The sequence below is a fragment of the Sulfuricurvum kujiense DSM 16994 genome, assembly GCF_000183725.1.
In the GTDB taxonomy this organism is placed as follows: domain Bacteria; phylum Campylobacterota; class Campylobacteria; order Campylobacterales; family Sulfurimonadaceae; genus Sulfuricurvum; species Sulfuricurvum kujiense.
In genome coordinates this window covers 1,956,050-2,186,735 of the sequence record NC_014762.1, presented here as the reverse complement: position 1 = coordinate 2,186,735, position 230,686 = coordinate 1,956,050, and the positions used below count along the sequence as shown (strand labels likewise).

The 230,686-nt window shown below is 44.3% G+C and carries 214 protein-coding genes, 4 tRNA genes, 2 other RNA genes and 3 pseudogenes (2 of these 223 cut by a window edge); 140 read left to right on the top strand and 83 right to left on the bottom strand.

What is annotated here, in order from left to right; genetic code table 11:
- From SULKU_RS10885 to SULKU_RS10855, 8 genes are all read right to left on the bottom strand, one after another.
- Positions 1 to 944: the 5' portion of a beta-ketoacyl-ACP synthase III gene (locus SULKU_RS10885; protein WP_013461020.1), read on the bottom strand. 58 nt of this gene lie to the left of the window's left edge; only the first 944 of its 1,002 coding nucleotides appear in the window; it begins with the start codon at positions 942 to 944; the stop codon falls past the left edge of the window.
- A gap of 25 nt (positions 945 to 969) precedes the next feature.
- Positions 970 to 1,959, bottom strand: a complete 990-nt coding sequence (gene plsX, locus SULKU_RS10880) for a phosphate acyltransferase PlsX (RefSeq protein WP_013461019.1) — start codon at positions 1,957 to 1,959, stop codon at positions 970 to 972.
- Positions 1,960 to 1,962: 3 nt separating this feature from the next.
- Entirely contained in the window at positions 1,963 to 2,112 is a 150-nt protein-coding gene (gene rpmF / locus SULKU_RS14815; RefSeq protein WP_013461018.1) for a 50S ribosomal protein L32, read from the bottom strand.
- 106 nt (positions 2,113 to 2,218) lie between these two features.
- Positions 2,219 to 2,590, bottom strand: a complete 372-nt coding sequence (locus SULKU_RS10875; protein WP_013461017.1) for a YceD family protein — start codon at positions 2,588 to 2,590, stop codon at positions 2,219 to 2,221.
- A gap of 5 nt (positions 2,591 to 2,595) precedes the next feature.
- Positions 2,596 to 3,009, bottom strand: a complete 414-nt coding sequence (gene ndk, locus SULKU_RS10870) for a nucleoside-diphosphate kinase (protein WP_013461016.1) — start codon at positions 3,007 to 3,009, stop codon at positions 2,596 to 2,598.
- A 187-nt stretch (positions 3,010 to 3,196) separates the two neighbouring features.
- Entirely contained in the window at positions 3,197 to 3,481 is a 285-nt protein-coding gene (locus SULKU_RS10865; protein WP_013461015.1) for a 4Fe-4S dicluster domain-containing protein, read from the bottom strand.
- A gap of 112 nt (positions 3,482 to 3,593) precedes the next feature.
- Positions 3,594 to 4,751, bottom strand: coding sequence for a methionine adenosyltransferase (gene metK / locus SULKU_RS10860; protein ID WP_013461014.1), 1,158 nt, complete (start codon positions 4,749 to 4,751; stop codon positions 3,594 to 3,596).
- Between the two features lie 42 nt (positions 4,752 to 4,793).
- Entirely contained in the window at positions 4,794 to 5,249 is a 456-nt protein-coding gene (locus SULKU_RS10855) for a phosphoribosyltransferase (RefSeq protein ID WP_041666808.1), read from the bottom strand.
- Positions 5,250 to 5,378: 129 nt separating this feature from the next.
- Between SULKU_RS10855 and der the strand changes: the two genes are divergently transcribed.
- Positions 5,379 to 6,914, top strand: coding sequence for a ribosome biogenesis GTPase Der (gene der / locus SULKU_RS10850; protein ID WP_013461012.1), 1,536 nt, complete (start codon positions 5,379 to 5,381; stop codon positions 6,912 to 6,914).
- 14 nt (positions 6,915 to 6,928) lie between these two features.
- On the opposite strand, the gene SULKU_RS10845 is transcribed toward der, so the two are convergent.
- The 3 genes from SULKU_RS10845 to hpf all read right to left on the bottom strand — a co-directional run bounded on the left by SULKU_RS10845 (position 6,929) and on the right by hpf (position 8,284).
- Positions 6,929 to 7,375, bottom strand: coding sequence for a CopD family protein (locus SULKU_RS10845; protein WP_013461011.1), 447 nt, complete (start codon positions 7,373 to 7,375; stop codon positions 6,929 to 6,931).
- 51 nt (positions 7,376 to 7,426) lie between these two features.
- Complete coding sequence (gene trxC, locus SULKU_RS10840; RefSeq protein ID WP_013461010.1) at positions 7,427 to 7,858, bottom strand: thioredoxin TrxC; 432 nt, start codon at positions 7,856 to 7,858, stop codon at positions 7,427 to 7,429.
- A 90-nt stretch (positions 7,859 to 7,948) separates the two neighbouring features.
- Positions 7,949 to 8,284: a ribosome hibernation-promoting factor, HPF/YfiA family gene (hpf, locus tag SULKU_RS10835; protein ID WP_013461009.1), complete on the bottom strand. Its 336-nt coding sequence runs from the start codon at positions 8,282 to 8,284 to the stop codon at positions 7,949 to 7,951.
- 106 nt (positions 8,285 to 8,390) lie between these two features.
- On the opposite strand from hpf, the gene trpS reads away from it, so the two are divergent.
- The 6 genes from trpS to ccoS all read left to right on the top strand — a co-directional run bounded on the left by trpS (position 8,391) and on the right by ccoS (position 13,681).
- On the top strand, positions 8,391 to 9,356 hold the full coding sequence (gene trpS / locus SULKU_RS10830; RefSeq protein ID WP_013461008.1) for a tryptophan--tRNA ligase: 966 nt from the start codon (positions 8,391 to 8,393) through the stop codon (positions 9,354 to 9,356).
- Positions 9,357 to 9,366: 10 nt separating this feature from the next.
- Entirely contained in the window at positions 9,367 to 9,954 is a 588-nt protein-coding gene (locus tag SULKU_RS10825) for a D-sedoheptulose-7-phosphate isomerase (protein WP_013461007.1), read from the top strand.
- A complete protein-coding gene (gene gmhB / locus SULKU_RS10820) occupies positions 9,955 to 10,458 on the top strand; it encodes a D-glycero-beta-D-manno-heptose 1,7-bisphosphate 7-phosphatase (RefSeq protein ID WP_013461006.1) in 504 nt (167 codons plus the stop codon).
- Positions 10,458 to 10,937 carry an asparaginase domain-containing protein gene (locus tag SULKU_RS10815; protein ID WP_013461005.1) on the top strand — a complete coding sequence of 160 codons (480 nt, stop codon included), beginning with the start codon at positions 10,458 to 10,460 and terminating at the stop codon, positions 10,935 to 10,937. The genes gmhB and SULKU_RS10815 overlap by 1 nt, the downstream gene beginning before the upstream one ends.
- Entirely contained in the window at positions 10,930 to 13,323 is a 2,394-nt protein-coding gene (locus SULKU_RS10810) for a heavy metal translocating P-type ATPase (RefSeq protein WP_013461004.1), read from the top strand. The genes SULKU_RS10815 and SULKU_RS10810 overlap by 8 nt, the downstream gene beginning before the upstream one ends.
- A 142-nt stretch (positions 13,324 to 13,465) precedes the next feature.
- Positions 13,466 to 13,681 carry a cbb3-type cytochrome oxidase assembly protein CcoS gene (gene ccoS / locus SULKU_RS10805; RefSeq protein WP_013461003.1) on the top strand — a complete coding sequence of 72 codons (216 nt, stop codon included), beginning with the start codon at positions 13,466 to 13,468 and terminating at the stop codon, positions 13,679 to 13,681.
- Between the two features lie 136 nt (positions 13,682 to 13,817).
- On the opposite strand, the gene SULKU_RS10800 is transcribed toward ccoS, so the two are convergent.
- Positions 13,818 to 14,114, bottom strand: coding sequence for a c-type cytochrome (locus SULKU_RS10800; RefSeq protein WP_013461002.1), 297 nt, complete (start codon positions 14,112 to 14,114; stop codon positions 13,818 to 13,820).
- A 123-nt stretch (positions 14,115 to 14,237) separates the two neighbouring features.
- On the opposite strand from SULKU_RS10800, the gene rfaD reads away from it, so the two are divergent.
- From rfaD to SULKU_RS14570, 3 genes are read left to right on the top strand one after another with little or no spacing between them, the layout of a single operon-like run.
- Positions 14,238 to 15,248, top strand: coding sequence for an ADP-glyceromanno-heptose 6-epimerase (gene rfaD, locus SULKU_RS10795; protein ID WP_013461001.1), 1,011 nt, complete (start codon positions 14,238 to 14,240; stop codon positions 15,246 to 15,248).
- Entirely contained in the window at positions 15,245 to 16,678 is a 1,434-nt protein-coding gene (gene rfaE1 / locus SULKU_RS10790) for a D-glycero-beta-D-manno-heptose-7-phosphate kinase (RefSeq protein WP_013461000.1), read from the top strand. Before rfaD ends, rfaE1 begins: the two co-directional genes overlap by 4 nt.
- On the top strand, positions 16,672 to 17,259 hold the full coding sequence (locus SULKU_RS14570) for a YfaZ family outer membrane protein (protein WP_013460999.1): 588 nt from the start codon (positions 16,672 to 16,674) through the stop codon (positions 17,257 to 17,259). The genes rfaE1 and SULKU_RS14570 overlap by 7 nt, the downstream gene beginning before the upstream one ends.
- 81 nt (positions 17,260 to 17,340) lie before the next feature.
- Here SULKU_RS14570 and waaF read toward each other — a convergent pair whose 3' ends face one another.
- A complete protein-coding gene (waaF, locus tag SULKU_RS10780; RefSeq protein ID WP_013460998.1) occupies positions 17,341 to 18,330 on the bottom strand; it encodes a lipopolysaccharide heptosyltransferase II in 990 nt (329 codons plus the stop codon).
- A complete protein-coding gene (locus tag SULKU_RS10775; RefSeq protein WP_013460997.1) occupies positions 18,327 to 19,499 on the bottom strand; it encodes a hypothetical protein in 1,173 nt (390 codons plus the stop codon). Before SULKU_RS10775 ends, waaF begins: the two co-directional genes overlap by 4 nt.
- 66 nt (positions 19,500 to 19,565) lie before the next feature.
- Here SULKU_RS10775 and SULKU_RS10770 point away from each other — a divergent pair, with 66 nt between their 5' ends.
- Positions 19,566 to 20,537 carry a glycosyltransferase family 9 protein gene (locus tag SULKU_RS10770; RefSeq protein ID WP_013460996.1) on the top strand — a complete coding sequence of 324 codons (972 nt, stop codon included), beginning with the start codon at positions 19,566 to 19,568 and terminating at the stop codon, positions 20,535 to 20,537.
- Here the strand turns inward: SULKU_RS10770 and SULKU_RS10765 are convergent.
- The 3 genes from SULKU_RS10765 to SULKU_RS10755 all read right to left on the bottom strand — a co-directional run bounded on the left by SULKU_RS10765 (position 20,497) and on the right by SULKU_RS10755 (position 24,031).
- Complete coding sequence (locus tag SULKU_RS10765) at positions 20,497 to 21,279, bottom strand: lipopolysaccharide kinase InaA family protein (RefSeq protein WP_151174305.1); 783 nt, start codon at positions 21,277 to 21,279, stop codon at positions 20,497 to 20,499. The genes SULKU_RS10770 and SULKU_RS10765 overlap by 41 nt on opposite strands.
- Positions 21,267 to 23,201, bottom strand: coding sequence for an LTA synthase family protein (locus SULKU_RS10760; protein ID WP_013460994.1), 1,935 nt, complete (start codon positions 23,199 to 23,201; stop codon positions 21,267 to 21,269). Before SULKU_RS10760 ends, SULKU_RS10765 begins: the two co-directional genes overlap by 13 nt.
- Before the next feature lie 107 nt (positions 23,202 to 23,308).
- Positions 23,309 to 24,031, bottom strand: a complete 723-nt coding sequence (locus SULKU_RS10755) for a hypothetical protein (RefSeq protein ID WP_013460993.1) — start codon at positions 24,029 to 24,031, stop codon at positions 23,309 to 23,311.
- Positions 24,032 to 24,118: 87 nt separating this feature from the next.
- On the opposite strand from SULKU_RS10755, the gene SULKU_RS10750 reads away from it, so the two are divergent.
- Positions 24,119 to 25,441 (top strand): UDP-glucose dehydrogenase family protein, encoded by a 1,323-nt coding sequence (locus SULKU_RS10750; RefSeq protein WP_013460992.1) that lies wholly within the window; start codon positions 24,119 to 24,121, stop codon positions 25,439 to 25,441.
- 19 nt (positions 25,442 to 25,460) lie between these two features.
- On the opposite strand, the gene SULKU_RS10745 is transcribed toward SULKU_RS10750, so the two are convergent.
- On the bottom strand, positions 25,461 to 26,087 hold the full coding sequence (locus SULKU_RS10745) for a DUF1919 domain-containing protein (RefSeq protein WP_013460991.1): 627 nt from the start codon (positions 26,085 to 26,087) through the stop codon (positions 25,461 to 25,463).
- A 109-nt stretch (positions 26,088 to 26,196) separates the two neighbouring features.
- Between SULKU_RS10745 and SULKU_RS10740 the strand changes: the two genes are divergently transcribed.
- Positions 26,197 to 27,516: a PIG-L deacetylase family protein gene (locus SULKU_RS10740; protein WP_013460990.1), complete on the top strand. Its 1,320-nt coding sequence runs from the start codon at positions 26,197 to 26,199 to the stop codon at positions 27,514 to 27,516.
- Here SULKU_RS10740 and SULKU_RS10735 read toward each other — a convergent pair.
- Entirely contained in the window at positions 27,471 to 28,634 is a 1,164-nt protein-coding gene (locus tag SULKU_RS10735) for a glycosyltransferase (protein WP_013460989.1), read from the bottom strand. The genes SULKU_RS10740 and SULKU_RS10735 overlap by 46 nt on opposite strands.
- Positions 28,635 to 28,702: 68 nt before the next feature.
- Between SULKU_RS10735 and SULKU_RS10730 the strand changes: the two genes are divergently transcribed.
- Genes SULKU_RS10730 through SULKU_RS10715 form a run of 4 tightly spaced genes read left to right on the top strand, consistent with a single transcriptional unit; the run spans position 28,703 to position 32,693 of the window.
- On the top strand, positions 28,703 to 29,443 hold the full coding sequence (locus tag SULKU_RS10730) for a glycosyltransferase family 2 protein (protein WP_013460988.1): 741 nt from the start codon (positions 28,703 to 28,705) through the stop codon (positions 29,441 to 29,443).
- The gene (locus tag SULKU_RS10725) at positions 29,436 to 30,542 is read left to right on the top strand and encodes a glycosyltransferase family 4 protein (RefSeq protein ID WP_013460987.1); all 1,107 of its coding nucleotides are present in this window, start codon (positions 29,436 to 29,438) and stop codon (positions 30,540 to 30,542) included. The genes SULKU_RS10730 and SULKU_RS10725 overlap by 8 nt, the downstream gene beginning before the upstream one ends.
- Complete coding sequence (locus SULKU_RS10720) at positions 30,539 to 31,372, top strand: glycosyltransferase (RefSeq protein WP_013460986.1); 834 nt, start codon at positions 30,539 to 30,541, stop codon at positions 31,370 to 31,372. The genes SULKU_RS10725 and SULKU_RS10720 overlap by 4 nt, the downstream gene beginning before the upstream one ends.
- Positions 31,353 to 32,693 carry an O-antigen ligase family protein gene (locus SULKU_RS10715; protein ID WP_013460985.1) on the top strand — a complete coding sequence of 447 codons (1,341 nt, stop codon included), beginning with the start codon at positions 31,353 to 31,355 and terminating at the stop codon, positions 32,691 to 32,693. Before SULKU_RS10720 ends, SULKU_RS10715 begins: the two co-directional genes overlap by 20 nt.
- On the opposite strand, the gene SULKU_RS10710 is transcribed toward SULKU_RS10715, so the two are convergent.
- Positions 32,690 to 33,775 carry a glycosyltransferase family 4 protein gene (locus SULKU_RS10710; RefSeq protein ID WP_013460984.1) on the bottom strand — a complete coding sequence of 362 codons (1,086 nt, stop codon included), beginning with the start codon at positions 33,773 to 33,775 and terminating at the stop codon, positions 32,690 to 32,692. The genes SULKU_RS10715 and SULKU_RS10710 overlap by 4 nt on opposite strands.
- Entirely contained in the window at positions 33,772 to 34,710 is a 939-nt protein-coding gene (locus SULKU_RS10705; RefSeq protein WP_013460983.1) for a UDP-glucuronic acid decarboxylase family protein, read from the bottom strand. Before SULKU_RS10705 ends, SULKU_RS10710 begins: the two co-directional genes overlap by 4 nt.
- Positions 34,711 to 34,812: 102 nt before the next feature.
- Here SULKU_RS10705 and SULKU_RS10700 point away from each other — a divergent pair, with 102 nt between their 5' ends.
- Positions 34,813 to 36,807, top strand: coding sequence for an LTA synthase family protein (locus SULKU_RS10700; protein ID WP_013460982.1), 1,995 nt, complete (start codon positions 34,813 to 34,815; stop codon positions 36,805 to 36,807).
- Positions 36,808 to 36,818: 11 nt separating this feature from the next.
- Here the strand turns inward: SULKU_RS10700 and rfbB are convergent, their stop codons facing one another.
- Genes rfbB through rfbA form a run of 4 tightly spaced genes read right to left on the bottom strand, consistent with a single transcriptional unit; the run spans position 36,819 to position 40,165 of the window.
- Positions 36,819 to 37,826 (bottom strand): dTDP-glucose 4,6-dehydratase, encoded by a 1,008-nt coding sequence (gene rfbB, locus SULKU_RS10695; RefSeq protein WP_013460981.1) that lies wholly within the window; start codon positions 37,824 to 37,826, stop codon positions 36,819 to 36,821.
- Positions 37,823 to 38,692, bottom strand: coding sequence for a dTDP-4-dehydrorhamnose reductase (gene rfbD / locus SULKU_RS10690; RefSeq protein ID WP_013460980.1), 870 nt, complete (start codon positions 38,690 to 38,692; stop codon positions 37,823 to 37,825). The genes rfbB and rfbD overlap by 4 nt, the downstream gene beginning before the upstream one ends.
- Complete coding sequence (rfbC, locus tag SULKU_RS10685; protein WP_013460979.1) at positions 38,685 to 39,278, bottom strand: dTDP-4-dehydrorhamnose 3,5-epimerase; 594 nt, start codon at positions 39,276 to 39,278, stop codon at positions 38,685 to 38,687. The genes rfbD and rfbC overlap by 8 nt, the downstream gene beginning before the upstream one ends.
- Positions 39,275 to 40,165, bottom strand: a complete 891-nt coding sequence (gene rfbA, locus SULKU_RS10680) for a glucose-1-phosphate thymidylyltransferase RfbA (RefSeq protein ID WP_013460978.1) — start codon at positions 40,163 to 40,165, stop codon at positions 39,275 to 39,277. The genes rfbC and rfbA overlap by 4 nt, the downstream gene beginning before the upstream one ends.
- 107 nt (positions 40,166 to 40,272) lie before the next feature.
- On the opposite strand from rfbA, the gene SULKU_RS10675 reads away from it, so the two are divergent.
- A tRNA-Thr gene (locus SULKU_RS10675) sits at positions 40,273 to 40,349 on the top strand.
- Positions 40,350 to 40,351: 2 nt separating this feature from the next.
- On the opposite strand, the gene SULKU_RS10670 is transcribed toward SULKU_RS10675, so the two are convergent.
- The 3 genes from SULKU_RS10670 to gmd are packed head-to-tail and all read right to left on the bottom strand — an operon-like array spanning position 40,352 to position 43,601.
- On the bottom strand, positions 40,352 to 41,671 hold the full coding sequence (locus SULKU_RS10670; RefSeq protein WP_013460977.1) for an exopolysaccharide biosynthesis polyprenyl glycosylphosphotransferase: 1,320 nt from the start codon (positions 41,669 to 41,671) through the stop codon (positions 40,352 to 40,354).
- Between the two features lie 12 nt (positions 41,672 to 41,683).
- A complete protein-coding gene (locus tag SULKU_RS10665) occupies positions 41,684 to 42,583 on the bottom strand; it encodes a GDP-mannose 4,6-dehydratase (RefSeq protein WP_013460976.1) in 900 nt (299 codons plus the stop codon).
- A complete protein-coding gene (gmd, locus tag SULKU_RS10660) occupies positions 42,567 to 43,601 on the bottom strand; it encodes a GDP-mannose 4,6-dehydratase (RefSeq protein ID WP_013460975.1) in 1,035 nt (344 codons plus the stop codon). Before gmd ends, SULKU_RS10665 begins: the two co-directional genes overlap by 17 nt.
- Before the next feature lie 140 nt (positions 43,602 to 43,741).
- On the opposite strand from gmd, the gene SULKU_RS10655 reads away from it, so the two are divergent.
- The 5 genes from SULKU_RS10655 to SULKU_RS10635 are packed head-to-tail and all read left to right on the top strand — an operon-like array spanning position 43,742 to position 49,067.
- Positions 43,742 to 44,515: an ABC transporter permease gene (locus SULKU_RS10655; RefSeq protein ID WP_223175448.1), complete on the top strand. Its 774-nt coding sequence runs from the start codon at positions 43,742 to 43,744 to the stop codon at positions 44,513 to 44,515.
- A gap of 2 nt (positions 44,516 to 44,517) precedes the next feature.
- Positions 44,518 to 45,774, top strand: coding sequence for a glycosyltransferase family 4 protein (locus SULKU_RS10650; protein WP_013460973.1), 1,257 nt, complete (start codon positions 44,518 to 44,520; stop codon positions 45,772 to 45,774).
- Positions 45,774 to 46,991, top strand: coding sequence for an ABC transporter ATP-binding protein (locus SULKU_RS10645; RefSeq protein ID WP_013460972.1), 1,218 nt, complete (start codon positions 45,774 to 45,776; stop codon positions 46,989 to 46,991). Before SULKU_RS10650 ends, SULKU_RS10645 begins: the two co-directional genes overlap by 1 nt.
- Positions 46,988 to 48,181, top strand: coding sequence for a glycosyltransferase (locus tag SULKU_RS10640; RefSeq protein ID WP_013460971.1), 1,194 nt, complete (start codon positions 46,988 to 46,990; stop codon positions 48,179 to 48,181). Before SULKU_RS10645 ends, SULKU_RS10640 begins: the two co-directional genes overlap by 4 nt.
- On the top strand, positions 48,171 to 49,067 hold the full coding sequence (locus SULKU_RS10635) for a class I SAM-dependent methyltransferase (RefSeq protein WP_013460970.1): 897 nt from the start codon (positions 48,171 to 48,173) through the stop codon (positions 49,065 to 49,067). Before SULKU_RS10640 ends, SULKU_RS10635 begins: the two co-directional genes overlap by 11 nt.
- Here the strand turns inward: SULKU_RS10635 and SULKU_RS10630 are convergent.
- Positions 49,064 to 52,729, bottom strand: coding sequence for a glycosyltransferase (locus tag SULKU_RS10630; protein WP_013460969.1), 3,666 nt, complete (start codon positions 52,727 to 52,729; stop codon positions 49,064 to 49,066). The two genes, SULKU_RS10635 and SULKU_RS10630, sit on opposite strands and share 4 nt — an antisense overlap.
- Before the next feature lie 507 nt (positions 52,730 to 53,236).
- Here SULKU_RS10630 and SULKU_RS10620 point away from each other — a divergent pair.
- From SULKU_RS10620 to SULKU_RS10525, 19 genes are all read left to right on the top strand, one after another.
- A complete protein-coding gene (locus tag SULKU_RS10620) occupies positions 53,237 to 57,454 on the top strand; it encodes a beta strand repeat-containing protein (protein ID WP_151174303.1) in 4,218 nt (1,405 codons plus the stop codon).
- Positions 57,455 to 57,667: 213 nt separating this feature from the next.
- Positions 57,668 to 58,870: a trypsin-like serine protease gene (locus tag SULKU_RS10615; protein ID WP_013460966.1), complete on the top strand. Its 1,203-nt coding sequence runs from the start codon at positions 57,668 to 57,670 to the stop codon at positions 58,868 to 58,870.
- Between the two features lie 141 nt (positions 58,871 to 59,011).
- The gene (locus tag SULKU_RS10610) at positions 59,012 to 59,449 is read left to right on the top strand and encodes a transposase (RefSeq protein WP_013460965.1); all 438 of its coding nucleotides are present in this window, start codon (positions 59,012 to 59,014) and stop codon (positions 59,447 to 59,449) included.
- Positions 59,450 to 59,531: 82 nt separating this feature from the next.
- Positions 59,532 to 60,275, top strand: a complete 744-nt coding sequence (locus tag SULKU_RS10605) for a transposase (RefSeq protein WP_013460964.1) — start codon at positions 59,532 to 59,534, stop codon at positions 60,273 to 60,275.
- Between the two features lie 542 nt (positions 60,276 to 60,817).
- A complete protein-coding gene (locus SULKU_RS10600; RefSeq protein WP_013460963.1) occupies positions 60,818 to 61,072 on the top strand; it encodes a hypothetical protein in 255 nt (84 codons plus the stop codon).
- A 225-nt stretch (positions 61,073 to 61,297) separates the two neighbouring features.
- Entirely contained in the window at positions 61,298 to 61,528 is a 231-nt protein-coding gene (locus SULKU_RS10595; protein WP_013460961.1) for a hypothetical protein, read from the top strand.
- 496 nt (positions 61,529 to 62,024) lie between these two features.
- Positions 62,025 to 62,765, top strand: coding sequence for a transposase (locus SULKU_RS14810; RefSeq protein WP_013460960.1), 741 nt, complete (start codon positions 62,025 to 62,027; stop codon positions 62,763 to 62,765).
- Positions 62,766 to 62,835: 70 nt separating this feature from the next.
- Positions 62,836 to 64,650, top strand: coding sequence for a DUF4214 domain-containing protein (locus SULKU_RS10580; protein ID WP_013460959.1), 1,815 nt, complete (start codon positions 62,836 to 62,838; stop codon positions 64,648 to 64,650).
- A 125-nt stretch (positions 64,651 to 64,775) separates the two neighbouring features.
- A complete protein-coding gene (locus SULKU_RS10575; protein WP_013460958.1) occupies positions 64,776 to 64,976 on the top strand; it encodes a DUF6447 family protein in 201 nt (66 codons plus the stop codon).
- 181 nt (positions 64,977 to 65,157) lie between these two features.
- Positions 65,158 to 66,882, top strand: a complete 1,725-nt coding sequence (locus SULKU_RS10570) for a type I secretion system permease/ATPase (RefSeq protein ID WP_013460957.1) — start codon at positions 65,158 to 65,160, stop codon at positions 66,880 to 66,882.
- A complete protein-coding gene (locus tag SULKU_RS10565) occupies positions 66,879 to 68,225 on the top strand; it encodes an HlyD family type I secretion periplasmic adaptor subunit (protein WP_013460956.1) in 1,347 nt (448 codons plus the stop codon). The genes SULKU_RS10570 and SULKU_RS10565 overlap by 4 nt, the downstream gene beginning before the upstream one ends.
- The gene (locus SULKU_RS10560; protein ID WP_013460955.1) at positions 68,215 to 69,348 is read left to right on the top strand and encodes a glycosyltransferase; all 1,134 of its coding nucleotides are present in this window, start codon (positions 68,215 to 68,217) and stop codon (positions 69,346 to 69,348) included. Before SULKU_RS10565 ends, SULKU_RS10560 begins: the two co-directional genes overlap by 11 nt.
- The gene (locus tag SULKU_RS10555; RefSeq protein ID WP_013460954.1) at positions 69,345 to 70,655 is read left to right on the top strand and encodes a TolC family protein; all 1,311 of its coding nucleotides are present in this window, start codon (positions 69,345 to 69,347) and stop codon (positions 70,653 to 70,655) included. The genes SULKU_RS10560 and SULKU_RS10555 overlap by 4 nt, the downstream gene beginning before the upstream one ends.
- Complete coding sequence (locus SULKU_RS10550; RefSeq protein WP_013460953.1) at positions 70,655 to 72,067, top strand: mannose-1-phosphate guanylyltransferase/mannose-6-phosphate isomerase; 1,413 nt, start codon at positions 70,655 to 70,657, stop codon at positions 72,065 to 72,067. Before SULKU_RS10555 ends, SULKU_RS10550 begins: the two co-directional genes overlap by 1 nt.
- Positions 72,068 to 72,182: 115 nt before the next feature.
- The gene (locus SULKU_RS10545) at positions 72,183 to 75,188 is read left to right on the top strand and encodes a transferrin-binding protein-like solute binding protein (protein ID WP_013460952.1); all 3,006 of its coding nucleotides are present in this window, start codon (positions 72,183 to 72,185) and stop codon (positions 75,186 to 75,188) included.
- Positions 75,188 to 76,498 (top strand): tetratricopeptide repeat protein, encoded by a 1,311-nt coding sequence (locus SULKU_RS10540; RefSeq protein WP_013460951.1) that lies wholly within the window; start codon positions 75,188 to 75,190, stop codon positions 76,496 to 76,498. Before SULKU_RS10545 ends, SULKU_RS10540 begins: the two co-directional genes overlap by 1 nt.
- Before the next feature lies 1 nt (position 76,499).
- Positions 76,500 to 78,719 carry a CHASE2 domain-containing protein gene (locus SULKU_RS10535; RefSeq protein WP_041666804.1) on the top strand — a complete coding sequence of 740 codons (2,220 nt, stop codon included), beginning with the start codon at positions 76,500 to 76,502 and terminating at the stop codon, positions 78,717 to 78,719.
- 2 nt (positions 78,720 to 78,721) lie between these two features.
- Positions 78,722 to 81,124, top strand: coding sequence for an HD domain-containing phosphohydrolase (locus SULKU_RS10530; protein ID WP_013460949.1), 2,403 nt, complete (start codon positions 78,722 to 78,724; stop codon positions 81,122 to 81,124).
- A gap of 32 nt (positions 81,125 to 81,156) precedes the next feature.
- On the top strand, positions 81,157 to 82,254 hold the full coding sequence (locus tag SULKU_RS10525) for a hypothetical protein (RefSeq protein WP_013460948.1): 1,098 nt from the start codon (positions 81,157 to 81,159) through the stop codon (positions 82,252 to 82,254).
- Between the two features lie 56 nt (positions 82,255 to 82,310).
- Here SULKU_RS10525 and SULKU_RS10520 read toward each other — a convergent pair.
- The 10 genes from SULKU_RS10520 to gyrA form a co-directional block, all read right to left on the bottom strand.
- Positions 82,311 to 82,385: transfer RNA gene (locus SULKU_RS10520), tRNA-Asn, on the bottom strand.
- Positions 82,386 to 82,411: 26 nt separating this feature from the next.
- A tRNA-Asn gene (locus SULKU_RS10515) sits at positions 82,412 to 82,486 on the bottom strand.
- A gap of 57 nt (positions 82,487 to 82,543) precedes the next feature.
- The gene (locus tag SULKU_RS10510) at positions 82,544 to 83,482 is read right to left on the bottom strand and encodes a radical SAM protein (protein WP_013460947.1); all 939 of its coding nucleotides are present in this window, start codon (positions 83,480 to 83,482) and stop codon (positions 82,544 to 82,546) included.
- Position 83,483: 1 nt separating this feature from the next.
- Positions 83,484 to 84,527, bottom strand: a complete 1,044-nt coding sequence (gene hemE, locus SULKU_RS10505) for a uroporphyrinogen decarboxylase (protein ID WP_013460946.1) — start codon at positions 84,525 to 84,527, stop codon at positions 83,484 to 83,486.
- Between the two features lie 159 nt (positions 84,528 to 84,686).
- Positions 84,687 to 85,214: a YqhA family protein gene (locus SULKU_RS10500; protein ID WP_013460945.1), complete on the bottom strand. Its 528-nt coding sequence runs from the start codon at positions 85,212 to 85,214 to the stop codon at positions 84,687 to 84,689.
- 1 nt (position 85,215) lies between these two features.
- Positions 85,216 to 86,244, bottom strand: a complete 1,029-nt coding sequence (locus SULKU_RS10495; RefSeq protein WP_013460944.1) for an aspartate-semialdehyde dehydrogenase — start codon at positions 86,242 to 86,244, stop codon at positions 85,216 to 85,218.
- Between the two features lie 119 nt (positions 86,245 to 86,363).
- Positions 86,364 to 87,518, bottom strand: coding sequence for a sigma-54-dependent transcriptional regulator (locus SULKU_RS10490; RefSeq protein WP_013460943.1), 1,155 nt, complete (start codon positions 87,516 to 87,518; stop codon positions 86,364 to 86,366).
- A gap of 13 nt (positions 87,519 to 87,531) precedes the next feature.
- Positions 87,532 to 87,939, bottom strand: a complete 408-nt coding sequence (locus SULKU_RS10485; RefSeq protein ID WP_013460942.1) for a hypothetical protein — start codon at positions 87,937 to 87,939, stop codon at positions 87,532 to 87,534.
- Positions 87,888 to 88,337: an LPP20 family lipoprotein gene (locus SULKU_RS10480; protein WP_013460941.1), complete on the bottom strand. Its 450-nt coding sequence runs from the start codon at positions 88,335 to 88,337 to the stop codon at positions 87,888 to 87,890. Before SULKU_RS10480 ends, SULKU_RS10485 begins: the two co-directional genes overlap by 52 nt.
- A gap of 49 nt (positions 88,338 to 88,386) precedes the next feature.
- Positions 88,387 to 90,879, bottom strand: coding sequence for a DNA gyrase subunit A (gene gyrA / locus SULKU_RS10475; RefSeq protein ID WP_013460940.1), 2,493 nt, complete (start codon positions 90,877 to 90,879; stop codon positions 88,387 to 88,389).
- A gap of 155 nt (positions 90,880 to 91,034) precedes the next feature.
- On the opposite strand from gyrA, the gene SULKU_RS10470 reads away from it, so the two are divergent.
- The 12 genes from SULKU_RS10470 (at position 91,035) to SULKU_RS10415 (ending at position 101,212) form a co-directional block, all read left to right on the top strand.
- Positions 91,035 to 91,373 (top strand): P-II family nitrogen regulator, encoded by a 339-nt coding sequence (locus SULKU_RS10470; protein WP_013460939.1) that lies wholly within the window; start codon positions 91,035 to 91,037, stop codon positions 91,371 to 91,373.
- Between the two features lie 209 nt (positions 91,374 to 91,582).
- Positions 91,583 to 92,941, top strand: coding sequence for an ammonium transporter (locus tag SULKU_RS10465; RefSeq protein ID WP_013460938.1), 1,359 nt, complete (start codon positions 91,583 to 91,585; stop codon positions 92,939 to 92,941).
- Between the two features lie 13 nt (positions 92,942 to 92,954).
- On the top strand, positions 92,955 to 93,293 hold the full coding sequence (locus SULKU_RS10460; RefSeq protein ID WP_013460937.1) for a P-II family nitrogen regulator: 339 nt from the start codon (positions 92,955 to 92,957) through the stop codon (positions 93,291 to 93,293).
- 131 nt (positions 93,294 to 93,424) lie between these two features.
- The gene (locus SULKU_RS10455; protein WP_013460936.1) at positions 93,425 to 94,603 is read left to right on the top strand and encodes an ammonium transporter; all 1,179 of its coding nucleotides are present in this window, start codon (positions 93,425 to 93,427) and stop codon (positions 94,601 to 94,603) included.
- Between the two features lie 111 nt (positions 94,604 to 94,714).
- On the top strand, positions 94,715 to 96,085 hold the full coding sequence (locus SULKU_RS10450) for a phosphomannomutase/phosphoglucomutase (RefSeq protein ID WP_013460935.1): 1,371 nt from the start codon (positions 94,715 to 94,717) through the stop codon (positions 96,083 to 96,085).
- 2 nt (positions 96,086 to 96,087) lie between these two features.
- Positions 96,088 to 97,095, top strand: a complete 1,008-nt coding sequence (gene pyrC, locus SULKU_RS10445; RefSeq protein ID WP_013460934.1) for a dihydroorotase — start codon at positions 96,088 to 96,090, stop codon at positions 97,093 to 97,095.
- On the top strand, positions 97,085 to 97,741 hold the full coding sequence (locus SULKU_RS10440; RefSeq protein ID WP_013460933.1) for a response regulator transcription factor: 657 nt from the start codon (positions 97,085 to 97,087) through the stop codon (positions 97,739 to 97,741). The genes pyrC and SULKU_RS10440 overlap by 11 nt, the downstream gene beginning before the upstream one ends.
- Positions 97,731 to 98,567 carry a sensor histidine kinase gene (locus SULKU_RS10435; RefSeq protein ID WP_013460932.1) on the top strand — a complete coding sequence of 279 codons (837 nt, stop codon included), beginning with the start codon at positions 97,731 to 97,733 and terminating at the stop codon, positions 98,565 to 98,567. The genes SULKU_RS10440 and SULKU_RS10435 overlap by 11 nt, the downstream gene beginning before the upstream one ends.
- The gene (gene exbB / locus SULKU_RS10430; protein ID WP_013460931.1) at positions 98,567 to 99,016 is read left to right on the top strand and encodes a TonB-system energizer ExbB; all 450 of its coding nucleotides are present in this window, start codon (positions 98,567 to 98,569) and stop codon (positions 99,014 to 99,016) included. The genes SULKU_RS10435 and exbB overlap by 1 nt, the downstream gene beginning before the upstream one ends.
- Before the next feature lie 4 nt (positions 99,017 to 99,020).
- The gene (locus SULKU_RS10425; RefSeq protein ID WP_013460930.1) at positions 99,021 to 99,410 is read left to right on the top strand and encodes an ExbD/TolR family protein; all 390 of its coding nucleotides are present in this window, start codon (positions 99,021 to 99,023) and stop codon (positions 99,408 to 99,410) included.
- 2 nt (positions 99,411 to 99,412) lie between these two features.
- Positions 99,413 to 100,111, top strand: coding sequence for a 2OG-Fe(II) oxygenase (locus SULKU_RS10420; protein WP_013460929.1), 699 nt, complete (start codon positions 99,413 to 99,415; stop codon positions 100,109 to 100,111).
- Between the two features lie 120 nt (positions 100,112 to 100,231).
- A complete protein-coding gene (locus SULKU_RS10415) occupies positions 100,232 to 101,212 on the top strand; it encodes a DUF475 domain-containing protein (RefSeq protein ID WP_013460928.1) in 981 nt (326 codons plus the stop codon).
- Positions 101,213 to 101,277: 65 nt separating this feature from the next.
- Here SULKU_RS10415 and SULKU_RS14560 read toward each other — a convergent pair whose 3' ends face one another.
- The 3 genes from SULKU_RS14560 to groES form a co-directional block, all read right to left on the bottom strand.
- Positions 101,278 to 102,591 (bottom strand): sensor domain-containing diguanylate cyclase, encoded by a 1,314-nt coding sequence (locus SULKU_RS14560; RefSeq protein ID WP_151174301.1) that lies wholly within the window; start codon positions 102,589 to 102,591, stop codon positions 101,278 to 101,280.
- Positions 102,592 to 102,972: 381 nt separating this feature from the next.
- On the bottom strand, positions 102,973 to 104,604 hold the full coding sequence (gene groL, locus SULKU_RS10405) for a chaperonin GroEL (RefSeq protein WP_013460926.1): 1,632 nt from the start codon (positions 104,602 to 104,604) through the stop codon (positions 102,973 to 102,975).
- A gap of 24 nt (positions 104,605 to 104,628) precedes the next feature.
- Positions 104,629 to 104,889, bottom strand: a complete 261-nt coding sequence (gene groES / locus SULKU_RS10400) for a co-chaperone GroES (protein WP_013460925.1) — start codon at positions 104,887 to 104,889, stop codon at positions 104,629 to 104,631.
- Between the two features lie 204 nt (positions 104,890 to 105,093).
- Here groES and SULKU_RS10395 point away from each other — a divergent pair.
- A tRNA-Met gene (locus SULKU_RS10395) sits at positions 105,094 to 105,170 on the top strand.
- 220 nt (positions 105,171 to 105,390) lie between these two features.
- On the top strand, positions 105,391 to 107,400 hold the full coding sequence (locus SULKU_RS10390; RefSeq protein WP_013460924.1) for an ATP-binding protein: 2,010 nt from the start codon (positions 105,391 to 105,393) through the stop codon (positions 107,398 to 107,400).
- Positions 107,401 to 107,405: 5 nt separating this feature from the next.
- Here SULKU_RS10390 and SULKU_RS10385 read toward each other — a convergent pair whose 3' ends face one another.
- Positions 107,406 to 108,068, bottom strand: a complete 663-nt coding sequence (locus SULKU_RS10385) for a response regulator transcription factor (RefSeq protein WP_013460923.1) — start codon at positions 108,066 to 108,068, stop codon at positions 107,406 to 107,408.
- Between the two features lie 71 nt (positions 108,069 to 108,139).
- Between SULKU_RS10385 and SULKU_RS15340 the strand changes: the two genes are divergently transcribed.
- The 20 genes from SULKU_RS15340 (at position 108,140) to SULKU_RS10285 (ending at position 130,922) form a co-directional block, all read left to right on the top strand.
- On the top strand, positions 108,140 to 108,979 hold the full coding sequence (locus tag SULKU_RS15340) for a DUF4214 domain-containing protein (RefSeq protein ID WP_013460922.1): 840 nt from the start codon (positions 108,140 to 108,142) through the stop codon (positions 108,977 to 108,979).
- A gap of 180 nt (positions 108,980 to 109,159) precedes the next feature.
- Positions 109,160 to 109,621, top strand: coding sequence for a hypothetical protein (locus SULKU_RS10375; protein WP_013460921.1), 462 nt, complete (start codon positions 109,160 to 109,162; stop codon positions 109,619 to 109,621).
- Between the two features lie 153 nt (positions 109,622 to 109,774).
- Entirely contained in the window at positions 109,775 to 111,541 is a 1,767-nt protein-coding gene (locus SULKU_RS10370; protein WP_013460920.1) for an NADH-quinone oxidoreductase subunit 5 family protein, read from the top strand.
- Complete coding sequence (locus SULKU_RS10365) at positions 111,538 to 112,356, top strand: complex I subunit 1 family protein (protein ID WP_013460919.1); 819 nt, start codon at positions 111,538 to 111,540, stop codon at positions 112,354 to 112,356. The genes SULKU_RS10370 and SULKU_RS10365 overlap by 4 nt, the downstream gene beginning before the upstream one ends.
- The gene (locus tag SULKU_RS10360; RefSeq protein ID WP_013460918.1) at positions 112,353 to 112,874 is read left to right on the top strand and encodes an NADH-quinone oxidoreductase subunit B family protein; all 522 of its coding nucleotides are present in this window, start codon (positions 112,353 to 112,355) and stop codon (positions 112,872 to 112,874) included. The genes SULKU_RS10365 and SULKU_RS10360 overlap by 4 nt, the downstream gene beginning before the upstream one ends.
- Positions 112,867 to 113,211, top strand: coding sequence for an NADH-quinone oxidoreductase subunit C (locus SULKU_RS10355; RefSeq protein ID WP_013460917.1), 345 nt, complete (start codon positions 112,867 to 112,869; stop codon positions 113,209 to 113,211). The genes SULKU_RS10360 and SULKU_RS10355 overlap by 8 nt, the downstream gene beginning before the upstream one ends.
- Positions 113,208 to 114,293: a hydrogenase large subunit gene (locus tag SULKU_RS10350; protein ID WP_013460916.1), complete on the top strand. Its 1,086-nt coding sequence runs from the start codon at positions 113,208 to 113,210 to the stop codon at positions 114,291 to 114,293. Before SULKU_RS10355 ends, SULKU_RS10350 begins: the two co-directional genes overlap by 4 nt.
- A gap of 9 nt (positions 114,294 to 114,302) precedes the next feature.
- The gene (locus SULKU_RS10345) at positions 114,303 to 114,734 is read left to right on the top strand and encodes a 4Fe-4S dicluster domain-containing protein (RefSeq protein ID WP_013460915.1); all 432 of its coding nucleotides are present in this window, start codon (positions 114,303 to 114,305) and stop codon (positions 114,732 to 114,734) included.
- A gap of 3 nt (positions 114,735 to 114,737) precedes the next feature.
- Positions 114,738 to 117,164, top strand: coding sequence for a hydrogenase small subunit (locus SULKU_RS10340; protein ID WP_013460914.1), 2,427 nt, complete (start codon positions 114,738 to 114,740; stop codon positions 117,162 to 117,164).
- Complete coding sequence (locus tag SULKU_RS10335) at positions 117,157 to 118,851, top strand: nickel-dependent hydrogenase large subunit (protein WP_013460913.1); 1,695 nt, start codon at positions 117,157 to 117,159, stop codon at positions 118,849 to 118,851. Before SULKU_RS10340 ends, SULKU_RS10335 begins: the two co-directional genes overlap by 8 nt.
- A 33-nt stretch (positions 118,852 to 118,884) precedes the next feature.
- Entirely contained in the window at positions 118,885 to 119,478 is a 594-nt protein-coding gene (locus SULKU_RS10330; protein ID WP_013460912.1) for a TetR/AcrR family transcriptional regulator, read from the top strand.
- The gene (locus tag SULKU_RS10325; protein WP_013460911.1) at positions 119,459 to 120,355 is read left to right on the top strand and encodes an NADH-quinone oxidoreductase subunit B family protein; all 897 of its coding nucleotides are present in this window, start codon (positions 119,459 to 119,461) and stop codon (positions 120,353 to 120,355) included. The genes SULKU_RS10330 and SULKU_RS10325 overlap by 20 nt, the downstream gene beginning before the upstream one ends.
- Complete coding sequence (locus tag SULKU_RS10320) at positions 120,342 to 121,637, top strand: nickel-dependent hydrogenase large subunit (RefSeq protein ID WP_013460910.1); 1,296 nt, start codon at positions 120,342 to 120,344, stop codon at positions 121,635 to 121,637. Before SULKU_RS10325 ends, SULKU_RS10320 begins: the two co-directional genes overlap by 14 nt.
- A gap of 118 nt (positions 121,638 to 121,755) precedes the next feature.
- The gene (locus SULKU_RS10315; RefSeq protein ID WP_013460909.1) at positions 121,756 to 122,994 is read left to right on the top strand and encodes a hydrogenase small subunit; all 1,239 of its coding nucleotides are present in this window, start codon (positions 121,756 to 121,758) and stop codon (positions 122,992 to 122,994) included.
- On the top strand, positions 122,987 to 124,762 hold the full coding sequence (locus SULKU_RS10310; RefSeq protein ID WP_013460908.1) for a nickel-dependent hydrogenase large subunit: 1,776 nt from the start codon (positions 122,987 to 122,989) through the stop codon (positions 124,760 to 124,762). The genes SULKU_RS10315 and SULKU_RS10310 overlap by 8 nt, the downstream gene beginning before the upstream one ends.
- A gap of 10 nt (positions 124,763 to 124,772) precedes the next feature.
- A complete protein-coding gene (locus SULKU_RS10305; RefSeq protein WP_013460907.1) occupies positions 124,773 to 125,480 on the top strand; it encodes a cytochrome b/b6 domain-containing protein in 708 nt (235 codons plus the stop codon).
- 102 nt (positions 125,481 to 125,582) lie between these two features.
- A complete protein-coding gene (locus SULKU_RS10300; RefSeq protein WP_013460906.1) occupies positions 125,583 to 127,505 on the top strand; it encodes a carbamoyltransferase HypF in 1,923 nt (640 codons plus the stop codon).
- A complete protein-coding gene (hypF, locus tag SULKU_RS10295; RefSeq protein ID WP_245535147.1) occupies positions 127,489 to 129,759 on the top strand; it encodes a carbamoyltransferase HypF in 2,271 nt (756 codons plus the stop codon). The genes SULKU_RS10300 and hypF overlap by 17 nt, the downstream gene beginning before the upstream one ends.
- A gap of 71 nt (positions 129,760 to 129,830) precedes the next feature.
- Positions 129,831 to 130,388, top strand: coding sequence for a hydrogenase maturation protease (locus SULKU_RS10290; protein WP_013460904.1), 558 nt, complete (start codon positions 129,831 to 129,833; stop codon positions 130,386 to 130,388).
- A gap of 3 nt (positions 130,389 to 130,391) precedes the next feature.
- Positions 130,392 to 130,922: a HyaD/HybD family hydrogenase maturation endopeptidase gene (locus tag SULKU_RS10285; RefSeq protein ID WP_013460903.1), complete on the top strand. Its 531-nt coding sequence runs from the start codon at positions 130,392 to 130,394 to the stop codon at positions 130,920 to 130,922.
- Here the strand turns inward: SULKU_RS10285 and SULKU_RS10280 are convergent.
- Positions 130,903 to 131,595, bottom strand: a complete 693-nt coding sequence (locus SULKU_RS10280) for a hypothetical protein (RefSeq protein ID WP_041667128.1) — start codon at positions 131,593 to 131,595, stop codon at positions 130,903 to 130,905. The genes SULKU_RS10285 and SULKU_RS10280 overlap by 20 nt on opposite strands.
- Positions 131,596 to 131,719: 124 nt before the next feature.
- Here SULKU_RS10280 and SULKU_RS10275 point away from each other — a divergent pair, with 124 nt between their 5' ends.
- From SULKU_RS10275 to SULKU_RS15465, 17 genes and pseudogenes are all read left to right on the top strand, one after another.
- A complete protein-coding gene (locus tag SULKU_RS10275) occupies positions 131,720 to 132,055 on the top strand; it encodes a copper-binding protein (protein ID WP_013460901.1) in 336 nt (111 codons plus the stop codon).
- Positions 132,052 to 132,252: a hypothetical protein gene (locus SULKU_RS10270; protein ID WP_013460900.1), complete on the top strand. Its 201-nt coding sequence runs from the start codon at positions 132,052 to 132,054 to the stop codon at positions 132,250 to 132,252. Before SULKU_RS10275 ends, SULKU_RS10270 begins: the two co-directional genes overlap by 4 nt.
- A complete protein-coding gene (locus SULKU_RS10265) occupies positions 132,246 to 133,589 on the top strand; it encodes a TolC family protein (RefSeq protein WP_013460899.1) in 1,344 nt (447 codons plus the stop codon). Before SULKU_RS10270 ends, SULKU_RS10265 begins: the two co-directional genes overlap by 7 nt.
- Positions 133,589 to 134,923, top strand: a complete 1,335-nt coding sequence (locus tag SULKU_RS10260) for a multicopper oxidase family protein (protein ID WP_013460898.1) — start codon at positions 133,589 to 133,591, stop codon at positions 134,921 to 134,923. Before SULKU_RS10265 ends, SULKU_RS10260 begins: the two co-directional genes overlap by 1 nt.
- A 141-nt stretch (positions 134,924 to 135,064) precedes the next feature.
- Positions 135,065 to 135,733 carry a cobalt transporter CbiM gene (gene cbiM / locus SULKU_RS10255; protein ID WP_013460897.1) on the top strand — a complete coding sequence of 223 codons (669 nt, stop codon included), beginning with the start codon at positions 135,065 to 135,067 and terminating at the stop codon, positions 135,731 to 135,733.
- Positions 135,730 to 136,032 carry a PDGLE domain-containing protein gene (locus SULKU_RS10250; RefSeq protein ID WP_013460896.1) on the top strand — a complete coding sequence of 101 codons (303 nt, stop codon included), beginning with the start codon at positions 135,730 to 135,732 and terminating at the stop codon, positions 136,030 to 136,032. The genes cbiM and SULKU_RS10250 overlap by 4 nt, the downstream gene beginning before the upstream one ends.
- Complete coding sequence (locus tag SULKU_RS10245) at positions 136,022 to 136,570, top strand: energy-coupling factor transporter transmembrane component T family protein (protein ID WP_013460895.1); 549 nt, start codon at positions 136,022 to 136,024, stop codon at positions 136,568 to 136,570. Before SULKU_RS10250 ends, SULKU_RS10245 begins: the two co-directional genes overlap by 11 nt.
- Complete coding sequence (locus tag SULKU_RS10240) at positions 136,563 to 137,273, top strand: energy-coupling factor ABC transporter ATP-binding protein (RefSeq protein WP_013460894.1); 711 nt, start codon at positions 136,563 to 136,565, stop codon at positions 137,271 to 137,273. The genes SULKU_RS10245 and SULKU_RS10240 overlap by 8 nt, the downstream gene beginning before the upstream one ends.
- Before the next feature lie 117 nt (positions 137,274 to 137,390).
- Positions 137,391 to 138,263, top strand: coding sequence for a hydrogenase nickel incorporation protein HypB (gene hypB, locus SULKU_RS10235; protein WP_013460893.1), 873 nt, complete (start codon positions 137,391 to 137,393; stop codon positions 138,261 to 138,263).
- A 2-nt stretch (positions 138,264 to 138,265) separates the two neighbouring features.
- Complete coding sequence (locus tag SULKU_RS10230) at positions 138,266 to 138,559, top strand: HypC/HybG/HupF family hydrogenase formation chaperone (protein ID WP_013460892.1); 294 nt, start codon at positions 138,266 to 138,268, stop codon at positions 138,557 to 138,559.
- The gene (gene hypD / locus SULKU_RS10225; RefSeq protein WP_013460891.1) at positions 138,556 to 139,677 is read left to right on the top strand and encodes a hydrogenase formation protein HypD; all 1,122 of its coding nucleotides are present in this window, start codon (positions 138,556 to 138,558) and stop codon (positions 139,675 to 139,677) included. Before SULKU_RS10230 ends, hypD begins: the two co-directional genes overlap by 4 nt.
- Positions 139,674 to 140,666, top strand: coding sequence for a hydrogenase expression/formation protein HypE (gene hypE, locus SULKU_RS10220; protein ID WP_013460890.1), 993 nt, complete (start codon positions 139,674 to 139,676; stop codon positions 140,664 to 140,666). The genes hypD and hypE overlap by 4 nt, the downstream gene beginning before the upstream one ends.
- Complete coding sequence (hypA, locus tag SULKU_RS10215; protein WP_013460889.1) at positions 140,666 to 141,007, top strand: hydrogenase maturation nickel metallochaperone HypA; 342 nt, start codon at positions 140,666 to 140,668, stop codon at positions 141,005 to 141,007. The genes hypE and hypA overlap by 1 nt, the downstream gene beginning before the upstream one ends.
- A 27-nt stretch (positions 141,008 to 141,034) precedes the next feature.
- Positions 141,035 to 141,760: a DUF695 domain-containing protein gene (locus tag SULKU_RS10210; protein ID WP_245535146.1), complete on the top strand. Its 726-nt coding sequence runs from the start codon at positions 141,035 to 141,037 to the stop codon at positions 141,758 to 141,760.
- A 102-nt stretch (positions 141,761 to 141,862) separates the two neighbouring features.
- Positions 141,863 to 143,296, top strand: coding sequence for an NAD(P)/FAD-dependent oxidoreductase (locus SULKU_RS10205; protein WP_013460887.1), 1,434 nt, complete (start codon positions 141,863 to 141,865; stop codon positions 143,294 to 143,296).
- 140 nt (positions 143,297 to 143,436) lie between these two features.
- Positions 143,437 to 143,823 (top strand): PAS domain-containing protein, encoded by a 387-nt coding sequence (locus SULKU_RS10200; RefSeq protein WP_013460886.1) that lies wholly within the window; start codon positions 143,437 to 143,439, stop codon positions 143,821 to 143,823.
- An 817-nt stretch (positions 143,824 to 144,640) separates the two neighbouring features.
- Positions 144,641 to 144,943, top strand: a pseudogene (locus tag SULKU_RS15465) (methyl-accepting chemotaxis protein); the annotation flags it as partial.
- On the opposite strand, the gene SULKU_RS10190 reads toward SULKU_RS15465, so the two are convergent.
- Complete coding sequence (locus SULKU_RS10190) at positions 144,924 to 146,126, bottom strand: EAL and HDOD domain-containing protein (RefSeq protein WP_013460884.1); 1,203 nt, start codon at positions 146,124 to 146,126, stop codon at positions 144,924 to 144,926. The pseudogene SULKU_RS15465 and the gene SULKU_RS10190 overlap by 20 nt on opposite strands.
- Positions 146,127 to 146,202: 76 nt before the next feature.
- On the opposite strand from SULKU_RS10190, the gene pepN reads away from it, so the two are divergent.
- On the top strand, positions 146,203 to 148,806 hold the full coding sequence (pepN, locus tag SULKU_RS10185; protein WP_013460883.1) for an aminopeptidase N: 2,604 nt from the start codon (positions 146,203 to 146,205) through the stop codon (positions 148,804 to 148,806).
- A 157-nt stretch (positions 148,807 to 148,963) separates the two neighbouring features.
- Complete coding sequence (locus SULKU_RS10180; RefSeq protein WP_013460882.1) at positions 148,964 to 149,965, top strand: response regulator; 1,002 nt, start codon at positions 148,964 to 148,966, stop codon at positions 149,963 to 149,965.
- Between the two features lie 19 nt (positions 149,966 to 149,984).
- Here SULKU_RS10180 and SULKU_RS10175 read toward each other — a convergent pair whose 3' ends face one another.
- Positions 149,985 to 150,371: a hypothetical protein gene (locus SULKU_RS10175; protein WP_013460881.1), complete on the bottom strand. Its 387-nt coding sequence runs from the start codon at positions 150,369 to 150,371 to the stop codon at positions 149,985 to 149,987.
- A 66-nt stretch (positions 150,372 to 150,437) separates the two neighbouring features.
- The gene (locus tag SULKU_RS10170; RefSeq protein WP_013460880.1) at positions 150,438 to 150,821 is read right to left on the bottom strand and encodes a hypothetical protein; all 384 of its coding nucleotides are present in this window, start codon (positions 150,819 to 150,821) and stop codon (positions 150,438 to 150,440) included.
- 275 nt (positions 150,822 to 151,096) lie between these two features.
- On the opposite strand from SULKU_RS10170, the gene SULKU_RS14555 reads away from it, so the two are divergent.
- The 5 genes from SULKU_RS14555 to SULKU_RS10145 all read left to right on the top strand — a co-directional run bounded on the left by SULKU_RS14555 (position 151,097) and on the right by SULKU_RS10145 (position 157,942).
- Positions 151,097 to 155,362 carry a PAS domain S-box protein gene (locus tag SULKU_RS14555; protein WP_013460879.1) on the top strand — a complete coding sequence of 1,422 codons (4,266 nt, stop codon included), beginning with the start codon at positions 151,097 to 151,099 and terminating at the stop codon, positions 155,360 to 155,362.
- On the top strand, positions 155,350 to 156,282 hold the full coding sequence (locus SULKU_RS10160; RefSeq protein WP_013460878.1) for a GGDEF domain-containing response regulator: 933 nt from the start codon (positions 155,350 to 155,352) through the stop codon (positions 156,280 to 156,282). Before SULKU_RS14555 ends, SULKU_RS10160 begins: the two co-directional genes overlap by 13 nt.
- 363 nt (positions 156,283 to 156,645) lie before the next feature.
- Positions 156,646 to 157,116, top strand: coding sequence for a rhodanese-like domain-containing protein (locus tag SULKU_RS10155; protein ID WP_013460877.1), 471 nt, complete (start codon positions 156,646 to 156,648; stop codon positions 157,114 to 157,116).
- Positions 157,117 to 157,126: 10 nt separating this feature from the next.
- Positions 157,127 to 157,435, top strand: coding sequence for a DUF3817 domain-containing protein (locus SULKU_RS10150; protein WP_013460876.1), 309 nt, complete (start codon positions 157,127 to 157,129; stop codon positions 157,433 to 157,435).
- Between the two features lie 228 nt (positions 157,436 to 157,663).
- Complete coding sequence (locus tag SULKU_RS10145) at positions 157,664 to 157,942, top strand: DUF4282 domain-containing protein (RefSeq protein ID WP_013460875.1); 279 nt, start codon at positions 157,664 to 157,666, stop codon at positions 157,940 to 157,942.
- A gap of 146 nt (positions 157,943 to 158,088) precedes the next feature.
- Here SULKU_RS10145 and SULKU_RS15330 read toward each other — a convergent pair whose 3' ends face one another.
- Genes SULKU_RS15330 through SULKU_RS14550 form a run of 7 tightly spaced genes read right to left on the bottom strand, consistent with a single transcriptional unit; the run spans position 158,089 to position 162,087 of the window.
- The gene (locus SULKU_RS15330) at positions 158,089 to 158,214 is read right to left on the bottom strand and encodes a hypothetical protein (protein ID WP_281047852.1); all 126 of its coding nucleotides are present in this window, start codon (positions 158,212 to 158,214) and stop codon (positions 158,089 to 158,091) included.
- Between the two features lie 20 nt (positions 158,215 to 158,234).
- Positions 158,235 to 158,387 carry a hypothetical protein gene (locus SULKU_RS15035; protein WP_013460873.1) on the bottom strand — a complete coding sequence of 51 codons (153 nt, stop codon included), beginning with the start codon at positions 158,385 to 158,387 and terminating at the stop codon, positions 158,235 to 158,237.
- A gap of 10 nt (positions 158,388 to 158,397) precedes the next feature.
- A complete protein-coding gene (gene cydB / locus SULKU_RS10140) occupies positions 158,398 to 159,531 on the bottom strand; it encodes a cytochrome d ubiquinol oxidase subunit II (RefSeq protein WP_013460872.1) in 1,134 nt (377 codons plus the stop codon).
- Positions 159,531 to 161,060 carry a cytochrome ubiquinol oxidase subunit I gene (locus SULKU_RS10135; RefSeq protein ID WP_151174345.1) on the bottom strand — a complete coding sequence of 510 codons (1,530 nt, stop codon included), beginning with the start codon at positions 161,058 to 161,060 and terminating at the stop codon, positions 159,531 to 159,533. The genes cydB and SULKU_RS10135 overlap by 1 nt, the downstream gene beginning before the upstream one ends.
- An 18-nt stretch (positions 161,061 to 161,078) precedes the next feature.
- Complete coding sequence (locus SULKU_RS10130) at positions 161,079 to 161,453, bottom strand: NifB/NifX family molybdenum-iron cluster-binding protein (RefSeq protein ID WP_013460870.1); 375 nt, start codon at positions 161,451 to 161,453, stop codon at positions 161,079 to 161,081.
- Between the two features lie 3 nt (positions 161,454 to 161,456).
- The gene (locus tag SULKU_RS10125) at positions 161,457 to 161,660 is read right to left on the bottom strand and encodes a DUF4492 domain-containing protein (RefSeq protein ID WP_013460869.1); all 204 of its coding nucleotides are present in this window, start codon (positions 161,658 to 161,660) and stop codon (positions 161,457 to 161,459) included.
- Entirely contained in the window at positions 161,641 to 162,087 is a 447-nt protein-coding gene (locus SULKU_RS14550; RefSeq protein WP_013460868.1) for a NifB/NifX family molybdenum-iron cluster-binding protein, read from the bottom strand. Before SULKU_RS14550 ends, SULKU_RS10125 begins: the two co-directional genes overlap by 20 nt.
- 412 nt (positions 162,088 to 162,499) lie before the next feature.
- Here SULKU_RS14550 and SULKU_RS14545 point away from each other — a divergent pair, with 412 nt between their 5' ends.
- Positions 162,500 to 163,117 (top strand): DUF134 domain-containing protein, encoded by a 618-nt coding sequence (locus SULKU_RS14545; protein ID WP_013460867.1) that lies wholly within the window; start codon positions 162,500 to 162,502, stop codon positions 163,115 to 163,117.
- Positions 163,118 to 163,128: 11 nt separating this feature from the next.
- The gene (locus tag SULKU_RS10110; RefSeq protein ID WP_013460866.1) at positions 163,129 to 163,599 is read left to right on the top strand and encodes an HAD family hydrolase; all 471 of its coding nucleotides are present in this window, start codon (positions 163,129 to 163,131) and stop codon (positions 163,597 to 163,599) included.
- A 6-nt stretch (positions 163,600 to 163,605) separates the two neighbouring features.
- Here the strand turns inward: SULKU_RS10110 and SULKU_RS10105 are convergent, their stop codons facing one another.
- From SULKU_RS10105 to SULKU_RS10070, 8 genes are all read right to left on the bottom strand, one after another.
- Positions 163,606 to 164,775: an NAD(P)/FAD-dependent oxidoreductase gene (locus tag SULKU_RS10105; protein ID WP_013460865.1), complete on the bottom strand. Its 1,170-nt coding sequence runs from the start codon at positions 164,773 to 164,775 to the stop codon at positions 163,606 to 163,608.
- A gap of 95 nt (positions 164,776 to 164,870) precedes the next feature.
- Positions 164,871 to 165,260, bottom strand: coding sequence for a DUF6858 family protein (locus SULKU_RS10100; protein WP_013460864.1), 390 nt, complete (start codon positions 165,258 to 165,260; stop codon positions 164,871 to 164,873).
- Complete coding sequence (locus SULKU_RS10095) at positions 165,260 to 165,655, bottom strand: hypothetical protein (RefSeq protein WP_013460863.1); 396 nt, start codon at positions 165,653 to 165,655, stop codon at positions 165,260 to 165,262. Before SULKU_RS10095 ends, SULKU_RS10100 begins: the two co-directional genes overlap by 1 nt.
- The gene (locus SULKU_RS10090; protein ID WP_013460862.1) at positions 165,652 to 166,065 is read right to left on the bottom strand and encodes a NifB/NifX family molybdenum-iron cluster-binding protein; all 414 of its coding nucleotides are present in this window, start codon (positions 166,063 to 166,065) and stop codon (positions 165,652 to 165,654) included. The genes SULKU_RS10095 and SULKU_RS10090 overlap by 4 nt, the downstream gene beginning before the upstream one ends.
- Before the next feature lie 100 nt (positions 166,066 to 166,165).
- Entirely contained in the window at positions 166,166 to 166,396 is a 231-nt protein-coding gene (locus SULKU_RS10085; protein WP_013460861.1) for a hypothetical protein, read from the bottom strand.
- A 2-nt stretch (positions 166,397 to 166,398) separates the two neighbouring features.
- Entirely contained in the window at positions 166,399 to 167,832 is a 1,434-nt protein-coding gene (locus tag SULKU_RS10080; RefSeq protein WP_013460860.1) for an NAD(P)/FAD-dependent oxidoreductase, read from the bottom strand.
- Between the two features lie 9 nt (positions 167,833 to 167,841).
- Positions 167,842 to 169,338 carry a DUF3373 family protein gene (locus SULKU_RS10075; protein WP_013460859.1) on the bottom strand — a complete coding sequence of 499 codons (1,497 nt, stop codon included), beginning with the start codon at positions 169,336 to 169,338 and terminating at the stop codon, positions 167,842 to 167,844.
- 131 nt (positions 169,339 to 169,469) lie between these two features.
- The gene (locus tag SULKU_RS10070; protein ID WP_013460858.1) at positions 169,470 to 169,802 is read right to left on the bottom strand and encodes a hypothetical protein; all 333 of its coding nucleotides are present in this window, start codon (positions 169,800 to 169,802) and stop codon (positions 169,470 to 169,472) included.
- Positions 169,803 to 170,157: 355 nt separating this feature from the next.
- On the opposite strand from SULKU_RS10070, the gene SULKU_RS10065 reads away from it, so the two are divergent.
- The 4 genes from SULKU_RS10065 (at position 170,158) to SULKU_RS10055 (ending at position 175,041) form a co-directional block, all read left to right on the top strand.
- Entirely contained in the window at positions 170,158 to 171,627 is a 1,470-nt protein-coding gene (locus SULKU_RS10065) for an NAD(P)/FAD-dependent oxidoreductase (RefSeq protein ID WP_013460857.1), read from the top strand.
- Between the two features lie 19 nt (positions 171,628 to 171,646).
- Positions 171,647 to 171,808 (top strand): hypothetical protein, encoded by a 162-nt coding sequence (locus SULKU_RS15030; RefSeq protein ID WP_013460856.1) that lies wholly within the window; start codon positions 171,647 to 171,649, stop codon positions 171,806 to 171,808.
- A 65-nt stretch (positions 171,809 to 171,873) separates the two neighbouring features.
- Positions 171,874 to 172,695: a peptide deformylase gene (locus SULKU_RS10060; protein ID WP_013460855.1), complete on the top strand. Its 822-nt coding sequence runs from the start codon at positions 171,874 to 171,876 to the stop codon at positions 172,693 to 172,695.
- A gap of 69 nt (positions 172,696 to 172,764) precedes the next feature.
- Complete coding sequence (locus SULKU_RS10055; protein ID WP_013460854.1) at positions 172,765 to 175,041, top strand: ATP-binding protein; 2,277 nt, start codon at positions 172,765 to 172,767, stop codon at positions 175,039 to 175,041.
- A gap of 3 nt (positions 175,042 to 175,044) precedes the next feature.
- Here SULKU_RS10055 and SULKU_RS10050 read toward each other — a convergent pair whose 3' ends face one another.
- Positions 175,045 to 175,788 (bottom strand): response regulator transcription factor, encoded by a 744-nt coding sequence (locus SULKU_RS10050; RefSeq protein WP_013460853.1) that lies wholly within the window; start codon positions 175,786 to 175,788, stop codon positions 175,045 to 175,047.
- A gap of 190 nt (positions 175,789 to 175,978) precedes the next feature.
- Between SULKU_RS10050 and hemN the strand changes: the two genes are divergently transcribed.
- The 5 genes from hemN to lgt are packed head-to-tail and all read left to right on the top strand — an operon-like array spanning position 175,979 to position 180,260.
- On the top strand, positions 175,979 to 177,346 hold the full coding sequence (gene hemN / locus SULKU_RS10045) for an oxygen-independent coproporphyrinogen III oxidase (RefSeq protein WP_013460852.1): 1,368 nt from the start codon (positions 175,979 to 175,981) through the stop codon (positions 177,344 to 177,346).
- A gap of 2 nt (positions 177,347 to 177,348) precedes the next feature.
- The gene (locus SULKU_RS10040; RefSeq protein ID WP_013460851.1) at positions 177,349 to 178,626 is read left to right on the top strand and encodes a (Fe-S)-binding protein; all 1,278 of its coding nucleotides are present in this window, start codon (positions 177,349 to 177,351) and stop codon (positions 178,624 to 178,626) included.
- Positions 178,623 to 179,120 carry a HugZ family pyridoxamine 5'-phosphate oxidase gene (locus SULKU_RS10035; RefSeq protein WP_013460850.1) on the top strand — a complete coding sequence of 166 codons (498 nt, stop codon included), beginning with the start codon at positions 178,623 to 178,625 and terminating at the stop codon, positions 179,118 to 179,120. Before SULKU_RS10040 ends, SULKU_RS10035 begins: the two co-directional genes overlap by 4 nt.
- Positions 179,113 to 179,448 carry a DsrE family protein gene (locus SULKU_RS10030; protein ID WP_013460849.1) on the top strand — a complete coding sequence of 112 codons (336 nt, stop codon included), beginning with the start codon at positions 179,113 to 179,115 and terminating at the stop codon, positions 179,446 to 179,448. The genes SULKU_RS10035 and SULKU_RS10030 overlap by 8 nt, the downstream gene beginning before the upstream one ends.
- Positions 179,448 to 180,260 (top strand): prolipoprotein diacylglyceryl transferase, encoded by an 813-nt coding sequence (gene lgt / locus SULKU_RS10025; RefSeq protein ID WP_013460848.1) that lies wholly within the window; start codon positions 179,448 to 179,450, stop codon positions 180,258 to 180,260. The genes SULKU_RS10030 and lgt overlap by 1 nt, the downstream gene beginning before the upstream one ends.
- Here the strand turns inward: lgt and SULKU_RS10020 are convergent.
- From SULKU_RS10020 to panB, 6 genes are all read right to left on the bottom strand, one after another.
- Positions 180,257 to 181,462: an ArsS family sensor histidine kinase gene (locus tag SULKU_RS10020; protein ID WP_013460847.1), complete on the bottom strand. Its 1,206-nt coding sequence runs from the start codon at positions 181,460 to 181,462 to the stop codon at positions 180,257 to 180,259. The genes lgt and SULKU_RS10020 overlap by 4 nt on opposite strands.
- Positions 181,459 to 182,121, bottom strand: coding sequence for a response regulator transcription factor (locus tag SULKU_RS10015; protein ID WP_013460846.1), 663 nt, complete (start codon positions 182,119 to 182,121; stop codon positions 181,459 to 181,461). Before SULKU_RS10015 ends, SULKU_RS10020 begins: the two co-directional genes overlap by 4 nt.
- 8 nt (positions 182,122 to 182,129) lie before the next feature.
- Positions 182,130 to 182,549 (bottom strand): hypothetical protein, encoded by a 420-nt coding sequence (locus SULKU_RS10010; protein ID WP_013460845.1) that lies wholly within the window; start codon positions 182,547 to 182,549, stop codon positions 182,130 to 182,132.
- 81 nt (positions 182,550 to 182,630) lie between these two features.
- Positions 182,631 to 183,668, bottom strand: coding sequence for an AI-2E family transporter (locus tag SULKU_RS10005; RefSeq protein ID WP_013460844.1), 1,038 nt, complete (start codon positions 183,666 to 183,668; stop codon positions 182,631 to 182,633).
- 3 nt (positions 183,669 to 183,671) lie between these two features.
- A complete protein-coding gene (ruvB, locus tag SULKU_RS10000; protein WP_013460843.1) occupies positions 183,672 to 184,679 on the bottom strand; it encodes a Holliday junction branch migration DNA helicase RuvB in 1,008 nt (335 codons plus the stop codon).
- An 11-nt stretch (positions 184,680 to 184,690) separates the two neighbouring features.
- Positions 184,691 to 185,479, bottom strand: coding sequence for a 3-methyl-2-oxobutanoate hydroxymethyltransferase (gene panB / locus SULKU_RS09995; RefSeq protein ID WP_013460842.1), 789 nt, complete (start codon positions 185,477 to 185,479; stop codon positions 184,691 to 184,693).
- A 133-nt stretch (positions 185,480 to 185,612) separates the two neighbouring features.
- On the opposite strand from panB, the gene SULKU_RS09990 reads away from it, so the two are divergent.
- From SULKU_RS09990 to SULKU_RS09975, 5 genes are all read left to right on the top strand, one after another.
- Positions 185,613 to 186,017 carry an Hpt domain-containing protein gene (locus SULKU_RS09990; RefSeq protein WP_013460841.1) on the top strand — a complete coding sequence of 135 codons (405 nt, stop codon included), beginning with the start codon at positions 185,613 to 185,615 and terminating at the stop codon, positions 186,015 to 186,017.
- Positions 186,014 to 186,754 carry a tryptophan synthase subunit alpha gene (gene trpA / locus SULKU_RS09985; RefSeq protein ID WP_013460840.1) on the top strand — a complete coding sequence of 247 codons (741 nt, stop codon included), beginning with the start codon at positions 186,014 to 186,016 and terminating at the stop codon, positions 186,752 to 186,754. The genes SULKU_RS09990 and trpA overlap by 4 nt, the downstream gene beginning before the upstream one ends.
- A 45-nt stretch (positions 186,755 to 186,799) precedes the next feature.
- Positions 186,800 to 187,148, top strand: a transfer-messenger RNA (tmRNA) gene (gene ssrA, locus SULKU_RS14805).
- Positions 187,149 to 187,287: 139 nt separating this feature from the next.
- Positions 187,288 to 187,660, top strand: a transfer-messenger RNA (tmRNA) gene (gene ssrA, locus SULKU_RS14800).
- Positions 187,661 to 188,059: 399 nt separating this feature from the next.
- Positions 188,060 to 188,584 carry an antirestriction protein ArdA gene (locus SULKU_RS09975; protein WP_013460839.1) on the top strand — a complete coding sequence of 175 codons (525 nt, stop codon included), beginning with the start codon at positions 188,060 to 188,062 and terminating at the stop codon, positions 188,582 to 188,584.
- 18 nt (positions 188,585 to 188,602) lie between these two features.
- Here the strand turns inward: SULKU_RS09975 and SULKU_RS09970 are convergent, their stop codons facing one another.
- The 8 genes and pseudogenes from SULKU_RS09970 to SULKU_RS09940 form a co-directional block, all read right to left on the bottom strand.
- The gene (locus SULKU_RS09970) at positions 188,603 to 189,004 is read right to left on the bottom strand and encodes a hypothetical protein (protein ID WP_013460838.1); all 402 of its coding nucleotides are present in this window, start codon (positions 189,002 to 189,004) and stop codon (positions 188,603 to 188,605) included.
- Positions 189,005 to 189,027: 23 nt separating this feature from the next.
- Complete coding sequence (locus SULKU_RS09965; RefSeq protein ID WP_013460837.1) at positions 189,028 to 189,402, bottom strand: chemotaxis response regulator CheY; 375 nt, start codon at positions 189,400 to 189,402, stop codon at positions 189,028 to 189,030.
- Between the two features lie 24 nt (positions 189,403 to 189,426).
- The gene (locus tag SULKU_RS09960) at positions 189,427 to 190,665 is read right to left on the bottom strand and encodes a GGDEF domain-containing response regulator (RefSeq protein ID WP_013460836.1); all 1,239 of its coding nucleotides are present in this window, start codon (positions 190,663 to 190,665) and stop codon (positions 189,427 to 189,429) included.
- 20 nt (positions 190,666 to 190,685) lie between these two features.
- A complete protein-coding gene (locus SULKU_RS09955) occupies positions 190,686 to 191,537 on the bottom strand; it encodes a sensor domain-containing diguanylate cyclase (protein WP_013460835.1) in 852 nt (283 codons plus the stop codon).
- 10 nt (positions 191,538 to 191,547) lie between these two features.
- Positions 191,548 to 191,850: pseudogene (locus SULKU_RS15460) on the bottom strand (methyl-accepting chemotaxis protein); the annotation flags it as partial.
- A 240-nt stretch (positions 191,851 to 192,090) separates the two neighbouring features.
- A pseudogene (locus SULKU_RS15455) lies at positions 192,091 to 192,231 on the bottom strand (methyl-accepting chemotaxis protein); the annotation flags it as partial.
- Positions 192,232 to 192,675: 444 nt separating this feature from the next.
- Positions 192,676 to 193,056 (bottom strand): PAS domain-containing protein, encoded by a 381-nt coding sequence (locus SULKU_RS09945; protein ID WP_013460833.1) that lies wholly within the window; start codon positions 193,054 to 193,056, stop codon positions 192,676 to 192,678.
- Positions 193,057 to 193,070: 14 nt separating this feature from the next.
- Positions 193,071 to 195,275, bottom strand: a complete 2,205-nt coding sequence (locus tag SULKU_RS09940; protein ID WP_013460832.1) for a PAS domain-containing protein — start codon at positions 195,273 to 195,275, stop codon at positions 193,071 to 193,073.
- A 137-nt stretch (positions 195,276 to 195,412) separates the two neighbouring features.
- Here SULKU_RS09940 and SULKU_RS09935 point away from each other — a divergent pair, with 137 nt between their 5' ends.
- Positions 195,413 to 195,598 (top strand): helix-turn-helix domain-containing protein, encoded by a 186-nt coding sequence (locus tag SULKU_RS09935; RefSeq protein ID WP_281047863.1) that lies wholly within the window; start codon positions 195,413 to 195,415, stop codon positions 195,596 to 195,598.
- Here SULKU_RS09935 and SULKU_RS14540 read toward each other — a convergent pair.
- Positions 195,595 to 196,557 carry a replication initiation protein gene (locus SULKU_RS14540; protein ID WP_013460830.1) on the bottom strand — a complete coding sequence of 321 codons (963 nt, stop codon included), beginning with the start codon at positions 196,555 to 196,557 and terminating at the stop codon, positions 195,595 to 195,597. The two genes, SULKU_RS09935 and SULKU_RS14540, sit on opposite strands and share 4 nt — an antisense overlap.
- A gap of 519 nt (positions 196,558 to 197,076) precedes the next feature.
- Between SULKU_RS14540 and SULKU_RS09925 the strand changes: the two genes are divergently transcribed.
- On the top strand, positions 197,077 to 197,523 hold the full coding sequence (locus SULKU_RS09925) for a hypothetical protein (protein ID WP_013460829.1): 447 nt from the start codon (positions 197,077 to 197,079) through the stop codon (positions 197,521 to 197,523).
- A complete protein-coding gene (locus SULKU_RS09920) occupies positions 197,520 to 199,283 on the top strand; it encodes a hypothetical protein (RefSeq protein WP_013460828.1) in 1,764 nt (587 codons plus the stop codon). The genes SULKU_RS09925 and SULKU_RS09920 overlap by 4 nt, the downstream gene beginning before the upstream one ends.
- On the opposite strand, the gene SULKU_RS09915 is transcribed toward SULKU_RS09920, so the two are convergent.
- The 3 genes from SULKU_RS09915 to SULKU_RS09905 are packed head-to-tail and all read right to left on the bottom strand — an operon-like array spanning position 199,278 to position 200,732.
- Entirely contained in the window at positions 199,278 to 199,628 is a 351-nt protein-coding gene (locus SULKU_RS09915; RefSeq protein WP_013460827.1) for a hypothetical protein, read from the bottom strand. The genes SULKU_RS09920 and SULKU_RS09915 overlap by 6 nt on opposite strands.
- Positions 199,625 to 200,428 carry a hypothetical protein gene (locus SULKU_RS09910; RefSeq protein ID WP_013460826.1) on the bottom strand — a complete coding sequence of 268 codons (804 nt, stop codon included), beginning with the start codon at positions 200,426 to 200,428 and terminating at the stop codon, positions 199,625 to 199,627. Before SULKU_RS09910 ends, SULKU_RS09915 begins: the two co-directional genes overlap by 4 nt.
- Positions 200,418 to 200,732 (bottom strand): hypothetical protein, encoded by a 315-nt coding sequence (locus SULKU_RS09905; protein WP_013460825.1) that lies wholly within the window; start codon positions 200,730 to 200,732, stop codon positions 200,418 to 200,420. Before SULKU_RS09905 ends, SULKU_RS09910 begins: the two co-directional genes overlap by 11 nt.
- A 148-nt stretch (positions 200,733 to 200,880) precedes the next feature.
- Between SULKU_RS09905 and SULKU_RS09900 the strand changes: the two genes are divergently transcribed.
- The 4 genes from SULKU_RS09900 to SULKU_RS09885 all read left to right on the top strand — a co-directional run bounded on the left by SULKU_RS09900 (position 200,881) and on the right by SULKU_RS09885 (position 203,725).
- Complete coding sequence (locus tag SULKU_RS09900; RefSeq protein WP_013460824.1) at positions 200,881 to 202,236, top strand: DNA adenine methylase; 1,356 nt, start codon at positions 200,881 to 200,883, stop codon at positions 202,234 to 202,236.
- Positions 202,237 to 202,406: 170 nt separating this feature from the next.
- A complete protein-coding gene (locus SULKU_RS09895) occupies positions 202,407 to 202,853 on the top strand; it encodes a hypothetical protein (protein WP_013460823.1) in 447 nt (148 codons plus the stop codon).
- 54 nt (positions 202,854 to 202,907) lie between these two features.
- On the top strand, positions 202,908 to 203,408 hold the full coding sequence (locus SULKU_RS09890) for a hypothetical protein (protein ID WP_013460822.1): 501 nt from the start codon (positions 202,908 to 202,910) through the stop codon (positions 203,406 to 203,408).
- A gap of 80 nt (positions 203,409 to 203,488) precedes the next feature.
- Positions 203,489 to 203,725 (top strand): hypothetical protein, encoded by a 237-nt coding sequence (locus SULKU_RS09885; RefSeq protein WP_013460821.1) that lies wholly within the window; start codon positions 203,489 to 203,491, stop codon positions 203,723 to 203,725.
- Between the two features lie 69 nt (positions 203,726 to 203,794).
- On the opposite strand, the gene SULKU_RS09880 is transcribed toward SULKU_RS09885, so the two are convergent.
- Positions 203,795 to 205,240, bottom strand: coding sequence for a tyrosine-type recombinase/integrase (locus SULKU_RS09880; protein ID WP_013460820.1), 1,446 nt, complete (start codon positions 205,238 to 205,240; stop codon positions 203,795 to 203,797).
- A gap of 331 nt (positions 205,241 to 205,571) precedes the next feature.
- Positions 205,572 to 207,227, bottom strand: a complete 1,656-nt coding sequence (locus SULKU_RS09875) for a sensor domain-containing diguanylate cyclase (RefSeq protein WP_013460819.1) — start codon at positions 207,225 to 207,227, stop codon at positions 205,572 to 205,574.
- A 407-nt stretch (positions 207,228 to 207,634) separates the two neighbouring features.
- Between SULKU_RS09875 and SULKU_RS09870 the strand changes: the two genes are divergently transcribed.
- The 16 genes from SULKU_RS09870 to SULKU_RS09795 form a co-directional block, all read left to right on the top strand.
- On the top strand, positions 207,635 to 209,200 hold the full coding sequence (locus SULKU_RS09870) for a PAS domain-containing sensor histidine kinase (protein WP_013460818.1): 1,566 nt from the start codon (positions 207,635 to 207,637) through the stop codon (positions 209,198 to 209,200).
- Between the two features lie 56 nt (positions 209,201 to 209,256).
- Complete coding sequence (locus SULKU_RS09865) at positions 209,257 to 215,031, top strand: protein kinase domain-containing protein (RefSeq protein WP_013460817.1); 5,775 nt, start codon at positions 209,257 to 209,259, stop codon at positions 215,029 to 215,031.
- 184 nt (positions 215,032 to 215,215) lie between these two features.
- Positions 215,216 to 216,667: a response regulator gene (locus tag SULKU_RS09860; RefSeq protein WP_013460816.1), complete on the top strand. Its 1,452-nt coding sequence runs from the start codon at positions 215,216 to 215,218 to the stop codon at positions 216,665 to 216,667.
- A gap of 99 nt (positions 216,668 to 216,766) precedes the next feature.
- On the top strand, positions 216,767 to 217,153 hold the full coding sequence (locus SULKU_RS09855; protein ID WP_013460815.1) for a response regulator: 387 nt from the start codon (positions 216,767 to 216,769) through the stop codon (positions 217,151 to 217,153).
- Between the two features lie 2 nt (positions 217,154 to 217,155).
- The gene (locus SULKU_RS09850) at positions 217,156 to 217,647 is read left to right on the top strand and encodes a chemotaxis protein CheW (protein WP_013460814.1); all 492 of its coding nucleotides are present in this window, start codon (positions 217,156 to 217,158) and stop codon (positions 217,645 to 217,647) included.
- Position 217,648: 1 nt separating this feature from the next.
- Complete coding sequence (locus SULKU_RS09845; protein ID WP_013460813.1) at positions 217,649 to 219,295, top strand: methyl-accepting chemotaxis protein; 1,647 nt, start codon at positions 217,649 to 217,651, stop codon at positions 219,293 to 219,295.
- On the top strand, positions 219,296 to 219,559 hold the full coding sequence (locus tag SULKU_RS09840; RefSeq protein ID WP_013460812.1) for a hypothetical protein: 264 nt from the start codon (positions 219,296 to 219,298) through the stop codon (positions 219,557 to 219,559).
- Complete coding sequence (locus tag SULKU_RS09835) at positions 219,552 to 221,663, top strand: chemotaxis protein CheA (protein ID WP_013460811.1); 2,112 nt, start codon at positions 219,552 to 219,554, stop codon at positions 221,661 to 221,663. The genes SULKU_RS09840 and SULKU_RS09835 overlap by 8 nt, the downstream gene beginning before the upstream one ends.
- Positions 221,656 to 222,477, top strand: coding sequence for a CheR family methyltransferase (locus tag SULKU_RS09830; RefSeq protein WP_013460810.1), 822 nt, complete (start codon positions 221,656 to 221,658; stop codon positions 222,475 to 222,477). Before SULKU_RS09835 ends, SULKU_RS09830 begins: the two co-directional genes overlap by 8 nt.
- A 10-nt stretch (positions 222,478 to 222,487) precedes the next feature.
- Positions 222,488 to 223,867: a PAS domain-containing protein gene (locus SULKU_RS14535; protein ID WP_013460809.1), complete on the top strand. Its 1,380-nt coding sequence runs from the start codon at positions 222,488 to 222,490 to the stop codon at positions 223,865 to 223,867.
- A gap of 5 nt (positions 223,868 to 223,872) precedes the next feature.
- Positions 223,873 to 224,682, top strand: a complete 810-nt coding sequence (locus tag SULKU_RS09820; RefSeq protein WP_013460808.1) for a sensor histidine kinase — start codon at positions 223,873 to 223,875, stop codon at positions 224,680 to 224,682.
- The gene (locus SULKU_RS09815; protein WP_013460807.1) at positions 224,683 to 225,153 is read left to right on the top strand and encodes a chemotaxis protein CheD; all 471 of its coding nucleotides are present in this window, start codon (positions 224,683 to 224,685) and stop codon (positions 225,151 to 225,153) included.
- Positions 225,154 to 225,164: 11 nt separating this feature from the next.
- On the top strand, positions 225,165 to 226,187 hold the full coding sequence (locus tag SULKU_RS09810) for a protein-glutamate methylesterase/protein-glutamine glutaminase (RefSeq protein WP_013460806.1): 1,023 nt from the start codon (positions 225,165 to 225,167) through the stop codon (positions 226,185 to 226,187).
- 76 nt (positions 226,188 to 226,263) lie between these two features.
- Positions 226,264 to 227,313, top strand: a complete 1,050-nt coding sequence (locus SULKU_RS09805) for a response regulator (protein WP_013460805.1) — start codon at positions 226,264 to 226,266, stop codon at positions 227,311 to 227,313.
- Between the two features lie 22 nt (positions 227,314 to 227,335).
- Positions 227,336 to 229,852 carry a CHASE domain-containing protein gene (locus tag SULKU_RS09800; protein ID WP_172633609.1) on the top strand — a complete coding sequence of 839 codons (2,517 nt, stop codon included), beginning with the start codon at positions 227,336 to 227,338 and terminating at the stop codon, positions 229,850 to 229,852.
- On the top strand, positions 229,849 to 230,686 hold the 5' portion of the coding sequence (locus tag SULKU_RS09795) for an HD domain-containing phosphohydrolase (RefSeq protein ID WP_013460803.1). It continues 596 nt past the right edge of the window; only the first 838 of its 1,434 coding nucleotides appear in the window; it begins with the start codon at positions 229,849 to 229,851; its stop codon lies beyond the right edge, outside the window. Before SULKU_RS09800 ends, SULKU_RS09795 begins: the two co-directional genes overlap by 4 nt.

The window sequence follows — 230,686 nt, the reverse complement described above, 5'->3', positions numbered from 1 at the left end:
CCGAATGCATCAAGGAGCATCAAATCGCCTTCCTGTAAACGTCCTGACTCATAAATATCGTTGATGGCCATAGGGATCGATGCACCTGAAGTATTTCCGTATTTTTCAACAGTCAATACGACTTGTTCGTCTTTGAGCTCAAGTGCATCACCGACCGCTTTGATAATACGGTAATTGGCTTGATGGGGAACGAAATGGGTAATGGCGGAAGAGAGGATATTATTTTGTTCCAAAATTTCCACAACGTCGTTAGTGAGGGTACGGACGGCAACTTTAAACGTCTCGTTCCCTTTCATTTTCATAAAGCATCCTGCCGCTTCACGGTCAAGCTCATCATGGGCTGAACCGCTTCCACCATTCGGAGTCATCAATAAATCAGCATACGCACCGTCTGATCCTGTATGGATATCGATGATCGCTTCGGATTTATTTTCCGTTGCAGTGATAAGTGCGGCTCCGGCACCGTCCCCAAAGAGGATACAGGTTCCGCGGTCTGTATAGTCGGTAATGGTACTTAGCCGTTCGGCCCCGACAATCAGGACATTTTTTTTCATTCCCGATTCGATAAATGCTTTGGCGACACTGAGTGCATACACAAATCCGGTACATGCGGCGGATACATCAAATGCGGTGATTTTTTCAAGACCGAGTTTGGTAGCGATGATCGTAGCGGTAGAGGGCATACAAAAATAATCGGGAGAGATAGTCGCGCAGATAAGCATATCGATCTGGCTTTTATCGATTCCTGAACGATCTATTGCTTTTTGGGCCGCTTTGACACCCATATCGCTGGTGGTTTCATTCTCTGCCGCAATATGCCGTTCTTTGATGCCGGTACGTTTGGTGATCCACTCATCACTGGTATCAACCATTACTTCGAGTTCAGCATTGGTAAGAATTTTAGTGGGAACATAAGCTCCGATAGAACGAAACGCAGCGTACATAATTAGCCTTTATAGGAATCGACGTTTATTTTTTAAGCTCTTCAAGACGGTTTTCGATATGCTCATTTACGCCGGTATTGACATAGCGTATCGCTTGAAAAATCGCATTTTTGATCGCTTTTGGATTGCTTTTTCCGTGACTGACGATAGCACACCCTTTGATACCTACCAATGGGGCACCGCCGATTTCAGCGTAATCGATCTGCTTTTTAAGCAGTTTAAATACTTTGCGCATCAAAAGCGCGCCGGTAATCGCAACAGGCGATTTTCGGATATACTCTTTGATAAAAAAGCTGATGGTCGATGCCACACCCTCAGATGCTTTAAGGACAAGGTTTCCGATAAAGCCGTCACATACGATAACGTCACAGCTTCCGTCGAAGATATTGTTCCCTTCAACGTTTCCGATAAACCCCTTTTGCCCTTCGAGCATTTTGAATGCCTCTTTGGTAACTTCGTTTCCTTTTGAGTCTTCTTCGCCGTTGGCTAACAATCCGACTCTCGGATTATCCAGTTTGTACATGTCATGGGCATAGTAGTATCCCATAATCCCGAATTGAAAAAGATGCTCCGCTTTGCAGTCGACATTGGCACCCGCATCCATTAGGATACTTCGCTTGCCGCTTTTTGTCGGCATCGAGGTAACCAAAGCCGGACGTAAAACATTTTTAAGACGTCCCAATCGCAGTGTTGCAAGTGTCATAGTCGCACCGCTGTGTCCTGCACTGACAACGCCGTCGGCTTCGCCGTTTCTGACAAGTTCTATCGCTTTATAGATAGAGCTTTCTTGCCGCTTTAGCGCATCGGTTGCCGCATCGCCCATGTCGATCACATCATCTGCATCGACAATTAAAATTTTATCTTTATAGCCCTTGGGTAATAAAGATAAAATTTCATCTTTTTTACCAACTAGAATTGGTTGAAAACTCTTCTCTTTGAGTGCTTCAAGTGTCCCTTTAACAATCGGTTCGGGACCGAAGTCCCCGCCCATTGCATCAATTGCAATTCTAATCATTGATTATTTATACTCACCGGTTGTCGGGTTGACATAGTGAGACAATTTGTACGTGCCGTCTTTATCTTTTACGGGACGCGCTAGAGAAATTTTATAGTGAGTTCTGCGTTTTGCAGCGCGAGAATGACTCACTCTTCTTTTAGGTACTGCCATCTTTTATAGTCCTTTCTACTTTGATTTAAACGCCGAGGGAATACATCCCCTCGGCTACGTTAACACTGGGTTTCCCTCGGCGGGATGCCCAGCGCACTTGCGAAAATTAGAATTCTCGATCTAACGAGGTTCCTTCGCAGTTTTCGCAACAAAAATAGTCGCTTTTGATCAGTTCGATTTCCGCGTTGAGAAGTTCTTCCATATCAATCATTGATCGGTCGATTTCGACGACATCCAACTCTTCGTCAGTGCCCTCATATATCCCATCGCTTAGGTAAAAAGAAACTTCTTCATTTAAAGATTTTTCTACCTCTTCGGCACAAATGTCGCAGGGAATCGAAATACTCCCTGTAATTGTACCGTTTAATTGGGCTAGATTGCCTTTTTTAAGGATTAAATCACCCGAAAAAAAAGCTTTGTCACTATTTGCCTCAAAATGAAGCGGCTGTGATCCCAATTTCTTAAATGCTATTTTCATGGCAATTATGAAATTTCGCGCCCTGAAAAGAAAAACGCGATTTCAATTGCAGCGTTTTCAGCAGAGTCACTTCCGTGAACGGCATTTGCATCGATGTTTTCAGCAAAGTCTGCACGGATAGTTCCAGGTGCAGCTTCTTTAGGGTTGGTTGCACCCATCAAATCACGGTTTTTAAGGATAGCGTTTTCACCCTCAAGAACGGTAATAACAACCGGACCGCTTACCATGAAATCAACGAGATCGTTGAAGAAAGGGCGAGCAGCATGTACTGCGTAAAACGCTTCAGCGTCTTGACGAGAGAGTTGAACTTTTTTCATAGCCGCGATTTTAAGGCCGTTGCTTTCGAAACGATCTAAAATTTTTCCGATGACACCTTTTGCTACGGCGTCAGGCTTGATGATTGACAACGTTTGTTCCATCAATGCTCCTGTTCTTTGTGTGTATAAAATAGAGGCGGATTATAGCGAAACAATAATTTAAGTAATATTAAAGAAGGAAGGGTAAAAACGAGAAAGTATAAAATCTGTGGGAAAAAGGCGAACTTTATGCTTTAGCAGCAGTGTAGCCAAAGGGATAAATCCCTTCGGCATTTGAAATCATAAGTGATTAGTTAACGACGTTCGCTTTAGAAGAACGCATTTCTGCCGTGATATCATCACGGTGTGCAGGACTTGCACCGATTTCATCCCAAGTGATACAACCCTCAGTTGGACAAGCTGTTGCACACGCTGGCTCATCATGGTGACCGACACACTCGACACATTTGTCACCGTAAACGTAATAGATTTCTTCACCCGTTGGGTTATCGTCCTCGTCTACGATCGCTTCTACCGGACACTCGTCGATGCAAGCGCCGCAGTTAATACAGGTATCATTAATGACTACTGCCATAGGGTTCTCCTTGGTTGATAAATATGCGGTAACTATAACAGAAGAATTTTAAACCCACCTAAAAAATTAGGGGGTTTTTGCATATTACAGTTAGAGTGTTACGGAAAGAGAATTATAGGCCCAGATAGTTGCGGATAGCGTCCACCTTATCCGTTTTTTCCCATGTAAATTCACTGAGTTCCCGCCCGAAATGGCCGTAAGTCGCTGTTTTTCGATAAATAGGGCGGAGCAAATCAAGCGATTCGATAATCCCTTTAGGGGTAAGGTTAAAAAGCTCTTTGACACACGCTTCGAGCTTCTCTTCAGGCACTACAGCCGTTCCGTGCGCATTTACCATAATAGAGATAGGATGAACGACGCCGATAGCATACGAAACTTGAATCGTTGCACGTTCGCAAGCCCCCGAAGCGACAAGATTTTTGGCGACATAACGGGCGGCGTAGGCGGCGGAACGGTCGACTTTGGTGGGGTCTTTTCCGCTGAAAGCGCCGCCGCCGTGAGGGCAGGCTCCGCCGTAGGTATCGACGATGATTTTGCGTCCGGTCAGTCCGGCATCCCCTTGAGGACCGCCGATGACGAATTTTCCGGTCGGATTGATATGATAGACGATGTTTGGAGACATGAGTTCGGCTGGGATGACCGCTTTAATGACCTCTTCGATGACATCGGCATGGAGTTTTTCCTGAGAAATTTCAGGGGCGTGCTGGGTGGAGACGACAACGGTTTCGACCGATACCGGTTTATCATCGACATAACGAACACTCACCTGGGTTTTTCCGTCCGGTCGGAGGTAGGGGATAATCCCCTCTTTGCGTACTTTTGCCAGACGCTCGGCGAGACGGTGGGAGAGATAGATCGGCAGCGGCATCAAAACATCGGTTTCGCGGCATGCATAACCGAACATAAGCCCCTGGTCGCCGGCACCGATTTCGCCGCTCTTTTGATCGACACCTTGGTTGATATCGGGGGATTGTTCTCCGATACCGTTTAAGACGGCGCATGAGCGGTAATCAAATCCGTAGGTTGCATCGGTATAGCCGATTTCCCGTACGACTTGGCGGGCAATCTCCTGCATCGGGGCGTACGTGGTTGTTTTGAGTTCGCCTGCGATAACGCAAAACCCGTTCGATACGAGCGTCTCGCAGGCTACACGTGCTTTGGGATCATGTTCGATAATATAGTCCAAAATCGCATCGCTGATTTGATCGGCCATTTTATCGGGATGCCCCTCGGTAACCGATTCAGAAGTGAAAATATACTCTTTAGACATAAATATCCTTGGGAAAAATGTTTAAATTTGTGGTTGCACGGATTATAGCGAACCCTCTTTTAAAAAATCTCTTTCCCAAAAAAAGTCAATCCAATCCGTAGCTTCATGTAAGGAAAAGTCCGGCTGCATAAGAGCGCTTTGTTTGGTAAAGAGGGTAGCGATTTTCAATTCGGCCGCAGGATTGAGCGAGCGTAAAAACGGCATTAAGTGCATCAAAGTCTGACCGCTGTCGACAATATCGTCGACGACCAAAATCCGTTTTGAGGCTGAGAGATCGCATGAACCGTACACGTTGATGTTGTTTCGTTGGACCTCCCCGTCGTAGCTTTCGGTCCGGATGCTTTGCAGATTGCGGACATCCAGAGCCATGGAGAGGGCATGGCCAAGGGTCATTCCTCCGCGTGCGACGGCGAGAATGGTATCGGGACGAAACGCTTCGCATTGCTTCGTCAAACTTTGAACATCGGTACAAAATCGTTTATAATCATAGTATATCATTGGTGCAATCATATCATAAGGGCATCTGCGCTATAATAAAACATCAATTAATAAAGCGCAGCGAAAAACGCAATACAAGCGCAGCCGTCGGGACAGCAGTCCCGAAAAGGCATACATACTAGGAAGTCTATGAAAAAATTAGCGATCATCGGTCGTCCGAATGTCGGCAAAAGTTCCCTCTTTAACCGTTTGCTCAAACAACGCGATGCGATTACCTCCGAACAGGCGGGAACGACGCGCGATGTTAAAAAGCGTGTTGCCGTGGTGGTGGACAAAGAAGTAGAGATCCTCGATACGGGGGGGCTTGACGAAGGGTGTGAACTCTACGACCGCATCAAGGAGAAATCTCTCAAAGCAGCGCATGAAGCCGATATTATTCTCTTTATGGTGGACGGGAAAAGTCTCCCCGAAGAGGATGATAAAAAGCTTTTTTATGAGCTTGAATCTATGGGAAAAGCGATCGCTTTGGTCGTCAATAAAATCGATAACGACAAGATGCAGGAAAAACTGTGGGAGTACTATGAATTCGGAACCGACCGAATTTTCGGAATTTCGGTTGCCCACAATCGATCCCTTTTGCCGCTTTTGAACTGGATTGCTTCGGAACTTCCCGAATCGTCCATCGTGAAAACGGAAAATGATGTCGTTGTTGCGGAAGATGAACTGGACGGTTTTGATGCCGCTATGAGAGCTTCGGCAGAGGACGACGAGTTCGAAGATGAGGATGAGGACGACGGATTCTTTATTCCCGAAGAGGATGACGAAGAAGAGGAAACGTCGATAGAAGCGCTTGAAGAGGCGTATCGCGGTATTGTCAAAGAGTACGAAGCGGGTGACGTCAATCAAATGAAAGTGGCGATCATCGGTCGTGTCAACGTCGGTAAAAGTTCACTCCTCAACGCATTGCTCGGAGAAGACCGTTCGGTGGTGAGTTCGGTTGCGGGAACGACGATCGATCCGATCGACGAAACGGTCGAATACAACGATAAAAAGATCACCTTTATCGATACGGCGGGGATTCGCAAACGGGGAAAAATCCTCGGGATTGAAAAATACGCTCTTATGCGTACCGAAGAGATGTTGGAGACGGCGGATATCGCGTTGCTTGTCCTCGATGCGTCACAGCCGTTTATGGATCTGGATGAGAAAATCGCGGGATTCGTCGATAAAAACCGTCTGGCGTGTCTGATCGTCCTGAACAAATGGGATATGGCTCCGCGAGAAGATTACGACAAAATTATCGCCGAAGTGCGCGACCGCTTCAAATTCCTCAGCTATGCTCCGATCATCACGATTTCGGCGCAGAGCAAACAGCGGGTACACAAGATTTTTGAAATGCTCCTCAAAATCAACGAGAACTATTCACAGCGTATTTCGACGGGTAAACTGAATGAGGTTATCCAAGCGGCGATGCGCAAACATATCCTCCCGAGTATCAACGGGATGAATATCCGCCTCTATTTTGCGACGCAGTACGATATCCGTCCTCCGCGTATTGCACTGATTATGAACAAGCCGCAGGGGCTACATTTCAGTTATCGCCGCTATTTGACGAATCAGTTACGTGAGCAGTTTGATTTTGAGGGGACTCCGGTTCTTTTTAAAGCGAAAGCGAAAAATCAGAAGAAGAAACCGCAACCGCATAAAAAACGGTCGATGTGGTAATTAAGTAAAACCTCTTAGAAAGGTTTTACGATAACGAGAGCGACAATCCCCATTAATAGTAAAGTAGGGATTTCATTATAGATACGGAAAAACTTCCCGCTTTTATACGCCGTATTCTCTTTGAGTTTTAAACGGTATCTTCCCAAAGAAAAGAAATAGACTGCCAAAAGCGCGACGAGTGTCAGTTTCGCGTGCATCCATCCCCCCATAGCAAATACATTGACCCCGTTATAGTGCGCTGTCGAGAGAACGATCAAAGCTACCCCTGAGAGCAGTGTCGCCCAGAATGACGGAACACCGATATATTTGTATATCTTCATTTCCATCACTTCGACCACTTCGACAAATCCGTTATTGGTTCCGTTTTCGACGTGATAGACAAAAAGACGGGGAAGGTAAAAGAGCACCGCGAACCATGAGACCATTGAGATGATATGAAACCACAAAATCCAGTTATACATTTATTTTCCTGATGAATGAAGTGAGGAAGAATAGCGAAAAAAGATTAATCGCTACAGGTGCTTTTTAACGAAAGCGATAATTTGAGAAGCAGGCAAGGCTCCGCTGAACTGATCGACAATACGGTTGTTTTTAAAGGCAATAACGGTCGGAATGGATCGGATGCCGAAACGTCCCCCGAGGTGCTGCTGCTCTTCGGTGTTGATTTTGATAAACTGGGCTTTGAGGGGAAAATGGCGTGCCGCTTCTTCGAAGGACGGTGCCATACTTCGGCACGGTCCGCACCACGGTGCCCAAAAATCGGCGATAATAAGACGTTCGTCATTGAGCATAAGTCGATCAAATGAGGAAGTATCTACCGAGATGGGTTTGGTATCGAGAAGCGAGGCTTTGCAGTGACCGCATGCGGCTTTAGCATACGAATCTTTGATGGGGATAGCATTGACACCCCCGCAGTGGGGGCAGACGACGTTGATTTTAGACATTATAACCTCGAAAATCTGTCCCTTCAGGGACAAGCTTTAGTGCCATAGCGGCTAGCGTAGCCAAAGGGATGCATTCCTTTGGCGTTCTAATTAAGCTTCTTCTTCGATGACCTCAATTTCGCGAAGTGAGGTAGCGTGGTGATCTTTCATCTTATCATGGAGGCGGCGAAGCGCTTTGTTAGCGCGTTCGATCGCCATGTCGATAGCGGTATCGAGATCTTCGTCAATATCGGAGATAACGACGGGCTGTGCATGAGCGATATGCATGTCGAATTCGACACCGACCCCTTTTTTCTCTTTGGTAATCATAACGTTTACGGTCGTAATATCAAGATGGTATCGTTTAAAATTTTCAATAGCGGTAGCAATATGATCATTTAAATGTTGGGTAAGTTTAATCTCTTTTGAGCGTATTTGTACATTCATTGTAAATCCTTTTGATAGTGAACTGTCAAAAAATATAGCATATCTTTTCTTAAGAGGAAGCTTAAGAGACTCTGCGGTAAAATATTCTCTATTCAAGGAGATAATTTTGAGAGTATTAACCGGAATTCAGCCATCAGGCGATTTACATATTGGAAACTATTTCGGTTCGATCAAGGCGATGATCGAATCACAAAACGATCATGAAGTATTTGCGTTTATTGCCAATTATCATGCAATGAGTTCACTCAGCGACGGCGAACGGCTCTCACGGCTGACAATGCAGGCGGCGACAGACTTCTTAGCTCTGGGGATGGACCCGCAAAAAAGTACCTTTTGGGTACAGTCGGATGTTAAAGAAGTATTGGAGCTTTATTGGGTATTGTCCGGATTTACGCCGATGGGATTGTTGGAACGGGCACACAGCTATAAAGATAAAGTAGCCAAAGGGATTGCGAGTAATCACAGCCTTTTTTCGTATCCTGTCTTGATGGCGGCCGATATTTTGCTGTTCGGTTCCGAAGTGATTCCGGTCGGAAAAGATCAGATTCAGCACGTCGAGATCGCCCGTGATATCGCGGTGAAATTTAACAATCAATACGGCGATCTATTTGTACTCCCTGAATTTCGTGTCGATGAGAACGTTGCGACCGTTCCGGGGATCGACGGGCAGAAGATGAGCAAAAGCTACGGCAATACGATTCCGATCTTCAGTGAAGAGAAAATCCAGTCGAAAATCATCAAAAAGATCGTAACCGAAGCGGTACCGATGGAAGAGCCTAAAGAGTATGAAAACTGTAACGTTTACAACATCGCGAAACTGTTTTTGGATTACGAAGAGTGTGCGGCGCTGCAGGAGAGGTATAAAAAAGGGGGAGAAGGACACGGCCATTTCAAACTCTATACCCATGACGTAATATGGGAATATTTCCGTCCTTACCGTGAACGAAGAGCCTATTTCGAGGCACATCAGGATGAAGTGAGAGAGATTTTAAATCTCGGTGCGGCCAAAGCGAGTGCAACTGCAGCTCCGATCATCGATAAAGTCCGTTCCGTAACGGGAATACGGTACTAAAAGGGAAAACATGGAACGTTATATTCGAGCGCAGATTGCCGATTCGGCAGCAACCAAACAGGCAATTTTGGAAAATCAGGAGCTGATCAATACGATTATGAATGTGGCCAAAGCGTGTGTAGAGGTCTATCGGCACGGTAAAAAAACTCTTTTAGCCGGAAACGGCGGTTCGGCTGCCGATGCACAGCACATCGCGGCGGAACTGGTGGGGCGTTACGGGTTTGACCGTCCCTCTATCCCTTCGCTTGCGTTGACGACCGATACCTCCAATCTCACCGCCATCGGCAATGATTACGGCTATGACAAAGTGTTCTCCCGCCAGCTTGAGGGGATGGCACAGGAGGGGGATCTGTTTATCGGTATCTCGACATCGGGAAATTCCCAAAATATTATCAATGCATTCGAATCGGCTGCGGATCGAGGTGTGACGACGGTAGCTCTCGTCGGGCGCGACGGCGGAAAAATGGCCGCAATGGCCGATTATGCGATCATCGTCCCCTCAAACGCGACACCGCGGATTCAGGAGTCCCATATTTTGATCGGGCATATTCTCTGCGACATTATCGAAAAAGAGCTTTTCGGCGGCGGAGTTGCATAAGTGAGTAAAGCCCTTTTTCTTGATCGTGATGGTGTAGTGAACGTTGAGAAAAACTACCTCCATAAAATCGAAGACTTCGAACTTCTCGACGGTATTATCGAGGTGTGCCGAACGTATCAGGAGCAGGGATATCTGATTATCATCGTCACCAACCAATCGGGGATTGCCCGCGGCTATTACTCCGAGGATGATTTCGCAATACTCAGCCGGTGGATGATCGGCCATTTCAAAGAACTGGGAATTACGATAAATCGCATCTATCACTGTCCGCATCATGAGAGCATTGACGGTCAGTGCGAATGCCGTAAACCTGAACCGGGGATGTTTTTGCGTGCAAAGGGGGAATATGATCTGGACATGGCTTCTAGCGTTATGATCGGCGATAATGAGCGGGATATCGAAGCTGCGCTCAAAGCGGGCGTCGGACATAATATACTCCTTTCTCATGAAGCCGTCGTTTCACATGCGGACAAAATTATTTACTCTTTGCGGGAGCTGCTTTGATGCTGATCATTAATACCGGCGGTACATTTAACAAACGCTACGATCCTATCAAGGGTGAGCTGTTCGTTCCGAATGACAACCAAGCCGTTGAGTCGATACTCGAATCTTTGGTAATAGATATTTCTCTTCAAGGGGTCATTTACAAAGACTCTTTGGAGATGGATGCTCAAGACCGCACTTTTTTGGGACAAACAATTGCCGCATCGGATGCACAAACGGTTATCGTCATTCACGGCACCGATACGATGGATTTAAGCGCCGCATATATCGATATGCTGGCATTGGATAAGACGGTTGTATTTACGGGCTCTATGGTCCCTTTTAGTATTGATCCGATCGAGGCAACGGCTAATCTCTCTATGGCGATCGGCTATGGACAACATGCCGTGAGAGGTGTTCATATCGTCATGCAAGGTGTAATGAACAGTTTTAAACAGGTCAAAAAAAATAAGTCTGCAGGGAAGTTCGAATATGTCTAAAGTCAAATGCGATCATTGCCATCTGGAGTTCAGTGATGAGGTGATGATACACGACGGTGAATACCGCTTTTGCTGTAACGGGTGCCGTGGGATTTTTCATCTTCTCAAAGACGAAGGGCTGGAGAGTTTTTACAGCAAAATGGGGGATGCGACCCTCTCTCCGCCGACTGAGCAGTTCGAAGCGAGTTCCAACTTTGATACCCCTGCATTTAGTGAACGCTTTGTGACGTTGAGCAAAGAGGGTTTAAATCAGGTTTCGCTGGTTATCGAGGGGATCCATTGTGCGGCGTGCGTATGGCTGAATGAAAAAGCGCTCCATAAAATGGAAGGTGTGATCGAAGCGCATATCAACTACACGAACAATAAAGCCCGAATCACCTGGAATCCTGCCATCGTCAAACTCTCCGCTATCATCGATATGATCCGCGCTATCGGCTATAACGCATTTCCGTACGATGCGTCGCTTCAAGAGGTACGTGCCAACAAAGAACGCAAAGAGTATTATCTGCGGATGGCGGTGGCGACGTTTGCGACGATGAATATGATGTGGATCGCCGTTGCACAGTATGCGGGATATTTCACCGGTATTACCCAAGAGATCAAGACGATTTTGAATGTCGCCGAATGGTTTTTGGCGACCCCCGTCCTTTTTTACAGCGGATGGGTCTTTTACCGCGGGGCTTATTACGGCCTGAAAAATAAATCGGTAACGATGGATTTGCTGGTGGTGACGGGATCAAGCCTTGCGTATCTCTATTCCATCTATATTACGGTATTCGAAAAAGGGGAAGCCTATTTCGATTCGGTAGCGATGATTATCACCTTTGTCCTGTTCGGAAAATTTCTCGAGGTACTCAGCCGTAAAAATGCCGCCGACACGCTTGATGTTATCGGCAAACATATCCCGAGAGAAGTGAGCATTGTCGAGGGAGAAGGGATACGATCTGTTGATGTCAATGAAGTAAAAGAGGGGGATGTCATCGTCATCCGAAGCGGTGAGCGTTCCGCAATTGACGGGGAAGTGATTTCGGGGGAGGGGAGTTTTGATGAGTCCAATCTTACCGGAGAGTCTGAGCCGATTTTCAAGCGTGTAGGGGATAAAATCATTAGTGGCACAACAAGTATCGATGCACTGATACACTACCGTGCGACGAAAGATTTCGCCCACTCGACCCTATCCCATCTCGTCAATCTTTTAGAAAATGCGATGGCGCAAAAGCCCTCCATCGAGCAATTAGCCAATCGGCTTTCACAACACTTCTCATCCACTATTTTGTTTTTAGCCATTGCGACGTTTTGGACGTGGTATTTCTGGCCCCACAGTTTTGACCGTTCATTGATGGTAGGGATTTCGGTTATTATCATCGCCTGTCCGTGTGCGCTGGCACTGGCGACACCGGTAGCGACATTGGTCGGATTGGCGCTGGGGGCAAAACGGGGGATACTTTTTAAATCGGCAGCCCAGATCGAGACGATGGCTAAATCGTCGATGCTCGTTCTGGATAAAACAGGGACCATCACCCAAGGGCGTCCCGAAGTTATTTACGCAACGGTCCATCACCCTTTTGAGAAGGGAGCATTGTATACCCTTGTCTCGTCATCCAAACATCCGATCAGCCGAGGGGTGCTGGAGTATTTGGAACGTACTGAAGAACAGATGGGTACGGCTGCGATCGAAGAGGCCCGTGAGATCCCCGCACGCGGGATGGTAGGGCGTGTCAGCGGAGTGATGATCGCGGGAGGAAATGCCCTATTGATGCAGGAATTAGGGATCGAGGTCGATTCTGCGAGCGATAAGAGCCTCTTTTATTATGCGGTCGATCACCAATTGGTCGCGGTTTATGAGCTGCGCGATCTTCCGAAAGAGAAAGCACGGGAATCGATTGCGGCATTGAAGCGGTTGAATCTCCGGGTCATCATGCTGACGGGGGATCATGAAGCGGCGGCTTTGCGGGTAGCTCATGAGGTCGGGATCGAGGAAGTTCATGCCCATTTAACCCCTGAGGGGAAAGCGGCATTTATCGAGTCGGCACATGCGCAGGGGCATATCGTCGTGATGGCGGGTGACGGGGTTAACGATCTCTTGGCGCTTGCCGGTGCCGATATCGCCATCGCGATGGGTAACGGCAGCGATATCGCCATCGAGGTGAGCGATGTGGTATTAATGAACGATTCACTCACTTCGCTTGCCGAAGCGTTCGCAATCAGCCGTAAAACGTACGGACTGATCAAACAAAACCTCGCCATTTCGCTGGTCTATAATTCGATTACGATCCCGCTTGCGATGATGGGGTATGTTATTCCGCTGATTGCGGCGATTTCAATGTCGTTTAGTTCGCTCCTTGTCGTCGGAAACTCGATGCGGGTGAGATGGTTATATAAATAAAAAATTTCCATTATCCAATACGTAGAGCTGTTCCGAAGGCAGTAGTGCCGAGAGGAACGTAGCGTTTTTGGATCATGGTATGTTCTTTTGGTACTTTTCTGACTAAACAGAAAAGTATGTAAAGTTTACACAAGGAGAAATTATGGATTCATGGGTCATAGCGATGATGCTCGGAGCATCGATCTTTTTGGGCGGTATCGCACTGGCGGCTTTTTTATGGGGAATTAAAAACGGTCAGTTTGACGATGAGACTAAAATGATGAATCAGGTGCAATACGATGACGAGCGTGAGTTAAACGATGCGGCCAATCAGCAGCGTAAACAAGAAGCGGCAAAAAAAGAGTACAGACCGGAATAAAAAAAAAGTAGTTTTAGAAAAGTGAGATAAGCGAAGAAAGAGTGCGGTTTACTGCACGTGAGCTCTCTGATGAAGAGAACTCAGCGTTAGCGTAGCCAAAGGGGGCTTTGCTCCCTTGGCGTTAGAAATCAAATAATTATTTGATTCCAGCGATGTAAGCAGCAACTGCTTTCATATCAGCATCTGACATAGAAGCAACTTGACCTTTCATCAATGCACCCATTCCAGCTTTGTTTTGTGTACCAGCTTTGTATGCTTTCAAAGAAGCTTCGATAGTAGCAGCTGATTGACCTTTTACGATCGCTGATTTACCAAGAGCAGCTTTTTCGAAAGAAGCACCGTGACAGGCAGCACATTTAGCAGTAAGAGCTTTACCGTCAGCAGCCATTAATGATACACCAGCGAACAACATTGCAAGAGCAATTTTTTTCATTTGTTTTCTCCAATAAAAATTTTCGCCGCTATTATAGTCCTATCAATCTTAAATCACTCTAACTGTTTCACCTTTAATGTAGAGTTTGTTACAATATGATACTACCTTTATGAAGGACATTTCATGCGTTACAGCGAAATCAATTTGAATCATAAAACTATTTTGATTACCGGAGGAGCCGGTTTTATCGGTTCCAATCTTGCATTTTATTTTCAGGAAAATTATCCTGACGCTCATGTCGTTGTTTTGGATTTATTCCGTTCAAACTTGACCCTCTCAAACGGCAACCTCAAAAGCTTCGGCCATTTTAAAAATCTTCTCGGTTTTCGAGGAGAGGTAATCAGCGGTGATATCAATGATAAAGAACTTTTGAGTACCCTTTCTCAAAACTATAAATTCGATTATATTTTTCACGAAGCCGCTATTTCGGATACGACGGTGTTGGAACAGGATTTGATGATTCAGACCAACGTCAATGCGTTTAAAGATCTTCTTGATATAGCGGTAGTTCACGGAGCCAATATGATCTATGCATCTTCTGGGGCGACCTACGGCGATGCACCGTCTCCGCAGTGTGTCGGATGTGAAGCACCGCAAAACGTATACGGATTTTCAAAGCTGATGATGGATCATTTGGCACGCCAATATTCTCAAAAATTTGAGAATATTTCTATTGTCGGATTGCGCTATTTCAATGTGTACGGACCGCGTGAATTTTTTAAAAATAAAACGGCATCGATGGTCGTGCAGTTCGGCCATCAGCTCCTCTCCGGAAAAAATCCGAAGCTTTTTGAAAATTCCGACAAAATTTTGCGTGATTTCATCTATATCGAGGATATCATTCAGGCGAATATTCTTGCCATGCACCCGAAGGAAAACGGTGTGTTTAACGTCGGGACGGGAAAAGCGCGCTCTTTTCAATCGATGGTCGATATTCTCCAAAAAGAACTGGGGACATCGTTTACATGCGAGTATATCCCTAACCCTTATGTCGGGCGCTATCAGTTTCATACGGAAGCCGATATTGAATCGACCAAAGCCATATTGGGGTATGCTCCGCGATTTGAGTTTGAAGAGGGGATTGCGGCCTATGTTCCCGAAATCAAACGATTATTCGAACAGGAACTTTCATGAGAAGATTGCATGACTCTCATCCCCGCATTCTCGTCATCGGTGATTTGATGATTGATCACTATCTGTGGGGAGGATGCGAGCGGATTTCGCCCGAAGCCCCGGTGCAGGTCGTGGATATTGCCCGTGAGACAACGGTGCTCGGCGGAGCGGGAAATGTGATAAATAATCTGGTGGCACTCGGTGCGCGAGTCAGCGTCGGTGCTGTCATCGGAGATGATGAAAACGGCGAAGAACTCCTCTCGATGCTCGGCATAATCGGGGTAGGCACTGATGGGCTAATCCGTCAGGCTGGACGCAAGACGTCCAAGAAAAGCCGTATCATCGCATCCAATCAGCAGATTCTCCGTTATGACAAAGAATCCAAAGATTCCATTGCTCCAGAGAGTGAAAATGCGGTCGTTTCGTATGTCGAATCGGTGGTCAAAGAGTGCGATATCGTTATCATCTCCGATTACGGCAAAGGGGTGATCACCGATGCGGTTGCTGGCGGCGTGATTGCGGCTGCAAAGAGTGCGGGGAAAAAAGTACTCGTCGATCCCAAAGGGAAAGATTACCGAAAATACCGCGGTGCCTATCTTTTGACCCCTAATAAGAAAGAAGCTTCCGAAGCGACGGGGATAGCGATCAATGACGATGCAAGTCTGAAAAAAGCTCTTTTGAATCTCAAAGAGACCTGTACGCTGGAATGTTCGATGATCACCCTCTCTGAGGACGGTATTGCCATTTACGATGAGTCTATGCGCCGGTTTCCGACAGTCGCCAAAGAGGTATTCGATGTAACGGGGGCGGGTGATACGGTGATCGCATCGCTTTCGTTCGCCCTTTCATGCGGATTGAGCATCGATGAAGCGGCACCGTTTGCCAATCATGCCGCAGCCGTCGTTGTCGGTAAAATCGGCTCAGCCACCGTAACCCTCTCAGAGATTGAAGCGTATGAATCGAGTCTGCACCAAAGCACCTCGGATATGCATATCAAAACGAAAGACGAGATCTATGCACTGTCTGAGCGTCTCAAAAAAGAGGGAAAAAAGGTCGTATTTACCAACGGCTGTTTCGATATTCTCCATGTGGGACACGTGAAGTATCTCCAAGAGGCAAAAAGCTACGGGGATGTACTGATCGTGGGACTCAATTCGGACAGTTCGGTAAGAGAGCTTAAAGGGCCTACCCGTCCGGTCAATACGGAAGCCGATCGCGCCTATATTTTAGCGGCGCTCGAATCGGTCGATTATGTCGTATTGTTCAGCGAAGAGACACCGCATGATCTGATCAAAAACATTGCCCCCGATATTTTGGTCAAAGGGGGCGATTACGAAGGCAAAGCGGTTGTCGGAGCGGAATTTGCTAAAGAATTGAGACTGGTGCAGTTTGTGGACGGGAAAAGTACCACGGCCACGATAGCACGAATTAACGAAGGAACGACATGCTAAAAAAGATTATCGTATTATTTTTGATGGCTACTTCCGTCTTTGCGGCCCATCAAGTGAGTGTTAACGTCAATGATCAGGAAGTGGGCGGAGAGATCCGTTTGGATATGGGACGTATGGGCAATTCTATGAGCAATGCCTATATCGGCGCCCGCTTTTTAGACGGAGATAAAAACAACTCTAAAACGATTGTTGATCCCGATCCGTTGATGGAGGTATCATTTATGGTGATGCAGCCGGTGCGCGGAGTTTCAGGATTGAAATTGGGGCTTGGGATAAAAGGGGAATTTACCAAAATCGACTCCGAGGGATATACGGCTATTCCGTTGGGCGTAGAAGCGGAGTTGAAACTGCCGTTGAATGCCCCGATCGGATTTTATCTTAACGGTGCTTTTTATTATGCCCCTTCAGCCCTTTGTTTTAAAAAAGGGGACAGCTATACGGAGAGTCGAATCGGTTTGGATATCGAGCCGATAGAGAATGCCCGAATCGGTGTCGGATACCGAAAAATCGATACCGATTTGAAAACACGCAACGTCACCTATAATGACGCGTGGTATTTTGCAATGAGGCTCGATTTTTAATTACATACTTTTCTTTTTCATAAGAAAAGTATCCAAAAGAAAATCACCCTTACAACAAAACGCTGGCGGCACTCCTTCGCACTACTGCGGGCGACCTTGCTTTAGAGTGTTGTAAGTTAGATTTTTGACCGCTTCAATTACTTCTTCCGGTTCGATACTTTTCATACATTCATGGTGTCCTAGAGGACATTCACGCTTCATGCACGGTGCGCATTTCATCTCATGCCGTACAATATAGCTTTTTTCATTCATCCATTGCGACGTTTCTGCGTGGCGCGTCGGACCGAAGATAGCAACGGTCGGTACCTGATAGGCTGCTGCTACGTGCATCGGACCGCTGTCGTTGGTAATGAAGAGATCCAATCCTCCGATAAAGCTGCACAGCTCCTGTATCGACGTTTTTCCGGCGAGGTTGGTAACCTTGATGCCGTTCAGGCGTGATTCGATATCGTTTGCCATCCCCACCTCATTCGGTCCGCCGAAAAGGATGATCTCGTATTTATCGCTGTAGGCTCGGGCGACTTCGGCAAATTTTTCGGGATACCACCGTTTAGCGCTTCCGTAGGTCGCACCGGGGTTGATGCCGAGCATCGGACGATTGTAGCGGTGAGGGGGGATATGAAGGTTTAAATTTCCGATGACAAGCGGGATAGGGCTCAAACTTTGGGAAATATCGCGATACTGCTCTACCAGATGGGAAGGGTGAGAAGGGTTGATACTGTGAGTGAGGAGTAGTCGTGAATGCCAACTGCGTCGACCCGCGGTGAGGGGAGTACCGCTCCAAAAGAGCAAAAGGGATGAGTGGACCTGATTACGAAACGTAATCGCCATATCATGGACACCCAGCTCTTTGGCGAACCGGTAAGTGTTAGCGAACCGGTTTCCCCCTTTTTTCGTTTCATCGACGTAATGGCGTACACATCGCGGGTGGTATTTGAGCGCTTCGATGCTGACATACGAGCCGACAAGGGTAAGTTCGGCATCGGGATAGACACTGCAAAGAGCTTCGAGTGCGGGGGTAGCCATGAGGGCGTCTCCGAGCCAGTTGGGAAGAATGACGAGTATTTTCACGATGAAGCCTTATAGGTGTAGATCGGAGCGGAGTCGAGACTCCACGAGATGTGTAATTCACCTCTGCAGGTGGAGCAGACGAGCAGATATTCATCGGAACGTTCAGAAAAACGGACAAACCGTGCATCATTTAAATGCTTTAGCATTATTTTATACCCTTCGAAAGCGCTTCGTTTTCGGATACCCTCGCGGTTGTCGATCAATCCGTATCCCGGAGCGATCAGCTGATGCCAATAGACACTGTTTACTTTTTGGGAGGCAAAGGCGAGAAGATGATACCGAACCATGTACGAGGCATAGTCCTCTTCGCTCACGCACTCAAATTCGCTGGTCGGGGCATAAGGGGCGGTATTTTGGATCGGCCAGTTCGTTTCGGTGATGATCAGCTCGTTGGCGGTTTTCGGGCTCAGTCGGATCAGAGAGTACAGAAAATTGATTTTATCCAGAAGATTCAATCCCATCTGGGTATTTTCAGGTTCCCCCCGACGGTCGACATACAGAAGAGATCCTATCGCATCGAAGTGTATGCGTGAGAGATTAAAGAGGGTATGAGCCGTGAAATGAAATTCGAAATCGATCACGTTGGAGCCGATCAGTTTCAGATGAGGGAAGCGGCTTTTTTTCAGCGCATAGGCAACGGCATAAAAATCCAAATATTCGTTAACACTGAAAAATCCCCATTTTGCGCGGTTGATCGTGGAGCCGATGATATAGGTATCGCAAATCCCCTCCAGCGCTTCGAAAATTTGGGTAAAGTGGTCTTGGCATAAAGAGGGGGACGTGATGTGCTCACGATCCTGCAATAAGGCTACCGTGATGTGCTTTCCTGAGAAACTGCGGATAAACGTGACATACTCATGCAGGCGGTCCATCTCCCAAAGAGGGAGACGGATCAGGAGCTTTTTGACGTTCAGCTCATTTAGCAGATAGGGGGTTGTATTGGGTTCTTTGTCCAGATTGACCCCAATACCGAAAAAGTCTTCTCCGTCGATTCTGTGCCGTCCTATGAACGGCATCAGAAAAAATGCAAGAGGGAGGGTGAGAAGGGCGATTAAAAACGTTTTGATCAGTGAGGGGAGTGCATCACGGCGCATGGCACGCTTGAATGCTTTATCTTTGATAATAGCGGGCTGATCGGAATAATGGTCCCAGGCAAACGGTGCTTTCATTCGGCAATTGTACCGTTTTCTTACCTTCAATCAGGTAAAATGGGTGCTTAAGAACGAGGAGATAGTATGAACATTTTAGTGGTGCGTAACGACAAGCTTGGGGACTTTATTACGGCGCTTCCGACATTGTATGTTCTCAAGCACCATAATCCCTCTAACCGTATTATCGCTCTGGTCGCTCCCTTAAATGCCAAACTGGCACAATCGTGCGATTTTATCGATGAGGTGATTGTCGATTCAAGCGATGACATCCTCGAATTGGCGTTTAAAATAAAAGAGGCGAAAATCGATGCCTCGATCACGCTTTTTTCCAATACCCGTGTGGCTCTGGCACAATGGATCGCCCGTATCCCGCTCCGTATCGCCCCCGCTACCAAAATCGCGCAAATTTTTTACAACCGCCGAATCACGCAGCGCCGAAGCGAGGTTAAGATGGCGGAATTCGAATACAATTTGGAACTCGCGCGAGCGCTCTTTTCAGATATCAGCCTCAATTTTCCGAAGCCTCTATTGCGCTATGAAGGTGTGGAGGAAGTTTACCGTGAGTTTTGCGCTGAATTTGGCATTACCAAACCTGTCGTCGCGTTCCATCCGGGCTTCGGCGGATCATCCGATGCCAACTGGACGATTGATGAATACATCGAACTGGTCCGTATTGCCGAGAGTTTTGAAAATATCGATATCGTGATGACGTTCGGTCCCGATGAGGAAAAACTCTATAAAGAGGCCAAAGCGTTACTGGGTGAGAGCAGGGTGAAACTGTACCGTTCACGCGGGAGCGTCGTTGACTTTGCAAAGCTTTTGAGCAGTTTTAAACTGTTTATAAGTACCTCGACGGGAACCTACCATCTGGCAAGCGCGGTAGGGTGCGAGACTTTTACCTTCTTTGCCGATACCCTTTTCGCCTCCGCTTCCCGCTGGAAAAGCATCGGAGAGAAACAGCATCATTTTATGATTCCGCTCGAATCTGAGGGGAGAAACGCGATGTTCGAGATGGTTAAGCGGGAGCTGAAAAATCGCCTTTCAGCACTTTCTTGAGCCGTTTTTTAAAATTTTTGACCCGCTTGTTCGCGTCATTATGACGTTTCATCTCACGTATAGCGACGCTTTCATCCAATCCGCTTAAACGGGCGTATTCGCGTCCCATAATTTCGATATCTTCATCCCTGGCCCAGAGTTTATTAAAATTCTCACACCCCTCTAAAGGGGTGATTTCCCGAAACGCCATCCGATTAATATCGACAATGGAAAACCGATATCCCTCTTCCATACGCTGTACCAGAATATTGCCCGGAGAATAATCGAGGTGCCATACCCCTTTTGTATGCAAATCGTAAGTATAGGCGGCGAATTGACGCAAAATATCGGAATAATCGCTGCATTTATGGTGGAGCGCTTCGCGGATTGTAAAATCGTATGGTGAATAGAGGCTGATAAAATAGCTGTTTTTCAACAAATCGGCACTGTAAAACTCGATGTAAGAGACCGGCATCGGAGTCGATATTTCAAGATTAATGAGACGCAGCGCGTTGTGGTAGGATTTGTACGCTTTGGTTTTGCGAAAAAAGGAATAGACGACACGATTAATCGGATGGGGAATCTGGAAGGATTTAACGACCATTTTCTGCTCATCCAATGTAATGATTTTAAGCTCGTTGCGTGCTTTGTGGATACTTTGCGTGTCGTTTTCGAAGATCGTTTTGATATCTACGAAAAAAGGGGTCAAGTGGGCATATTGAGGCTGGTATTCGCTTTTCATCATCATGTTCAGTGCGCCCATTTATTTTTCTTTAGCAAACCGGCTTCCGCGGTATCCACCGCAAAAAGTTCTTTTTGGAGTTTTTGCGTATCGTGTTTCGTGGCATTGCTTTCGACAACCGTTTTGAAATTGTATTTAATATATCCTTCTTTACCGATATAGCCGATCAAGTCACCGGCGTAGAAGTAGACAAAACGGTTTTTGACGGACGGGTCGAAGAGAGAATTCCCCATGACGCTAAAGGGTTGATTAAACCCTAACAAATCAAGTATTGAGGGGAAGATATCGTTTTGGGAACCCAGTGTTTTGATCTCTTGCGGCTTAAAGATTTTCGGTGCATAAATTACCAGCGGTATTCTGAAATGCTCAATTGAGGGGAGAGGTTTATCGTTTGGACGGAGCGCTTTACCGATCGGGCACAGGGCATCTCCGGTTCCGTGGTCGGCCGTAAAGATGAAAATCGTATTATCAAACCACGGTTCCTTTTTGACACTTTCCATAAAGCGCTCTATCGCGTTGTCCGCATAGAGGTAGGTATTTAATGATCCGTTGTAGTTTCTCAAATCCGGCGGATAACGTTCAAATTTTTTAGAAGGGAGATGAAAATCGCTGTGATTGGTCGAGGTAAAAGTAAATGCGATAAACGGTTTTTTCTCACTGTTTAGTTTTTGATGTAAAAAATGAAACAGGTTGTAATCATACGTTCCCGTTTTCGGCGCACGCCCCGCCTCGACGGTTTCGACGTTCGGCATATCTTCGGCACCGTAATATTCATCAAACCCTGCCAAATGGCTAACCGCATCTACCCGATACGAGCGGCGGTTCGAACCTTGCATCGCGATCGTTTTATAGCCGTTTTCTTTGGCGATTTTCCCTAAATAGCTGAGATTTGAAAGCTCCAACCCGCTTCCGAGATAATCAAATCCGCCCGGGAGGGTGACACCGGTATATATTGAGGTGATCCCGTAGATTGAACGGTATCCGTTAGCGTAAAAATTGGTAAATTTAAGACTCTCATTGCTCAGTTTTTTGAAATACGGGGTTACATTTAGCTCTTTGTAACGGGTAAATCCGTCGATATGCTCCGCACCCCATGATTCCAGCAATACGATCACGATATTGTAACGGGGCTTTGGTTTGGACTCAAAGGCACGGGAAAGAGGTACCTCTTGGCTGTCAAAGCGGGCATTGTCACTCTGCAAAAGATTTTGTGTTATGAGAATCGATTCGTTTAAATCGGAGAGCTGATGATGTCCCCCCTTTTTGGATGAGGCGGTACGATACACGCAAAAGAAGCCGTTTAGGGCCAAATTTCCCGAACTCACTTTATTGACGGCGTAGGCATCGGACAAACCGAACGATTTGTGACTGAAGGAGTTTCGAATCCCTATGAACAGAACAAGGATGAGCACGATCAGTCCCAGCCAGCTTTTGGCACTGACTTTCTCATGTTGGAGCGGGGCACTGAAAATTTTGTAAAAAAGAATGGACAAAATGACGAAAAAGATCGAAGCGCCGATCGTATAGAAAAGATAGGAACCGAAAGCCATCTCTACGATAATATTGGTATCGTTTGCCAGAGCAAAAAGTTCATTGGAGATGTGGCGGTGGATAAAATCGTAATAGAGGACGTCGCTGAACGAGATAAGAAGTATGGTGCTTAGCACGGTGCTCCAAACCATCCCCATTCCGATACGAAAACGGCGTTTATGAACCCATTTAACCGGAAAGGCGAGTAAAAGGATAATAAGCGATAAGAACGTAAAGAGGGTGATGATATCTACCCTGAAACCCATGATAAAAGAGCCGATTAACTCAAAAAAAGTTAAATCTGAAAAGTCTTCGGAATACATCCTCCATAAAGTGATTCGGGGGATCATCATGGCGATAAGGCTTATGAGCAGGGCAGCGATTATTTGGGTATAGCGGGAGTAAAATTTCAACAAAAATCCTTGATTATTCTGTGACGAGATGAAGTTGAGCCGAATAAAGGAAATATTGTATCATTTTCTGATCAAACCTTTGATAAAGAGGGGTCTGCTCCGGAGGATTAGTAACGAAATCCTATGTGTACTTTTGCTTCGCTGTCGTTTATCGATACGGCTATATTTGTCATGCTATCCAACATAAAAAGATCATGGAAAAAGAGTCCCATGAAGTTTCCTATCGAGGCGCTCACCAATTGATCGGCAAAAGAGTGCCCTCCGTCTTGGACGCGGCATAAAGCGCTTGCGGAGGCAGACGCGTAGCTGATCGTGTTTAAGGTGTATTTGCCCCACTGCGGTATATCCAGATTTTCGACGTTCCGTCGGTTCATCGCCGAACTGGCAAAATGATCCAATGCATGGTGTGAGCCTATAGAGCCGTTATGGGTTCCGTCAGGGGATTTTTTACGGATGTTTTTTTCCAAAAATGTAGAGGTTTGTTTTGTCGTTTCCAAACCGGTGAATTCGACCAAAACACGTTTCCATGTCTGGGCATAATCGGGATCGTTTACCAAAAATGCCGTTGCTAGTGTTTCGTAGTGGTTGAGGCCTCTGTAAAACTCGTCATCCTCTTCGCCGAACCAAGGGTGATCTCTGAAATAGTTCGTCATGCCGGTATCGTAATCGGTCGCGTAAAGAGCCGCGGATGTAGCGGCGGGAACCCATGTAACATAATCGGTTGCGGCATTATAAGATGCGTGTTTCGTTCTTTCCCATCCGCTATTGAGCTGAGTTGTACTGCATCCTGATAAAATCAGGACAGTTAAGGTAAAAATTATAATTTTCATTTGTTTTGCTTTTGTTTTTTCTAAGTGAATTTATATCAACGGTTAGTTAAAATAAGACTTTGTTTTTAACCTACAGAGGAAGTTTTTATGAAAATATCAGTCATCGGCACCGGATACGTCGGATTAGTGAGCGGTACTTGTTTCGCGCAAATGGGGAACAGCGTCACCTGTGTCGATATCGATCAGGGAAAAATTGACAAACTCATTCAAGGGATCATCCCTATTTATGAGCCGGGTTTAGAAGATATGGTGTTGGAAAACTATGCCAAAGGGACGTTAAAATTTACGGTTGATATCCAAAACGCTATTGCCTCAACCGGCATCGCGTTTATCGCCGTCGGGACTCCGATGGGGGAAGACGGAAGCGCTGATTTGCAGTATGTTCTTGCCGTTGCCAAAAGTATCGGTCAGCATATGCAAAACTATATGGTCATTGTCGATAAATCGACCGTTCCGGTCGGTACGGCAGAGAAAGTGCGTGCCGCTATCCAGGCCGAACTTGACACACGCGGGAGCGATTTGGTTTTTGATGTCGTCTCGAACCCTGAATTTCTAAAAGAGGGCGCCGCGATCAAAGATTTCATGCATCCTGATCGTGTCGTTATCGGGGCTGACAGCGAGAGGGCGATGAAAATCATGCACGATTTGTATGAGCCGTTTATGAAAAACCATGACCGCTTCATCGGTATGGACATTAAAAGTGCCGAGATGACCAAATATGCGGCTAACGCCATGCTCGCGACCAAAATCAGTTTTATGAACGAGATGGCCAATATCTGCGAACGTGTCGGTGCGGATATCAATAAAGTGCGCAACGGGATCGGAAGCGACAGCCGTATCGGATACAGCTTTATCTATCCGGGATGCGGATACGGCGGAAGCTGTTTTCCCAAAGACGTTCAGGCATTGGCGAAAACAGCAAAAGATTTCGGCTATACACCGCGTATCTTAGATGCGGTCGAAGCGGTCAATTACGACCAAAAACATGTCATTTCCCAAAAAGTATTCAGCCGTTTCGGGCAAAATCTCGAAGGCAAAACATTCGCGGTATGGGGATTGGCATTTAAACCGGAAACCGATGATATGCGCGAAGCGAGCGCGATCACGATTATCAATGATCTGACCGCCAAGGGGGCAAAGATCGTCGCGTACGATCCGAAAGCGCGTCATGAAGCCGAAAAACACTATCTAAAAGGCAATGCGAGCGTCAGTTACGTTGACGGTAAATACGAAGCGCTCGACAATGCCGATGCGATCATCCTCGTCACCGAGTGGCAGGAGTTTAGAAGCCCCGATTTCGAAGAGATGCAAAAACGGCTCAAAAACTCAATTTTCTTTGACGGGCGCAATCAGTTCAATAAAGAGCGGATGGCAGAGATAGGATTTGAATACTTCCAAATCGGAGTTTGAAACATTTTTGTAAAGCGGCTTACAGTGCGTTGATAAAAGAGTGGAGATTGATATATTTGCGGTCATATTTCCATTCTAACTCAACTTTGCCGTTTTGGCGGAAGCGGTCCATATAGACGACACTTTTTAAATGAGGGTACGCCTTTGCCGTAAAGCAAATTTTATGTTTGTACGGCAATGCATCGAAACGTTCTATTAAAGCGTCGTCGGAGGCGTAGCCGTCACTGAATTTGAAAATCATTTTATCATTCATACGTTTAACGCGCCGATTCCATTTATCAAGCGCATCTTCGGCGGTTTTATAATGCAGAAAATGCAGTTCGGTACCGTCTTTTAAAATACCTATAGGGTAGTCCTCTTTATCCAGGTTCTCTTTTTCGAGTTCGGTTTTATATTTTGAATCTTCATACGAAATAAATTTTTCGATTGTCAGTTTATCAACCGAAAAATCGGTGATAAGGTTTAGAAAATCAGGTGCAAAGATAAATAGGCTCTGAAACGGAGAGGAGTAGGGGATGCCGAATTTTTGATACGTGCGCGTTCCCCAGCAGTTATTCGATATTATAGTGAAATCATGGTGTTTGAGAAAGCGCTGGTGCCAGAAATGTTTGATTTTTAAACGCTGTTTGTTAATGAATTTTTTCATAAGTTTGAAGATGCCTTAGTGTACTACATGGGGTGAAGAATAGTATTCAATCCAAATAGCATGGTATCATTCAAACAATAAAAGTACAAAGTAAGGAAGAAATATATCAATGATTTTTATCGTATTCGGTATTGTGTCGTATTTAATTTTGATGATGGTGATCAGGAAAAGACAATATAAATACAAAACGAACCAAGACTATACCTATCTCTTTAATCATGAGACGGAACAGATTGACATAAAAGATGTACGTTTCTTCGATTTTTCGTCTCTCCCTGCAAACACTACCCTTATACTAAAAATAAACGTAAAAAGTTCCCTATTCGGGCATTTGTTTCAGCCTTATATTAAAATCGCTGACTCAAGCAAAAAAGAAGAGGCTCATTATCTGGAACACGGTGTAAACGGTATCCGCTACGTTGATCTCAGCGGTTTTTCCGCTTCCAAAGGCGAGTTGAATGGTTGTCACTGTTCATTCGCCAACAAAGAAGCAATACTTTACATCTTCCGTAATGCTGATTCGGAAAATCAGAAAATTTTGGTGTTGGCACCTCATGCCGATGATGCCGAAATCGCCGCATACGGGCTTTACAGCTCATCTGATCAAAGTCATGTCATCACGGTAACGGTCGGTGAAGAGGGCAAATGCGATTATTGCGGATTGTACGGCTCAAAACAAGAACGTGCGCTTCAGAAAGGGAAACTGCGGGTGCATGATGCGTTGAGCGTACCCGCATTGGGAGATGTCCCCCAAGAGCGGTGTGCAATGCTCGGCTATTTCGGAATGAGTTTGAAATGGATGTTTGAACACCGGGATCAACAAGCTGTTTCGACCTCCACCGGTATCAGCGATATCCGTTTCTTTAGACGGACGGATCATACCGGTTTTATCAAAAATGAGACCGCCTCCGCGACGTGGGATTCGCTGGTACGGGATTTATACAGTGCTATTGTTTCTATAAAACCGGAGATTATCGTTACGGCGCATCCGGATATCGATTCCAACAGTGATCACATCTATACGGCGTATGCTCTGGTGCAGGCTTTGGAACAAGCCGATATGAGGGACGTAAAGCTGTATTGCTATACCAATCACCACATTTATACCGAAGCCTATCCGTACGGCCCGATGTTTTCGACATCCGCATTGGCTCCGAAATTCAACACCCCTTTTGCGTGTGATGCTATCTATTCCTATCAGCTGGACAGCAAAAAACAATCGGACAAATTTTATGCCCTGGAAGCCATGCATGATTTGCGGGATTCGACTTTGGTTTTCGGTGTTAAAAAAGCATGGAGCCATTTTGTAAAACAGTTGAAAAGGCAAATCCAGCAGCGCGATAAAAGTTATTTTCGCAGAGCCGTACGCCCCAACGAACTGTTTTATGTTATGGAGTGGGAAACATTCAGCAGCCGTTCAAAATCTTGAACGATTGTTTGCGGTGAGAACGGCGCGACAAGCGATTTGAAATCGAGAGTGATTTCCTCGTGAAGCGCCGTATCGATCAGTTCTGCCATCGACTCGGGATTTTGTTCGCAAAGGTATCGGGTCAAATCTCCTTGCATAATATCGAGAATACCGCTTTGACTTTTGGTTGAGACGACTTTGGTACCGCAGGCGAGCGCTTCGAGCAGTACCAGTCCAAGCCCTTCTAATTTTGAGCTGAGGACAAAAAGATCGGCGTGTTTCATCCACGGGTAGGGGTTGCTGATCTGTCCCATCAAAAATATAGAGTCCTTATAGGGGCTTTCTTCCGCTCTGTGCCGGACATTCTCCAGATCGTGACCGGTTCCGATAATAACGAGTTTCTGGGTTATTTTGTTCTGGCTTTTCAAAAGTGTGTACGCATCGATAAGAAGAGAGATGTTTTTATTCGGGGTAACACGACCGACACTTAAGATGTAGGATCCGCTGATTTCAGGGATGAACGCTTCCGCTTTTTGTCGAATCTCTTCCGCTTTGAGCGGATTGCCGATGACGTTCAGGCGGTTCGGAGAGGTTTGGGTCTGTTTATAAATAGCGAGCAGCTTATCTTGAATAGCATGGGATACGCAGATGACGTTTTTTTGATGATACAGAAATTTGAAATAAAAGCGTTTTAACCGGGTATCGGAAGGGATGAACATACTCTCGGTGATCTGGAAGTAGCGGGGGTCTTTGATCGGCCATAATGTCTCAAATGTCCCTTGTCCGCGGATAACGATCAGATCGAATCGACCGTATCGTTTTTCTAAAGCTGCCAGCCGGTAGCGAAAAAGAAAAGATAAAAACGGAGCACTCCATAAAAAATAGCTGTTGCGGATGAAAATGTTAAGGAGGCGGGAAAAAAGTTCGGAAAACAATCCTACTACCGATAGTATGGATAATTTTTGAAGATTAAAATGGTGGAGGATGACCGATGTATCCGGTGTGAAAACCCTGTTTTTTTCTTTGAAGTAAATCAAATGGGATTCGTGTCCCTCATGGGCAAACGATTCGGCTAGCGAGACGGCTGCACGCTGCATTCCCCCCATATTCAAACTTCTGACGATGACAGCAACCCGCATGCAACTCCTTTACTGAAAGTATAGCAACATAATCCATTTATAACCCTCAATAGGCTAACATTAGTGTTATGAAGATAACAGCAAATATTATTACGTTGAACGAAGAAAAGAATATCGAAGCGGCAATCCGATCGGTCTTAAGCGTTTGTGACGAAATCTTAGTGGTGGATTCGCAAAGTACCGACAGAACCCGCGAGATCGCCGAGTCATTGGGCGCTAAAGTTATCGTACAGCCTTATCTGGGAGACGGTCTGCAAAAAGCGTTCGGTGCCCCTTTGGCTAAAAATGAGTGGATATTGAGTCTGGATGCGGATGAGAGGCTCGATACGAATGCGATTGAGGCGATCAAACATCTGGATCTTGAAAATACCGCTTATGACGCATTTTCATTCGCCCGTAAAACGTATGTCGGGAAACATTTTATCAAGCTGTGGTATCCCGATCGGGTAACGCGTCTGTATAACCGGAGCAAATGCGGTTTTGAATCCTCCGGCGGACATGCAAAAGTAAAAACAGATAACGTAAAGGCACTTAATGCCGATATGCTTCATTACTCGTACGCCGATTATGCCGAGATGATCAAAACGAGCCATAAATTCATTACCCGCGGTGCACGAATCGCTCATGAAGAGGGGAAACGCTCTTCGAAATACGATCCTTTTCTTCACGGCTTCGGCGCGTTGTTTAAAGCCCTGATTTTAAAAGGGGGGATGTTTCACGGTATCCACGGCTGGAACGTTGCCGTCATCTCCGCGTTTAGTTCGTACATGAAATATGCCCTTATGCTGGAGTTGCAGGAAAATGAATAAAAAAATCAATCTTTTGGAACTGTGCCTCTCCCCCGATTTGGGCGGATTGGAACTCTACATGGTCAGAGCCGCCAAAGCGCTGGATGAATCGATGAACGTTCTCAGTGTTATTAATCCCTCGGGTAAGCTGGAGCAGTATTACCAAGGTACCCCGTACCGCTATGTGACGCTCAAGAAAAAATCGAATCTGGTGATGTTTGCATCGGCGCGAAAACTCGCACAGATCATCGATGAACACGAGATCGACATCGTCCATCTGCATTGGACCAAAGATATTCCGATCGCAGTGAGCGCTAAAGTATTTTCCAAGCGCAAGCCGAAACTTGTCCAAACCCGAAACATGACGATGACCCGGTTCAAAAACGATTTTTATCACCGTTTTTTATATCGAAACATCGATTTGATGCTCCCCGTAACCCATCAAGTGGCTGATCAGATCAGGACGTTTATCCCCGAGTCTGTCCGACCGAAAGTCGAAGTGCTTTACATGGGTTCGGATCGTCCCGAGCTTTTGGATCCCCAAGAAATTGACGCTTTGCGCAAAGAATTGGGGATGGAGGATACATTTGCCGTCGGTATGGTCGGACGGATCAACGAAGCCAAAGGGCAGCATCTTCTAATTGAGGCCGTCGCACGGATTAACGATCCTTCCGTTCACGCCTATTTCGTTGGGCATGAAATGAAAAAAGGGTATACCGATCAGCTGCGAGCAATGGCGGAAAAACTGGGAGTGGGGGAGAGAATCCACTTTTTAGGATTCATGAAAAATCCGCACCATTTCTATCAGGCGTGTGACGCCGTTGTCCTCGCTTCCAAGCGGGAGACGTTCGGACTTGTTTTGATTGAAGCGATGCAGGTGGGAACGGCGGTTATCGGTTCCAACAGCGGAGGTGTCGTTGAGATCATTGACGACAATGAGACGGGGCTGTTGTTCGAAGCGCTTAACAGCGAAAGTTTGGCCGAAAAAATAGCCCTTTTGAAAGACGAACCGTTAAAACACCGATTGGCCGAAGCGGGGAGAATCAAAGCAGAGAAGGTTTTCTCGAACGAGAAACAGTTTGAAGCCTTAAAAACCATTTTAATGAACGAGAAGATATGAAAGTCAGTGTAATCATAGCGGTCTATAAAGATATCCAATCTTTGGATTTGATTTTACAGGCGCTTAAAAAACAGACCTATACAAATTTTGAAGTGATTGTCGCCGAAGACAATAACAGCCCCGCAATGGCCGATTATATTAAAACGGTCGAGGGACTGGAGATTTTACACACGTTTCAAGACGACGACGGTGTTCGAAAATCCCGTTCGCAAAACAACGGAATTTTAGCCAGTACGGGAGAATATCTAATTTTTATCGACGGCGATATCATCCCGTACTCTACGTTTATCGAAGGGCATGTGGCATTGGCGAGCAAAGATGCGGTTTTGGCGGGTCGCAGGGTTAATCTCTCTGAGGATTTATCTAAAAAATTACGAGCCGGTACGCTTCATCCGTATACACTTGAAAAATTCTATTTGTTTTTTGCGCTCGGGTTGCTGTTTGACCGAAATGCCCGATTTGAACAGGGGATATATTTTAATCCGCACGGATTGCTCTATAAACTCTTCATAGAAAAGCGGCTTAGAAATACCAGTTTGATCGGGTGCAATTTTTCGTGTTATAAAGAGGCCATGGTGGCGATTAACGGCTTTGACGAGAGTTTCGGTGCATCTTCGCTTCCTGATGACGTCGATTTGGATTGGCGGTTTAGAGCGTATGGTTTGACATTGAAATCGTGCAAGAACAGTGCCAATACCTTTCATCTGTTTCATAAAAAACAAAACAATCCCACTTCGGCCGAACAGAGGGAAAGATTTGAAAAAAATAAGGCCGGGAATATATTCGTGACCAAATACGGTTTAAATCTGCATGAATCATCTGTACACTAAATTTCTTGAGCTGCGAAGCGATAAAGACAGGCTAACCCTATGGATGAACAATCTGATTGTCGTCTATATGTTTTTCGTTCCGATTACCGCAGCGGTTACCAGCCGTATTTTCATCGTTATTTTGATTTTGTTTTTTTTACGCGGAAATATCGTTCATTATGCAAGAGAAGTGTGGAAAAACAGGGTAGTCCGTGCATTTAGCTATTTTCTGATGGTCTATTTCATTTGGCTAATCGGCTCTGATAGCCTTATAAACGGATGGCATTCCATAAGCCACGTAAAAAACGTACTTTATCTTTTTGTCTTTTTAACGGTGATCGACGGACGTTATATCAATCGGATTATCGGCGCTTTTATCGTAGCGATGATGGTGAGCGAAATTTTATCGTATTCGATGTTTTTCGGGATCATTCCGTGGGAATTCGGCATCGGCGACCGGTTTTTCTATAAAGCATTTTGTGTAGGGGATCCGTCACCTTTTTTACACCATATCCATTACGGTGTAGTCCTCGCCTTTACGGTCGTACTATTGGCTCAAAAGGTCTTGTATGCCAAAGAGGATATCCGTTTAAAAGCGATCATGTTCTTTTTTACCCTTACCGCATCGGCAAATATTTTCGTGACGGGAGGGAGAACCGGATACATCGCTTTTTTCCCTTTACTTGCCTTTTTCTTTTTTTATTATCACCGAAAATGGATACTCCCCGCATTGATCGGAATTTCTATCTTTGCGGGGGCTATGTATCAAAGCAGCGATTTACTGCAAAACAAAGTGGCTCAAACGGTTATAGAGATTGAAAAACTTGCCCAGCCTACCGCTGATTTTGATTCTTCTTTGGGGCAGCGTGTCGGATTTTGGATATACAGTCTAGAGGTTATCAAAGATAATTTCTGGTTCGGTGTGGGGACGGGAGATTCAATGGATGAGGTGTTTAAGCGTGTTTTGCCGAAAGATGACGAGGTAAAATCCATCGCCCATGAGCACAACCAGTACATTAGTGTCATGCTGCAATTCGGACTCATCGGCTTATTGGCATTTTTGAATATTTTTTATCAAATCTATAAATATCGGCCGAAGGATGAAAGTCTCCGTTTCATACAACTGGCGATTACGATGGCAATCGCTATGGGGTTAACGATGACGATCTTTAATCTGCGCGTATTTTTGCATCTGTGGATATTGATGCTGGCCGTCAGCATGATCGATCGTAAACATCGGAGCATTCAGCGCGACATTCAGGAAAATAGGGTGTTTTTATTTCAGGTCATAGGGATAGGAGCCGTATTTTATACGGCTGTCTTTATTAAAGGCTTTTTCTAAACGAGAAGTTCCAAGTATTCGGAGGCTTCCCGATCCGAGGCAAACTTAATGGAGGCTTTTCCGATATTCTCAAGCGCCAGCGCTTTTTCGTTTTCCAGGTTTTGCGCGATGAACAGCAGCCGCTCTTTAAGAGCATCGAGATTTTGATCTTCGACGAGATGGATATGAAATCCCATCTCTCCGAAATTGCTGATGGCGGTATTGTCAAACGCGATGACGATGATCCCGTGGGAAATCGCCTCCATCATAACGTTTCCATACCCCTCATCCGGTGTCGGGAAAATAAAAATATCGTGCCGTTGATACTCATCGTAGATGGAATCGGTAAACCCTTTGATATGGATTTTGTCGGCATAGGTGATAGATTTGAGCAACTGCTCAAGCTTTTGGGCATATTTTGGATCGGCAGGCCCGAAGTTGTCGAAGCTGAATGGGATATTGTTTTCGTCCAAAATAGCGCATGCCAAAATGGCTTTGTCGATCCCTTTGCCCGCAGTGACCCGTCCGGCATGTAATAATCTTAGGGTATCGGAAGGTGTTTTAGGAAGGGTGCTGATCGGCTTTGGAAGTGATGGGACGATGACCCGCATCTGGCTTTTCGGACCGAATGGGATGATCTGTTGGACATTGCCGGACATGTATTTGGAAATCGGGACATGATAGGCGACATTAGAATAGATTAGACGATGAAACCAGTCCTTTTTCGGAGTCGATTTGATTGTTCCGTGACGGACGATCAGGTTGATATCCAGCCCCAAAAATGAAAAATAGAGTGATTTAAGCTCGGAAGCCCCTAAAAATATGACATTTTTGATACCGTATTTTTTGACGATCTTTCGCCCGTTTCGGATGAGAGAAGGGCCGAGTGTTCGTGAAAACGCGATAGTTTCGAAACGTATGTCGCGGTAGTCGGGATTGTTCAGGCATTGCTGATGGATAAACTTCCCTTCTTGAATGATAAAGGTCAAATCGACATAGCGGCTAAGGGTTTTCGCCAGCTTGAGGCTGGCGAGCTCCATCCCCCCGATATGTGGCGAGAGGCAGATGAGCGCGGTCGGCTGTTTATGTGTCGGCTTATTCATCGTGTAAGTGACTTAAAGTAGGCAATCGTTTTTTTCAACCCCTCTTCGAGCGCGATGGTCGGCTCCCAGTCCAGCTCTTTTTTGGCCAAGCTGATATCAGGCTGCCGCTGAAGCGGATCGTCTTGCGGAAGAGGTTTATAAGTCAGTTTGGACGACGAACCGGTGAGGGTGATTATTTTTTGAGCCAGTTCCAACATCGTAAACTCTCCCGGATTTCCGATATTCACTGGACCCGTAAAACTGTCATCGCTGTTCATGAGTCGGATCATCCCCTCGACGAGATCGTCGACATACTGAAAACTGCGCGTTTGCGTCCCTGCACCGTAAATAGTGATGTCTTGATTACGCAGAGCCTGCATGATGAAATTGCTCACGACCCGTCCGTCATCCGGATTCATATAAGGTCCGTAGGTGTTAAAGATACGGATGACTTTTATTTTGACGCCGTGTTGTCGGTAATAATCAAAAAACAGCGTTTCGGCACACCGTTTCCCCTCGTCATAGCAGGCGCGTATCCCCGTCGTGCTGACACTGCCGCGGTAGCTTTCGGGCTGAGGGTGCACTTCGGGATCTCCGTATACTTCGCTGGTGCTGGCCTGCAAGATTTTGGCTTTGCATTTACGGGCGATGTCGAGCATATTGATGGCACCGAGTACCGACGTGCGCGTTGTCGCTACGGGATCAAACTGATAATGGGGAGGTGAAGCGGGGCAGGCGAGGTTATAGATTTCATCGACTTCCAGCAAAATAGGCTCTTGCACGTCATGACGGATCAGCTCGAAATAAGGGTGGGGCAACAGGTCGATAATATTCTCTTTGCTTCCGGTGAAAAAATTATCCAGACAGATGACATCGTTGCCTTCGTTCAGAAGCCGTCTGCACAGATGGCTTCCGACAAATCCGGCCCCCCCTGTTACCAAGATACGTTTGCGCACATATACCCCTTTGCCTTGACTAATTACGCTATTTTACCGTGTCGATGATTAATTTTCGGAATTACTAAAGGCTAGATATAATACCGCCTAAAAAGAGTTTCAATGCCTAGAATTCACCCCTTTATTGTCGCTATCGTCAAAATTCAATTCATTTTTTTACTTATTATGTCGTCGATCCGCCTATGGTTTTATAACCATTTTTCTCCGTATGAGGCACTTCCCGAGACGTTGCGCGGCGAATGGCTGTATGCCCTTTGGTTCGGTTTGCGATTGGATTTGAGTGTTTTAGGATACGTCAGTATCGTGTCGCTGCTGATCCTTGCCCTCATGCAACTGGTCCGGAGCAGAAATCGGACGATCCGCCGCATATTAACGGGTTATTTTTGGACGGTTTTTATCCTCATCAGCATGTTTTTGGGTGCCGATATGGCGTTTTATTCCTATTTCGCAGAGCATGCGAATATTATGATTTTCGGTGTGATGGACGATGATACGAAAGCTTTGCTGGAAATAGCATGGAAAAACTATAACATCCCTCTTTTAAGCGTACTGGGAGTGCTATACGGTATTGTTCTTTGGAAGTTGATCACTTTCGTTTTCCGACGCACCGAGGAGGTTAAAACCCTCCCGTTACCCGTTGCGGGGAAGATCGGAATCTATGTCGTGATGATCGCATTGTCATTTTTGGCCGCGCGCGGATCGTTAGGGATTTTTCCGATATCGAAATATGTTGTGGATGTCTCTTCGGACCCATTTATCAATCAGCTTCCCCAAAACGGCGTATTTGCAATCATAAAATCCTACAAACAGTATAAAACAAGCAAATCGAACGATTATAATCTGATCAAGATGATGGGATATGAAAACAATATAACCGAAGCTTTTCGCATCCATCTCCAAAACAGAGAGCTCAATCCGAAAGACTTATTGGGATCATTGCCGCAGCGAACCCGCCAAAACCCCCAGCTTGAAAAAAATCCCCCGAATGTCGTCGTGATTATGGTTGAGAGTTTCGGAATGCCGATCACGCAGTACCAAAGCGAGACGTTTGACATTATGGGGCGGCTCAAAAAACATTTTGATGAAGACACGCTATTTCGTAATTTTGTTTCCGGCTCAAACGGCACCATCAGTTCCATGGAACCGTTTCTTTTAAATATCGCGGCACGGCCTGAGAGTACCTCTTTCGGGCAGAGCAATTATGTACAAACGGCTTTCAAACAAGCCTCTGCGAGAGTCTATCAGTCAAAAGGGTATGAAACCTCCTATGTGTACGGAGGCGATCTCTCCTGGCGGAATGTCGGCGGATTTATGAAATATCAGGGATTTGATCGTGTCGAGGGGAAAGGGGCAATTGTCAGCGCGCTAAAACTGGATGAAACAAAAGCATCGCACAGCTGGGGGGTATTTGATCAGTATGCGTATGATTTTCTCCTCAAAAAACTCTCCGATGCCAAAAAACCTCAGTTCATCTATTTGATGACGACGAACAATCATCCCCCTTATGATATCCCACCCGAATACACGTCCAGACCTCTGGTATGGTCGAGTGGGATGACGAAGCACATGAACGGAGATCGGGCTTTGCTGGAAAAGCGGCTTCATGATTATGCGTATGCGTTGGATATGGCGGGACGCTTTATGGATGAGATCAAAAGTAATCCTGCATTTTCCAATACGGTCGTCGTCATCACCGCCGACAACAACACGATCGAATCGAGTATGAAATACGATGATCCGGTGGCAACCTCAAAGCTGATCCCTTTTTATCTCTATTTGCCAAAGCATCTGAAGCCGGCCGACATCGATACGTCGGTGGCCGGGTCGCATAAGGATATTTTTCCGACACTCTACAATTTAACGCTAAGCAATGCCGATTATGTATCAATGGGAGTTGATCTTCTGGCCCCGCATACACTTCATTGCGGATTTAATGATGCCGGTATTATTATTTCAGACCGTGGGGCATTTGAGGTTGATAAGGCCAAAAATGCGTATCAATCAGAGTGCAATGCGTATTACAAAGCAACGTTGGCCGCGGAGGAATATTTGATCCGTTCCCATTTGAAACAGAAACGGATTGAACAAAAGGATTAAATAAAGCGTTTTTAACGCTCTAAAAACCATTCGACCGTTTTTAGGATACCGGTCTCAAAATTTTCATCGGCTCTCCACCCGAGTTCCGTTTCGATTTTGGACGCATCGATGGCATAGCGGCGGTCATGTCCGGCTCGGTCTTCGACATAGGTGATAAACTCTTTATAGCTTTTGCCGTCGCTGCGGGGGCGCATGGTATCGAGCAGGGTACAGATACGCTCTGCGATCTGATTGTTGTTACGTTCATTGCGCCCGCCGATGTTGTACACTTCGCCGCTTCGCCCTCTGTGGTATGCCAAATCGATCCCTTTACAGTGGTCTGTGACGTACAGCCAGTCGCGGATGTTTTTGCCGTCTCCGTAGATGGGGATATTTTCTCCCGCAAGGGCTTTTCGGATAATGGTCGGGATCAGCTTTTCACTGTGCTGTTTCGGTCCGTAGTTGTTAGAGCAGTTGGTAATGACCGTGTCCATTCCGTAGGTATGGTGATACGAACGGACGATCATATCAGATCCCGCTTTGGACGCGCTGTAGGGCGAATTGGGGGCGTAGGAGGTTTCTTCGCTAAAGTATCCGCTCTCCCCGAGTGTTCCGTACACTTCGTCGGTACTGATATGATGAAAGCGACACCCCTCATACCCGGCTTTAAAGGCAAAAGGTTTTTCCATCCACTGTTTGTAGGCGACGTCGATCAGGGTAAAGGTGCCGTTGACATTGGTTTGGACAAAAATCCCCGGATTTTTGATCGAGTTGTCGACATGGCTCTCTGCGGCAAAATGGATCACCCCTCGGATGTCATACTCTTTGAAAAGTGATTCGACCAGGGTACGGTCGCAGATATCCCCTTTGACAAAAATATGACGGTCGTTGTTTTCAACTTCGGCAAGGTTTTCGAGATTGCCCGCATACGTAAGAAGGTCTAAGTTAATCAGACGGATATCGGGGTATTTGTCGAGAAAGTAGGGGACGAAGTTGCTTCCGATAAATCCGGCGCATCCGGTGACGAGAATGGTTTTCATGACTTGGCTCCTAATTCTTCTAAACATCTACACAGAGAGTCTTTCCAATACGGGATAGTGATGCCGAAATCGTTTTTGATTTTTGATTTGTTCAGCAAACTGTAATGGGGGCGTTTCGCCTGTGTCGGATATTGGTCGCTCGTAAGCGCCTTGACGTCACACACGATACCTGAGAGTTCAAAGATCGTTTTGGAAAAGTCATACCAGCTTATGGCTCCCTCATTGCTGTAATGATAGATTTCGGGAGATTCGTTACTGATTTTCGGCAGGAGTTCCAAAACGGTACGTGCCAAATCCTCTGCATAGGTCGGCGTCCCCACTTGGTCATAGATGACCCCCAGAGTGTCGCGTTCTTTTCCGAGTCTGAGCATCGTTTTGACGAAATTAGTGCCGAACGACGAATACACCCATGACGTTCGGATGATAAGTGTATTTGCAGGAGCCGTGGCCAAAATGGCGTTTTCCGCTTTTTGTTTGGTTCTGCCGTAGACCCCCTGCGGATCGGTAGGATCGGTTTCGACGTAGGGACGGTAGTTTTGTCCGTCAAAGACGTAATCGGTTGAAATATGGATCAGGGCCGATTTTTTGATTTTGGCGATTTTGGCCAGCATACTTACGAAACGGTGATTGATCGTGTCCGCAAGCTCGGGTTCGGATTCGGCTTTGTCGACGGCGGTATAGGCTCCGCAGTTAATGATGGCGTCAAAGCGTTTTCCGTCGAAATAATCTTCCATTTTACACAGGTTGCCCAGATCCAGCGTCTCTCTGCCCGAAAAGGTAAATTCATACTGCGGGTATAAACGGCTCAGTTTTTTGATCTCGGAACCCAATTGCCCGTTGGCTCCGGTGACGAGTATACTACGCATGTGCACTCCCTGTTTGAGCATAGAGGTCTTCGCTAAAATCAAAGAGATCCGCCGCATTTAAAAGAGGCTGTTCGGTATCTTTGGGTGAGAGCTGCAAATCGGAGTGATTGACGTGCCAGTCGATACCGATAGAGGGATCGTCAAATGCGATTCCTCTGTCGCATTCGGGGCTGTAGTAATTATCGACTTTATAGGCAAACGTACACGTTTCGGAGAGGACGACGAATCCGTGGGCAAAACCGCGCGGAATGAACAGCTGGCGTTTGTTTTCGCCTGAGAGGCGAACGGAGACATGACGGCCGAAGGTCGGGGAGCCTTTGCGGATATCGACGGCGACATCGAGGACTTCCCCGTCGATGACACGCACCAGTTTGCTTTGGGCGTGAGGCGGGAGTTGATAGTGAAGACCGCGCAGTACCCCGTATGAAGATTTACTCTCATTGTCTTGACAAAAAGGGATCGTAAACCCTAAAAAAGCTTCGAGTTTGTCGGCACGAAACGTTTCGACAAAATAACCGCGTTCATCACCGTGTACTTTCGGATCGATGACGATAACATCGGGTATCTCAGTGCGTGTAAATATCATTCGCCGATTTTTCCTTCGTTTGCTCTGCGTATCAGGTACTCGCCGTATTGGTTCTTACTTAAAGGCTGAGCGAGGTTGAGAAGTTTTTCTTTCGAAATGTATCCCATTTCATACGCGATCTCTTCGATACAGGCTACTTTGAGCCCTTGTCGGTTTTCGATCGTCTGGATAAACATACTTGCTTCTAGCAGGGATTCATGGGTTCCCGTATCGAGCCATGCGTATCCTCGCCCCATCAGTTCCACTTTGAGATCGTTTTGAGCCAGATACGTCTGATTGACGGTTGTGATTTCGAGTTCTCCCCGCTTTGAGGGCTTGACGTTTTTGGCAATCTCGACGACGCTGTTGGGATAAAAATACAACCCTACGACGGCGTATGAGCTTTTCGGAACGGCCGGTTTTTCTTCGATGGAAAGGGCATTTCCCATTGAGTCGAATTCGACGACACCGTAACGTTCAGGATCTTTAACCCAATATCCGAAGACCGTCGCTTTATTCTCTTCGGTGACGTTTCGGACAGATTGTGCAAGCAATCTGGTGAGGCCGTGTCCGTGAAAAATATTATCGCCGAGCACTAAACAGACATCATCGGACCCTATAAAATCCTCACCCAGGATAAATGCCTGCGCCAAACCGTCCGGTGAGGGCTGGATACAATACGAGAAACTCATCCCTATATCGCTTCCGTCCCCCAGAAGCTCTTCAAAGCGGGGAAGATCGTGAGGCGTGGAGATAATGAGTACTTCACGGATTCCGGCAAGCATAAGAACCGAGAGGGGATAATAGATCATCGGTTTATCATAGATCGGGACTAACTGCTTGCTGACCCCTTTTGTAATGGGGTAAAGCCGTGTACCGCTTCCGCCGGCTAGGATAATCCCTTTCATTTACGTCTCTTTTCTGCGTTCATTTTAAAAATTATAACATAGTTCAATTTTGATGCCGCATATGGTTTTTTTAAGGAAAACCCGAATATAATTGCGCTCTCCAAATCGCCGGCATAGCTCAGTTGGCTAGAGCAATTGATTTGTAATCAATAGGCCCGGGGTTCAAATCCTCGTGCCGGCACCACCTTAAACAGCACCTTCTCTACGTAAAACCACTTTAACCGTTTTCATCAAAATAACAAAGTCAGTCCAAAGATTCCAATTGCGTACATACCAGACATCTAGGGAAACCCGGCTGGAAAAATCGACGTCGCTTCGACCTGAGACTTGCCATAGTCCTGTTATTCCCGGTTTTACGGCTAAAACCATCGGAAGTTTTTTACCGATTTTTTGCTGCTCTTCGCTCATATACGGTCGAGGCCCGATCAAGCTCATCTCCCCTTTGAGAACATTAAAAATCTGAGGCAGTTCGTCAAGCGAACTCTTACGCAGAAAATGGCCGATTTTTGTGATTCGGGGATCATTTTCGTATTTATGGTAGATTGCATAATTTTGTATCTCTTCGGGATGGCTTCGGAGATATTCTTCCAAGATGGGATCACCGTTTTCATGCATCGTACGAAACTTATAGCAGACAAACATTTTTCCTTCACGTCCCATCCGGTTTTGTTTAAACAAGACTCTCCCTTCCGATTCCTCTTTTTTAATCCGTAAAGCGATAATGATCATTACCATAAGGGCAAACGGGAGCAAAAGCAGAGAGAGTAAATAGTCGCTTGAATCTTTGAGTATCCGATTCAACGGATTGAGAAGTTTGTTTTCCAGGACGATCAGGTTGGTTCGGGCGTTGAACAGATGGATAACATACGAGTCGGTAAAGTCATAGCTTTTGACGAGAGGGATAAAAATCACCTCCTGATTGCGTTTGACACTTTGATCCAGAACCGTTTCAATTTCTCCGACCTGTCGATAATCGGACGCTATAAAAAGGGTTTTCGCATGGTTGATATCCCCTTTAACGTATCCTAAATAGGGGTTTTCAAAGACATGTTTTTCAAAAAAAGGATCTTCTCCCAGTATGATCGCCTGACGTCTCCATAGCCCCATTTTGTAGAGCCATCGTTTCACGAGAAATTTTTCCGCAGGGATGAGTATGAACATGAGAACGAAAGAGATGATCAGGATAAAACGGGAGTAAAATTCTGTCTCTTTTTGCAGTGCAAGAACGGCCAATGCGACTAGACAAGCGACTAAAAGGGCTTTGCCGATCCGTTTGTGTTCCTGCCAAAAATCGAACCGCTTTGTATAAATCCCCTCAAAATAGATTACAATGAGGACGATTCCGTAAATTAGATACAATTGTAAATAAAGCGCGATGTCGGGGGGAGGCGGGATAGTGAAAAAGCCGCTGAATAGATGGCGTAAATAAAAGGCTCCGGATAAGGATACGAGAATGGCAAGAACATCGAAGCAGACGAGCAAAAATCTGGCGAAAGTCTCTTTCAACGGTATCCCTTTTTAAAGCGAAGAAGCATTAATCATCCAGCGGATCGTCTCTTCCATTGTATGGCGGGGTTTCCATCCGAGATTTTTCAATCGGGTATTGTCGCCTCCCAGCCGCTCGATTTCGTTAGAACGCACAAATGTGGGATTGGTACGAATTTCCAGTCGGTGAGCTGAGGCTGATTCCGCCATTTCGATGATTTCCCGAAGAGAGAAGACTTTACCTGATCCGATATTGAATATCTCGGATGAGACAGCAGATTCGGCTAAGACGAAGTAAGCTTCAGCAACATCCCGAACGTCGCTGAAATCGCGGTAAACATCAATATTCCCGAGCTCCATTGCCGATTTTTTCTCCCGATAATGTGCCGCAATCTTCGGTATGACGAACCGTTCGGCCTGATCGGCTCCGGTATAGTTGAACGGACGGGTTAAAAGAATCGGGAGGCGGTCAAAATAATTCCGTGCCATCTGCTCCATTGCGTACTTGCTCAGGGCATAATGCGACAGAGGCTGAGGACATATCTCTTCGTGGATTGCTTCGAGGGGGATATTTCCGTACACATTACTGGTACTCGGCAAGATGACTTTTTGATACGGCAGCGCATGCCGAACCAAAGCATCTAACAGATGGAGTGTCGCAAACAGGTTTACATTGTAAATGTCTACCGAATTCCCATCCGGTACAAAGGTAATTGCCGCAAGATGAATAACGGTATCGGGGCGTACGTGCGCGATGACCGCATCAATCTGATCGGCTTGGGTAATATCGCACGTATAGATACGATCTCCGGATGTTTTTCCTAAAACCGTACCGAATACTTCATACCCGTGCGATTCGAAAATGTCACGGATATATTTCCCCGTAAAACTCTCGATCCCGGTTATCAACAGCCGTTTAGAAGCTGAAGCCAACGGTATTCCTTCGTAAATCCTCTTTGACCATCATGGCGCATAGCTCTTCGAGTGTGGTCGATGGTTCCCATCCCAGTTCACGTTTTGCTTTTTCCGGATTTCCGATCAAAAGTTCTACTTCGGCAGGGCGATAAAACTTAGGATTGATACGTACGACGGTTTTTCCGCTGGCGGTGTCGACACCGATTTCGTTTTCCCCTTCTCCCTTAAACTCCAGCTTAGTCCCGACCGCTTTAAACGCCATTGTGACGAAATCACGTACGGTCTCGGTACGGTTGGTTGCGAGTACATAAGTATCGGGTTCCTCGCATTGGAGCATACGCCACATCCCTTCTACATACTCTTTCGCATATCCCCAGTCGCGTTTAGCATCGAGGTTTCCAAGTTCCAGAATATCTTGTTTTCCCAAAGATATTTTAGCGACGGTATCGGTGATTTTTCGGGTTACAAACTCCCGTCCGCGCAGCGGGGATTCATGATTGAATAAAATACCGCTGGCAGCAAATATGCCGTAGCTTTCACGATAGTTGATACACATCCAGTGCGCATACAGTTTGGCGACGCCGTAAGGGCTGCGCGGATAAAACGGTGTTGATTCCTTTTGAGGAATTTCCTGAACTTTTCCGAACATTTCCGAGGTACTGGCTTGGTAGAAACGAATTTTCGGATTAACGATGCGGATCGCTTCGAGCAGATGTGCCGCTCCCAGACCCGTGATGTGTGCTGTGGCGAGAGGCTGTTCAAACGAAACCCCTACAAAACTTTGCGCCGCGAGATTATAGATTTCGTCAGGTTGAATCTCCATGACCATGCGGATCGTATTGGCTTGATCAGTTAGATCGTATTCTACAAGATGCAGATTGGGATGAGACTCGATCCCCAGCTCTTCGATACGCCAAAAATTGACGGAACTGGTACGGCGGAATGTTCCGTATACGTCATATCCCTTTTCCAATAAAAGTTCAGCTAAATAAGCACCGTCTTGACCTGTAATTCCTGTAATAATTGCTTTTTTCACAAATATACCCTTGGTATTTCATCTTAAGTACAAAAATTATAACATGAAAGATGCTCACATGCACACTATTTACAAAACGGGTGGCTTTTTTTAACGCAATACTGATATAATAACTTTTCAAATATTAAAAGGTTATATGATTGAAATATAATATAATGCTGGCGTTCAGCTTTGCAAAAAGAGACTTTAAGGAGCGTTATGTAGGTACAGGATTGGGACGATTTTGGTATATCCTCTCACCTATTATTACTATTCTCATTTATACGGTTGTCTTTTCTGATTTTATGAAAATGAAACTTGCTATTGTAGATAATAACTATTCGTATAGTATTTATCTTGTCCCCGGTCTTTTGGCATGGACCTCTTTTAGTACTATTTTAATACGTCTTAACAGCTCCATTTTGGACAAAGCAAACCTTATCAAAAAAATCAGTGTTCCCGCCTATGTGTACCAGATTAGTATTATAATCACTGAGTTTGCTCTCGTTCTTCTCTCCTATACATTAGCACTTATATTTTTGTTTATTGTCCAACATCCCATCACCCTTACTTTTTTGTATCTTATCCCAATTCTTTTTTTACAAACGGTATTAGCTTTTGCTTTGGGTGTCATTTTCTCACTTTTTACGCCGTTTTTCAAAGACTTCAAAGAAGCAATGCCGGTTGTTATACAGCTTTGGTTTTGGCTGACGCCAATTGTATATATGAAAGAGATGCTTGCCAATAAATATCCATTTCTTTTGACCTACAACCCATTTTTTCATTTTGCCAATATCTATCAAGAGATTTTTCTCTACGCAAAAGCTCCTTCGCTTTATGATGCAGCCATGATTACTGTTATAACCGTATTGCTGCTTATTTTAGCGGGTTATTTGTACAAAAAAATGATCGTAACTATCAAAGATATTCTTTAAATATGCCAATCTGTATCTATTTAGATTGTACACACACTTACAACTCAGGTCTAGGCACAGGCATCCAAAGAGTTGTAAAAAACATAGTACGTCATATTCCCATAGTTTCAAAAGAGACGAATTGTGAAATTGTTCCTGTTATCTTACACGCAGGTAACTACTATAAATTTGATGATTTTCCGATTGGTAACAAAAAAAATAATGAGCTCAAACTGATATTCAAAAAAATATACACGACAACACGAGCATTTTTAGATTTTATATTACCAAAGAAACTAGGACAATACTTATATGCACCGACTTTGGGTATTGTCTTAAATAAATTCACAGACAAACTTCTTTTTTCAAAAAAAATAGACCCAACTAAAAAAGTTACCATAAATTCAAACGATATTTTGCTCCTCATCGATTCGACATGGCTTTACAACAATTATAAACTATTTGAAAAACTTAAACAAAAAAATGTCAAAATCGTAGCGCTTATTTATGACATTATCCCTATAGCGCACCCTGAATTTTTTACGATTGATTTGATTGCTGCACAAAAAGAGTGGTACAAAAAAGCCATCCCATACATAGACGGCTACATAGCAATCTCTAACACGGTTAAAGAAGAGCTATACGCCTATATCAAAAGTACCATTGACCCTTATATGCCAAAAGAAAAATTCGACTATTTTTACTTAGGTGCTGATTTCGCAACAGAATATGACGAGACAAAGGTTTCGCAAAGCTTCAAAAATAACTTCTATAATCCAAATACCTATATCACGGTTAGCACTATTGAGCCACGTAAAAACCATTCTTATATTCTAGATACGTTTGACACTTTATGGCAAAAAGGTGAAGATGCAGTTTATATTATGATCGGACGCAAAGGGTGGAAGACAGAAACACTCATTGCCAAAATTCAATCTCATGTCAACTACAATAAAAAACTTTTTTTGATTGAAGACGCAGATGACAACGCACTCATCTACGCCTATAAACATGCAAAAGCCCTCATATTTGCTTCCCATATCGAAGGTTTTGGTCTTCCCATTATCGAAAGCATGTTTTATAAGCTCCCTGTTCTAGCTTCCGATACACCGATCCACAGAGAGATAGGGCGTGATAAAATAGAGTATTTCGACTTATCCGATTCTGAGGCTTTAGTGAAGGTAATACAAGCCAAAAAGCTCAGGTCTGTAGAAGAATTCACTTGGCAAGATTGGCATAAAAGCACAAAAGATTTGATTCTAAAAAGTAGAGAAATATAATGAAAAAAGTTCTGGAAGTAAAAAATATTACCAAGATTTACAAAATTTACAAAAATAATTTTGACAGAGTCAAAGAAATTTTTAGTAAGAGAAACTTCCATAAAGAGTTCGTATCCAACAAAAACATAAGTTTTGATTTATACGAGGGTGAGACGCTTGGCATAATTGGAGTCAATGGCGCAGGTAAATCTACTATACTAAAAATTATAGCCGGCGTCATCGAAGCGACCTCTGGCGAAGTACTTAGACATGGTAGAGTAACGGCACTTTTAGAACTTGGTACAGGCTTTCATAGTGAGATGACTGGGTATGAAAATATTTACCTAAATGGGACGCTTATTGGCATGTCAGAGCAAGAGATAGCCCTCAAGATCAGAGACATTATCGCTTTTAGCGAACTGGGCGATTATATTTATGAGCCTATCAAATCATACTCATCGGGCATGAGTATGCGCCTCGCATTTTCTATAGCCATTTTTTCGGAGCCGCAAATTCTTATAGTCGATGAAGCTCTCAGTGTAGGTGATGCACACTTTTCTGCAAAATGCACAAGAATGCTCAACGAAAGAAAAGCGGCAAATATGAGTATTATTTATGTATCGCACGACCTCAATTCTCTCAAACTTCTTTGCGATAGAGTTATTTTGCTTAACCACGGCGAAATTGTAAAAGAGGGAGATGCTGAAGATGTTATTAACAGCTATAACTTTCTTATCTCAAAGCTCAACGACCATGAAGAAAAAATGAGTATTAAAGACGGTGTAGAAAGTTCTTTCGGTACTTTTGATACAGAAATTACGAATATAACGATACGAGGCGAAAATTCCAACTCAAATGTTATAAGTTCAGGTGAAAATGCACTCATAGAGCTTTTTATATATTCTAAAAAAGAATTGCACAACATGACTGTAGGTATTATGATTCGAGATAGATTCGGACAAGATATTTTTGGAACGAATACATATCATCATAAACTCAATATAAATTTTAGAGCAAATACACACGCTATTTGTACCTATAAGCTTCCACTCGACTTAGGCAGCGGTAACTACAGTATCACAGCAGCTATCCATTCCGAAGACACACATTTGAACAACTGCGCACATTGGTTGGATAACGCAGCCGTTTTTGAGGTCGCAGGTATACAAGGGGAACATTTTGTAGGAGTTTGTAAACTCAAACCGCAGATCTACTTTAGAGAAATACCAAGCAAATGATACTTTTTATAGATATTTCTTCATTTCTCAAAACCCGACTTATAACAGGTATTCAAAGAGTTATTAGAGAGTTTCTATCCAGAGCAGTTTGCGATACGTACGATCTCAACATTCTTTATTATGATGATCACACCCAAACATACAAACGTTTAGACAAGCATGAGATCAAAGATTTTATGCAAGATATCAAAAACTATCAATTTCGTACGCAATCAGAGATAGATTTATTTGATATTTTAATTATACGGGAGAAAATTTTTTTAGATATAGATTCTGTTTGGAATTTTTCACAGAAAAGAGATGAACTATACAAAAGACTTAAGCAAAGTAACTACAAAATATATAATTTTATATACGATTTGACACCTCTTTTATTGCCTGATTTAGCGCGAGAAATAACAAAAACGAACTTCCCGTTATTTATAGAGTCAGTATTTGAATATACGGATTTTGTATTCTTTGATTCACATTCGGCAAGAAACGATTTTTTTGCAATGAAGCAGCAAACAAACCACACAAGAAAAATCGCCTCAATGGTTATCCCTTTAGGTTCAGATTTTTTGATTCCAAAGCGTTTGAATCACACTACGTCAATCCCGCTTATATCAAAAAAATATATTTTATTTGTAGGGACGATAGAACCGAGAAAAAAACAGCCGCTCGTACTTGAAGCTTTTGAAGGATTACATGCGCGATATTCCGATTTGCATCTGGTTTTTGTAGGTGCTATAGGGTGGAATGTAGAAACATTTATACACCGTCTTAATCTTCATCCTCTCAAAGATACTTACGTGCATCACCTAACCGACGTTGATGATGTGACGCTTGATATCTTGTATCAGAATGCTTTTCTTGTGACATATATTTCAAGCTACGAAGGCTACGGGCTCCCCGTAGCCGAGTCATTACAATACGGCAATATAACCATAGCATCAAAAAATAGTTCTTTGATAGAAGTAGGGCAGGATTATGTAGACTATATCGGGCACGATACAAAAGAAGCGCTAATCGATATTATCTCCTCGTATCTTAACGATACGGTACACTATAATCAAAAAAAATCAGACATTCGAAAAAACTATAAACGTCATAATTGGGATAATTTTTACGATACACTCATACAGACTATACGTCTTAGGACAACTCAGAACGAGCGAATAATAACTGCAAAGGGATACGATGAACGATAGTTTTTACAAAAGTTTTGAAGATACACACAGAGGCTCCCGAGAATCTATAGCTAAGAGATTAGAAGTGTATCTTCCCTTTATTTTACCTTTTAAGAGCATAGAGGAAGTGCCTTTGTGCCTAGATTTGGGGTGTGGACGAGGAGAATGGCTTGAACTAGTAACCTCACACGGTTTCAAAGCAAAAGGAATTGACATGGATGCAAATATGCTTTCCGAATGCCAAAAACGTTCTCTTGATGTACTATGCGCCGATGCGATAGCCGCACTTGATGACGTGAAAGATGCGTCAGTTTCTATCCTTTCAGCTTTTCATTTGATAGAACATATACCCTTTGAACAGCTTACAAAACTTGTGCAATCCTCTATGCGAGTCTTAAAAGAGGGTGGTTTGCTGATTTTAGAAACGCCAAACCCCGAAAATATCATTGTTTCAACGGTTGATTTTTACATCGATCCGACACACTCAAAGCCATTGCCGCCGATGCTTTTAGAATTTTTGGTGCAGCTCTGCGGCTTTTCAAAACAAAAAACTCTCCGTCTCCACGGTTCAAATGCTCTGCTAAACGACTCAAATCAGATCTCTTTGATGGATGTTTTAGGCGGAGTAAGCCCAAACTACGCGATAGTCGCTCAAAAACACGCTTCGGAAGATGTTCTCGAACTTTGCAATGAACCTTTTACGAAAGAGTATGGCACGACGCTCACCCGGCTTGCGCTACGCTATGACGAAAAATATGCTGCCAAATTCCACGAACAAGACAGACAATTATCAAATATCCTGGCAAGAATTCATCATCTGGAAATCACGCTCGACGCCATTTTCAAAAGTAAATCATGGCGATATACCGCATGGCTTCGCAAGCTTTCAAGCTTGCTCAAGTCTTAGCCTAATACGATGTGTTCAAGCCATTGCGCACTTTGACTCCAGCTTAGAGCGTGTATGCCTGAGGGATAAAGGACTTTACCCATTTGGTATCCTATGCTCCACTTCTCGATAGCCTCCGCCAATTCACTTGCATTTCTACTAGTGAAATAAATGGCAGACTCTTGGGCTACTTCGCGAAACACATCTATATCTCGTATTAACATGGGCATGTTGTACTTCGCAGCTTCTATAATTGGCAGTCCAAAGCCCTCAGCGTAAGAAGCCAATAAAAGTCCGTTACATTTTTCATAGAATATTTCTAAAAGTTCGTCACTCGCATCATGAAACCAAAAAAGTTTTTTATTTAGCTCTTGATGTGACCTAATACGTTGTATAACCGGCTCAACCATCCAGCCTTGTTTACCGACTATGAGCAGTTTATTCTCGCCCCCCTTGCTCCATAGTAGGTCGAACGCATCTAAAGTTTCCTCATATCCTTTTCTAGGTTCTATCGTTCCTACCATTAAAAAAGTATTGTCAAAATTCAGTGTCTTTAAAAGTGCCGATTGCTCTTTGGTTATGCCGCTGCTGCTGATGCTGTTCGCTACATCCGCACCAAGGTGAAAATAGGTCACATCTGGCACATTATCGTGGATACCCCGCGTAGAAATGTACTGTTCGACATCTTTTTGGGTCGACTTGGATATACACAGCAAGGTATCTGATATTTGGACAATATGTGCAAGCCATCCGCTAAAAAGCTCAAAAGCACCTTTAGGCCACCACTCAGGATGCAGCACAGGCAAGATGTCGTACACTACAAAGCTTATTTTCACCCCCGCACTTCGCATTTTCCGTAATCGTTCTGCAGCAAATACGCTCTCTTGTAACGACAAATCCAGCCCGACAAAAACATCTCCCTTGCCGTACTCAATTTCGCAGTCGTCTTCATACGTGCTTGCAGCTTCCAATAAACGGCTTGTAAAATTCCTCGCATACACATAAGTACCGTTTTCATAGTACACTGGTTCCACACGATAGCGATTCGATTGATTTTTGATGAGTTCGCTCACGAGTGAGCGTACGACACGCTGTATCCCCGTCTTTACATCTTGCTTGACAAGCTCCGATATATCCAAAAACATCTGCATCTGCAAATGCGGACGAAAATTTTTTGCCAAAGCTACGGCACATTCGTTCAGATCATCATTACCAGCATTAAACGCTTTGCTCAAATCTATCGCATCATGGATAAGCATGTTATGTCTAACATAGCGATTTTTTTCGTAAATGCGCTCGATAGCTTCTCTGTATGCATTGCCTGTTATCGCGGGATCGTGATATTTTTGTACGTAGGTATAGCCTTGCATCGCTTTGGCATCGCGAAATTCTTTATCTTCAAATAACTTCTCAAAAGCCTCAGAAAGCTCTTGTACTCTGAATTCGTCTTCAAGTTTGACGCAAACATCTTCGCCATAATCGTTCATCGTCCCGTGCGCATTCAAAATCGTCGCTTTTTTATGTGCCATTACATCCAGAACGGTTCCTGAAGTTTCACCTCGTGATTTTGTTCGCAGCTGTACCGCAATATCCATAGCCTCCAAATAATCTTCGTAGGCTTCATTATCAACAAATCCAGTGATTGTGATTCTCTCGCGTGCTGTACTTTGCTTGATTCTTTGTACGATGTTTGCACTATAGGCATCATCGCTTTTGGCCCCGACAAACACCAGTTTGCATCGCGGATTTTCCGCAAGACTCGATTGCAAAAATCCTTCCAACGCTTTTTCATTGAGTTTATGTACCCCCATAAACCCAAATGAACAAATCACAAATGCGTCCATTTCTATTCCCAGTTTTGTCCGTGCCGCTCTTTTTGCCACACCCTCTTTCAATACTCTCAGATGCGGGACGACCTCCCAATCACGTGAATATCCCGTGCCGTAAAACGTTTCCCCCAAATCTTTTTGATAGGCCGAGTGAGTGATCACACCGACGCTCATATCAAGTATCTCTTTGTTGCACGGATATTCCCAACCGCACTCTTTCGGATTCTCTTTTTGTCGCAAGAGTGCCTTGTACCCGTGTGAATAGTAGAGTGATGCAGGGTATGCCCCCGGTATTCCGCCATAATGATCCAGCCATCCTATAGCGCCGCTCATATAAAAATCGTGCGATACCACGATGCCGGGGCACTTTTCCAGTAATCCAAACATATACGCATGAAAATGCGAATTCCCAAAATGATACACACTCCGTGCAAAAAGAGAATGATTTTTTAAGAACCATTCGCTTCCTTGCACGATAAGCCCCTCGGGCACTCTCTTTTTCTCATAGTGTGCCTGATCGGTGATAACGGTTACATCATAGTGCTTCAGCATCTCAAAAAGCAGCTCGGCGCTATAGTCCGCTATCCCTGTTTTTTCACCTGGCAAAGGCGAGATATACGCAAGTTTTTCTTTTGTCGCTGCGGTGATGTTTTTGCATCCTGGCACCTTCTTCGCGGAAGATACAGCCTCTTTACATGCCAAAATACTTTTCGCTGCACATGTTTCTATACGGTATTTCTGACTCTGCACGAGGGAATTTTCCCTTAACTGCGCGCGAAATGCTTCATCATACAGCCCTTTTTCCATCTTATCGCACATTTCTTGTGCATCTCTTGGATCGAACAGTGCTTCGGATATCTCAATAATCTCTTTTATACTGCTGTTATTGGAGCCTATGACAGGTGCACCGCAGCGCATCGCTTCAAGTATTGGCATCCCAAATCCCTCGTACAAAGAGGCAAATACAAATAAATCGCATAGATTATAAAGCTCCATAAGCACGTCATCGCTTACATATCCGCTCATAATAACACACTCTTTTGCCACAGCGAGTTTCTGCACGTATGCTGATATCTCTCGCTTTTGCTCCTCATTCACGCTGCATACGATGAGTAATTGGCATGTTTCTTTAGTTATTTTAGGCAAAAGAGCATACGCCTCTATAATCCCCTCTATATTTTTTCTTTTATCTATTCCGCCCGTATACATGATAAATCGGTTATCTATGCCGTACTGTTTTAGCACGGCCTCTTTGCGCTCTTGAGTGATATTTTTTTCTGCAAAAGTCCCTTCGACGTCGCATCCTATTGTTATTATCTTTTTGGGATTTATTTCAAGTAAACGCACTGCATCACTTTTTGAATGCTCCGAGATTGACAAAATCACATCCGCTTTTTTCAAAAGTGCCAACCGTTCGAAGTACCAAGCCTCCATACGTGGATCGTTCAGATACACATCGCGCATCACAAGCGGTATGAGATCGTAGAGTATAACCACATTGATACAACTATGGCTCAGAGTACACACGCAGCCATCTGCAAAACCTTCGAATAAATTGATGACAAAAAATACATCGGCATTCGTCTCATCGACGCTTTGTGCTACGATTTTTTCACCTAAACGGTAGCGATAATGACTACTTTCGATTCGGTATTGGCTCCCTTTGGGCAAAAAGATGCTCTGCGTCTCAATAGATAGCGTCGTAGCATCCAGGTTATCGTTAAACAGTGCCGTGACGGTGTCAGTCGCAGGGAGCTGTTTGAGCATTTCTTCTAAGAGTGCCGTCCCGAACCTCCCGATCCCTCTATGTTTGTTCAGTCCGCATAGCCCCTGTGTGTCAATTGTGAGCTTCATCTATTCCCTTTCGAAGTTTTGAGTATACGCGTTTCGCTCTTTTCCCGCAAACACCCTCTTTTTGCACCATTTGTGGACGTATATACAACATATTTTCGCTGAGTCGACGCATCGGCATACTAGAATGCATAATGGTTTTGATAAAGCTCTTGAGTCGTGCATGTCTATGTAAGTACGCAAGGATAAAATGGATCAAACGTGATTTAATAGTTTTTGGCATATCCATCCCTATTATTTATTGAAATAAAATATTATTTTAGCGTATTGATCCTTTAGCAGCGACGAATATTACAATGTCGTAATTATAAATACTGATATTAAACATTGATTATAAAAAAAGTGTGAAATCGTTTTTTTTTCCAACATCCGGAGGAAACCGTAGCTTTAGGGATTGCAGGGGAGAAGGTTATCTTTTGGAATCCTAAACAGGCTTTATCGGTTCCTATGCGTAATATTTGATGATTTGGTGCAATATAGTGAAGTTTAATTGACATCTTAATTTAAAGTGTGATATTATTAGCACAGTGCAGAGAATTAGCGCTAAAAGCTTTTAGTATGGTATCTCTCGAGGATATTCAAAATTACGACAAATCAGAGGAGTCTTTAATGGCAACAAACTTAGATATTCAAAAAATGTACATCGCATACTTTGGCAGACCTGCTGATGTGATGGGTCTTCAGTACTGGGAAGCACAAATAACGGCGGCAAATGGTAGCCCTTCAGCGGTTATCAATGCTTTTAGCGCATCTGCAGAGTATGCAAACGCATATGCTGGCCAGTCAAGTGCATTTATCGTAAACAGCCTTTACAATAACCTTTTTGGCAGAGATGCGGAATTAGACGGTTTGACATACTGGTCAACACGACTAGATAACGGTACATTTAACGTTGGAAATGTAGCATGGGCCATCATGACAGGTGCTCAAAATACAGACGTTACGGCACTTAGCAACAAAACAACTGCGGCACAAGCATTTACAGATGCTATGGACACAACGGCTGAGATCCTAGGGTATAGCGGTACTGCAGCTGTATCATCAGCGAAAACGTGGTTGTCAACAGTTACAGATTCACAAGCTACATTGACGGCTGCTCAAGCGTCAGTAGGAACGGCTGTATCTGATTCTGTTACTGCAGGCACAGCTTCTCAAGGCCAAGTTTACACACTTACTACGGGTGTAGATTCTGGAGCAGCTTTCACAGGTACTGCGAATGACGATACTTTTGTTGCTGCGTATGATATCACTGCAGCAGTTAACACTCTTGGTGGACTTGATGTTCTTGATGGTGGCGCAGGTACAGATACTTTATCGCTTACAAGTGCTAGCGGTGCTGCTTATAAGATGTCTACAACTGCGCAAATCAGCAACATTGAAAGTATGACAATCCGTGGTGACAATACTGTGACCGCAGATGTGAGTGGTACAAATGTAACTGGTCTTGGATCTATTGCTGTTACGACCTCAACTGCTGCGACGGTAACTGCTGCAACAACAACAGATGTATCTGTATCTGGTTCTACAGGTGCAATCATCGTTGATGGTGGTAAAAATGTAACAGTTTCTGATGCAACTGCTACAACTGCTATCACGATCGGTGGTGGAGCAGTAAATGCTGGCACTATCACTGTAACCGATACAAACCAATCAACAGGAAATATCGCAATCGATGGTGGTACAACGGTTGATCTTACTACATCAGGGCGTACTACGGGTACTATTAAAGTTGGTGACACTGGAGCTGCTAACGTTGCAACGGATATGGCAAGTGGTGCTATTACGGTTATTGCTAACGAAGCTTTAGCAAGTGCTGGAACCGCAGCTGCCATTACTGTTGAAGGTGGTTCATCTATCTCTATTACAGAAAACATTACAGCTTCTGCTGCAGCTATTACAACGGCATCAACTTCAGGTGCTCCTGGTGTTATCACTGGTGCTGCGATTGCTGCTACTGGTGGTGCTGCTACAACTTCAATCACGGTAAACCAAACTGCTGCTAAAGCTGCTGTAGCTGCTGTAACTGCTGCTACTGCTGTTGCTGCTACAACGACTGCTACGTTTACTGCGGTTACTTCTGGTACTGCTGTTACTGTTAATGGTTTGACATTTACTGCTGGAAAAGATCTTACTGCTGCTGAAGTTGCTGCTGCATTTAGTGGTTTAACTGCTGGTGACAAACAAGCAGGTACGGGACCGACTGCAAACGGTGTATATACAGGTACATCTGCTGCAGCTTGGACAACGGGTGCTGTTACAACGGTTGATGCAACACACAGTTCAGTTACATTTACAGCTGTAAATGGTACTGCTGCAGTAACAGCTGCAACAAATGCTACTCTTGCTGTTGTTTCGACAGGTACTGCAGGTGCAACAGGTGTAACAGGTGTTCTCGGTGTTGTTAACGGTGGAGTAACTGTTGATGGTAACATCACAGGTACAGATGTATTGTCAACGGTTTCTTTGAACGCTTATGGTACTTCTACAATTGCTTCTGATGCATTGACATCTTTGACACTTGCGAACAGCGCAGCTGGCGTAACGGTTACAAATACTGCTGCAACAACATTGGCATTAAACTTGGATAACTTAACTACAGGTTCAACAGTTGCAACGGGTGCTACATACACTACATTAAACATCACTACTGCTGGTACTGATTCAGATGTTACTTTGACAGCAGCTGGTGTTGAAACATTGACTGTTGCTGGTAGTAAAGCGGTTGATTTGACAGGTGCAACTTTGACAGCTCTTGAAACAGTTACAGTATCAGGTTCTGCTGGATTGACAATTGATGCATCAGGTGCAAACGTTACTGCGGTTAACACTACAGCAACAACAGGAACGGTAACTGCAACGGTTAATGCTGACCTTGCAACGTATACCGGTGGTGCAGGTGTAGACGCTGTAACATTGTCATCAACTACTGTTGATAAAGCGGTAAATCTTGGTGCTGGTAACGATTCATTGACATTGGCTACTGGTACTACTGCATTGACATCAGAAATGATCGCTGGAGATGGTACAGATACATTGGTTATGGTTGCTGCTGATGCGGTAACGGCTTCTGCAACAACAACATTCGAAACTAAAATTACAAGTTTTGAGAAATTGAGCCTTGGTGCTGCAGCTGCTGTTGGTACAGTAAACCTTGCAAATATGGATGATATCTCTTATGTTGTAAGTGCGAATTCTACGGGTGGTGCAATTGCTGAAGTTCAAACGTTTACAGTAACAGCGGGTACAGGTGCTGCAGTTCCTGAACAACAAACTATCAATTTTGATACAAATACGGTAACTACTACTGCTGGTACTATTATTGTAGGCGGTATTACTGTGACATTACTGGGTACTGAAAATCAAACACAAATAGCTGCTGCAGTTGCTGCAGCTATAAATGGACAAATATTAACAAGTCCAGCTACGACTACAACGGCTGTTACTGCTACATCTGCTTTAGGTGTTGTAACAATTACTTACCCTGCTACGGCAAACTTTGGTGCTGTAACTGTTGTAGACGGTACTGCAGTCTCTTCGGGTGCAGCTGTAATAGCGGATAATGCAGTTGCTTACGATTCTAACGCAGGTAACATTACTATTGAGGGTGTAGCTGTTGCGGTTACAGCTGGTTTAACAGCTGACCAAGTGGGTGCTCTTATCGCTGCTGCAAATTACTCTGCTACAACGATTAATACAGTAGCATACAACGCTGCAACTGATACTGTAACAGTAACATACGATGCAGGTGTAGATGAAGGTAACACTACTACTGTTGATACTGATAGTACTGGTGTAACATTTGGTGCTGTTGCTACAACTACTACTGGCGCTGCGACTGGTGGTACAAGTCCGGCACTTACTATTAGTAACATGGCTAACAACGGTACATTGGAACTTACTGATGCTGGTTCTGGCGCGATAGTTACAATGACTGATGCTACAAGCACAACGGCGGATAGCTTCAACATCGTTACAAAAGTGAATGCTGCAGATCTTATTTTCGGAACAGTTGATGTTGCGGGTGTTGAAACAGTGAATATTACTGCGACTGATATTACACCTGTTAACACAACTACTGGTGCTGCAACAATCAGCGAAGCGACAATGACATTGTCAGATGCTGCTGTTAAATCAGTTGTTATCGATGGTAATTCTGATCTTGTTTTGACAGCTGCTGGTGCTTCATTGACGTCTGTTAATGCATCTGCTTTGACTGGTAACTTGACATTCAGCTCTGCTGTAAACAGTGCCACTATCACTGGTGGTGCTGGTGATGATCATCTTACTGCTGCAGGTAGTGCTCAAACATTAATCGCTGGAGCAGGTAACGATACACTTGTTGCTGGTACTCTTGCTACATTGACAGGTGGGGCGGGTAACGATACATTTGACATGACGACTCAGTTGTCAAATGTTAACTCATATTCAACTATCACTGATCTTTCAGCTGGAGATGTTATCCTTACGAATTCAACAGTATTCAAAGCGACTGCTGTTACTCTTGCTTCAACTGCTGTCTTCCAAGACTATGCAAATGAAGCTATTAAAACTAGTGCTGCTACAGATGTAACTTGGTTCCAATTCCAAGGAAACACTTATGTAGTTGAAAATGATTCAAGTGCTACTTCATTTACTAATGGTACTGATGATATTATTAAAATCACTGGTCTTGTTGATCTTAGCCACGCTTCGTTCAATGCTACTAGCCACACTATCGAAATCGCGTAAATCTTCTTCTAAGTCTTCGGACTTAAAGAATCTATCAGCCTCTGCTCTCTTTATGGGAGTAGAGGCTTTCTTCATTTTAGTCCATTCCTGATCATCACCTATCTCAATCCAAATCAAAAAATATTACTTACTCATATTAATATCTCTAGACACCATTTACAAACCGATATGATATAATCTTCCTAATAATTGAAATGCTCAGGCTCCAAACAAATGACTACACAAATTCTATATACTGATATACGTAGCCGTGCTTTGCCAGGTGAGGGGTATGACGGTGTCGTCCGAATTTCGGCAGGCGGCTATTACGGCACCGGAGTGCTCCTGTATGATGGGCGTGCGGTATTGACCGCCGCACATCTCTTTGACAATATAAATACTAGCAGTGCTACCGTTTATTTTGAGACTGTAGGGACGAGCTCAACTCTTGTATCCGATACGATATTAATCCACCCTGGCTATGATGCGAGAAATGAAAACTATGATTTAGCCCTGATTTGGCTCTCTTCCGCCCCTACGGATGCCGAGCGGTACACCTTGTATCGTCAAAGTGATGAGATATCTCAGACGTTTACGGCAGTGGGTTATGGTCGACACGGCAGTGGTGAAGCGGGCGTCGATGAGATCTATAATGTTGCACCATTGCGGCTCAAAGCACAAAATAAGTTTGATGTAGATGGTGCGGATTTAAAATTCAATTTGGGTTCAATTATGGGATGGGCACCTGTGAACGGAGTGCAATTAATGGCCGATTTTGATGACGGCACCATTCAACATGACGCATTAGGTGAGCTTATGGGTCGATGGGACAGAGGAATCGGAATATATGAAGGACTTATTGCACCTGGTGATAGTGGTGGGCCAGCTTTTATCGGTGATCAAGTGGCCGGTATTGCGAGCTATGTAACGAACCTTGGAACCGGATATGTTCACCCCGACATTGATAATACCCTTAATAGCAGTTTCGGAGAAGTGGCTGGATGGCAGAGTGTTAGCACACAGCAGCAATGGATTGATCAAAATATACGTGCACACTATATTGATCCTCCACAAACACCATTAGAGGTGCAAAAAAGTATAGTAGAAGGGAATAGTGGGACGCAAAGTGTCTATTTTATGCTGACATTTACCGGAGTTCGTAGTGACCCTGCTGAGTGGCTTAGTGTTGATTTTTCTACGCGTGACGGCAGTGCTGTCGGAGGAGAGGATTATATAGAGACACATGGTAGATTGGTATTGTATCCGGATGAAAATCAAGCCCTCATCCCTGTTGAAGTGATAGGTGATACAGTGTCCGAGATGGATGAAACATTTTATTTGGATGTATTTAATCCGGTAGGCGGAAGTTTCGGCGAAGGGATAACAATGCTTACAGCTGTTCGGACTATTATTGATAATGACAGTTTGTGGGTCTAAAAAAGCTTTAAAGGTATTAATAGGCTCAGGGATCTTTTTAGCTTTTTTGCAGAAAATAGGGGTCTGACCCCATATTGAAACATTTCTTGCTTTAGACTTAAATACACTCTGCTATAATTATCAAAATAGAGAGGATAGTATATGCCCAGAAAATATCGTATTACTGAACCTGGATATTATCATTGCATTTCCAGAGGGGTTGAGAGAAGAAATGTTTTTTTAGAGCCCGATGATTTTGATACATTTCTTTCACTATTTATAGAGATAAAGCGTGATTTTCATTTAATTGTACATGCGTATTGTTTAATGACTAATCACTATCATATTTTGATTGAGACAACCCAACCTAATATTTCAACAGCAATGCAACGGCTAAACTCACTATATTCGATCTATTTCAATAAAAAATATAAGCGGTCTGGTCATTTATGGCAGGGAAGGTTCCATTCGTACTACCTCTACGATGATATTCACTTTTGGTATGTTGCTAAATACATTGAACGCAATCCGATAAAAGTATCAATGGTTGAAAATATCATTGAATATCCTTACCAATCTTTTTATGAGCGAAAAAAATAGGGGTCTGACCCCATATTGAAACATTTCTTGCTTTAGACTTAAATACACTCTGCTATAATTATCAAAATAGAGAGGATAGTATATGCCCAGAAAATATCGTATTACTGAACCTGGATATTATCATTGCATTTCCAGAGGGGTTGAGAGAAGAAATGTTTTTTTAGAGCCCGATGATTTTGATACATTTCTTTCACTATTTATAGAGATAAAGCGTGATTTTCATTTAATTGTACATGCGTATTGCTTAATGACCAATCATTATCATCTATTGATTGAAACAGCTCTACCTAATATCTCGGCGGCAATGCAGCGGCTAAACTCACTATATTCGATCTATTTCAATAAAAAATATAAGCGGTCTGGTCATTTGTGGCAGGGAAGGTTCCATTCGTACTACCTCTACGATGATATTCACTTTTGGTATGTTGCTAAATACATTGAACGCAATCCGATAAAAGTATCAATGGTTGAAAATATCATTGAATATCCTTACCAATCTTTTTATGAGCGAAAAACCTATAAAGAAGCTTTATTAGTCAGCGATTCTAAAATATATGACATGACATTGCAAGAGTATGAAAATTACATATCAACTGATTTAAGTGATGACATACTTGCTAAGATTTACGATACACCAAAAATAGTACAAAAAGATGGAAAACTAACTTTTTTATACAAACGCCTAGAAACTTTATTTGAGGAAGATAAAGATAATAATCGATCTGAAAATGCAAAACGTGCATATGAGTATGGATATACAGTATCTGAAATTGCTTCGTTTCTCAACCTAAGTCATTCTGCTGTTAGCAAATATGTGCATCAATAAGCGAAAATGTAGTCAGGTGTTTTTTGTAAACCTCCCTCCGTTCACATAATGTCCATAATCCTCAAAATTATCTCTTTCTGATATAATGGCGTTATGGGTAAAAAAGATTATTTAAAAGAATAGATTGGTATTTTAAAAGAGGAATACAGAAATATTTTTCTTATTTTTCTTACCGTAGGAACGGGTAGCTTCGCTTCGTTTTATCAGGTATTACTCGGTAAAGTTCCAATATGGATAGCCATTGTTGGATTAGTAGGAATAGTTTTAACACTTTTTTGTAAAGGTGTCAGGCACCTTTTGTAAACTAACATGCTATAATTTCTTTTGATTTAGAAGGAGATTAGATGCCACGTCCCCCTCGCTATAACGAAATCGGTACATATCATGTCAAATAAAGGTGTCAGGCACCTTTTGTAAACTAAGATGCTATAATTTCTTTTGATTTAGGGGATAAAGGTGTCAGGCACCTTTAGTAACATTCTTCTCCGCTTTACATAATGTCCATTATCTTCATAACTATCTATTTCTGATATAATTGTCACATGAGTAAAAAAGATAAACTTTTACAAGAGATCGGTAGTTTAAGAGAAGCAAGGAAGGATTGGTTCAACATCCTATTCGCTATCGCTTCAGCAATTGTTGTTTTGGTATATTCAGTATTATCCGGCGACAAACCAATTTATATGCTAATCTTAGGTTCTATTGGATTTTCTGGTTTTATTTTTATAGCTTTTTACTATAAAAATATTGAGACGAAGATTGAGCAAAAACTTGATGAACTTGAAAAGGAGGAATGATCATGGTTGAAATATTTGCACTAACCTTAGCTGCAGCTACATTAGGAGTTTTAGTCTATTTAGCAAAACACGATGCTTCGGGTTGGAGAATCAATCACGATAAGTGATTTTTAGTTCACATATAAAAGGTGTCATGCACCTTTTATAAACCACCCCTCAGCTTCACATAATGTCGGTTATCTTCAATCATCATTTCTTTTCATTTTCTTCTGATATAATTTCTGTATGAGTAAATTAGATGAAGTAAAAGAAATACTAAACACACTCCGTGTTGCCATGACTATCGGATTTGGCTTATTGGTAGTTATCGTTGGTGGTTTAATCAAACGTTATGATGATCAAATCATCGATACTCTTTTTTGGAGTGGAGTAGGGTTTGCAGTTTTGACTTTGACTGTGATAGTACTATTGATGACTAGTATTTCGAAAAAAACAAAAGAGATAAAGGAACTGTGATGGATGCGCCAACGATTGCTTTGATTATTATAGGTATTGCTACAATGGGTGTGATGTTTTTCGGTGTTTATAAATTGTCACAAGAGTAAAATAAGGGTCTGTCCTTTTTTACTTCCCCCTACTTTATAAATATCGGTTATCTTCAATCATCATTTCTTTTCATTTTCTTCTGATATAATTTCTGTATCAGTAAATTAGATGAAGTTAAAGAGCATATCGGTGCTCTGAAGACATATTTGAACATTATAGTTGCCATCGTTTTAGCTAGCGGTGCTGGTGTCGCAAAATTATACGATGATAAAAATATTGGTCTTTTGTTTTGGTTAGGTATCGCTGTAATCTTGATTGCTATTGCAGTCTTCATATGGATATCAAAATCGATGCATAACAAATTTAAATTTAAGGAATTTAAGGTGTCAGGCACCTTTTGTTAAGGTGTCAGGCACCTTTTGTAAACCAACATGCTATAATTTCTTTTGATTTAGAAGGAGATTAGATGCCACGTCCCCCTCGCTATAACGAAATCGGTACCTATCATGTCATCAATCGTGGTGTAGAACGCCGAGAAGTGTTTTTAGATCAGCGTGATTATGATCAGTTTATGGCATATCTCGGAGATTTGGTAACAAAATACGGTATACAGTTCCATGCCTATTGCTTGATGAACAATCATTACCATCTATTACTAGAGACGGTGTCCGATAATCTATCTGATGCACTTAAATATTTAAATGTAAATTATTCCAAATATTTCAACCAAACATATCAACGAACTGGTCATTTATGGCAGGGACGCTTCAAATCGTTTCCGATTCATGATGAAACACAGTTTTGGACGGTTGCCAAATACATTGAACGTAATCCGATCGCTGCAGGGATAGTCAAAAATATCAACGAATATCCTTATCACTCATATCAGATCGTTTCACAATCCAGTCATACGTTTAGTTATATAATCGATCAGTCAAAGATACATACGATGCAAGATAGTGAATATAGTGAATTTATTGACACACCTTTACAAAACGAGATACTGAAATCAATTTATAAAATGCATCGTATAAATAAAGATACAACCGATAAAAAATATCTTCATAAGCCTATATCTACTTTTTTTGATCAAAAAGGAGAACGCAATGAAAAAATCCGAGCCTGTTACCGGTACGGATATACTCAAGCCGATATTGCAGATTTTTTAGGGCTTTCTAGAACAGCTATTAATAAAATTATTCGGTGAAAAATCGCTCTTGACTTTTTGGATAGCCGTTATATAATTAATTTAAAACTAATGAAGAGAGGTGGAAAAAATGCCTTCGTATAATGACATCGCAAAACTTTATGTTGCAACTTTTAACCGGGCACCTGACGCTGCGGGCCTAAGCTACTGGGTGTATGACTCGGGATTGAGTCGGGAAGGGATTGCGCAGAGCTTTTTCGATCAGCCGGAAACGCAGACTAGGTATCCCTCGGGTACGAGCAATACCGATTTTGTGACCTCCATATACAATAACCTTTTTAACAGAGATCCGGAGGCTGCGGGATTGGCATACTGGGTTGGAGAACTGGATGCGGGCAGGGTATCGAGAGATACGGCCATACTCGCTTTTATCGACGGAGCACTTAATACGGCGCTGGGGCAGGATGCGACTATTTTGACCAACAAACAGACGGTCGGACTCGATTTCGCAAACCACGATCTAAACGATGTTAACCTCGCCAGTACGGTAATGGATGCTGTTGGTGCCGATGCAGCTACCGTTACTTTGGCTTTGCAGCTCATTTCGTCTGTGACATCGACTACGGGTACCTTGACCTATGAAGCGGTTGCAGGTACGACTTCCTATCTGTATAACACCGATTACAGCGATTCGACATTTGCGGATGGGCTGGATTCGATGCACAAGATGATTTATAATGCCGATGGGACAGTAACCCATACGGTATCTTACGCAAGTTTCGGAGCGTCGGGATGGACGAGCGAAGAGCCGTTTGAATACACTCAGACGTGGACGATACAAAACGGCAAACTGATTCTTATGACGACAGCCGGTGATCATACCTCTACCGACACGTTGACCTATGTTACCCAAAGCGGCGGTCAGACCGTATACAATGATGCGGGAGTCGAGCGCGACACGACACTCGGCACCGTAGTCGATCAGTATAACGAGCTGGTTGTTTCGTATTCTGCGATTCTGAGCCCCCGCAGCGAGGCTGAGTTACTTGCTGAAGGGCTGGTCAAAGAGGTTTTGAGCGGAAATGTCAGTTTTAGCGATCCGAGCGGTGCGGCTGCTGCAGTTCCCTCAGATGCAAAAATACAGTTGTACAGTTTAGAAAACAGTTTTAACACGATGGACGGAATAACACTAAATGCGGACGGTTCTTTTACAAAAACGATTTATACGTTAGGTGATATATTTAATGACAATATGCCGATCAGTATGGCCCTATACAGCGATGTAAACGGTAATGCGGTGTGGGAGAGTGACGGAAATTCCATTTACGAACCGTTTTATTTGTTGAAAGATATCACGATAGGGGAGATGCAGAGCGCTCTGCCGGGGATAACGTTGGTTAATGGGGGCAGCTACTATGCCGGTGAGGGTGTCACACAAAGCGGAGGGGTCGATTATGAGGTAAGTGCGTTCGGGTCGACTGTGGATGTAACGGCAATGCTGGGGGAAAGAGCAGCATCCGCATTTATTATTAACATACACGGCAGCGGATCGGACCAGAGTGTTACAGGGACTAACAGTAACGATGCATTCATGTGGCATGGCGGCAACGATACGTTTGACGGCGGTTCAGACGGCGGTGACTGGGGGAACGGCGGAAGCGATTTTGCATCGGTGAATCTGGTTACCGGATCATCGGCAGTTCAGATCGATTCGTCTCAGCCGAATGTAATTTCGATTAGTGAAAACGGAACGGTGCGTGTAACAGTGACGAAAAATACAAACGGAAGTTTTGACGCAACGATGGCATCGAGTGGGGATGTTTTACACATGGTAAACACAGAGGTATTTAGACTTTATGTTACGCCGCAGAATACAGACCCGTCCTATAATTTTACAATCGATTTGGTCGGAAATCAAACCGGTACGTTCGACGCACATTTTTAATTTTTTGGAAAGGCTATAAAATAATCACTATAGAGTATGATTCGATTGAAAAAAAGTTTCTTTTAATTTTTTTGGCTACAATTTCGCCAAAGTTTTAAACTTTATGTATAGATTATGGGAGAAATATGTCAACTATTACCATCGACAAAAAAGAATACAAGTTAGCGGATTTATCTGATGAAGCAAAAGCTCAAATCGGATCGATTCAGGTTGTAGATCAAAAAATTGCTGATTTGAATGTACAACTGGCGATTATGCAAACGGCGCGTAATGCGTATTCGCAGGCGCTGACTTCACTCTTGCCTAAAAAAAGAGCGTCTAAATAATGGGGTTATCCCATTATTTAGCACTTTCTTTACTTTTTACTACTTTTTCCCCTTTTAAAAAAACAACAGTTTGACAGGAAAGTAAATACAAAGTTTGCTACAATTTCAAATTATTTTTTGATTGATAGTATACAAATAATAGTGATTTGCTTATTTTATACACCAAAGGTAGCGTCGACATATGTCTAACATCTCCAAAAAAAACAATGAAAATGAATTAAAAAAGACGGTTTTACTTCTAAAAAAATCTTTTTATTTTGCCGGTTTCGTAAGCTTATTTATTAATCTTCTTATGTTGGTGCCGTCTTTGTATATGCTTCAGTTGTATGATCGGGTATTGGCGAGCCGTTCGCAAGAGACATTGCTGATGCTGACCCTGATCGTGGTAGCGATGTTTGCGGTGATGGGGACGCTGGAGTTTGTCCGTTCGCGTATCTTGATTCGGGTGGGAAATAAAATTGATTCACAGATGAGTACCCGTCTTTTCGATGCGATGTTCGCTTTGGCAAACCGCTATCCCGGCAAAGCGACGGCGCAGCCGTTAGGCGATTTGACCCAAATACGCCAATTCTTGACCGGTACTCCGTTATTTGCATTTTTTGATACCCCTTGGATGCCGATCTATATCGCCATTATGTTTTTGTTTCATCCTTATTTCGGGTGGTTCGCTGTTTTTGCCGTAATCGTTGCGCTGTCACTGACATTGATTAATGAGAAACGGACGAAAGCTGGATTGGAAGCATCGAATCGCTATTATCAGTCATCGCAAAGCTTTGTGCAGGCAAGTTTACGTAACTCTGAGATTATTGAAGCGATGGGGATGCATGCGAATGTACGTCGCCGCTGGTACAGCCGCTACATCTCGTTTTTGAACGAGCAGTCCAATGCGAGTGACGAAGCGGGCTTGTGGTCGAATCTGAGTAAAATTATTCGTATGCTGATGCAATCGTTGGTTTTGGGATTGGGCGGTTATTTGGCAATTGTCGGTGAATTGACTCCGGGGATGATGATTGCAGGATCTATTATTATGGGACGTGCATTGGCTCCTATCGATTTGATGACGAGTACCTGGAAACAGTTTACGTCCGCGCGGATCGCTTACAAACGCCTCGGCGAGCTGTTGGCCGAATTTCCGGAACCAACCCGTCCTACACCGCTTCCGGCACCGAAGGGATTCATTGACTTGGAAGGGATTGTTGTCGTTCCTCCTGGATCACAAGTTCCATCGCTTCGTGGTGTAAGTATGTCGATCAAAGCGGGAGAAACGGTCGGTGTGATCGGGCCGAGTGCTGCGGGGAAATCGTCATTGGCCCGTGCGATGCTCGGTGTATGGCCGTGTATTAACGGAAAAGTGCGTATTGACAATGCGGAGCTTTCCCATTACGACCGCGGCGATTTGGGAAGCCATATCGGATATTTGCCGCAGGATGTAGAGCTTTTTGACGGTACGATCAGTGAAAATATCGCCCGTTATGAGGATCCGAAACCGGAGATGGTCGTGGAAGCGGCTCAGGTGGCAGGCGTACACGAGATGATTTTGAAATTGCCTAAAGGATACGATACACCGATAGGGCCGGGCGGTATCGCTCTCTCAGGAGGTCAGCGCCAGCGTATCGGATTGGCGCGGGCGATCTACTGCTATCCGAAAATCGTTGTTTTGGATGAGCCGAACTCCAATCTTGACGATGTAGGAGAACGCGCCCTCGTAGAGGTAATTCTAGAGCTCAAAAAGCGGCTCACGACCGTTGTCCTGATTACCCATCGTCCTTCTATTTTGGGGATTACCGATAAGATCGCCTTTATGCGTGAAGGACAGCTGCAGCTGTTTGGTTCGCGTGACGAGGTTTTAGCAGCGCTTGCTCCAAAACCGCAGCCTATCCAAGAACAACAAGGAGCACAATCGTGAGCCAAACAGAAAATGCTCAACTCGTTTCCCCGGAAACTCCCCCTTCCCCCCAAACGGAAGACCGTAATTACAGACGTCTCGGCTTAATAGTTCTTGCACTTTTAGTAGGAGTATTCGGAGTATGGGGTGCGTTTGCCCCTTTGAGCAGTGCCGTAGCAGCTTCAGGAAAGGTAAGCGTAGCATCTAGTAACCGTATGATCCAACATCTGGAAGGCGGGATTGTAAAATCGATTTTAGTTAAAGACGGTGACAGTGTAAAAGCAGGGCAGGAATTGATAGAGCTTGATAATACGCAAGCAGATGCTCAACTTCAGATTGTTTTGGCACAGTATTATGAAAATTTGGGTTTAGAATCACGTTTGATTGCCGAACGTGACGGTAAAAGTTCTATTGTATTCGACCCGGATCTGGACAAAATGCAAAATCCGGCTTCACGCTTGCTGATAATGGAAGCACAACGCAGAGAGTTTCATGCCAGAGCGCAGCAGCTTATCGATGAAAAGCAGGTTTTGAATGAGCGGATTGAACAGCTCCGTAATCAAGTAGAAGGCTTAGAAGCGATCGTTGCAAGCAAAACATCCCTTTCCCGTTCGTATAATGATGAGATCAAAGAGTGGGAAGTACTCTATCAGCAGCAGCTGATCGATAAAATGAGACTGCGGGATATTAAACGCGAAAAAGTGCGTACAGATGGGGATATCGCCAATGCAAAAGCTGACATCGGGCGTGCAAAAGCGCAAATCAGCGAAGTAAAAGCGCAGATCATCGCCCAAAGACAAAAATTTATGCAAGAAGTTGTTTCTGAATTGGGTGACGTCCAGGCTAAATTATCGGATAACCGTGCCCGTATTTTCGCGCTTCAGGATGTATCGAACCGGACAAAAATGACTGCTCCGGTGGCAGGTATCGTGACTAATCTCCAAATGCATACAATTGGGGGAATTATCCCTCCCGGCAAGGCGGTAATGGAGATCGTCCCTGAGGGGGAACCTCTGATAATCGATGTGAAAATTGCGGCGACCGATATTGTTAATGTACATGAAGGACTCAAAGCTGAGATTAAATTTCCGGGATTTTCGCATGTCAAATCACTTAATGTCGTAATGGGTGAGTTAGTCCAGATCGCCCCCGATGCTGTAACGGATGAAGCGACGAAGAGCCTCTATTATCCGGCCAAAATCCGTGTTACTGCAGAAGGCCAAAAAGAGCTTATGCGTAATCATTTGGCGATACAGCCGGGTAATCCTGTTGATGCGATGATCGTAGTTGCCAGCAGAACGTTCATGGATTATCTGATCCATCCGTTTAAGTATATGGCTGATAGGGCATTTAATGAGCAGTAACCTTCGGGTTGCCATTGTTCATGATTGGCTTACGGCTATGGGCGGAGCTGAATATACGCTGCAACAGCTCTTAAAGCTCTATCCCGGAGCCGACATCTATACGATGGTCGATATACTTCCCGAAAACGAGCGCCAATGGCTTAAGGGACATCGTATATTTACATCCCCGTTACAGTCATTTCCTTTTCTTGCAAAGCGGTACCGTCAAATGATATGGATGATGCCGTTTTTGATCGAACAGTTTGATTTGGAAAAATATGACTTGATCATTTCTGACTCTCATGCGGTTGCCAAAGGGGTGATCGTCCATCCGGACCAAAAGCATTTGGCGTACATTTATTCTCCGATGCGCTATGCGTGGGATTTGACCTACGAGCATGACCGCATCGGCGTATTGGGTAGCGGCTTAAAACGTTTTTTTCTCCGGCATTGGTTCTTCCGTTTTCGATTGTGGGATGCAGCTTCTTCGCTCCGTCCCGACTCAATAATCGCAATTTCACATTTTATCCGTAAACGGATCCGAAAATCATGGGGTAGAGAAGCGAGTGTTATCTACCCGCCTGTCGATGTCGAGGGTTCTCCTTTTTCAAAAGAAAAAGGGGACTATTACATCACTGTCTCGCGTCTGGTCCCCTATAAGCGGATCGATTTGATCGTCGAAGCGTTTCGCACTATGCCGGACAAGAAGCTCATTGTAATCGGTGATGGGCCTATGTACAATGAACTCTCTAAAAACCTTCCGGCTAATGTAAAATTAGAAGGATATCTTGGACGAAATGAAATGCTGCAAAAGCTCTCTTTTGCAAAAGCATTTATTTTTATGCCTAAAGAAGACTTTGGCATCGCCCCGCTGGAAGCACAAGCATGCGGAACCCCGGTAATTGCGTATGGCTGCGGCGGAGCGGCGGAGACGGTGAGAGGGCTGGATAAAACCGATCCGACAGGGGTATTCGTACCTTATCAGGATGTAGAATCTTTGGCGGAGGCGATAGGGATTTTTGAATCCAATGCAGATAAATTTGATCCCGAAAATTGCCGGGAGTGGGCGATGAAGTTTTCGCAAAGCCGTTTTCGGGAAGAATTTTCACAACATATCGAGAAACTAATGAAGGATGAAGAATGAAATTAGGCTACGGTGTAATGTCCATAATAGCGTGCGGATTTCTTGCTTTGGGTGCACAGCCTCTGACGTTAAGCAATGCATATGACTTAGCACTTAAAAATGAACCCCATTTGCGCTCTTTATCGCTTAGAATGGAAGCGACTAAAGAGACGGTTACGCAAAGCAAAGCTAAACTGTATCCGCAGGTTCAAGGATCTCTTTCTTGGGGGAGTTACGGATACGATGCCGATTATCTCCGATCACCGGTAAACGAAAATTATAAAAGCTATTCGCTTTCAGCATCACAGCCTATTTTTCATCCTGAATTATGGCGGGGCATTGATTCGTCGAAATCACGTCAAAAAGCCGCTACTTATGAGTTTCAATCCGAGGCGCAAAAACTCGGGCTGGATGTGGCTAAAGCCTATTTCAATCTCTTAAGAACAAAACGTAATGTCGAGATGCTCACGTCTCAAAGTGAGTATTATCTCGCCAAATATAAAGAACAGGAAGAGAAACTAAAATTCGGCTTGACCAACCGTATTGACCTGCTTGAAGCTAAAGTGCATAGTGACAAAGCATTATCAGAGTTGCTTGCCGAACAAAAACGTTCGAAAGTGGCGGCACTTCGGCTTGAACATTATATTAAAGAGCCGGTAGGCGATTTGCCGGATTTTGATTTTTCGATGGTTGATCCAGGCAAATTATTCCGTGACGGTATGGAATGGGAAAGCAAACTCGGAAACAATCCGACGTTACAGGCTTCAATGGCCTCTGAAGAGTCGGCAACGCATGAAGTAGCCGTTCGAAAATATCAGCATTATCCGAAAGTTGATTTAAGTCTTGCGAGAAAAGAGACCTATACGCAAGATAGCGTTGCCCATAAATATGATAATCAGGCTATCGTTCAGATGTCGATACCGATTTTTGAGGGCGGATACACTCAATCACGCGTCCGCGAGGGGAAAATGTTGCTCGAAGCGGCGCAAAACGATGTAGAATACAATCGTTTGGATACCAAACAGCGCTTTGAAGAGCTATGGGCTGAAAGCCAGCTCAATGTTGAAACCCTTCAAGTGATGAAAGAATCCGAAAAATCGGCTAAGCTCTATTTGGATTCGATGGAACAAGCAAACAAAGCAGGACTGAAAAGTTTGCTGGATGTGCTGGAAGCCAAAGCAAAATTGTACGAAGTTAAACGGGATACTATTGATGCGGGATATGAATTGGTCAACAATTATTTAAGCATATTGGACGTGACGGGCGAACTCAACAGCGAAAATATCGCATTTTTGGAAAACATGGCAATTTCTAAAGGAGAACAATAATGGTTCCGGTCGTTGCTGTTATTTTATCAGGAGGTTCAGGCACCCGCTTATGGCCCCTTTCACGTAAAGCCTATCCGAAACAATTTCTAAGCCTTTACGGAAAAGAGACGATGTTTCAACAAACCCTGGAACGGCTCAAGGGTGTCGAAGGGTTAAGTGATGTGGTTGTTGTGGCGAATGAAGAACATCGCTTCATTGTTGCCGAGCAGATGCGCCAATGCGGGATAAAAGGGCGGATATTATTAGAACCGTTCGGAAAAAATACGGCCCCTGCAATTGCGCTGGCATCGTTGGATATCGTCAAACGCTATCCGGATGCCCATATGCTGGTTCTTTCGTCGGATCATGCGATTGAAACGGTTGAGCCGTTTATGGAAGCGATTAAATCGGCGAAGCGTTTGAGCGATGATGATCTTCTCGTGACGTTCGGGGTGACGCCGAGTTCTCCCGAAACGGGGTACGGATATATCCGTACCGCCGATGCAATCGGTATTCACGGGTATAAAGTCGGCGCATTTATCGAAAAACCCCGCAAAGAAGTCGCGATACAGATGTTGGAGCAGGGGGGGCATTATTGGAACAGCGGTATGTTCATGTTTAAAGCCTCGGTTATTCTAAACGAGCTGAAACAATACCGCTTGGATATTTATAAAGCGTGTGAATCTGCCGTATTGTCCGAGCAGCAGGATCTTGATTTTATCCGATTTGATGCCCAAAAATTTGAGCTTATCCCTGCGGAATCGATTGATTATGCGATAATGGAGCACTCAAAAAATGTTTCTATGGTCCCTTATAGCGGGATGTGGAGTGACGTAGGGTCATGGGATGCACTGTGGAATATATCACCGAGAGATGAGTCTGGCAATGTACTGATCGGGAATGTTGTGGCGCTCGATACGCATAACTCGTATATCCGAAGTACCTCAAAACGTGTTGCGGTTTCCGGTGTTGAAGGGCTGATTGTAGTCGCTACGGACGATGCGGTTCTTGTCGCCGACAAATCTCAGTCGCAGCAGGTAAAAGATTTGGTAAGCGCGTTGAGAGTGTGTGATCCTAACATTGTGGATAAACATCAAGAGGTACACCGGCCATGGGGATTTTATACCACTTTGGACAAAGCAGATCGTTTTCAGGTGAAGAGGATCGTTGTCAATCCGGGTGAAAAACTCTCTTTCCAAATGCATTATCACCGCGCTGAACATTGGATTATCGTCCAAGGGACAGCCAGCGTCCTCTTAGGAGATGAAAACCATATTTTAAGTGAAAATCAATCGATTCACATCCCTTTGGGGATGAAACATTCGCTTCAAAATCCAGGAAAAATCCCTCTTGAAGTGATCGAGGTACAATCGGGAACCTATCTGGAAGAAGATGATATCGTCCGTTATCAGGATGAATACGGACGGGCGTAAACCCTAGCCGATGTGATTCCTTCCGGTAATTAAGTACACCTTTCTGCTATAAACTATCAATTAAATTTAAGTGTATTTCCCCTATCATAGATAATTATGCTGTGAAGGGGCTTTTATGTCTTTTTTTACCCATATTTTTCTTTTTTTACTCCTATTTTCCTTTTCACTTTATGGATCGGTCGGAAAAGTATCGTTGCTTAAGGGGGAAGGCTCTCTAGAACGGAGTGGGCGTGTATCACCGTTGCAGACCGGCATGAAACTGGAAGAGAGAGATACCCTCTCCACGGGAATTAACGGTCATGTGCAGCTCATATTTGACGATAAAACGGTTATCACCTTAGGAAGTAAAGCGGTTTTCAAAGTTGAAGAGTACGTCAATGAAGCCGTAAAACCAAAAGCGAAATTCAGTTTTAATCAGGGGACGTTTAAAGCGATTACGGGAAAAATCGGTAAAACGGCTCCTGAAAATTTTACGCTTGAAACGAAGACGGCGACGATCGGTATCCGTGGAACGATTATCCGCGGAAAAATCGGTCGGAATGAAGACAAGATTATGTGTGAAAAAGGATCAATCAGCGTCCGATCGCACATAACGGGACGGGAATTCATTCTACCGATGGGTCGTTTGATTGTTTTGCCTCATAGTGCCCCTCCGAATCCTCCTCGAGATGTTCAGTCGGCTGATTTGATCGAGTTGGGACTTAATGGAACTCCGCCGCCGGAGAATCCTGATGGAGGTTCTCCATCAGGCGGTTCATCAGGAAACGGTTCAGGTTCTGGTTCATCAGGAGACGGTGGTTCATTAGGCGGAGCTACGGCACCATTGGGTGGGCTGACTGAGAGCAGTGGAATCGGTACATCGGGCGGAACTACGGGAACAGGCACAGGCACTTCAGGTGGAGGTTTTGCTCCACCGTTAATGCCTCTCATTCCGGCGGCGGCCTTAACCGCGCTTGACACCAGTTTTCAAACACTCCAGCAAGAGACCGTAAGCCAGGAAGTTTTGGCGCAAGAATGTCCGAGCGGTACGACAGGGACCTATCCCGATTGTGTGGCGTTAACCTGCCCAAGCGGAACGACAGGGACCTATCCCGATTGTGTGGCGTTGACCTGTCCGAGCGGAACGACAGGGACCTATCCCGATTGTGTGGCGTTAACCTGCCCAAGCGGAACGACAGGGACCTATCCCGATTGTGTGGCGTTGACCTGTCCGAGCGGTACGACGGGAACCTATCCCGATTGTGTGGCATTGACCTGCCCAAGCGGAACGACAGGGACCTATCCCGATTGTGTGGCGTTGACCTGTCCGAGCGGTACGACAGGGACCTATCCCGATTGTGTGGCGTTAACCTGCCCAAGCGGAACGACAGGGACCTATCCCGATTGTGTGGCGTTAACCTGCCCAAGCGGAACGACAGGGGTCTATCCTAACTGTGTCTCCGACTATGTCCCTCCGACGATTTACAATGCAAGCCGAAATGTAACGCTGAGCGGTAAGATGATCCATAGCTTTGATAATATCGGATATTTTTACGGCTTAGGCTCAGGCAGTTATACCCTCGTACAAAATACCCTTTCTACCCAAAGCGGCGGGAATTCGCTCTATTTTTACGATGTGGGAAATATTGCTGTTTCCCCTCCGTATGAATTTAAAACGGTGGATTGGAGTGTATCGCTTCCAAATACCGAAGCAGGGACAACGTACAGCGGATATTCGGATTTGGGGACAATAGTACCGGCGATGACATTTACCTCGCCGGATGGAAGCGTATCGATAGCAAGTTCAGTATTGCCGAAACTCTATACTGATAATATGCAGCAGTTTTTTGTCCTTTATTACAGCACATATCCCAATACTGTCGCCACGTATGGGAAGATTTTCGATTACAGTGAATGGTTCGGTATGATTACCCCATATAGCGCCCTTGCCACCCTTTTTCCGAATAGAGAAGTCGCAACCTACCGTTCCCCGGTAGATAGTACAGATGTTATTACGGTAAATTACGGTAACAGACACCTTTTGGGCATTAGTATGGATAAGTCCAGCAGCCATTTTTCAATTGGTGTCGGCCGTATCGCTGCCGATACGAATACGCCGGAAAACGCTAAATTTACGGGTGAAGATATGTCAGGCTATTATGACTTTACCAACTTAGAAATAGGAACAGCGGTATCGGGGTATATATACGGGGATAAAGCACAGGGACTCGGCGGTTCCAGCCTCGTGACAGACGGTGCGGGAACATCGTACAACATAGGGGGGGGTGGCTTTTATCGAGATGTAGCCCTCACTACATCGGATCTGACGGGTAATTTAGCGTTCAGCGGGTATGCCAATGCGGTTAAAAGCGACTGGACGGTCTATTCGGCGGCATCATCCAATTTGGTATTTGCCATAAACCGTGATACAGGGATATTGGGGACAAGCAGTATCGATCTAACGGCTCATAATTTAGGAACGGTGACGTTTCAAGACGGGGCAGGGACTAAAAGTGCCTATATCAACGATGACTATTTCGCTACTTTTGGAACCGCAAGCGGGAAAGGTTACTTTGTTGCACTTGACACCTATCCCCCTGCAACTAATGATTACGTTTCATGGGGATACTGGGGATATATCGATAATGTCAGTGCCTCGACACTTACAGTTCTTCCAAGTACGTGGGTAGGTGGGCAAGAGAATAATGCATCAGGCCATATAGCCTCGTTAATAGCATCAGGAACGACAACATCATATACGTATAATGGACACGTGATAGGGGATGTGAATACTGGAACGGGGCATTACGCTATTGATACGACAACAACTGACAATGCTGTCAAACTGGATTTTGATTTCGGAGGAGGAGCGGGTTCTTTGAAAAATACAAGTTATATACAGTTTAAAACTACTGAACCGACACCGCAGATATGGAAAATTTCACCATCCGGTTCCGTGGGCTCGACAGGTTTTTCTCTGTCGAATACCGATTCTGTTTCATGGGGAGGGACTCTCCAGTCTGGCAGTGCCAGTATAGTGAGTGGACAGTTTTATGGTCCTAATGCCGAATCGGTCGGTGGTTCTTTTAGTGCTACCGCCGGCACTCAAGGAGCAATAGGCGTATTTAAAGGAACACGATAATGAAACTTTCCCTTATTGCAGTAGTACTTTTATGCACGGCCGCTACATACGGTAATGATACGCTTACAATGCAGGAACTTTATCAAAAAGCAAATGCGGCATATGCCGCCCAATCGTATCAGGAAGCTTATCCTCTTTTGGAAGCATTAAACGACCAAGCTCCCGAAAATCCCGAGATCAACTTTCTGATGGGGCGCTGCGCTCTGGAGTTAAAGCTCTATGATGAAGCGATAGCCGCATTTGACCGGGTTTTAATCATCAATCCTAACCATAACCGAAGCCGATTGGAACTGGCCCGCCTCTACAGCGAAATAGGGCAGTACGAACTGGCTAATACAGAACTCGATACGGTACTCAGCGGGCAGTTACCCTCAAACGTCAGGGAGACCGTTTTGACGTTCAAATCCAATCTGGACAAACGTCTCAGCCGAAGCACTTTTAACGGCGTATTGTTTTTTGGGGGAGGATATGATTCCAACGCCAACAATGATATCGGGAACAAAGAATTCCTTATCCCTTCATTTAACCTATGGATCAACGGAAACGAAAAAATAAGCGACACGAGCGTTTTTGCTATGACGGTGCTCAATTACGGTTATGATTTCGGTGATCGCGGCGGATGGAGCGTAGATAACAGTCTCGTAGGGTATGCGAAAAGCAATTTTAAAGAGAGTAAAAATAACCTTTCGCTTTTTTCATACAGCCTGAGCCCCACATGGTCCGTTTCGGGCTACCGGCTTCGGCTCCCTCTGACCTATGACCGTGTCTATATCGATAACAAAGGATATACCTACAATCTCTCTTCCGCGGTGAATGGAACGTATACGATCGATACGATCTCTCAGATCGAAGGGGGGTATACGTATAAACGGGGATATTATGATGACGATAAAGGTCTTGACGTTTCCAGCCACAGTATTTATACCTCGTACAAAAAAGCTTTCGGGGAAGACCCGATCGTCGTCTCTGTAAACGGTTCCTATACGATAAACAATGAACTTTTCAGCGACCGGAGCGACGTATCGAGCCGGGGATACAGCTATGGTGCGGAAATTTTTAAAGCGTTTTCAAATCAGATCCGAACGTCATTGGCGTATACGTACAGTTCCACCTCTTATGAGGATAAAGACATCCTTTTCGAAAATCGCCGTCATGATACTCGGGAGAATTATGAGGTGAGGTTGAGCAAGCAGCTTCAAAATGATTTGTCGGTCAATGCCATAGTGGGATATATCCAAAATCATTCAAATCAGGCACCGTATACGTATGACAAAATAACTGCGCAGCTAAGTGCCGTATTAAGTTTCTAAAATGAAAAAAATCCTTTTTCATCTTTGGATGACTTTAGGAATTGCTGCGGTTGCTTTGGTGGGTTACCTCAAATATCCGTCTGTATTTATGCCGTTTGAACATAAAATAAATGACGCTATGTTTCTATTGAGAGGGGAGATACAAGGAGATCAAAATATCGTTATTGTCGATATCGATGAGAAAAGTCTCAAAGAACTCGGGCAATGGCCGTGGAGCCGTGATAAAGTAGCACATCTTCTGGAAAATCTGAAAGGGTACGGGGCTGCTATCATAGGAATTGATGTTGTATTTGCCGAACCCGATAACAGCTCTCCCAAAGCGGTATTTCGAAAATTGGGAATCGCCGATACCAATGTTGCCGATTATGACAGGATGCTGGGGGAAACCATCGCACAGACCCCTGCGATTGTCGGGTATGTTTTTGCGCTTAGCAATGATGGAGTCGCACCTGAAAATACTCCGACAACGAACGCGGTTATCATCGAAAAAAACAAACCTGCAAGCTCTTTTTTGATTAAGCCTTACCGAGCGGTTCTCAATATTCCTCTGATTCAGGATAATGCCTATTCCAGCGGCTATTTTAATACTCTCCCCGATAAGGACGGTGTGGTCCGCAGTGTCCCGTTAGTGATGGAATACGGCGGAATTATCTATCCGTCGCTGAGCCTTGAAATGATCCGCATTATGCTGAACGAGCGTAAAATAACTCTGGAATACGATGACCGCGGGGTGAATAGAATTATGGTAGGCGATCGTGTGATACCGACCGATTTTTACGCTCGGATGATGGTGAACTACCGGGGAAGCGCAAAAAGTTACCGTTATATCTCTGCCGCCGACGTTTATAACAAAAAGATCGACCCCTCTTTGATAGAGGGGAAAATAGTACTGCTGGGAACGTCGGCCGCAGGGCTGCTGGATCTGAGAAGTACGCCGTTTGACAGTGCCTATCCCGGGGTTGAAGTCCATGCGAATGTGATGGACAATATTATCAATCAAACGTTTATCGCCCAGCCGATCTGGGCTGTCGGCGTCGATATCGTTACGATTCTGGTGGTGCCGTTTTTGATTTTCGCAATTTTGCTGTTACCCGGCGCCATGGCCTCGTTTGCCGCATTTATTGCATTGAATGCGGGAATAATCGGAGGGCACTATTATTTGATGATGAGAGAGGGGATCGTACTGAATACCCTTATTCCTCTGTTGGCGATGATTGCACTTTTCCTTGCCGGACAGGTCATTAATTATTTTTTAGAGAACAAGCAAAAAGAGATGATCAAAGGCAAGTTTGCCCGAAAAGTGAGCCCTGCGGTTATGAATGATATTCTCTCGTCGACGACGGAAGACATATTGGCGGGAACAGAGAGGGAGATAACTATTTTCTTCTCCGATATGCGAAATTTTACCAATATATCCGAAGTATTGGGAAACCCGAAAGGGCTGATCCGTTTTATGAACGCTTATATGGAACCTATGACCGAGATAATCATTAAAAGCGGCGGAACCGTCGATAAGTTCATCGGAGATGCGATTATGGCGTATTGGAATGCGCCGCTGGCGATCGAGAATCATGCGGATAAAGCGGTTGGCGCGGCATTGGAACAGTTGCACGGATTGGACAAGCTCAACAGTGCTTTGAAAAAAAATCCCGATTTTGCCAAAGTAGCGGAGATGTCTGATAAAAAAGGTCTTCCCATTGTGGATATAGGGATCGGGGTAAATACCGGTACTGCGATTGTCGGAGAGATGGGTACACGGGGAAGAAGCGATTATACGGTCATCGGAGACACGATCAATTTGGGTTCACGCTTGGAATCGTTATGCAAATATTATAACTCCAGGCTCAATATCTCGGGATTTACGAAGCAAGCGCTCAAAGGGGAGTACATTTTCCGCTTTTTGGATTTGGTAACCGTCAAAGGAAAAAGCGAGCCGGTAGAGATTTGGCAGATTCACGATTTTGATCGTCGTATGAAACATACTCTTTATCCGGTGAGTAAAGAGGAGTTGGATCAAGAATTGAAACGGTATCATGAAGCTATCGAATTGTATAAAACAGGATTATTTGCGGAAGCACTTGCACTATTTAAAGAAGTAGAGAGTTGGGAGAATAAAACCAACCGATCGATTTATAAGATCTATATTGATCGGTGCGAACATTACATCCAAAATCCGCCCGAATCGTTTAACGGCGTTTTTGTTCACACCACCAAAGGATAAGTATGAGTTTAATAAAAATCCTCGGAACCAATGGAAGCCGATCGGATGAGGGGTTTACGACATGCATTCAGGTCAATGACCATACACTGATTGACGCAGGCAATATCATGCATTCTCTGGGTGCGGATGCGGTGGTAAAAATCAATGCTATCTTTTTCACCCATTCGCATCTTGACCACATTATAGACAGCGCGTTTTTGCTGGACAACGTATTGGTTCACAGAAACAAACCGTTAACTCTTTATGGGCTTCCCGAAACCATAGCATCGCTCAAAGAACATTTTTTTAACGATACGATTTGGCCCGATTTTACGAAAATAAATCTTGTCGGAACCCATCAGCCATCTTTAGAATATGTTGAGATTAATTATAATCAACGCTACATGATGGAGGACGATATCGTCCTTACTCCCATCCCCTCAAATCATGCCGTTGCGTGTTGCGGCTATATTATTGAACAATCGGGCAGCGCTGTTCTTTTTTCCGGAGATACCTATAAAAATAAGGCATTATGGGAACTTATCAATACAAATAAGAGTATAAAATCGGCAATCCTAGATGTTTCATTTCCAAACCGTCTTAGCAAAATAGCGGAAGAGAGCAAGCATATGACCCCTCGTGTTTTACAAGAGGAGTTACAGCTATTAGAGCGTCAAGAGGTGAATCTTTATATTAATCACATTAAACCGTTTTACTATGTAGAAACGTTGTCGGAGCTTGAAAATATCGGTATATCGGAAGAGAAGATACTGCAAGACGGCGAAGCAATCGACCTTGCAACCGGCGAATTAAAAAAACTGGCACTTCCCGGTCATACTCAGGATGAGCGGATTCACAAATTGCTTAAAATCGGCACTGCATTATCGAGTGAAGAGGAATTGGATACCCTCTTAGAGATGATTGTGACCGAAGCCAAGGCGCTCACCAATGCTGACGGAGGAACATTGTATCTGGTCGACGATCACCATTTACGGTTCAAAGTAGTTCAGAACGATTCGTTGGGGATCAAAATGGGGGGAACTGCCGGAGAGATGACGTGGGATCCTCTTCCCATGTATCTGGAAAACGGTTCTTTAAATATGAAGATGGTCGCCGTCATGTGTGCGCTTACGGCACAAATTATCAATATTCCCGATGTTTATGAAGCGGAGGGCTTTTCATTTGAGGGGACCAAAAAATTTGACGCAGGGACGGGTTACCGTTCAAAATCAATGTTGGTTATCCCTTTAAAAGACCATGAACAACAAATTATCGGAGTATTGCAGCTGCTCAATAAACGAGATTATCAGACGCAGGAGACGGCGGTTTTTGACGGTGAAGATGCTGAAATTACCCTTTCATTCGCCTCGCAAGCAGCGATAGCGATTACCAATAAAACGCTGATTCAAGGTTTGGAAAACCTTTTGGAAGCATTTTTGAAAAGTATTATTTTCGCGATCAGCAAAAAATCGCCCTACACGGCAGGCCATATTCGTAGAATGGTCAAACTCAGCGTTATGTTAGCCGAGGCGATCGATCGGGATAAAACGGTTTATCACGATAAGTCCTTTACCCCCGAAGAGATAAAGCAGATCAATTTTGCGGCATTGATGCATGATATCGGAAAACTTGCCACGCCGGAATACGTTGTAGACAAAGCAACCAAACTGGAGATGATTTTTGATCGGATTTCCCTTGTTGAAAAACGTATTACGATTATCAAACAAGCGTTGCAGATTGAATTTTTAAAAGAAAAAATTGCCTTGTTCGGAGACGATGACAAGGGAAGATGCAATCAGTTGGAAAAAACAATGGAAGAGAAATTTGCAATCCTTGATAGCTATTTTGAAATCATTAAAAACAGTAATAAAGGTGAAGAATTTACCAGCAACGAGACGGTACAGAAGATTCAGTCCATTGCCAAAGAGTCGTGGGTTATAGAAGGTGTAAACTATGCAATTTTGGAGGAAGAGGAAGCGTATAACCTCAGTGTTCAAAAAGGAACCCTTACCAATGAAGAACGCGACATTATCAATCTTCATGCAAAAATTAGTGTTGACATTCTTAACAAGCTCCCTTTTCCGAAAAAATACAAAGAGATACCGCAAATATCCGGAAATCATCATGAGAAGATCAACGGTAAAGGATATCCGCAAGGATTAAAAGGGGATGAAATCAGCTTTGAAGCCCGTATATTGGCGATTGCCGATATTTTTGAGGCGCTTACGGCAAGCGATCGGCCTTATAAAAAAGCAAATCCGATTTCCGTTGCGATGAAAATCCTCTATTTTATGGCAAAAGACGGAGATTTGGATCGTGAGATGGTCAAGTTCTTTTTCGATTCAAATCTTTATATGGAGTATGCAAAATCATCGCTCCCTGTGACAAGCATCGATGAGGTTAGCGTTGATTTTAGCGATCTTTAATCTCATCATCTATGCGGAGTGAATATAAAACTATGGTACTGAAATTAGTCTTGATATGCTTTGTATCCCAAATGGCTCTCTTTGCGGATGAGAGAGGTACTCAGAGTGGAATAAGCACTGCAACGTCTTTAGAGAAAGACAGCTCGTACGATACCGATGAGGTGCATGACTACTTGTCGCGTAAAGTTCTCATTTTCTCGACGAATTTGGATCAACTGTTCTCCGGCGGATTTGAAGAAGATCAGAATAGCTCTTTGGATACGGAGAGTCGATTCGCAGGACAGATCGATAAGCAGGAAAAATATCTTAAAATCTATCAGGCGGCGGCTTGGTTCGATGATTTTTTCAAAGATGAAAACTATTTGGATATTAAAAACAAAAGTTTTGTCAAAGTGCAGGGGGGATACATATTTGATAAACGGGGAGATTCTGCTTTATACAATAAAATTAGTGCCCGTATCAAACTACCGAAAACTCAGGAAAAGCTGCAGATTTTTATCGGCGATGACGTTCAGGAGGGGGGGATTGTCTCCAATGCACGTCATGCAGCTATGAATGAGGGGATAGGGATAAAATACTATTTGCCTTTATACGGACGTTTATTTTCGAATGCATCGCTCGGACTTTCCGGAATAGACAACCCTTATGTTAAAACCCATTTGGAATATCCGATACTAATGGGAAGATGGTTATTCAAAGCAAATCAAAATTTCAAATATGCGGTTGAAACGGAATTTGATGAATGGACGGATTTGTATTTTGACCGAAAACTTTCCGATAAAGAGCTGATCCGGATTTTATTTCAACGATCTACCAATAACCGTATCAAAGGGATGGATTACCTGACCCAGCTCTCTTATATGAATATGCTGAAAAACGGTGTCGGCTACAGCTATTACGTTGCGGCCAACGGCCGTACAAAAGATTTATCCGATACCTATGAGAATGGGCTTCATCCGCAAGAAGGGGTATATAATTATTCGCTTGGGGCAGTATGGCGTCAGCAATTAGTCAAAGAGTATCTGTTTTATCAGATAGAACCGATTTTGTCTTATCATGAACAATACGATTACCGGCCCAACTATCTTCTGCGTTTCACGATCGACTTGTATTTTGGGTATAAACAATAATAGATCGAAACGAACGGGTATTTAAAATTATTTGTGAGCGAGGGGTAAATAAAAAGTGGCTCCGAATGCTGGATTCGAACCAGCGACCAAGTGATTAACAGTCACCTACTCTACCGCTGAGCTAATCCGGAACAGTAAAAGAAGAAAGGTTCATAAATGGCTCCGAATGCTGGATTCGAACCAGCGACCAAGTGATTAACAGTCACCTACTCTACCGCTGAGCTAATCCGGAATGTTTATGAGGGCGTAATTATACGTTATGAAGGCACAATTGTCAATAAAAAAACGGTTATTTAGAGCGTTTTCGATTAATATTTTCGACAGGGATGAAAAATAGTATGTTTGAACGCTCAATTTGCCCGATTTTACCTTGGCTCAGCATCTTTTTGAAACGTTCTTTTGACTCTTCGTCGAAAAGAGCATCGATATCTTCCATCGTCAAAGGGCGCTTGTTTAAGGTCGTTAGTATTTCGTCATCGCTGTATGTGCTTTGTGTCGCAGATAGGTGAGTGCGTGATACGATATGAATAGGCAATGACGGATCAAAACGGCGTGAGAGTGCATAGAGCTCTTCAAAATTCATCCCCTGAACGGGATAAGCCGGTGGGCGGTCAATAGTCCCGATATCGATCCGCTCACATCGGATACCGAGGAGGGCAGTGTTGAGGGCTTCTAGCTCACTTAAGGCATCGTTGAGGCCTTTGACAAACAATATCTCTATAAACAGTTTCCCTTTATACAGATGTGAGAATCGGGAGATGTTCTCAATGATGGAAGCGATCTCGATCCCCTCTGCTGGGCGGTCGATTTTTTTGAATACGGCAGGAGTCGCGGCATCGAGCGAGAGTTTTACCTGATCGAGTTTTAAAAGGGTGTTAAAGACTTTCTCATTCCCCAGACAGGCGCTGTTAGAGAGGATGAGCGTCTGGATACTCCCTTTGATTGCATCAATCTGTCCGATCAGTTCACCCAAATACGGATACATGGTCGGTTCGCCGTTTGCCGTGATTGTAATGACATCGATAGCGGTGTGCTTCGATAGAGCATCTTTTAAATCGGAGATAACGGTTTCGACAGGGGTAACGGTATGCTGATTCGCCATAGCCGGCATGGGAGCTAATTCGCAGTAGAGACAGTCAAAATTGCACTGTTTTCCTGAGGAAGAGAGATCGACCCCGAGCGAAACACCGAAACGGCGTGAATGCACGGGTCCGAAGATGGTAGACATATTAAGCTTTTTTGCTCACACGTTGGCACTCTCGGACGAAATGCTGTGCATTTTCGACCGGAACATCGGGGAGGATTCCGTGACCGAGATTAAAAATATGACGTTTGCCGCCCATGATGTTTTGGATCGCTTCGACACAAGCGGTCGTTTGTTCTTTCGAGTAGAGCCGGCACGGCTCCATATTCCCCTGCAACACGTATCGATCACCGAGCTTTTCTTTGGCCAAAGCCATCGGAGTACTCCAGTCGACGCCGAATACATCGAAGTTTCCGTATACTTGGTCCAAGAATGCCGGGATCCCTTTTGGGAACATGATGATAGGGATATGAGGGTATTTGGCTTTTAGATAGTCGGCGATTTCGACCATATAGCTCCAAGAAAACTCATTGTATCGGCTCGGTTCGATTGCCGCAGCCCAGCTGTCGAAGATTTGAACGACATCAATGCCGGCTTGAATCTGCTTTTCCATGTAAAGTTTGACCACTTCAGTCACTTTATGGAGAATTTTATGCAATAGGTCAGGATTGGAATACATCATCTTTTTGCAGATATTGTAGGTTTTTGTCCCTTGGCCTTCGATCATATAGGTAGCCAGCGTCCACGGTGCTCCGGTAAATCCGATGAGGGCTTTATCATCACCCCGTTCATCGAGCTGTTTACGAAGCAGTTTAATCGTGTCGTAAACATACGTCAGTTTCGATGCCGCTTCTTCTCCTCCGATCAGTTCATTCAAATCTTCTTCAGAGGCGATCGGTTTGTCGAAAACAGGACCTTCTCCTTTGATAAAATCGAGTTTCATCCCCATTTCATTCGGGACAACCAAAATATCGCTGAAAAGGATTGCCGCATCAACGCCTACGATGTCAAGAGGTTGGATAGTCACTTCCGCTGCCATGTCGGGAGCATGGCAAAGGTTCAAAAAATTTCCGGCACGTTTGCGTACTTCCATGTACTCCGGAAGATAGCGTCCCGCCTGGCGCATCATCCAAACGGGGGTATAAGGGGTTTCTTTTCCGAAACAGGCATCGACGAAAATTTTACTCATTATTGAATCCTTTGTAGTGTGTCTTCTCTTTCTTTTCTTTGTCCGTAAAGAAAAGAAGCAAAAGAAACTCTATCCTTTTGGCAAAGTGCTCGCATACTTCCGGCACTTCTGCCTCCGCATGCGGCGTTAGCGGATGCCAAAAGGATAAAAAATTATTTTTTAGTGGTCGTGATGACCTACTTTGCTTAGGAAGTAAAGCCCGACGGCAACCGCTGTGATCGAGAGTGCCAGATACAACAGCTCCAAAGCTCCGGTAAATACCGTATGTCCCACTTTTTGGAAAAAACCGACGACCAGTACCATAACGATAACTTTCGAGATCTTGTCTTTGAGCTGGTCGAGCGAATGGACGGCAAGAAGCTGGTTCTCTTTACCGTGTTCGTCTTTTGCCGGATCGATATCGGAGATAAACAGCTCGTAGAGGCCGAATGAGAAGATAATCATTACGACACCGATGAGGTAGAGATCAACCGCACCTATAATACCTCCGACGACTTCCTCATGAAAATGCGCCGGATGAGCGTGGGTGGCATAGACACTGATAACATACTGCATCGTGTGGAATACATCAAAACTAGCGATCGTAAAGAGCAAAATAGCGCCGAGCAATCCGAATACAACGGCTAAGACAATAATAAAACGTGAGCTCCATAGCCCTTTTTCAAATAAACCTTCGATGAAATGCATCTTATGCTCCTTGCATCTCTACCCATTTCTGAGCGATTCGTACCGCATTGGTTGCGGCGCCGACACGGAGGTTATCGGCGACAACCCACATGTGAAGAACATTATCCCGATAGATATCGTTACGGATACGTCCGACAAAGGTTTCGTTTTGATCCATACACAAAGACGGCATCGGGTAGATACTCTCGCTCGGTTCATCTAAAACGATGATATTCGGCGCTTTTCGAAGCAGTTCACGCGCTTCGGCTGCATCAACTGCACCGTCAAAGGTCAGGGTCAATGTTTCGGCATGACCGCGAAGTGTCGGGATTCGGACACAGGTTGCGCTCACTTCGATCTCTTTGTGCATGATTTTTTGAGTTTCATTCACCATTTTCAGCTCTTCTTTGGTGTAGCCGTTAGCCGTAAATGAGTCGATTTGCGGGATAGCATTCAAAGCGATACGGTGAGGGAATTTTTTCGGTTCCATATCATCAAGTTTAAATGAAAAGAAAGCCTGCATCTGTTCAACCAACTCTTCCATAGCCGTTTTTCCCGCTCCGGAAGTCGCTTGATAGGTACTGACATCGATTCGTTGCAAATCGTATGCGTCATCAAGCGGTTTAAGCGCTTGTACCATTTGGATAGTAGAGCAGTTCGGATTGGCGATGATCCCCGTCTTTTTCCACTGAGCGATATCTTCAGGATTGACTTCCGGAACAACAAGAGGGACGTCATCGAACATCCTAAAATGGCTCGTATTGTCGATTACAACGGCTCCCGCCTCTGCCGCATACGGGGCAAATTCTGCCGATACGCTTCCGCCGGCACTGAAGAGGGCAATCTCGATCCCTTCTTCAGCGAATACGGTAGGGGTCAACTCTTTGATAACCAACTCTTGGTCATTGAATGTGACGGTGTTGCCGGCACTGCGGGCACTCGCAAGGGGAACAAGTTTGGCAAGAGGAAAATCGATCTCTTCGAAAATACGTAAAATTTCTTCTCCGACAGCACCGCTGGCACCGACGACGGCTACATTGTAAAGTTTCATAGGAAGTTTTCCTTAGGGATGAAATCAGATCACCCGAAAATATTTTTCCGCGATTATAGCAAATAGGGGCTTTTAAAACTTTGATAAATTTTGCAGTATCTTTTTTTAGGAAAGAAGCGTTAAATCCTTCCTAGACCGCGTGCTTCCAAAAAGAGGTCATCGGTATCGATAATTTCGCCGTCGCTTAAAATCGCCGAACGCTCGACCACCGAAATCAGTTCACGGATATTGCCGGGCCAGTTGTAGTTTTCAAGGGCATTGCGTGCTGATGCGGTAAACGATTTCGGCTCAAAACCGTATTGTGAACAATAGCGCTCTAATGCCGCTTCGGCAATAGAGAGAATCTCTTCCCGGCGCTCCCGAAGCGGCGGGATATTCAACGGAATGGTATTCAGCCGATAATACAAATCTTCGCGAAATTTCCCCTCTTTGATTTTTTCATGGAGATCGGCGTTGGTAGCACAGATGATACGAACATCGATTTTGGTATTTTTTGAGGCTCCCAAACGACGGACTTCCCGTTCTTGAAGCACACGTAGCAATTTGGCTTGGAGACTAAATGGCATTTCGGCTATTTCATCCAAAAAGAGCGTCCCCCCCTCAGCCAGTTCAAATTGTCCCGTTTTAGCTTCCGTAGCATCGGTGAAAGAGCCTTTTTCAAAGCCGAAAAGTTCGCTCTCGATCAGATTGTCGGGGATGGCCGCCATGTTGATGGCTATAAAAGGATTTGAGGAGCGATGCGAGCATTCATGAATATGGCGGGCAAATACCTCTTTACCGACACCGCTTTCCCCTAAAAGCATCATACTCGCATCCGTGATAGCGGCTTTGGCGATACGGCTTAGCAGTTTATCCAGTATCGGAGATGTGCCTAGGAAATTTTCGGTTTGTGCAGGTTCCGCGGAAGAGGGCTTTTGTGATTTTTTTGCGATCGTTGCGGTTCTCTCGATAGCGGTAACGAGTGTCTCGATTTCGAACGGTTTGAGAAGGAAATCTTTGACGCCGAGTTGGATCGATTCAATGGCACGGGTGAGGGTAGCATTCCCGGTGATAATGATCACTTCAAATTTGCCTCCGAGCGTTTTGACAAACTCGATTCCGTCCATCCCCGGCATATTGATGTCACTGATGACCAATTCAAAAGTATCATCCAGCTTTTTAAGTGCGTCACGAGCATTTTTGAAGGTATGAATCTCATATTTTTCATAGTCGCTCATCGCAATTTCAAGCGATTTACGCATATTGATATCATCTTCAACAATTGCAATTTTCATTAACGACCACCCCTTATTTAGTTGCGGTTATTGTAACAGACTCATTATTAAACTCGACTGCATAGCATTTTGTCGGGAGTGTCAGGGAATTAAGGGAGTGTACATTTGAAGCGCTAAAGCGATCATTGCTTTTGACGTGAAGCTCTTGATATGAGGCAAATTCCAAAAAAGTGGTTTCTTCCCGTTTTAAAACCGTTTCCAATGTCTCATCCGGAGTATGTTTTAAAACTAATAGGGCCGAATTGTCAAGAGAGCCGCACGGTTGCATCGCTTTTGATACGGAGAGGGTTTCATTGATGGCTTGAGTATTTTTAGCAGTAAGCCGATACCCTATATAGTAGTCATCGGCTTTGATCGCTAAGGTAAAGATTAAGGTAAAACCCGAGAATAGGAAAGGGAAATTTCCATTTCGACTTCGCACAGTCCCTCTTTAAATGTAGTGTTGATAATATTGGCGCCGCGTACAAGGGCTTCAACGGACGTACGGGTTGTTGATTGTGTAAGCATCATGTTCTTGATGGTATCCTGTCCTTCAACTTCAACCCCTTTGACCCGCTCTGCGATGAGACGATAGCCGTCTACCATTGCGGCTCGTTTGGCTAAAGCGTAGGCTTGAGCCGGTGAAGCGGTAACCGACGGTGCGACACCTTGTCCCACAACGGTAACAACGAGCTCATGTCCGGATTTTAAAATGGGTTCAACACAATGACCGTCTGTGCCGCTATAGACACATTTTACAGTAGGTGTATCGCTGGAGAAAATTCCCGCATGAAGTGCGGGAATAGTGAGAAACAGTGCAAGTAGAGCAGAGATTCGCATTCGGATTCCTTCGGGTATATTTGGAATAATTACCCAATTTAAGCAAATACTATTCCAACTCTAATGTAGTAGGTTCACTACCTTCATTTCCCTCATTTTCTTCATCATCCTCCTCTTTTTTCGGACAACGGGAAATACTGGCGACATCATCCCCTTTGACAATGTAAACGCCGCTGGTATTGCGTCCGGATTTTGCAATCGTCTGCATATCGACACGGATCATTTTACCCGCTTTGGTCAGAGCCATAAGATCCATTGTCTCATCTACCATAACACATCCGACGACTGTTGTTCCGGTTTTGGCATTGAGTTTCATCGCGATAACCCCTGAACCGGCACGGTTTGTTAGGCGGTACTCTTCGGCAGTAGTCCGTTTTCCGATCCCTTTTTCACTGACCATGAGGATCTCTTCCTCATCGGATTTGATGATATTGGCATCGACGACAACATCGCCTTCGATTTTAAATTTGATACCGCGTACACCGCGGGTGCTGCGTCCCTGATCGCGGGTTTTGTCTATTTCAAATTTGATACATTGCGCGAATTTGGTCACGATAAAGAGATACTTAGTCTCTTCGGTCGCGATGTGCGCCGTGATGAGTGCATCATCTTCATCCAGAACGATTGCACGGACACCGTTGCTTCGAATATTTGAGAATTCGTTCAAAGCGGTACGTTTGACGATACCGTTTTGGGTGAAAAAGACGAGCGATTTTTTCTCATCGAAATCGGTTGTCGGAATAATCGACCGGATTTTCTCATCCGCTTCGAGGTTGATGAGATTAACGACCGCTTTTCCTTTTGCCGTACGTGACCCTTCCGGGATTTTATACACTTTGAGCCAGTGGAGTTGTCCGCGATCGGTGACGAACATCAAGGTATCATGGGTATTGCACGTATAGAATTTCTCGATAAAGTCGTCATCGTAGGTCGTTACGGCAACTTTCCCTTTTCCGCCTCGGATTTGTTTTTCATATGCGGCAAGCGGAACGCGTTTAATGTATCCGCGATGGCTGATGGTAACGACCATCGGTTCGTTCGGGATCAAATCTTCGATATTGATGTCATCATAGTTATCTTCGATATCGGTGACGCGAGGAATATTGTATTGTTCCACGAGTTCAACGAATTCTTCTTTTATAATCCCTTTGAGAACCTCTTCGCTTCGGAGGATACTCTCTAGGTATTCGATATGGGTCAAAATCTCTTTGAGTTCATTTTCGATTTTATCGCGTTCCAATCCGGTAAGGCGTTGGAGACGCATATCCAAAATGGCTTGGGCTTGAATCGGTGAAAAACCGAATTCTTCGATCAAGCCGTTTTTCGCGGTCTCACCGTCGGCACTGGCACGGATAAGTTTGATAATCGCTTCGATATGATCGAGCGCTTTTTTCAAACCTTCCAAGATATGGGCGCGTGCTTTGGCTTTTTCAAGATCAAAAATAGTACGGCGGATAATAACGGTTTTACGGTGGTTGATAAAATGCCCCAACATTTCAAGAAGGGTGAAGACACGCGGTTCCTGGTTGAAAACAGAGAGCATAATGATCCCGAACGTCGTCTCCATATTGGTCGATTTGTAAAGATTGTTAAGGACGATTTCACTCATCGCGTCACGTTTTAGTTCGATAACGACACGGATCCCTTCACGGTCGGATTCATCTCGGATCTCGCTGATTCCTTCGATGAACTTGTCTTTGACCAAATCGGCAATCGTTTCGATCAAACGGGCTTTATTGACTTGATACGGGAGCTCATCGATGACGATAACGTCTTTATTCGATTTTTTCTCGATATGGGTTTTGGCCCGGACACGGATACGGCCGCGGCCGGTCTCATAGGCATCCAAAATCCCTTTTTTACCGTAAATAGTTCCTCCGGTAGGGAAGTCCGGCGCTTTGATAAACTGCATGATGTCATGGAGTGAGGCATTCGGATTGTCGACAAGATGGACAAGTGCGCTGAGAACTTCATTCGGGTTGTGCGGAGGGATGTTCGTCGCCATACCGACGGCGATACCGGATGAACCGTTAATGAGAAGATTTGGAACGCGGGTAGGAAGGACTTCAGGTTCCTGAGTCGTGCCGTCATAGTTGTCGACCATATCGACGGTGTCTTTTTCCAAATCTTTGAGAAGTTCACCGGCATATCGTGTCATACGTGCTTCGGTATAACGCATAGCTGCCGCATTGTCGCCGTCAACCGAACCAAAGTTCCCTTGACCGTCGACGAGCGGTGCGCGCATAGCAAACGGTTGTGCCATACGAACAAGCGCATCATAAACAGATGTATCCCCGTGCGGATGGTATTGACCGATAACATCCCCGACGATACGTGCCGATTTTTTATATTTTGCGCCGGCAGATAGACTCAGCTTGTCCATTGCATAGAGGATACGGCGGTGAACCGGTTTGAGACCGTCACGCACATCCGGAAGTGCCCGTCCGATAATGACGCTCATTGAGTAGTCGAGATAACTGCTCTTAAGAGTGTCTTCAATATTTATGTCATTTATTTCGCTATTGTCAAGCAGATCGTTCATTTCGTCCCCAAAAGTGAAGATAAGGTTGCTGATTATATCCGAACGAGCCTTAAATTCTTAAAATCTGTTTTTTCACCTTTAATTTGCTTAATTAATTAAATAAGGTTACAATTATCACAAACATTAAAAAAATAGTGTTACGGAGTTTAATATTAATGAAAAAAATCGAAGCGGTTATCAAACCTTTTAAATTAGAAGATGTAAAAGACGCATTGGCAGAAATCGGCATTACCGGTATGACGGTAAGCGAAGTAAAAGGGTATGGCCGCCAAAAGGGACATAGTGAATTGTACCGCGGTGCGGAATATGTAGTTGACTTTCTTCCTAAAATTAAAATGGAGATGGTTGTGGATGACGAGATGGTAGATCAAGTGGTCAACACGGTTGTTGAAGCGGCACGAACCGGAAAAATCGGAGACGGTAAAATTTTTATCAGCGATATCAATAAAATTATCCGCATCCGTACGGGTGAAACCGATAGCGACGCTATCTAAGCTGCTGTGCAACTCAAAGCTTCGGCTTTGACTCCTCTCTATCATATTTCCTTATATAATCATCGCTCAAAAGCTCTTTTTTAATTTCACACAGCATGTTGATTAAAATTTAATCAGTAATCTGTACACGCTCATTTGGATATCTTTGTACAATGGTATTCGACATTTAAGTTAATTCGGACATTTAAACGTCCAAACAAGGAGAGAAAATGAAAAAGTGGCTTTTAGCTTTATCGCTACTTGGTGTATCGGCATTTGCTGATGACGCTAATGCAACTGCTGTAACTGCAGCCGTTGCTGAACCCGTTCTTAACTCGGGTGATACTGCATGGATGATGATGTCAACGGCATTGGTAATGTTGATGACACCGATCGGTTTGGCGCTGTTCTACGGCGGGATGACAAGAGCGAAAAACGTTCTTAATACATACGCTATGGTTTTCGGTGCGTTTACAGTAGCGATGATTGCATGGGTCATTGCCGGTTTCTCTATTGCTTTCGGTACGGCTGAAGGTTCAATGAACCAAGTAATCGGCGGATTTGCAAATGTGATGCTCAGCGGTATCAGCTGGACTGATTTCGCAAGTGTAGAATTGGGACAACTGTATCCTAAATTTGTTTTTGTCGCGTTCCAAGGGACATTTGCCGCTATTACAGTAGCAATCGTTGCGGGTTCGGTCATCGAACGTATGAAATTTTCGACATGGATGGTTTTTGCATTTATTTGGACAATCGTCGTTTACGCACCGATTGCTCACATGGTATGGGGCGGCGGTTACCTTTTCAACGAGGGTGCACTTGACTTTGCTGGGGGTACGGTTGTTCATATGAACGGTGGTTTGGCTGGTCTTGTATTAGCTGTTTTGATCGGTAAACGTGCGGGTTATCCTAAAGTTGCGATGAAACCGGCAAGCGTTATTTTGACAGCAGTGGGGGCTGGTTTGCTCTGGTTCGGCTGGTACGGATTTAATGCCGGGTCTGCTTTCGGTGCAAACGCGATTGCGGGTGTTGCTTTCCTTACAACGACAATTGCTGCGGCAGTTGCAACGGTAACTTGGATTGTGGTTGAGTCTATGGTATTCAAAAAACCGACATTGCTTGGAGCAGCGTCTGGTGCGGTAGCAGGTCTTGTTGCGATTACTCCGGCAGCAGGTTTCGTAAGTGTCGGCGGTGCTTTGATCATCGGTATCGTAGGTGCGGTTGTAGCATTCTTCGGTGTGACTGCACTCAAGAAAAAATTGGGTTATGATGACTCTTTGGATGCGTTCGGGGTTCACTTCCTTGCAGGTCTTTGGGGTGCAATCGCTACCGGTATCTTTGCCTTGTATACGCCTAATACCGATAACGCACTTCTTTGGTCAGGACCGTTGAAAGATGCAGGGGATCGTATGGGACAAATCATGGTTCAAGCTGAATCAGCTCTATTGGTTGGATTGTTTACTTTGGTCGGTACGATCGTGGTGTACTATATCGCAATGGCATTTACTGGCGGATCACGTGTTAACGAAGAGCAAGAGAGCCAAGGTTTGGATGAATCGGTACACGGTGAACGTGGATTTAACCTATAAGAAGGAATGAACAATGAAAAAAATTGAAGCGGTTATCAAACCATTTAAACTTGAAGATGTAAAAGATGCACTGGCTGAAATCGGTATTACCGGTATGACGGTCAGCGAAGTAAAAGGGTACGGACGACAAAAAGGGCACAGCGAACTCTATCGCGGTGCTGAATATGTGGTTGACTTCCTCCCTAAAATCAAAATGGAGATGGTCGTGGATGACGCGATGGTAGATCAAGTGGTCAACACCGTTGTTGAAGCGGCACGTACCGGTAAAATCGGTGACGGCAAAATTTTCGTAAGCGAGATCAGCAAAATCGTCCGTATCCGTACGGGTGAAACGGATATCGAAGCTATCTAAGTTAAACTGGCCGAAGGGAGAACGTTCCTCTTGGCTATATAGTATTGATTAAAAATTAATCAATACTCCTTCTCTAATTCCAAAAATTGACTATATAATGCACACCTTTATCTTAAAATTAAAGGTGCTGCATGGATACTGCCTACGTTATTGATACCCTCTTTACCCTCTTTTCAATCACACTTATTATCTTAATGGTTCCCGGTTTTGCGATGCTTGAAGCAGGTTTGGTGAGAACCAAAAACGTCTCCAGCGTATTGACAGTGAATGTTATGATTTATGCAGTGGCGTCGATGGCTTTTATTTTGGTCGGATTTCATCTGGCATTCGGTGATTTTCAAAGTACAACGATGAGCCAATGGGCATTTTTTATGTTCCAAATGGCGTTTGTCGGAAAAGCGATCAATATTATGAGCGGCGGGGTGGGTGAGCGTGCCCGCCTTTTGCCGTTGACACTGTTTACCGTCATTATGGGAGCGTTTATTTACCCGACAGCCGTCAACATCAGCTGGGGAAGCGATTGGATCAAAGACACCGTTTTTGATCTAAGTTTCGTTGATTTGGCCGGTTCGACCGTCATCCACTCGACAGGCGGATGGGCATTGCTCGCGGCAATATTGATTATCGGACCGCGTAAAGGGCGTTATGTCGGCGATCAAATCCGCGTTATCCCGGCGTCAAATATCCCGCTGGTCGTTTTGGGTGCGATGCTGCTTTGGATTGGATGGTTCGGATTTAACGGCGGTTCGGTCGGAAGCATTGCCACCAAAGAAGCGGCGGATTCGGTAGCATTGACGATTTTTAATACGAATGCGGCTGGTTTGGCCGGTGCGATTGCGGCAGGCGTCCTTATTTATCTGCGTTATAAACTCTTCGATATTACCATGATTCTTAACGGTGCATTGGGCGGATTGGTAGCCATTACGGCCGGGCCGCATTTGTATACGCTGTATGATTCGCTTGCAGTCGGATTGATCGGCGGTGTTTTAGTCGTATTGGCGGTACCGCTGTTTGACCGTTTCCGAATCGATGATCCCGTCGGTGCTTTGTCGGTTCATCTGGTTAACGGTATCTGGGGGACGTTGGCGGTCGGACTTTTTGCGTCAAACCCCGCAAAAGGGATAACCTTTTTGAATCAGCTCAAAGGGGTCGGTGAAATCGCCGTGTTTGTATTTACGGTCTCCTTTGTCATCATTTACGCTATCAATAAACTGGTTGCGTTTCGCGCATCGGATGATGATCAGGTTCAAGGACTCGATGTCAGCGAATGCGGACTGGAAGCCTATCCTGAATTTAAACGGGCGATTTAACACTTTTGTAACACTTCTTCGATACTCTTCTGTGGGGCTTTTGCCCCATTTCAAAGACTCTATTTAATTACCACGTTGTATAATTTGTCAATGTTGCTAAAAAGGAAAAACATGTCTATTTATCGTGAGTATGATATCCGTGGAATTTTTGAAAAAGAGTTAAATGAAGAGACGATTACCCGTTTAGGGTACGCTTTGGCGGATGAGATGAAAGCTCACGGCGAGTATGTTGCGGTAGGGTATGATGCTCGAAGCCATTCACCGATTTTATTCGAATATCTTACAGCCGGACTGAACGCGGGCGGTATGAAAGTATTGGGGATGGGGATGGTACCGACTCCCGTCAACTATTTTTGCAATTATCAAGATTTTAACGGTATCACCCCGTGCGCTTCGGTAATGATTACCGGTTCGCACAATCCGAGCGAATATAACGGATTTAAAATAACGATCAATAAAGCCCCTTTCTTCGGCGAGTCAATCTATGCACTCGGACGCAAAATTGAGACATTGCCGTTTCCTGCAAAAGTAGAGCGTCAAGTAACAGAGATCGATGCATTGGAACGTTATAAGCGTTTTATGGTCGAATCGTTCGGCCATTTGCGCGGGATGAAAGAAAAGATCGTATACGACTGCGGAAACGGGGTCGCCGGATTGGCCATCGTCGATATTTTTAATGAATTGGGGCTGTCCGCCAAAGGAATATACACCGATCCCGACGGGACATTTCCGAACCACCATCCTGACCCGAGCGAAGAGCATAATCTCGAAGACATCAAAAAACTGCTCGCATCCGAAGGCGATATCGCGTTTGCCTATGACGGGGATGCCGACCGTATCGCCGTATTGACCCAGAATAACAACATCAAAGGGGACATGATGGCGTTGCTGTTTGCCCTGAAGATGAAAAACCCGACCGTTATCGGTGAAGTGAAATGTTCGCAGGTGATGTACGATACCCTCCGTGAACGGGGAGCGACAGCGGTCATGTACAAAACGGGGCACTCCAATCTAAAAGTCAAAATGAAAGAGCTTCACGCCGATTTGGCGTGTGAAGTGAGCGGTCACGTATTCTTTGCCGATCGCTACTTCGGATACGATGACGCGATTTACGCAACGCTCCGTATGCTGGAACTGGTACATGAAGGGATTGATTTGGATGCCGAAATCGCCAAACTGCCGCAGGTTTTTTCGACCGAAGAGATCAAGGTAAAAACAACCGAGCAGGAGAAGTTTCCGTTGATGGCGAAGCTGAAAGAGTTGCTACAAACTCCTCCGGCATCGTTTCCGGCGATCAAAGAGATCATCGACGTGGACGGGGTACGGGTTATTTTCGATAAAGGGTGGGGATTGGTTCGTGCGAGTAACACGACACCTGTATTGGTAACCCGTTTCGAATCGACGGAGCAAGCCGAAGCGGTCCGTTATGAAGAGGCGCTCAATGCCCTTATTGAAGAAGCACAGAAGCAGTTGAAGGTCTAATGATGAAATCGATTACTTTGACCATGCCTCTTGATATGCATCTGCACCTTCGTGACGGAGAGATGCTCGAAACCGTTGCCCCTTTGACGTCGTACAGTTTCAGCGGCGCGCTCGTGATGCCGAATCTTGTCCCTCCCGTAACGACGCTTGATTCGGTTATAGAGTACAAAAAACGGATCAAACACGCGATCGGTCGGGATGACTTTGAACCCTATATGACCCTTTTTTACCAAAACTACACGCGGCCGTTTTTGGAGAGCGTTCAGGATGAAATTACGGCGATTAAACTCTATCCCAGCGGCGTAACGACCAATTCGGAAGGGGGGGTCAGCTCTTTTGATATCGAGTCGATGCGCGAAACGCTCGAAGCGATGGCTGATTTGGGAATCGTCCTCTCGGTTCACGGCGAGACGAACGGATTTGTGATGGACCGGGAAGCGGAATTTATGTCAGTGTATGAGATGCTGGCAAGCAATTTCCCGAAACTCAAAATCGTTATGGAACACATCACAACGGCAAATGCGGTAGAAATGTTGGATCGCTATGAGAATCTGTATGCGACGATTACGGTACATCACCTCATTATCACCCTCGATGACGTAGCGGGGGGGATGCTACGTCCTCATCTGTTTTGCAAACCGATCGCCAAACGCCCCGAAGATCGAGCGGCTCTTTTAAAAATAGCGCTTGAGGCCCATCCGAAAGTGATGTTCGGCTCCGACAGCGCGCCGCATCCGAAACACACGAAAGAGTCGTGCGGATGCGGTGCAGGGGTTTTTACCGCCCCTATCGCACTGCAGTTGCTGTGTGAAGTGTTTGATGCGCATGATAAACTCGACAATCTGCAAGCGTTTATCAGTGATAACGCACAGCAAATATACGGTATTTGTGCCGAATACAAAGAGGTGGTTTTGGTGAAACAAGATTTTGTAGTACCTGAAATGTACGGCAGTGTGGTACCGATGAGAGCGGGTGAAACCTTGAAGTGGTCGATAGAGCGTGTTGACTAAAATTTTGGTACTGGAAGATGATTTGCTGTTCGGCGAATCGATCGCAGATGTCTTGGAAGAGGAGGGCTTTGAGGTAGTTTTGTGCCGTAACGGACAAAATGCTCTCGATGAGACCTACAAAAATCGTTTCGATCTCTATCTTCTGGATATCAATGTCCCTCTTATTGACGGATTATCTCTGCTGCAAGAACTGCGCCGGGCGAACGATCATACGCCGACGATCTATCTCTCTTCCCATCAAGAGATAGAGACCATTACAAAAGCGTTTGATTTCGGGGCGGAAGATTACCTTAAAAAACCGTTTAACACGGATGAATTACTGGTTCGGATTCATGCACTTTTGCGCCGAACAAAAGGGAAGACACGCCATTGTGCAGGTGAGCTATGTTTGGATGAAGCGCATAAGTGTGTTCTGATGGAGGGGAGGGAACTTTCATTATCCCTTAAAGAATATCAGCTAATGGCACTTTTTATCCGCAACGCCGGAGAGATTGTGACGAAAGAGGCTATTATGGATACCCTTTGGAACCCTTCTGAAATGATCAGTGACGGAGCGATTCGGGTTTATATCACCCGTCTAAAGCAAGAGATCGGCAGTGAGCGGATACTCAATATCCGCGGTGTAGGATATCGCCTTGTTTCGTAGTGTCGAAATCGCATTAGCATCGCTGTATGTAACCACAACCGGTATTTTAATTGCCGGAATTTATTATGTACACGATGTGCTTGGTGTACAACAATGGGGAATTATCGCTTTTGTTTCGCTGATTATTACTCTCGTTGCGGGGAGCATATTAGCGAGAATTGCAATTACTCCGCTGAGAGAGCATTTTGACCATTTGGAACGGTTTTCCAAAGAGACGCTGCATGAACTGAATCTTCCGATTAACACGATTACGGCGAATGTGCAGATGCTTCGTAAAACGCATACGGATGATAAAAGTCTGAAGCGACTTGAGCGGATTGAAGTGGCTGCCGAAATGTTAAAGGAACGCTATAACGAGCTCGACTATCTGATTAAAAAACAGAGCGAACGGGAGAAAATCGAACATTTTAATCTGCGTGAAGTGCTTGAAGAACGTTTGATATTTTTAGCCTCTCTCTATCCTTCCGTAGTTTGGGAGGTTACGCTTGAATCGTGTGATGTCAATTGTGATCGTATCGGGTTGGCAAAAGTCATCGATAATCTGATTGAAAACGGGGTGAAATATTCACCTAAAAGCCCTATAATCACGATTACGCTTCGAGATAATATTGTAAGTATCTGCGATCAGGGGATGGGCATGGATGAAATTACTCTGATGCATATTTATGATCGTTATTACCAAAACGACTCGACCATGGCCGGATACGGAATCGGTCTTAATCTGGTCAAGCGCTATTGCGACCGTTACGGTATCGCTTTGCATATCTCCTCGCGTTTACATGAGGGGACGTGCGTCAAACTTGAATTCAAAAAAAAGGGAAGTTAATGGAAAATAGTTGGTTGGGACTGGCACATAATGCAGTGGATTACGGGATTATCGGGATTTTGGTGATGATGAGTATTGTTTCTTTGTGGCTTTTTATAGAGCGATTAATGGCATACGGTTCGATACGAATAGGCGATTATGAGAGCAAAGAGGAACTTGAACTTGATTTGGGGAACAATGTCAGTACCATTGCTACGATTGGATCAAATGCCCCGTATGTCGGTCTTTTAGGAACCGTTTTAGGGATTATGATTACCTTTTATTCTTTGGGTGATGTGGGTGCGGTTGATCCGAAAAAGATTATGACCGGACTGGCATTGGCGCTTAAAGCAACCGCAATGGGATTGGTCGTTGCAATACCGGCAATCGTATTTTACAATATTTTGCTCCGTAAGATGGAACGTTTATTGGCACAGTGGGATATTAACGCTCACAAAAACCGAGGATAGTCTCATGAGAATGAAACGGATCGATACGATCAACGTTATCCCGTTCATCGATATTATGTTGGTGCTTTTGGTAATGGTGCTTACCACCGCAACCTTTATTCGTACAGGGCTTATTCCGGTCGATTTACCTGAAGCCAAAGGGACTGCCGCGGAGCATAAGCCGAGTGAACTGAAACTCACGATTGAAAAAGACGGAGCCTTGATACTGGGTGAGGAGAAAACACCGATTACATTAGCGGAGTTTGAGCAAAAAGTTACCGAGGGGGGCAAAGAGATGACCGTTGTCCTCTACAGCGACAAAGAGGCTGCATTTCAAAATTTTGTGGGGGTGATGGATGTCCTTAAACGTCTCGGACACGAACAGCTCTATATTGTTACGGATAAGCAGAAATAAAAGTGCACCAAATCAGCAATTACGTCTATGCCCGAGATGAATTATTAGAATGGGATATTCCGACTGCGCGGCTCCCCAACCCCTATCATGATTTTCCGTATATGGTTTTGGAAGGGGTTCTCAGCCCCACCGAGTGCCGCGCCATAACGGGGGCAGCATTGTCGGATAAGGAGGCGGTGCAGGCGGAGCTTCGCGGCAAATCATTGGACACGGCGATTCGTAAAACGGATATCCATACCCTCAGTCCGGAACACCGAACGATTTACGACCGCCGTTTTGAAGCGGTACGTCATGAGATCGAAGATTTTTTTGCCCTTTCACTCACTAAAGCCACCGATGTACAGGTTCTCGGATACGAGAGCGGATCGTTTTATCTCAAACATTCCGATGATGCGAGCGAACTTCGCGACCATGAAGGAAATGTTATCGGATACCGTACGGTTGCACCGGAACGTAAACTCACTACGGTTTTATTTACCACCTCCTATACGCCCCATCCGACCGACTCGGATCATTTCAGCGGGGGTGAACTGTTGTTTAATTACCTGTGTGACGCGCACGGCAATACGATTACCCTTCGTCCCGAAGCGGGGGATATGGTCGTTTTTTTAAGCAATCCCTATTTTTCTCACGAAGTCCTCCCCGTAAAAGAGGGCTTTAGGCTCTCTTTGGTTCAATGGCATGATGCACTCATCATCTGATTTGAACGCCAAAGGAAGTAAATCCCTTTGGCTGCGCTGGCCGCTAAGGCACTAAAGCTTGCCCCTTCGGGTCAGAATTAATCCGCTATAATTTCGCATCTTTTTTATAAGGGCGAAAGTATGCGCTACTTTATCAGTTCATTCGCAATTATGGCCATGGGGCTTATTGCGGCTTTTTATCTCGGCGGACTTACCGCTATCTACATAACGTTTCTTTTGATTGTCCTTGAAATCTCATTATCGTTTGATAATGCGGTGGTTAATGCCAAAGTTTTGGAAACGATGGATCCGGTTTGGCAGAAACGGTTTATCGTATTCGGTATTCCGATCGCGGTATTTGGAATGCGTTTGGTATTTCCTCTTGCGATCGTATCGATTGTCACGGGAATGGGATTGATGGAAACGCTGCAAGTAGCGATGAATCAGCCCTCGGAATACGAAAAAGTGCTGAAAGCTACCGAGTCGACGATTTTCGCTTTCGGGGGAGCATTTTTGCTCATGGTCTTTTTGGACTTTTTCTTTGAAGAACGCGATATCAAATGGGTAACGTTTGTTGAGGGTTCTAAAATGATGGAGACATTTTCAGGCGTTGCCAATATCGAGTTGATTACGGCCATTATGATAGGGATCGCTCTGGGACATATTACGCAGGACTTTGGTGTTGTTCTGGCATTTATGTACGGCGTGCTGCTTCACTCATTGCTTGGAATGCTGGATCATTTCCTCTCTTCTGATACGGTCAAAAGCGGGATTGCCGGATTTATCTACCTTGAGGTACTCGATGCAAGTTTCAGTTTCGACGGTGTTATCGGAGCGTTTGCCCTTACCAGCAACATCTTTATCATTATGATCGGGCTCGGTGTCGGAGCCATGTTTGTTCGTAGCATTACACTTTATTTTGTCGAGCATAAAACGCTCTCCGAATTTCGTTATCTCGAACACGGAGCGCATTACGCTATCGGTATTTTGGCGATTATCATGCTCATGAAAATCACCACCCATATCAGTGAAATGGTAACGGGAACAATCGGTATCGGATTGATCACGATTGCTTTTTTACATTCTATTTGGGAAAATAAACAAGCGAATCTGCGCGCTTAATCCTCTTTGTCCTCTGTGAGGACATTCACTTTTTCATCAGTACTTTTAATATCTCAATATAGCTTTTAGTGAGAAAAAGTTATTTTGTTTTTCCCGTTTTGCTTTGACTGATAGAGCAGCCCGTCGACTCGTCGATAGAGCGTATCTTCCGCATCTTCTTCTTTTACCTGGGAAATCCCTATGCTTATCGTGATTCGTTGATTTGGGATGACCGTAAGCTCATTCTCAACAACATTTTTGATTTTATTTGCGACATCAATTGCATCATGCAACGCAGTATTGGGACAAAGGATCACAAACTCTTCTCCTCCGACCCGGAAAAGCGTATCCGTATGCCGAACATTTTTCTGAACGAGTGCACTGAGCTCCATAAGAACAATATCTCCGGCTCTATGTCCATGGGTATCATTGATCATCTTAAAGTCGTCAATATCAAATATCATCATGGAAAAAGGTATTTTGTACCGCTCAAAGTTTGAAATCAGTTCATTGATCCGCTCTTTGTATGCTTTTACATTTTTGACTTTTGTTAAGTTGTCCGTATTGGTAAGATTAATATTGATGATGAGTTCCGCATGATGAAGAGAGGTTCCGATGATGACAAAAACCAAACTGATCAAATAGGTAATAAGCATTAGAATCGATTCCATTTGCGTACCGACATCAAAAATATTTTTCGGATTATCTGCCGATAAAGCGATTATTCCGATGACAACAATCAAAAGTATTCCCATCAGCACATGCATCCGTAGGTGAAATGCAGGGATTAGCAGCAGAGGCAAAACCAGAAAAATGAGATAGTGAAAATAAAAGGATGACCAGATTAACAAAAGGGCCAAAAGTGTGTATAAAAAAGCGTTTTTCCACTCTTTTGATGTCGGTTTCGATAGAGTTTTGTAGCTTTCATACAAGGGATAGAGGAGCAATAGTCCCAATGCGTCGGCAAACATCAGCATAAGGATAAACCCGCATACGTCAAAATAGCGTATATAGCCTCCGCTTGCCAGATTCAGAGCGATTATAAGACTACTGATAAAGGTCGGGATAATCGCTCCGTAAAAGGTAAACGGAAATAATATTTTGATATTGTCAAAATAGTTGTTGGCATACCGCTTGATCAAGTGTGCGGATAAATAAGGGGCGAGAGTGTCTGCAAATGCGGCAACGGCCGTATGGAGGTCATGATAGGTGGATTCATCGGACATGCCGGGATAATTGGCGAAAAAACTTCCCAAAAAGATAAAAGGCAATGCTTTCGCCCCGAATTGATGGACGAGGATGACCGCTATCCCGAACGGCAGCCATAACAGGGTTATATTGGAAGGGTGAAACGAAAAAATAGACATGCCGAACAGCGCACTCCCATAATAGAGTGCCATACCCAACACTAGCCCAAAAAAAGTATTTAAATTGGATAAGAGCACCTAATACACCCTTTTTTATTTTATTCATCTATTATAGCAAATACTTTTACGGATTTTTAGTTGACGTTGTATTATAGTTTATTGGTTTTATACAGTTTAAAACTTGTTTTTATACAGGGGAAAAGAGAAGGGGAGGCATTTGTCGAAATGTCAATTATATGGTAATTCTATGTAATTTGAAGCCGTCGCCGGCCGCTTTGCGACATCGGCTTTGGTTTCGTTCAGTAAAATGACACGCAGTTGGCTTCCATTTTATGTAAAGCCTCACTGCTCATTTCATTCGGCATGTTCGGTTTCAGACCTAAAAATGTCCATTGAGGACATTTTTTACGGTCCTCACATCATGCCCGGCATACCGCCGCCCATACCGCCCATATCCGGCAGTGCAGGTTTGTCTTCTTTGATCTCGTGGATCGTCGCCTCGGTCGTGAGGAGCATACTCGATACCGACGTTGCGTTGGTCAATGCGACACGCTCAACTTTAAGCGGGTCGATGATTCCCGCTTCGTACATATCGACGTATTCACCCGTTGCGGCATTGAACCCGATGTTTTCGTTCGTAGCGCTAACGATCGTATTGACAACGACACCCGCATCGTATCCCGCATTTTCAGCGATTTGTTTAACCGGAGCGGTAATGGCGCGAAGGATGATTTCCCATCCGATTTTTTGATCGCCGCTGAGGTCGTGTTTCACTTTTGCCGCCGCGCGGATCAGTGCCGCACCGCCACCGATGACGATCCCTTCTTCAACTGCCGCTTTTGTAGCCGAGAGTGCATCGTCAACGCGGTCTTTTTTCTCTTTCATCTCGGTTTCGGTAGCCGCTCCGACTTTGATAACCGCAACACCGCCCGCGAGTTTCGCAAGACGCTCTTGGAGTTTCTCTTTGTCGTATTCGCTGGTTGTGCTTTCGATTTGGGTACGGATTTCTTTGATACGTCCGTTAACCGCCTCTTTGTCGCCCGCACCGTCAACGATCGTCGTGTTGTCTTTGCTGATGACGACACGAGCAGCTTGACCGAGGTCTGCTATCGTTGCGCTATCGAGTGTGCGTCCGATCTCTTCACTGATCACTTGCGCACGGGTAAGTACCGCGATATCTTGAAGCATCGCTTTGCGGCGATCACCGAATCCCGGAGCTTTTACGGCGGTGATGTTAAGCACACCGCGGAGTTTATTCACAACGAGAGTCGCCAACGCTTCACCGTCTACATCTTCAGCGATGATGAGAAGAGGGCGAGAAGTTTTTTGAACTTGCTCCAATACCGGAAGAAGGTCTTTGAGGTTCGAGATTTTTTGATCGAAAAGGAGGATAAACGGATGATCCAGCTCTACGGTCATTTTTTCCGAGTTGTTGATGAAATACGGGCTGAGATAACCGCGGTCAAACTGCATCCCCTCGACAACATCGAGTTCGTCGTTAATCCCTTTTGCTTCTTCGACAGTGATAACGCCGTCGCGGCCTACTTTATCCATTGCTTCGGCGATCATCGCACCGATGCGCTCATCGGAATTAGCCGAGATGGTAGCAACTTGTGCAATCTCTTTTTTATCATTGATAATACGGGAAGCGGCTTTGAGTTCTGCCAAAATCGCTTCAAGCGCTTTGTCCATACCCCGTTTTACTTCAACCGGATTAGCCCCGGCAGTGATATTACGAAGACCCTCTTTGAAAATAGAGTTGGCAAGGATCGTTGCGGTAGTCGTACCGTCTCCCGCTTCGTCCGCCGTATTGGATGCTACTTCTTTAACAAGCTGCGCTCCCATATTTTCCAAAACGTCTTTGAGTTCTACCTCTTTAGCAACCGAAACACCGTCTTTAGTGATTAGCGGTGCACCGTAACTGCGTTGGATAAGGACATTGCGTCCGCGCGGCCCCATTGTTACTTTGACAGCGTCAGTGAGTTTTTGTACTCCTGCGGCTAGTTTGTTACGAGCTTCATCTGCGTAGTGAATTTCTTTTGCCATAGTTTGCTCCTTATAAAGTTTAAATTATTTGATGATTCCAAGCAAATCGTCGGTTTCAATAACCAAATACGCTTTTCCGTCCAAAGTAAGTTCGTTTCCAGCGTATTTACCGAATACGACCGTATCTCCTGTAGAAACGTTCTCTACTTCACTGCTTACGGCAACAACGGTACCTTGGGAAGGCTTTTCCTTAGCGTTGTCGGGGATAATGATACCCGATGCGGTTTTGGTTGCCTCTTCGAGACGTTGAACCAAGACTCGTTTTCCAAGCGGTTGAAAGTTCATTGCATTTCCTTTTATGATGAGATTTTATGTATGGGATTCTACACGAGTTTAGGTTAATTGTCAATACTCTTAGCCTTATAGACTCAACAATAGTGAGTTTTATTATAGCTATTATAGTGAGTTCAATTTTTTATATTGAAAAAATTACTTTTTAAAGCTTTTAATAAGTTTATCATCACTATAATTCCGGTCTTCCCATAAGATGGCTGGGTAGCTCAGCTGGTTAGAGCGCTGGTCTCATAAGCCGGAGGTCGGGGGTTCGAGTCCCCCCCCCGCCACCATCTTTTACGTTTATCCCTCACTATATAATTTATCATCCGTTTCAGAAAAATCAAATTTAAAAATGTATACATAACATTTACTATTTTTTTTAACTCCTTTACCCTTAGCACTTAAAAACAAATGATTCATAGATGTGGATATAATGTTTTCTCGTTAATTAAAACAATCATATTTCTGTAAAAAGATTATCTAATGCTATTTCGGTTAAAAGAGTTGGTGATGAGACGAAGATGGGATAATTTGCCGATAGTTTATAAGCTTTTTTCCGCACTGTTTGGAGTAATCGCTTTTATTATCGTGATATTGTTAGCCTATCTATGGGGGCATGAATCGAATCTAATGCTCAAAAAAGAACACGATGTACTCTATAATCAATCACGATTAATTGCAAATGATTTGGATGCCCATTTGGGGCAATTGCAAAAAGAGGTCCTTTTTCTGTCACGCTTAGAAGTGATGAATGATATGGTTACGCGCGATATGGATCAGCGTATTAACAAAATCATGGAGCAAAAAGCGGACGATTTAGGGGAATCGATTGTTTTATTTACGATAGCGGCGGATGGAACTATTTTCTCTTCTTCCAAAGAGGATAAAATCAATAGCATAAGTAAAGAATACTCTGCGATAAAAAATGCTGTAAAGAAACAAAAAAATTATTTTTTTTGGGAAAAGAATCTTTATTTCTTTGCACCTGTATACGGGTCATTTTATACGCATGATTTTTTGGGATACGTGGTTATTGCCTATCCGTTGGAAAATTTTGCAGTGCGATTAAAAACCGATCAAAAACTTTATCGATGGTTGAGTCCTCCAACGCTGTCCGGAGTTATTTACGAAGCGCATAATCCTGTTTTTGACAAAAATGATTATTTGTATCAGAGTCTCCCTCTGGAAGGAATATTGGAGGGATGGGTATTACATTATGCAATGCCGAAAAATGAGGCGCTTTCCCTCTTGTACCATTTTCAGGTGCTTTTTCTAAGTGGATTGAGTATCGGACTGGTTTTGATTGCTTTTCTGATCTGGATAATTGTACAGAGGATTATTCAGCCTTTACGCGAGCTTTCCCATACGGCTATGAATATTGCGTTGACGGGCGATTATACGCAAACCGTTCCTGAACGGGGCAACGATGAAATAGGGACGATGGGGTACTCTTTTAATGCCCTTATGTTTACCACCCAGCTTAGTATGAAGCGGTTGGAAATTGAACGTGAAAAGCACTTTGAAAAGTTGATCAGTTTGATTGTTTTTTTTAATGCGATTACCCGTACCGACACGAAAGAGGCGACGATTGAAATCGCTATGGACGAAATACGCCGTTTCAGCAATGCAAAAGAAGTCTATTTCAGTCTTGAGGGATGCAATACACAAGAGGCGGTGATGATTGCATTGAACGCCGTCGGAAATGAAACTCCGGGTGTGATCTGCATTGAGGAGCCGGCATTGGAAAAAGAGTCCAACGAACGTTTTTATGCGGCATTGGAGCGGATGTTGGCATTACAGATGGAACGGATTGAACTGTTGGGCAAAACCAAGGCGGCCTTGAAGGCAAAATCGGCGTTTCTATCGGCCATGTCACATGAACTCCGAACTCCATTGGGATCGATTCTAAGTTTGACCCAATATACGATGATACAGCCGAAAACTCCCGAACCGATACTCGAAACACTTGGAAAAATTGAAAATTCAGCCTATCATTTACTGGGTGTTATCAATAATATTTTGGATTTGGCAAAAGCCGAATCCGGAAAAATGGAACCTCATGCGGATTCTTGCGTTCCGCAGGAACTGATTGAGGATGCGTTAGCATTGGTTTCCCCTTTGGCCGAAGATAAAGGTTTGCAGATTCGAACGGCATATGAACCGATTGAAGCGCCGTTTAAAAGTGATGCACGTCTTTTTAAACAGGTGGTTGTCAATCTACTATCCAATGCGATCAAGTATACGGAAAAAGGATTTATCGATATAACGCTTCATTACAATAGCGGCCTGTTTACTTTGGATATAAAAGACAGCGGACGCGGAATCGGGTTGGAAGCATTGGAACATTTGTTTGATGAGTTTTATCAGGTACATGCTGTTGACACAAGCGGTTTAAAGGGAAGCGGTCTTGGACTTGCCATTAGCAAACAGATTGCGTTGCTGCTGCGGGGAGATGTAGTGATTGTCAGCGAAGGAGAAGGCAGAGGGGCGACGGCAACGTTTCAATTCCGTTCATTTTAAAACCGTCATTTGGCAATCATATATCCTACTCCTCTGACAGTTTGTATCAGGTCATCTGCATCCAGCTTTTTTCGAAGATTTTTAATATGGGCATCAACAATATTACTGGTAGCGATTTGGTCGAAATCCCGACTTAAATGTTCCGATATTTGATAACGGGTGAGGACGGTATTTGCGTTTAATAAGAGAAACTCCAGTAATTCAAACTCTTTGGCGGAGAGTTTAACGGGGGTGTTGTCTATTTGAACACTTCGGGAAGAGAAATCGACCGACAGTTTCCCCAATTTCAGATGCGTCTGTTTTTGAGTACTTTCACGACGCAGCAAAGCACGGATTCTAGCTAAGAGTTCTATATTTGAAAAAGGTTTTTCGAGATAATCATCGGCCCCTCCGTCCAGAGCTTCGACCTTGTCTTCTATCTCTTTTTTTGAAGAGAAAAGCAACACCGGGGTCAAGATATTTTGATAGCGCAATCGTATTAATAGCTCGGGTCCGTTTCCATCGGGAAGTATCCAGTCTAATAAGATAAGATCATATTTTTTCTGATTGATAAAATTTTCACCCTCGGATAATGTTGTCGCAATATCGACATGGTAATGGGCATCCCTCAGAAGCTGCCGTAGAGCATACAGTAATTCTTCATTGTCATCAATAATCAATAAATGCAATATAACTCTCTTTCATCAAAAATTCATAATCGTAGTCTACCATAACAAAATATTATTCAAAAGGAGACAACATGTCGGCATATGAAACAAATGAAATAGAAGATGATTATTTACACAGCGATAGTTCTGTGGATGCCGAAACTCACAATGACTCTTTCCGCAGCCAAGACGATGATGATGTTTTGGAAGGGGGAATTGAAGATGACTTTTTCAGCAGCGGATTAGGCAATGATCATCTAGATGGAGGAGAAGGGGACGATCATCTAGATGGAGGAGAAGGGGACGATGATCTTTCGGGAGGTTCTGGACATAATACTCTTCTCGGCGGAAACGGTACCGATACCGCCGTGTACACCTATAGCCGCAATCATGTTGATATTCATGATAACGATGACGGTACCTATACCGTTACGGATGGAACATTTGAAGATACGTTAAGCGGTGTAGAACACATCAGTTTCAGCGATGGAAGCATGAGTGTCGATTATGCTATTGAAATACGCGCTCATCAAGAGGAGATCGCCCGCTTTTATAACGCATTGTTTGAAAGAGACCCGGATGAAGACGGTCTTGCCTATTGGGTGAATAATCTCACAGATCCGGCTATTGGGGGAGGCGGCAGCAATATTCAAAGTATTGCCCAGGCATTTACCCAGTCGACAGAGTTTCAAGCGCTTTACGGCGCAGATGTATCAAACAGTGATTTCGTGAATTTACTGTATCAAAATATACTTCACCGTACAGCAGATCAATCAGGCTATGACTATTGGCTAAATGAGATTAACGAAACCGGCGACCGCGGCAGTATGATCGTCGGGTTTTCCAACTCTGTTGAGTATGCAAGCGAAACGGCTTCCAGCATTGATAATTTTTTGGCAACTGTTACTCTCAATAACTATATTTTGGGATAGAGAAGTAAAGGGCTTTTATTTAAGTAAATCGGCTGGATGTGTCAGGCATTGCTTGACACAAAAGTCCTAGCAATGCCTGAATCATCTTCAAGGGCATAAACAATCTTCCTATTTTCAGTATAATCACGTTTTAAAAGAGTCAATTTACCTCAAGCATTTAAAAAAGAAGACTGTCTTACGATGAATTCCGAAATTTCGATGATTAAAGCCCAAACGTTTACCCCAATCTATTCCCAACTCGAAGACCGTATCCGTTTTGTAATCAATTATGCCGATTACACTCAAAGGGTAGATTTATGGTTGACGCGTGCTTTTTTATTGAAACTCATCCCTACCATCGAAGATTATCTCGATCAATATGATACGACCGCAAACGTGGAAATTCAACAGCAAACCGATACGGCAGCCCAAAGCCAGACCGACACTCCGACTTTAATAATGACAGAGAAAGAGGGATATTTGGTCCATTCCGTGGATGTCACATACCATCAAGAAAGCAGACAATTCAGCCTTCTCTTTAAAACAAATGGAGTCGAAGTCATGGCAACCCTGGCGGGGCCGATTTTACGGACCTTGCTAAAATCGATCTTTTCTTCCATTCCGAAAATTGATTGGGGAATCTCACCGCAGTGGATTCAATGACGTAGGGATAACTTTCGCTCAAAGCCATAGTTATTTCTCGGATATTCATCTGATTTTTGTCTCTTAAAAAACTTTATTAATCAAATATTCACTAACATTGCCTAAGCTTTATCTGTGCTATAATCGTCCAAAGCAGTTCCTAAAGGGATTACAATGAGTATGGTATTGACACTTGTTTTATTGCCGATCATAGCTTCGCTTTTTTTACAATTAGCGCCGAATAGCCGAGTACAGTACGTTATAAGTGCCGCTGTTTTAATCGTGCTGAGCTTTACCGCTTTTTCCCTAAATGTCTCTGCGGATATTTTGACCTTTCATCTTCCCCGCTCCCTCAATGTTTTTATTATTGCTGCCGATGTCGCGCTGCTGCTGTTTTTTCTTTATCAGGGTAAAAAGTTCAACAATACAAAAGTGATATTTCTTGCCGCTGTGCAGCTGCTGCTGTACGGATACATTGAATCCATCGTTCCGGAAGGGGGAACGGCGGAGATCGTTGTTGATAGCCTCTCCAAATTTATGTTTTTGATTATTAACGGGGTGGGGGGGATTATCGTCCTTTATTCCGTGCGGTATATGGAGGATGAACCCGCATCTCCGGTTCGAAAACGGTTTTTTATCGGGGCATTGCTGGTTTTCCTTTCTGTAATGAATCTGATTGTTTGCGCCAACTCGATTCTCCTTTTCTTTTTTCTGTTTGAGATGACGACGCTGGCATCGTATGTGCTGATTGCGTTTAGAAATGATGAGGTTAGCCGTGCCAATGCTCTTAAAGCCCTATGGATGAATCAGATCGGGGGTGTGGTCATTTTACTTGGGGCATGGGTCGCGGTTTCGGAATTTGATACGGTAATGTTTGATACGCTGCTGCAGCGCTCAAGCGGGCTGGTACTGTTGGCGGTTGCGTTTTTGGCAATGGCGGCTTTGGTGAAAGGGGCGTCCATCCCTTTTGAAGGGTGGCTGCTCGGGGCGATGATAGCGCCGACTCCGGTGAGTGCGATGCTCCATTCGGCAACGATGGTAAAAATCGCTCCCTATCTTATTTTAAAACTTGCACCGGCGCTAGCTTCTACAATGGTAGGAGGGATCATTTCAATAATCGGAGCTTTGGTATTTATAGCCGCTTCGTATCTGGCATTGTCCAGGTCGGTGTTTAAAGAAATTCTAGGTTATTCCACCGTTGCTTTGCTGGGGTTGATGATGGCGCTTGCCGCGATCGGCACGGAAGAGAGCATGAATCTGGCGATGGTATTAATATTGTTTCATGCCTTATCTAAAGCACTTCTCTTCCTCTCAGCCGGAGTACTGGAAAAACAGCATCATGCCAAAAATATTGAAGAGATGAAGGGGATGGTGGTACACTCTCCGCAAACGGTAGGTTTTATCCTTTTTGGATTTATGTCACTCACTCTTCCGCCGTTCGGTCTTTTTATGGGGAAGCTTTTTGCGATTACATCGGTGGCATCGCTCTTAAAAGAACACCCCTCCTATATTATCGTTTTGCTTTCGCTCATTATCGGCAGTGCGGTACTGGTGCTTCTTTATTTCAAAGTTGCTTCTGCACTTCTTTCGGCACCCTCGGATATCGCCCCCTCAGAGAGTATTCCGATCCCGGCAGGTTATAATATACCTTTGGTATTGCTTGTGCTTTCCATTATTATCGGAGCGGTCGGATATATTATGATACAGCAGAATATCTTTGTCGTGTTACTGGCATTGCCGATTCTGTTTGTATTCGCATTACCCTCTATATTTCGGCAAATGGATGGATATGACCGCTCACAACCCTACCACTGCGGGGAGAAAGAGATGTTTGATTCGGCATTGGTTTATTATGAACCCTCCGAGAGAATACGGCAGGCGCTGTATTGGGGATTCGGTGTCCTTTTTGTCGGGGTAGCGGTTGTAGGAGCATTGTCATGATATGGGTTTGGATAGCTTTGGCACCGATACTGGGCGCTCTTGTGTATGGAGGAGAGCGGGTGATGCGTGCCCGGATGCAGCGTCGTCAGGGACCTCCGCTCTTGCAGCCTTTTTACGACATGTTCAAACTCCTTGATAAACGGACGCTGATCGTCCATTCGCCGCATGCACTTTTGGCGGTAGCCCATTTCGCAGTATTATGGTTTTGTATCGGGGCGATCTTTTTGGGATGGAATCTTCTTTATATTATTTTCTTGCATCTCTTTGCCCAAATACTACTTATTTTGGCAGGATACAGTGTTCGATCCGTTTATTCACACGTAGGGGCTAATCGTGAATTGTTGATGCTGGTGGCGTATGAGCCGGTTTTGATTTTGGTGGCGGTCGGTTTATATCTGGTATCGGGGAGTTTTGAAATAACCGATATTATGCAGCAAAGCGGTTATTTGCCCAAACTGTTGCCGCTGTTTGCCGCATTGGCGATGATCGTTCCTATAAAAGTTAAAAAATCGCCGTTTGATATCGGTGAAGCGCACCAGGAGATTGTCGGCGGAGTAGAGATCGAGTACAGCGGGGTATTTTACGAGTTTTTGTATATGTCCCGATTTTTAGAATATCTCTTTATTTACAGTTTCGTATTTCTATTCGGCGGTGTATCGCTATGGCTGGGGAGCCTTTTAGTCGCGGGGATGTTTTTACTCGTCAATCTCGTCGATAACGCAACGGCGCGTGTGAAAACGGCAGATATGGTGAAAATTATCTATTCGGTGGCGATAACTTTGGCCGTCATTAATATTTTAGGGGTGCTGTTATGAAGTTTTTTACCCCGTTTCGCAAAAAATCGCCGTGGGTGCTGCATTATAATGCAGGAAGCTGCAACGGCTGTGATATCGAGATCCTTGCGGCATTAAGCCCGAAATATGATCTGGAGCGTTTCGGCGTTATCAATACGGGAAATCCAAAACAGTCCGACATATTTTTGGTGACGGGGCCGGTGACGTACCGCTCCCGTGAACGTCTCGTCGAACTCTATTCTCAGATTCCCGAACCCAAAGTAGTTGTAGCAGTCGGATCGTGTACCACGACGGGAGGGGTATTTCGGGGAATGTACAATGTCGAAGACGGGATCGACCGCTATATCCCCGTCGATGTGTATGTCCCCGGATGCGCCTCATCGCCGCAGCTTATCATCGATGCTTTAGTCAAAGCGGGAGAGATTTTGGAAAGCAAAAGCAAAGAGATTGAAAAACCGTTTAAACTTTTCGGTACTCTTGAAATGATCGGAAATAAACTCAGCCGCTTTAACATGGCACAAAAGGTGAAACATGACTAAAATAGCGACGACGTTACCTTCGCTACTAAGCGATATCGGGGCTTTTTATAAGCCCCGCGAGTGGCATTTTCTCAGTGTAAACGGCATCGATCTGGGAGAGGGAAAGATCGAATTGCAGTGGATTTTCTCAAAATACGGAGTCAAAGACGAGATTGTTATCTATTTTGCCCTCAGTGATTACGAGACTCCCGTCCCCTCAATAGCGAGTTTGATCCCTTCAAGCTTTATGGGGGAGAGAGAGATTGTCGATATGTTCGGCTTATCGGTTGAAGGGACAGAAAAAGGGCTTTATCTGGATGAAGATTCACTGCCTCATCCGCTGAGGGGGGAATCATGAAAAAAACCGTGCAAATCCCTTTGGGATCTCAGCATATTTCGTTGTTGGAGCCGATCCGTTTTAAATTCGAATGCGAGAACGAAAAAATCATCGGAGTCGATGCCGATGTCGGGTTTGTCCATCGCGGGGTGGAACTCGCTTGTACCCGCAGTTTTGAGTTCAAACAGGTAGGGTATGTCGTCGCCCGTGTCTGCGGGCTCTGTGCGATCACCCATTCGCTCTCCTATACCCTTGCCGCTGAAAAACTGCTCGGATACGAGGCAAATGATCGTATTAAATACCTACGAATGCTGATGGTGGAACTGGATCGTATCCATTCACATATGCTCTGTCTTGCTCATACGGCGGAGAATGCCGGGTTTGAAGCCCTCTTTATGCAGATCATGAGTGATCGCGAACTGGTGATGGAAGTGCAAGAGGCGATCAGCGGTAATCGAGTCCAATTTGATTATATCTCTATCGGCGGAGTGAACCGTGACTTGACACCGGAGCTCTCTGCATTAGTCCATAAAAATCTCACACTGCTTTCCGAGAAAGTCGATATGTTGATAGGGCTTTTTGAGAACAACTGGTCGCTCTCCCTCAAGTACAAAGGGGTAGGGGTATTGAGTCTTGAGGATGCCTATACTTATAATGCTTTAGGACCGTTGGCGCGTGCGGCGGGGCTGGCAACGGATGTTCGTGCCGAGACAAACGATTTTCCCTACGAAGCACTGGGATATAAAATGATCCTCGAATCCACAGGTGATATACATGCCCGGAACTTTGTACGGCTGAGGGAGATCGTTAATTCGATTGAAATGTGCCGAAATATCATTGATAATCTTCCCTCGGGTGAGATACAGGAAAAAGCCAAAGGCAAACCTAACGGTGAAGCGGTTGTCCGTGTCGAGGCGCCGCGCGGGGAGCTTTTTTATCTGGTGCGGGGAAACGGCCAAAATATGTTGGAGCGGGTACGGATTAAAACCCCTACTTTTTCGGCGATTCCTGCTATGATGGAAGTGTTTAAAGGAGCTGAGTATGCTGATGCCCCGGCAATTTTAGCCTCTTTCGATCCGTGCATGTCCTGCACGGCAAAGTAGGGGGTAAGAATGTTTCGCTCTATGCTCGAAGCGTTTAAAAATCTTTTCAAACCCGTTCGTACGCATCCGTACCCTGCTGAAGATATCGTCTTGCCAAGCGGGTATCGGGGGCTGATCGAATACGGGATTGACGCCTGTATTTTTTGTGATAAATGCGAGAAAGTGTGCCCGCCGGGGGCTATTTTATTCTATCAGCATGAAAGCGGCGAAAAAGAGTACCGCTATAATCCGTGGCTGTGTATCTATTGCGGCGAATGTGTTCGTGCCTGTCCAAAACCTGAAGAGGCGTTGTGGCAATCTGAGATAAAACAGCGCCCCGCAGTTGTAGAAGACGGAGCGAACGAAGGATGGTTTGCATGGGAAGAGGCGTGCAAAAAAAGCCGTGAAGAGTATGCTGCAGCTAAGAAAGCGGCAAAAACACAAAACAAGAGTGAGGAGTAAAGAGTGCGTATCGTAATCGTCGGAGGCGGGATAGCCGCTGTCTATATTGCCAATACACTAATGGAACAGTCTCCTCAAACTGAGGTAGTTATCGTCTCGGATGAAGAGCATGCCCCCTATGATCGTATCCATTTGTGTAAATTGGTGGAGGATTGTAACTGTGTCGACTCAATAGAGCTGGAACTTAATCCAAAAGTGAAGCTGGAATTGGATCAAAAAATCATTTCTATCGATCCTACTGAAAAACGCATTTTTAGTGAACATTCCGCGTTTCATTACGATAAATTGATTATTGCTACGGGTTCAATTCCAAAATCTCTGTTTGATATTTCGCAGATTGAGAATGCTGCAACGTTTAGGAGCCAAAAAGATTGTGAGCGGATTGCCGAGGGGATGATCGGCAAAAATGTCGTGATTGTCGGAGCGGGACCGATCGCACTTGAACTTCTCGATACCCTTATGCGTAGTGATGCTCCTCAAAGTATTACTTTGCTGGTGCGCAAAAACTACCTTTACTCCGAAGTGATTAGCCGTGAGGGATTGGCATTGATTCGCGGTATCTTCGAAGCCGATCCGAGGGTTCGGATCCAGTTTAACGATCAGATCAAGGACAAAGAGATTTCGGGAAATAGTATCACCAAGCTTATCACTTCCCAGTGTGAAATCGAGAACCCATTCCTCATTTTCGGTGTTGGTATCGATCCGAATATCCCGTATGCCCGCGATGTACTCGAATGTGATCGGGGCATTTTGGTTGATGAGAGCCTTCGTACTTCCGATGAGAACATCTACTGCGTCGGAGAAGCGGCACAGCTTCGCGAGAGTGGATTTATCGCCGGACGGGTCAAAGAATGCACCCTCCAAGCAGATGTGGCGATTGCACATCTGCTTGGGGATGCAAACGCATTATTTAAAGAAGAGGTCTCTATCGACGGGCTGAAAGTGGGCTCGTTCTTGTTTGCCGACGTTACGGCTACCGATTTTAACCCCAAAGACTCCGAGAACGAAACGATTTTGATTACCCACGGGGATCGGATCGATCAGTATATCGTCAATAATGATCGGCTGAAGCGGTTTATCGGTATCAATACCAATATCGATTTGCTCGCCCTTAAACGTCTGATTGAGACCGATTCACCGATCGATGCGGCCTATCTCTACTCGAATCGTCTGATGTCAGAATATGGGAAACTTGTCTGCAGCTGCGAAGGGGTGCATGAACTGGAGTTAGTCGAGATTATCAAAGAGAATGCGGTAACATCGTTCGGTGAGCTCAAAGAACACTCAAAAGCGGGACGTACTTGCGGACGGTGCAAGCAGGATATTTGTGCGATTATTTCCGCAACTCCGGTCGACCCTGCCGAAGCGGCACGGCTCCGTCAAGAACGTATTGATGCGGCACAAGCGGCGGAGCTTGAAAAAGTACGGGCACGTATCGAAAAGTATAATCGTCTTCACCCGAAAAATCAACTTAGTGCCGATAACTTTCATGAGGCATTAGAATCGTTCGAGATGAGCCGTGAGTTTAACCACTGGGTCTCAATGATTACCGCATCGATGCATCTGCATCCCCAGTTCGAAGGGGTTGTGGAAGAGGGGGTAACGCAGCTCAATAAAATCCCGATTATTTGGCTGGAACTCTCCGATTGTACGGGTAATTCAGAAGCGTTTATCAAAACTTCCCATCCCAAAGTGGACGATTTGATCCTCAAATACATCTCACTCGATTATCATGAGCTGTTGATGGCGGCATCTGGGGATCAGTCGGAATCCGCGCTGGAAAGTATCCTTCACAATGACAGCGGGAAATATGTTTTAATCGTGGAGGGGGCGGTTCCACTGGGGATGAATGGAAAGTTCTTGCGTATCGGACCGAAGGGCGAAACAGGCGTTGATTTATTACGCCGGGTAGCTAAAAATGCGGCAGCGGTAATTGCTGTGGGCTCATGTGCATATGACGGCGGTGTTGTTGCCGCTGCGCCTAACCCTACCGGCGCAGTCGGCGTAGCTGAAGCCTTGGGAAGAACGGATATTATCAATCTTCCGGGATGTCCGACCAATCCGATCAATATTGTCGGAACCTTGTTGCAATATATCATGTTTGATGAATTTCCTAAACTCGATTCCAATAACCGTCCCGAATGGGCGTACGGTTTTCGTGTTCATGATAACTGTGAACGCCGCGGTCACTACGATGCGGATGAGTTTGTCCGTGAATGGGGTGATGAGGGGGCGAAGAAAGGGTGGTGCCTCTTTGAAATGGGATGTAAAGGGCCGTATGCCGATCTTAACTGTTCACTCGTTAAATTTAATGAAGGGACAAGCTGGCCGGTACAGGTGGGGCATGGATGTTTCGGATGTGGTCAGGGGAAAATCGCGTTTGATAGCTATGCCAATAATCGTAAATTAGAGGAAAAACCCAATGAGTAAACAGAAAATTATCATAGACCCGATTACCCGAATCGAGGGGCATCTACGAATTGAGGTCGAAATTGATGAGAATAACGTTGTCACCGAAGCGTGGGCTTCTGGTCAGCTTTTTCGGGGGATTGAGACGATTTTAAAAGGGCGTGATCCCAGAGATTCGGGCTTGATTGCTCAGCGTATCTGCGGTGTATGTACAAACGTCCATTACCGTGCTTCTATCAGCGCGGTAGAAGCGGCATATGGCATTGAAATACCTCATAATGCCGAGATTATCCGTAACCTCGTCACCCTCTCGCTATTTGTACAAGATCATATTGTCCACTATTATCACCTCCATTCGCTCGATTTTGTCGATATTACGGGAGCACTTAGTGCCGATTGCAATAAAGCCGCCAAAGATGCCGCCTCCTGGTGTGAACACCCTTATCGCAATTCCGACGGGCATCTCGAAGCGATTAAAGAGAAGTTGGAGGGGTTTGTCAAAGCGGGCAGGTTGGGATTGTTTGCCAACGGCTATTGGGGACATGCTACCTATCGCTTCACTCCTGAGGAGAATCTGGTACATATGAACCATTATCTCGAAGCGTTGCGGATTCAGCGGGAACTCTCTAAAGCGGTGGCAATTTTTGCAGGAAAAACGCCTCACCCTCAAAATCTCGTTGTCGGAGGGGTTACGAGTGTCGCTGATATGCTCAACCCTCAGCGTCTAAACGATTTTTTGTTTATTATCAAAGAGACGAGGGATTTTATCGAACGTGCCTATATCCCCGATATGGTGATGCTTGTCAATGCGTATCGTGACTCAATCAAGGCGGGAGAGGGTCGTGCAGTCGGGAATTTTATGTGCTGCGGCGGATACCGATTCGGAAAAGATCAGCAGCTCTTTAGCAGCGGCGTTATCAAAGCTCATAATTTTGAGAGTATAGAGCCGTTTGACAGTAGCAAAATTACCGAAGAGGCATCCCGATCATGGTATGAAAACGATGCTCCTCTCTCTCCGTACGAAGGGGACACAACACCGTTTTATACCGATCTAAACGACGACGGTTCTCTTAAAACCGAGGGGAAATACACATGGGTCAAAGCGCCGAGATATGATGGAAATGTCATGGAAGTCGGACCGTTAGCTCGGATGATCGTCGGATACTCTAAAAATTCTCCTATTATCCGTCCCTATATGGAGCGGTTTATGAAACGTTCCGGTATGGAGTTGATTGATTTTTCAACTACTGTGGGACGAAATGCGGCTCGCGCGGTAGAAGCGCAAATCTGCTGCGATTATCTGTTTGATACGATGAGCGATTTGATCGAAAATATCAAATACTACGATGAAGATACGTGGACGAAGTATGTTTTCGAGGAACTTCCGCATGAGGCTAAAGGAGCCGGTATTTTTGAAGTACCCCGTGGCGTATTAGGACACTTTGTACGGATCGAAGAGGGGAAAATCGCCAACTATCAGGCGGTGGTTCCGACGACGTGGAACGCATCGCCAAAAGGTGCCAAAGAGGGACGCGGAGCATATGAGGAGTCTTTGATCGGCATTCAACTCGCCGATCCGTCCGCACCGCTTGAAGTGTTACGCGCGGTTCATTCGTTTGATCCGTGTCTGGCCTGTGCAGTGCATGTTATCGATGCTACAGGGCGCGAACTTGCTCAATACAAAATTTCACCCGTCTGTTCGCTATAATTACAAAAATGAATTTGACAGCAGGTACAAACATTGGCACGGTTGAGTAAAGAAGAGCGTAAAGTTTCGATTATGACGAAAGCGTTGGAACTGTTTTCCAAAGAGGGCTTTTATCAAACGACAATGCCGGCAATTGCCGAAAAAATCGGGATGAGTGTTGGAAACCTTTACAACTATTTTACGTCCAAAGAGATGCTGGCCAAAGACCTTATCCTCTACATCGCCAATATTTTGGGGGAAGAGATTCGCCGTATCAATGAGAGCCCGATGAGCACTCAGGAAAAAATCGAAGCGATCGTTCATATGTATTTTAAGATCGCAAAAGATAGACCTGAGACCATTGAGTATTTTCTTCGGGTTTACCTCTCTAATCGTGAAGTATTTCAAAACAGCTGTGAGGGGATGATCTGTGTCTCTGCGTTTGTGACTGAGATGATGATCTTTTTTGAAGAGGGTGTCAGATCCGGTGATTTGCGGGATCAGGATTTTTTCAGTGCATTCGGTCTTTTCATGGGGTATCTGGGAGGGATGGTATTTATCAACGGTGAAAATATTCTCCCAAAACCACTGGAGAGTTACGAGCACACGATCGCCGAAAATATCTATTATGCCCTCAAATCCCGCTAAACTCAAAGTTATCTGGCTGCAGGGGATCACCTGCAACGGCAATACCCACTCATTTTTAAACGATCCCGCTTTGGGAACTCTATTGGAAACCATCGAATTTATCCACCATCCGCTTCTTCCCTGCCAAAAAACACTCAAAGATCTGGTCAAAAAAGTCCCCAAATCGGATGTCCTCATTTTCGAAGGTGCATACAGCGCGCCGTTTGAGCGTGCCGGTGTGGAGATGCGAACCCTTTTGCCCGCACTGGCACACAAAGCCAAGCATATTATTAGCATGGGAAGCTGTGCAAGCTTCGGCGGAATATTTAAAGAGAATGATCCCGAACATATCAGCGGAATCGTATTTGATAAAGAAAACGGCAGTGGGCCGCTCAAAGCGATGCAGGAGAAGGTGATTACCCTCAGCGGCTGTCCGGCCCATCCCAAATGGCTCAGTTTTGTGATCGATATGATCAGTGCGGGGAGGGAAATTCTTGTCGATGAATTCCGCCGTCCTAAAGAATTATATGCCTATCTGGTACATAACGGATGTCTGCGTAACGAGTATTTTGAGTGGAAAGTCGACAGTGAGCGTTTCGGGACGAAAGAGGGGTGTCTTTTTTATGCCCAAGGGTGCCAAGGCCCATATACTCACGGCAGCTGCAATAAGATACTATGGAATGACGTGAGTTCGAAAACCCGTTCCGGTACGCCGTGTGTCGGGTGCACGGAACCCGCATTTCCTAAGCGGGACCTATTTACGACTAAAACCTATATGTCAATTCCTTCGGAGATGCCGCTTGGCATACCGAAACGTAGCTATTTGGCGTTAGCGGGAGCGGCAAAATCGTTTCATATCAAACGTCTGGAAGAGAGGTTGATCGATGATCACGCATGAACTGATCGAGCGGATCGAGGGGGAAGCGGTACTCGATTTTCAAACCGATAAGAGCGGTCGGGTGCAAGAGGCCGCTATCCGATTCTTGCATTTTCGGGGAATAGAAGCGATCTTGGAGGGGCGAAACGCCTTGGACTCCTTAGTCATTGCACCCAGAGTATGCGGCATCTGCGGGCACTCTCATCTGATTGCCGCGGTGCGGATGCTGGAGAGCCTCTATGAAAATGCCGGATATCCGGTAACACTCACTCCCAAAGCCCATGCTTTGAGGGAAATTACCCTCTCTTGCGAACTGATCCAAAACCATATTAAGTGGCTCTATCTGGTGATGCTTCATGAGAGCGGAAAACTTTTAGGCGAAGAACCCCCTGTTGCGCTCAAAGCGCTTTATGTCACATCGCAGGTCAATCAGCTATGTGCCCTCTTTAGCGGACAGTGGCCGCACAGCTCCTATGCACTTCCCGGAGGGGTGACATGCGATCCTACCCATATCGAGGTGATGCAGGCTCTGAAAATCCTATCCGAGGTTGAACGCTTTATCGAAGATGAGGTTTTAGGATGCGGCACAGAACTATTTGAGTCGCATATGAAAAACGATACGCTTGGTACGTTGAAAGGGGATTTTGGAACCCTTTTACGCAATTTTGAGCGTTTGGAACTATTGGATAGTGGAAAAAGCCACGGCCGATTTTTGGTTTTGGGAAATGAACGGATAGCGATGGCTTTCGATGTTCGAAGCAATGCGCAACCCGATTTGGTTTCGGAAGATGCTTCCCAAACCTTTGAAAACGGCGGAAAAACGTATGCGAAAAATGCCCTCTACAACGGGGAATTTTATGAGGGGGGTCCTTTGGCGCGGGCTTTGGTGCAGGAACGCGCAGGGATCAGTGATTTGTACCGTATCCATGGCGATAGTGCGGTAACACGCTTATGCGCCCGAGTCGAAGAGATGGTATTGTTATGTGCTCAGGTGCGTCAGCTTTTGACGTCTCTTGATTTATCGCAACGTTCATTTATCCCTCCCGCTTCCATTGAGACTATAAGCGGCTCCGGGATAGGGATTGTTGAAGCGCCGCGCGGCTCTTTGATCCATAAAGCCCGTATTGAGAAGGGTAGAATTATGGAATATTCTATTATTACTCCGACCCAATGGAATTTGGGGAACGGCCCCTCCGATAATCCCGGTACGGCCCAAAAAGCGATGATCGGGGTTGAATCGATAGCAAAAGCCTCTTTGATTTTTCGCACCTTTGACGTCTGCTCGGTCTGCACAACACATTAGTCCTAAATTTAAATAACAAATTACCTTTTTAAATTAAATTTTATCCTTTAAATATTCGTTTAAGTTATCCAGACGTACAATACTGAATGATTGTTCATAAAATATTGAGGAGGGGATTATGTCCGATAAAGTAGAAGCGGTTAAAAAACTGTTTACTTCGAAAAGTTCGCGCGTTGAGACGAACAAGGGTGATACGTATTACCAAGAGCTGTTTGCAAAGTGTGAGGCGCGCTTGAACGAGATGCGCTCCAATACACCGGCCAATAAGCTCGATTTCACCGAACTCTTGGAAGAAAACGGGATAGATCGACGCGAATTTATGAAATGGGCGAGTGCGACAACAGCGATGTTAATGCTTCCTCCGATGTTTACTCCGCTTGTTGCGGATGCGGCCGTAATGATGAACCGTGCCCCTGTGATTTGGCTCGAACTTCAAGACTGTGCCGGTAACTCTGAAGCGCTCCTTCGTGCAGACGGGCCGAAAATCGATGAGATCGTTTTGGATATCATCTCTCTTGAATTCCATGAAACGCTTCAGGCGGCGTCCGGTTTTCAGGCTGAAAAACAGCTTGAAGAAGCGATGGAACATTTCAAAGGGAAATATCTTCTTTTTGTAGAAGGTTCTATTCCTATGGGTATGGACGGACAATACGGTACGATCGGTGCCGCCGGTGAAACATTCCATGATCATCTCGTCCGTTGTGCCGAAAATGCTGCGGCTGTTGTAGCGGTCGGAGCCTGTGCAACGTTCGGCGGTATTCCTGCGGCTGCTCCGAATCCTACGGGTGCCGTCGGTGTTATGGACGTTGTTAAAAACAAACCGTTAATCAATATCCCTGCCTGTCCGGCAAATCCGGCAAATATGGTGGGGGTAATACTTCATTACGTATTGACGGGACAAGTACCGGAACTCGATTCACTTTTACGTCCTAAATTCGCATTCGGATACCGTATCCATGACAACTGTGAGCGCCGTGCACACTTCGATGCGGGTGAATACGTTGAAGAGTGGGGCGATGTAGGGGCGCAAAACAATTTCTGTCTCTACAAAATGGGTTGTAAAGGGCCGATGACGTTTAACAACTGTTCGATCGTCCGTTACAACGAAGCGGTCAACTGGCCGATCGGTGTCGGACGCGGATGTATCGGATGTTCGGAACCCGATTTCTGGGATAAATACGCCTATGAGCGCCCGATGGCCGATGCAAAAATTAAAGCACCGACAGGCGGCGTAGAAAAAACCGTTGATGAATTCGGTTTGGGCATGTTGACCGCAGCCGGTATCGGTATCGCGATTCATGCAGCAGCCAGCACGGTAGCAGGCAAACGAGAAAATTCAGGAGAGAACCATGAGTAAACATATTGTAGTTGACCCTATTACCCGTATCGAAGGGCATTTGCGTATTGAAGCTGTCATTGATGAGAATAACACGATTGTAGACGCCTATAGCGCATCAACGATGTTCCGCGGGATTGAGACGATTTTACAAGGGCGTGATCCGCGTGACTGCGGATTGTTGGCAATGCGTATCTGCGGTGTTTGTACCGGTACTCACTATCAACGTTCTATTGAAGCGGTTGAAGATGCGTTTGATATCACGATCCCTAAAAATGCCCGTATCGTTCGTAACCTGATTCAGGGTGCGTTGTATGTGCATGACCATGTGGTTCACTTCTATCACCTTCATGCGCTTGACTTTGTCGATGTCGTCTCCGCCCTTTCGGCTGATCCGGTTAAAACAGCAGCAGAAGCACGCAAATGGGCGAGTGTCGCGGGAGAATCTCCGTTTATCGACGGTGAGAGCGAATTTAAAGCGATCCAAGACCGTGTAGCAAAATTTGTAAAGCAAGGGCGTTTGGGAATTTTCGGTAACGGATATTGGGGCAATCCTCACTATAAACTCACACCGGAACAAAATCTTATCGGGGTTGCCCACTACTTGCAAGCATTGGATATTCAACGCGATATGGCAAAAATGCAGGCGATTTTCGGCGGTAAAAACCCGCATCCGCAAAGTATCGTCGTCGGAGGGGTAACGTGTGTTCAGGATATCCAAAATCCGGCACGTCTGGCCCTCTTTAAATCGTTGTTGCTTGCAGGACGTAAATTTGTTAAACAAGCGTATTTGCCGGATGTTTACATGGCGGGAACCATGTATGCGGGTGAAGCGACCGATTCTAAAGCGACATTCAGCGAATTGATGGGCGGCAAAGGGGTCGGCGGAACCGGCGGCGGACTCTTGAACTTCATGAGTTACGGAGATTTCCGTCTTGATGATACCGGTTTTTACAAATCGGCCCTTCTTTTCCCAAGCGGGGTAGTACTCGGCGGAGATATTTCTAAAGTTCATCCGTTGGATCAAGAAAAAATTGCTGAAGACGTCACTCACGCCTGGTACAAAGGGGACAAACCTCTTCACCCGTACGAAGGTCAAACCATTCCTGAATACACCGGTTTGGATAAACGTTCGGATGGAATTGCGTATTTGAAAACGAAAGAGAAATACAGCTGGATCAAATCTCCGATTTACAACGATACCCGCGTTGAAGTGGGGCCGTTGGCTCGTATGGTAATCGGTGTCGCGGCTAAAGATAAGCGTATTACCAAATACGTGACTGAGTTCCTAGAGCGCGGAAAACTTCCGGTATCAGTACTGTTCAGTACTGTCGGGCGTACAGCGGCTCGTGCGATCGAGACATCATTGATGTCTGACGTCATGGTTGAATGGATCGATGAGTTGACGGCAAATGTTCTTGCCGGAGACAAAAGTACATGGACAGAGTTTGATTTCGACAAAGTGAGCGTAAGTGCAAAAGGGCGCGGTATGGCGGAAGCTCCGCGCGGTGCACTCGGTCACTGGGTAAGTATTACCGATGGAAAAGTAGCAAACTATCAAGCGATTGTCCCATCAACATGGAATGCGGCTCCGCGTGATCATAAAGGACGTTTGGGTGCATATGAAGCGAGTTTGATCGGAACCAAAGTAGCTAATCCGGAACAGCCCTTAGAGATCATCCGTACGATTCACAGTTTTGACCCATGTATCGCATGTGCGGTTCACGTTGTCGATACAAAAGGTAAAGAGCTTGCTGTTTACAAAGTAGATACTTCTTGCAGTATCTAAGGAGACAATCATGAAACAGGGGTACAAACAAGTCAAGCGTATGACGCCTGCAATGCGCATCATCCACTGGGTGAATGCCATTTGTATGATTGGGGCGGTCGTAACGGGTCTTTATATCGGTCATCCGTATTATCAAACATTTATGGCCGACGGTGCAGTCGATAAATACGTGATGGCGTGGAACCGTTACGGCCATTTTATCATTGCAATTTTATTTGATGTTACATCGGTTATTATTGCTTATCTCTATTTTTTCAGCCGTTTTGAAAAGCCGTACAAAAAGCTTATTCCGAACGCAAAAAATATTGCTGAGTTTAAAGCGGTATTGGTCAATTTATTGACCCTTAACCGTAAAAAAGAGTTTGATTCGGCCCATGCGGACAGTTTCAATACGGTCTATTTTACGATTTTCCATCTCCTTTTGGTATGGATGTTGTTTACGGGTCTTCAACTCTATGTGCACGGTTTGGGTTCAGGAATCAGTTCGATCGGTGCATGGTGGCCGTGGATGCTGCATCTGGTAACCGACTGGACGATTGTAGTAAGCGGCGGAACTCTTATGGATGTCCGTATTGCACACCATACGACGATGTGGTTGATTATCTGCTGGGTGGTATTTCATATCTATTACCAAGTCTGGAGAACCATTTTCTGGAAAGAGGCGGATATCGCTATTGTTATCGGCGGCTCTAAATTTGTCAAAGACGATTCACTTTAAGGTGAATAAACAAAGGGTCGGGCATTAAGCCCGTCCCGCTCTGTTTTTCTTAGCTTCCCGTCGGGGAAGGGATGAAAGATAGCGCAGAGAGTAAGGATTATTATGGCATTCACTTTGGAGGTTATGACCTCTTTTTCCCAACCGACGATTAAAAATTATTTGATTGCCACGATTCGCTCTTTTGGAATCAAAGCTGTTGTCCATCAGAAAAAAAACAAGATTATTTGTGCTTTTGAGAGTTCTCATGAAAAGCTTCAAGAGTGTTTGGAAACCATTGCATCAACACTCCCCGCATCGTGTTTTATGACGCAGAGTCAGCATTATGATGTGGAGGGGGAACCGGAGGGTATCCCTGATTTTGAGGTTGAATATCCGAGTGCGCTGGGACTATGCCCAACGTGTCAAAAAGAGATGTTTGATCCCTCATCCAGACGTTATTACTACCCTTTTACCCAGTGTGCCCATTGCGGTGGGCAGTACGCATTTTTCGAACACTACCCGTTTGAGCGGAGCAATACCGCATTGAAGTATGTGAAGCCGTGCGAGAACTGTGAGGACGAATCACATACACTCGGGCGCCGCGAAAAGCAGGTATTAAACTCGTGCCATACGTGCGGTATCCCCGTCAGATTGATCCACAAAGATAAAGAGCGCTACGCTAACGATGCGGGGAGCTTTCGAACGATGTTCGAGGTTGCCGCCAAAGCGCTGCGTGACGGTAAAACGCTGCTCATGAAAACAACGATGGGATACCGTTTGTTTCAGCGCAGTGATAAACCTTCTCCCGCATCGGTTCTCATGCTGGTCAACGCGTCTAAAATCACCGATTACTGTTCACTGATCAACGATGAATTCAATGCGCTTCTCAGTATCGAACGCCCCGTCTTGCACGTAGCGCTTAAAGATCAAGCTCTCATCGATACATTCGGCTCGACAATGGATGTAAAATACCCGGATGAGGGGTTCTCGATCCTTTTGGCCAAAGAATTGACGCTGCTGGAATTGGACTATATCGTGTATGAAGTGGTCGATACGCCGTATGATGCTGATTTTGTGATGGACTATGATCTCAACATCAACCATCAAAGCGATATGCGCCTCTTTATCAACAAGGAGGTCCGTTTTATCGCTTCGGGTGAACGGGTCGCTTTCCCCTCACGCCTTCCTTACGGCACCGATACGCTTAGTATCGCTCACGGTTTGGTCGGTATAAAAGATAACAAAGGGATGTTGTTCGATCAGATGGATCGGTTCAGTTCCGCTTCGACGTTGAAAGTCAATCAGCTCGAAACCGAGATGCCTGCCGTCGAATCGGCCAATTTTCACACCATAGCGGAAGATGAAGCCTCCTTTATGTCAGTCATAGCCGAACACAACAAATTCGGAACCAAAGCAGTGGGAGCCTATTTTCAGGGAGAGCCGTCTTTTTTGTATTATGACGGCAAAAAAGTGATTCGGGTAGTTCCTCCGAAGCGGTTCGAGGGGAGCGGAATCATCGAATCGATGAGAGGATTGCGAGAAGGATCCGATCGGCTCATCGCCAATATCGAAACCAACCACCCCGAACTGTATCACGTATTGGTTCAGATAGAGCAGAATAATCTTTCGTTGTTTGAAGCTACCGCAATGATTCTAGGGCTGCGTGAGGTGAGCTTTGAGGGGGTGATGAAAGAGGGATTGAAATTCATCGGCAAAGGGGGGCTGCAAATCGACACGAAAGTAGCGGATAACCGGTTTAATCACGTCGCCTTTTTATCCAGTATTATCAGTTATCGTCTAGCGGGTGTCGATTCAGTTTATCTGAGCTATTCTATCTTCGAATCTTTCGGAGACTATTTCAGCGAACTTCTTACTGAAATCAAAGGTAAGACCAAAGCGGAGGATATCGTATTGTGCGGATCCTATTTCGCGGGACAATCCCTTTTCAGCCGTTTGCAGCGAAATCTGAAGTCTGTATCGGTCCTAATGAATATGAGTTATCCGATCGGGAAGGAAAATTGCGTTGTCGGTGGAGTCTTCTTATAATACCAGTGTCACCATTACCGTCAAAGGGCTGGTTCAGGGGGTAGGTTTTCGCCCTTTTGTCTATCGCATAGCGCAAGAGTATGAGATAAAAGGGTTTGTGCTTAACACCGCCGATGGGGTTGTGATTGAGGCACACGGAGAAAAATCTTCATTATTTATAGCCGCTTTGCACACGCATCTCCCCGAGCGGGCGCGGATTGATTCGCTGAGTGTCAAACCGTGTGAATCGGAAAACTACAACAGTTTTGAAATCCGGGAAAGCACCTTGGGAGAGGGGAGTGGCGCGATTCCCCTTGAGGCGGCGTTATGTCCCGCGTGTGAAGCGGAGATGGATGACCCCTCCAATCGCCGCTACCGCTACGCGTTTATCAACTGTACCGATTGCGGTCCCCGTTATACGATTCTCCAAACCCTCCCGTATGACCGCGTCCGTACCTCAATGAAACATTTTACGATGTGTTCGGAGTGCAAAGAAGAGTATACCGACCCCTCATCCCGCCGCTATCATGCCGAGCCGATTAGCTGTCCGAAATGCGGACCGCAGTTAAGATTTATCGATAATAAGGGAGACGAGATAGCGGGCGATCCGATCGATCTGGCCGTAGAGATGCTCAGATCAGGGAAGATTATTGCCCTCAAAGGGTTAGGGGGATTTCATCTGATGTGCGATGCCACCTCAGACGCTGCCGTGAGTGAACTGCGACTGCGCAAACACCGCAAGGCGAAGCCTCTTGCCGTCATGTTCCGCTCGCTGGAGCAGTGTGAACGATACACCCGGATAAATCAATCTGAACGGGAGATGATCGGCGGAGCGATCAAGCCGATTGTCATTGTGGATGCGCTTCAAGGGACAGATCTTTCAAAATATATCGCTCCGGGGATTGAGCGCTTAGGGGTATTTATCCCCTATACCCCGCTGCATCGTTTGGTGTTTGAGAAGATCGATTTTCCCCTCGTTGCGACGAGTGCCAATATCAGCGATGAGCCGATCATCGTACGCAGCAGCGAAATCATAAATCGGCTCGGAAATGTGGTGGATGGAATCTTGGATCATGACCGTACCATCGTCAATGCCCTGGATGATGCCGTTGTTCAGTTCGCCGATGGGCATGTTGTCATGCTGCGGATGGGGCGGGGATTTGCTCCCCATACGGTGGCGGCAGAAAAAAACGGTTCGGCAGAAATTTTAGCCCTCGGAGCGCATCAAAAAAGTGCGATTGCCCTCGGAAAAGGGGATAATATGGTCCTCAGCGGTCATATCGGTGATTTGGGGAGCGTCGAGGCGGACAGTTATTTTGAGCGGACGGTACAGACGTTTAAACGTTTTTATGAATGCGAGCCGCAGCTCTTTGTTCATGACCTGCATCCTCAATACAGCACGACTCAGTTTGCATCGGCTCAGAAAAAAGAGCATTACGGCATACAGCACCATTATGCTCATATCTTGGCGTGCATGGCCGAGTACGGATTGGACGAAAAGGTGCTCGGTTTTGCCTATGACGGTACGGGATACGGAGAGGACGGGAGTCTGTGGGGCGGGGAGGTGATGATCGCCGATCTGAGCGGCTATCAGCGGATCGGATTTTTAAAACCGATTGCCCTTTTAGGGGGAGACAAAGCGATCAAAGAGCCTAGACGTATCGCCTTGTCATTGCTGTTTGAGTGTTTTAGTCTCGATGAGGTATTAAACCTCAAATCACCCTCAGTCGAGACCTTTTTACCCCATGAAATACGAACACTGCATCATATGTGGGTCAAAAATATCAATGCTCCCCTCAGCTCTTCAATGGGTCGGCTGTTTGATGCGGTCTCCTCATTGGGGGGATTCATCCAAAGCCTTGAGTATGAGGGGCAGGGAGGGATGATTATGGAGTCGTTTGCGGAGGATTCGATCCATGAGCCCTTTAGCTTTGATATCCAAAACGGAGTGATTAATGTGTTGCCGATGGTGAAAGAGATCATCGCTCTAGGAACAGAGAATCAAACGGTCATTGCGAGCCGTTTTCTCTCAACACTCGAAGCGATCATGGAGCATTTTGCGGATATGTATCCCGAATTGCCGATTGTCATCGGCGGAGGAGTATTTCAAAACCGTGCGTTGATGAGCCGACTCTACCGACGTTTCGGAGAGGGACGGTTTTACGCACAACAGCAAACGCCGATCAATGACGGATCGATCGCACTCGGACAACTCTATTATGCAAAGCACAATCTCCCGCATCAAAAAGATGCGGGTAGCTTTAGGGGGTTGTAGGGACATTTGTCCCTGCCAGTTTTCGGGCTTTGCCCGGAAAATGTATAAAATAAGATGATAAAAGGAATTAAATGAACGCTAAAGTGGCACTGATCGGTTCGGGGAACGCATTTTTTATGGATGAGGGGATCGGACTGTATGCCGGAAAATACCTCAAAGAGAATTTTACCTATGAACCCTCACTCGACATCATCGACGGAGGGACGCTCGGATTTTTGCTGATGCCGCTGCTTCAGGAGTATGAGCATGTCATTATCGCCAATACCAGCTCAGATGATTCCAAAGCGGTAGGGACGATCACAGTGATGAGCGGCGATGAACTGATCGCCAACCAGGGGATCAAAAAAACGGCCAATGAAGTCGAGATTACCGAAATGCTCCAAATCTGCTCAATGGCCTCGCACTGTGCCCAAACGACTATGGTCAGCATCGTCCCCGAAGATATTATCAGCGTCTGTGTTGACGTGACTTCATCACTTCGCTCACATTGGGAAAGATACATCGAGGTAATTGTGGAAGAACTCGCCAAATGCGGGATACAAGCGACGCGCAAAAAACAGGTTATGGGGCTGGATGAAATTTTAGAACAGTTTGCCAATCCGAGTATCGAACACGGCAAAGGGTTTTAACGTATGTCAATCGTTGTGTTGGGCGTCGGCAATGTACTCGAAGAAGATGACGGCATCGGTATCTATGCCTGCGCCTATCTGAATGCCAACTATACGTTTTCACCTGCTATCGAGGTCATTAACGGCGGGGTAGAGGGGATCAATCTGCTCAATCTTTTTCTGGAGAATGATCGTATCATTATCCTCGATACGATCAATCTCGATGATGAAGCAGGGAGTATTTATAACATCCCCTCTTATGAGCTGAGCGGGTACGGGCTCAACAGCGGCGGTGCACACGAGGTGGGGGTGATGCAGTGTCTGGATATGATCGAACTGATGGGACATCCGCTTCCCGAATCAAACGTTATCGGGATCATTCCCCACAGCATCACGTTTCATATGGGTCTGAGTCCGCAATTGGAAAAACGGTTTGATGACTATATAAAAACAGTTATTAACTATCTAAAAACTATAGGGATCGAAGCGGCGTCCAAAGCGTCGTTTACGAGTCTGACAGAGATAATAGAAGAGTTTAAATATCCGAGCCGGTAGGGCGGAAATAGAGCTGTTCGATGACAACGGAACGGTCTTCGACAGGTGTATTGAATTTGAATTCCGCCTCTTTGAGGTAGTAGGGGAAGTGTTCTCTGCTTACCCCTTTAAAAGGTGTAATAAACTGTTCAAAATAGTGCCAAAACTTCTCGATAATATTGTCGTATTCGGATATTTTGATAATTTTACTGGTCCGCATAAACTTTGAAAACTCTTTGTAATAGAGCTCTTCAAGATTGTCTTCGATGAACTGCTGTTTGAATACTCCCAGGGAGGGCATGAGAAGCGTATAGACTTTTTCGCCGTAGCCGAATGTCAGAAAATTATGGGAATCGAAGATAGCCGATTTGTCATGGCGTTTGGATTTTTCGATGTAGAGATACTCTTCGTATTGAGACTCGCTTGTACGGTGTCTGTCATATTGGGACTCGCAATACTCAGCCGCAGCATGGCGAAACTGTTGATAGTATTTCAAAACCGTGACATAGCTGAGCTGAAGGGTTTTGGACGCGCTGAGGGCATTTTCATCTTCGCAAAAGAGCCGGATGAGGGCTTTGATCTGAGCAACCCGCTTTGTACTGTACTTTTTTTTGCATACGGAACATTTGACCATCCCGTCACCCAGACGGTAAATCGGATGATGGCAGTAAAGACAGCGATTAGGTTCTTTCATAGGGATATTGTAGCGCATCAAGATTGCGGAAAAAGACAAACGGTTAACATTGTTATTATTAGATTAAATGATTTATGCCGTGCATATGATACACTTTTTAGCAATGACATATAAAGGAGTTAGGATGCGATCGAAATTTTTGAGTGCAGTATGCTTTAGTGCATTGGCCATCGGGTCGGGTGTGTGGGGAATGGAGATGGAACATTCCCACTCTCAAAACAGCGTTGTCGCTGAACAGACAATCCACGCTACCGGAACGGTAAAGCAGATTGCCGACAATCATGAAAGTATCCGTATCTTTCACAACCCTATCCCCGAACTGCGATGGCCTTCTATGGTAATGACGTTCGATGTGATTGATCATGAATTGACCCACCCTTTGGAAATCGGAGATAAAGTAGGTTTTGACTTTATCCAAAAAGAGGGGAAAAATGTCATTGTACGGATGAAAAAGCAATGAATCCTATTCTCATCCTTGTTTTGATCGGGATTATCGGTTATGCCGCCGAGGTTAATGTATCGATCCCTTCATCCTCCGATGCGTTGAGCGGTAAAAGTGTCTATACGCCTCCATCCCGCTCGATTGACGTAGCCGAAGAGGGGTGTGTTCAAAAAGAGGACCAAAATGTAACGGGTCATGGAGGCGCAAAATGGTAGCAAGAACGGTTAGTACATCGTTAGCGGCATTATTTATCCTCTCGGGATGTTCGGCCATCTCTCAAAAAGAGGCATTTGACTCTGTCAATCAGCTAACCGCGGAGCAAGGAGTTAACAATCTGCAATGGATCAAAACGGCTCAAGAAGCGCAAAGCGTCGATGAAAGTGTACGAGCGCTTTTATCGAAACCTTTGACTCAAGAAGATGCTTTGCGGATTATGCTGATCAATAACCGCGCATTGCAGCAAAGTTATGAAAATATCGGTATAGCTCAGAGCGAGTTGGTGGAAGCGGGATTGATGCGTAATCCTCTTTTGGGCTACAGTATCGGTCGAAGTAACGGTGCGAGCACGTCGACAATCAGTGTAGAAATAGCCTTTTTGGATCTTCTTTGGATCCCTCTTCGGCGTGAACTCGGGGGCTTGGCCCTCGAAGAGGCTATACTCACGGTCGGGGATAGTGTATTACGCAGTGCGAGAGATGCAAAGAAGAGCTACATAGATGCGCGCGTGTCGGAAGAAAAAGTAGCCCTTTTCGGTCCTATTCTAAAATCGCATGAGGCTTCACTACAGCTCGCAGTTCGCCAATATACCGCTGGAAATCTTTCGAAAAGGGATATGCTCAGAATTCAAGAGAGCTATGAACGTGCCCGTATCGAATCGATCAAGCTCTCTCGCGAAAACGCTGCGGCGCGCGAAGCCTTAAATAAAACATTGGGGCTCTACGGAGAGCAGACCTATTATACCCTGAGCACAGAATCCCTAAAACGTACCGAGCCGGCCGTTACAGAATCCGGGTTGGAAAAACGTGCGATTGCCAACCGCCTTGATATGCGCAGTGCGATGAAATCGGTCGATTACGCCGCAGCACAGGCCGGATACAGTGAGAAAACACGTTTTGTAGACGAGCTTGAACTTTCGCTCGAGAGTGAAAAAACAACGGGTGAAAAGCGGTTTAATACCTTTGGGATAAAACTTCCCATTCCGATTTTTGATTTTGGGCAGGCACGGGTGAGCAAAGCGCAGGCCATCTACAATCAAAGCGTCCATCAACTTTATGAACGTGCGGTTAATATCCGTTCAGAGGTACGTGAGGGGTATGCGCATCTTCGATATACGTATGATATCGCGCATTCGTACGATGAGGTGATAGTGCAAACCAATCAGCAGATATTAGAAGAGACACAGCTGATGTATAACGGTATGCTGGACGGCATTTACGAACTGCTCGAAGATCAGCGGCGTGCAGGCGAGGCAAAAATGGAAGCGCTCGATGCACGGGGAGAAGTCCAAAAAGCGCAGGCCGATTTGGAGTACACGATAGGGGGGAAACTTTAATGAGACACGATAGACGCGATTTTTTAGGTTTGGGTGCGGCATTGATCGCATCCGCGGCACTGAGCCCGAATCTCAAAGCCTCCGAACATGACCACGCGGGACATGAAGGGAAAAAACGCCAGCTTACCCTCGTAAACGATCCTAAAAGAGTCCTCTCTCCCGCTACGCTCATCACCCCGAAAGAGGGGAAGAGCTACAATCCCGTAGTAACCCTCAACGGCTGGAATCTCCCCTATGAAATGAAAGAGGGGGTGAAAGAGTTTCATATAATCGCCGAGCCGGTAGTACGGGAGTTTGCACCGGGTATGGTCGTGAACTGCTGGGGCTACAACGGCACTTCGCCCGGACCGACAATCGAAGCGGTGGAGGGGGATCGGGTGCGGCTGATCGTTTCAAACAAGCTTCCCGAACACACGACGATCCACTGGCACGGGTTGATACTCCCGAACGGAATGGACGGCGTCGGCGGATTGACGCAGAGGGCTATCGCCCCCGGCGAAACCTATGTTTATGAATTTACCCTTCGTCAAAGCGGAACCTTTATGTATCACCCCCATGCCGATGAGATGGTTCAGATGGCGATGGGGTGTATGGGGATGTTTATCGTTCATCCGAAAAAACCGCAATCTCATAAAGTGGATCGGGATTTTTGTTTTCTCCTTGCCAGCTATGACGTAGCGCCGGGGACGTATACCCCAAACCCCTCGACGATGACCGAGTTTAATATCTGGAGTTTTAATAGTCGTGTTTTTCCGGGGATCGATTCCATGAATGTAAGGGTAGGTGATCGTGTCCGTATCCGTGTCGGAAATCTAACGATGACAAACCATCCGATCCATATGCACGGACATCCGTTCGAGGTAACATGTACCGACGGAGGATGGGTACCTAAAAATGCGAGGTGGCCTGAAGTGACCATTGATATCGGAGTGGGGCAAGTGAGAGCGTTTGAATTTGTCGCCACCGAAGAGGGAGACTGGTCACTGCATTGTCATAAGTCGCATCATACGATGGGGCCTATGGGGCATAGCGTTCCGAACATGATTGGAGTGAAGCAAGACGATCTTACCGAAAAAATCAGCGATCTGATGCCGAACTATATGTACATGCCGATGGGAAAAAACGGAATGGCGGAGATGCAGGATATGGCGGAGATGGGGATGAAACTGCCGGAAAATACTTTGCCGATGATGACCGGGAAAGGTCCGTTCGGACCTATCGAGATGGGGGGAATGTTCACCCTTGTCAAAGTGCGCAAAAATCAGCCCAAAGATGACTATTCCGATCCGGGATGGTACTCTCATCCCAAGGGAAGTATCGCCCGTAAACTGTAAAAGGTACTATTTGTACTTTTTATAGTTAAAACGTATCTTTTAGTCCTAAAAATAACTAAGAAATGATTTTTTTAAACTTGCCTATAGTTAAAACATCTATAATTACCTCAAAGATGAATAATGATTCAGTAAGGAGCGTTTATGCATATTCCCGACGGCTTTATATCACCCTTAACCTATATCCCGGCAACCGTTGCGGCTATTCCTCTTTTGGTTGTGGCTTTTAAAAAAACCAAGGAGGCTATCAACGATGAATCTTTTGCACTTCTATCATCTCTTACCGCTTTCTCTTTTGTCGTCATGATGTTTAATATTCCGATTCCGGGAGGAACCAGCGGACATGCTATCGGGGCAGCGATTTTGGCGATACTGTTCGGGCCGTGGGTGGCAGCTTTTTGCTTATCGCTGACGCTGTTTATACAGGCACTTATTTTCGGTGACGGGGGGCTGAGCGTATTTGCGATCAATTCTTTGGCAATGGGCTTTGTTGCTTCGTTTAGTGCATTTTATGTCCATAAACTCCTCAAAAACAGAATGAACAATACCATTGCATTGTTTTTGACAGGGTGGAGCAGTATCGTATTCGCATCCGTTGTGGTTGCCGTGGCTTTGGGTATTCAGCCGCTGTTGGGCGTCGATAGCGCCGGTCATCCGATCTATTTTCCGTTCGGGTTGGAGGTGACGATCCCTGCCGTTGTCGGGTCTCATCTACTTTTTTTCGGTGTCGTAGAGGGATTTGCCACCATGTTGGTCATGCGGTTTCTTGAAAAGATGACCCACCAAATTTCACATAAAGAGGTATTGGGATGAGTCAAACTAAAAAATATCTGTTGATTTTTATCCTGGCGGCAATCGCACTCACCCCGCTCGGTCTTATCGCTGAAGGTCCGGCATGGGGCGAATGGAGTGCGGAGGAAATCCAAGCGATGATAGGCTATGTTCCTCAATCCATTGAACAGACAAAACCTTTGATTGCGGCGTTTATTCCCGATTATGAAATCAGCGGAGTCAGTGCTTTGGTATCGACGTGGATCAGCGCCGCTATCGGTGCGGGTTTGCTCTTTGCAGTCATGGCAATAATTAAAAAATCGGCAAAACGTGCAAGCTAAAACTACTTTTATTTTGTATATTGTTGCACTCATCGCACTATCGACGATGAAGAGCTATGAACCTTTGATAGCGGCTCTTATCATCTTGATGCTGATGTCAGGCAGATCGGTTTTTGCCCTTATGCGCAGATCATTGATATTGGTCGCTTTGTTCTCGATGTTGATTACTCTGAGTTATTCGGCAATGCTTTATATGCAGCACCAGCCGTTTTGGCACTATTTTCTGACTGTCAACCTGCGCTCGTTCGATATGGTATTTTTGACCCTGTTGTTTACGAGCCGGGTCAATGTGTATGAAGCGGTCGCCTTTTCGAAAGATTTGAGTTTTTTACTGGTTTTAAGCGTCTCGAAAATCATGACGATGCAAAGAGCGTACGGCGATTATACCGACGCGCTTAAATCCAGAACGCTCAAAAAACCGACACGGCATCAGATTTACGATTACTTGGGTTCCGCAATTGCCGGATTTTTAGACAAAAACATCAGAGAGAGCAAAGAGAATTACGAGGCGATGAAATCAAGAGGTTTTCATGTTTAGAGTCGAAAATGTCACACTCAAACGAGACGGCGATACCATTTTTGAAAACCTGAACCTGCGTATCGAGGAGGGTGAAAAAGTTGTGCTGTTGGGGGTCAACGGGAGCGGAAAAAGCACGCTGCTCAAAATGCTCAACGCATTAGTCATCCCAGACAGCGGAGAGCTGCTTTTTGAAAACACTCCGCTCACTAAAAAAGCACTGAAAGATAAGGCTACAAACGAGTATTTTCGTCGCAGTGTCGGGCTTGTATTTCAGAATATCGATGCGATGCTGTTTAATCCGAGCGTCTATGATGAGATTGCCTTCGGCTCCCGTCAGTTAGGATTTGATGATATCGATGCGCGGGTTCGTAATTACGCCGATGTGTTCGGGTTGACACCGTATCTGAACAGCGTCCCGTTCAAGCTCAGCGGCGGACAAAAACAAAAACTCGCACTTGCCTGCGTGATGTCTCTTTCGCCTAAAGTGTTGCTGCTCGATGAGCCGACGAGCGCTTTGGATCCGGCAAGCACCGCCAAATTTATGGATATGATTGCCGCGCTGAACATTACGACGGTCACGGCGACGCACAATCTGGCAATCGCACCGAAATTGGGCGAACGTGTCATCATCTTGGACGAAAAAGGTAAAATCTTGTACGACGGGACAAGTGAAAACGCTTATGAAATCGATCTCCTCACCCGAGCTGGACTCATAATATGATGAGTCTTTCGCATTTTGTGAAAAGCTTCAGGGGGTTGCAAGGGACAAAATTGTCCCTGCTATTCAAACCGGCTTTGCCGGTTTGGAGATATTAAATAAAATTAAAAGGATATAACTATGTGTAAAGATTGCGGATGTTCCATAACGACAAATAAACACCAGCACGGGCATACCCATGTGGACGAATTCGGCAGAGAGTATACCCATGTACACGATCACGAGCATGATTCAGGCGAACACGACCACGACGGCGGGCATCACCACCACGACCACGGAGAGCATTCACATGCCCATCAGGCGGCACATGAGACACTGCATCATAATCCGCAGCTGAACGATAAAAAAACGATTGAGGTCATTAAAAAGATTTTGGACAAGAACGATCACGAAGCGCATCATAACCGCGAACATTTCAATGAACACGGCGTTTTGGCAATTAACCTAATGAGCTCGCCGGGGAGCGGAAAAACGACCCTGTTGGAAAAAATGGCCGATTTGGCTCCGTTTAAATACGGGGTAGTCGAGGGGGATCTGGAGACGTCGCGCGATGCTGATCGTTTAAAAGCCAAAGGGATTCCTGCCGTTCAGATTCAGACGGGGAGCGCATGCCATCTGGATGCCTTTATGGTTCACGAAGGGCTGCATGATTTACCGTTAGAGCCTTTGGATGTCTGTTTTATCGAGAACGTCGGAAATCTGGTTTGTCCAGCGAGCTACGATGTGGGATCGCATCTTAATATCGTCCTCGTCTCCATCCCGGAGGGGGAAGACAAAATCGCCAAATATCCGGTGATGTTCCGAGCGGCCGATCTCATACTTATCACTAAAACCGATCTGTTGCCGTATTTCAAATACGATATTGAGCGTGAGAAAGCGGAAGCTAGAAAGATCAAACCGAACGTCGATATTTTAGAGGTCAATATCAACGATGACGCATCCGTAAAAAGGGTGATCGAATGGATCGAATTTAAACGAAAGATGAGAAACTGAATATGTGTTTATCTATCCCCTCAAAAGTGGTCAGTATTGACACGGAACAAAATGTTGCAACCGTCGATACGATGGGGGTTCAGCGCACCGCAGGATTGGATCTGATGGAAGAGGGCTCCGTTGCTATCGGCGATTACGTACTGCTTCATATCGGATTTATCATGAACAAGATTGACGAAGAGGATGCCCTCGAATCGCTGCGGGTGTATCAGGAGATACTCGAAAAACTGGATGAAGAAGAGCGGCGGCAGATGGTGCTGGATGATGACAACTGCCCTAGCCGAGAAGCCCCATGAGTTCTCTCCAACTCAAAGACCTTTACGACGGATTTCGCGATCCCGATGTGATTAAAGGGTATCAAAAAGTGATCGCGACCGATGCGCAAAAGCTCTCCCGTACGATCAATATCATGGAGGTGTGCGGTGGGCATACCCATACCATTATGAAATACGGTATTTTGCAATTGTTGCCTGAGAATATCAAATTCGTACACGGTCCGGGATGCCCCGTGTGCATCATGCCCAAAGAGCGGATTGACCATGCCTATGTGCTCTCTCAGCAGCCTAACGTCATTTTGGTGACGCTGGGCGATATGATCAAAGTCCCCGGCAGCAACGGAAGTCTGCAGGACGCACGGAGCAAGGGCTCGGATGTCCGTTTCGTCTACTCGCCTCTGGATTGCTTGAAGATCGCCAAAGAGAACCCCGATAAAACGGTTATCTTCTTTGCCATAGGATTTGAGACGACGACCCCGATGACGGCAGCCCTTTTGGACACGGTGATAAAGGAGGATATACCAAATATTCTCTTGCATCTCAACCACGTCACCGTACCCGAACCGATGCGTGCGCTCATCAGCGACGAGGCGTGCATCATCGATGCGTTTTTGGGGCCCTCTCACGTCAGTGTCATCAGCGGAAGCAAAATCTACGAAGAGTTCCCGCGCGATTGGGGAAAACCGGTCGTTGTCAGCGGATTCGAGCCGGTGGACGTGATGCAGTCGATCAGTATGATCGTCAAACAGTTCATCGAAAACCGGTGTGAACTCGAAGTGGAATACCATCGCGCCGTATCGCGCGAGGGGAATCTCAAAGCGCAGGCAATGGTGGATAAATATTTTCAAAAAGTGGACTTCCGCTGGCGCGGTCTGGGCGATATTCCCCAAAGCGGACTGGGTCTGAGAGCGGAGTATGATAAATATAACGCCGAGAAGATTTACGATGCCGTTCTGCCGAAAGAGGAGATCGACGATCACAAACTCTGCATCTGCGGCGATATCCTGAAAGGGAAAGCCTCACCGCCGCAGTGCAGTATCTTCGGTACGGCATGTAAACCGACGAGCCCTGTGGGGAGTTGTATGGTCAGCTCCGAGGGTGCGTGTTCGGCATACTATAAATACGGAAATTTGATATGACTAAAACAATAACCCTTGCTCAAGGCAACGGCGGCGAAGAGAACAACGACCTAATCAAAAAGGTATTTTACAAAGCCTTTAAAAACGAGATTTTGGAACGGAGCGAAGATGCGGCGGTGATCGGGAATCTGGCGATGACGACCGATAGCTTTACGGTGAGTCCGCTGTTTTTTGCGGGGGCGGACATCGGCAAGCTCGCGGTATGCGGTACGTGTAACGATCTAGCCATGATGGGGGCTAAGCCGAAGTATTTGACGTGCAGTGTCATCATCGAAGAGGGGTTTGAGGTTGAATCGCTGGAGCGGATCGTCGAGAGCATGAGAGCGGAGCTTGCCATCAACGGTGCGGTGGTCGTCAGCGGCGATACGAAGGTGGTACCGAAAGGGAGTGTGGACAAGATTTTTATCAACACGACGGGTCTGGGCGAGATCGTCCAAGCGGGGATCAGCTCGAACAACGTGAGCGAAGAGGACGTTATCCTCATCAACCGCGACATCGGATGCCACGGGGCGACGATTTTCGCCGCGCGCGAGGGGATCGAGATGAGCAGTACGCTCCGTTCCGACTGCAATTCGCTCTACCCGCAGGTCAAAGCGCTTCTGGATGCGGGGGTGGAGATTACAGCGATGCGCGACGCGACCCGCGGAGGGGTTGCGGCGGTGCTCAACGAGTGGGCGAGACAGTCCGACGTCTGCATCGAAGTGGACGAGGAGAAACTCCCGATCAGCGATGAGGTCAAAGGGATCTGTGAGATGCTCGGTTTTGAAGCGACGGCATTGGCGAATGAGGGGACGTTTGTACTGGCAATCAAAAAAGGTTCTGCCGCAAAAGCATTGGAGATACTGAAAAGTTTTGAGGTGTGCGCCATGGCTTCGGTTGTGGGTGAAGTGACCCAAAAATACCCGAAAAAAGTGATATTGAAAAGTCCGTGGGGGACCTCTCGCTTTTTAGAGACCCCTAACGGCGAACTGCTACCGAGGATCTGTTAATGCATGAATATTCGATCGTACAGGCACTGTTAACCCAGTGTGAGGATATTGCAAAAGAGAATGAAGCCGAATCGGTGACGAAAATTATCGTCAAAATCGGAAAGATGAGCGGTGTTGAGCCGCATCTGCTCGAAATCGCGTTTAACACGTTTAAAGAGAAGACGGTGTGCGACGGTGCCGATTTCGTCATGAACGTTCAGCCTCTGGTGATCGAATGCAAAGCGTGCGGAGTGCAAACGGCGTTGGAAAAGATTTACTACAAATGCCCCGCGTGCGAGAGTTTGGATGTCAAAGTAATTGACGGTGAAGATATGTTTTTAATGTCGTTGGAGATGGAGTAGGGTATGCAAGAGTATTGGGAATTATATATGAAACAAATCGACGGCGCTATCGCCTCGGTTTTGGTGAATGCGGGGATATCGGCGGAGCTTCCGAGCGAAGACAAGTATTATGTCGGTTTTATCAAATTGACGATGAAAGCTCCGAATGACCGGGGGCTTATTGGTGAAGATGAAGAGGCGCAGCTCTCATTCATCGAAGATAAAATCGAGATGGAGGCACTCCGTTACCGTATCGGCAATTACGTCGGGAAAATCGTCTCTAACGGCGAAATGACCTTTATCTATTATCTTAAACACGATTTTGAATGGCCCGATGTCGTGCAAGCAGCGATGGGGGCATTTCCTGATTACGGGTATACGTATGGGTCTAAAATGGACGGAGATTGGGAAGTGTATCATAAGCTCCTTTTCCCAACCCCGATCGAGTGGCAGATTATCCAAAACCATAAAGTCTGCGACCATTTAAAATCGCAGGGGGATTCACTCCATTTACCACGGGCTATTGAACATAAAGCCTATTTTGAAACGGCGGAAAAACGCTCCGAATTCGTTAGTGTGATTGAGGCGGAAGGGTTTAAAATCAAAGAGCATATGGAACCGAATGAGAACACTTCGATGGCAGGAGTCAGTTTTTATCGGCAGGACAAACCGTTTTATTACGATATTGACGCTTTGACACTCCGTTTGATCGATCTCAGTGTCGAATTTAAAGGTGCATACGACGGTTGGGAAACCAGTGTCGTTAAAATATAGGGATAATTCACTGAAAACCTATTCACTTTTAAGAAAGTTTAATCTTTTCACGGCGATAATGTGTTTAATAACGTCTCACAAAAATATCAAGAGGAGCAGAATATGAATCCCGAAGAAATAATGAAAAAAATTAAAGAGCAAGAGGGGCTTTCGCGTCGTGATGCTCTTAAAATGATGGCGCTTTCTCCGATAGCCGCATCGGTGCTGGCATCATCAGCTGCTCCCGCAAGCGCAGAGGCGGCATCATCCGATGCAGTTGGAAAAGTGGTGATCGTCGGGGGAGGGTCCGGTGCGCTGATGGTACTTGCACGACTCCGCCGAGCCCTCTCAAAACCCGATATCACGATTATCGCACCGAATGAAAAACACGTCTATCAGCCGGGGCAGATTTTTGTAGCGGCGGGTGAATACGATCCAGAAGATATTATTTTTGACAATACCGGATATATCGGCGATGATGTGACATGGATTAAAGACGAAGTAGCAACGTTTGACCCCGACAATAATAAATTGACGACGAAAAAAGGGACGGAAGTAGCCTATGATTATCTCGTGGTAGCGACAGGTGTGCAGTATCATTATGAGCAAATTGAAGGGCTTACCGTCGATATGATCGGGAAAAACGGCATCTCAAGCGTCTATCTGAGCGATCTTGCGGCAGGAACGGCAGAAGGGGGAACGATTACCCGTGATTGGTTCAATGCACTGCACGAAGCAGCGAAAACGTCAAAGCCCCGTGTAATTTGTACCCAGCCATCCACTCCGCTTAAATGCGGCGGGGCACCGCAAAAAATCCTTTATCTCAGCGACGATTTTCTCAAACGCGACAAACTGACAGCCGATTTCATCTTTGCAACCGCAAGTGAAAAACTTTTCAGCCTTCCTGAGATTGATACAGCTATCCAAAAAGTGCAGGCAGGGTACGGCAATATTACGAATAAATTCGGCCACGACCTTATCCGTATCGATGCCGAGAAAAAAATAGCGACTTTCCACCACAAATATCAAGTTCAAGGGGAGTTCGATAAAGACCTGAATGAATACGATATGATCGACAAAGAAGAAGAGGTAGAGATGCAATACGATTTCATCCATATTTCTCCTCCGACCGCCGCCGTAGATGCAGTAGCCAATTCGCCGCTAGCGTGGCAGAAAGGGACAGCAAAAGGGTGGCTTGAAGTGGATCGTGAGACATTGCAGCACCGCCGCTACAAAAATGTCTTCGGGATCGGAGACGTTTGCGGTATTCCTGTCGGTAAAACGGGGGGAAGTGCGCGCCATCAGGGGCCGATTGTTGTCGGCAATCTAATCTCGGTTATGGAGAAAAAAGAAGAGCTTGCACTCAAATTTGACGGTTATACGGTATGTCCTCTCAAAGTTTCGTACGGAAAAATCATTATGGCTGAGTTCAACTATGACGGTCTGGCCCCGTCATTCCCTCTTGATCCTGCGCAGCCGCGATGGGTTTGGTGGGCATTCGATTTATACATGCTTCAGCCGATGTACCGTTATTTAATGCTAAACGGATTAATGTAAATTACATTTTGTTACATAAATACCCGTTTTGCAAATAATGACGATAAAAGTTTCTTTAATATCGTAAATTTGACATGTTTGGCACATAATTTGCATAAGTATCACAAAGATAACAAAATTTGTTGAGAAGGTGCAATCTAATGGGCAGTGAATATGTACTTGACGATACCGATTTTTTGGTATCGCAAACAGATGAGAAAGGGGTCATCCTTTTCGCCAATGAGGATTTTTGCAAAATAGCCGGCTATACGATTGATGATCTGATCGGAAAGCCGCACAGTATTGTTCGTCATCCCGATATGCCGAAAGCCGCATTCAAAGATTTATGGGATACCGTCAAAAGCGGCAAGATATGGACGGGATATGTAAAAAACGCGACCAAAAGCGGCGGTTTTTACTGGGTGTATGCGACCGTTTATCCGAATGTCGGATGTGAAAACGGAAAATGCGGATATCTGTCGTGCCGCCGTAAACCTTCGCGCGAAGAGATTGCCGAAGCTGAACGTCTTTATAAGACTATGAGTTAAGGACGCGGCGATGAATAATTCGGTAAAAATAGCAATACTTGCAGTTTTAGCAGTGATCGGTGCCGTTGTCGGGCTTTTAACACAGAGTGTCGGGGCTTTAATCGCCGTCGTAGTCATTATGATGGCTGTTTCGATGTGGCTGGTCAGTGCACCCGCATCTAATAATGAAAAAATCCAGGCCCAATTAGACAATTTTTTGCAGTTGATGCAGTTTAAACGAAATCGGCTCGCTCCGATGGAAGCGCAGAGCGGAAGTATTGAAGAACGGTTAAACGCACTTGCCAAAGCTCACGAAGAGATGCTTTTGAGCGATACCCTTGTAGCGGGTGAAATGGTACTTTTGGCAGATAAAGTAAGAGACGGTCATTATATGTGCCGGGTCATGAGCGATACAAAAACACCGCATGTCCATTTACTTCGTAAAACAATGAATGCCATGCTGGATGCTACGGAGAAAAATATTGACGGAGTCATTAAGGTCCTTGAAGCGTTAAGTGAAGGGAAATTCGCTACCCGTGCCGATGTCAATGTCGGCGGAAAAATGGGACAGATGTTGACAAAAATCAACGATCTCGGCAGCGCATTGCAATCGATGGAAGAGAAAAATAACGAAGCCAAAGAAGTTTTGGACAATAATACCAAACAGCTAAAAGCGACAATCGAAGAACTTCGTTCTACCAAATTTGTCGAGTTAAACGGAATGATCAACTCAACCGTAGAACGTATTCAAAGTGTAGCAGGAAAAGAGCATGAACTCTCCGGCAATCTGCAATCGCTCGTCGGAAATGCACAAGAGACGAAAGCGATTTTGGTGACCATCGGAGATATCGCCGATCAAACCAATTTGCTTGCTCTCAATGCCGCTATTGAAGCGGCGCGTGCCGGCGAACACGGACGAGGATTTGCGGTGGTTGCCGATGAAGTTCGCAAACTTGCCGAGCGAACGCAAAAGAGCCTCGCCGAAATCTCTTCAACCATTAACGTACTGATCCAATCGATTAATGACAACAGTGAATCGCTCAATCAAAATATGGATGAAATGATGGATTTGACCCGGTATGTCGGAACAGTGGATGAAAAAATGGATGAACTACTTACCTCTATGGACGCCATGAGCTGATATCATCAAGGGTTATCCCATATGACTTTAATAATATTGCCGCTCCGCTTACATCGCTGCTCTCCATTTTGAGAGATGCGGCATACACTCTTCCCAATACGCCGGTGTGCGTTATCAAAGCATCTTCAATTTCCTGTGTCGGATGGAGTATCTGTAAGAGTGACTCCATCGGTATATTCATAAGCCCCTCCAATAAAGAGAGCATCGCGATGAAATAGATATGATCCGTCTCTCTCTCCGTAACATCGGGGAGAATTTTTTTCAATAAAAAGACCATTCTATCGATTCGGCATTGGGCAAAAACGGCATGAGAATTTTTTTCATCGAGCGCTTTGGTCCCCGATTTTGAGTAGATGAGCAAGAGTAGCCACTGCATAAGAGAATTTTTCCCGAAGCGCTCTATCATCTCGCGTATGGATACGATTCCTTCAATATGCTCTGGATGTACGGAACGTAGAAACTGGAAAAGCTGGAGAGAGAGGATGCTTTGCTGCTTGAACGTATCGCATATCTCTTCTATGGACGCATCATTTTGCAAAAGGGAAAAAAGGTGCATCACATCGGCATACTGAGGATCGATACGACGCTGAGTAATGAGATGGGCACGTGCGAAATAGAATCCTTGGAAATACTCAAACCCTAAAGCGTCATAGGCCTCCGCCATTTCATAAAATTCCACTTTTTGGGCGATTAGTTTCATTTTCCCGTAGGGATTGGGAAGATAGTTAAACTGTTCGATATCGGTTTGATTCACATCGAATTTGGCAAACTCGATAAACGGGAATAAAGGGGAAAAAGTTTCGAAATAATCCGGATGAAAAGAGGCGTTGTCCAACGCGAACCGATAACCTATAGAGTGATAGTAACGAATCGCCTCATGGATACGAGAGTTCATTTTCATTGAAGAGGAGAGTTCGAAAACAAATTTGTCTTTGGGAAGCGTCCGAAGTATGTCGGTCAGCAGCAGCGGTCCGTCGGTGTTGATAAACGCCGGCGTATCACCGAAGGAAGAAGAGGCTCCGATTTGATTCAGCAGATTGACCAGTACTGACGCCGTGGCATGCCTCGGATCGTCAATAACGCACTCTCCATACGTATTTCGATATAAAAATTCATACCCAAAAAGGTTTTCTGCACGATCCAAAATAGGTTGCCGCGCAAGAAATAGATTATTGTGCATCATTGTTACTTTATATTTTAATGTCTTAAGTGTACCGTAATTTGAGTATTATTACAAAAACAATAATGACGGATAGAGAATGCAGGAACACAAAACAATATATTATAAAGATTATCTCCCGAGTGATTATACGGTTGTAAATTGTTCATTGGAATTTATCATCGAAGAATCTTCAACCCGTGTTGAGAATATTATGGAGATTCGTCGTCAAAATCCGTCCGCGAAAGAACTTCGGCTTGACGGAGAAAAACTTGATTTGGAACTGATCTGGGTCAATGATGTGTTGCTCGATGAGACGATGTATACGAAGGAGGAGAATGCACTTCTTATCCCTCTTGATACCGATGAAGCCCGTATACGTATCATTAACCGCATCTATCCCGATGAAAATACTGAGCTGGAAGGTTTGTACCGTTCAGGCGGCATCTGGTGTACCCAAAACGAACCCGAAGGGTTCCGCCGCATTACCTATTTTATCGACCGTCCCGATGTAATGACGAAATTCACTACGAAAATTATCGCTTCGAAAGAGAGATGCCCCGTGCTGCTCAGTAACGGGAACCTGCGCGGTACGGCGACATTGGATAACGGCAAACATTTGGCCCTTTGGGAAGATCCGATCCCTAAACCGAGCTATCTTTTTGCTCTTGTAGCCGGGGATTTGGGAAGTATCACCGACACTTTTACGACGATGAGCGGAAAAAAAGTCGATTTGGCGATCTACTGCGACCGCGGCAATGAGGATAAATGCCACCATGCGATGCGTTCCTTGAAAAAATCGATGGAGTGGGATGAGTACACATATGGGCGCGAATATGATCTGGAAATCTATAACATCGTTGCGGTGGACAGTTTCAATATGGGGGCGATGGAGAACAAAGGGCTGAACATCTTCAACTCCCATTATGTCCTCGCCGATGAAGATACGGCAACCGATGCCGATTTTATGGGGATCGAGAGTGTTATCGCCCACGAGTATTTTCACAACTGGACTGGGAACCGTATCACATGCCGCAATTGGTTTGAGCTGACCCTCAAAGAGGGGCTGACCGTATTTAGAGACCAATGCTTCAGCGCCGATATGAACTCAGAACTCACCCAGCGGCTTGATGATGTCAGAGCACTGCGCGAGCGGCAGTTTGTCGAAGATGCAGGCCCTACCGCCCATCCGATCAAGCCCGATCATTACATGGAGATCAACAACTTTTATACCGCGACCGTCTATGAGAAGGGTGCCGAGGTAATCCGGATGATGTACACGGTACTGGGACGCGAAAAATTCCGTGAAGCTACGGACAGCTATTTTGAATGGTATGACGGCAAAGCGGTGGGGACGGAAGAATTTTTAAAAGCGATGCAGTCTCAAAGCCCTGTCGATCTTAGCCAGTTCAAGCGATGGTATTCGCAGGAACGGACACCGGTATTGAACGTATCAAGCCAATACCGTCCCGAATCGGCCGAGCTTGTGTTAAAAATCAACCAAATCATCCCCAACAATACCAAAAACCACGAGCAGCTCCCGTATGCGATGCCGTTTAGAATCGCTCTGTTAGCCGAGGACGGAAGCGAATATCCGCTCAAAAGCGATGATGTGACGTTAGTGCACCGGGATGTGGTGTGGCTGGAAAAAAGTGTGCATGAGATCGTCTTTAAAGATATTTCTTCCGCTCCGCGTCTTTCGCTTAACCGGGGTTTCAGCGCGCCGGTGATTATTGAGTGCGACGAGCTGGATTATCCGTTTTTAATGGCGAATGATCGTGACGGATTTGTCCGTTATGAAGCGGCCCATCAGTTCGGTATCGAAACGCTCGAAGCCATGATGAACGGGGCAGAGGTAAATGAGCACTATATCGAGAGTTATGGAGCGATTTTGTGTGACGGCTCGATCGAAGCGATGTTTAAATCCCAGATTTTAGAGCTTCCGACGCTGACGACGCTCATGCAGCGTCAGGCGGTAATTGATGTCGATGTTATCTTCAATGCGCACGAAAAGCTAAAACAAGTACTGGCACGACGCTATTTTAGCGAGATGCTCTCTATGCTTGAAGGGCTTTATAACCCTTCCAATGCTCATATCGACGGTGTGAGTATGGGAAAACGCGCCCTCAAGAATCGGTTGTTGGGGCTATTGATGAGTGCGGGAGATGAATCGGTTAATGCGTTATGTCTATCTCATTATCATGAATCCCTCTCTATGAGTGAACGTTTGACGGCTCTTGATCTGCTGGAAAACTATGCTCCTGATTTAGCCTCAGGTGCATTGGATGATTTTTACCGACGGTATCAGGATCAGACACTGGTTATGAACAAATATTTTGCCGTTTGCGCGTCGTCACGGCGTGAGGGGACAATGGAACGTGTTGCGGCATTACAGGAAAATAGTGCCTACGATGTTAAAGTGCCGAATCTGGTGCGCTCACTGATCGGAAGCTTCGCACGCAATCCGGTTGCTTTTTATCACAGAAGCGGGACGGGATTTAGATTTGTCGCCGAAAAAGTGATCGAAATTGATGCCATTAACCCTCAAATTGCATCCGGACTTGCGGGGGCATTTAAAAATTATCCGAAACTCTCCCATGAACAAAAAGCCCAAATGGGAATCGAACTGGAACGGATTAAAAACCATCCCGATCTCTCCAATAATGTCTATGAGATAGTTTCGAAGATTTTAGAAGCGAGTTAATATTTTTTTTCATAAAAAAGTTTTTTATCGATCTAGGGTACAATAAATGTAGCGAGAAAAACAGACAGGTATCAGGGTTTATGAAAAGATTAAAAGATTGCGATATTCTGCCATTAGCCCCGGTGACAAACCAAACTGTAATAAAAGTACGATTGACATGAACGTCTTGAATAAACTTCCTGATTTAAAGGGAATTAATCTTCTTTTTGTCGATGATAATGAACTCAGCCGAGAAGTTGCGGTGAGAATGTTTCAAAAAGTAGGAATCGAAGTCAAAACGGCTCAAGACGGTAATGAGGCAGTTGATCTTTTTTTGTCTAAACCGGATTATTTTCACATTATTTTGATGGATTTGCAAATGCCGGTTATGAATGGTTATGAAGCGGCTCGTATCATACGCAAGCACGATGCATCCATTCCGATTATTGCACTTTCAGCAGCATTTATGGATGATGATCGGGAAAAAGTGCTTGAGGCCGGGATGAATGATAATCTTGGCAAACCGATTGATATGTACCGTCTTTTTAATATGATAGCGAGCTTTTCTCACAGAGAGTTGCCGGAATCTTCGCAGACTTTTGATGCAGAAAGAGACGATTCTCTTTTGGATGTAGGATATCTGCTCGCTATTGTCGAAGGAAAAAGAGAAGTGGCAACAAAGCTGTTTTCCAAATTCCTTGTTCAACTGGAGGGCGAGTTTGCCGATATCGCAAATCGTGTAGCGAACCATGATCCTGATGTAGAAGTTTCTATTCATGCGCTTAAGGGGCTTAGCGGAAATTTAGGAGCAAAACTGCTTTCAAAACAATGCAGTCAAATCGGAACACTTTTAAAAGAAGGTGATCCTGTAACGGCAGAAACACTAGATCGATTAAATGAGACGATTAAACATCTAAAAGAGAAAATTAAAGAGATGCTTAGGGCAGAAAAAAAAGATTCCGCGACTCAAGAGCTCAGTGATACTGACATTAAAACCCTTTATTTGCAAGTAATGAACGACTTAAAAATAGGAAAGATGATCCATTCTATATCTCAACAGAATTTAAAGAAAGGGCTTGAAAATACGCTCTGTCCTGAAGAATTAATACGTTGGGAAGAAGCGATGGATGCGTTCGATTACGATAAAGCACTAAATTACATGAGAGAGTGGAAATTATAATCGGGATCTGATGAAAACGTTATTGCCACTTTAATGTTTGCATCAACCCAATATAGACTTTTTGAACGTGCTCTTTTTTCGGTTCACCTTTAAAGTCCATTTGTGCTCTTGCTATAGTCGTATTTTTCTCTGTGAGAGTAATGCGGATATATCCGTCAAAATCGGCTCCTAAAGATTTGCTTTTTGCATTTGTACAGTGGGCGCTATGGATATACACATCTAAGAAAATAAGTGCATTCGGATCACGTTTAAAATCGCTTTTTAGATTCCCTTCGAAATCGTTAATGCGTAAAGATTCCGGAGGATGAGAAATAAATCGGGGCTCGTTGATCTCCGTATAAATTTCCTGATCCAGACAACCGTTTAATATGAAGATATAGAAGAGGAAAAAAAAGTTTCTTATCATTTTTGAAACCGTAATTCAGCGTGTATCAGAGTGTATTTAGATAAATAGAAAATAGGTTCCGCGCCATTAGTAGCCAAAATTTTCATACAGGTAACCCGCTACGCTGATCGCTTCTTCTTTGCTTAGGTTCCCTTTTTGTGAGGGCATGAGACCGAAACGTTCGATCGATTGCTTCATACAGAGTGCTTTGGCCGGTGTCGGCTCGAAAATATAATCGGCGATAAAATTTACCGCATCTATCTTGGTTGCTTTGGCGTCTTTTACATGGGTCATTACTCCCATAATCGGCGGAGCGATCAAGGTTTTCATCTCTTCGTAGGCCGGTCGCTGTTTGAGGTGGCATACAGAGCACTTTTGCTCAAAAAGAATTTTCGGGTCTTCTTGAGCAAAAGCAGAGCCAAGACCAAAAATGCAAAAAAGCGTATACGAGAGCAGTATTTCTGTTTTCATTTTTATCCTTTAAAGAGATTTGAAATTCAATGAGATTTATTATAGTCAAAATTTCAAAAATTTTAATTTAAACTTATTATAAACATAATTAAAGATGATTAGTATGTGTATGTGCTTTTTGTTCGTGGGAAAGTACAAAAACTTTCAATAGTGTATATCAGATTATTAGAAAATTTTTGAGGTGTGTCAGTACTTCGGCTATGAATAAATTTTTTTTATCTAACTTAGGTAAAATATATTAGTAAAGGTAAAAAGAGAAGTGGATATTTAACTGTATGAAACGATTAATAATTTATGCTATTTTTATAATCAGTATTCTTTTGAGTACTGCGGCATTTTGGTATGCGAACAAAATTTTTAAAGAGCGGGAACGCCTCCGCTTTGAGACGGTCGCAAAGCAGATTACGATAAAAGTCAAAGGGAGGATGGATGCATACCGTGAGACCCTTTATGCAGGGGTCGGATTGTTTGAAGCATCTCAAAGCGTAGAGCGTGATGAGTGGCATAGGTTTGTTGATGCGTTGAAAGTTGACACAAACTTTCCGGGTATACAGGGCTTAGGCTACTCTCGTGTCATACCGCCCGAGCAAGCCGAAAATCCGAAGCAAAAACAAGAGTTGTATACGTCAATTATCTATTTAGAACCTGCCGATTGGCGAAATCGCCGTGCACTGGGATACGACATGTTTTCGGAAAATGTGCGCAGAGAGGCCATGCTTCGAGCACTGTATACGGGAAAAGCGGCGGCCAGCGGAAAAGTACGTTTGATACAGGAAAACAGCGTTAACGAACAAGCCGGTTTTTTAATGTATGTCCCGGTTTATCGAAAAGGGATGCCACTGGGGACGAATGCTGAACGTCTTGCAGCTATAGAAGGTTTTGTATACGCTCCGTTTCGGGGGAACGATCTTATGCACGGCATCTTGGGTAATCGCTACAATGAAATCGGATTAGAGATATATGACGGTAAAAAAAATGAGAAGAATCTGCTTTTTAGCGGAAATCAAAAAGGCACGGCATCGGATACGGCGGTCATAAAAACCGAACTTGTTATCGACGGAAGAGTCTGGACCCTCTATTTTAGACCTTATCAAGGATTTTTGGATGAATCGGATACCAATGATCCTTGGTTTATCCTTGCGTTAGGAATCCTTATCTCTTTCGCCGTATTTTCAGTGATGATATCGATCCTTCGGACGAAAGAGAAAGCACAGATACTCGCTAAAAAAATGACGTATAAACTTTCCCTTCAAAAACAGTTTTTAGATAACGTTTTTGAAAACAATGCCGCGGGAATTTTTGTCGTAGACCAAAATCGAAATATTATTACGTCGAATCAACGCTTTTGTGACATCTTAGGCTATACCAAAGAAGAGCTTATTGGCAAAAACGCATCTTTTCTGCATGTTAGTGACGAGAGCTATCTAGCCTTTGCCCCCCATTTTTTAAAGGCTAAAAACGGAGAGAGATCTAAAGTCGAGTATCTCATTAAAGATAAAAACGGCAAAGAGGTGCTTTGTGAGTTTTTAGGGATGAGTATTGAGATAGACAAGAACAATACCGGAGTTATTTGGAGTGTTTTGGATATTTCTGAACGAAAACATGCGGAAATTGAGCTTCGAAACAGCGAAGAAAAATTTCGCAGTATGTTTATGAAACAAGATGCCCCGATGCTCTTGCTAGATCCTGAAAACGGCGTTATATTGGATGTAAATCACGCCGCTGAAAAGTTTTACGGCTATTCGGCGGATGAGATGGAGAAGATGACGATTGATCAAATCAATACGTTGAGCAAAGAAGCGTTAAAAAATGAGATGGAATCGGCATTGGCCGAGGAGAGAAACTTTTTTGTATTCAAGCATAGACTGAAGAGTGGAGAGATTAAAAGTGTCGAAGTGCACTCTTCTCCGTTTCTATTGGGAAATAGACGGGTTCTTTTCTCGATTGTCTTCGATATTACGAAACGGGAGAAGGCGGAAGAAAAGTTGCTGGCGGTTTCCAGCCTGAATAAAGCGCTGTTGGACAACAGCGCTGTCGGAATCTTTTTGGCTTCTCCGGAACGGATGATTATTGAGACCAGTAAAAGAGCATATGAGATGTTCGGATATAGTGCGGATGAACTAATCGGTAAAAGTTTTAGAATAATTCATGTTTCCGAAGAATCGTTTGAAGATTTCGGTACACAATATCAGAATCTTCTGAGTGATGGAAGAACCAATATAGAATACCCGTTTATCAAAAAAAACGGAGTAAAAATATGGTGCTCCGTTTCGGGGACTCCGCTTGATGAATCGGATTTGTCCAAAGGGATAATTTGGACACTTCAGGATATTACTGAACGTAAAGCGGCTGAGAGGGCAATGCTGATTGCCAAAGAACAGGCAGAAGAAGCAAATATTTCAAAAAGCCGCTTTTTAGCCAATATGAGCCATGAAATACGGACTCCGATGAACGCTATTTTAGGGTTGAGCCAAGTGATGCTCGATAGTGATATGGCGCCGAAAGAAAAAGATTTCCTTCTTAAAATTCACAGTTCATCCAAAATGCTTTTGGGCATTATTAACGATATCCTCGATTATTCTAAAATTGAGGCGAATAAACTGGAACTGGAACATAAAAATTTTAATCTGGAAAACGTATTGGCTCAGCTGAAAGTTCTTTTTACCCAAAGTGCCGCTGAACACGGATTGGAACTCTATTTCCATAAGAAAAGCGATGTTCCCGAAATCATTGTCGGAGATGAACTGCGGCTCGATCAAGTTCTTACCAACCTTCTGAGCAATGCATTGAAATTTACCCACCATGGAACGGTTACGCTTGCGATTGAATTAAAAGAGAGACATGAAAATCGGGCTATTATAGGTTTTAGTCTTACCGATACGGGAATCGGGATAAGTGATGAGGATATTTCAAAATTATTTCAGCCTTTCAATCAGGCGGATAGTTCAATGACCCGTAAATACGGAGGAACAGGGCTTGGATTGGCCATTTCTAAAAGATTGGTCAATGCAATGGGGGGAGAACTTTCTCTTAGCAGTGTAAAAGGGGAGGGATCGACCTTTAGTTTTGATATTGATGTCGAAGTCGTCTCATGGGAACAGAGCCATGAACATATAGAAAATGAAGGGTATAAGATTTTGATTGTTGATGATCAGGAAATTTCCCGGATTATTCTTAGGGAGATGGCAGAAAACTTCGGATGTCAAACCGAAGAAGCCTCCGGCGGAGAGGAAGCAATTGAAATGATACTCAAAGCGGATGCCGATAAACGGGGATACGACGTTGTTATTATGGATTGGTATATGCCTGGGATGGATGGAAAAGAGGCAATCCGGCAGTTGAATCAGTTAGAACGCGAAGGGGTTTTGAAAACAAAAGTTCCTTCCATTTTGATGGTAAGTGCCCATTCCAAAGAGGAGATCCATGTCGAGGAAATGGAGATTGACGCCTTCTTGGCCAAACCGGTCACCAGTTCCACGTTGTTTGATGCATTAGCATTGGTGAAAAACGGAATACATGCCATTACGGATATGCAGGAAAAACAAGATTTACCGGATATGAGCGGCGTGAATGTTCTGCTTGTCGAGGATAATGAACTCAATCAGGAAGTTGCGCTACTGATGCTCAAAAAAGCGGGAATAGAAGTAAAAACGGCACAAAACGGCAAAGAGGCGGTTGACATCTTTTTATCAAATCCCGAGTATTTTCACATTATTTTGATGGATTTGCAAATGCCGATAATGAGCGGGTATGAAGCGTCGGCAATTATTCGCGAAAATGACAAGAAAATCCCGATTATCGCCTTGACCGCTGCGGCTATGGTTGAAGACAGAGAAAAAGTAATAGAAGCGGGGATGAATGATCATTTGAGCAAGCCGATTGATACCGACGTACTCTATAAAAAAATTGCACACTGGTGCGGTATTTCGGCTATTGAAAGTAAGAGACCGTTATCAAACACAAACACGGATACATCAATCCTCGATATAAAGTATGCTCTTAACCTTGTCAGTGGGAAAAAAGAGCTGCTCAATACGCTTCTGCTAAAATTTCTTGCTCAACTTGAGGGAGAATTTTCTGAAATTCCGAATCGTTTGACTCAACATGATCCGGCCGCCGCATCATTGATTCATGCACTAAAAGGGGTGAGCGGAAATCTAGGTGCAAGAGCTTTATTTTCCCGGTGTACACGAATCGACACACTTTTTAAAGAGGGGAAACCCATACCGAACGAAGAAATTCAACGCTACGTCGAAGAGGCAGAAGTTTTAAAAGAACAAATTAAAGAAGTGACAGACGAAAAAACGGAATCAGTATATCATTCCGTTTCCACATTGTCTCTCCAGGAACTAAAGGCATTTTTTGATCAGATTTACAACGATCTTAAAACGGGGAATATGGTGCAGATGAAAGATCAGCACCATTTGACAGAAGTGCTTCACGACTTGATTGACCATAAAGAAATAATGAGTTGGAAAGAAGCGATGGAAGAGTTTGATTACGACAGTGCATTGGAGATAATGAACAGATGGAAACTATGACCAAACCCACCATTTTGATCGTTGACGATATGGCCGCAAATATCACTATCCTCTCTGATCTCCTGCAAGATGATTATAAAATAAAGGTGGCTAAAAACGGCCAAAAAGCATTAGAAATCGCTAAAGGGAGTGAGAAACCCGATTTGATTCTGATGGATATTGAAATGCCTGAAATGAGCGGATATGAAGTATGCAAAGAGTTGAAAAATACTCCTTCGACCAACAATATACCCGTCATTTTTGTGACCGCCCGCAACGATGTCAAAGATGAAGAGTACGGGCTGAATCTCGGGGCGGTGGATTATATCTCAAAGCCGTTTCATCCTACCATTGTCAAAATCAGAGTCAAAAACCATATTACCCTCAAACTAAAAGGTGATTGGCTTGAAGATCTTTCCCGAATTGACGGTTTGACCCATATCCCCAATCGCCGTTATTTCGATGAAGAGTATCAGAAAAAATGCAAAGAGATGATCAGAGAGCATAAAACAGTTGCAATACTGATGATCGATGTCGATTATTTTAAACGGTATAACGATCATTATGGACATGGAAAAGGGGATGAATGCTTGATAAAAATCGCCGGAGCGCTGAAATCCTCGTTAAAAAGACCCAGTGACATGGTAGCTCGCTACGGCGGTGAAGAATTTATCGTTATTCTCCAAAATATTGATCATGAAGGGGCGGCTAATGTAGCGCAGAATTTGATCAAAGCGGTAAGTGATTTGGGGATAAAACATGAATATTCCAGTACTGCGGATCATGTTACTATCAGCCTGGGTATGGCGTTTAAACCGGCTGATGAGAAAGTTTGCACAGAAGAACTTTTAAAGACGGCGGATGATGCGCTGTATCGCGCAAAAGAGGGCGGCAGAAACCAACTGGTAATCTTTGAAAATAAAATGACCCCCAAAGAGTAGAGATTTTTTCTTCTGAGGGCTCTTTTCGATTACAGTGGGAAATCTCTTTTGCAAAGGGGTGCATGTTTGCCCCGCCGTAGGAGTATCCTTATCTTTGTTTTCGAACAGCGCTTCGAGCTTTGTGAAGCGAGCCATGTTGAACGCGGCAAATGTGTATCCCAGATAGATGATCGACGTCCTCCGCCCCTATACCGCCCGAAGCGGCGAATATGCGTTCAGACTGGTTTAAGATACAGTCAGCTGGATAACGGCGATGATGATTCGTAATAATTATCTTAATGATAGTATTTAGTTATCGGTATTGTCTGCCTTATCAGTCAAAAAAAGTTATTATTCATGAAATATAAAAAACAAGGGGATAGTATGATTACGAAAAAATTCTTTATCTTTGTCGGTGCCGCTGCACTCTCCATGACATCGGCCAGCGCTTATGACACCGCTTTGGCACAAAAACTCGACGCATTTTACGAAAAAATGACGTTCGAACCCCTCTCCAAAAGTGCGCTGTTGCTCAAACCCGAAGCGTTCGCCGAAGCGGTGAAGAAAGATCCCACTATCGTCCTGATCGACATCCGGACCCCGCAGGAGCAGGCGTTCGTCAAATCGGGCTATGTCAACACGATGGAGATGCCGCTCGAGGAGCTGTTCGAAGCGAAAAATCTCGACCGCATCCCCGGTGACAAACGGCTCGTCGTCCTGTGCCATTCGGGAACGCGCGCGATCCCCGCGGCACTGAACCTCAAAATGCTCGGATTCAAAAACGTGCAGGTGCTCGAAAACGGGATCGTCGGGCTGGCACAGATCAGCTCACCCAAAACCTGCATCCTGAAATAACGGGGGATGCATGGAGAATAAAATCGGTACATTGCGTCTTGTCGGAAATATCGAGGGGTGGTCGTATCTGGCCCTCCTTTTCATCGCGATGCCGCTGAAATATTTTGCCGGTATCCCTATGGCGGTCAAGATCGTCGGGATGGCGCACGGGCTGTTGTTTATCGGATTTGTCGCGGCGCTGGTCGACGCTTCGCTCAAGCACCGATGGGGGCGGGGTTTTTCTGTTTTCGGATTTGTGGCGTCGCTGGTTCCGTTCGGTACGTTTTTCCTGAACAAAAAACTGATCCGTCTGGAGGAAAAACACTGCATCGGCATCTGAAGGGGTGAGCTGTACGTCATGCCACCGGATCGATGCGATCGAACACCAGGACAAAGCCAAGCCCCCCATCGGGGTCAACGATCCGATGGATGCAAGAGAACGTAATGGCCGGACCGACCGGCACAGGAAGAGATTGCCCGAAAATACGGACTGAAATATGAAAAATTCACCAGGCTCCACACGGTCGTGGAGAAAAAGATCGCATTGCGGAAATGATGGGAGGAGAGCGTGGAATTTCTGAGCTTTGAGACCTTTGTATCGGTTCCCCTCCTGATCGCCGTCTATTACGCGGGGGCGTTTCTCGTCCCCGTTCTCCTTTTTTTCCAGAGGAAGAAACTGTTTGCATACGCACGCATTGCGAACGAAAAACTGCGTTTTGGGAGGGTCAAATGGGTTTTGCTGCTGACTTTCGCGTTCGTCGTTTTTCAGATTTTTTGGAGAATGATGTTCGAGATGATCATCGGTTATTTCCAGATGCGTGATTATCTCCAACAGCTGACCGGCTGAGGGTCAGCCCCCTTTGGTGTCGATGAGGGATGCGAGCATCTGCGGCGTTACCATCGCCTGTACGCCGCCGACGAGGAGAATGACCCCTATCACGGCAAACGAGAAAACGCTTTTTGCAGCGCTTTGGGAAAGGTCTTCATGTTTTTTTAATCTTCTTCATCGATTGCGTCTTTTTGTTGATTCGTTGATTCGGTATCGTCCTTTGGTTTCAAAAATTCATACGCTACAACGATCGCGATAAAAGTTACTGCTAAACTGATGGCTTCATTCATGTTACGCTCCGATACTATGCTCATACGTCAGTACGGGGTGAATCTTTTTCTTCTTGATAAAGCTTTTCGATCCGGGTGAAATGGGCCATATTGAACGCGGCAAACTTGTATCCCAGAAAAATGATCAGCGGCCATAAGCCCAGCCAGCTCAATGATTCGGTGTAATCGACCATGAGAATCTCCTTAATAGTGGTGTTCGCCCGAAGAGGTGATCTCTTCTTCGGTAATTTTGACCCGATCCATCAGATGCCAGACGTAGGCGATGTAGGCGAGGACGAAGGGGACCATCAGCGATGCGTACGACATCGCCGTAAGAGTATAGTGACTTCCCGATGAATTTTCAATCGTAAGCGAGTGCTGCAGATCGTAGACCGAGGGGTAGTACGACGTGCCATTGAGTCCGACATTGAGCAGCAGCGCCATGACGGCGAGAACCGTCCCGGCGCCGACTGTGAAGATACAGCAGTTTTTGGCTCTGAAGACCGAGTTGAAAACGGCGATCAGAACCATGACGACCCCAATCAGGAACATCGCCCCGATCCACGGCAGCTCGATGAATGTCATCAGATGTTTCATCGGGACGAGGAAGACTGCTTTGGTCACCGGATCATACGCATATCCCTCCTTGAACAGTACCCACCCGGCGAATGAGAGGAAAAAAGGGAGGAAATAGACGATGTTCCGCTTGATCATCGCACGGGTTTTGGCATGGATCGGCTCATGGTCGATGTTGTTAAGAAAATACATCCCCCCGATGATCCGTACGAGGAAGATCATCGCAAAGGGGAGCAGATAGTTCTGCCATACCAGCAGCGCTTCGAGCCCGCGGGTCGGATTCATCCAGTGGACGAAGTTGTGCTCATCGAGACGGAAATCGGCACCGCTGAAAAAGGTGCTGATCGCAGTCCCCAGCAAGAACGTCCCCAGATAGCCGTTGATGGCCAAAAACGTTTCGTAGGTTTTGGCTCCGAAAATATTGGAGGGTTTGGCGCGGTATTCATACGAGACCGCCTGAACGATGAAGGTGAAAAGGATAGCAAGCCATACCCAGTACGCCCCGCCGAAGCTGGTCGCGTAAAAGAGGGGGAACGCGGCGAACAGCGCCCCTCCGAAGAGAACCAGAGTCGTGAACCCAAGCTCCCATTTGCGCCCGAGCGAGTTGACGAGCATCGTTTTTTCCGTTTCGTTTTCGGAAAGCTCGCGCAAGAGGGTCTGCCCTCCCTGAACAAACATGATAAAGACAAACAGCCCCCCGAGCAGGGAGATGATAACCCACCAATAGATTTGCAGTTCGTGCAACGAAAGATTTTCAAACATCAGTGACCTCCGTGGATGCCCAGAGCAATCTGGCGCACCATGATTTTGATCTCAGCGATCAGCAGCCCCGTAAAGAGGATGGCAAAGAGCCAAAAGGAGAGCTGGACGTTCCCAGCGTCGATTTGCGTCGCCGCCATACCGACGGGGAGGAGATCCTGAATCGCCCAGGGCTGGCGTCCCACTTCGGCGACGATCCATCCCGCTTCTGCGGCGATCCATCCCAGAGGGATCGAGAGGACCGAAATCCACAACACTTTTCTAAAGCGGGTGATGTCGTTCGCCATCAGCAGATAGAGGACGACGAGGAACAGCACGATGAACCACATCCCAAGCCCCACCATCACGTGGAAACTGTAAAAGGTGAGGGAGATCGGGGGGACGATATCGCTCAGATTTTGGAGATATCCGTATCCGAAATAGGGCATATATTGCTGCAGCATGACGTTTGCCGCTTTCATTGCTGCCTCGTCCCCCGCTTTTTTGGCCTCTTTGAATTCGCTCAGCGCTGTGAGCGCGATCCGCCCTTTCATGATTTTGGAAGCGGCGCTTTCGACATTGTGCGCCGGATTGCCGTAGACGAGGTCATCCAGCCCCGGTACGAACGCGTTGACGTCGTGATACCCCAGAAACGAGAGGGCATAGGGGATCTCGATGTTTCCGAGAAACTCCGCCTTCTCGTCCCCGATCTGTTTGTCGGGATTCAAAATCCCGAACGCGACGATACCGGCGCGCTCTTCGCCCTTGTAAAGCCCCTCCATCGCGGCGAGTTTGACCGGCTGGTGCTGAGCGACCTGATAGGCCGATTCATCCCCGCTCGCAGCGAGGAAGAGCGAGACCAGAAGACCGAAACTCGCCCCGACCACCATCGAGCGCTTCGCTTCGAGAACGTCGCGCCCTTTGAGGATGAACCATGCCGAGATTCCGACGACGAAGAGGGCGCCGATGACGTAGCCGCTCCCGATCGTGTGGAGAAATTTCGCCACCGCTACGGGAGAGAGGGCGACATCCCAGAATGAGGACATCTCGTTGCGTACCGTATGGGGATTAAAAACCATCCCGATCGGATACTGCATCCAGCCGTTGGCGATGAGGATCCACAGTGCCGAGAGGTTCGAGCCGATCGCTACGAGCCATGTCGAGAGGAGGTGGAAATTTTTCGACACTTTGTTCCATCCGAAAAACATGACGGCAAAGAAAGCCGACTCCATAAAGAAGGCCAAAATCCCCTCTATCGCCAGCGGAGCGCCGAAGATGTCGCCGACAAACCACGAGTAGTTCGACCAGTTTGTTCCAAATTCGAACTCCATGATGAGCCCCGTGGCGACTCCGATCGCAAAGTTGATCGCAAAGAGGGTCATCCAGAAACGGGTAATCTTTTTCCACTTCTCATCGACGGTTTTGACATAGATCGTCTCCATGATGGCGACGATAAAGGAGAGCCCCAGCGTGAGGGGGACAAATAAAAAGTGGTAGAGGGCGGTGAGGGCGAATTGCGCGCGCGACCAGTCTACCAGCGTACTATCCATCATTTCCATAACGCTCTCCTTTTAGTGGTGTGAACAGCTCATCTCCGGCTGCATCTTCGGGAGCTGCTTGTCGAGAAAAGCGAGGAGGGATTGCTGGACATTGAACGACGTGTTATCGTAATAGACACTCAGCCCCTTTTGGGCGAAACCTTTAAGCGGTGAACCGCCTATTCCCGAAACGATCAGGGCATCGGCGCCCAGCGCGCAGATGTTCTCCACCGCTCCGCCGCAGCCGCTCTCTTTATGCCCCTCGTTTTTGACGACGGCGACGTCCTCGATGGTTCCGTCCGCGCCGATTTTGACGACGGTGTAAAAGTTGGCCCGGCCGAAATGGGCATCCCGTTTGGAGAGGAGGCCGTGGTGTTCGTTGGTCGGAAAGACGATTCTTTGATGCATGATTTACTCCTTGGTTAAGTGTTTTAGCACATAGGCGCTGCGCTGATCATCGGTACAAAACTTTGTTTTCAGCACGTCGGGAAAAAAAAAGAGTTTCATAACGCCGAATAAAATCAACAGTTTGAATCCGATCAGGAGCCACAGCTCCCGACCCACTCTCATATTCTTGAAACCGTCGATATACAATTCAGCGATGCGACGCAGCATGGCGGTGTCCATGAGAATGTTCATGGTGATGATGGCCGCAATGGTGAAGCTCTTTATGCTCCTCTTTATTGTGTTTGTGCGGTTTTTCAACGTATTCGGCCATGTTCTCCGGCGTTACGCGGATTAGCGCGTTTTGTTCTAAAAACGTGAGAGCCTCTTTGAGGAGGATCCGGCCGTGTCCGCCGTGATAGCACGTGATTCCGGCATTGTGGAGCATCAGGTAGGGATTGCCCCCTATGTCTTGAAATACGATGCGCTCAACATTGTTTGCTTTCAAGTATTTGACGACTTCGCGGCCGCTTTGTAATTCGTTGTGCCAGAAAGTGACTTGACGATTATTATCGATCAGGGCAAACCATTTGGCTTTGCCGAACAAAGGGGCGATAGCACTCTCTAGAGTGTTGGTTTTCAGGGGTATAGCGATCATTGGCTATCCTTCATAAGTATATTTACCCATCCTGATTTCCTCATCTGTTTAGTCTCATTAGCCGGAACAATTTCCGACATTTTTTTCAAAATGGGCATAAGTGACACCTGCGAAGGAGAAAACAGGTGTCGCTTATAACCACTCGGTAAGAAAACCGTAGAGGAGCGAAAACAGTATAATATTCAAAAGCAAACGGGATAAAATATGATTGGAGAGGATCGTCTTTTGAATGAACCGCTCTTTTTTATATTTTATATTTGTAAAAATATTCATGTCGTAATTTAACATATGTAAAATAAATGTATTATTAAGTCATAGTTATAATTTCTATTATTTCCATGAATAGGCTATTTTTAATGTAAGTTTTCGAAAAAAAATATTATGATTTACAAATGTAAAACAAAGGTGCAGAATGAGCAAGAAACGTAACTATTCGATCCGTCCTACCTGTTTTTCGTTCGGTCCGTTGAGCCAAAAACCCAAAGAGATGCTGCCGCTGAGCGCGGATGAGCTTGAAGCGATGGTACTGGCCGATTTCAAGGGGCTCTATCAGGAGGAGTGTGCCGCGCAGCTGGGGGTATCGCGCCCGACGTTTGCCAAGCTGATCAAACAGGCACGGAAAAAAATGGCGGAGATGGTGATGTACGGCAAAGGGATTTTGCTGATCGATGAAAAGCAGAGTTTTACGATCGTCTTCCCTACGAACAACCGTTCCGAGATCCACCCCTATTTTCTAACGGCGAAATACTACGCGTTTGCCAAGATAGAAAACGGCTCGATCGTCTCTATCGCCTACAAGGAGAATCCGATTTATCTGCAGCTGCAGATAAAAGGGGTTGAGATCGTGGATGATAGCAGTGCGGCGGGACTTGCGGCGGGGCGGATCATCCCGCCGCTGCTCAAAGGGGGCGATATCCTTGTCGTCAGAGAGATTGGCGAGGGGATACGCCGCAACATCGAGGGGAGCGGCATCAACATCGAAATCAGCGATACGGGCGATATCGATACCCTGCTCGAACAATTGCTCTAAAAGGGGAGAGGATGATAGAAGTGGAAATTTCGGGGATGCCCAAGGTGTCCCTCAAGCATTTGGTACTCGATTACAACGGGACGATCGCCGTGAACGGTGTATTGATCGAGGGGGTAAAAGAGCGGCTGGAGAAGCTTTCGGTTTTACTTGATGTCCATGTTTTGACCGCCGATACCTACGGTTCGGTTCACGAGGAGTGCAAAGGGATAAAGGTTTCCGTCCACGTCATCGGAAAGGAGGCGCAGGATCGTGAAAAACTCACCTTTATCGAATCGCTTAAGAGTGAATATTGCGTCGCCATAGGAAACGGCCGCAACGACGCCTTGATGCTCTCATCGGCTGTTTTGGGGTTCGCGATTGTGCAAGAAGAGGGGATGAGCGCAAAGGCATTCGCATCGTGCGATATCCTTTTTACCTCGATTAACGATGCGCTCGATGCGCTACTTAATCCCAATCGCCTCATAGCGACGCTAAGAAATTAAAAGAGATTACATCCCGGGAATGCGGGGGATATACCCCATTTTGGACATTTTGTAATACCATCCCCACATCATTTTCATCCAATGTCCGATAATCGGCATCGGGATGAGGAGCGCTTTTTTGTCGTCGCGGTAGACAAATCCGGCGCCGTCACCCATATCCATTACGCATAGAATGTTCAGATGGTCGCGGTACCCCTTTTTCTCCCCCGATTTGAGTCCAAACGAGATGGCGCTGTTGTGAGCAGCATTGCGCGCCATCACTTCGGCGATATGCCCCTGTTTGGCTTTCCAGTCGGGACCTTCGAGCGCGCTCGCGTCACCGATGGCGTACCACCCCTCTACGCCGGGTATTTCGCAGTAATCGTTAATACGAATAAAACCGGCATTGTTGAGGGGCAGGTCGGAAGCTTTGATGAGCTCCAGACCGTCGCCGGCGGGGATAAACATCGTCAAATCGCTCTCCAGAGTGCTGTCGTCTTCAAATACGACTCTATTCTCCTCGAATCGCTTTATTTTTTTCCCATAGCGGGAGAAAAAACGGTTCCGTTTAAACATCATTTCCATCAACGAGAGGGCTTTTTTACCCATTCTTGCCCCCGGCTCCGCCATCGGAGCAAAAAACGTCATTTCGTAATGGTCGCGAATGCCGAGCTTTTTGAGTTGGTGGTGGAGATTGAAAAAGAGCTCAAACCCCGGTCCCCCTCGGACACCGCTGGGATCATTCGGGTTGCCGCCGAAACCGAAGGCGATTTTCCCCGACCCTTTTTGGATCAAAGCATCGATTTTTTCTTTAAGGAGGATCGATTGCTCCGGTGCCCCGCAGATGGAGAGGGTATGTTCGATCCCCTCGGGCTTCATCTTGCTCGCACCCATCGCGATAACGAGCCGGTTTACTTGGCGTACCCCCCCATTTTTCAGGGTAACGGTTTTTTCGGCGGCGTTTACCGACGTCACCTGATCGATGGTCAAGGCAAAACCGTGGCGTTTGGCGATTTTTTCGAGGGGATAGGCGACATTATCGAACCCGGTGCTGCTGACGGGGATCCAAATGGCAATGGGGTAGATAAAGAGATACTCCCTATCGCTGATAAGCTCCACCTCAAACCCCTCTTTTCGGTAATAAATCGCCGCTTCGACCCCGGCGATACCGCCGCCGATGATGAGAATGTTTTTCATCTTTTTTCCTTTTTCAATTCAATCTGAAAATAATAATTATTTTTTTTAGCTATCTCAAACGATTATAATGGGAAATGACGGATAAAGTCAATCCGCTAGTGCCGAATGAGCCCTTTGACCCAGCTTTGGAGGGTTGCGTTGATCGCTTCCATCGGTGCTTCCAAAAAACTCACCGTAAAATGTCCACCCATATCGGCGACACCGATAGAGCGGGGGCGTGCCGCCATGATTTGGGGGTTGGGTAGTTTTTGCCCGAAACAGAAAATGACTATTTTTGCCGCGTTGATATCGGGATTGATCTCACCGCCGAGCGTTTCGGTATGGCCGTAATGGTCAAATTCGCCGATATAGGCTGCGACAGGATCGGCCTCTATTTTCTCTTTAAAATATCCGATAATCTGATCTACATCAGCGTAGAGTGACTCTTGTTTATTGATTTGGATCGTATAGATCGGGTATTTTTCCATCAAAACGGTTTGTTTCATTATTCTCTCCAGTGCAGTTTGCGTAATAGTGTGTCGTAAATGGCTTGGGCCATTTCTGGGGTAGGTTTTCCTTTGAAATCCATCTGTCCCCGTGCTATGGTGTGGTTGTCCTCTTGGATCGTGACCCGCACATAGCCGTCAAAATCTGCCCCCAGCGATCTGCTTTGGGGATTGGTGCAGGCCGCATGATGGGTAATGAGCTCGATCACGACCGATCCGTTCGACTCTTCGGTGAAATCGCTTTTGATCCATCCGTTCGGACCGAGGGTACGAACCGAATGGGGGGGATGATCGATCGCGTCCGGATCAACGATTTCGCTGTAAATTTTTCCTTCCCCGCATCCTGAGAATGTAATGAGGATGAGGAGAAGAACAAGGTTTAGAGCTATCTTCATCCGTGTGCGTGACGGCTGCTGCATGGTTGGGTTTGAAAATTCGAAAGAGATTTTGTATCCTCTTCCGTAAAAATGGTTTTATAATTCTCTGCGGTCACTTCGATGAGGCTGTTTTCGTGCAGAGCGATCAGGGCGTCGTTAAGGGCAGTAATCTCATGGGTTCCGTAATAGACGTTGATTCCGTAGGTTTTGAGGATAATAAAGGCCTCTAGCCCTACATAAAAGGCGATGAGGGTATCGACATCGCGGGCTACCAGCACACGGGCGATATCCCGACCTCCGTGCTGTTCGATCGTTTCGACCGTGACGGAACCTTCATCATTGACGAGGGCAAAGTGTTTGGCATGTTCAAACAACGTCTCAAGAGGGGAATCGGCACGATCCGTTTGCAAAGGGAGAGCAACTATCATAATCTATCCTTTTAAAATATATCTGCTCTAATTATAATAAATATGACGAATAAAGTCAATACTATTTACTATTTATATCGTCAATTTTGATGGAGATAAATTAGGTACGGGAGAATAAAAGACGGCGGATAAACGAAAAAAGGCTTCGCAGGAGCCAAAGTATTCCGTAAACGAGAGCGGTATAGACAAAAGGGTGCCCTATATTTTCTCTTTGGATCATGTGGTAAAAACGCTCTTGGGGATCGCTGAGGAGATCGGGATGGAGGAGAAGTGCCATCGCAAAAGCGACGGCGCCGAAGATAAGAGCCTCTCTGAAAAGCTTTTTTCTCATGCTTACATCAAACCGCGCATCATCAAATGCCAGTACATCGGTTTGAGCATGTAGAGGTCAAATGCCCACCAAATCCAGCGCTCTTCACCTACCGCGAGAGGAAATGAGGGTGCTGCTCCGAGGTAGTTAAACTCAGCGAGGATAATTTTACCGTACTGAGTTTTGAGAGGACAAACGGTATATCCGTCAAACTTCTCAGTCAATGCTTTTTTCTCCATCTGAGAAATAAGATTTTTAACCATAATCGGTCCGTGATGACGTGCACTTCCCCCTGTTTTACCCAGTGGAATACCGCATACGTCACCGATACCGAATACGTTTGGATAACGAGTATGTTGGAGAGTCTCTTGATCTACTTCAAGCCATCCAGCAGCGGTCCCTTTTTGCCATCCCAGAGGCGAGTTTTTGACCGCGTCAGGGGCAGACATCGGAGGGACGATATGGATGAAATCGTATTCGAGAGGGACGCGAATAACCTCTTCGATCATCTCATACTCTTCAAGATCCTCATCATACGCACCTTGAGTGAGTTTTTTAGTTTCGAACGTAGCAATTTTTTTCTCCGCATCGATGGCGACGAAATTGTGTCCGAACTTATTGGTGATGTTGCCATAGCGGGGTTGAACGACTTTCGTCAGTGTCTCATTGACGGCAGGGACACCGAAGAGTTTATCGCCGTTCATAGCAAAAGTAAAATCAGCAGTTAGTTTTGCTTGTTTCAGATAGTCATCCGCTAGGTATAGGATTTTTTGAGGTGCGCCTCCGCATTTGATCGGAGTGGCAGGTTGGGTACAAATAACGCGAGGTTTCCCTTTTTGTGCCGCTTCTTTTACATCATTAAACCATTTCCATGTGATCGGTCCGCCATCTGCCGTCCCTTTTTCAGCATCATTGAGATAGACGCTAGAGATGCCGTTTTTGCCGATCATATCAGCACTAAGACCTTCGATTTTTTCGTAATGATAGACGAGTCCCGTTGCAACGACGAGGAAATCGTATTTGATAATTTCACCGCCGCGTGTAACGACATGATTGTTATCAGGATCGAACGTTGCTACTTCATCTTTGACCCATTTAACATCATCAGGGATGAGGTCTAGATTGCTCCCGATGATATCTTCAGGTGCGTATTCGCCTGCGGCGACAAATACTTGGCCCGGTTGGTAGATATGGACTTCATTTGGGGCGATAATCGTGATGTCGGGATTAGAGAGGGCACTGCGTAAACGGGCCATTGCCATAATCCCTCCGGCACCTCCGCCGACGATGACGATTTTACCTGTAGCGTCGGATGCATTTGCTTTCGTAGCAGATCCGCTGGCAGATGAAGCGATAACGCTCGCGGCGATCGGGGATAGCCCCATAAATTTGAGGGCGTCACGGCGTGACATCCCCTCTTGGAGTACATCCAGTGGATTTTTTTCAATTTTAGACATTAAAGCTCCTTAATATTTGTAACGCACAAACGCGCGAAGTTCTTGAGAATTGTCGAGATTCGGTTCTAGCGGATTATCCCAGTAGCAGGTTGTATTGGCACGATAGTGATGATCGAGATAGGTATATCGGATTTGTGCCGTTAGATTTTTCCCGACGATAGGGATGTTCCAGTACCCCTCATACGCATTACCGCGTGTAGCGATTTTAGAACCTATGGTAGAGTCTTCAGCCCATGTCATAGGTGTCCAAAATTTAGAACCGTAGTTATACTCTAAACCGAAACGTCCGCCATCGGTGATTTGATCAGGGAACAAAAATCCAGCCCAAAAACTGTATCCGGCTTTGTTCTCGGCCGATCCGAGCATACGGTAACCTTCATCCGGATTGGTTGAACTCATTGCCGCACTGGCAAAAAAGGTCGATTCTTCTAAAAACTCATTATCTTCACCTAAGCCGTCAAGTTGATACGAGAGAGCAGCCAAATGGGTCGTTCCGGAAGCCGTTTTAATCTCTGTTGTGAGTCCGTCTGCAGCGACTTTTTCCCCTTTGGAATTCATAATCATGGAGTATTGAGCCATCAAATTGTGCTGACCGTCATTGTAGATCGACATCGGCAGTATGATAAAGTCAACTTGATTATCTTCGGCTGCTGTATCAATAAAATTTGTTGCTGAGATGGTTCTGCTCGCCGGATCATGGGCACGTCCGTAAACTACTTTGAGGAACGAGCCCGGGAAAAGAACCTTGTCAAAATCAAACTGCATCATAATACCGTCAACTTCCATGTTGGTGATATGTGCCAACGGTGAGCCCGGTTTTACCGTCCCTTCTCTGTGATTCGCCAAAAAGCCATCGGTTGCCGCACGGCGTCCGGCACTGACATTCATCGGGACATCCCAATCGTTGCCGAATTTGTAGACAAAATAGGCTTGGCGTAGACGGATATCGACGTCGTTAGGACGTGAACTCTCTTGCCAAATTTTATCTTCCGCCGCAGTCGTATCGGCACCCCAGTTGTAATAGGCAGCTAATTGACCGTAGAAGAATAGATCTTCATTAACTTTTGAACCCATACCGAGCCACAAACGGCTGGTGAGTAAAGAGGGGTTAGAATAGCTTTTACCCGCATTAGCACTATCTGCTGAATAGGCGGTTGCGTATTTATTGGTTCCGCTTGCAGCGGAGCGTTTCATAGCATTGTCAGAGTAGTTATATCCCGTATTATGATACGCGGTTCTAAAATCAATGTCCCATTTGATATTGTCATTGGCACTTTGAGCGTTCACTTTAGAGAGGAGATCGCTTTGGGCGACTTGTTCTTCATGTATCGTTGTTTGCGTCTCTTGGAGTGTTGTTTGGGTTTGGACGATAGAGCCTTGCGCTTTTTCGAGCTGTTCAATCCGTTTCATCAACATTTCGATTTGTTTTTGCAAAGCCGCTTCATCGGCATGAGTAATCGTGCTGATTATTAATGCTGCTGCTAGTGATAGATGTTTTAGTGTCATATTTCTTCCTCAAATTTTGTAAGTGTGACTTCTCTTTAGATATTCCTAACCGTTAATTGTGATAAAAGCGAGATGGAAGATTTAAAGAGAGTTCGTATGATTGAAACCCGAGGGTTTCAAGATTTTTGTGATTAGCAAGAAGGGATGTTTCCGCTATCTTTTGCAAAATCATGTACGAAGTTATACATGTGCTCTTCGGTTTTTTTGAATTTGTCGCTTTCAAAATAAGCTTTTCCATCTGGACACGCTTCGGTCATTTTTTTGTTCAAAGTACCGGCTTTGTACGCTTTGTCCCACTCTGCTTGTTTGAATTTAGCGGCAAAAACACCACCACTGAATCCGCAAACTTCTTTTAGATTTTTTTGGTAAAGTTTTTTCCCTTTTTCCGCATCAGCGAATGCTGAAGAACTAAGTACGCTGACTGAAAGAAGTGCAACGATGGCTGTTTTAGTAAATGTTGTCAAAAGAAATCCTTTTATATCGTAATGGATTGAGATAAGGCAAAATGCCTAAATGCTCCGAGCGGAAATAGTAGCTATTTGTATATAAAAATAATATAAAGTTAAGTAAAATATTACATGTCATTATAATTATCCATTAATTCGTCAAATAATGTTTATTTATATCGCATAATAATGTATAGATATAAGGCAAAACTCGGTTTCACAATGTAAAAAAAGATTGTGAATAATTGTAACACTGGTTGCTGTTGTAATAAATTTAGTCAAAAATACAGGGTTATTTTTAAGGATGTGATATTATTGTGATGATATAGGGTTATAATCAACTTTTATGGAATTATTAAACGAAGGAGAAGCAATGGCAAGAGTAGTCGTCCTCGGTGGCGGTGTCGCTGGACATACTGCAGCAACGTTCGCGGCAGATTGGCTCGGAAAAGAACATGAGGTGGTAGTTGTTACCCCTAACTCAAAATGGAACTGGATCCCCTCAAATATTTGGGTCGGTGTCGGCCAGATGTCTAAAGAAGAGGTTACTTTTGAACTTGCTCCTGTCTATCAAAAAGCAGGAATCACGTACAAACAAGCGAAAGCGGTAAGCCTGAATCCTGAGGGAAATGCAAGCAGCGACAAGCCGTTCGTAACCATCGAATATACAGGACAAGGCAAAGCGGGACAAAGCGAAGACGTAACGTACGATTATCTGATTAACGCTACAGGTCCAAAACTTAATTTTGCCGCTACTCCGGGACTTGGAGATGCAAACGGTTTAGGTGAGTTTACCGTTTCAGTATGTACGGCGGACCACGCTGATCATGCAGCGCACGAATTTACAAAATGTATTGAGAAAATGAAAAAAGGGGAGCGCCAAAAATTCCTCATCGGTACGGGACACGGTATGTGTACGTGTCAAGGTGCGGCATTCGAGTACATCTTCAACATCGAGCATGAACTTCGCAAAGCGGGTGTACGTGAGATGGCAGATCTTCAATGGATCTCTAACGAATCGTTCCTCGGTGACTTCGGTATCGGCGGACTACACATGAAACGCGGCGGATATACGGCATCTTCACGTCTTTTCGCCGAATCACTCTATTCTGAGCGCGGTGTTAAATGGTTGATCGGTGCACACGTTAACAAAGTTGAAAAAGGGAAAGTTCACTATGAATTGCTTGACGGTTCAATGGGTGAGCAAGAGTTTGATTTCGCAATGTTGATTCCGCCGTTTGCAGGTGTCGGTTTAAAAGCCTACAACAAAGCGGGTGAAGATATCACTGCAACGGTATTCGCACCGAACGGCTTCATGAAAGTCGATGCGAACTACAATGCGGGTGCGTATGAAAACTGGAAAGCGTCTGACTGGCCGCGTACCTACCAAAATCCGACCTATAAAAACCTCTTCGCAGCAGGTATCGCGTTCGCTCCTCCGCATCCGATCTCTAAACCGATGACGACTCCAAACGGAACACAAATTTTCCCAACTCCTCCGCGTACAGGTATGCCGAGCGGTATCATCGGGAAAGCGGTTGCTCACAGCGTTTGCGATTTGATCAAAAAAGGGCCTGATGCACACTTGCATGAAGCGTCTATGGCAGAAATGGGTGCGGCGTGTGTTGCATCTGCAGGTAAAGGTCTGTTTGACGGTACGGCTGCGGCATTGACCGTTTATCCGGTTGTTCCTGACTTCGAAAAATATCCGGGTCTCGGACGTGATTTGGATTACACATTCGGTGAAATCGGACTTGCGGGTCACTGGATCAAACACATCCTACACCACATGTTTATCTATAAAGCCAAGCTCAATCCGGGCTGGACAATGATCCCTGAGTAAGATAAAAGGAGAAAAAACAATGAACGAAATCGAAAAATACGTAAGACCGTACGATGACAATTTTACGACAATGGTACCGACAAATTTTGTTATCAAAATGCGTACCTGCAAAATTTGGCAGTTTATCCGCTTTATCATCATCAACATCAAAATGTTGATCGTTGTTCGCAAAAGCCACTAATTTTCAGTCCCTCCTCGGGGCTGAGCTCCGATGGCGTTTTAAAATCTAAATGTAAAGAATTTTCCATGATTAAAGAATTGATCACCTATCCTGACGAGCGAATCCGATACATATCGGCCGATATACGAAAGTATGATGATGAGTTGTTTGAACTGCTGGAAAATATGCGCGATACGATGGAGCATCATGAGCTGAACGCCATCTCGGCAATACAGATTGCGATACCTTACAGCGCTATTCTTCTCAAAGAGGGTGAAAACATCCTTGAATTGATCAATGCACGGTTGATATCGACGGAGGGTGTCGAAGAGATTGATGAAGTAAGCCCTTATTTCCCAAAAGGATTCAGTGCAAAAATCAAACGTTACGGAAAAATTAAAGTCGTGTATGAAAACCGTAACGGCGAGCTGCGCCATTTGGATGCGGAGGGTGAGCTGTCCCAGAGACTCCAGCGTCAGATCGATTTTCTTTTCGGCGGAACGTTGTTGGACAAACTCGATAAAAAAGAGCGCCAAAAAGCGGAAGAAATTTTGGTTTCGCAGCATGAAGGGGTGTACGATTTCGGTGCTTCATGTCCGGCGGTATTTGTCCGCGATTATTTTAAAAAGGGGGCGAAATACCTGATGGCCGCAGTGGCTTTGAGTTTTATTACGCCATGGGTACTTTCGGATGAATTGCGTCACATGGTTTATACCGTCGATAAATTCGCTTTGATGCTCGTTCCCGTATTGATGGTCATCTATTTTATGTACGCCCAGCATGAAGCAAAACTATACAAACAATGTACAAGCTGTCAAATCGGAAATATTATCGGCACGACTGCCATCATGGCATTCCAACTCCTGATTGTTGCTTTAGGTGTGTTTTTCTGGGTTGCTCCAAAATAAAAAATAGTTATAGTTATTTAAATTTTTTAAGTAATATATCTGAAGAATTTCATCTCCTAAGGGAATTTTATGCACTCCCCTGATATTTCAAATTTATTTCAATCCAGAACGATTCTCATCGCCGCCAAAGAATCTATTTTAAACGAATGGATCTCCGATGAATTGTGCAAATCAATATTGGAACGCCACGAAATCGATGTCAATTTTTTCAAAGATCAGTATGCCCGAAATGTCTTTGATTATTTTATAGGGGTCGTATCGGGGCAAATGGTCATCGGAGATTGTCCGGTGATTGCGGAATTGATCGATTATCTAAAAAACAAAGAGCTTAGGGCAGATGAGCTGTTTTTGTTGTGTACACGATTTAAACGATCTGTTCTTGATGCAACCTACCGTTTGGGAGTGAATGATCAGTCCGTCTTTGCATCGGTGAGTTATCTGTTTGACCAAAATTTTTCGGGTGTTTTAAAACTGTATACCGACACGATTTATCAAAAAGAACAAGAAGCGATCAATGCTTCAAAAGCCAAAGAATATTTTCTCTCCAATATGTCTCATGAGATCCGCACCCCCCTGAATGCGATTTTGGGGTTTGTATCCCTTCTGCGCGATGAGACGACGAATCCCCGTTATCAGCAATATCTGGACATTATCTCCAACAGCGGTGAAAACCTGCTGCATATTATCAACGACATTCTCGATTTCTCCAAACTGCGCAGCGGCGAATTTATGATCGATCCGCAGCCGTTTAATATTCACGATGAAATATCACATACAATGGAACTCTTCGTCCCCGGTGCGAATTCAAAAAATATTACTTTGACCAGTTTTATCGATCCTACAATCGCGTATGAAATTGTCGCCGATGCACTTCGGATCAAGCAGATTGTCGGAAATTTTTTGAGCAATGCTATTAAATTCAGCCATCATGCAGGGGCAATTCATGTGGAAGCCCGGTGTGATGAGGGGATACTTTCGCTTTCGGTACGCGATCAGGGGATCGGGATAGTTTTAGCCGATCAGGAACGGATATTCGATGCTTTTTCCCAGGCGCAAGAGGGGAGTATGAAAGTCAACGGAGGGAGCGGTTTAGGCCTTTCCATTTGCAAACAGCTGGCGCATCATATGGGGGGGGTGATTGAACTCGAATCGACGGTAGGGAAAGGGAGCTTATTTACTTTGAAAATTCCTGTCGTCGTGAATCATGAATGCGAAATTTCAAAGTTTGATGTCTCGATGTTTAAAGGTATTCGGTTCGGCCTTCTTAAATACAAATCGAGCGAGAGCTATAAACTTGAATCCTTGCAGCGTTATTGGGACCATTTCGGATTGGATGTCCATAGTATCGAAAATGTCCAGGAACCGTGCGATCTGCTCATATTTTTAGAAAGTTCGATGGATGACAAAACACGCGAAACGATCATCGCACAAAAAATTCCCTCGGTTGCTATTCTCGATTTTCTTGATGAGCGTTATGATACTATTAAGACGATCGCACCGCTTACGTTTCCGATTTACTGTACCAAACTCCAGAATGCATTATGTGATGTTTTAGGAAATAACGAACACCATCTGCCCCGCATGGTCGGTATGAATAAGCGAAAGGGATTTGAAGGAAAGATATTGGTTGCGGAAGACAACCTTGCCAATCAAGAGCTTATCAAGATTATTCTGGAACGGTACGGTCTAAGCTATATGATCGCTTCTAACGGTGTGGAAGCCCTTTATTACTATCAATCGCAGCCGTATGATATGGTATTAATGGATGAACAAATGCCTAGAATGAACGGAAATGAAGCGACGGCAGCCATTTTAGCGTATGAGAAAGAGAATAAAAAAGGGCATACTCCGATAGTCGCACTGACAGCCAATGTCGTGAAAGGGGCACGCGAACGTTCCATCCAAAACGGCTACGATGCTTTTTTAGGCAAACCGATTGTACTCAAAGAGATTGAGCAGATATTCGAACGTTATTTAAAAGCAATTGATCTGCCTTCGTATGAGCCGAGTAACCAAGTTGTTTCTAACTATCCTAATATCGATATGGATCATCTCAAAAGCGCATTAATGCTGGATGAGGAACAAATCGAGTATCTTTTGGGGATATATTATCAGAAAATGGAACATTCGCTAGAAGAACTTGCAGCGGCTATAGAGAAAAACGAGTATGAACATATCGCTTCTATTGCTCATGCGATAAAAGGGTCCAGCGCAAATTTCCGTTTTGACGAACTCTCCCGTCTTGCGTATGTGATCGAAAGTTCGGCAACTGATCATGATGCTGAGTTTGATTTTACCGAAGCGTATCACGTGCTTCGGAGCGAGTTTAAAAAGAGGTTTGAATAACGGCTATTCTTCGAGATAATACCCGACGCCCGAAGCATTTTTAATGACATCGGTCGGGAGTTTGTTTCGAAGACGCCATACCAGGGTTCGAACACTGTTGTCGGTTGCCCCTTTGGTTTCCCAGACGTAATTGATTGCCTGTTCAAAATCGACGACACTTCCCAGTTGAGCTACCAAAAGGCGGATAAAAGCGTTCTCTTTTTTAGTAAGTTTGATTTTTTGGTTTTGGTAAAAGGTCTCTCCCAATCCCGTATCGTGCCGGTAGCCGTCACCGAACTCGACAATCGGTTTGTCGGAGAGTTTTTTAGCATAGACCAGTTTCTCGAGCTCTTCGCGGTCCGATTTGAGTTCATCGATATTGGAATTTCGTTTTTTCTCTTCTTTGAAGCGATAAAGCGCCATTTGGATTGTGGTGTGCAGATTGATCGGATCAAAAGGTTTTACGATATACCCGTAAGGCTCCGTTTTCTTAGCGATGGAGAGCATATCGTTATCTGAATGTGCGGTTAGATAGATAAAGGGGAGTTGACTTTTATCACGAATGTATTGTGCCAATTCAATACCGTCCATCGTTTTTTGAAGGCCGATGTCGATGAGAACAATATCGGGATTGTAAATTTTAATTTTATTTCGCGCGGTAACGGCATTATCGGCTATCGAAATAACGTCATATCCCTGTTTCTCCAATGACATTTTTAAATTTATTGCGGTTACTTCATCGTCTTCAACGACAAGAACTTTGATCATGGGCCAGTATCCTCATTCATATATCTGATAGTTGAAAGATTTTATCACAATCTCTAATAAAACTAGATAACCGGCTGCTTAAATTTTGTGATATTTACCTCCATTAAGAGAATAATGTTTCTTTTTTATCCGTTATTCAACCCAAACGGGGCATAATCGCGTCATTCACAGGGACGATAGGGATATATATATGCTTGATTTTGACAAATTTACCAAATATTCGAAGCCGGGGCCTCGTTATACGAGCTATCCGACTGCATTGGAATTTAGCGAGAGTTTTGATTACGACGCGTATCTCTCAAAACTTCATTCGCAAGATCCGTCTCGAGAATTATCCCTCTATTTTCACTTGCCGTTTTGTAAAAATGCCTGCTATTTTTGCGGATGCAACGTTGTCTTTACCTCCAAAGAGGACAAAAAAGAGCGATATATCGATTATTTGACGCGCGAACTTCAAATTTTGAGTACCCATATCGATGTGAACCGTCCGGTGATCCAGCTCCATTTCGGAGGGGGAACCCCGACGTTTTTCGATGCCGATCAGCTTCACCGTATCATCACGGCGATCAAAAGCCATTTTAAAAATTTTGCCGAAGGGGCGGAGATCAGCTGTGAGATCGATCCGCGCCATATCGATGAAGCTCAGATGAAAGTTCTCAGCGACGCCGGTTTTAACCGTGTCAGTTTCGGTATTCAGGATTTTGACGACAAAGTTCAAGTGGCGGTACACCGTGTTCAGCCTTATGACATCACCAAAACGGCAATGGAGCTGGCACGAAAATACAATATGGTCAGCGTCAACGTCGATTTGATTTACGGGCTGCCGCATCAAAGTCTGGAGACCTTTAAAAAGACCCTTGATTTGGCTATTTCGCTCGATCCGGATCGATTTGCCGTCTTTAACTATGCCCACGTGCCGTGGCTGAAAAAGACGATGCGGAAAATCGATGAGACGACATTGCCTCATCCGGCCGAGAAACTCTCTATCATGCGCTATACGATCGATCATATGGAAGAGCGCGGCTATAAGATGATCGGGATGGACCATTTTGCTAAACCCGAAGACGAACTTTTCAAAGCGATTGAAAAAGGGGAGCTTCACCGTAACTTTCAGGGATATACGACTAAAGGGGGTGCCGATCTGATCGGTATCGGCCTCACATCCATCGGCGAAGGGGCTGATTATTACGCCCAGAATTTCAAAGATATGGAAAGCTACGAGGCCGCGATCGATGCGGGAAAATTGCCGCATGAGCGGGGTGTGGCGCTAAACGAAGATGACCGTATCCGCCAATATGTCATTATGGAACTGATGAGTAATTTCAAGCTCGATATTTCCCGATTTGAACGATTGTACGGCGTGAAATTTGCAGAGTATTTTGCCGATGCGGTTGAGGCACTCAAGCCTTTCGAAGCGGACGGCTTGCTTACGATAACGCCATCATCGATTGAATGTTCGACAACGGGGACGCTGTTGATCCGAAATATCGCCATGCCGTTTGACGCCTATATGAAACGTCACGCCTCTTCCGATAAAGCATTCAGTAAAACGGTGTAACGATGGAAAAACGCGAATTGTTTAACTTTACCGAAACATCCGATGCCTGTATTAAATGCGGAAAATGTATTCCGGTCTGTACGATCCATAACGTCAACGCCGATGAGGTTACAAGCCCTCGCGGATTTATCGATCTTCTCGGGGCGTATCAGCGCGGACAGCTGGAGCTAGATTATAATGCCAAAGCGATTTTTGAGAGCTGTTTTTTGTGTACCAACTGTACTGATGTGTGCCCTAAAGCACTTCCGACCGATATGGTCATCGAGCAGGTACGTGCCGATCTCGCCGATAAATACGGAATTGCATGGTTTAAACGGGTATTTTTCTATTTGCTCCGTCACCGTACGACGATGGATATCCTTTTTAAACTCGGATACGTATTCCAGACGTGCGGATTTAAAATCAAAGATCAGATCAACTCGATGGAACCGAGGTTCAGCCTCCCGATCATTAAAAAAGACCGGCTGCTGCCGTCGATGGGTAAAACCTCGTTTCTCAACAGTTATCCCGAGAATATCCCTCATGGGGGCAAACGGCGTGTCGCTATCTTCATCGGATGTTTGGCAAACTACAACTACACCGAGATCGGTAAGGGGCTTTTGGAAATTTTGGAGGCGTTGAACATCGATGCCTTTATTCCGAAAAAGCAGCTTTGCTGTGGGGCTCCGGCTTATTTTACGGGAGATTTTGCGACGGTCGATCATAACGCGAAAAAGAACATCGTCTATTTCGAGAGTTTCATCGATGAGGTCGAAGCGATCATCATTCCCGAAGCGACCTGCAGTGCGATGATCAAGATCGATTACGAGCATTTCTTCCACGATCAGCCCGAATGGCTTGAACGGGCTAAAAAACTAAAAAGTAAGATCTTTATGGCGACGGAATGGCTGGAGCAAAAAACGGAGCTGGGAGCACTGTTGGCATCCAAAGGGCGCAGCGATCTTAGCGTTACCTACCACGACCCGTGCCATGCTAGAAAAATGCAAGGGGTCTATAAAGAGCCGCGGGCATTGGTGGGACAAAACTATACGATTACCGAAATGAGCGATCCGAATGCCTGCTGCGGATTCGGAGGGGTGACGATGCAGACGGAAAATTTCCATTTTGCACAGGCTGCCGGAAAACCCAAAGCGGCGATGATCGCCAAAACGGGGGCGCAGGTAGTTACCGCCGAGTGCAGTGCCTGCCGCATGCAGATCAACAACTCGATGAACGAAGCAAAGCTTGACGTCGTCTTTAAAAACCCGATCGAATTGATCGCCGAGGCACTGAAACAATGACGACGATGGAAGTCGAGTCATTTTTAGAGACGTTTCAGACCTTGGTCATGGCCTCATTGACCCCCGATAGAGAGCCGCACGCCAGTACCGCCCCCTATGTTCGTTTCGGAAATGATTTTTATATCCTTATCAGTACCGTTGCCCAACACGGCCGAAATCTCCTCTCCTATCCCAATATCTCACTCCTTTTTGCCGAAGATGAGTCTCAATGCGTCCAACCGTTTGCCCGAAAACGGGTCACGATTGAAGCGTCGGTATCTGAAATTATGCATGAGGATGAAGGTTTTACACTTATCATTGAGCGTTTCAAAGCCCACTTTGATTCGGAACTGGTCACCTCTTTAAGCCAGATGGGTGATTTTCATCTCTTTAAACTCTCCCCCAAAAGCGGAAGTGTCGTGATGGGATTCGGAAAAGCATACCGATTGGATGAAAATCTAGAGGTGATGACACAAATCATGGGACAGCACCAAAAAGGTCACGGCAATGGATAAACTCCTCATTGTTTGGAGCAGCGGCGAGATCGAAGTGGCCAAAAAACTGGTATTGCTATATGGGAGTGTGATCCTCCCCCGAGGATATTGGGATGAAGCCCATCTGATGGTATGGGGTCCTTCGGCGAAGCTTTTGGCTGAAAATGCCGAACTTCAGACAATGGTTACTAAAGTTCTCGAAACAGGGGTAAAAGCGTCGGTGTGCGTCGTATGCAGCGACGATTACGGGGTCACCGAACAGCTTAGAGCTATGGGGATCGAGCCGACCCATACGGGAGAATTTTTAACACAGGCACTTAAAAGTAACTGGAAAGTCGTGACGTTCTGATGGAATTTTGGAATCACATTTACGAGCATTTTAACCCCGTAGCCTTCAACATCTTCTCCATTCCCGTCCACTGGTACGGACTGATGTACGTTCTCGCCCTTCTAAGTGCTTTGGTCATCGCCAAATGGATCGTTCAAAAAGACGCTATCGATATTACCAAAGAGCAGTTGGACGATTACTTCATCTATGCCGAGATCGGGGTTATTTTGGGAGCACGTTTGGGGTATATCCTTTTCTATGATACCCATACGATGTATTACCTTACACAGCCGTGGCAGATTTTTAACCCGTTTATCGACGGACAGTTCGTCGGAATCCGCGGAATGAGTTTTCACGGTGCGATTCTGGGCTTTTTGATCGGATCGTATATGTATCACCGCCGTCACGGTATTCCGTTCGGGCGTCTGATGGATTTGGTGGCGGTCTCCGTACCGCTGGGATATGTATTCGGCCGTATCGGCAATTTTCTGAACCAAGAGCTTGTCGGGCGTGCTACCGACGTTCCGTGGGGAATCTATGTCTACGATACGCTCCGTCATCCCTCACAGCTCTATGAGGCGTTTGTAGAGGGGATCGTCGTATTTGTTATCATCTACCTCTACCGCAAGCGCAAAGCGTTTGAAGGGGAGTTGATTTTACTGTACGGCTTTTTATACGGTATCGGACGGGGGATGGTTGAATTTTACCGTGCTCCCGATCCTCAGATCGGCTATCTGCTCGGAGAGTGGATGACGCTGGGGATGGCGCTCAGTTTTGCGATGGCGGCTTTTTCAGCGATCGTTTGGGTCTATTTTAAAAAGGGTACCCGTTAAAACCGGATACAAAAATGGTGTATCCCCTCTTCGTATTCGTAATGCAGATCAAAACGGTGCAGTTCGCACACCGACTGGGCGATGTAAAGCCCCAAACCTAGCCCTCCGTCACCCCGCTCGGTGACAAATGCCTGCAGCGCTTCCTCAACCGGACGTTTAAGCGGTTCTCCGCTGTTTCGGATACAGATTTTTGTTCCGTCACAATCGATGTGAATCGGATACGAGGTAGCGTGGCGGATCGCATTGTCGATCAGGTTTTGGAGTGCGCTCGTAAAGAGTTCGCTATCGACCATAATACTCTGTGTACATCCGCTTATCTCAACAATCTTCTCTTCTATCATCAGATTATCCAGTGCCGTTTGGATCATTGAATCAAGGGAAGTCGGATTTTTAGTCAGAGAAAAGGCGTGCATTTTTTCAATGTCCGCCATTTGGCGAATAAGACGCTCAAGCCGTGAAAAAAGTTTGGAAAGCAGGTTGCGGTTAGGGCTCGGCTCTTCGAGTTCAACGATGAGTTTCCCTTTGGTAATAGGTGTTTTAAGCTCATGCATCATGTTCCGCAAAAAAAGTTCACGCGATTTTTTCAGTTTGTTTTGCTTCTCCAGCGCATCGTGAAGGGCGTTGGATATCAAGGCAATTTCATCTTTCCCCGAACTGTGGATATCGATAATCTCTTCCCCCTCTCCGTATCGCTGTATTTGCTCATACAGATGTTTAAGGGGTTTGAGATTGCTCCATAACAGCAGATACATATTCACCAGTCCGCCCATGAGGGCAAAAAATAAAAACCAGACGAAATAGTACGTCGGCTCTTCAGCGGTATCTCTGTAATACATCGTACAGTGTTGGCGGGCCAGAGCATAGACAAAGCCGTCGCGATCTTTATAGATGGTGACACTTATGTTGCGTGATCGGAGTTTGGAACGCATCGGCGGCGGCAGAGGGATCGCTTCGCATTGGGACGTGATCGTATCGATGTGCTTAAAGCCCGCTTCCTGGAGCTCTTTATTCTGTTCCGTACAGGAGTGGATAGCGGTCTCTTCGAGGATTCGGGAGAGTTCCATCGAACGATGTGCCAGCAGATGGAATTTTTGTTCTTTCTGTTCGTTCAATGCCGAGAGAAACAGCAATATCAAAACGACTATGGCCAAAAAAAAGAAAGCGTGCAGTTTAAAAAAAACGGAGTGTCGGCGTGAAATCATAGAGTAAACTGATATCCCATCCCCCGAATGGAGCGGATGAGGGTAGGGTGTTTTGGGTTGGCTTCGATTTTTTGACGTATTCGGCTGATGAGGACATCGATGCTCCGTTCGGAACTCTCCCATTGGATCGATTCTACGTTATTGGCGATAAAATCGCGGGAGATGATTTGACGGCGATGTTTGATAAGGAGTGCCAGCAGTTCAAATTCGGCGCGTGTAAGGGGGAGAAGTTCTCCCTCTTTGTAGATACCGGTTTCATCGACTCTGAACATTTCACTGCTGGCTTGGATCGTTTTGCCGTTAATGCGGCGAAGGAGACTTTGGATTCTGGCGACAAGTTCACGCGGCTCGTAGGGCTTGGGGAGGTAGTCATCGGCACCGAGTTCGAGTGCAATCACTTTGTCTCCCAAATCACTCCGAGCCGAGGAGATAATAATAGGGATGTCGCTGCGCTCACGAAGCGCTTTGCACACATCCAGACCGTCCATATCGGGGAGGGTCAGATCGAGGAGGACGAGATCATACGATTCAATCCCCAACGATGCAAGTGCACTTTTCGGATGGGCATAGCTGATCACCTCCATCTGATAACGGCTCAGATACTGTGTCAACAGATCCGAAATTTCAAGATCGTCTTCAATCAGGAGTATTTTGACCATGATAAAGGTTATTTCTGAGGACAGTTTTTGCAGCCCATGCCGTTCATCTTCATGCCTCCCATGGGACCTTCACCCATGTTCATACCTTTCATCTCCCCTTTTATCGGACAGTTTTTTGAACCGTTTTGTCCCATCATCATTTGCATTCCCTCTAACTTAGCCCGTTGTTCTGACGTCAAGACCGACATCATTTTTTCGCGCTGTTTGTTATGGAACGCTTTTCCCTCTTCGCGGATTTTAGAAATTTGCTCTTTTTGTTTATCGTTCAAGTCCAATTTTTCCATCATCGGAGGAAGTGTTTTGGTATCGCATTCACATTTTTGCATCATTCCGCCGCCGCTTCCGCACATCATTCCGCCGCTTTGCATCGGACATGCCATTAACGCTACGCTACCTAGGATCAGTGCGATACTTAGAATCTTTTTCATTGGGTTTCTCCATGTTTTGTATTTGACTTTAACATCATAGGCCATTTTTACTAATACTCTATCAACCTTGTATTAACAATATTAATGGGTAATCTCTTCGCTTTGCGCTTCGGTGATTTTCATAAGAGTCAGAAAAAGGACGGTGATGGCCGGTCCGATAATCATCCCCCAAAAACCGAATGTAGCGAGTCCTGCAAGAATTGCGAAGAAGATGATCAATTCGTTGATCTTCTCTTGGGGTTTGATAAGCCTTTGATTGATGAGTTTTATGATGACCGGTTTGATAAACGTGTCGGCTATGACCGAAATGACGATAATTGTATAGAGGGTAATGAACAGGGCGTTTTCAGTGTGTCCCAAAGCGAGTTCGAACAGGGCAAACGGAAGCCACATAACGACTCCACCTACGACAGGAATCAGGGAGGCAAAGCCGTACATGATACCAAACAGCAGCCCGTTGTACCCCATATACCCTACCGCTACCCCGAACAGTGCCCCCTCAAATACGGCGGTCACAAGGATCGAATAAAAAACGACGCTCATCGATGAGCGCATTTCAAAAATGATGAGGGTACTCTCCTGCTGCGGAAAGTGAGCGGATCGTTTGAAAAACTCAAAAATGTCCCGTCCGTAATAGTGTGCGATAAAATAGAAAATCAAGATAAAAACGGTTCCCGATAGAAACGACATCGTGAAGCTTCCGATTTGAGATGCATAGGCGATGATGTGCTGGGTAAGGGTTTCCGGGTCAAATTTGGTCAATGCCGCTTCGATTTTTACTTCGACACGGGAGAGCGAAGGGGGCAGATGGGCTAACCATCCGCGCAGTTTGGCTTCCAGCATGCTCATGATAACGGGATCCAGATGCTGAAGCATGACGGAAAGGCGAAACATAAAATAGCCCAACGGGGCAAAGAAAAGAAGCCCAAGCAAAAGGGTTGATAACATGGATGCCAAAAACCGGTTATTGGTAAGTTGCAAGAACCCCATCTGGATATGGTGGGTTGACATGGCCAAGAGCGAAGCGACGACGATGCTCATCCAAAACGGCTCGTACAGTATAAAGATGCCGTACGAGGCTATGAGCAAAAGGGTGAGCGTGAAATACTCTTTTTTCATCGGTTATTCAAACAACCCGATTTGCGGGGTTCCGAATTTGAGCAGTTCGTACGTTTTCGGGGTTGCAACCCGTCCGCGCGCCGTCCTCTCCAGATAGCCGTTGGCAAGTAGATAAGGCTCTAAGACATCCTCGATCGTCCCCTCGTCTTCACTAAGGGCCGCGGCGATAGTGCTGAGTCCCATCGCGCGCCCTTTGGCCTCCATCAGCAGTTTGAGCAGGCGGATATCCATCTCGTCGAATCCGTTGGCGTTGATCCCCAGCTGATCGAGCGCGTAGCGGGAACGTTCGTGCAGAATGGTCGATTCGTTGGCGACGTCGGCGAAATCGCGTACCCGCTTCAGCAGCCGAAGTGCAATGCGGGGGGTTCCGCGTGAGCGTTTGGCGATCTCATTAGCGGCATCTTTATCGATATTTTTTCCCAGTTTAATTGCGGCTTGGGTGATGATGGAACAAAGCTCGTCCGGAGTATAAAACTGCATCCGAAAATTCATCCCGAAACGATCCCGCAGCGGGTTTGAGAGCATCCCGGCCCGTGTTGTCGCACCGATGAGGGTGAAGCGGGGGAGATCGATCTTGACCGTCTGCGCCGCAGGGCCTGAACCGATAATGATATCGAGACGGAAATCTTCCATGGAAGGATAAAGGATCTCTTCGACGGCAGGGGAGAGGCGGTGTATTTCATCGATAAAGAGGATATCCCCTTCTTCGAGGTTGGTGAGGATGGCGGCGAGATCACCGCTTTTCTCTATCATCGGTGCGGCGGTTACTTTGATGTTGCTTCCCATCTCATTGGCGATGATGAGGGCCAACGTCGTTTTTCCCAAGCCCGGAGGGCCGTAAAAGAGGACATGATCGAGGGCTTCGCCCCGTTTGGAACTCGCCTCGATGAAGACGCCCAGATTTTTTTTGATCTGTTCTTGCCCGATATAATCATTCCATGCGCTGGGACGCAGCGAGGTTTCTGTGACCTCTTCGGCATTGAATTTTTCGATTTCGACTATGCGTTCCACGTCAGAACTTCCTAATAAACATAATTTTCATCGGGAAATTCCCTGTTTTGGACTTCGATTTTATAGGCGTTGGCTGCTTCTTTTACCTTTTTGGCCCCGTTGATGTATTGTTTGACGAATTTCGGAACGAACGGTTCATACAATCCGAGCATATCGGAGAATACCAGTACCTGACCGTCTACACCGCTGCCCGCGCCGATGCCGATGACAGGAATCGATACATTTTTGGCAACGCGCGTTGCGACATCGGCTTTGACCCCCTCGATGACGAGGATAAAAGCACCTGCCCGTTCAACGGCCTGCGCATCGGCGATGAGAGAGAGGGCTTCTTCTTCGCTTTTTCCTTTGACTTTATATCCCCCTTCGGCACGAAAGGCTTGCGGAAGCAATCCGATGTGGCCGCACACGGCGATGCCATTGCTTGTCAAATGTCTGACGAGGTGTGCCTTATCGGTTCCCCCTTCGATTTTCACCGCATCGGCGGGGGTTTCGCGGTAGACGCGAATGGCGTTGGCTAACGCCGTTGCTTCGTCGGTATAGGTCCCGAAAGGCATATCGGTAATGACAAACGTTTCAGGAGCGCCTTTGCATACAGCCTGGGTATGGTAAATCATCTGATCCATGGTTGCACTCAGTGTATCGTTATTTCCCCCGAAGCTCATATTGAGACTGTCTCCGACGAGGAGGATATCGGCGCTCTCGCTGAAGAGTCGGGCAAAAAGGGCATCATATGCGGTGATCATCACGAGAGGAAGTGCTCCTTTTCGTTTTAGAATCGAGCCGATTGAGAGTTTTTTCATACTATAAATATCCCACAGTCATTTAAAGTAGATAGTTTACCCAAAATTTTGGTTGCAATGCTATTCTATGGCAATTAAGAGGGGATATTAAACAAAAGCTGGTTATAATTTTTGACCACAGGAGAACATCAGTATGGGCGTACGGAGCGTTTTAGAGGCTAATTTCGACTTTGAAATCATTGACGAATTTTTAGACCATTACGCCATGATGACGGAAATTATGGAGTCCCTGATCATTGATTTGGGCAATCCCGAGCGTTATCATCGAAGTATTGAAGAGCTGTTTAGGATTTTTCATAATATTAAATCTGCCTCAGGTTATTTGCAGATTGAGCCGATGGTTCGTTTGGCAACCTTTGCGGAAGATGCGCTTGAACAATTGCGATTACGCGATGCGAAAGTGAATGAAGAGACGATTACATGGCTCATCAGTGTCGCCGATATGTTTATGCAGTGGCAGGAAGATTTAAAAATGGATAATGAGCTAGCCAAAATCCATTTTTCCCTTTTAATTTTACCCGATATGGAGAAAGAGTGAAAAAACTCGTAGCATACATTACCGCAGGTTATCCCGATAAAAACTTTACCGTAGATTTGGCTTTGGCGCTGGGCGAAAACGGTGTCGATACCCTTGAACTGGGTGTTCCGTTTTCTGACCCCGTCGCGGACGGTCCTGTCATCGAAGCGGCGAATCAGCGCGCACTCGAGGGCGGCTTTCGGTTTGCCGATCTTTTGGAGATATCTGAAAAAGTTGCGCCGAAAATCGATACGTTATGGATGGGATATTTCAACCCGTTTTACCAATACGGGATGGAAGCGTTGCTTGAGAAGGCCAAATCGATATCCGTAAACGGAATGATTATCCCCGATGTGCCGTATGAAGAGGCGAGGGTGTATCACTCGCTCTTTGAAAATCGCGGATTGGCGAACATCACTTTCGTCGCTCCGACCGACGGCGAAGAGCGTATCGCGATGATCACCGCCGAAGCGCGCAAATTTATCTACCTCGTTGCCTATGCGGGGATTACCGGAAGCGGTAAAAGCGAAGATTTGGCTCCGACCTTAGCGATGATTAAACGTCATACGCAGACGCCGGTGTATGTCGGGTTCGGTGTCAACGAGCAGACGGCCCGTGAAAAAGTGCAGGGGGCGGACGGTGTTATCGTCGGTTCGGCGATTGTCAATGTCCTTTTGGACGATAGCCTCTCGAATACCCAAAAAATTGCTAAATGCTGCGAGATAACCCGTAAGATCAAATCTCTTATTAACGAATAGAGATATATAATACGATTCTAACTTCGGTTATCTACGTGGGGGCGACATGGCTTCGACTGGATCAAGAAGGTTTAGGTTGCATCGCCGGACTGAGCAGCTCCGTTATACGGCTCACACTTGCTTAAACGCAAACAACACTAATTACCGTCCTGCTTACGCTGTAGCGTAAGTTTAATTTAACTTAGGACTGCTCTACCTCTCTATGCTATCACCGAGAGGGTTTGGGGTATAACCACTGCGATAGCTATACTCTCAGGATGCCTCGACTGGGAACGAATTTAGAGGATAGTGTGCTGTAGCCTTGCACGTTGTGTGAAAGCTCACGAAACCTAAACAACGTTACTAAGCATGTAGACGCCTTTACTCTCTTGGTTTAGGACTCCGGTTCAATCCTTTAGGTTGAATATTTTTAAAGTCCATAAATAGGTTGTTTTATTGATATTTATAACCACACAAGACCACTTTAAGACCACTTTTCCGATTTTTAGGTGGTATTTTTCAAATTGATGATATACTTCGATGTTCTTATTTCTGGGGGCGACATGGCTTCGACGGGATCAAGAAGGTTTAGGTTGCATTGCCGGACTGAGCAACTCCGTTATACGGCTCACACTTGCTTAAACGCAAACAACACTAATTACCGTCCTGCTTACGCTGTAGCGTAAGTTTAATTAAACTTTAGGACTGCGCTACCTTCCTATGCTATAACTGGAAGGGCTTGGCGTATAACCCCTGTGATAGCTATATTTTTGGAATGTCTCGGACTTGAATGAATTTAGAGAATTGGACGCAGTAGCTTTGCTCGGTTGTGTGAGAGCGTCTGAAACATAAACAACGATACTAAGCATGTAGACGCCTTTATTTCCTTGGTTTCGGACTTCGGTTCGATTCCGAACGCTTCCACCAAAATTTCTTTTTTTAGAAACTTGATGGATTCATCTTTCTTCTTTTTCTTATTGTTTATCCAATCTATCAATTGTCTTACCATCACCTTTTTTTCATTTGAAACCATCCACCCTTTACCCTATCAAACATAATCTCCTATACCCCCTCAGACTTATCGTTTATCCCATCATTAGAAGTTTTCCTACAAAGAGGTTGAAACACTCGTTTAAATGTATTTAAGCGGTGATTTAAACCATCTTTGAAACTTTTCCCATTTGAGATTAACGATAAGCCTAACGGACGGAGAAAACTTTGTTTGAAGGATAAGGGTGTCGATGTTTTCGAAAAAAAGAAAATAATCGAGATTCTGAAAACCTTCAAACAGAGAAAATCGTTTTTTTGAAAGAAGGAGTAAAACCTATGGAAATTTATATCACTGACTTAGCGGCATACAACAATGGCCATCTTATTGGAGAGTGGGTATCCCTACCGATGGATGAAGACGATTTAAAATCTAAAATTACAGAAATTTTATCAATAGGTGCGGAAGTGTGTGAAGACAATGAACACGAAGAAATCTTTATCACCGATTATGAGTGTAGTTTTATGGAAATCGGGGAATTTGACAACCCATTCAAACTCAACGAAATTGCAGAACAAGCCGACGGGCTAAACGACCACGAATTAAAGATGGTTAGTTTTTTACTCCGTAATGGTTTGGTTAACAATTTTGAAGAAGCACTCGAAAAATACGAGGATGTTATCATACACGAAGATTCAACGATGCAAGATGTTGCTTATGATTTTATTGATGGATTCTATAACCTAAAAGACTTACCTCCAATCATTGCCAACGCTATCGATTATGAGCAAATAGGGAGAGAACTTTCTTATGATGGACGATATTTTGAGGAGGATGGGGATATTTATGAGTATTTGGGGTGACTATTACCCCAAAATAGTTCAATTATAGTCGTCAACCGTTCCTTTAAATTCTGCATCGTAAATTTGATCATTGATGACTAATTTATAAAGATCAACAGTATCATCACCAATTTCTTCCAACTCAACACTGTATTGCGCGATTGCTCGAATGCCATCTTCTATATATTCGGATTCGGGATCCATTTCAATCATTTCACGGTATTGAGCAATCAATCTCATATAGTAAAACTTATCGATTGTTTTATCAAAAATAACAACATCATCACCCTCAGATATTTCAAAATCAAAATCCCCTGATAATTGAAAAAATCTGTCATCATCAAGTCTGACAACATCATTCGCTACTTTCAATACCATACTGGTTTCACGAACCGTATAACCAAATAGCTCATCAAAATCTACATTTACTTGTACTTCCATTCCTTACCCTTTCTTTTTCTGAATTACAGGGCTACACCCAAAACTGCAGATAATTTTTCTTTGAGCACTTGAGGAGTAAAAGGCTTGACGATATAATTGTTCACGCCCGCCTTGAGCGCCGTCACAACCTCAACCTTACCTCCCTCAGTGGTGACCATAATAATTGGCAAGTCAATAAAACGAGAATCTGCTCGCACTTTTTTAACCAATTCCAATCCATTCATCTCAGGCATATTCCAATCGGTAATCAGCATGTTAATATCAGGGTTTTGATTAAGGATATTCCATCCTTGAAGTCCGTCTTCCCCTTCAAAAACATCTTCATATCCTAATCTTGAGAGAGTGTTTTTAATAATACGTCGCATAGTTGAGCTATCATCTACAACCAATAATTTCAAATTTTCTCCTTTAAGCAATTGTATTTAGAAAACGACTTTATTACGTCCAGTTGATTTAGCTTGATACAATTTTGCATCGGCTTCATTGATGGTATCAGTTAACGTATCTTCATGCTCCAGTGCCGCACCAATGGAAATAGTAAACGATACCTCGCTTTGATTAGCGATCATTAGAGGTGATAACGATACCTGCTGACGAATACGTTCTAAAACCCCAATCGCATTTTCACGAGTCGTATTTTTTAAAACGATACAAAACTCTTCTCCGCCGAATCGGGCAACAACATCTTGATGTTGCACACCGGATCGAAGAATTTCCGAGAGATGGATGATCGCTTTGTCACCGACATCATGCCCATAGGTATCATTAATTTTTTTAAAATGATCAATATCGACCATCGCTACAACAAATTCTTCCTCTGAATCGACTGCATTAGAAAAATAAGGCTCAATGGTATTGAAAAAATAGCGGCGGTTATACAATCCGGTTAAAAAGTCACGACTGGCGTAATTGGTAATGGTTTCAATATTTTCCAATGCTTCGATAGCGTTGTTGAGGCGGCACGAAAACTCCTCTTTGCTGAATGGTTTGTTGATGAAATCATTCGCTCCCCGTTTCAGAAACATGGCAGAAACTTCAGGACTATCAACCGAAGAGAGGACAAAAATAGAGAGTTGATTTTTATCATACGTTTTACGAACTTCTTCTGTGAGCTGCAAACCATCCATAACCGGCATATTGTAATCGGTGATAATCATTTTGATATCGGGATTTTGTTCTAATATCAGTAAAGCTTCTTCTCCGTGTGCCAATGCAAAGACTTGAAAAAAGAGATTTTCTACCATCTTTTTGATTTGATTACGGAATACAGAGGAATCATCCACCACCATCACTTTATGGGTTCGGTTTTTTAGGAGTCTTTTGATGATTGAGATAATGTAATTAATATCATTTATCCCTCCCTTGTACACATAGTCAATAATATCTTTTTTGAGTATTTGCTCTCGAAATACTTTGTCTACACTTCCGGTTAGAACGATTGAAGGAATCTTTTTTTCTAAAAAAATATCAACGATTTCACCGTTTGGTGCATCGGGAAGATTCAAATCGAGAATTGCCAATGTGTAAGTATTTTTTTGAGTATATAACTCTGCCTCAGCCAATGAATATGCTACATCAACCTCGATTTTCAACTCCGTTTCTACTTTTAAGCTGATTAGTTTAGCTAAAGTTTTACTGTCATCAACAATCAAAAATTTCAAATTTTATCCTTATATTAATATCAACTAACCCGATTTTTTCCTAGTCTCTTGGAGTCGTATAATGCATTATCCGCTTTAACTATTAAACTTTCAATCGTATCTTCATCTTCAAACAAAGCGACTCCAAAGCTAGCTGTTTTATAACCGATTTCTTCAAATTCGTGTGAAGAAAATCCAAAACGTAACCGTTCAGCCAACTCTTTTGCTTGTAAATACGTCGTTTGCGGACAGAGAATAATGAATTCTTCTCCTCCCCATCGTCCTATACGGTCACTTGAACGAATCAAATCCTGAAATATGACCGATAGTTTTTTCAACACTTCATCACCTACTGGATGACCGTAAACATCATTAATGTGTTTAAAGTCATCTAAATCTACCATAATGACAGAAAAAGAGGTTTGATATCGTTGTGCTTCATCTATGAACAATTGGGCAAATTCTTCGATGGAATTACGATTATACAATCTAGTCAAAGGATCGATTTTTGCCATTGTTTCAAAAAGAGCTTCATCGGTAATATTTTGCCGTACTGCTTGATAACCGATAATTGCTCCCTCATCAAAAATAGGTTCAATGTAAGCATCTACCCAGTAAGAATCTTTATTTTTTTTAAGATTTTTTATGCGCCCATGCCAAGTCTTACCTTCTGTGATCGTCGCCCATAAATTTCGATATATTTCATCTGCTATATCAGGATGTCTAAGTAAGTTATGTTTTTTACCGATCAACTCTTCTTGTGTATAGCCAGTCATTTCACAAAATGCTTCACTGACACAAACAATAACACCATTTACATCAGTAATAGAAGTCGATACATGTTTTTCTAGTAAGGACATATACTGATTAAAATGCCTGCATTTAATTCCCATTAAGACTCTTTTACGTTAATCGATCCATAGTGTGAAGCAATTCACCCATTTTACCATCCACAGCTCCAACATACTGAGTCAAACTCATCATTTCATCCATATTCTTGTTAAGCTCTTCACTGTTGTCATTGATAGCCTGAATAAGAATATTAATCGTAGCGGCAGTTTCAGCCAAACTCTTTTGAGTACGTTCTGCCAGTTTTCGAACTTCATCAGCGACCACTGCAAACCCACGTCCGTGTTCACCCGCTCGTGCCGCTTCGATTGCCGCATTAAGTGCCAAAAGGTTGGTTTGATCAGCAATATCACCGATAGTGACCAAAATTTGTTTAGTTTCTTGTGCATTTCCGGCAAGGGATTGAAGATTACCGGAGAGTTCGTGTTCTTTGTTAGCAACATTTTGAATACGATCCACAGTAGAGTTAATCATTCCGCTCAATTCAACAAATTGATTAGAACGGAGGTTTTCAACCGTGTTCTTGAGTTGTTGCGTATTATTGTTCAAAACTTCTTTGGCTTCATTGTTTTGATACTCCATTGATTGCAATGCGGTACCAAGATCATTGATTTTTTCTAACATCTGCGCCATTTTACCCTCAACGTCTACTTTCGCACGTGTTGAGAACTTCCCTTCGCTTAATGCCTCTAAAACATTGATAGCTTGCTCGAGATTTTTTTCAGTAGCATCGAGCATTGCATTCATGGTTTTTTTAAGGAGATGAACATGTGGAGTTTTTGAATCACTTGCAACACGGCACATAAAATGACCACGACGCACTTTATCAGCAAGTAATACCATCTCACCCGCTACTTTGGTATCTTGTTCTAAAATAGCTTCATGTGTTTTTGTTAGATTATTTATTTTTTCTTCAATACTTCCGTATTCAGCTTTTACTGGTTCAATCTGATTACGTTTAAATTGCATCAACTCTTCGAGTTCATTTAATTGTGTAGTCAATACATCCGAACCTGATGAAGACGATAGACTTGTCCATAACGCAGTTGCTAGTAGCACACCAATTACCACCCCATTGACCCATATCGAATTAACGCTGAATGCTAAAATAAAACCAATAATTCCTACTAACGACAATATTATAATTTTTGTACTGTTTTTCATTATTTCATTACCCTTCTTTTATCGCATTGTTTTATAAAGCGTTTCGGCTTTTTGGATTTCAGCAGGGGAAGCTTTACGACGGCACGACATATAACCACCTTCTCCATCTCCACAAGCAATATTCGGATAGACGGTTGCAAATACCCAGTAAAAACCACCGTTTTTGGTAGAGTTTTTGACATACCCTTTCCACACTTTTCCACTTTTTACGGTGTCCCATAAATCTTTGAATGCCGCTTTGGGCATATCGGAATGACGGACGATGTTGTGCGGTTTACCGATTAGCTCTTCGAGGGTATATCCTGCAATCTTGCAAAAATCTTCATTGGCAAATAGAATTTTCCCTTTTGAATCGGTCTGTGACACTAAAAAATCAGTGTCGTTTAGTACATGTTCCACGTATTATTCCTTTTTTAAAATTGAGTATGATCCTGATATCGATCACGAATCACTAAAAAATCATCTAGATTATCTAAAAATAATTCAACCAACCGAGGATCAAAGTGTTTCCCTTTTTCTTCTTTGAACAAAGTGATGATTTTCTCCAATGACCACGCTTTTTTATAGACACGATCGCTTCCAAGGGCATCAAAAACATCGGCAATGGTTACGATTCGAGCATAAATATGAATATCTTCCCCTACTAAGCCCGATGGGTACCCACCACCACCACTATATTTTTCATGGTGTTCATGGGCGATAATAGATGCGGCATTCAACAAAGGACGATCAGATCCTGATAGAACTTTATGACCGATAGAGCTATGTGAACGCATCACTAACCATTCAGCTTCATTCAGCGATCCTGGTTTATGTAACACAGAATCAGGTATGGCAACTTTGCCGATATCATGCATAGGTGAAGCATCTGCAATTAAATTCGCCTCCTTCTCATCTAAACCTGCTTTAAATGCTAATAGTTTTGAATACTCTGCAACACGGCGAACATGGTTTCCCGTCTCTTTGCTTCGACTTTCTCCGATTTCTCCCATTCGGTAAATGATTTCTTGTTGCGTTTTTTCGATCTCTTCGTGCAAAGTGATAATTTCTGTGACCTCATGTCGAATTGCCATATATTCGATAATTTTCTCTTCTTTATCCTTGATCGGAATAATCGTCGAATCGACCCAATAAGGAGAACCGTCTTTTTTCCGATTTTTTAGAACACCATTCCATACTTTTCCAGATTGAATCGTTTTCCACATATCGGCGAAAACTTTTTTTGGAGTATCGGGATGTCGAACAATAGCATGCGTTTTGCCGATTATTTCCTCTTCTCTATACCCTGTAATTTCACAAAAACGATTATTGACATAGAGAATGGTTCCATCAGCTGTTGTACGCGAGAGGATATTGCTCTCATCAATTGCTTTTTCGTATAGTTGTGCCCGCCGATAAATATCTTCGAAATGTTCTTCAGAAATGTGCAGTTTATCTTGTAGTGTCTCTTTGATGTTTTGAAGTTCAGTGATATCGGTTCGAACACCGATATATTCGACAATGTTTCCCTCTATATCTACAATTGGATTAATCGTCGTCTGTACCCAGTAAGGAGAACCATCTTTTTTACGGTTTTTAACAATTCCTTCCCATACTTGACCACTTAAAATCGTTTGCCAAAGTTCTTCAAATGCTTCTTTCGGCATATCGGGATGGCGAACTGTATTGTGAGGTTTTCCGATCAGTTCTGCAGGTGAATACCCCGAAATTTCGCAAAATTTGTCATTAACAAAGGTGATGATGCCCCGTTTATCGGTTTTAGAGACGATGGAACTGCGATCGACGGTATCTTTATACTCTTGGAGGAGTTGACGTTCACACTCGATTTGTCGGGTTTTCCGTTTCGAATCGATCCAAAAATCGATTTTCATCAGAAGCTCTTCGGCGACGAAAGGTTTTAGAAAAAACTCATTTGCTCCTTGCTTAATCAATCTTCCCACAGTAGAGGCATCGTATGTTCCTGTTAAAATAAAGACAGGAATTTCAGCGGAAGCACTATTTTTTTTAAGATACTTCAAAACCTCTTCCCCATTCATATCGGGAAGTTCGAGATCGAGTAAAATCAAATCAAGTTGTTGGGTGTTGATAACCTCGATAGCACTGTCGCCATCGATAGCAATACTTATTTTATAGTTGCGCGGTTGTAATAATGAAGTGACTTGACGGCGAACAACACTGGAATCATCAACTACAAGAATATTGTAGTGGGTGTTTTCCTGAATCGCTTTGAGTGTTTTATCGATTTCTTGAATGACATGTGGGAATGGGTCATTCTTTGAGAGATATCCCAATACACCATATCGAAACCATTCATTTCGACGCTCTTTGTCGGGATCAGAGGTATAGACAATAATTTTTAATTTTTGCTTACTACTCAGATTTTCAAGAAGGTCTTCCCCTTCGCCATCGGGAAGATGCAAATCAAGAACAACTAAATCATATAAATTATTTTCTAAATGCAAAAGAGCTTCATCCAACGTAAATGTACTCGTTACTTCATGCCCAAAAGATATTAAACCTCTGCGAAGTGCATTGTTAAAAAGAGAGGAGTCTTCTACAATAAGGATAGATCCTTTACGTATTTTTGATGCTGAACTATTTTGCATACATTCTGCCATCAAACCACCCTCAACCAAAAATTAATGAATTGTATTATATATATATATATATATATATATATCAAACTTGTAATAACAAGTTGCATCAAAAATTGTATCTTATTAAACTTTACAACTTCTTATAGCAAGTTAAAAGAATTCGTATGGAAAAAGGGCTCAGCCAACTTCAGTTAGCTCAATCCATTGGACACAAATCACTTTCTATCGTTTCATTGGCAGAGATATACCATAATAATCAACACTTCAACATCGAGCATTTGGTAAAAATCGCCTATGTATTGGATGTCAATATTTGTGATTTTTTCCCAAAATATGAGAATTAAAACCTCAAATCCTCACAATGATATTCCCACAACTTAGCATCCACCGCCGTCTTGTTCTGAATCAGTATTTCCCACACAGTTAGAGCCTCTTTATCGGAATACCATTCGACTCCGTTAGGGGTTTTATACCCCACCATAATTTTTTGCTTTTTAGGGTGTTTATCGACCACCACATCACGGTTTTTATACACAAAAACAGGTCTACCTGCCGCTTCTTTATAAACTTCATCTCGATAACGAACAAACTGCTCTTTTTTGGAAAACTGCTTTTGCTGGTGTATCGCTTCGTCCTTATAAATGAATCGAAATTCCAACGCTGTCACTTTCCTCCCCCTATGAATCGGCTCAACCGCTAAAACAATCGAAGTCTTTTCATTTATCTCTTTGATAGCAGGGTTAATCACCCTCGAATTTAGGTCACAGAACCGTTTATAACCCTTTTGAGGGTCAATACCCATAAGAACTTTAAAATCGTCCAAATAGACCCGTTTCTTGCCTATTTTTAGGTAATCAGATATAAACTCATAAAGAGCGATGGAATGTTTTGATTGCATACCCTTAATGACTTTTAAATCAACCAAACCAAACATATCGGGATAATCAATAGCAGTAATCAGTTTCTCCTCCATAGAAAACGACACAAACCCCTCCTCTTGGATATCCACATCGATAATAAGCCCTATATCTTTTTTAAAATTCCAGTCCTTTTTGGATTTACCTAATACATTGAACGACACCTTGACCTCTTGCATTTGCAAGATACTTTCCTTGATATGGGTGTTGTTCTGTGCACCCGTATATTTCTTGATATCGGTGATATTGGCTTCAAATCTCCGTTGATTTTGATTGCTTCGTAATTCTTCTTTGACTACAAACAGTAAATAGTTATAAATGGCTCTTTGGGAACGGGTCAGTTTATTGGTCATCTGTATAAGACCGCTAGCTTTTTTTATCATCATTATTTTCACCTCTTAAATTGGATTAGATTTTCATTATAAAAAAATGGGTGAAGAATGGAAATTTTTGAATGATTTTTCGTATTTCAGATACAAACTGCCGTTTATATGGCTTGATTATGGGGAAACAATTTGCCGTTAAATAGATACGAAGTGCCGTTGATACCTTTTGAAAATATCGTTATATAGGTGATATTCAACGGCTTAAACCTGATTAAATAGATAGATGAAGAATAGTGATTAATAAAACACTCCCAGAGTGTTTTAGCACAACATTGTGATTGAATTTTTCATGTCTCTCTTTTAAATCACTGGCGATGAGCTTTTTTTTGATTTTTGCATGGCAAATAGTGAGCCAAAGAGCGAGGATGCTATCAGCAGGAAAAGTATTATCTCCGTGATACGGTGTTAATAAGGTGGCTATTCAAAATTATACTCTCAAAATATAGGCAAATAACATCGATTTCTTGGACGCATACCGTTATTTTTTATAATAGTTATATATGAGTTAAAGGATTACAGATGAGCAAAAAACGATTATTGACCCGTTTCAATATCCAATCCGAGTTATTGGAATTGATAGAAGAACAAAGCAGAAACCAAAACATCACCAAGCACGATTATTTGAACCAGTTGCTATACGACAAGCTGATTAAAAAAGACAATCGCCTAAGTCAGCATATCGCCCGAGATATAGAGAATTTGATATTGATACTATTGACCTCCGAGCAAAAGTTCCCCTCCATCAAAGAAGCTATGGACGAGGGAATAAAAATCGACCCCATAAAAAGAAATATTTTAATGGAGCGTAGAGAGGTAAAAAGAGGGCAGTTTAAAAGCTTTTGGAACCAAATCCTAAAAGAAATCAATCCTGACCAATTCATTGAAATAAAGACCAAAGAGGCGGCACTGGAGAAATTAAAAACCATCTTCCGTATCGTATTCGAGAACAAGCAGGTATTCGCATGAGATACTCCGAGTCCAAAAACTTGAAACAATTAAAGACCGTATTCAAAGACACCCAAAAAATCTATGAAGGGCAACAAAAGGCTGCTCTTATCAACTATGTTCAAAAACAGCATAACGTATTCGAAAGCGACAAAAAATTAGGTGACGGTGGTGTTCATCACTATATCATCAGTCCTCTATCACCTGAAAGCTATGAGAAACTATCCCCCGAGCAAAAAAAGATAATGGAGAACGAAAGCATCCAATGGTGTATCAACAGCTTCAATCGATATGGATTTATAGGAGCATTAGAGTTCAATTCCGACAAAAGTGATAAAGAATACTCCAATGGTTTTAAAAACGTCAAAGAAGGGTTCCATCTTCACCTTGCTGTTTCGCAGAAGTATAAAATCAGGGGACAAGCCGATTTATTGAGTTTGAGGGAGTCATTAGCCAATCACCTATCCAATAATATCGATAGAGATATGAGAACCGTTTTAGGGGTAAAAAACAAAGAAGAAATGGAGCAACACAGACGAGAGGGTATATCGAGAACCCAAAAGAAAAACGCTCTTGAAAACCTACGCAATGACCCCGAATACATTGAAAACGATAAAGCCATCAAGGAACTAAACGGTGAGCTGTCCCAAGTATTCACCATCTTAGGAGTGAAACACACTTTAAAAAATGACCTTATCACTATGAATAAGCACGAACGCTACAACATTTTAAACCGCAAAAATGCCCTTAAAAATGAGATGAATTCCATCAAATCTGATATCAAAGGTCGTCAGAATGAAATCAAGTTCATCGATAAATTTATCAAAGATGAACAAGAGAAAATGACATCGACTGAGAAGTTCTTTCAAAGTGAATACATCGAGTTAAAATGCTTTTATCAAACTCAAATGATGGGTTTTTCGTATTGGGCAGATGGACAGCACGGATGGTTTAAAAAGATAGCCAAAGACCGATTGAATAACAAAGAAATCAGCACCTCCGAGTTCTTATCCCAAGTGGCACAGAATAAAAGTTATTGGGCATGGGTTAAGAGTGATGAGAGAAAGCGACACCAAATTATCTTGAAACAACGCCGAAGTGATTTCAAAGCTAAACTATTCGAGATGGGGAAAATCATCTCAGAACGAGGTCGAGACCGTTTAGCGGTTGTTGCTATCGTCACAATCGATAAAAAAGAATTAGAAAAGAGATTGGCTCAATATTCTGAAATCGGCACCAAATACAATAGTCACTATGAGGTGTTTTTAAAACGGATAGAGCAAATCAATCAAGAGATTGACCGTGTTAGAGCTAAAAAGTTGAAATTAGCACAATCAAAACTTCAAAAACAGAACAAAAAACAGCATCTTATTGAAAAAATATTGAAGTTTGATGCTACGGTTGGAGGTAAAGGGTTTGAAGCATTAAAGCAGGGGATGGAGAAAAAATACCAAGTTAAAATCACCCAAGGGGGAACCGAAGCGGACTCTATCAATATTAAAACCAAATCAATACACATCAAGAAACCCAAAACCGAAGGTGCGTTTGCTCACCTTCTACGAGGTATTATGAAAATCACCCAAATGAGCGAGAACTCCATACTAAACAGCCTAAAAACAAAAAACTTGTTTAAAGTGGTCAAAGAGAGTGTATTTACACAATTCCCTCAGTTTAAACCCTCATTGGAGCAAACCCAATCAGTGGATGATTTTATCGTGATATTTGGGAAGCTAAAAGAGGTTCATAAAAAGAGGGAGGAGGATTACTCACCGTCTTTATGAGAGTTGGGCGTTTTTACGATAAATCTCAATACGCTTGCTTAGCTCTTCAATTAACCATTCCCCATCGTATTTAGGGAGGATTTTAATGTACTGCAAATTCTCCTGAATAACCTTTAAAAGACGGTTGGCTTCATCTTCCGCATCCACCAAAAAGTAATTGGCGGATGCGTTGGCGGAAGTATCGCTCAAAAAGAGTCTTTGGGCTTCGATACCGTATCTCTCTGTAGAATCATCCCTATTCGCTTCGATCAAGACGGGAATAATCGTCATCTTTTGAAATACATCAAACCCATTGAAATAATCGTAAATCAGCATATTTACTGCAAAAAGTGCTCTTTTTTTCATTCGATACCTTCTTCTGGAATAATGATTTTATCTAAGGTGGCAGTGAAAATATCGTCGCTGTCTTCGTATTTGTATTGAAAGACTTTTTCGTTATTCTCATCGATGGTAATTCCAACTGGAATGACCTCTTCGGGGGTATCTTCATCGATATCCAACCACACCATCCCCTCTTTTTCCATTTGCCAAAACACATGATAAGTTTGCTCGTATTCGTTGTTAAATTCAGCCGAATCCTTGAGGGCAAACCCGATCACTTTGCTCGTAGTTTCAAAAAAATGGTTAGGCGTTTTTCTCACTTCATAACGGATATGACGAACAAGCGCAGGTGCCAATTCCGATAACAATTGGGTGTCTTTGATTCCATACACCACCCCTTTATTCCAAAGTTCTCTATTGAGTTTGTATTTACCCTTTTCAAAATGAACCAGTCTGTGGCACCGCAATATTTTTAGAGCATCTCGCAATAACACTTCTTTACGAGAGGGCTGACCGACCTTTTTTTTCTTTGTCTTGATCGTATCAGTATCTTCTAGATTGTTCGATTCCTCATCGATACTGATAAAAGCGTCAAGATTTATCTTGGCAAGGGAACTTCGGTCAAATTCTTGTTTCAAGTAATTTTCAATCATATATTGCAAGACAACGACACTCGCTTCAAGCGTCTTATTGACCTCCTTTGAAAAAAAACGCTGACATAAATTCAATTGCCCGATGCTTCCATAGAGCGCAAAAACATCTTCACCCTTTTTGATTTTTGACCAATCATGCACAGTGTGCATTTCTTTTTCTTCAGAAGCCAAAATTGATCTCCTCTACATTGTCTTTTGGTACAGAAGGAGTTTCAGCCATTATTTCTCCTGAACTGTCATATTCATCACTATCGAGATATCGTTTTTTTAATATTTCGAAATTTTTACTGATTGAAGAATGGTACTTCGCATCATCACTGATACTTTTAACCATCCTTCCAATTTCGTCATAGCTCATCAATAAAGCGTCGGAATTTTTATAGTATTTATTGGTTTTTTTCAACTCTTCAATCGTTAATAAAACCGCTTCAATGAAGACATCTTCATAGCTGCGAACTTTTTTTCGTGCCGCCATTTATCCCCTTTAACACTCCAAAAATTGATTAATGGATTTTATCACTATCAAATCAAACTCCCTATTTTAGCATGTTTTTCTTTGTAGGTAAATAAGCTATTTTGGAAGTTTATCTTTCGTCCTGAAATCAAAATTTAAAGGACGAATCATGAAAAATGTAAATGGAAAAAACACTGTAAAAGGTAAATATGTTAAAGGTGGGTTTCAAACTTTTCCAAATGGTAAAACGGTATATGTTGAGGACTTCATTGAGAATCCACAACAATACTTCAAGGACAGCACATTCAATCCAACAACCTATAGCAACAAGTACAATCCAGATGGGGATAAAACCAAAGTCCGTGTATTGTTGGAATACGTTGGGAACAAACAATCTTTCTGGAAAATTAACCAATCTCTTATTCTAAATCGAATTATTCTATCTAATATAGTGACGGTCGTTATCCCGTTTGCTGGTTCAGGAAGTGATTTTTTAACCATTGCCCCACTTTTGATAGAAGAAATCAAAAAATCTGGGAAACAAATTATTCTTGTCTTTAATGACTTGAATACGTCCATCGTGAATCTATTGAAAAAAATATCATCAAAGTTCTTCCGACAACAACTGATCAGAGAGGTAAGACAAATCATCCTAGACCAAAAAGAGTTGTTGGATGAAAATCCTACCCTTGAAGATTACAAGGTGTACCACAAATTGTTGGTGGAGGAATTAAACAAACTGGAACTTGACAGAGAAATGAACGTCCGCCGTGCAGCATTATTCCTAGTCGTAATGAACACGACATTCGGAGGAAACTACGAGTGGAAAAATGGAAAAAGTCGTATCAGTATTTCCAGTGACATCAAAAAATTCCAAGGGTATTCAAAAGTCATCGAAAAAATCAAACTGATGTCATTCTATCTAGGATACTTCAAAGTCGTAATAGAGAACAAAGACTACAAAAAAATCCTGAAAAAATACGATGGAATAAATACCCTTTTCCTTATCGATCCTCCGTATCTACAACAAGACGTGGACGTTCTTGTTTCTACGAAAGTGACGTACGGGAACCCTGATTTCCCTCATGAGGAATGTATCAATATGGTGAAAGGGTTGAAAGGTCAGTTCATCTACCACAATTATCGAAATAACGTCCAAACAAAAATGTTCAGTGAGGACAAAACCATCGGTCATATCGAAGTCCACAAAGCGATCAATAACACTAAATCTATCTCAAATAAGAAAAAACCACGATGTGTTGAAGTGATTTATTTCTCCACTTGGAACAACGAAACAACCGTTGAAGAAACGACTCCGGAAGTTTCTACCGTTGAAACACAACCGTCCGTTCAAGAGGAAACTGTCGTTGAACCAACTACGGTTCAAACCGTTCCATTGATTCCAACTTATCCAATGGTTTCAATGTTCCCAATGGTTTCTATGACTCCATCGATGGTTATCAACAATAACATCCACTACCGTCATTTGAAAGTGGTTATCCCCTTTTTAAAGTCGGTATCGTAATCGTTGATACACACCCAACAATTACGAGTAATTTAACTATTTATGAGTGTGTTAAACCCCTTTGGAACCCCGAAATCGACCCTTGATAGGATCAGTGGTCAAGTTGGATGGGTTTCGATGGTTTAAGGGTCTTGATTGACGGGCGAATATTAAAAATTAAAGGACAAAAAATGAAAAATTTAACAAATATTATCGATTTCAAAGGTATTCATATTACTGAGGAAGGGTTAATCCACCTTTCTTATGGGACAGGTGATGAAGGTGTTCTGTTTCACGTTTCAATGGATGTAAGTGTTGACGGAGACACCACCACATTCGGTGCGGAAGACTTTGACATTATTTCAAAGGATATCCGTAAAAAATACTCTCCAGTGGAGGTTTTGAAATTTATCAAAACAGACCTTCAAGGGTATGGAAAATTGTTGAGTCAAATCGTTCTGTCAATCGCTTCATTGGAAGAAAAAACCGGTGAAAAAATTGTATGTATGGACTTACTGCATGGAATCCAAAAATTCTATGACATGGAAGGAAACTCCGTCGCGACCAGTACGAACGTACTTGATAAGGATGAATTCGAGTTATACAAAATGTTGGAACGGTTGTTCATGCCTTCATAAGGTTGAACAATCTCTATATTTTAAAGAAAAAAATCATTTGACAAAGGACATACAATGAGAAATTTTGATAACTACAAATTTAAATCCCTATCTGACGGCGGGTTTGATGAACAACACCAATTGATTTTGGATCAAATCAATTCTATTAAACAAGAAAAGAATTTACCTGATTTAATTGATATTTTAGAGGTATATACATCTCAAAAAGACATGCCCGTGAATCTGGAATGTATCGAAGTTGATATCCATGAAGAGATAGATGGTTCTTTGGATTTTTTCAATGAAGGATTTGAGCATACACTACAAAATCCTGAAGATGTTTTTAGAATTGATCTTTGGCGGTATTGGACGTTTTGGGTAGGTATCTGTATCTATGTTGTCGACAAATTTAGTTCAAAGAAATGGCTATATCTAATCGAAGATGAAGACGAATTAGATGAGATGTATCGTTATGAAGCAACCTATCCAGACAATGAACCGAGTGCTTTACTTCAGTCTAGTGATCAGGATATGATCGAGGTATTTCTTGTAGGTAAATTGACTTTTATAGAATGAAATAATCTCGTTATGAAAATTGAAAGGACTAAAATGAAAAATTTGTTTTGTTTCGGTTTATACGAGTTGGGAGGGGTTTCATGAATTCCACAACCCAAATGTATGTCGACCTTTTGTATCGCAAATACGGTAAAACCCAATTGACCCGTCAAGAACTTGCGGAGACGTTAGAAATTTCTGTTTCTTCACTTGAAGGGTTGATTTTGAAGGGTGATCTTCCTATCCGTTATAAACGAATTGGGGTGAGTCAAAAAGCCCGTTATGTATTCCCTATTATTGAAGTGGCAAACTTCTTGGCTTTCGCCGACGCCGCTTAACTCATCCTCAAATAAACTTTTTTCCACTGGGTTCGATTCCGATTTAGGGAATTGAATTGACTACTAAATTTATTTCTCCAAATCTTCCAATCCAAAACCATCAACCAATGTTCTGATTCCGTCTTGAGCGATTGACGGACTTAAATGGGCATATCTTTCTGTCATAACAACCGATGAGTGATTCAAAATTTGCGAAATGTGCGAAATCGGTATTCCTTGCATGGCTAAATGACTTGCAGAAGTGTTTCTCAGGTCTTTGAGTGATAACCAATTGACATATCGATGTTTATAATTCACCGTATAGTCAAGAATATCCCCCATAACACGGGGATAACGGTATGGGCGTTCTTTCGTGTAATTGACGAAAAGATAATCGTTTCGATCTCTATCACCAATAAGTCTCAAAATTTCTTGTTTTATTTCATCCGAGCCGATGAAACTGTTGTACCATTTTTCTGTTTTATGATTGCGAAGGTTTATAAATCCGTTTTCCAAGTCAATATCGGAGATCCTAATACTTAAAAGAGTCGATTGACGTGCCGCAACGGATAAAGCCAACAAAGCCATCAAAAAAATGTTTTTGTGCTTTGGTTTTTTAGAGATTTCTTTACACTCTTTCAAAAAGTCTTTGATTTCATCCTTTGACATATATCGGTCTTTGATGTTGTCCACCTCGATATAAAGCTTTTTATCCCTTTTTGAGACGACAAACGGATTGGCAAAGGGAGCGATTTTATGAGAATCAATAGAATAGTTGATAGCTGTTAAACATATCTGAAAAATCTCTTTGATGGTTTTTCTTGACAGAAGCCCAATCATCGCCCGTTTATCGTCTTCTGATACGGATTTATCGTTCCATAGGCGTTTTTTAGCTTCATCATTATTTCTCAGCAGGAGAATTTCATTCTTTTTTTTCAAAAATTCAATCGTATTTTTGCTTCTCCAATCATCATTTGCCGCGAGTACAATGATTTTTTGAAGGTTCATTTGATATTCGGACATTTCTTTTTCTTCGACCGATTTGTTGCGAGTATTTTCTCCTCTGCGTTTATCAGCTCTTTGAACTTTTTTTCGCTCGATAAAATTGATTAGTTCATGTTTGGTAATGAGCTGAACGGGCTTATTGGCGAACTGTTCATTTCTGACGTGATAATCGTATCGATTTTTAAGTTCTTTCATTGTTTTTATAGAGTGGTCGGAAAAATAGAAATCAGCTAGATCGTTCAGTGTTTTGAAGGTTTTAGGAGATGGATTATACTTCTTTTGAAGAATACTTGGGATGGGGGAGGGGAGTGATGTTGCCGAACCTCGTATAAGACTCCGCTTCGTTTTGATCTCCTTCTTTTTTTCAATCAATAAATCTTTGGCTCTTGTTTTAGTCATATCGGGAGACTCACCGACTTTCAGCTTACGAGAGACATTCATTTCATCTTTGAATTTGATATAGAAAGCTGTGGCACCCGATTGGAGCTTCTGAATCATAATTCCTTTGAAATTTCCACCTAAAGATTCCATTTTTAAGCCTTTTTTAGTATGATTTTGAGACCACTTTAAGACCACTAATTATAAAAAAATATCCTTTAAGACCACCTTTTTAAACTTTATTATTCCTGAATTATGTTTATTTACGCATATCTAAGCATTTAATAAATCCCATAAAATAGGTGTTTATTCGCAATTTATGCAAACGGTAATTTTTTGAAATTTTTTGGACAAAAGTTCAATCCCGGACGCCTCCACCAAATCCTATTTCATTACCCATTCAAACTTCAACCAATGCATCATTAAAATAGACTTATTGTAATTCACGAGACTAAATAGTTCATACGTATACGTTACACTAAAATCATCCCACTACTTGATTCCGGCCGCCAGATTTTGCACGATACAATGCTTGGTCTGCTCTTTCTATAAAAGAATCTTCATTTTCATTGGCTAAAAATTCGGAAACTCCTAGAGAAGCAGTTTTTTGACCAACAACAGAAAAAGGATAATTTTCGATGGCGGTACGGATTTTTTCAGCCGCTTCCAATGCCCCGGTAAGATTGGTATTCGGTAAAATTATTAAAAATTCTTCCCCTCCCCATCGCCCAGATGTATCTGATTTACGACTGCAAGATCGAAGTATTTGGGCTACTTCTTTGAGGACCATATCTCCTGTTTGATGTCCATAGGTATCATTAACATTTTTAAAATGATCTACATCGATTATAATTATTGAGAGAGGCGTATCATATCGGCTGGTCTGAGCTATCTCATAATTGAGCACTTCATCAAGTTTTAGTCGATTGTAAAGACCCGTTAGGCGATCCGTTATCGCCAGTTCTTCGGCATGTTTTTTATCGGTGATATCTTGGCGTATTGCAGTGTAGCCTCTTTTATTCCCATTATCATCAAAATCAGGAGAAATTACAGCGTACACCCAATAGGTTGAGCCATCCTTTGCTTTGTTTTTGATTTCACCTTGCCATGTTTGGTTGTGGGTTAGAGTATTCCATAATTCTTTATAAGTTTCTGCCGGCATGTCAGGATGGCGAATAATGCGGTGATTTTTTCCAATAAGTTCCGATTTGTCATACTTACTAATGCGGCAAAATGCGTTTGAAGCATAAATAATGTCTCCATTAAGATCGGTGGAGGAGGTGATGACTGATTCATCTATAAGGGCAACATAATCATTCAATTCTTTTTCTATCCGTCTTGATTCCGTTACATCTTGTACCGTTCCTTGTGACAACAGAGGAGTACCGTCTTCATTGTAGGTAGTTTTCCCCCGTTCCGTGACGTATTTAACTCTTCCATCGCTCATTAAAAGACGATGGGTAATAGTGTATTGTGTCTTATTCGCTACAGAATCTGAAAACGCTTTTTGAACCATTTCGATATCGTCAGGATGAATGGCGTTTAAAAATCCTTCGTAACTCGGCTCAAACCGACTTTGATCAATTTCAAATATTCGAAAAATTTCATCACTCCATTCCAATCTATTTTCTACTAGATCCAAGCTCCAGCTTCCGATTGCGGAGAGATGCTGCGCTTCATCAAGCAACTGCTTAGAGCGCATCAATTTTTGCTGATTTTCTTTTATCTTGCTAAGATCTTTCGCAATCTCTACATATCCGGTGATGATCCCATCATTATCACGCAGTGCACTGACGGATAGTGAGACAGGAATATGCGTACCGTCTTTGCGAACATACGTCCATTCAAATTCATTAGGAAGGTTGAGTTGACTTCTGATAGTGAAAGTATCGAAACCTGGCTCAATTGCAATCCCAAGCGCGTTTGAAAACTGGATGGTTCGTTCTTCTACTTCCGGAGTATAATGGAAAATGACCGGAGTTTGTTTCCCTATCATTTCGGAAGCTTTATATCCTGTTAGATTTTCTGCTTCTCGACTAAATCGGGTGATGAGCCCTTCAGGTGTTGTTGTAGTAACCGAAAAAGGGATGTTTTGTAAAATTATTGCTAAGAGGGAGTCATCAACTTCAGAAACTTTCATGATAAGATTATCCTCATAGTGAGATATTGGAAGAAATTATATCTAATTGAAAATGATTATACCGGATATTATGACGATGGCAACGATAAGGCATAAAGCTTCTAAATTATATATAAAAATATTAAGTTTAAGATAGAATGAAGTTATGTGCCCAAACTGTGTCAGAGTAGGGCACTTTTTGACGACTATTGAGATCGAAAAAGTCCTAAACCACCCTATATAGGTACTTGCTAATCCCATTCAACCCCGGACGCCTCCACCATTACTCAATATCCTCCCGTTACATTCATAAGGTCCTAACTGTGTAAGAAAAAAGCAATATAAGAAACAATAATTATTTGTTTCGATTTTGTTCTTTAATCGTTCTTTGTTTATTATTAGTGAATTTGTATTTGATAAGGATAAGTGTGCCGCAAGAAAACAGGGACGCGACGTTAAAAGATCAGCTTAAATCGAGGTTGAGGGAAAGTGACCCGACCTATCGATATTACAAATCGATTTTTCATCTGACGGATAATATGATTGCCTTGAGTGACGGGTATCGGATTGTAGATGCCAATAAAGCGTTCAGTGATTTTTTCGCCGCAATCGGATCGGATGTATTTGATCCGGATTTTCGTCTTTCACAACAGTTTCTCATAATTGATAAATACGGGTATGTGTATGAAGGGTACTTAAACGCTCCGTGGTTTAAAACAGTATTGAGCGGCGAAAAAGAGCATTACAGAGTCGGTATCAGCGGGCGGGATCAAATATATACATTCTCGGTTTCGGTAAGCCTGCTCGATCCGAGTGAAAATATTTATGTCATTACCCTCTCCGATGTCACCGATATGATGAGCTATAAATGCGTTTTGGAAGAGGGGATACGTGTCAGCACCCATGAAAAAGAAGAGACACAGTATATTCTTTCCCAGTATTATGAAGCGATTGACACGTCGAATCTGGTGGCACGGTGTAACCTTGACGGTATCATCACCTATGTCAATGATGCGTTATGCGAAGCGCTTGACTATATGCCGGAAGAATTAGTAGGGCAGAACGTATCGATTTTTTTCGAAGGCAACAGTGAAGTCATGTGCGAAAAAATGGCACGGGAGAAGATCTATAACGGTGAAATTTGGAAAGGGGTGCTCAAGAATAGAGATAAATTCGGCGGAGCACACTATTTTGCGACGACCATTGTCCCCATTAAAAATGCCGATAAAACGATTATAGAAATCCTCTCGATCCGCCATGATATTACCGATATGGTCAAAGCAAAAGAAGAAGCACTTCAAACGCTTGAGGCCAAAACAAAGTTTTTCGATCAGGTATCGCATGAACTCCGTACCCCTTTGAATGCTATTGTAAATTTTACCGATCAGGCCTTGGAAAGTTATGACGAGATAGTTGAAGATGAGGTTAGCCGTGTATTGGTCAAAAAATATTTGCAACGCTCTTACGCTAATGCCGAGAATCTTTTGGAACTGATCAATTCTCTCCTCGATATAGCGAAAATGAAATCGGGAAAAACAGTTTTTGATATTGCTGAGTACAACGCGGTTTCACTAGCACGCGAGGCATTTGAAAATTGTTCCAGTCTTCACAAAAATGGCTCGATCGACTATCGGTTTAAGGCGGAAAAAAGTGTTATACCGATAGAGTGTGACGGTGTAAAATTTAAACAAATTATCACTAATCTTATTTCAAATGCATTAAAATTTACCACAAACGGGTTTGTAGAAATTAGATTGGAAGAAAAGTCGGATAGTTGTGTAATCGAAGTTGAAGACAGCGGTATCGGAATACCGAGTGAAAAACTCTCCTACGTTTTTGAACCGTTTGCACAAGTTCGTGATCACGGTTTCGGCACCGGGCTTGGATTGAATATCGTCCGCGAATATGCAGAAATGATGAAGATCTCACTTGACGTACGTTCGGTTGAAGGAACTGGAAGCTGCTTTACCCTCACGGCTAAAAAAATTCGATAGTCATTATGAATAAAGTTTTATAAAAAATATTTTTTTGTTTTAAGAAGGAAACATTAGTGTTTAGTCGCCACTATCATATTATCGATACGCTGCATGAAAATCTTTCGACGGTCGTTTATCGTGCAAGCCGTACGAACGACGAACGCAAGGTGATTGTTAAAATGCTCAAACCGGGTGAGATAACGGAGCAGAGAGTATCTCAGTTTATGAATGAGCAGCAGATTCTTTCCTCTCTAAAATCTCCTAATATCGTTAAATTGGTCGAGATTGTCGCACTGCCCTCAGAGTATTTTCACGTATTTGAAGATATCGGCGGCAGTTCTCTTTATTCGTTGCTGCAAGAACGTCGTTTTTCGATTTCGGAAGGGTTGAATATCGCCATTAAAATTGCCGAAGCGCTTCGAACGATTCATAAGAAGCATATCATTCATGCCGATGTCAATCCTAAAAACATCATCTACAATATGGAAACGAAAGAGCTTCAGATTATCGATTTCGGATACTCGGTGATCGACAATCATTTCCGCTACAACAGTGATTCTGATGTCGGAACGTCCGGGAATCTGATGTATATGTCACCGGAGCAGACGGGGAGGACCAAACAGCGTATTGATTCACGAAGTGATTTGTACAGCTTGGGAATGAGTCTTTATCACCTTTTTTCCGGACGCTTTCCTTATGAAGCAAAAGACCGTTATGAGTTGATCCATAAGCAAATCGCCCTTCGTCCTGAACCGATTGAACAATACATTGAAAATTTTCCGTCACTCCTCTCGTTAATCATCAATCGTCTTACAGCGAAAAAGGCCGACGAACGCTACCAAAGTGACGAAGCACTGATTTATGATCTCAAATTCGCCCTTCAAACGCTTAACTCATCCGATCAAATCCCTCTGTTTGAAATAGGGAGTCGCGATCAGCCCTCTATCCGCTTCGGCGATCAGCTGTTCGGAAGAGAGATGGAGATAGAGCTCTTGAAAGATGCGGCGAATAAAGCGGCTTTGCATAAGCCGGTTCGTTTGGTCGTGTCCGGTATGCCCGGTGTAGGGAAGACCCGTTTTATCGAAGAGTTTTTAACGTTAATGAGTACCGGAGGCAGCCGCATTCTCCGGGGAAAATTCGAACAGTACCGTTCATCCCACCCGTATTTGAGCATTAAACAGCTTTTTGTTCAGCTTAAAATCGTCTGGAAACGACATATTCACGCCAATAAGCCTTTTCATCTGGATGCCCGAAGTGCACATACGCTGGGATATTATTTCCCGGAACTCAGCGAAATGTTGATGCATAAACATATTTCGTACGCTTCATCGGGAGAAGAGATACATCATCAGCTTCCGTACGCATTCCAACAGCTTTTAAGCCAGCTATCAAGCGATACATCTCCATTGGTCATTTTTATGGATGATCTTCAATGGGCGGACACCGCATCACTGGATTTGATCTATCGAACGATTTTTCAGATGGATATTCCCAACCTCCATTTTATTTTCAGCTACCGTGACAGTGAGATAGAATCCAATCCGGGTGCATGGTCATTTGTCCAAAAAGTTCGCGTGAACCGATCTCCGAGTTTATTTATCTTTGACCTTGTTGTGCTCACGAAACCAGATGTACGCCGTATATTTCATACAATATTGGGGAGCGAAGGGCGGCAGGTAGATGCTTTGTCAGACATTGTCTTTAAAAAAACGGACGGTAATCCGTTTTATATTAAGACACTTCTTTATAACTTAATTGACGCCAAAGAGATTACCTATGAGAAAGGAAGATGGCATTTTCAAATCGAAAAGATTCGAACTTACGGTGCCAGTATCAATATTGCCGGATTAATCACCGATAAGTTTACAAAACTTACAATCGAAGAACAGAACTATTTACGCTATTTGGCAGTGTTGGGGAACCGTTTTGAAACGAATCTGACGCGCCGAATGATGAAAATGCAGAAATCCCCCGATTCGATGATGGAGTTGCTTGAAACTAAAGGGTTTATTGAGCTATTCGGCGGATACTATCAGTTTGTACACGATGTGATACAGCATCATATTATTGCATCTATCCCTTCATCGCAGCGAGAAGAGATAGACCGTACTATCGGTGAATTTTTGGAACGGGCCTATAGGAGCGGACATTATCATGATGTTATCGGTGTCGTTATGCATCTCAGTCGTGGAGTTATCCCCGGAAAATGGGATAAGCGTTCGCTCCATTTAAATCTCAAAGCCCTAAAGGAGATGATACTAAGCGGTTCATATCCGGTAGCCCTGGAACATTTGAGATGGATGCAAGAAAGCGGACTATGCCAGATGCTCGAAGAATTAAAACACTCCGATACATTTGATTTGAAAGTATTGAAAGTCAAAGTCTATTATCTGAATGCATTGCATGAAGAAGCACAGAATGCGCTTGAAACATTGATGGTTCAGACTAATACGCTTCAAGAACGCTTAGTCTGTTTTACCCTTTTTAAAGATCTGTGTGTGACGAAAGGGGGAGGGTTTGCGGAGTTGATCGATTTCGGAAACAGACTCCTGCAGGAACTTGGGTTGGGTGCCCCCCGAGAACGTAAAGAGATAGAAGAACGGGTTTTAGGTCTTAGAACCTTTATTCTCAATCATCGTGCTTCTCAGGAAACGGAAGCGATAAAAGCGCTTCCGAAACTCAAGAATGTTTCCAAAAAGCGGATTATTTCCATACTGGTCGAGTATTGGGAAGCCGCATACTATTTAGCCGATATTCCTCTGATGCAGTGGGCTTATCTTAGTATCATTGAAGTCTCGTTTCGTTTTGGAAACTCCAGCGGTTCAGCTTTCGGATACGTTCTTTACGGTGCCCAGATGGTGAGCGAACACAGTTATAAAGAGGCGTACAGATTCGGTGCGGCGGCATTGAAACTCAACCATCGATTTGAAGATGAGAAGATGCTTCCGAAAGTCCATAATTTTATGGCCAATTTTATCAGCCCCTATATGAAACCGCTAGAACGAAACATTCCGCTGTATCAAAAGAGCCTCCATCAAAGCAAGGTGAACGGTGATATTGTTTTCGGAACATGGGCAAACTTTTTGATGCATTTTAGCGAGTATCTCAGTGGAAAATCGCTTGAATCGCTTCGGGTAAATATAGATAAAGAGAGCCAGTTTCTCTTAAATTCGGGTGATCAGAAAATGATTGCTATTTTTGAGGTTCTCCGCTCAACCGTCCATATGTGGCAGGAGAGAGAAGATGATACGTCAGAAACGGAAGCGGCGGCAATCACACTGTGGGAAGAAGAGAAGTTTTATCCCGCATTGGCATGGTACGGGATCATTAAAGCTCAGACATGCTGGATCGAGGGGGAAATCGACAAAGGGCTGAAATATTTGCACCGATTTATTCGCAGTGAAGCGAACGAAGTCATCATGTTCCCCAAAATGAGGCTTCATCCGCTACGCGCATTGCTGCTGCTTGGGAAAAAAACTCCGTTGTCTGCCGAAGAGGAGTCTTGGCTGGCAGAAGATTTGAAGCTTTGTGATGGCTACGCCGCTTCTTCGCCCAAAGAGTTTAAGTTTTGGAAAGCTCTGTTTCGTGCAAAAAGGGCTAGCGAAGTAAATCAGTATTGGGATGTTGCCAAACTCTATGATGAAGCGTTAAATGAAGCACGTAAAAATAACAATCCCTTTAGCGTCGCGGTCAGTGCATTGAGTGCAGGCCGTTTTTGGAAGGAAAAACGCTTTGATGATCTGAGCCGTTTTTATTTTAGCGAAGCCGCCGTAGCATTAAATCAATGGGGTGCATACCGGGCGGCAGAGCGGCTCAAGGCAAAAATGCATTTAAATGACTCACGATCAACCGAAACAATAGATCACTCTTCGAACAGTTCATTGTTGCGTGCTGAGCCTACAAACTATCGCAGTCTCCTAAAATCATTTTATGCACTCTCCCAAAGTATGGAGAAAAATGAGCTTTTAGAGACGTTAATGCAGACAATTTTGGAAAATGCGACGGCGAGCAAAGCGGTATTGATCCTCAAAGAAGAGGAGATGTTTTATACCAGTGCGGGTTTTTCGTTGGAAAACGGAAAAATCGATCTGTATCGTATAAAACTGAGTGAAACCGATTTTATTCCGTTTCATTTAATCAATCATGCAATCGAGACCCGTCATAAAGTGATCCAAAACAGCCCCTCTGAGAGCGGAAAGTTTCAATATGATGACTATTTTCTCAAAAACAATCCGGCATCTTCCATTGCGATCCCGACTTTGATAGACGGGAGCGTCCGAGGAGTTCTGTATCTCGAAAATAAAGAAGTTTCTACCCCGCTCAATACTGATACCCTTCAAACCCTTCGATTATTGTTGACCCAAGCCGTGATTATCTATAAAAATACTATGTTGTATGAAACGTTGAAAAGTAATGAAGAGAAGCTCAATAAAGCACAGCAGATTTCTCATGTGGGAAGCTGGCAGTACGACAGTGTAACCGATGAGGTTGTCTGGTCTGCCGAAACCTATCGTATTTATGAGTTGGAACCGTTTTCGATTCCAATCAACGGCGAATGGTTTTTTGCCCACCTGCATCCCGATGATGTTGCACTGGTTCAGGATGCAAAAGAAAAAGCATTCAGCGGCGAACGATATTACGATGTGATCCATCGGATACTGACGGCAAAAGGAAATATCCGGATCGTCCATCAGCGTGCGGAAGTCTACTGGGAAGATGACCGTCAGAAATTTTCCGGTACGATTCAGGATATTACCGCATCCAAACGCTCCGAAGAGATGATCGGCCGTTTATCGCAGGTTGTTAATCAAACGCCGCTCTCGACGATCATTACCGATCCGCAGGGTGTTATTGAATACGTCAACAATCATACGCTCAAACTGACCGGCTATTTCAGCCATGAGTTGATCGGCCAGAGAATGAATATTTTTAATTCGGGGCTTCATCCTGAGTCGTTTTATCAAGATGTATGGACGACAATTACGGAAAAACGCTCTTTTTGGCGGGGAACGATTATTAATCGGATGAAAAGCGGTGAGTTACGCGATTGTGCATCCACGATTTTTCCGATTTTTAACACACAGGATGAAATTATCAATTTTGTAACGATACAAGACGATGTTACCGAGAGAAATATGAAAGACAGGCTGTTTTTGATGCAAACACGTCAGGCACAGATGGGAGAAATGTTGAGTATGATCGCCCATCAATGGCGTCAGCCGTTAGCAATTATGAGTGCACTGATGAGCCGTCAAAAAATCAATATTATGCTCGAACGCTCAACTCTTGACGAGATCACTAAAAGTTTTGATGAAATGGAAGTTCAGGTTCAGCACCTCTCCCGGACGATTACCGATTTTAAAGATTTTTTCAAACCCGATAAGCAAACAGCAATGACCAAGAGCTCTGTTATCGTGTCCAAAACGCTTGAACTGGTTGAACATACGTTGATGAATAAGAATATTAACGTTGAGGTCAATAATGTGAATGACGCTGAATATCGGACGTATGAAAATGAGCTGATACAGGTAATGCTGAACCTTATTAAAAATGCCCAAGACGCTTTTGAAGAGAAAAAGATAAAAAATCCCCTGATCGTTATCCATACCGATCAGCGCGAGGGAGATGTGATTATCACCGTTGAAGACAATGCCGGAGGGATCGATTCGGGATTTATTGATACGATTTTTTCCCCCTATACCTCAAGTAAAAGTGAGAATGGAACAGGACTGGGACTGTACATGTCAAAAACCATTATTGAGGAGCACTGCCACGGCTCCATAAGTGTTGAAAACATTGATGAGGGGGTTAAGTTTACCCTGCGCTTCCCTCTTCATTGCCAAATATAATAAAAAAATATTATAATTTATTCTATATAATGAAAAATATTTTCATTAAGCTGTTATTTGTCCGTTTTTATTCAGAATGTGTACGGAAATATCTTGCTGTGATTTTTCTGTGACTTTTTAATATTACACTTTCTAATATTTTGAGACAGAATACACAGTTTAAATCTACGATAGACGGTGAAAAATGGAAAATTTAAGACTTTTGATCGTTGATGATATTGAAGATAACCGTTTGGTCCTCAACGCTATTTGCCGGAAAATGGAAGGCTTTGATCTTAAAGAAGCGGTTGACGGTGTCGATGCGATCACGGTGTGTGAAACATGGCATCCCCATATTATCCTGATGGATGTCATGATGCCAAATCTTGACGGATTTGAAGCATCCAAAGTAATCAAAGCCCGTTTTCCCGAAACGGTGATTATCATCGTTACCGCCGTCATCGATCCGCATATGGAAGCCAATATGGCTTCTATCGGGGTTGCTGCGTATGTCCACAAACCGATCGATAAAGAGCTGATTCGATACAAATTGCAAAGCTTCGGTGCCTTTTTGCGCTCCAAAGACGGAATCCACGCGAAACTCTCTACCAAAGAGGCGTTGAACCCTTTTTGTCCCGACGTTCGCCATTTTAAAACCATCTTTGATATCAGCGATGCCGAAGGGATGATGGATTTCGGGGTATGGGTCCTTTCACGATGCGAAGAGCGCCGATCCGGCACTTCGTCAAAAGTAGATCCGATGATAGAGCTTTTTTATGAGCTGATGCGTCAGGGAATTCGAGAAGAAAAGCAGGTGAGCATCATTATTGAAGAGAGTTTCGAAGAGATATTTGTTACGATGAAGTTGGCTAATCCGATTGTACTCAAACCGAAGGCTCAGGAGCTGGCGGATGACTTGCAGTCAAACTGCATCATTCGCCAAAATTTAGCCTGTGTCCGTTTGCATAACAAAGGGGCGGCTTCAACTGTAAAACCTCTCTCCCGGGCGAAGGTGATCGAAAAAATTTCGGAACCGAAAAAAGAGGCGGCACTTCCTGAACCGCAAACAATTGCGGAACCCATCATAGCGGTTGCCCCGGTGGTAGAGCCTGTTATTGAAAAAGAGGTTCGTACGATCGATGAGAATGAACAGGGGCTTCTCCGTCAGAGTTTTGTCGAGAAAACGAGTGCCGTGGATTATGTCCGTGAGATCGGCGGAGATGTTCTTGACGAGATCCGTGATTTGGAAGGTCTGGATGAGGAATGGATAGAGAAGCTTAATATACTCGAATCGGAACCGAGTCACGAAAATATCCGTCAATTCGCCGATGGCGTATTGGGTGTTTATGTCCGTGCTATGAATAATTTATTTGAGTTTACCGCACTGGCTTACGCGCTCTCATCTTTAGGGACGTTTATGAAAGAGCATGCGGATGAAATCATCGCCGATAGTTCAAAACTCAAAATGTTAGTTATGTTGACTGAACATTTGGGAAGCGATCTCACATCATGGAGGGAACACATATTTTCATTGCAGGATGCAGCGGATATTCACTATCTGGACAGCTCTTTTTTCAGCTCGTGCATGCAGATAGAGCAGATTGTCGGAAACAAAGAGATTGAGACGGATGACGATAACGATATGGAGTTTTTTTAAACGGCATGTTGAAACTGTAAAAATCATTCTTTCTGCATAATTATTCATACAATTATGTAGAAAGATTTTTTAACAACTATGTATAAGGAGAAAATTAAAGTGGCAAAAAGAGTAATTATTGTTGATGATTCCAGAGCGGTTATTGCGACAGCAGAGTTGGCATTGGATGGCTTGATCGGGAGCGGCGTAATAGAATTTAAATCGTATTTGAACCCGTTGGAACTTTTAGGTGCATTGCAAAGCGGAGCGGAGAATTTTGATTTATTGATCAGTGATGTCAATATGCCTGAAATGAACGGATTGGATTTGGCTAGGGCGATCAAAACCGATGAACGCTATAAGACGAAGCCGATCATCGTACTCACGACTGAGAGCTCGGAATCAATGAAAATGACGGGAAAAGAGATCGGAGTAACCGGATGGATGGTCAAACCGTTTAATGATGAGAAACTGGTTAAATCGATCAAAATGGTACTGGGGGTCTAAATATGGAACAAAACACACTACAGTCCCGGAGGGAACGGTATCTGACGTTCTTTTTGGGAGAAGAGCAGTACGGGATTGCGATCGATCGGATCAAAGAGATCATCGCGATTATGAAAGTAACGAATGTTCCAAAAACTCCCGAGTACATGAGAGGGGTGATCAATCTGCGCGGCTCGATCATCCCTGTTGTGGATACACGCCTCCGTTTCGGGATGGAGACGAAGGATGAGGATATGCACACCGCAATCGTCATTGTCGAAGTGGATAAGGTCAATGTCGGTTTTATCGTCGACCGTGTCGAAGAGGTGGCAAGCATTGACAGCACTGCCTTAAGCGAACCGCCGAGATTCGGCAACAACATCGATACCGATTTTATCTGCTCGATGGCGCAGATGGAAGAGAACGTCGTGATGATTTTGGATGTTTTAAAGCTTTTTGAAGCGGATGAACTCGTTAGTTTAGAACAAATTCAAAAACCCCAAACAGGAGAATGAGATGAATTGGTTAGAAAATATGGTATTACAAACAAAGTTAGCATTGCTTACCGGAGTAATGGTTGTTGCGATGATCCTTTTAGGAGTTATGGGATTTAAAGCAACTGCCGGATGGGAAGCTGATATTATTGAAATCGGGGACGTCCGTGTGCCTTCGTTGGTCAGTGTCGGGACAATCCGCAATGGCACACAGATGATTGCTATTCAGCAAAACCGTGTCCGTGGTCTAAAAGGTGATCCTAAATTGAAAGAGAAGATGCAGAATGCTTCTGAGGAGATGCAAGAGGCATTTGAACGTATTGATAAAGGTATGGTGATTTACGAGCCGCTTCCTCAAACTCCGGAAGAAGCAAAAGAGTGGCAAGAATTTAAACCTACTTATGAATCATGGCGCAAACATAGCGAACAATTTCACAAAGAAGTTGTAGGTATTTTAGCAAAAACCGATGATCCTGCCCAAATTGAACTTTTATTTAATAAAATGACCGAGCAACTGGATGTAATTCGAGCAGAACGTAAAGCTTCTGCCGAACATTTGCAAAATGTGTATGACATTAATAAAGACGTCATCGCTAAGACTAATGCGGAAGCAAAAGAGAACTCATCATCGTACAAACAGATGTTTATGATTGTTGCGGTTCTTTCGATTCTTTTTGCGATTCTTTTAGCATGGGCATTGATCCGTTCAATCACCCGTTCAATCACCGCGAGCGTTACGTCGATTCGTGACGGAGCGATGCAGATCACGTCGGCATCGGATCAGGTTGCATCGTCGTCATCGTCATTGGCCCAGGGTGCGAGCGAGCAGGCAAGCAGTGTCGAAGAAGTCAGCGCGACACTCGAAGAGTCCACCGCGATCAATACCCAAAATACCGATAACGCACGCCAAGCCGATATTCTGGCAAGAAACGCGAACGATTCGGCAAAAGCGGGATACGAGAAGGGTGAGCAGCTTTCCCATTCGATGCACGCGATCACCGAATCGGCGGCTAAGATTTCAGGTATTATCAAAACGATCGATCAGATCGCTTTCCAAACCAACCTTTTGGCACTCAATGCGGCTGTCGAAGCGGCACGCGCCGGTGAGCACGGTTTAGGGTTTGCGGTAGTTGCGGACGAAGTCCGTAATTTGGCTCAACGCGCGGCATCGGCTGCCAAAGAGACCTCCGATATCATCGAAGAGGTAGTCGGTCAGATCAAAGAGGGGAACCAAATCGCCCTTGCGACCCATACCTCATTCCAAGAGATCGTCGAACAAAGTAAAAAAGTATCCGACCTGATCGGAGAAATCGCTATCGCCGGAAAAGAGCAGGCAGAGGGGATGACGCAGATCAATCAGGCAATGGGGCAAGTCGACCAAGTAACCCAACAAGTTGCGGCAAACTCCGAAGAGGCGGCGGCAGCGGCAGAAGAGCTGAACGCACAGGCGACCTCCATGATGGAGACCGTACGAATCTTAGCGAAAATGGTAGGGATGGAGAGCGACGCCCCCGCGGCACACAGTATCAAAAAGATGAATCTTCACCATATCGAGATGAAAGCGCAAGCTCCGGCACCGCGTAAAGCGCCGCCTGCATTGAAAAGCAAAGCGACTCCGAAAGCCGATGAAGTGTTTCCGCTCTCTGAGAACGATCTGAAAGAGTTTTAAATGGAATTCGACGGAGACGCTCTCACCATCGATTTATCGATGAGTATGGAAGAGATTAAAGAATTTGAAGCGTTCGTCCGTCCCCGTATCGACTATATCGATCGTATTGAGATAGAAGATGGGGGGATTTTAAAAAGCAGTGCTCTTCTGGCTCTTTTAGCGAGCTTAAAAAAAACACGCCGTGAACTCATCATCCCTTTTTTAGAAAAAGGGTCCACCGTTTCACCGGCGTATGGAACCATTCATTGGATATGTCATGACTAAACAAGAACAAGTCAAAGCCATTTTTATCGAAGAGGCGGGAGAGATTATCGAAAAACTCGATGTCGACATTCTCCGCTTTGAAGAAAACTCTACCGATTTTGATCTCCTAAACGAAATATTTCGAGGGGTACATACCCTCAAAGGGAATGCCAATGCCTTCGGATTTACCCGTTTAGGTGAATTTGTCCACCATTTTGAGGATGTTCTAGACTATTATCGCAGTACAAAAGAGGAGATCGAGATCATTCATCTCGAATTGATTGTCAACAGTGTCGATGTAATCAAAGAGGTGATGGTATGCGAACTTGATGCACTCCCTGATCTGCCTGAGGACTATGAACAGTGCTTAGAGGGGATTAAAGTACTGATCGCATCTAAAAAAGGAGGATCGGTTCAGAGCAGTGCTCCGGCGGAGCCTGTTTCTGCATTTGCCGATCTTGCAGCGGAATTCGGATTGGAATGTCCTGATCAGTATGAGAATATGATAACTCAGTCGATTGAGATGATGCGTCTTTCCCAACAAGAGGGGATGCATATCTATCGTATCGAATTGACTCTGGATCCGGATAGCTACAAACGGGGGTTCGATCATCAGATTTTTATCGGACTTCTTGCCGAAAAAGCGGTCTTGATTGAGAGTGTTTTCAATTTTGAGTCGGTTCCGGTAATGGAAAATTTCTCGTGTGAAGAGAACTATTTGCCTAAAATGGGAATTATCCTTTTAACAACTCAATCCATTTCAGAAATTGAAGAGAATTTTGAGTTCTTATTTGATCATGAGTATTCGATACGTGTGATCGAAAACGCAGCTGAAAACAGTGTGCCTGAAACCGTTACGGCTCCTATTGAAACCGTAGCGGATACACCGAAAACGGCTTCAAAAACCTCTTCGGCTGGGATGGATACGTCAACGTTGAATGCGGCGGCCAAATCGACGATCCGAATCGATACTTTCAAACTCGATGAACTTTTCGATTCGGTCGGAGAATTGGTTATTGCCCAAAACTTTATCGCTCAAAATGAGAAAATACGTTTGATCGAAGATGAATCGATCAGCCGAACGATTGAGACTCTATCGAAAATCACCAAACGGATACAAGATCGCGTTATGAGTTTGCGGATGGTCGCTATTCGTGATACGTTTGATAAGATGAAACGTGTAGTCCGCGATACCTCCAAAAAGACGGGGAAAGAACTTCATCTCAATGTCTTGGGAGAAGAGACCGAGATCGATAAAACGATGATTGACAGCCTCTCAGACCCGTTGATCCATATTATCCGTAACGCTATCGACCACGGGCTTGAAGCCGACGGTGAGGAACGGCTGAAAGCGGGCAAAAAAACGGAAGGGAATATTACCTTGCGTGCCTACCATAAAAGCGGCAGTATCGTCATCAGTGTCAGCGATGACGGTCGTGGAATCAACAAAGAGAAAGTATTGCAAAAAGCGATTGAACGGGGAATTATTACAGGGGATGAAAATCTCACCGATTCTCAAATCTTCGGATTGATTATGCAGCCCGGATTCTCAACCGCCGATGCGATCAGTGATCTCTCCGGTCGCGGTGTCGGATTGGACGTCGTGAAAACGTCGATTGAAAAGCTGCGAGGGAAAATAGAGATTGAATCGCAAGAGGGGGAGGGGACAACCTTTTCGATGGTGTTGCCTCTGACACTTGCCATTATTGACGGTATGCTGGTTGAAGCGGCGGGTGAAATTTACATTATCCCTACCCTGAGTGTGGTTGAGTCGTTCCGGCCGGAACAGGAGATCGTCCATGCTCTCAAAGAAAAAGGGGAATTTGTATCGTTGCGCGGACAGCATCTTCCGATTATCCGTCTTAGCGATGTATTTAATCTACCTACGACTGAGCGGATTGAGCCGTGGGATGGAATTTTGGTATGTGTGGAGACCGAAGCAGGCCGCATTGCTATCATGGTCGATGAACTGGTAGGGCGTCAACAGGTTGTTATCAAACCGCTCGGAAAATCTTTGGCGAAACTCAAAGAGATATCCGGCGGAGCGATTTTAGGAAGCGGGGACATTGCATTAATTCTGAACGTTGATGCGCTTCGTCCGGTAATTGAGGGAACACATGCTTGAAATTGAGCTTCGTCCTGAAGAATTTGCTCTGTTTCGCAAGTATATTTATGAAAAAGTCGGAATATCTTTATCGGATCAAAAGACCACGTTGGTTAAAGGGCGGCTGAATAAGAGACTCAATCATCTGGGGTTAAAATCGTTTCGGGATTATTATGATTATCTGGTATCCGATGTAAGCGGTGAAGAACTCTCATTCTTCGTCAGTGCGATTTCAACTAATGTCACCTCTTTTTTTCGCGAAGGGGCCCAATGGAAGTGGTTGGAGAGCTATTTGCCAGCATTTATCGCTTCTAAAAAGGAAAAAAAAATCCGTATCTGGTCGGCCGGATGTTCCAGCGGGGAAGAACCTTATACGATACTGATGTTTTTACAGCACCATTTGAGCGATTTTGAGAGATGGGACATCAAGATTTTAGCAACCGATATCTCGTCGAAAGTGCTTACCCATGCAATGAAAGGTGCCTACGATCCCAAAGCGGTAGAGGGATTGTCTAAAGAGATCATTGCCCGATCCTTTGAGGCAAAAAAAACAGAGGAGGGGCGGTATCAAATCCGTTCATCGTTAAGAGAGAAAATTCTGTTTCGTAAATACAATCTGGTGACCGATCCGTTTTTTTTCAAAAACAGGTTTGATATGATATTCTGCCGAAATGTAATGATCTATTTTGATGACGTTACCCGTCATGACTTGATAGGGCGTTTTACGACGCTTCTTCCGAAAGGGGCTCCTCTGTTTCTGGGAAGCTCCGAATCGCTTACGACCCATCGTGAGAGTCTGAAACTTTTGGGTTCTTCAATCTATCAACGACTATAAGGGATTAAAAGTGGAAAATCGAAGCCCTGCTGGCGAAAGCAAAGAGGCTAAATTCGAAAACGACGAACTTTTTTTCTCGATAACCGATCGTACGAGTACGATCCTTACGGGAAATGAAGTTTTTGTCCGTATCAGCGGCTACAAAAAAGAGGAACTGATCGGACAGTACCATAATATTATCCGCCATCCCGATATGCCGCGAGTCGTATTTAAAGTGTTGTGGGATCATATCAACAATGACAAGCCGGTTGTCGCATATGTCAAAAATCAGGCTAAAACAGGTGAGTATTATTGGGTTTTGGCCGCTGTTTTTCCGCTTAACGACAGATTCATTTCGATACGGATAAAACCAAATTCTCAAATATTTGCTGCTGTGCGTGAGCTTTATTTCAAGCTTTTAATGGCCGAAGCGAGCGGTGGGATGGAATCCAGCGAACCTATGCTGATGGGTCTTTTAGCAGAACTCGGGTACAACAGCTATGACGATTTTATGTCGGATGCACTTTTGTCTGAACTCGGAGAACACAAAAAAATTCTTGCCGACATTGATCAAAATTCAAAAGTATGTCCTGAGATTCATACGCAGCTCGGTACAAAATTAAAGCTTTTGCTGGAATACAGTCAAGTTTTAATGCACCGATATGAACGGTGGTTTGAGAAGGTCGATATGTACAAGCAAGTCAAAATCGTCTTTGATGAAAAAGGACAGGAACTTCGTCATCTTGCCCGCGATATCGTTTTCCTGTCACTTAACGCATCGGTAGCTTCCTATAAAGTAGCTAACGGCGGGGAAACATTCGGGGTTCTTGCCAGCGATGTTCGTGTCAATGCCAAAGAGAACGATACATTGATCGGACATATCCATACGTTAGTCCAATCACTGACCGATACTCTTAATGAACTCATTTTTACGGTTTCAGCATTGAATATTCAGATTGAAGCGGTGAGCTATTTTTTATTTGAGACATTGCAATGTCATGTTCAATCTGTTTCATCGGAGCTGAAAGAGAACATCAGTTTTTTGATCAATCTGGTCTCTATGTATAATGAGAAACTGATCGCTTTGCAGCTGAAAATGGATTGTTTTATAAAAGAGAGCAGCACCTATCTCGATCAGCTTGAACGGCAGGTGATGTATTTAGGCTATATACAAGTGTACGGGATTATTGAAGCAGCTAGCAATAATGATGAGAAAGTCGGTTTCGGCGGTATTTTTTCGCAGCTTAAGGGATTGATCGGAAAAACGTCCGAAGAGATTATTGTAATGCAAAAAATGGGGCACAATTTCCATGTAGAAAATCAAAATTTGATGGGTGAAGCCGGCGGGATCGGCACGTTGTTAAAACAGTTTAGAACCGAATCGGAAATTATAAAAACAATGGATGAGTAGAGACAATGAATGAACAAGAGAATGAAGAATTTGCATTTTTAAGCCGGAAAATCCTTGAGTTGAACAAACAGCTTATGGAAAGTGAAAAAGTTAAATCGCGTTTTTTATCTTTAATAGCGAGTGAACTCAATAATCCTATGACGGCACTTTTAGGGATGATTCCTCATTTGACACCTCCGGCAGGTGACCCTCGTGAGGAAATTTTTGAACTGGCACACGATGAAGCGCTTCTTTTGGAATCGCGTATCCAGAATCTAGTGGCCGCTTCCGAAATAGAAAGCGGAATGATGGATGTCACTCATGCGTCGGTCAATCCTGAAAAACTCGTTGAAGAGGCTCTTGAGGAGTTTAAATATAAGCTGAAGCGTAAAAATATTTCAGTCATCGTTGAGAGTTCGTTAAAAGAAAAAATCGTCACCGATCCGAAAAAGCTCTATTTGATTCTAAAAAATATTATCGCCAATGCCTGCGATTACGGCGATCCGGACGCTATTGTCAATATTAATATCGTTCAAAAAGGCTCTGAAATTATTGTTACCGTAAAAAACCGGGGGCATGGCCCGAATGTAAAATACAAAGCGCAGGTATTTACCCGATTTGCCGAGGGGATGGAGGGATCGCACGGTTTAGGACTTGGGTTAAGCATTGCACGAGAGTTGTGCGGATTGATAGACGGAAAAATAGACTATGAAACCGATGAAACCAGTGTGACTTTTACGGTAACGATACCGGAACAAGCGGTACAAGCCGATTCTGAAGCATGCGGATCAAACGAGTTTTTATTTGAATCATTTGATGATGCTATTGAACTTTAAATGATACACGGATCATCTATTTTTATCCATGTCGGGCAGATTCATGTCGATCAGGCACCGCAAGCTATTTCGACGGTATTAGGTTCCTGTGTCGCGGTCTGTCTGTATGACAGTAAGCTCGGCATCGGCGGTATGAATCATTATCTGTTGCCGTTTTGGAACGGAAACGGCTTACAATCACCGAAGTTCGGAAATATCTCGATACCGAAGATGATTGAGCTGATGATGGCGAAGGGATCGACTCCTAAAACGCTCGAAGCAAAGATTTTTGGCGGAGCATCGATGAGAATCAGCGGTTCTGAAGCCATGATGATCGGTGAAAAAAACGTACTGGTTGCCCATGAAATATTAAATGAGTATCGGATACCGATTGTTGCCGAAGATATCGGAGGACAAAGCGGTCGAAAAATCCAGTTTAATCTCGAACGGGGGAAAGTGTTAATGAAATATGCTACCCGCAGTGAATTGTAAGGAGAACTCGAATGGCAATACGGGTATTGATCGTCGATGACAGTGCAACAGCACGTGCCGTTCTGCGTGAAATTTTGGAAAGTGATCCAGCTATCGAGGTGGTAGCAACCGCTTCAGATGCATATGTAGCACGTGATAAAATCGTTGAGCTAAAACCCGATGTAGTATGTTTGGATGTGGAAATGCCACGGATGGACGGCATCACTTTTTTAAAGAGGCTGATGCACTATATGCCGGTTCCGGTCGTGATGGTCTCTTCTCTAACCCAAAACGGTGCCCGTACGACGCTTGAAGCGCTCGAAGCGGGTGCAGTCGATTTCGTCGGGAAACCCCATTCGCACATTTATGACGGTGTGGAGACGATGCGGGAAGAACTGTTAAGCAAAATTAAAATGGCATCGCGCGTCCGTGTTCGGCAGCGTGCCCTCGAAAGTATTCAACAAGCCAATACTACTTCATTGGCTGAAACCACAAACAAAATTTTGGCTATAGGTGCCTCAACCGGAGGTACCGAAGCGCTCAAAGACGTGCTGATGGGATTGCCGCGTAATGCACCGGGAACTATTATCGTACAGCATATGCCCTCGAACTTTACCGGTCCGTTTGCTGAGAGGTTGAACGGGTTATGTGCCATGGAAGTGCGCGAAGCACGCAACGGTGACTCTATTACTCCGGGAGTCGCACTCATCGCTCCGGGAGATTATCACATGGTCGTTCGCCGTTCCGGCGCCCGCTACTATGTTGAAATCGGCAGCGGTGAAAAAGTATCCGGACACCGACCCTCAGCCGATGTATTGTTTAACTCTGTGGCTAAAATTGCCGGGGTGAATGCAATCGGTGTTATTTTGACGGGAATGGGGGGAGACGGCGCCCGCGGGCTGTTGGCCATGCGTAATGCGGGTTCCCGAACAATAGGTCAGGATGAGGCGAGCTGTATAGTTTATGGTATGCCGAAAGTGGCATACGATATCGGTGCGGTGGAAAGACAGCTTCCGTTGCAAAATATCGCCAAAGGGATTTTGGAACTATTATAGATTGGTGTGATTGTTTTATGACTTTAAATGTCTATCATATTGCTAATCAAATGACGGACGGGGTTGGAGGACACAGATGATAACGATCAAAGATGTACAAAACTATTCAAAGCAACTTTCCGTATTGTATGTTGAGGATAATGATCAAGTCAGAACAGAAACTACGGAGATTTTCAAGCTTTTATTTGCCAAAGTGGATACGGCGGGTAACGGTCAAGATGGGATAGAAAAGTACAATCACGAAACGTATGATATTGTTATCACGGATATCAATATGCCCCGTCTAAATGGAATCGAGATGATTTCCCAAATTCGAGAAATCAATCCCGAACAAAAAATTATTGCTATTTCCGCTCACGATGAACCTGAAATATTGATCGATATGATGCGTCGAGGGGTAAGCACTTTTTTGCTAAAACCTATCAATCTTGAAGAGATGATACGAATCATTTATCCGGTATGTCGTGATGCATCCGCCCAAAATGTCAATGCCGAACTTTTTGAAGAACTGAATCAAGAACGAATCAAATACAAACACATTGTTGAAAAACTGCTGGCCCATTTACGTACCGTCGAGATCAAAAATTCGCAGATGGGGAAACTGTATGCGCAAAATAATCCAGATGAGCGGTCGCAAATGCTCGAAGAATACTTTGCGAAAGATGAAGAGAATGAGAACGAAAAAGTGGTGTTTCTAGGTGATGATTGCGAGGAGATGACCGATTTATTAGGAGAAATTCCCGATCAGCTTTCACGCTACGTTGTGGACAAAGATATCCGTCATATTCAGACGGTTCGGGATGATGTCGGCAAACTTTCAAACATCTTGTTTCACTATACCCCTTTTCTGGATCCGTTGGCTAAAAGTCTCGATGAGCTTTCCGACGTTATCGCACAGGAACAAGATTTATTGGCGAAACTCGAGGCAAAGCCCGATCAGATACTTTCGTTATTCGATGCGATTTGTATCGATTTGAGTCTCTATGTCAAACGCTTTGCTGTTGAGAGTATGGCGATGAAAAATATTCACCATATTCATCAGCCGACATCCTTGAGCATCCAGCAGATAATCGGTTTGATCCGCCCTGATCTAGCCGATGACGGCGGCGATATGGATTTCTTTTGATCCCCGTATTGCAGTGATAAATATGAAATACCGGTTCAAAAAACTTTTTTACGAGATGCTTGACGCAAAAGAGTTTATTCACAGCCGCTTCCTCTCCCTGATCGGTTTGATGCTTTCAATCGCATTGATTTACGGTGTTTGGTTTTTTTCGGAACGTTTTTTTTATCATCAGTCACAGATGCGTTTTGAACATCATGTAAATGAGGATATTTATACTCTTGAACATAGTCTTATGAAATATAAGAATGCACTTCAAAGCGGAGTCGGTTTTTTTCAGGCAAGTGACGATGTTTCTCGAACCGATTGGCATCGCTATGTCCAAGCGATCGACTTGAAACAGTATTATCCCGGAATGCAGGGAATGGGGTATTCGACGGTCGTTTCGCCGGATGCCGTGCAAACTATTGAAAATAAAATGCATCGAGAAGGGTATCCTTCCTTTGAAATAAATCCTAAGGGAAAGCGAAATTTCTATACGACTATACTTTATCTGGAACCGCTTGATAAACGAAACCAAGCCGCGATCGGCTATGACATGTTCTCAGAACCTGTGCGGCGCGAGGCGATGGAGCGCTCCAGAGATAGTGGAAAAGCGGCTTTGTCGGGAAAGGTCACCCTTCTTCAGGAAATCGATAAGAATGTCCAGTCCGGATTTTTGATGTATCTCCCTTATTATGCGGAAGGGGAGGACGCGGGTACGGTAGAAGAACGCCGTCGATCTTTGATCGGGTATATTTATGCTCCCTTTCGGATGGGTGATTTCATGAATGCAAATTTTACCCATAAAGATATGATGCGTATCGAGATCTACGATGGTGCGCGAAAAGAGTTGAATCTCCTTTACAAATCCCCCGATTTTCAAAATTATCAGTCGGATTATCATACCGAACGTGTAGTTAAAATAGGAGGACGGGAATGGCATATTTACTATTCGAGTTCTCCGTCGTTTGATAAACGTCATAGCAGTCAATACCCTATACTTTTTGCCCTTGTCGGTTTGATTATGTACTTGGTTATGCTCTATGTTATCGTTGAACTTTTGAAGAAACGTTCGTTACTCAAAATAAAAACAGAAGCTCTTGAACATGAAAAAGAGATTGCTCAAAATTACCTTGATATCGTTGAAGTAATGGTGTTGGTGCTGGATACCGAGTTTACAATACAGGTTATAAACCGTCGAGGCTGTGAGATAATCGGCTATAGTGCCAAAGAGGCAATCGGTAAAAACTTTATGGAGCTGTTTATCCCCGAACGGATGCGTGAAGAGTTGAAAGCCGTCGCAAACAGTGTAATTTATTATAGTGGGTTCGAATATTACGAAAATCCGATTGTCACCAAAGAGGGTGAGGAGCGTCTTATTGCCTGGCGGAACCGTTTGTTAAAAGACGATGATGGACATATGATCGGTATCCTGAGTTCGGGAGAAGATATTACACAGGTGAGACGGACTCAAGTGCAGTTGCAGGAGAGCGAAGCGTTTTACCGAACGGTATTCGCTTCGATCGAAGAGTCCATTGTTATTTTGAATGAAAACCGTATTGTCGATTGCAACGATGTAGCACTTCGATTATTTGATACGACGAAAGAGTCATTGATCGGGGAATCGATTTTTGATACGGCGTATGAGATTGAATGTCAAGATTACCCTCTTCATCATCATATTAGCAATGCTTATAACGGCGAATCTACCTCTGCACGATGCACGCTGCGTCTTCATAAGAATCCCAATGTTATTAAAATTGTTGAGTTCTCTTTTTCACGATTTGGAACAAACGATGAGAATAAATTGGTCATGATCTCCCGTGATATTACCCGCAAAGTGGAAGAAGAAAAATTGTTGACGATGCACGGACGTCAGGCACAGATGGGGGAGATGATCTCCATGATTGCCCATCAATGGCGACAACCTCTGGCAATTATCAATGCGATCACTACCCAAATGCGATTTAAAGCGATCATGAATGGTAGTGAAGATGATGAGTTTGTGGACAATTTAGTGAAAATAGAGCAGCAGAGTTCTCATCTTTCTCAAACGATTTCAGACTACCGGGATTTCTTCCGACCCGATAAACCTAAAGAACATTTTAATGCCGTTTCTTTGATTAATCACGCTCTGAACCTTATCGATCATACACTGAAAAATCATTCGATACATATTGAGACAGCCAATATGCAAAATTTAACCCTTTTCACCTATCGTAATGAAGTGCTTCAGGTGTTGATCGTATTACTTAAAAATTCTCTTGATGCCTTTGTGGAAAACAAAATAATCGGAGGGGAGATTACGATCAGTGTCCAGCCTGAGGATCAATACTGTGTCATTGATGTTTGTGATAATGCGGGAGGGATTCCAAAAGAGATAATACACAAACTCTTCAGCCCCTATTTTACAACTAAATATGACGGGTACGGTACCGGACTCGGGCTGTATATGAGCAGGATAATTATTGAGGAACATTGCGGCGGTTTGATCGAGGTTTCAAGCGAAGGAAATTCAACTACATTTACGGTAAAACTACCGTGCAGGGAAACAGAATGACGTTTAAAGAGATGGTACAGCAAGTTTCAGAATGTGCAGAAGGGATGAATGTTCTCTACGTTGAAGACGAACCGTTAATACGGGATAATACAAAGCTGCTATTGGAGACGATTTTCCCGTATGTCAAAATAGCATCAAACGGACGTGAAGGGATGGAACACTATCAAGAAAGAGTGTTCGATATCGTTATTACCGATATTTTGATGCCGGAAATGAACGGTGTCAACATGATCCGGAAAATGAAAGAGATCAACTCGTCTCAACGATTTATTGTTACATCAGCCTGCGAAGAGAGCAGCTATTTGCTGGAGTTGATCAATCTGGGTGTAGCTCAGTTTTTACTCAAACCCATTCAGACCGAGCAGATCATACAGATTCTTCATGAAGTGGTTAAAAATATTTACAATGAACGTAAAGTAGCGCGATTCAATGCTAAAATCAAAAATGATTTAGTACACCAAACAACGTTATTGGAACAATACCAAGAGGTTGTTGATCTCTCTAGTATCGTCGTTCAAACCGATTTGGAAGGTAATATTGTTTATGCGAATGAGTTGTTTTGTAAGACCAGCGGGTATGAACTAGATGAAATCATCGAGAAAGGTCATAAAGTTCTTCGACACCCTGACATGGGAAGTGAATTTTACGATAATCTTTGGAAAACGATACGAAATAAACAGTCGTGGAAAGGGACGATCAAAAATCTCAAAAAAAACGGTGAATATTATATAACCGATACGACGGTCAAACCGATTTTGGATGAGCATGGAGAGATCATTGATTATATCAGTACCAGCCATGACGTCACGGAACTGTTTGATCTCAATGAAGAGA

Excerpts from the sequence above, each read along its gene's own strand:
- plsX (WP_013461019.1), bottom strand. The coding sequence starts at position 1,959 with ATGATTAGAATTGCAATTGATGCAATGGGCGGGGACTTCGGTCCCGAA.
- rpmF (WP_013461018.1), bottom strand. The coding sequence starts at position 2,112 with ATGGCAGTACCTAAAAGAAGAGTGAGTCATTCTCGCGCTGCAAAACGC.
- SULKU_RS10875 (WP_013461017.1), bottom strand. The coding sequence starts at position 2,590 with ATGAAAATAGCATTTAAGAAATTGGGATCACAGCCGCTTCATTTTGAG.
- ndk (WP_013461016.1), bottom strand. The coding sequence starts at position 3,009 with ATGGAACAAACGTTGTCAATCATCAAGCCTGACGCCGTAGCAAAAGGT.
- SULKU_RS10865 (WP_013461015.1), bottom strand. The coding sequence starts at position 3,481 with ATGGCAGTAGTCATTAATGATACCTGTATTAACTGCGGCGCTTGCATC.
- metK (WP_013461014.1), bottom strand. The coding sequence starts at position 4,751 with ATGTCTAAAGAGTATATTTTCACTTCTGAATCGGTTACCGAGGGGCAT.
- SULKU_RS10855 (WP_041666808.1), bottom strand. The coding sequence starts at position 5,249 with ATGATATACTATGATTATAAACGATTTTGTACCGATGTTCAAAGTTTG.
- der (WP_013461012.1), top strand. The coding sequence starts at position 5,379 with ATGAAAAAATTAGCGATCATCGGTCGTCCGAATGTCGGCAAAAGTTCC.
- SULKU_RS10845 (WP_013461011.1), bottom strand. The coding sequence starts at position 7,375 with ATGTATAACTGGATTTTGTGGTTTCATATCATCTCAATGGTCTCATGG.
- trxC (WP_013461010.1), bottom strand. The coding sequence starts at position 7,858 with ATGTCTAAAATCAACGTCGTCTGCCCCCACTGCGGGGGTGTCAATGCT.
- hpf (WP_013461009.1), bottom strand. The coding sequence starts at position 8,284 with ATGAATGTACAAATACGCTCAAAAGAGATTAAACTTACCCAACATTTA.
- SULKU_RS10825 (WP_013461007.1), top strand. The coding sequence starts at position 9,367 with ATGGAACGTTATATTCGAGCGCAGATTGCCGATTCGGCAGCAACCAAA.
- SULKU_RS10815 (WP_013461005.1), top strand. The coding sequence starts at position 10,458 with ATGCTGATCATTAATACCGGCGGTACATTTAACAAACGCTACGATCCT.
- SULKU_RS10810 (WP_013461004.1), top strand. The coding sequence starts at position 10,930 with ATGTCTAAAGTCAAATGCGATCATTGCCATCTGGAGTTCAGTGATGAG.
- ccoS (WP_013461003.1), top strand. The coding sequence starts at position 13,466 with ATGGATTCATGGGTCATAGCGATGATGCTCGGAGCATCGATCTTTTTG.
- SULKU_RS10800 (WP_013461002.1), bottom strand. The coding sequence starts at position 14,114 with ATGAAAAAAATTGCTCTTGCAATGTTGTTCGCTGGTGTATCATTAATG.
- rfaD (WP_013461001.1), top strand. The coding sequence starts at position 14,238 with ATGCGTTACAGCGAAATCAATTTGAATCATAAAACTATTTTGATTACC.
- rfaE1 (WP_013461000.1), top strand. The coding sequence starts at position 15,245 with ATGAGAAGATTGCATGACTCTCATCCCCGCATTCTCGTCATCGGTGAT.
- SULKU_RS14570 (WP_013460999.1), top strand. The coding sequence starts at position 16,672 with ATGCTAAAAAAGATTATCGTATTATTTTTGATGGCTACTTCCGTCTTT.
- SULKU_RS10775 (WP_013460997.1), bottom strand. The coding sequence starts at position 19,499 with ATGAAAGCACCGTTTGCCTGGGACCATTATTCCGATCAGCCCGCTATT.
- SULKU_RS10770 (WP_013460996.1), top strand. The coding sequence starts at position 19,566 with ATGAACATTTTAGTGGTGCGTAACGACAAGCTTGGGGACTTTATTACG.
- SULKU_RS10765 (WP_151174305.1), bottom strand. The coding sequence starts at position 21,279 with ATGGGCGCACTGAACATGATGATGAAAAGCGAATACCAGCCTCAATAT.
- SULKU_RS10755 (WP_013460993.1), bottom strand. The coding sequence starts at position 24,031 with ATGAAAATTATAATTTTTACCTTAACTGTCCTGATTTTATCAGGATGC.
- SULKU_RS10750 (WP_013460992.1), top strand. The coding sequence starts at position 24,119 with ATGAAAATATCAGTCATCGGCACCGGATACGTCGGATTAGTGAGCGGT.
- SULKU_RS10745 (WP_013460991.1), bottom strand. The coding sequence starts at position 26,087 with ATGAAAAAATTCATTAACAAACAGCGTTTAAAAATCAAACATTTCTGG.
- SULKU_RS10740 (WP_013460990.1), top strand. The coding sequence starts at position 26,197 with ATGATTTTTATCGTATTCGGTATTGTGTCGTATTTAATTTTGATGATG.
- SULKU_RS10735 (WP_013460989.1), bottom strand. The coding sequence starts at position 28,634 with ATGCGGGTTGCTGTCATCGTCAGAAGTTTGAATATGGGGGGAATGCAG.
- SULKU_RS10730 (WP_013460988.1), top strand. The coding sequence starts at position 28,703 with ATGAAGATAACAGCAAATATTATTACGTTGAACGAAGAAAAGAATATC.
- SULKU_RS10725 (WP_013460987.1), top strand. The coding sequence starts at position 29,436 with ATGAATAAAAAAATCAATCTTTTGGAACTGTGCCTCTCCCCCGATTTG.
- SULKU_RS10720 (WP_013460986.1), top strand. The coding sequence starts at position 30,539 with ATGAAAGTCAGTGTAATCATAGCGGTCTATAAAGATATCCAATCTTTG.
- SULKU_RS10715 (WP_013460985.1), top strand. The coding sequence starts at position 31,353 with ATGAATCATCTGTACACTAAATTTCTTGAGCTGCGAAGCGATAAAGAC.
- SULKU_RS10710 (WP_013460984.1), bottom strand. The coding sequence starts at position 33,775 with ATGAATAAGCCGACACATAAACAGCCGACCGCGCTCATCTGCCTCTCG.
- SULKU_RS10700 (WP_013460982.1), top strand. The coding sequence starts at position 34,813 with ATGCCTAGAATTCACCCCTTTATTGTCGCTATCGTCAAAATTCAATTC.
- rfbB (WP_013460981.1), bottom strand. The coding sequence starts at position 37,826 with ATGAAAACCATTCTCGTCACCGGATGCGCCGGATTTATCGGAAGCAAC.
- rfbD (WP_013460980.1), bottom strand. The coding sequence starts at position 38,692 with ATGCGTAGTATACTCGTCACCGGAGCCAACGGGCAATTGGGTTCCGAG.
- rfbC (WP_013460979.1), bottom strand. The coding sequence starts at position 39,278 with ATGATATTTACACGCACTGAGATACCCGATGTTATCGTCATCGATCCG.
- rfbA (WP_013460978.1), bottom strand. The coding sequence starts at position 40,165 with ATGAAAGGGATTATCCTAGCCGGCGGAAGCGGTACACGGCTTTACCCC.
- SULKU_RS10650 (WP_013460973.1), top strand. The coding sequence starts at position 44,518 with ATGCCAATCTGTATCTATTTAGATTGTACACACACTTACAACTCAGGT.
- SULKU_RS10645 (WP_013460972.1), top strand. The coding sequence starts at position 45,774 with ATGAAAAAAGTTCTGGAAGTAAAAAATATTACCAAGATTTACAAAATT.
- SULKU_RS10640 (WP_013460971.1), top strand. The coding sequence starts at position 46,988 with ATGATACTTTTTATAGATATTTCTTCATTTCTCAAAACCCGACTTATA.
- SULKU_RS10635 (WP_013460970.1), top strand. The coding sequence starts at position 48,171 with ATGAACGATAGTTTTTACAAAAGTTTTGAAGATACACACAGAGGCTCC.
- SULKU_RS10630 (WP_013460969.1), bottom strand. The coding sequence starts at position 52,729 with ATGAAGCTCACAATTGACACACAGGGGCTATGCGGACTGAACAAACAT.
- SULKU_RS10615 (WP_013460966.1), top strand. The coding sequence starts at position 57,668 with ATGACTACACAAATTCTATATACTGATATACGTAGCCGTGCTTTGCCA.
- SULKU_RS10610 (WP_013460965.1), top strand. The coding sequence starts at position 59,012 with ATGCCCAGAAAATATCGTATTACTGAACCTGGATATTATCATTGCATT.
- SULKU_RS10605 (WP_013460964.1), top strand. The coding sequence starts at position 59,532 with ATGCCCAGAAAATATCGTATTACTGAACCTGGATATTATCATTGCATT.
- SULKU_RS10600 (WP_013460963.1), top strand. The coding sequence starts at position 60,818 with ATGAGTAAAAAAGATAAACTTTTACAAGAGATCGGTAGTTTAAGAGAA.
- SULKU_RS10595 (WP_013460961.1), top strand. The coding sequence starts at position 61,298 with ATGAGTAAATTAGATGAAGTAAAAGAAATACTAAACACACTCCGTGTT.
- SULKU_RS14810 (WP_013460960.1), top strand. The coding sequence starts at position 62,025 with ATGCCACGTCCCCCTCGCTATAACGAAATCGGTACCTATCATGTCATC.
- SULKU_RS10580 (WP_013460959.1), top strand. The coding sequence starts at position 62,836 with ATGCCTTCGTATAATGACATCGCAAAACTTTATGTTGCAACTTTTAAC.
- SULKU_RS10575 (WP_013460958.1), top strand. The coding sequence starts at position 64,776 with ATGTCAACTATTACCATCGACAAAAAAGAATACAAGTTAGCGGATTTA.
- SULKU_RS10570 (WP_013460957.1), top strand. The coding sequence starts at position 65,158 with ATGTCTAACATCTCCAAAAAAAACAATGAAAATGAATTAAAAAAGACG.
- SULKU_RS10560 (WP_013460955.1), top strand. The coding sequence starts at position 68,215 with ATGAGCAGTAACCTTCGGGTTGCCATTGTTCATGATTGGCTTACGGCT.
- SULKU_RS10555 (WP_013460954.1), top strand. The coding sequence starts at position 69,345 with ATGAAATTAGGCTACGGTGTAATGTCCATAATAGCGTGCGGATTTCTT.
- SULKU_RS10550 (WP_013460953.1), top strand. The coding sequence starts at position 70,655 with ATGGTTCCGGTCGTTGCTGTTATTTTATCAGGAGGTTCAGGCACCCGC.
- SULKU_RS10545 (WP_013460952.1), top strand. The coding sequence starts at position 72,183 with ATGTCTTTTTTTACCCATATTTTTCTTTTTTTACTCCTATTTTCCTTT.
- SULKU_RS10540 (WP_013460951.1), top strand. The coding sequence starts at position 75,188 with ATGAAACTTTCCCTTATTGCAGTAGTACTTTTATGCACGGCCGCTACA.
- SULKU_RS10535 (WP_041666804.1), top strand. The coding sequence starts at position 76,500 with ATGAAAAAAATCCTTTTTCATCTTTGGATGACTTTAGGAATTGCTGCG.
- SULKU_RS10530 (WP_013460949.1), top strand. The coding sequence starts at position 78,722 with ATGAGTTTAATAAAAATCCTCGGAACCAATGGAAGCCGATCGGATGAG.
- SULKU_RS10525 (WP_013460948.1), top strand. The coding sequence starts at position 81,157 with ATGGTACTGAAATTAGTCTTGATATGCTTTGTATCCCAAATGGCTCTC.
- SULKU_RS10510 (WP_013460947.1), bottom strand. The coding sequence starts at position 83,482 with ATGTCTACCATCTTCGGACCCGTGCATTCACGCCGTTTCGGTGTTTCG.
- hemE (WP_013460946.1), bottom strand. The coding sequence starts at position 84,527 with ATGAGTAAAATTTTCGTCGATGCCTGTTTCGGAAAAGAAACCCCTTAT.
- SULKU_RS10500 (WP_013460945.1), bottom strand. The coding sequence starts at position 85,214 with ATGCATTTCATCGAAGGTTTATTTGAAAAAGGGCTATGGAGCTCACGT.
- SULKU_RS10495 (WP_013460944.1), bottom strand. The coding sequence starts at position 86,244 with ATGAAACTTTACAATGTAGCCGTCGTCGGTGCCAGCGGTGCTGTCGGA.
- SULKU_RS10490 (WP_013460943.1), bottom strand. The coding sequence starts at position 87,518 with ATGAAAATTGCAATTGTTGAAGATGATATCAATATGCGTAAATCGCTT.
- SULKU_RS10480 (WP_013460941.1), bottom strand. The coding sequence starts at position 88,337 with ATGCGAATCTCTGCTCTACTTGCACTGTTTCTCACTATTCCCGCACTT.
- gyrA (WP_013460940.1), bottom strand. The coding sequence starts at position 90,879 with ATGAACGATCTGCTTGACAATAGCGAAATAAATGACATAAATATTGAA.
- SULKU_RS10470 (WP_013460939.1), top strand. The coding sequence starts at position 91,035 with ATGAAAAAAATCGAAGCGGTTATCAAACCTTTTAAATTAGAAGATGTA.
- SULKU_RS10465 (WP_013460938.1), top strand. The coding sequence starts at position 91,583 with ATGAAAAAGTGGCTTTTAGCTTTATCGCTACTTGGTGTATCGGCATTT.
- SULKU_RS10460 (WP_013460937.1), top strand. The coding sequence starts at position 92,955 with ATGAAAAAAATTGAAGCGGTTATCAAACCATTTAAACTTGAAGATGTA.
- SULKU_RS10455 (WP_013460936.1), top strand. The coding sequence starts at position 93,425 with ATGGATACTGCCTACGTTATTGATACCCTCTTTACCCTCTTTTCAATC.
- SULKU_RS10450 (WP_013460935.1), top strand. The coding sequence starts at position 94,715 with ATGTCTATTTATCGTGAGTATGATATCCGTGGAATTTTTGAAAAAGAG.
- pyrC (WP_013460934.1), top strand. The coding sequence starts at position 96,088 with ATGAAATCGATTACTTTGACCATGCCTCTTGATATGCATCTGCACCTT.
- exbB (WP_013460931.1), top strand. The coding sequence starts at position 98,567 with ATGGAAAATAGTTGGTTGGGACTGGCACATAATGCAGTGGATTACGGG.
- SULKU_RS10425 (WP_013460930.1), top strand. The coding sequence starts at position 99,021 with ATGAGAATGAAACGGATCGATACGATCAACGTTATCCCGTTCATCGAT.
- SULKU_RS10415 (WP_013460928.1), top strand. The coding sequence starts at position 100,232 with ATGCGCTACTTTATCAGTTCATTCGCAATTATGGCCATGGGGCTTATT.
- SULKU_RS14560 (WP_151174301.1), bottom strand. The coding sequence starts at position 102,591 with ATGGCACTCTATTATGGGAGTGCGCTGTTCGGCATGTCTATTTTTTCG.
- groL (WP_013460926.1), bottom strand. The coding sequence starts at position 104,604 with ATGGCAAAAGAAATTCACTACGCAGATGAAGCTCGTAACAAACTAGCC.
- groES (WP_013460925.1), bottom strand. The coding sequence starts at position 104,889 with ATGAACTTTCAACCGCTTGGAAAACGAGTCTTGGTTCAACGTCTCGAA.
- SULKU_RS10390 (WP_013460924.1), top strand. The coding sequence starts at position 105,391 with ATGAGACGAAGATGGGATAATTTGCCGATAGTTTATAAGCTTTTTTCC.
- SULKU_RS15340 (WP_013460922.1), top strand. The coding sequence starts at position 108,140 with ATGTCGGCATATGAAACAAATGAAATAGAAGATGATTATTTACACAGC.
- SULKU_RS10375 (WP_013460921.1), top strand. The coding sequence starts at position 109,160 with ATGAATTCCGAAATTTCGATGATTAAAGCCCAAACGTTTACCCCAATC.
- SULKU_RS10370 (WP_013460920.1), top strand. The coding sequence starts at position 109,775 with ATGAGTATGGTATTGACACTTGTTTTATTGCCGATCATAGCTTCGCTT.
- SULKU_RS10365 (WP_013460919.1), top strand. The coding sequence starts at position 111,538 with ATGATATGGGTTTGGATAGCTTTGGCACCGATACTGGGCGCTCTTGTG.
- SULKU_RS10360 (WP_013460918.1), top strand. The coding sequence starts at position 112,353 with ATGAAGTTTTTTACCCCGTTTCGCAAAAAATCGCCGTGGGTGCTGCAT.
- SULKU_RS10355 (WP_013460917.1), top strand. The coding sequence starts at position 112,867 with ATGACTAAAATAGCGACGACGTTACCTTCGCTACTAAGCGATATCGGG.
- SULKU_RS10350 (WP_013460916.1), top strand. The coding sequence starts at position 113,208 with ATGAAAAAAACCGTGCAAATCCCTTTGGGATCTCAGCATATTTCGTTG.
- SULKU_RS10345 (WP_013460915.1), top strand. The coding sequence starts at position 114,303 with ATGTTTCGCTCTATGCTCGAAGCGTTTAAAAATCTTTTCAAACCCGTT.
- SULKU_RS10335 (WP_013460913.1), top strand. The coding sequence starts at position 117,157 with ATGAGTAAACAGAAAATTATCATAGACCCGATTACCCGAATCGAGGGG.
- SULKU_RS10325 (WP_013460911.1), top strand. The coding sequence starts at position 119,459 with ATGCCCTCAAATCCCGCTAAACTCAAAGTTATCTGGCTGCAGGGGATC.
- SULKU_RS10320 (WP_013460910.1), top strand. The coding sequence starts at position 120,342 with ATGATCACGCATGAACTGATCGAGCGGATCGAGGGGGAAGCGGTACTC.
- SULKU_RS10315 (WP_013460909.1), top strand. The coding sequence starts at position 121,756 with ATGTCCGATAAAGTAGAAGCGGTTAAAAAACTGTTTACTTCGAAAAGT.
- SULKU_RS10310 (WP_013460908.1), top strand. The coding sequence starts at position 122,987 with ATGAGTAAACATATTGTAGTTGACCCTATTACCCGTATCGAAGGGCAT.
- SULKU_RS10305 (WP_013460907.1), top strand. The coding sequence starts at position 124,773 with ATGAAACAGGGGTACAAACAAGTCAAGCGTATGACGCCTGCAATGCGC.
- SULKU_RS10300 (WP_013460906.1), top strand. The coding sequence starts at position 125,583 with ATGGCATTCACTTTGGAGGTTATGACCTCTTTTTCCCAACCGACGATT.
- SULKU_RS10290 (WP_013460904.1), top strand. The coding sequence starts at position 129,831 with ATGAACGCTAAAGTGGCACTGATCGGTTCGGGGAACGCATTTTTTATG.
- SULKU_RS10285 (WP_013460903.1), top strand. The coding sequence starts at position 130,392 with ATGTCAATCGTTGTGTTGGGCGTCGGCAATGTACTCGAAGAAGATGAC.
- SULKU_RS10280 (WP_041667128.1), bottom strand. The coding sequence starts at position 131,595 with ATGAAAGAACCTAATCGCTGTCTTTACTGCCATCATCCGATTTACCGT.
- SULKU_RS10275 (WP_013460901.1), top strand. The coding sequence starts at position 131,720 with ATGCGATCGAAATTTTTGAGTGCAGTATGCTTTAGTGCATTGGCCATC.
- SULKU_RS10270 (WP_013460900.1), top strand. The coding sequence starts at position 132,052 with ATGAATCCTATTCTCATCCTTGTTTTGATCGGGATTATCGGTTATGCC.
- SULKU_RS10265 (WP_013460899.1), top strand. The coding sequence starts at position 132,246 with ATGGTAGCAAGAACGGTTAGTACATCGTTAGCGGCATTATTTATCCTC.
- SULKU_RS10260 (WP_013460898.1), top strand. The coding sequence starts at position 133,589 with ATGAGACACGATAGACGCGATTTTTTAGGTTTGGGTGCGGCATTGATC.
- cbiM (WP_013460897.1), top strand. The coding sequence starts at position 135,065 with ATGCATATTCCCGACGGCTTTATATCACCCTTAACCTATATCCCGGCA.
- SULKU_RS10250 (WP_013460896.1), top strand. The coding sequence starts at position 135,730 with ATGAGTCAAACTAAAAAATATCTGTTGATTTTTATCCTGGCGGCAATC.
- SULKU_RS10240 (WP_013460894.1), top strand. The coding sequence starts at position 136,563 with ATGTTTAGAGTCGAAAATGTCACACTCAAACGAGACGGCGATACCATT.
- hypB (WP_013460893.1), top strand. The coding sequence starts at position 137,391 with ATGTGTAAAGATTGCGGATGTTCCATAACGACAAATAAACACCAGCAC.
- SULKU_RS10230 (WP_013460892.1), top strand. The coding sequence starts at position 138,266 with ATGTGTTTATCTATCCCCTCAAAAGTGGTCAGTATTGACACGGAACAA.
- hypD (WP_013460891.1), top strand. The coding sequence starts at position 138,556 with ATGAGTTCTCTCCAACTCAAAGACCTTTACGACGGATTTCGCGATCCC.
- hypE (WP_013460890.1), top strand. The coding sequence starts at position 139,674 with ATGACTAAAACAATAACCCTTGCTCAAGGCAACGGCGGCGAAGAGAAC.
- hypA (WP_013460889.1), top strand. The coding sequence starts at position 140,666 with ATGCATGAATATTCGATCGTACAGGCACTGTTAACCCAGTGTGAGGAT.
- SULKU_RS10210 (WP_245535146.1), top strand. The coding sequence starts at position 141,035 with ATGAAACAAATCGACGGCGCTATCGCCTCGGTTTTGGTGAATGCGGGG.
- SULKU_RS10205 (WP_013460887.1), top strand. The coding sequence starts at position 141,863 with ATGAATCCCGAAGAAATAATGAAAAAAATTAAAGAGCAAGAGGGGCTT.
- SULKU_RS10200 (WP_013460886.1), top strand. The coding sequence starts at position 143,437 with ATGGGCAGTGAATATGTACTTGACGATACCGATTTTTTGGTATCGCAA.
- SULKU_RS10190 (WP_013460884.1), bottom strand. The coding sequence starts at position 146,126 with ATGATGCACAATAATCTATTTCTTGCGCGGCAACCTATTTTGGATCGT.
- pepN (WP_013460883.1), top strand. The coding sequence starts at position 146,203 with ATGCAGGAACACAAAACAATATATTATAAAGATTATCTCCCGAGTGAT.
- SULKU_RS10180 (WP_013460882.1), top strand. The coding sequence starts at position 148,964 with ATGAACGTCTTGAATAAACTTCCTGATTTAAAGGGAATTAATCTTCTT.
- SULKU_RS10175 (WP_013460881.1), bottom strand. The coding sequence starts at position 150,371 with ATGATAAGAAACTTTTTTTTCCTCTTCTATATCTTCATATTAAACGGT.
- SULKU_RS10170 (WP_013460880.1), bottom strand. The coding sequence starts at position 150,821 with ATGAAAACAGAAATACTGCTCTCGTATACGCTTTTTTGCATTTTTGGT.
- SULKU_RS14555 (WP_013460879.1), top strand. The coding sequence starts at position 151,097 with ATGAAACGATTAATAATTTATGCTATTTTTATAATCAGTATTCTTTTG.
- SULKU_RS10160 (WP_013460878.1), top strand. The coding sequence starts at position 155,350 with ATGGAAACTATGACCAAACCCACCATTTTGATCGTTGACGATATGGCC.
- SULKU_RS10155 (WP_013460877.1), top strand. The coding sequence starts at position 156,646 with ATGATTACGAAAAAATTCTTTATCTTTGTCGGTGCCGCTGCACTCTCC.
- SULKU_RS10150 (WP_013460876.1), top strand. The coding sequence starts at position 157,127 with ATGGAGAATAAAATCGGTACATTGCGTCTTGTCGGAAATATCGAGGGG.
- SULKU_RS15330 (WP_281047852.1), bottom strand. The coding sequence starts at position 158,214 with ATGAATGAAGCCATCAGTTTAGCAGTAACTTTTATCGCGATCGTTGTA.
- SULKU_RS15035 (WP_013460873.1), bottom strand. The coding sequence starts at position 158,387 with ATGGTCGATTACACCGAATCATTGAGCTGGCTGGGCTTATGGCCGCTG.
- cydB (WP_013460872.1), bottom strand. The coding sequence starts at position 159,531 with ATGTTTGAAAATCTTTCGTTGCACGAACTGCAAATCTATTGGTGGGTT.
- SULKU_RS10135 (WP_151174345.1), bottom strand. The coding sequence starts at position 161,060 with ATGATGGATAGTACGCTGGTAGACTGGTCGCGCGCGCAATTCGCCCTC.
- SULKU_RS10130 (WP_013460870.1), bottom strand. The coding sequence starts at position 161,453 with ATGCATCAAAGAATCGTCTTTCCGACCAACGAACACCACGGCCTCCTC.
- SULKU_RS10125 (WP_013460869.1), bottom strand. The coding sequence starts at position 161,660 with ATGCTGCGTCGCATCGCTGAATTGTATATCGACGGTTTCAAGAATATG.
- SULKU_RS14550 (WP_013460868.1), bottom strand. The coding sequence starts at position 162,087 with ATGATCGCTATACCCCTGAAAACCAACACTCTAGAGAGTGCTATCGCC.
- SULKU_RS14545 (WP_013460867.1), top strand. The coding sequence starts at position 162,500 with ATGAGCAAGAAACGTAACTATTCGATCCGTCCTACCTGTTTTTCGTTC.
- SULKU_RS10110 (WP_013460866.1), top strand. The coding sequence starts at position 163,129 with ATGATAGAAGTGGAAATTTCGGGGATGCCCAAGGTGTCCCTCAAGCAT.
- SULKU_RS10105 (WP_013460865.1), bottom strand. The coding sequence starts at position 164,775 with ATGAAAAACATTCTCATCATCGGCGGCGGTATCGCCGGGGTCGAAGCG.
- SULKU_RS10100 (WP_013460864.1), bottom strand. The coding sequence starts at position 165,260 with ATGAAACAAACCGTTTTGATGGAAAAATACCCGATCTATACGATCCAA.
- SULKU_RS10095 (WP_013460863.1), bottom strand. The coding sequence starts at position 165,655 with ATGAAGATAGCTCTAAACCTTGTTCTTCTCCTCATCCTCATTACATTC.
- SULKU_RS10090 (WP_013460862.1), bottom strand. The coding sequence starts at position 166,065 with ATGATAGTTGCTCTCCCTTTGCAAACGGATCGTGCCGATTCCCCTCTT.
- SULKU_RS10085 (WP_013460861.1), bottom strand. The coding sequence starts at position 166,396 with ATGAGAAAAAAGCTTTTCAGAGAGGCTCTTATCTTCGGCGCCGTCGCT.
- SULKU_RS10080 (WP_013460860.1), bottom strand. The coding sequence starts at position 167,832 with ATGTCTAAAATTGAAAAAAATCCACTGGATGTACTCCAAGAGGGGATG.
- SULKU_RS10075 (WP_013460859.1), bottom strand. The coding sequence starts at position 169,338 with ATGACACTAAAACATCTATCACTAGCAGCAGCATTAATAATCAGCACG.
- SULKU_RS10065 (WP_013460857.1), top strand. The coding sequence starts at position 170,158 with ATGGCAAGAGTAGTCGTCCTCGGTGGCGGTGTCGCTGGACATACTGCA.
- SULKU_RS15030 (WP_013460856.1), top strand. The coding sequence starts at position 171,647 with ATGAACGAAATCGAAAAATACGTAAGACCGTACGATGACAATTTTACG.
- SULKU_RS10060 (WP_013460855.1), top strand. The coding sequence starts at position 171,874 with ATGATTAAAGAATTGATCACCTATCCTGACGAGCGAATCCGATACATA.
- SULKU_RS10055 (WP_013460854.1), top strand. The coding sequence starts at position 172,765 with ATGCACTCCCCTGATATTTCAAATTTATTTCAATCCAGAACGATTCTC.
- SULKU_RS10050 (WP_013460853.1), bottom strand. The coding sequence starts at position 175,788 with ATGATCAAAGTTCTTGTCGTTGAAGACGATGAAGTAACCGCAATAAAT.
- hemN (WP_013460852.1), top strand. The coding sequence starts at position 175,979 with ATGCTTGATTTTGACAAATTTACCAAATATTCGAAGCCGGGGCCTCGT.
- SULKU_RS10040 (WP_013460851.1), top strand. The coding sequence starts at position 177,349 with ATGGAAAAACGCGAATTGTTTAACTTTACCGAAACATCCGATGCCTGT.
- SULKU_RS10035 (WP_013460850.1), top strand. The coding sequence starts at position 178,623 with ATGACGACGATGGAAGTCGAGTCATTTTTAGAGACGTTTCAGACCTTG.
- SULKU_RS10030 (WP_013460849.1), top strand. The coding sequence starts at position 179,113 with ATGGATAAACTCCTCATTGTTTGGAGCAGCGGCGAGATCGAAGTGGCC.
- lgt (WP_013460848.1), top strand. The coding sequence starts at position 179,448 with ATGGAATTTTGGAATCACATTTACGAGCATTTTAACCCCGTAGCCTTC.
- SULKU_RS10020 (WP_013460847.1), bottom strand. The coding sequence starts at position 181,462 with ATGATTTCACGCCGACACTCCGTTTTTTTTAAACTGCACGCTTTCTTT.
- SULKU_RS10015 (WP_013460846.1), bottom strand. The coding sequence starts at position 182,121 with ATGGTCAAAATACTCCTGATTGAAGACGATCTTGAAATTTCGGATCTG.
- SULKU_RS10010 (WP_013460845.1), bottom strand. The coding sequence starts at position 182,549 with ATGAAAAAGATTCTAAGTATCGCACTGATCCTAGGTAGCGTAGCGTTA.
- SULKU_RS10005 (WP_013460844.1), bottom strand. The coding sequence starts at position 183,668 with ATGAAAAAAGAGTATTTCACGCTCACCCTTTTGCTCATAGCCTCGTAC.
- panB (WP_013460842.1), bottom strand. The coding sequence starts at position 185,479 with ATGAAAAAACTCTCAATCGGCTCGATTCTAAAACGAAAAGGAGCACTT.
- SULKU_RS09990 (WP_013460841.1), top strand. The coding sequence starts at position 185,613 with ATGGGCGTACGGAGCGTTTTAGAGGCTAATTTCGACTTTGAAATCATT.
- SULKU_RS09975 (WP_013460839.1), top strand. The coding sequence starts at position 188,060 with ATGGAAATTTATATCACTGACTTAGCGGCATACAACAATGGCCATCTT.
- SULKU_RS09970 (WP_013460838.1), bottom strand. The coding sequence starts at position 189,004 with ATGGAAGTACAAGTAAATGTAGATTTTGATGAGCTATTTGGTTATACG.
- SULKU_RS09955 (WP_013460835.1), bottom strand. The coding sequence starts at position 191,537 with ATGGGAATTAAATGCAGGCATTTTAATCAGTATATGTCCTTACTAGAA.
- SULKU_RS09940 (WP_013460832.1), bottom strand. The coding sequence starts at position 195,275 with ATGGCAGAATGTATGCAAAATAGTTCAGCATCAAAAATACGTAAAGGA.
- SULKU_RS14540 (WP_013460830.1), bottom strand. The coding sequence starts at position 196,557 with ATGATGATAAAAAAAGCTAGCGGTCTTATACAGATGACCAATAAACTG.
- SULKU_RS09925 (WP_013460829.1), top strand. The coding sequence starts at position 197,077 with ATGAGCAAAAAACGATTATTGACCCGTTTCAATATCCAATCCGAGTTA.
- SULKU_RS09920 (WP_013460828.1), top strand. The coding sequence starts at position 197,520 with ATGAGATACTCCGAGTCCAAAAACTTGAAACAATTAAAGACCGTATTC.
- SULKU_RS09915 (WP_013460827.1), bottom strand. The coding sequence starts at position 199,628 with ATGAAAAAAAGAGCACTTTTTGCAGTAAATATGCTGATTTACGATTAT.
- SULKU_RS09905 (WP_013460825.1), bottom strand. The coding sequence starts at position 200,732 with ATGGCGGCACGAAAAAAAGTTCGCAGCTATGAAGATGTCTTCATTGAA.
- SULKU_RS09900 (WP_013460824.1), top strand. The coding sequence starts at position 200,881 with ATGAAAAATGTAAATGGAAAAAACACTGTAAAAGGTAAATATGTTAAA.
- SULKU_RS09895 (WP_013460823.1), top strand. The coding sequence starts at position 202,407 with ATGAAAAATTTAACAAATATTATCGATTTCAAAGGTATTCATATTACT.
- SULKU_RS09890 (WP_013460822.1), top strand. The coding sequence starts at position 202,908 with ATGAGAAATTTTGATAACTACAAATTTAAATCCCTATCTGACGGCGGG.
- SULKU_RS09885 (WP_013460821.1), top strand. The coding sequence starts at position 203,489 with ATGAATTCCACAACCCAAATGTATGTCGACCTTTTGTATCGCAAATAC.
- SULKU_RS09880 (WP_013460820.1), bottom strand. The coding sequence starts at position 205,240 with ATGGAATCTTTAGGTGGAAATTTCAAAGGAATTATGATTCAGAAGCTC.
- SULKU_RS09875 (WP_013460819.1), bottom strand. The coding sequence starts at position 207,227 with ATGAAAGTTTCTGAAGTTGATGACTCCCTCTTAGCAATAATTTTACAA.
- SULKU_RS09860 (WP_013460816.1), top strand. The coding sequence starts at position 215,216 with ATGGAAAATTTAAGACTTTTGATCGTTGATGATATTGAAGATAACCGT.
- SULKU_RS09850 (WP_013460814.1), top strand. The coding sequence starts at position 217,156 with ATGGAACAAAACACACTACAGTCCCGGAGGGAACGGTATCTGACGTTC.
- SULKU_RS09845 (WP_013460813.1), top strand. The coding sequence starts at position 217,649 with ATGAATTGGTTAGAAAATATGGTATTACAAACAAAGTTAGCATTGCTT.
- SULKU_RS09840 (WP_013460812.1), top strand. The coding sequence starts at position 219,296 with ATGGAATTCGACGGAGACGCTCTCACCATCGATTTATCGATGAGTATG.
- SULKU_RS09835 (WP_013460811.1), top strand. The coding sequence starts at position 219,552 with ATGACTAAACAAGAACAAGTCAAAGCCATTTTTATCGAAGAGGCGGGA.
- SULKU_RS09830 (WP_013460810.1), top strand. The coding sequence starts at position 221,656 with ATGCTTGAAATTGAGCTTCGTCCTGAAGAATTTGCTCTGTTTCGCAAG.
- SULKU_RS09820 (WP_013460808.1), top strand. The coding sequence starts at position 223,873 with ATGAATGAACAAGAGAATGAAGAATTTGCATTTTTAAGCCGGAAAATC.
- SULKU_RS09815 (WP_013460807.1), top strand. The coding sequence starts at position 224,683 with ATGATACACGGATCATCTATTTTTATCCATGTCGGGCAGATTCATGTC.
- SULKU_RS09810 (WP_013460806.1), top strand. The coding sequence starts at position 225,165 with ATGGCAATACGGGTATTGATCGTCGATGACAGTGCAACAGCACGTGCC.
- SULKU_RS09805 (WP_013460805.1), top strand. The coding sequence starts at position 226,264 with ATGATAACGATCAAAGATGTACAAAACTATTCAAAGCAACTTTCCGTA.
- SULKU_RS09800 (WP_172633609.1), top strand. The coding sequence starts at position 227,336 with ATGAAATACCGGTTCAAAAAACTTTTTTACGAGATGCTTGACGCAAAA.